The following is a 230,686-nucleotide window of genomic DNA, read 5'->3' as shown; positions in this document are numbered from 1 at the left end:
CTGTCGCTCCGTCTTCCAGTAGGTCGCTCAGCAGCATCAACCGCCGCCCCACGGCGCCAGGCACGTCACGCTGAGCTGCCACCCGATCGGTCAGCTCGTCCACACACTCGTCAAACGGCAAGCGAAGAAGTTTGTACTCCTCCGGAAACCGCACAGCGGCATCCAACCCAAACCGTTCCGTGTCGAGCATGCGACCGCAGTCGCACAGCAAGTCGCGCGGAACTTCGGGCACGTGCGTCACGATCGACGCGACCTGACCGCACACGCACTTGCATCCACGCATCACGTGACGGTGAATGCCTGTGGGCAAAACTCCAACGAGCTCAAGTGTCGGCTCGAACGGTCGTATCTTGCTGTATTTCGTCGACGACGGCCTCGTCATCTGGTGGTACGCGCTCGCGCGCGGAATCGGTGCGCACTCGGCGAGGTCCGAGACGGTGAACTCCTCCTGCTTCGCAGCGAAGGTCGCCGCGAATTGACGTGAGTACGACACCGTCGCGTACATGCCGTTGTTCATCCACCTGAACTTTGGGTCGGTGTAGATGCTTACGATCCACGACACAAACCGCGGTTCCCGCCACTCCTCGCCCATCCATTGCGGCAGTTCCTCGCCCCGCACCGAGTGCAGGACCAAGTAGGGCAGTTGAACAAACGGAGCATTGCGCAGGATCGTGGCTGCGTCCTCAGTCACCCTGCCGCTTCGGACTAAGTCACCGAACAACCGCCGACGCGACGCGGCGCCAACATCCGGCACGGTGTCGAGCTGGGCGGCCACTCGCGCCGTCCCGCGGGCGCGACCCGAGATCGCCCACTCGAAAGGACCTAGGTCCGCGACCCCCTCGACGGTGTTGATCCGAACGGTCGCGATCGCCCACCACTTGCCGCTCCGCAGCTCCATCGAGAATGACGGGATTATTGCCTCGAGTGCTTGAACCTCCTCCTGCGAAAGGACGCCGCCACTCATCTTGAGCCGGGCCATCGCGGGGACGATGACGTGCGTCAACGCATCGAATGGTCCCGTTGTGGTTGGGACCTTGGCGTCTGCCTCGATCTGGGCGAGTGCGGCGCGGGCTGAGCGCAGCTCCTCGCGCGCTTCTGCGGCCGCACCGCGATAGAGCTCTGCGGTCTCGTCGTCATCTTCCACCTCGATCTCGCGGCGGATGGCGTTCTTGATCTTCTTGCGGGCCTCGAGGATCACGCCCTCTTGGAGTCGCCGACGTTGAGCCAGGACATCGACGGTGGTGCCGGTATGCGCACCCGAGAACGTTGAGTGCCCGGGGCGACGGTGCACGGGCAGGCCCGTTCGACACGCAGCGATGAACGCGTCCACCAACCCGGGAAACATCTCATCCTTCTTCACGTAGCCGACGACTTGCGCTTCCATCGAGTCGACCGTCCGTGCCGACGAGAAGGTACTTCCTAGCCTCACCGGTTCTCCTCCTTCGACTGTTCGAGCAAGGCGAGACGTGAATCGGAACGTTTGCCTGCCCGAGCGGGCCAGCGGACGACCGTGTAGAGGTTTGTGCCAGCGACGAACAGCTCGTACTCCCAGTTGCCATCTCGCCACCGCCGTCCTGCCAAGGCGGCTACCGATCGGCGCGAACGGGCAGCGGCGCGCCGGGCCTGCGACTGCACATCCAAGGCACGACTGTGCTGGGCGTTCAGAGTGGCGTTGTGCGCCACGGGGCTGGCCGACCCAGCGATCACGTCTTCAGCGAGCGGCCGCACGTCGTTGCGGTTCCGCTTCTCGAGCAGGTGACGCGTGTGCCGCGCGGCAGCTTCAGCGAACGCCTGCACAACTTCCGGCTCCGCCCATCCACCGTCTGGGACACCAACCTTGTAGAGCATCTGCATCTCACCCAGGTCGTCGGGCCGGGCCGGGTCCCGCACGATGGGGACGCCGGCCAGCTCCTCCATCCCCGGGAACACGTTCGACACCCGGAACAGGTATTCGCCGTGACACCACAGCGGGGCCCACGCGAACATCGAGTCGATGAGGGCGCTCGTGCTGCTCATCCCGCCGACCGGCACGACCTCCTTCAGCCGCCGATGCTTCCGCATCGACGTGATGCCGGCACGATCCAGCTCGCGGGCTAATTGAGACGGCGGAGCGTCCTTCGACAGGATCATCATCATCTCGCGGACCTGAGCGCGCTTGCTCTCATCCACCACCAGCTCCGCCGTCGTCGGGTGAAGCTCGTATCCGAATGGCACCGTGCCCTTCCCGAAAGCCCACTCGCGGCGGCGCCACTTGGAGATGCGCCCCGCCATCAGCCGCTGCACGATCCAGTCGCGCTCCATGCTCGCCACGAGGCTGAACATGCTGAACATCATGAACCCGACCTGGCCCTCTGGTCCGACGAAGGTCAACCGCAGCGTTCCCGCGTGCAGGTGGTCGACGTTGCCCTCGATCGCCGCAGCCAGGCGACTGCCCTGAGGCTGCGAACGGATCAGTCGGCTGAAGTTTGCTGCGTACAGGTTGAACGGGCGGAGCCGCTGGATCACCTCAATTAGGATCGAAGTGAAGGCGTTCACACCATCGTTCCCGACCGACGCAGCCGACGCCTGCGACCACAGGTGCCAGTAGCCGCCGAAGAAGAACAGTCGCGCTTTCGTGGAGCCGTTGCGCAGGACCTCCACGTGGACCTCAGTCGTCGTTGTAACCCCCACGTCGTCCGTGAGCGTCACAGGGAATGAGTCGCCGCGCAGCGGCTCAAGGCCCACCTGCCTGATGGCGTCAACAGCCGCGATCGCCCGGTGGCTGAGGTAGGTCTGTTCGCGCATTGCGTTGAACAGCTCAAGGTCCCACTGGTCCGACTCGCGGATGACGTAGAGCCCGAGCACCCTTGGGGGCCGGTCCAGCATGCAGGTGGGGTCCGGTGACTTGGTCATGATGTTTCCTTCCCGCCGACCTCACGGTGAGGCTCGGCCGCCTCCGAGGCGCCTCGTGCCAAGGCCATCCAGGCCTTAGCGGTCACTTCGGAGACCACGGGGTCGGTCACATCGGGGGCGGGGTCCGCGGCGCCTTGCACTCAGGGGAGTGTTGTTTATAAACACTAGATGAGCAAGGGTTGTGGCTCCCGTGACGGTGTGACCGACACCTCGAGAAGCAGAAAATCGTTTCGTTGAAATCCTGCTGCTCGACGGCGACCGTGCGGAGCCCGCAACTTCTTGCAAGCAGGTACGCGCGATGAGCGGCGAATCGTTGTGCGCCTGCGCAGAACCGCTCTCGTTCGAGGACGCCCTCGCCGTCGAGACGGGTCTCGACGCGGCGTGCCGCTGCGACCCGCGAACGTGCGGTGGGGGCGGGTACTCGTCAGACACACCGATGGTGATGCAGGCGGGCATCCGCGCACTTGCCGCCAGCCTGCGGACGGGTGCACCTCTGCTGCGGTTGGGGCCGTCCGATCATGCAGCTGGGTTGTCGGCCGTCGATGTGGAGCGTCGCGCTCTGGAGGCCCTGGTCTTGGCCTTGGTGGCCGATGGTGACGAGGTGGGCGCGGTCCAGGCGCGCGAAGAACTGGTGAGCTTGACCGACGTGCAGGAGGAGGGAAGTCGGTCCGTTGTCGTGTCCGGGTTCGCCTTGCGGTCAGTCGGGGAGCAGTTGCTTGCCGTGGTCTCTAGGGATGGGGCAGACACCACGTGTTGTCAGGCAACGCCGGAAGCCGACGACGGACCGATCCGGGTTCGCGCTGGGGAGTTCGGCGCGGGAGTGAGGTCTTGGGATGTGTCACTGCTGCTCGGCACGCTCCGAGGAATGCTGCTGGTTGGGCCTGTCCGTGTTCAGGGCGCGGCCGAGCCCACGTACCAAGGGGCATCACTGCAGACTCGCTCGGAAGACCCGCGCCGCGGATCCTGATTGGTTGTGAGGTGGCACGGGAACCGTCTGTCGTGGCTCTTCAGCGGTAGGTCTTCCACGCATCGAGAAGCTCCTGCGGGCCCAGTACGTGCAGGCCGGCACCGGGCTCTGCGGCTGGGGCACGACGCCGGACCGGCCTTCCGCAAGCTGTTCCCGCGTCTGATTGTGGACATGTGCATCGGCGACACCGAGCACCACCTGCGCAACTACGCCGCCCCCTGGGACGGAGAAACCTCAAGGTCGCCCTGGCCTACGGCACCCCGCAACTCCTTAGTTGCGAACTAGGCAATCGCGCGGACCCGCAGCGGGGGACGCGCCAGCCAGCTCTAGGTCTGGGGCCGCACGGCCGCCGTTTCCGTCTCTTCGCCCTCAACGCCGACACCGTCATCGCCCCGTCGTCACCGCGATCAGCGCCACTAGGGACGAGGTTCGTAAACAGGCGCTGCTTGCCGCATCGGCCGCCCTAGGGACGGTCTGCAACATGGACCAAATCTCGCGTGAATCCACGGACCCAGCGTCGGTCAGGTACCGGTGTCTCGAGCTGGCTGACTTGCTCGAGGAGCTGATCTGCGACGTGGAAAGCGGCAACTTCGATCCTACGGACGCCGACAGCCCCGAGCAGCAAGTCTCTGGCTCGGTTGCAACAGAATGGGGAGAGCGACTAGCGCCGTCACGGACCGTAACCTTCTTGCCTGTCGCTCCGGTCACAGTTGCTGACGCAGGCCAGGTCCCCAACAGTTGCTGACGTAGGCCAGGTCTCCATCTGACGTGTGCACCAGCACTAGCACTAGCCCGCCCGGCTTGATTCAGATTCAAGCGTGCCGCTCGACCGGGACCCGTCGCCGGCCGAGTCGGTTCGAGGTGGGCGCTGCAGCTGTGTGCAGAGTCAGGCGGCCCACGCTGGGGTCGGTCGGTACTGGCCGTAGGCACGAACTGCACGGCCCTGTTGCGCGATCGGAGGGTGGGTGTTGCGGGTGCCGCTACACTGAGTTGCATGTTTGCTTACGGTGATGTCATCCCGGCCAACGGCGCCCCGAGCCAGCTCGTCACGGCCGCAATCGCGACCCTGCACCCCGCTTCGCTGACCGAACTCGCGAGGACGGCTGGCATCAGCAAGTTCGCTGCCTCGCGCGCGGCCGCTCCCCTGATCGAGAGTGACTTGTTGCGAGTCGGTGATGACGGCTATCACTTCAATGACGCCCACCCTTTCGCTCGCGACCTGTGCAGACTGGCCTGGCGAGTCAGTGGGGTGCAACGCCCGGAGCAGCTTGCCCAGCGGTCCGAGATGATCAGGCTGCCGCCGCGCCACGCCACTCCGAGCGACGCCATGCCCCGGGAGTATCGAGACGTGGTCCCGGCGGCGCTGCACGCACGCGCTGGCGACAACGACGACTCAGGGCCCGACCTGATCACCGTGCGCGACACCTGGCTCGAGCTCGGCGAGCAGATTTCCGCTCTCGACGCCTACGAGGCGTGTGGCCGGGACGTCTACGCGAAGTGGAAGACCGAGCGGCTGCGAGATGTGGTTCACCAGACTCTGGGGTTCGGGGGCGCGGTGGCCGAGGCCCGGCAGACGCTGCTTGAGGTAAGCACCGCCCAGATGCAGGGTGACGCCGACCCACGACACGTGTACATCAGTTCCCACGCTTGGGCACGGGCTACCTGGCTGGTCTCGGCTGAGCTGCGTGACGTCGTTGGGGTAATCGCGATTCTGGACCGGGCGATTTGGGTGGGCGGTCGGATCAACACGTTGCGAAGTGATGCTCTCTACCATCTGGAAGCTGCCAGCTACGTCACTGCGAGCACGTCTGCAGGTCAACACCAGATCGCCGAGGCGCTCGCCAGCGCAGCGGAAGCTCGCGCGCTCTGGCTTGACGATAGCCACGGCCCCTATGCGAACTTGGGGGGACGGCCCCGACCAGTCGACGTCGGAACTGCAGGGGATCAAATTTTGGCAGTTCAGCTTGCGGCTTCTGCCAAGCGTCTAGGTCGCCTGCTGTTTGACATGGCGCACCACCCCGCGCTGGCCTCGTGGAGGGACCGGAACGTCGTGCCAGCTCCAGAGGCCGAGCTCTTCCTGCTTGATGACGGGCGCATCCCTCTTCGGGGTTCCCGTGACTGGCCGAAGACGCCACCGAAGCCCCGTGGCACCGGGCCGCAGCTGGACAGTCAGTCCCCGTGAGGGCTTGGCTGACGATGCGACGGCAGCGGGGGGCGGCGAGTCCCTCACAACGGTTGCCGGTGCCGGTGCTTGGCTGTCGCCATCGCACGTGGTGAGTTCAACTCCGAGGCAGGTCTGCCCTCTATCCCCCGTAATGCTACGGAGAACGGGTGCGTGTGATCGAGGAGGCCGGCTTAGTCGTCGAGGTCGTTCGTAGGGCTGCTGTCGAGCCAGCTGTTGTAGGCATGCAGCAAAGCGGCAAGAGACTCGTGTCTGTAGGCGGCCTTCGCTGCGCCGAACATGTCGCGGCGCTCGAGACCCTCCTTGCCCACGAGCATGAGTGCTGCGCGCGGGTAGGTGTCGGACTTGGCTGACAGCCTGTCCATCACCGGGGTTTCGAGGCGTTCGGTCGCGGCGATAGCAGCTTCGGCCTCATCTTCGGCCGGCCGGTAGCCGCGGTGGATGACGCGGTTGCGCATGCGTGCGACGCGGCGTCGAACCGGTACTGGCGGACCTTGACGCCGAGGAAGCGTTCGATGGCGCTTCGCTCGCTCTCGACGACCGCTGCCGCGCAGCCGGGTCGCCCGTCCTGCGGTAGCGCCCGCCGACAGCCGCCGCGCCCCGGCCGCTCCGACATTGGTTTCCGCAGTCCAGTGCGCTTTCCCGCGGATCGGCTCGGCCGATGCTCGGATCAACGCACATCTCCGCCCGCCCGACCCGCCGAGCGAGTGTCCCGCAGGACAGCAGGCGAGGTAGCTAGTCGCCCTGCCATTGGTGCCCGTCGATGAGCCATGACGGAGCGGGGCGTACACCAGTGGGCCCGGACGCGGCGGCGCATGAGGCACGAGGCCGACCGGAGCGGCTAGGACGCGCCCGGCGCTCTTGTTGGATTCTTCTGGTGTGACCCGGATGCACCTGGTCGCGATGCTCCCGCCGACCACAGCGTCATCGACGCCGAGCTGGGCGTCCAAGCCATCGGATGCTCGCAGTCACCCAGCGGGTTGGTGTTCTAGACCTTTGATCCCGGATCCGGGCGAGAGGGCGAGACGGCCCGCGTCGAGACCAGCCCGCGCATAGCCTTCCCGCAGATGTGAGCGGTTCAGAACTGACAGACCCGGACATAGCACTAAGGGGAACCGATGAGCGCCTTCCGTCACGCGGCGGCCGCCGCGCTTTCATGCATCGGTCTGGTGGTTACCATCGCGCCCGGCGCCTGGCTTTCGCCTGCGAGTGCCGTAGCCACGGCAAGCATGGTGGACCCCTCACTCTTTCACGGACAACGAGCGGTCCTCCGCGGCGACCTCGGGTCCGTAGCGCGCCCCGTGAGGCTCCAACTAGAGGTCGCCGGTGCGTGGACAACCACCCGCACCGGCACCACGCTCCGGAACGGCACCTACTCACTCTCAGACACCGCGCCAAGGATCGGGGAGTTTCGCGTCGTCGCACCCCGATACCGAACGGGCGGGCGGACATACGCCGCCTGGACCTCCGCGGTACGACGTGCCACGTGGCAGTCCACCATCGGTGGTGGAGCAACGCTCCCGGCCGGGCAGGGTCTGCGATCACAGTCAGGGCGCTTCGCCACGATCATGCAGGGTGACGGAAACCTCGTAACGTACGACCTCGAGCAGCAGAAGGCGTCGTGGTCGGCTGGAACCAACGGCCCGGACCGACGAGCGGTCATGCAAGCCGACGGCAACTTGGTCGTCTACAGCGGATCCAGCGCCGTGTGGTCGAGTTCGACGGCGCCCGCCACCAGCTCAACCCTCACCATGCAAGACGACGGCAACCTCGTCCTCGCCAGCCGCGGCGGGCTTCCGCTGTGGTCCTCGGCGGGTGGACGGGCGCCGAGCAATGCCGACGAGATAGCCGCCGGAGCCAGTCTGGCGCCGAACATGGCGCTGTGGTCCAGGAACGGCCTCCACCGGGCTGTGATGCAGGGTGATGGCAACTTCGTTGTCTACGGCCCGGCCGGGGCGCAGTGGTCGACCTCAACGGGAAGCGCCGGATCTAGCCTCGCCCTGCAGAGCGACGGGAACCTGGTCGTGTACGCGGGTTCTGTAGCCACTTGGTCCAGCCACACCGCTCCTGCACGCGGGGTCCGGCTTGTGATGCAGGACGACGGCAACCTCGTTATGTACAGCCGGGGTGGGGTGCCCGTCTGGTCTTCGCGTGACGGCCGTGGCGGGTGGGCTGAGGACACGCTGCCAGCGGAGACTCAGCTGACCCCCGGGCAGGCGCTGTGGTCGCACGACGGGCGCTTCACCGCACTGATGCAGGGCGACGGAAACTTCGTCGTCTACGGACCCGGTGGTGCGCAGTGGGCCTCAGGCACGGGGGTCAGCGGCTCGATCGTCAGGATGCAGGGCGACGGCAACCTGGTTGTCTACGCCCCTGGGGCTGTCGCGAAGTGGTCCTCGGCGACGCAGGGAGCCGGCGCACGGCTTGTCATGCAGGATGACGGCAACCTCGTGATCTACAGCGGCAGCACGGCGCTGTGGTCCTCGCGCGGGCAAGGGGTGTCCGGGCCCGGTACGTCGTCAACGACGGGTGGGTACCCGGACGCCGACGCGGTCGCATGCCAGGGGTTGTACGCGTGGTGCAAGAACGGCTCCGACTACCACCCGGTCCGGCGGCTGGCCTACCGCAACTGCACCGACTACGTGGCCTGGAAGAAGGGCCTGGTCTGGGGGCAGGTCGCATCTGGGGGCAGCGCCGACGCCACTAGGTGGAAGGCAGGCTGGCAAGAAAGGGGGCGCGAGGTCGGCTCGACTCCGCGCGTCGGTGCCGTCGCCTGGTGGGGTGCCACGTCGACCAACCGCTACGGGCACGTGGCGTACGTCTTGGCCGTCAACCCCGATGGCTCAGCTCGCATCGGGGAGTACAACAACGGCGGAACGGGGCGGTACAGCGAGCGCAACACCCGCGCGCAGGCCTACTTGTACTGATCGATCACGAGTCTCAAGCTGCGTCCTGGTTCTTACGCGCACGAATCAGACACGTAGGGCAGATCTCCGCGCGGACAAGTTGTGCCACGCGCGAGAGTCACCATGTGGCGCGCCGGAGGAGATGTCCGCATCGGCCATCTCCTTCCGCGAGACCCCGTCCGCGGCCCGGTCGCACGCGCCAGCGCCAGGTAAGCGGCGAGGCCGTCATCGGCAACGAGGTACCCGGTCCCTCCGGGTACGGCGTACATCGCGCCCACGAGGTTGGGGTCGACGCCCCGGGCTGCGAGGTCCGCGGTCCTCGCATAAGGCCAGGACCTTCTTCGGAGTCGTCATGGCCGCATCCTCCCTCTGGGTGGGCTTCAGCACCACGGCTGGACGGCGCAGCTGGCAACGGGCTCAGTACAAGGCGGGAGAGATCTACGCCGGGCTGGGTGTGCAGAGGGCTACACGAGCCGCTTCTCGACTGCGCGGTGCGTGTCGCCGCTGTACCCGACGAACAGGCGTACGTCGGTGCCTCCGCCCCACGCGCAGGGCCGGTACTCGCGGGTGTACCCGCCGGCGTGGCCGTCGGCGAACTTGCCGCGGGTGTCGAAGATGGCGTGCACGGTGGCCTTGCTCATCCCGACCTTCACGTGACGCCACTCGTGGCGGGTGACGCAACTGGACGACCCGCCGTCGTGCGCTGAGGCCGGCCCCGCGACCACCCCGGTGAACGTGGCGGCGGTGGCGAGGGCCACCAGCGCCGTTCGCGTGCTCGACCGCACCATCTTGCGCCTCACTTCTGCAGCTCCACGGCTGCTCGCCGGACCTTGATGACCACGTTCTTGCAGGTCGACGCGCGCTTGGTCAGCGTCGTCTTCTCGGCCTTGTTCACGCTCAGCCGCCACCGCATCTTCACCGCGACGTACTCGCGGACGTAGCGGCACTTCGCGAGCGCCGGCATCCACTCGGCTGGGTCCTGGTCGCCCTTGCTGCGGTTCGACGACGCGCTCACCGCGACGAGGGCGCGCCCGTCGCCCAGGTCGTTCGCGTACCGGGCACGCGTCTCGGTCGTCCACCGGCGGGCGCCGGAGTCCCATGCTTCGGCCAACGGCACCATGTGGTCGATGTCGAACGTCGAGGAGTCCTTGGTGGTGACGCCGTCGTAGTAGGAACGCCACTCACCCGACTTCACGTCGCAGGCGGTGACCTTGACCAGCGCCTCGGCGGTCAGGACCTCGTCGCGGGTGTCTTGGCAGTCGTCGTCGGCGTCGTACCAGTCGCGGAACTTGCTCCGCTCGTACCCGGTCCGGACCTCGGTTGCGACCGGCAGGCCCCGGACCGCGGCACGCAGCCGGACCGACTGCGTGTCCGCGTGCGCGGCCGGACCGGTCGCGACCACGCCGGCGCTGGCGGCGACGGCGAACGTGGCTGAGAGCGCGAGGGTCCGCATCGAACGCCCGGGGGCGTCGCGCCTCACCGGTCGTGTCCGCGTGCCGGGGGTGCTCATCAGCGCTTCTCGCAGGCGATGCCGTCCTTGTCGCGGTCCAGGGTGGAGTTGTGCGCGACGGCGGTCTTGTACACCTTGGTGTTGTGGTAGAAGTTCCGCACCTTCTCCCCGCTGGTCTTGTCGACGGCGTTGGCGCGGCCCACGCCGTGCTTCCACTTCGCGTTGAGCTTTGTGCAGTTGTCGTGGATGCCGGTGGTGTGGGCCTGCGCGGGCGCGGCCATGCCGATGGCGCCTGCGGCGCCGAGGGTGGTGGTGAGGACGGCGGTGGCGACGGCGGCGCCGAAGGACTTCACGTTGGACACGGTGCTGCTCCCGAGAGTGAGGTGGAGGTTCGCTGCTCCCAGGTTCGGGGGCGAGAAGGAGCGTAGGCGTGACGGGGCCGACGCGGGGCCGCTTGGCGTCGCTGGGCTCACCTGACAGCTGCGTGGGCTAGACGCAGGAGGAGCTCCGGCTCGCATGCTGGTCGGAAACCAAACGGGTGAAGCGCAGACCTGACTGGGGCACCTACCTTCCGCACCCCACTGGCTGTCCAGTCGCCATGGCACCGCTGCTGCTGGGACACCCACGGCCCGGCCGTGGTTGCGGCCGTCGCGAATGCGGTCGAGGTCGCGGCGGGTCGGGTCGGGTCGTGGAGCCGTCAGCTCCCGGCGGCTGCCCCGGTACCGTGCGGCGCATGCCTGCCCGGATGCTCACCCTCGACGCCGTCGCCGAGGAGCTCGCGATCAGCCGGGCCCAGGTGTACGCGCTGGTGCGCCGCGGCGACCTGCCGGCCGGGAAGATCGGGGGCCGCGGTCAGTGGCGCGTCGAACGCACGCACCTGGAGGCGTACCTGGAACGCACCTGGGCCGAGACTGCCGAGTGGGTGCGGGCGCATCCGCTCGCCGAGGGCGAGGAACCATCCGCGACTGAGCTGTAGCCCTCACAGCGTGCCGAGGTCCTTGACCGCGATGTAGATGTTGCGGGCCGCGAGCCACGTCGGGGTCTGGTCGCGGATCTCGGCGTCGGTGAGGCGGGGGGTGTCCAATACCCACGCAGTCGGCAGTTGCTGCGCAGCCGTCCATGCTGGCGGCGGCAAGTTCACGCGCTCGAACTCGTGGTGGACGAGTACGGCCAGCAGCACGAACCAAGGGCCCTCCAGGCCGGTTGGGCGCCTCACCCACGCGTCGGCCACGAGTGCGGGTTCTTCTCGGAGCGCCAGAGCGTCACGCAGCCGGTCCCGGACCTCCAGCACGACCGCGAACGTGCGGTCCCCGTCCCCGCGCGCCATCGCCACCCGCACCGCGTCGGCGGCCTCCTGAGCAGACGGCACAGGCCCACGCAAGCCACGGGCCCGACAGCCGCTCGGGCAGTCGGTGCCCTCGCCGGTCCCGGGCCCGGCGTCGGGGTGGGGGTGGGGGTCGCGCACGGCCTCATCCTGCCCGCTGACGCCGACACGTCGCCGCGGGTTCTGGCCGGCGCTCCTCAGACCTTCCAGCACGCTGCGCCGGGGGCGCACAATGGGTCCATGAGCGCGCCCAGGAAGGTCGTCATCAGCCGTGGAGACCGAGACAGGGTGCTCCGCGAGGCCCTGCTGGACGACTCCAAGGTGCGTGTGTCCATGACCCATCGCGCCAGCACGTCGACCGTGGCCGCGCCCGTGGTTGTGGCGGCCCCCAAGAGGGTCGTCATCAGCCGCGAGGACCGGGACAAGGTTCTGCGTGCGGCCGTGCGCGACAGCTCCAAGGTCCACGTCTCGCTCACAGGCGTGCGCGCGGATGTCTTCTCCTCGCGGGTCAACCGGTCCCGTCAGTAGCTGCCTGCTCATCCCCGCCCGGCGAGCCGGCTGCGCAGCGCCCTCATCAGCGGCGTCGACTCCAGCCACGTGATCGCGTCCAGGTCCGACCACACCGGAGCGCCCGCAGCGACGGCGAGCACGTCGGCGCCCGGTTCTCCGAACAGGAGCTGGTCGCCCATCGTCTGGATGAACCACCGCCGCTGCGTCTCCACGAAGTACGTCTCGGCGCACTCGACCAGGAACGCGATGACGTTCTCGACGTACTCCTCAGACATCGCTCCAAGGCGGTGCGGCTCCCCGACACGCGACACCCACCAGACGTCCTGGTCGAACACCCGCAGGTCGAGCATGTCGACACCGAGGTGACCGAACGCGGTGAACGGCCGCTCGCCGGGCCACAGCCGCCGGTCGCTCGGTACCGGGCTCGGCAGGTAGCCCGTTGCGGGGTCCACCTCAAGTCCCTCCGGGCCCTCGCACATGCCGTCATCGCGCTCGCTCACGACGCTGATGCTGCCTGTCACCACCGACATGTCCCCATCGGGTTACCAACAGGTGCAGTCCTCTGCATCTGTCCCGTCGATGCGTGACAGTTCGGCGAGGGACCGAAGTGCCTGCGCGCCGGTGGGCCCGTGCAGCACGATGGGCAGGCCAGACGGCTGGCCGGCACCCTGCCACCGTCGGTCGCGAAGCAGTACAAGGCTGCGTTCGACGTCACCGGCTGAGCCGGGCGGCACAGACCGAGGGCGCTCGTCCTGTCGGTACGTAGTGTCGTCACCATGCGTCCGTCCAGCCGCCGCGACCGCTCCAACGGCCGCCTGCGCCAGCCGCTGGAGCGGGCTGCGCCCGAGGGTACGGTGACCCGCCTCGGGGTTCGGGTCGACCGCGGCCCGGAGGCCGGGCCAGAAGTTCGACTGCTCCTCAACGGACAGGACCCGCTGGGCTCCAGCAGCTTCTCGACCGGGAACCACCCAGGCGACCTCCTCGACAACGGCGCGCTGCTCCCCACCGACCCGCCACAACGCATCGGCCTGTACGGCTGCAACTGCGGCGTCTTCGGCTGCGGCACCCTCACCGCGCTCATCGAACGACGCGGCGACACCGTCGTGTGGCGCCGGTTCTACGCCTTCCACGCCGGCGAGTACGACGGTCCGTTCAACGAAGACTCCACCTGGCCAGACCCCGTCGACGACCCCGACGCCGACGCCGACCTTCTCCCCGATCAGCTGGATCTGCCGACCGTGACCTTTGATGCCGAGCAGTACCGGCAGGTCCTCGCCGACGCGGCCAGCGGCTGGTCGAGCGCCCACGGGCGACGGAACGACTGGACCTAAGCCCAGCTCGGCCAGACGGGCCTCGTGCCCACCCCACGCCGCGACAGGCGCGCTGCCGTGCCCGAGCACGGACGAGGGGTGTCCTCGCGGCGTGGAGCTCGTCTTGGAGATCCGGGCAGGGATTCGCCGCGTCGTCACGACCCAGTCAGTGAATGCGGACCGCGCCGGTGGCGCCGCGACGACCTCGGCCGCCTGGGCGGCCGTCACCTCGGCGAGAACCGGAGCTGTCGTGTGCGGCGCGGGTGGCGGGTTGGTGTTGGCGCTTCGAGATCGGTCGACCGTCGTCGTCGACCAGGCCGCTGAATGGCGTTGCGAGGCGCGCCTGCTGGCTGAGCAGGCGCGGTCAGGACGCGGGACCGACGCTCTTGTTGGCTTCTTCAGGTGTGACCCGGATGCACCTGGTCGCGACGCTCCAGCCGACCACTCCGTCATCGACGCTGAGCTGGGCGTTCAGGCCGTTGGAGGTCATGGCGACGCTCTCGGGGAGCTGGCCCTCGGCGGGTGAGGTGTCACCGATCTTCCACCCAGCTGCCTTGGCGGCCGCGGTGGCGGCGTCGAGCGTGGGAGCCGGCTCCGGGTCGCGGATGCGCCACTGCGCGTAGTAGCTCAGGCCCTCGACAGGCGCCGAGGAGCAGAGGTCGTACTGCATGGGCCCGGTCTCGGTCGTCCCGCCCAGCTTTTCGGCCAGCGCCTTCCCGAGTGATGCGCCGGCCCGGTCGACCTGGGGTCGTTGCGCCTGCAGGCGGGCGGCTCCCTCGTCTGGGTCACCGAGGCCGCTTCCGGTGTCCCCGCCGCCGTTGCCGCTGCTACTGCTGTTGCCGCCGCCGCAGGCGGTAAGCACGGCCGTTGCGAGGAGCACCAGCACCGCATGCCTGGCTGCGCGCCTCACCACTGCCCCGGCTGCCTGGTCGTCGGCTTCACGGTCGGGTCGCGGTCGACCTCAGGATCTTCCGGGCCTCCGAAGAACGGGTCGTGGACCGGTTCGGCGAGGGAGTCACGTACGGGCTCGTAGTCGCCGTTGACGATGTGGGAGATGTTCCACAGCGACTCAGAGTTGCGGGCGAAGTAGCGGCCGTGGTCGGCGATGCCGCGATGCCCGTCGGTCCGCTCCACGCTCTCGGCCTGGAAGCGCTGCGCGCCGAACTTGTCCTCGGCCGGGTCGCGACCCAGGTTCGGTGCGCCGACCCACCCGTGGTCGGCGGTCGTCGGGACGATGTCGCGGCTCGCGCGTCCGGCCCACACGTGGTCGGTGCCGACACGGAGGTCGGCGGCACTGTTGCCGTCGCCCCCGCCCGGGCTGCCGACCAGGACGACGTCCTCCACGTCCATGGTGTGGTCGGAGGCTGCGTGGGCGACGGTCGTCGACCCGTAGCTGTGACCGATGACGGTGACGGCCTGGTCGTGCTCGGCGCCGGCCTTCAGGCCCGACACGGAGTCGGCGAGGGCGGCACCACCTTCACGCGCGCGGTCGTTGCTCACGGTGTCAGGGTCCCAGAACGCGTCGGGGGTGTCGTACCCGAGCCACATCATCGAGGCGACCGAGTCTCCGTCACCGAGGTTGCGCGCGCCTTCGTAGAGGTTGTACGCCTCGGCGGTCAGTGCGGGCGCGTCGACGATCTCGTTCGTGATGCCGGGCACGCGCACCGCGAGCCGGTCGGCGGTGTCGAGGTCCCCGACCGCGATGGCCACGGCCCCGTTCTCGGTGTCCCACTTGTCGGGGTCGTACATCCACAGCTGCCCGCCGGTGAGCTCGCCGGTCACCGGGTCGTGGAAGCCGTCGGCGTCCTCGAGCGCGTCGCGGACCGCGCGCACGTTGCGCAGCCGGTCGCGTTCGTCGCCGTCGAGCTCGCCGCTGGCCTCCTTCGCCTCCAGGGTCGCGAGGTCCTCGGCGAGCAGGACCCGGTTCGCGGCATCGCGCACGCCCGCCGGCAGCCCGTCGGCGCCGCCGAGCAGGTCGGGGCGCGCCGCGAGGACGGCCGCTTGCTCGGCCGCGCTGAGGGCGTCCCACCAGCGTCGGGTCGCGGCCGCATCAGCACCGGAGCCGGGTGCACCGGGGCGGGCCAGCGCGTTCTCGACCGCCGTGTCGTCGGCGCCGCCCTCGATGACGTCGGCCAGGGTGCGGTTCCCGGACAGGACGGCGATGAACGCCTCGTCGTTCGCGGCGACGTCGGCCTGCAGGGTGTCGTGGTCGGTCTCGAGCTGCCCGTAGGACATCGCGAGCCCCTGGCACGCGCGCAACATCCCGAAGTACCAGGCGTCGTCGGGGTCGACGACCTGCCGCACCTGCTGCCGTAGCGAGTCGGCCTGGTCGTCGAGCGACCGTTTGCGCTCGGCGAGGTCGCGGCCGCGCTGCTTCAGCTCGGTCAGCGTCTCGCCGTACGCGGTGGCTGCCCGGGCGACGACCCGGATGCCGGCGGCCATGGTGCTCGCCTGTCCGGTGAGCTGCTGCAGGGTGTCGTAGTAGCGCTCGCCGGCCTGCCCCATCCAGTCCAGCCGCATCGCCGGCTCGTTCTCGGCGAGGTCGTCGTAGCGCGCCCGGACCCGGAACAGGGTTTCGGCGAAGTCCTCGACGCCCGCTGGGGTGCCTTGCGGGTGCTCGATGCGGGCCGGACGTGAGTCCGGCACGTCCACGACGTAGGTCGTCACCACGACCCGCCCGCCGAGAAGCCGCCTGCGACGTCCTGGTCGCTGCTGCGGTAGGTCAGCGCGTTCTGCTCCAGGGTGTGCCCGGCCCGGTCGACCGCGTCGCGCAGCACCGTCGCGTGCTCGGTCCAGGCGTCCAGCCACCCCTGGACCGCGGACGCGACGGTGTCGCTGAACGATGAGCCGTCGAGTCCGGCGATGGCGGAGCGGGCTGTGGCCATCGCGGCCTCTGCGTCCTGCCAGTCGCCGGCCCGGTCCAGCAGGTCGGCGGGTACGAGCTCGTAGCCGCTCACGACGCCACCTCCCGCTGCTGGCGTCGCAACGTCTGGGCGAGGTCGTCGGTGACCGGGTAGGGGCCGGCGTCGGCGATGACCGCGACCCGGCCCGTCGCGACCACGTGCAGCACCTCCACGCTCACCGTGTCGCTGGCCGAGGTGGCACGACACCGGGAGTGACCCGCCGCGGTCTCATCGACCCGCCACCCGTGCTCCTCGAGCGCGACGGTCAGCGACGCCACCAGGGCCTCGGCGTCCGTCGGCGTCAGCCCGGACCGAGCGCGCACGCAACGCCGCACAAGAGTGCCCGGGACCGTGCCCGCGGACCACCGCGGTAACTGCTCGACCGGCAGGGCGACGTCCTCGAGCGTGAGCTCGAGCTCTCGCTCGTCACGTGCGACCAGTGCGGCGAGCTCGTCGGCGCCCATCGGCTCCGGTGCTGCGGTCTCGTCCTCTGGTGGCAGGAGCACGACATCGACATCAGGGTGACGTCGGCGCACAGCGCCGAGGACCGGATCGGCCAGGACCGCCTCGCGGGCGGTGGAGTCGTCAACAGGCACAGGTCATTCCCCCCAGGAAGAACGACGTGAGGCTACCTACGAGCCAGAGATCACGAACCCCATTTCTCGTGGGCATCCCCACCGTGGCGAGAACCCGCCTGCCCACGTCGCACCCGGACTCCCGTCGCCCATGCGGCCGCGTCCCCGGCTCCGGAGTCGGTGCGGCTGCTAGCCAGGTGCTAGGTCGTGAGGGACCGACGGCCCCGGCGCGCGTCAGCCACCAGAGCTGCGCCCACACCGCGTGCAGACCACTGCACCTACGTCTCGGCGTCGGTGGTGCGCGCTCGGCTCGGGTCTCCCTCAGCCGGTTCAAGCGAGCGACCAGCTGGGGTGCGTGCGTCGCCGCTTCGGGCCGGTCCAGTAGCGCGTCGAGGACCTGGTGGTAGCGGGTGAGCGTCCACCCGAACCGGTCGAAGCAAGTGTTCCGCCCACGACTACTTCTGCTGACGCGGTCTCCAGGGGCTCAGCGAGACGCCGCCTCCCCGCCGATGGCAACGCGCGCAGGGCCAACGCTGCGGCGGGCGGCTCGGTAAGATGAAGCCATTGAGGACAAGGTGTCTACCGCTCCTGGGCGTCGTCGGTTTTCCGACGACGACCTCTTGGATGCTGCCCTGGTTGTCTTCGGAGAGTTCGGCTACCACGGCGCCCAAATGGACAACCTGGGGGCGGCCGCCGGTACGACCAAACAGACGCTTTACGACCGCATCGGCGGCAAAGAGCAGGTCTATTCGCGCGTACTGGAACGAGAGGCGCAGCTACTCTCCAAACGTCTGCGTGTGACCTACGAGAGCTCGGTAGACCTGTCGCTGCACGATCTGGTTCAGGTCGCCATGGGGGCGTTCTTCGACTTCGGCACGACCCGCCGAGTGGGACTAGCGCTGCTGCTAGGTACAACTCGAGGCGGCCCTGCTACACACATCGGGCATGACCTGGTCAACGACATCATTGGGTTCCTCACCGAAGTCGTCCTCCACCGAACTGCCTCAGGGTCTCCGCACCTGACGGCCTCTGACGCGAGGATCCTGGCGGCCGCCTGCGTGGGGGCAGCTCGCCAAGTCTGCGAAACGGCACTTGAGCTGAACCTAGACATCAACTCTGCTCGCGACCAGGTCTCGGCCTTGGTCGAAGCCGGCCTTCGCTCCCTCTGACCACGCGCCGAACCCACCGCGCCATGACCGCGGTCATCGACTGAATCTTCTGTGTGACCCTCGTAACTTGACGGTGAGTCAAGCGTTGGTGAGGGTGGAATCACACTCACGGAAGGTCCAGAAGATGACGGCAATCACCGCCCTCAAACGAGCGCTCGTCCTGGCAATAGGGATCACGGTCTCGACCTCGACGCTCGCTGCGCCGACCAGCGGAGCCGCTCCTATGGATCGTGCGTCTCGGGTGCGCTCTGAGGCAGGCACCCCCGCCCCTTGCCCAACGCCCGACGCGCACTCGTGGTGCGACCAGCGGTTGTCGGCATCCGTGCGTGCGGACCGCTTTGTGACGGCGATGACTCTCGACGAGAAGGTTTCCCTGCTTGGGGGCCAGGGGGTCGTACACAACGGAATCGTGCCGGGTGGTCACACCGGTGCCACGGTCGCGGTCCCACGTCTCGGGCTGCCTGTGGTCTACCTCAGTGACGGCCCAGTCGGCGTGCGGCAAGGAGTCGCGACCGCGCTTCCCGTGCCGATGGCCCTCTCCGCTACTTGGGACCTGGGCCTGGCCCGGCGGGCGGGCCGCGCCGTGGCCACCGAGGCCAAGGCGAAGGGCAACGACATCGTGCTCGGCCCGTCCGTGAACATCCTGCGCACTCCGCAGAATGGGCGCACGTACGAGTCCTACGGCGAGGAAACGCTGCAGAACGCACGCACCGGCGTCGCCTGGGTCCAGGGCGCCCAGAGCACCGGGGTCATTGCAGACATCAAGCACTACGCCGGCAACAACCAGGAGGGCCAACTCGGGCTGCCGCCGTTCGTCTCCGCCGACGGAGGCCGCACCAACGTCTCGGCCAACATGACCCAACGGACCCTGCGCGAGGTCTACCTCCCCCACTTCGAGGCGGCGGTCAAGCAGGGCAAGGTCGGCACCTTGATGTGTTCATACAACAAGGTCAACGAGGTCCACGTCTGCGAGAACAAGTTCCTCCTCGACACGATCCTGCGCCAGCAGTGGGGCTTCCGCGGCATGGTCATCTCCGACTACGGCGCCTCCAAGGGGACCGCGACCGGCCTCAATGCCGGGCTCGACTTCGTTCCCGCGCAAGGTTTACTTGACCGCTCCTACTCGCCGACTCAGATCCGGGCGGCGCTCACGCTGGGCCAGGTCAGCGAAAGCACGCTGGACAAGCGCGTGCACGCCATCATCGGGACTCTGTTCGCCTTCGGATTCTTCGACCGCAGCGGCTTCACCGACGACGACCAGCAGATCCCCTTCGCCCAGCACGACGTGCTCGCCCGCCAGATCGAGGAACGCGCGATCACGCTGCTCAAGAACAACGGCGTCCTGCCCCTCAAGGGCAGCACCAAGCGAATCGCCGTTGTCGGAACCTACGCCGACGAGTTCGTCACCGGGGGAGGGTCTGGCGGCGTTGAGCCCCGACCAGGCGCCGTGGTCACTGCGCTCGACGGCATCCGCGACCGTGCCGGCCGGGCAGTCCGCGTGACGTTCACCGATGGGTCGGACCCCGCGGAATCCGCCCGCCAGGCCCGAGCCGCCGACGTCGCCATCGTCGTCGTCGGCGACGTACAGAGCGAAGGCACCGACAAGACCTGCGTCTCGATGAACTGCAGCAACGACGCTCTGACCAGCAACTCCACCCTGATCACCAGCGGCTCCAACTGTGTGGAACGCACGTGCCCCATCAACGGCACCGACAACGACCGGCTCGTCAGCCAGGTCGCAGCGGCCCAGCCCCGTACCGTCGTCGCGCTACAGACCGGCGGCCCGGTCCTGACGCCATGGCGCAACAAGGTGGCGGCTGTCCTCGAGGCCTGGTACCCGGGCCAGGCCGGTGGCAGCGCCCTTGCCCGCGTCCTGTGGGGCGACGTCGACCCCGGAGGCCGGCTCCCCGCTACCTTCCCCGCCACCGCCGATCAGCTACCGACAGCAGGAGACCGACGTCGTTACCCCGGGGTCGCCAACAGTGCTCTCTACAGCGAGGGACTGCTCGTGGGGTACCGGTGGTTCGACGCCAACAAGCTGCGGCCCGCCTACCCGTTCGGCGCCGGGCTCTCCTACACCCGCTTCCGCTACGGCAACCTCACCGTCACCCGCGGCGGCCCGCGAGGCGCCGTCGCCACCGCACACGTCACCATCCGCAACGTCGGCCGCCGACCCGGCATCGCCGTCCCACAGCTCTACGTCTCCAAGCCCTCTACCCGCCCCTTGCGGCAACCGGTCCGCCAGCTCGCCGCGAGCCACTCGGTGCACATCCCTGCTGGGCGGTCTGTTCGGGTCTCACTTCCCCTCAACGACCGCAGCTTCGCCAGTTGGGACTCCTCCCTGCGAGGTGAAGGAGGCTGGCGGATCCCACGCGGCTGCCACCGCCTGAGCATTGGCATGTCCTCGCGCACGCTCACGAGCAGCGCGGTCATCGCGCGCGGCGCCGCTTGCCCTGGGGCGCGATTGCGTCTGCCGGTCACAGGTCTCTTCGACTTGCCGCTGGCGCCGCCCGCCTCGAGCCAACGGGCCAGCTCATGAGCGGGCGGGTCAGCACCCTCGCAGCTCTCCTCGTCACACTGCTGACGGCAACCAGCCTCGCCGCGACCCCCCAAGCAGACGCGCGGGCCGCCGAGACCCGGCCGGCTCCAGGTCCGCACCTCGCCGCCACAGCGACCGAGCTTGATGACGCGCTCGATTGTCCACAACACGAAGCGGGCAAGGCGCCCGTGCTGTTGGTGCACGGAACGTCCACCACCCCTGACATCTCGTGGTCCGAGGGCCTGCGCCCCCTGCTCAGCCGAGATGGCTACACCGTCTGTACCGTCCGGCTGCCCGCCAACGCCGTAGGCGACATCAACATCGCCTCCCACTTCGTCGTCGCCTCGATCCGGGCCATGGTCGACCGCTACCACCGACCGGTGAACCTCGTGGGCCACAGCCAGGGCGGCATGCTCCTGCGGTGGGTGCTCAAGTGGTGGCCCGACACGCGCTCACTTGTAGGTGACGTCATCGGCCTGGCGCCCAGCAACCACGGCGCGCCCCTAGCTGACGCCTTGTGCGTCGCCGCGTGTCCCGCCGGTATTTGGCAGCAGAGACCCGGCTCGCAATTTCTGTCCGCACTCAACGCCGGCGACGAAACACCTGGTCGAGTCGACTACTCCGTCTTTTACTCAACGACCGACACCACCGTCAACGCCCCATCGCCAGTGATTCGAGGCGACTCGGACGACACCAACATCGCCGTGCAGTCAATCTGCCCCGGTCGCGATGTCAGCCACACCCAGATGCAGTACGACGCCATCGCCGTCGCCCTGGTGCGTGACGCCCTAACTCATGTCGGTCCGGCCCGTCCGGCTCGGATTTCCCGGGTGCTGTGCGCACAGAAGTACAGCGCCGGCATTGACGAACAAGAAGCCGACCGTCAGCAGAGACGAGGCGCTGCCTACTCCGCCGTCGCGATCGCTGGCGCGAAACAGATCACCTCCGAACCCCCTCTCGCCGCCTTCGCAAAGGGGCCAGCGCCCAGGCCACACGCCACTATTCGCGTGCGCAGCTCTCGTGCCAGCAACGGCGCGTACCGGCTCGCCCTCCGCGCTGTCGGCGAAGCTGGGCGCGAGCATTGGCCGTTGCCTTTCGCCACGTTCTACGTGGCTGACCGCCGCGCACCAGTTGGACCTGAAGGGCGTGCCTCGTTACGCCTACCGCGCCTGACGCGGCACGACACCATCACCCTGCGCGCACGAGGCCTGGCCCCTGTCCAGCGGCGGTTGCGCTAACTCGCCGGAAGGCATGCCTCCTCGTTACGACTTGGACCGAGATGCTCGCGCGATCTGCGGGCAGCCCTACAGGCAGAGCCCCATGTCCAGCTGATCGACCGCGACGTGAACATGGTTCAGAGCAGTACGGGCCGGCGCAGGCAACCTTCGTCCCCCGAGTGCTGCGCGACGCTGGCTAGGCGGCACGCGCCCCTGCGAGTGCGTCATCTGGAGCGCTCCTCATCGTGGCGTCGATGCGGGCAAGTGCTGGAGCCGCTCCCACGCTGGTTCGATCCCATTGATCGTGCGCCGGTGCACGCGTCGGTGTTCGGACCGTTCGCAAGCGATGACGGCAGACCTGGGAGTGACATCAACCTTGCTTCTGGCCGTTGCCGAAGTCGCGGTCGATGATGCGGACCACTTGGCCCAGGGCCGGGAGCTGGGCGAGAGGGTGTTGAGGCTCAGGTGGCCTCGCAGTCGGGTGCGTTCGTGGTGGGGCCGGCGCTCGCTCGTACTCGGCAGGGAATGTTGCGGAGTCTGGGCGTCTACGGACGGTCGTCGACATGGATACGGCTGTTGCAGAGATGTTCCCGGGTTCGCGTTCGCGGCCGGCAATGTTCAGGAGTGAACAGCTAGCTGACCTGCTGGAGGCGGAGATCGCGGCGGCGCTAGCCAAGTTGCAAGCTGCAGGCGAGGCCGACGACGACGAAGAGGTCGATGATGTCTTCACGCTCGTCCCCAGGCCGGGGGAATCGCTCGGGGATGGCGGCAACATGCGGATGGTTCGTTTCGAGCCGGTCGACTGATCACGTTCGAGCGACGCTGTCGTGGCGCTAGGCCGGGGGCGGGTTGAGGCTGGGGCCCCGGTTCTGGTTCAGGCCCACACCGGTGACCTCGCGCTAATCGCTGACCGGTTGGGACGTCGGGCTGAGCCGCACCCGCGTGCCCTGTGCATCGGTCGCGTACGCAATGAGCTTCCAGAACGTGTACGGCACCAGGACACCGCGGTAGGGGAGGTCGTCGGGGCCAGGACGGGGCCGGCGAACACGCTGACGCGCTGCCGGTCCGCCTTCGCGGAGTCCAGCAGCGCGTCCTCGAGCTCACCCCACACTCCGGCTGCCCTGGTCTGGTTGGAGGTGTCGCGCTGAGGGCGATGTTGTTGAAGTAGAACGAGTCCTCGTTGGCCTGGCGGGCCTCGGCGAGCGAGCCCCCAACAGGTCGGCGCGGCGGGCGAGGTGGCCGCGGTCGAGCGAGTTGGTGGCGTAGACGACGTCCTCGAGTGTCTGCACGTCGAGGGGGAGTCGGGGGTCGGGGCGGCAGTCGACGCCGTCGCGGCTGATGGAGTCGGCGAACTCGAAATTGGCGCCGTCGATGTTCCAGGCAACCCACCGGGCCAGGCGCCGGGACCGGCTCATCGACAACGAGAACCGGGTGTACGGGATGCTTGGCGAGCCGTCGAGGTGGACGAGGTTGGCCTCGAGGGAGGGCACGACGGTGGGTAACGCGATCTCCAGGTCGCGGCCGAGGAACGCGATCTCGTAGCCCACGCTTGGAGTCTTGTAGGACACCCGCGCCGAGCTACCCACGCTGCTCACGCCGTCACCCGGCTCCCTGGGTGGCCAGATCGTGCGCTCGGATGAAGACGCCGAGCTGGGACAGCCAAGCGGGCGTCTGCTCCCTGACGGTCTCGGCATCCGTTCGGGCGCTCTCGATGACCCATGGACTGGCCAGGGGCGCGCACTGCGTCCACGCAGGGGCTCGCAGACCCGCCGCCTCGAACTCATGACCTGCCAGCGTGGCCAACAAGACGTCCCACTGTGTGGCGCCTGTCGACGGTGGCGCCGCCTCCCATGCGCCGGCGAGGTCGTCACGCTCAGAGAGCAGAGCATGCAGGTGATCGCGTCCCTGCAACACCATCTTCAAGGCCCAGGTGTTGTCGTCGTCGTCAAGGGCCTCTGCGATGGCGTCGGCCGTCCGAATTGAAGACATCCAGCCCAGGCTGTACGCCTCCCGTAGGCAGTGCCCGATACGTCGGGCGCGCAGGTAGAACGTCGCGGCGGGAGTGGTCTTCCCGTTCCTGTAGGTCGAGAGCCGGGAGGCGGACGTGCCGAGTGCGGTCGCGAAGTCGCTTTGGGTCAGCCCGCTGTCCCTGAGTGCCTGGTTCAGCCCGTCGATGAGCGTGCGCGTGTCTGTGTCCTGGTTCTGGGCCGGGTAAGGACGGTCGAGCGGTGCGGTCGGTGCCACAGTGTGATGTTATCCGATCCGGTAACCGTTCTCACCACCGTGCTGGTGCCGACTCGGCATGCCCGGATACCGCTGCTCGAGGAGACCGAGCTCCTCAGGGCTCCTCAGGGCTCCTCAGGGCTCCAGGCGTTGATGGGTGGTCAGCCTTCCGGTGGGTGGTGGGGTGGGCTGACTAAGACGTACGTGGGATCGCGGCAGGTCCCGCAGCCACACGCTCTACCAGCTGCTGGCGCCCAGCACCGCCGCGCCGCCGAACCCCCCGGCGCCCGCGCCCCCTAGGGGCCCGCCACCCTCGCCGCGCACCCGGGACAGCCCCGGGATCCCGCTCTACGTCCGCCCAGGACCCCCGGACATCGCCCCTCCGAGCCCCTCCGAGGCCGCCACGCACCCGCGCGAGGGCCTTCTCGTGCGCCCAGGGGCCGCGGGCCGGGCAGCGTGCGCGCAGGGGCCCGAGAAGCCTCCGGCGGGACCCAGAACCGGTTCCAGAGCTTCTGTGGTCGGAGGCCGCAACTCGTCTAGCTGCCTCAACATGGCGAGCGGGGGATCACGCCGGCCTTTCGCTGCGGGATCCGATCTGAGTGGGGGTGTGTTGCGGGTTGTGGCGGTAGCCGGACGGTGTCGGCACGGACACCATCAAACTTCACGAACTCGCTCTCCATCTCCGTCTGGGCCGCTACCTGATCGCGGCGGAGGCACCCGAGCAGGTCTGGGACGAGGAACGAACTCTGGCTCGGTACGAAACCCTGCTTTCGGGGCACACCGCAGGCTTGCTCTGGTTCTGGGGGAGCCCAGCGGCCCAGTCAGGTGAGCTTGTTCTGGACGGAGCGAACCGCCTCTGCGCCATCGCGCTTCTGTTCGACCGAGAAGGCAAAGGTCTGGACGGTTGGCACGGCAACCCGCAGCCGACGGTGCAGTTCAACGTCGACAGTAGGCGGTGGCGTCGCGCGCCGCGTGGTGCAGACCCCGTTCACACCACTGTCGTTCTCGCCGACGGCCCGAAGGTGGAGCCGACTGGGTGGGTAGAGGTTGCTCCCCTCCTGAACGAGCCGGAAGAGTCGGTCACTGTGCTGAAGCGCACCTGGGTCAACCGTCTCGGTGGGAGCGAACACGAGCGCGATAAGCACTGGGACGCGTTGTCGAACCTATGGGAGATTCGCAACGTGCGGCAGCACGTCACGGGTTTCCGCGGCACCCCGCGAGAAGGCGCGAGTCTCCGAGCCAGGCTCCATGCCGAGCGGCGGTAGGGCACGCCAGCTGTTGACCCACAGGCTGTGACACCAGGCCTACACGCACCCTCAACGGCCGGTTGCGCTCGAGACCCGCTAGTCGGAAACGGTCTGCGACGCACGTCCCAGCAGCGTGTCCCATGTCCGAAGCACGTGGCCAGGCATGTCGATCGAACGGTCCGAGAGCCACTGGAAGCGGATGCCGTCGGCGGCGGCGATGACCGCGGTGGCGATGTAGTCGGGGTCGTGGTCCTCGCCGACCGCTCCGGTGGCTTGCAGCTTTCGCACGTGCTCTGCGAAGACATCGTGCATGCGTGTGTACCGCTGCTTGAAGTACGCGCTGGCGGGGTGATCAGGGCGAGTGGCGGCTGTCGAGAGCATCAGGTGAAGCATCCCGAGTACGGGCCGTTCCATGTTGGCACGCATGGCCGCAGCTAGCAGAGACCCCGGGTCCTCGGAGGGGAAGCCAGAGAAGTACGTCTGCGCTGCACGCTCGTCGAGCTCATGCTGCAGTTCTGTGAAAAGGACGTCTCGCGTGGGGAAGTAGTGGATGAGGCCGGCCAGGCTGATGTCGGCCTCTTTCGCGATTGTGCGCAGCGAGGCGCCCGTCTCGCCTTCTCGCTCGAGCACGTCCAAGGCGGCGTCGAGGATCGAGGCGCGCTTCGCCACCCCCTTGGAGTAGCGGCGTACGACAGCAGTCACGTTGACGATGCTATCGCCCGGCCTCGAGGTCGGAGGCGGCGCGAGAATGACGCCGGACCCCTACCCCAGTGAGACGTCCACGGCCCGCCTTGTTGCCTTCGGCGCTCGCAGTCAGGCCACAGGTCGATCGGCCTGCCGGGGTGTGAGCGAGGTGGGGTACGGCTCCCACTGGCCCTCCGGCTGCGCTAGGCGGTCGGCGATCACTCGAAGAGTTTCCACGTCATGACCGAAGCCCAGGTGACGACAGTGCACTTGGATGTTCTCGGTCCGCGGGGCGGGTGTACTCGTGCACAGCTGCCAGGCCACGATGCCGTCCCACTTGCTGTAGATGCACGTTGTGGGGACCACGAGAGGACTCGACCGCAGACGTACCGACTCCGGGCTCATGTCCGGTGTGTGCCGACCGCGGTTCAGCAGCGAGTAACTCGGCCACGCGGCGGTAGCGCGCATGTTGCCTCGAATGGGCGTTCCCATGGTGATCACCGAGCGAACAAGATCCGGCCTTCCTCGCGCGAGCTCACGAGCGAAGATGCCGCCGGCACTCCAGCCAACCAGGCTCGTCCGCCGGCCGTGCTGATCGCAGATCGCTTCCAGCCGACGCTCGAGTGAGAGCCGCATCTCCTCCCGGACCCCAAGGTTTCGACCGTGGCCCCAGTCGTAGGTGCGGTAACCGTGGGAGCGGAGGAAGGAACGCAACACCACCGTGGACAGCGGGCCCGCCAGGAACCCCGGCAGGACGACCACAGGGTGGCCGTCCCCATCAGGCATGACTTCGAGCTCACTGCGCGAGGTGATGGTGCGCACCAATTCCAGCCCGGTCAGGAACTCCCGAGACGCCAGACACAGGTTCGGGATGCTCGCCGCATCAGCGTCTGGTAGGTCAGCGTCGGCCAGCGGGCGTGGCACACGGACTCTTCCAAAGCGGATCGACGGTAGGTCCATGGGGTGAGTGATGGGCACAAAATCCTCCTGAGAGCTGTGGCGCAGCCGAACGGGGTGCCGATGACGACGGACTTCGGAGTCCGGCCCCTACCGCGGTCGTGTCAGCACGCTTGGGGGCGATTCGGAGGCTATCAAAAGCGTGCAGTGTTCGGTATTGTAGTCACGACGTCGCCCTGGGGGCGCGGTGGGTCAGCTGCCGGACGGTGCGTCCTGACTCGGAAGAGAGCGATCCCACATGTCGCGTAGGCGCGTTCCCCCACTGACGCAATGTTCCTGTACCTGGAGTCAGCGGACACGAAGATGCACGTGGCGGGCCTCAAGTACTTCACGTTGCCCGACGGGGCGGGTCCTGAATTCGTTCGCGAGCTTCATCGTGAGATGCAGGAGTCGCCGGTAGAAGCGCCCTGGAACCGCAAGCTCGCCACCCCACGGTTGCTGCTGAACCCGCTTCACTACTGGGTGACCGACGACAAGTTCGACATCGACTACCACGTGCGGCGGTCGGCGCTCGCGACTCCGGGCGATGAGCGAGAACTCGGGGTTCTCGTGTCGAGGCTGCACAGCAACCCCATCGACTTCTCTCGCCCGCCGTGGGAACTGCACATCATCGAAGGTCTGAGTGGCGGGCGGTTCGCTGTCTACATCAAGATTCACCACTCGCTCGTCGACGGCTACACCGGCGTGAAGCTGCTGCAGCGCGCTTTGGCGACGACGCCTGACGACCGCACCCATCCGATGTTCTTCTCCCTGAAGCCGCGTTCTCGCGGGCGTACGAGCGACGATCGCAGTTCGCTTGTGGGGGGACTGGTGAGCACCGCGTGGGATGCGACGGCCTTGGCCGGGGGCACCGTGCGTTCGACGGCAGCGGTGACCAAAGCCGTGCTCCGACTCCAGCTGAGCCGACGCGCCGAGCACTCGGCCCTGGTCCCCGGTCTCCGCGCCCCGAAGTCGATGTTCAACGGGCGTACCGGCCGCAACCGTCGGTTTGCGACGGCACAGTTTGAGCTGGACCGACTCAAGGCGGTGGCGTCGGCGAGCGGCGGTTCGCTCAACGACGTAGCCATGGCGGTGTTCGGGGGCGGGTTACGTACCTACCTCGAGGAGATGGGCGAGCTGCCGAAGAGGTCCCTCGTCGGATTCTTGCCGGTCAACATTCGGCCCAAGGGAGATGAGGGCGGAGGGGTGCGGGTAGGTGCCACGCTCGCGCCGATGGGCACGCACATCGCCGACCCCGGAGAACGCTTGAAGGCGATCATCGCTTCGACCACGCAGGCCAAGGCTCAGATGAACGACATGACACAAGCCGCGATGCTCGCCTACAGCGGGTATCTCCTAGCGCCGTCGGCTCTTCAGACGGCCGGAGCCATGGTGGGTGCCAGCGGCATCACCCCAGCCACGTTCAACCTGTGCGTGTCGAACGTTCCCGGGCCTAAGCAAACCCTCTACTTGCGGGGTGCTCGCTTGGAGAACTACTTTCCCGTCTCGATCCCGGCCCACGGCATGGCGCTCAACATCACCTGCCTCAGCTACGACGGCGCGATGAACGTTGGCTTCGTGGGCTGTCGCGACGCCGTGCCGCACCTGCAACGGCTGGCGGTGCACACGTCGAAAGCGCTCGAGGATCTCGAAGACGCCGTGGCGAAGTTGACGGTGTAGACCCGTCACACGATCCGGGGGCTGAGGGGTAGCAGCGGCGGTAGCCCCAGCCGTCACGCAGGGTGCGGTGGACGCGTTCGATCCCGGCGTTGGCCGGTGGCTGGCAGGGCACGGTCTACCGGGGCTTGATGGCGAGTCGGTGCATGCGGCGCGCGAGGCGCGGCTGCGGCAGCAGCTGCCGGTCCGTCGGCGGTGAGGATGAGACGCGAGCGCGTTCGTTCCTCTCCAACGCCGAGGCCGCCATGAGCGACGTGCAGGTCGTCAAGACTGTCCTAGTCAGGCACGACCTGGCGTACGCGGCAATGCACGACGTTGGCGAGGCCATGCTCTCGGCCTACGGGTACCGCACGACCCGTGGCGAGGGGCGGCACGAAGCAGTCGCACTTTCTTGCAGCTAACTTCAACACGCCGCCACCCAGCGAGGCAGCCGCCCACGTCGATGTAGTGCGGCGAAACCGGAACGATAGGTACTACCGCGCGCACGAGCCCTCGACGGCAGAGACCGACGTCGCAGTCGAGTACGCGGGCATCTTGCTCGATGCTGCACGCGTCCGGCTGCCGTAGGCATGTCAACAACAACGTGGTGAAGGGGCCCACCTAGACGGCGACGTGGGGCACCGAGACCGGGTCGGGCGCTCATAGCGGCGCAGCGGTTCGCCGGGGACCCGGTCGTCAAGGCTGAGTCGCTTGATCCGGCACCGGGTCAGTACTGCGCGGACCGTCGAGGCCGGCGTTCCGAGGTCACTACTGACGTAGAGGTCCGAGGCGTCGTCGCTTCCGCAGCCCCACGATCCGACGCAGTGTCCGGGGGTCGGTTCGGGTCGGGCAAGCGGTGTGGGCGGCTGCTGCGATCGGTCATGCCCTCGGCACCGCCGTCGCGGTACCGCTGAGCCCATTTGCGTGCGGTCGCGGGGCTGACCAGGAACATGTCGGCCGCGTGAGCGGCGCTGCAGCCGTCCTCGACGATCATCCTGGCCAGCCGCAGACGAGCGAGCTCGGTCAGGGCAGCGTTTGCGTGGGGCACGAAAGCCTCCTGGCTGGTCAGCGGTCCAGACAGCGGCCTTCGCGACCGAAGGCCTTCACCTATCCAGCACTCAGGCCGCTGCCCACGACGACTCTGGGCGTGACAACTACGACGAGTCTTCAGTGCGGCTCGGTGCTGGCTGACGGCCCGGTTCGACGGCCGCTGAAGACGTCGACCTCCAGCTGGCCACCGGCCGAACAGGTTGCGCTGGTTGGCGCTGCACACCTACAGCGGGCACGCGTTCGGTCGCGCTTCGCCGTGGGCGGGACAGCGTTCTCCCGCCCACGGTGCGCCTCAGCTCAGGTGTGCGGCGATCAGGTCCGAAGCGGCCTGCATGCCGGCTGCGTTCGGGTGGTAGGGGACCTTCCCGCCGAACAGGAAGTCCGGGCCGAACTCCCAGCCGGTGACCCACGGGTCGTCCGAGCACACGTCGTGGCCCCGGCTGGCCTTCGAGAGCTCCACAAGCTCCGCGCCCGACTGCTGAGCCGCGTGCTTCGTGGCCAGCTGAAGCTGACGGGCCACGTCCAGCGAGTACTTGATCTGTTCGGTCGTCAACGGCAGGGCAGTGCACGGCTTCGCGTTCTGCGGCAGCACCGTCGTGTAGTCGACCAAGACGATGCGAGCCTCGGGCGCCTTGGCCTGAACGGCCTGCACCGTTGCCACGATCTTCGACTGCACGACGGAGAGCGCCCCTTGCGTGGCGGCCGGGTTAGCCGGGGTGCACGCCGACGCGAAGATCGCCGGGATAGGGGCGTTGTTGGGCGCCTGGCACGAGTTTCGGTACAGGTCGCCGATGTAGTTGACGTCGTTGCCGCCGATGGTGATCGTCACGAGGTCGGCATTGGCCGTGACGGCGTTGATCTGCGGAGCGCGTTGGCCTCCGATGGGGAGCTTCTGTGAGGTGCTGACGATGTTGTCACTGGTGGCACCTCCGCACGTCACGTCGGTCAGCTGGAGCTGCAGCCCGCTGGCCAGGACGTGAGCGTAGTTACCTCTGGACCGGGCACAGAACGGGTCGAGGGTGGTCGGGACTCCCGGCCCGGAGGCAAACGAGCTACCCAGGGCGACGTACTCGGCGCCTACGGGAACCGGTGTCGGGGCTGCGGCGATCGCGGCTGCGGGCGAGGACAGGATCGCTGCCACCGCCGCGACGCATCCCGAGGCACTGATGGTCGCGATTCTCTTCAGGCTGCGTGAACTGTTCACTGATTGACTCCAAACGGCGAGGCCTGGCCGGACTGCCCGACCAGGAACGAGGGGACGCACCCAGGTCGGCCGGGGCGCGGGTCACGCACTCGGGCTCGGCTGCGCTGCAGAGCTGGCGAGGGGATGCGGCACATGCGCCCCGCCACCTCGTGTCGAGTGCACGCCGCCGGCAGGTAGCCGCGGCTGAGGTGGGTGCGAGCAAGTTTGGGTGGGACCAGTCGGGCCGAGTGGGCCGGTGGGGGCGTGTGATGGGCGCCACTGTGGCATGAAAACCGTTCATCGGTAAAGCATTCGTGGCCGGTGCCTAGACCACTACCTCCTAGCCGCGGCGCAGTTCAACCGCAACCCGACCAAGACCCCGATCGACCGCGCCAGCAGCCCGTTCGTACAGTGCTGCTGGCCCCAGGAGCCTCTCGACGCCGAGCGTGCTGCGCGCTGTCCTAGGGCCACATGCAACCGTTCGCCGGACCCAGCCTCGGACCCGATCCCCAGACCTAGCCGCGCGACCGCGCCGCCAGGAGCCAAGGCGGGTCGGTTCTTGGTTGTGTCGCCGTCGGACGGCTGCTCGTGCCGAGACAGGGGTGGCCCGCGGTGCCACATGCACCTCCGCCGGCTTCCGGTTGTCGGGCTGGACGTTCAGTCCGCGGGTCTGTCCAGTCCGGGGTGCAGCAACGTCAGGAGGGCCTCCAGGGCGGGGTCGGTGTCTACCCCTGAGTCCAGTTGAGATTGAAGTTGGAGACCGTCCAGGACGGCAATGATCAGGTCCGCCACAGCCTCAGGAGCAACGTCCTGGCGCAGCTCGTCCCGCTCTTGACCGGTGCGGACCGCCGTTACGACGAGCGCCCTGGCGTGCCTGTACCGGTCCTGGAACCACTGGTGCGCGGGGTGACCAGCATCAGCCGCCTCGGCTGCCAGGGTCGTGAACAGGCGGGCGGAATCGGGGTCGTCTCGGTTGTTCTTTGCGACGTCTCGCAGCTTCTCAGCCGTCGTTTGGTCATCGGCGGTGTTCAGGCGCTCGGCGCTCGCGGCATCCCGTCTGGCCAGTACGGCCATCAGCAACTCAGCTTTGTCACCGAAATGGTGGGTCAAGCCCGGCGGTGTCAGCCCTGCTGCTGCGGCGATGTCCCGCATCGACGTTCCGTGGAACCCGCGCTTCGTGAAGACGCTGACAGCCTGGTCGAGGATGTCCGCCTGGACGGCGCGAGACTTCGCGTACGGCCCCCGTGGGCGGGAGGCGGGTTGTGTGTTTGGCACTGCTCGATCGTAGGTGGGCAAGTCCCGGGAATGAGGCCGTTGAGCCGCTCAACCGGCCAATTGGGTTCGGCCCTTTCGACGCGTGACGTCGACCATCCCGTGCGGTCCCAACCTCTGACCCGAGCCTGCCGAGATGGGGTGCTCCAGGGTGCGCCACCTTTCCGCAGTGCCGGCGAGTGGTGGTGCTGGCGTTGATTCAGTTCTGGGACGAGCGTCCTAGAAGCATGTCCCAGGTTCGCAGCACGTGACCGGGCATGTCGATGGAACGGTTCGAGAGCCACTGGAAGCGGATGCCGTCAGCGGCGGCAATGATCGCCGTGGCGATGTACTCCGGGTCGCGGTCCGTGTCTACGTGACCGGCGGACTGCAGCGCACGCACGTGATCTGCGAACACCTGGTGGATGCGCGCGTACCGCTCCTCGAAGTAGGTGGCAACCGGGTGGCCGGGCCTGAGGGCTGCGGTCGCGAGCATCAGGTGCAGCATCCCCAACGCGGGGCGCTCCACGATGGCCTGCATCACTGCGCCGAGCAGCGACCCTGGGTCCTCAGAGGTGAAGCCGGCGAAGTACGTATCGATCGCGCGCTGGTCCAATTCGTGCTGCAACTCTGTGAAGAGACCGTCGCGAGACGGGAAGTAGTGGAGCAGTCCGGCCAAGCTGATGTCGGCCTCCCTGGCGATGGTGCGCAACGAGGCGCCCATCTCGCCCTCCCTCTCGAGCACATCCAGGGCGGCCTCGAGGATCACGGCACGCTTCGCCACCCCTTTGGGATAACGGCGCACGACAGCGTTCACGCCCCGATGCTACGTCCGTGCGCTGAGGCCAGTCGGGGGGCGATACGCGCACACATGCCCCTGTGGCGGCCGTCACGACGTCCTCTGAGCCGTGATGGGCGGCCGGCCCACACCCCGGCAAACCACGTCCGGGTGCGCAAATGCCCTCGCATGCGGCTAGCCGTTCAGATCGGGTGCCGAGAAGTCATTGACGACGAAAACCAAACATCGTACGGTTTGTGATGACAGCCACAGCGCTCTGGTGCCTCGTCCCTGATCACCCGCCTCGTCACCGACCAATCGCCCTCGGTGTACGCCACTCCTGGAGAACCCTTGAAGAAGATCTACGTCCTCATCATGCTCGGGTCGCTACTGATCACTGCTGGGGTGCTCTCCCGCACGTACGCCTACCCAGAGCTGGCCGTCATCCCCGCCGACACCAACGCGACCGTGATCGCCCGCTCCGTCGAAGGGGCACCGGCCACCTACTTCAGCATCGCCAAGCTGGCCGAGGTGACCGGGTCCTTGACCAACGTCACCCGCGTCGTGGCCCAACCCGATGACACCGGGGCGGCACGTCGCGAGACGGGCCGCGACGTTCTGGCCGTCGAGGCGTACGTGTGCTCGGACCCGACCGACTTCGACTACCCCGACGGTGGCAAAGACTGCCGCGCGAACGAGTTGCCGTTGTCCGGCGAACTCACCCGTTACGCGATCGACGAGCGGACCGGCGAGCTCGTGACCTGGAGCGGCAGCATGAAGGAAAGCAGCGGCGAGGTAGTCGATGACGTGCCGTTCGCCGGCTACATCGTCAAGCTGCCTTTCAACGCCCAGAAGAAGTCGTACGAGTTCTGGAACAGCACGCTTGAGAAGACCGTGACGGCCAAGTACGTGGGCGAGACCAAGGTGGCCGGAGTTCGCGCCTTTGAGTACCAGACGGCCGTCCCGCCGACGGTGGTCGGTGAACTCGACCTGCCCGGGTCACTCGCCGGCAGCGAAGAGTCGACGGTCACCACCGACCGCGTCTTCTCCTCCGCTGGCACCCTGATCATCGAGCCGGAGACGGGCCTCGTCATCGGCGGCAAGTCAAAGCTCGACACCTACGCGGAACTGGATGGCGAGCGTGTCATCACCATCACCAAGGGCGAGTTCGCCGTGTCCGACGAGGACATCGCGCTGGGTGCGAAGGACGCTCAGGAAACCGCGTCCAGCTTGCACCTGCTGCGCGTCACCGCCCCGCTGGTCGGCGTAGCAGGGGGGCTGCTCCTGCTCGTACTCGCAGGCGTTCTGGTGTGGCGGCGCCGCCGTCGGGCGGCCGCAACCCACCGCGCACCGGCCGAGATGGAGACCCGCGCGACTCAGGACGCCTGAGCCCCGGCTGGTGCGCCAAGCCGCCGCCCATCGGCCACCTTGGCCGCTGTCGCTTCGCCCGTCTACCGATCTGTCGAGGTCACCATGCAGCACACCCCTCCGTCCGCAACATCGTCGAGCTCGAGTGTCTCCACATCACTGAGCCCTGAAGGCTTCGATCCCCAGAGCATCGAACGGTTCAAGGTCACGGGCCGCCTCCGCCGCCTCCTGGTCTGGTACGGCTTGGCAAGTTTTGGTGCCTACGTTTGCATCGGAGCGGTGAACGCAGTCCTGCTGCCACTGCAGATCGAGCAACTCGACCCTGCGAACAAGGCCGCCAACTTGGCGTTCGCCGCGGCGTTGGGTGCAGTAGCGGGAATGGTCGCCCAACCGGTAGCGGGGCTCCTGTCGGACCGGACTCGCAGCAAGCGCGGAGCACGGGCACCTTGGATGGTCAGCGGTGCGCTGGGCGCTGCCATTGCCCTCGTCGTGCTAGGCGGGATGAGCAGCCTTGTCGGTCTGGTCATCGTCTACATCTTTCTCAACGTGGCACTCAACCTGTACCTGGGCCCGAAGACCGCGATCATGCCGGACCGGGTCCCGCGGGGAGTCCGGGGTCTGTTCTCAGCCGTGGCGGGTCTCGGCGTCCTCTTCGGTGTGCTCGGTGGCCAAGTGGTTGGCGCCGTCCTCTCGTCCGCGCCGTTCGTGGGCTACAGCATCCTTGCTGTGATGATCGTCCTTGCCGGCGTCGGACTGGTGCGGTTCAACCCCGACCACGACAACCGCGAGGCGCCCCGCGAACCGATGCACTGGTCGATGCTCTTGCGCACCTTCTGGGTGAGCCCGCGCCAGCACCCCGACTTCGCGTTCGGCTTCCTCGGCCGGTTGATGACACTGATGGGCTTCTACCTCGTCAACACCTTCCAGCTCTTCCTGCTGCAGGACTACGTCGGGTTGGGAGATGAGGCAGTGGATGTCCTGCCCCTGCTGGCGCTCACCGCACTGGGCGCGACACTGCTCAGCACCGTCCTTGGCGGCCCACTCAGCGACCGAATCGGTCGTCGCAAGCCGGTCGCGGTCGTCGCTGGACTGCTGATCGGCGCGTCGCTCATCGCGCCTTGGCTCATGCCGACCGTGACCGGCTTCTTCATCTACGCGCTGGTGGCCGGGCTCGGGTTTGGTGCGTACCTCGCGGTCGATCAGGCGCTGTTGTCGGAGGTGCTGCCCAGCACTGAGGACAATGGCCGCTACCTCGGGGTGCTGAACATCGCCGTGGCGCTTCCCTCAGCGCTGGCGGCCGCTGTCGCGGGCACTGTGGTGAGCACCCTCGGGTACTCCGCGATCTTCCCGCTCGGCATCGTCATCTCCGTCATCGGCGCACTTGCCATTCTGCCCATCAAGTCCGTCCGTTGAGCCCGGCCCTACCCGCCGCCTCCACCCCTGCCACACCGGCAGGGACCACGTCCCGTCCTGCAGGGAGTTGCACCATGACCCACGTTCACGCCGGTGACCTCACCTTGGAGGAGAAGGCCGGCCTTCTGTCTGGTCGTGACTTCTGGACCACCCAGCCTATCGATCGGGCCGACGTCGCCTCGATCGTCCTTACCGACGGTCCGCACGGCGTGCGGCGGCAGGCAGCAGCAGCCGCCGATCACCTCGGGGAGAACACGAGCCAGCCCGCCACCTGCTTCCCGCCTGCGGTTGCCGTCGGGTCTAGCTGGGATCCCGATGTGGCCGAGCAGATCGGCGAGGCAGTAGGCCGAGAGGCAAGGGCGCTGGGGGTTCACGTCGTGCTGGGACCGGGCGTGAACATGAAGCGCTCCCCTCTGTGCGGGCGCAACTTCGAGTACTACTCCGAAGATCCGCTGCTAGCTGGTGTCCTCGCGACCGCGCATGTGCGCGCACAACAGGCGCAGGGTGTCGGGGCTGCGTTGAAGCACTTCGCGGCCAACAACCAGGAGACCGAGCGGATGCGCGTCAGCGCCGACGTCGACATGCGCACCCTGCGAGAGATCTACCTGCCGGCATTCGAGCGGGTGGTTGCTGAGGCAGCTCCCGCGACCATCATGTGCGCCTACAACAAGCTCAACGGGGTCTACGCCGCGGAGAACCGGTGGCTCCTCACCGACCTGTTGCGAGACGAGTGGGGCTTCGAGGGCGCCGTCATCTCGGACTGGGGGGCCGTCCACGACCCAGTCGCCTCGCTCATCGCTGGACTGGACCTGGAAATGCCGGGCACCGGTGGAAAGAGCAGCCACCGCATTGTCGAAGCCGTCAACGACGGCACGCTTGACGAGAGCATCGTCGACGCAGCGGTCAACCGAGTCCTCGCCCTGACCCGTCAGACCACGGAGCACGCCCCTGAGTCCGACGCTCGGACAGCGGGCGACCTCGACCTTGACGCGCATCATTCGCTGGCCCGCACCCTTGCCGCGCAATGCGCTGTACTGCTCAAGAACAACGACGCGCTGCCCCTTGCTCCTGGCGCCCGGATCGGCGTCATCGGCGAGTTCGCTCGCACGCCCCGCTTCCAGGGCGGCGGGAGCTCCCGGGTGAACGCCACCCGCGTCGACGTCCCCCTGACCGAGATCCAAGCTCGGGGCGCCGAGCACGGCTGCGAGATCGTCTTCACGCCGGGTTACACCTCAGCCGACGTGTCCAGCAAGGCCGGTAACTCGGAGGAGATGCTTCAAGCGGCCGCCGTTGCTGTGGCGCGCTCGGTCGACGTCGCGGTGGTGTTCGCCGGGCTGGCTGAGCCTGATGAGTCTGAGGGCTTCGACCGCGCGGATCTGGCTCTCTCAACCGTCCAGGTCGAGCTCATCCGGGCAGTGGCTCGATCCGCCAAGCGCACGGTGGTGGTGCTTTCCAACGGCGGTGTGGTCGCCGTCGAAGGCTGGCACGAGGAGGTGGACGGCATCTTGGAGACACACCTGCTCGGTCAGGCCGGCGGTGGTGCGGTCGCCGACCTGCTGTTCGGCGTCACTAATCCATCTGGCCGACTCGCCGAGACCGTCCCCGCACGGCTGACCGACACCGCCAGCTACGTCAACTTCCCCGGCGAGCAAGGTCACGTGCGCTACGGCGAGGGCGTGATGGTCGGCTACCGGTGGCACGAGACGGTCGGCATCAAGGCCCGCTACCCGTTCGGGCACGGGCTGTCGTACACGACCTTCGCCACCAGCGAGTTGTCCACAGAAGTCACCGGCCCGGGCACGGTCGAGGCGAAAGTGACTGTCACGAACACTGGGGACCGTGCCGGCGCCCACGTCGTTCAGGTCTACGTCTCGACCACCGCGGGGCCGGTACGCCGACCGGTGCGCGAGCTGCGGGGATTCGCCAAGGTCCACCTGGAGCCGGGTGAGGCTCGCACCGTGCCCGTGCGTCTGGACCGCCGCGCCTTCGCCTACTGGGACGTCGAGCGGGCCGGGTGGGCCGTCGCACCAGGCGCTCACACCGTTCAGGTGTGCCAGGACGCCGCGACCGTGCAGCTCGAGCAGACCGTCGATCTCGCTGGCGACGCGTGGACTCATGAGCTCACGTTCGACTCCACCGTCGAGGAATGGCACACGCACCCGACGGTCGGACCGGCGCTCCTCACCGCCCTGGCCACCGGGGTGCCCAGCGACAGCAACATCCCAGCCCCGACGCCTGAACTGCTCCGCATGATCGGCTCGATGCCGATGCAGAAGGTCGTCGACATGCTTGGAGACGCCGTCCCGCTGTCGATGTTTCAGGACCTCTTGGCGCTGAGCCGTCCCGCGACCGGAGCCGCGGCCACCCAAGGCGCATCGTGACCGACGCATTCGTGCCACGGGACGCAGCCCACCCTGGCCCGAGCCTGCCCATGCGGGTGGTGGGCGCGCTGGCCGGAGCGCGCGCACGGCGTCGAGAAGGCGCGCCGGTCGAACTGGCCCGCGAGCGGCAAGCCAACAGCAGGGTCGAACGATTCATGCGCGTTCCTCGGGGTGTCACCCTCACCGAGGAGACAATCGGTGGCGTCCCAGTAGTGCGGCTGTCCTCCGGTGGCGGCACACGCGGGACCCTGCTCTACCTCCACGGCGGAGCCTTCGCCCTCGGCTCGGCGCGTCAAGCCCTGACCCAGGCTGAGGTTTGCGCAGACGGCGGCCCCGACATAGTCAGCGTTGAGTACCGGCTAGCTCCCGAGCATCCTTTTCCGGCGGCACTCGATGATGCGCTCGCCGTCTACCGGGCACTGCTGGTTTCGCCCGGGCCGAAGCGGATCGTGGCGTGCGGTGAATCGGCTGGAGGTGGGCTGCTACTCCTCACGCTGCAACGAGCTCTCCAGGAGGGGATGGCGATGCCGGCAGCGGCCGTTGCCGTGTTTCCGTGGGCGGACCTGTCGATGAGCGGGCCCAGCGCAACCGCAAACCTAGGCAAGGACCTGCTGAGCCGGTCGGAGTTGGTTCAGGAAGCGGCGTGGTTCGCAGGGGACCGCGACCTGCAGGACCCGGCCGTGTCTGCGCTGCAGGGGTCCTTTCAAGGCTTTCCACCCACCTGGATCCCAGTCGGCACCCACGACGTGCTCCTGGACGACGCCCGCCGAGTCGCCCGGGCAATGGCCGCTGCGGGCGTAGACGTCGACCTTGATGAGTGGCCTGGTGCAATCCACGGCTTCACGGCTCTACCCCTACCAGAGGGTCGGCGATACCGACGACGTCTTCGCGACTTCGTCGACACCAGGATGCCCTGACCCCGCCGGGCCACGCGTCGCCACCCACCGCAGCATCCCCGCCGACCGAAGGAGATCCCCCTCGTGACCGAGACGCCATTGGAGAAGCAACTGCCCCCGGGGCAGGGAAGACGACTGTTCGCCACCATCGGGTACGGCCTTCGCGTGGTCAAGGCGCTTCCTGCACCGCTGCGGGAGCGGTTGCTGGACGGCGCCAAGGGCGGTGTCAGTTCCAGCCTGCCGCCGTTCCGCGACATCCTGCGCCTGGTGGAAGCGGCTGGCGGCGTTCCCGACGGCCGCCGATGGCAGGACCGGCTGGTTGCTGCTCAGCTGGAGCTGCGCGGAGTCCGAGTCCAAGACGTGGTGAGCAGAGACGCGGGTCTGCACGGCGCACGTCTGTACCTCCCGCCGACCGGTGCGCCGCCGCCGACGGCAGCACTCGTGTGGGTGCACGGTGGCGCCTTCGTGATCGGGAGCCTGGACCAGCAAGAGGCGCACTGGCCCGCTATCGAGCTGGCCGCGTCAGGGATACCGGTGCTGTCGGTCGACTACCGCATGTGCATCAACGGGGTGCATTACCCGAAGCCGCAGGACGACGTCCTCACAGCTTGGCGCTGGGCGGTGGAGCACGCCGACCAGCTCGGGGTCGACCGGACTCAGCTACACCTCGGCGGCGGCAGCGCCGGAGGGTGCCTGGTGGCGGGCGCTGCCCTGCGGCTGCGAGACACCGACCAGCAGATGCCTGCGTCCCTCTACCTCGCCTACCCGGTGCTGCAAGGCAACCTCCCAGCAGCCACGCCCCAAGCCAGCAGTGCGCTCGATTCCTCACCCAAGGTCGTCTCTGAGGAATGGGTGCGCGACATGTTCAGCAACTGGGCCGGCGACGCGTCCTGGGATGACCCCTACGTGGCTCCCGGCCTCGCGGACCTGACGGGGCTGCCTCCCACCTACGTGCTGACCTGCGGACGCGACACCCTCCGGCGTGCGAGCGAGCCATTTGCCGACCGCATCGGTGAAGCGGGAGTTCCTGTGTGGCACGACCTCTTCGATGAGTCCGAGCACGCGCCGCTGGACCGGCCAGGCACCGCGGATGGCCAGGAGGCGGTGCGCCGCCTTCGCACTTGGTTGACCGGCGGGGTGGCGGGCATGACGAGCTGAAGCTGGTTGCGGGTCTGGCGCACCGGGTCCATCAGGCAAGGGTCCCGACACGGCCGGCGTGTCGCCCGCGAACGCCTACCGCCGCCATAGCCCGCGCAGGTCCGTTCGCTTCCACCTTGCAACCTCGGTCTTGCCGACCGAGCGACTGTGCCTGAGGGTCAGGGTCAGGTGCGTCCAGATAGGCGGGACCGGCGTTCCTTGGTTGGTGAGGCCTTGGTCCACGAGGTAGTTCTGGGTGATGGTGCGGCGGGCCTGGTTCCCGATGGAGTTGTACGCCTGTTGGTTGTAGACGTGGTTGGCGAATGGAATCTTCGCGACGGTGAGGTCGACGCCGGCGTCCTCGGCTTTCTTCGCCCAGCCGAGCACGGCATCGGTGCGAATGATGCCGTCGCGCTCCGGCTCGATCAGCAGCGTGGGTGGCGCCTGGTCGGTCAGGTACGTCTGTGACGAAATCGCCTTGACCCGATCGGGGTGCTCGTCCATCGTGCCGCCGATGTACAGCTCGACCAGGTGCTCCGGGTCGGTGTCGGGGCCGCCAATCACGAATGCCTCCCGCGTAGCCGCTACGTCGACCTGGGGGTACTGAGCGACGAGTGCGTCTGGCTTCGGTACTGGCCCGCAGCCGCCTGCTGCTTTACCGGAAGACGCAGACAAGGTGAGGTTCGTGGCGAGATTGCCGCCCGCGGAGTCCCCAAGGACTGCGAGCTGGCTCGGGTTGCCGCCGAAGCGGCCAGCGTTGCGCGTCGACCACACCAACGCGCACGCAACGTCCTGAGGGACCTTGTCCCACGTGGGCTGGGTCGGCGTCGCGCGGCGGTAGTCCGCGCTGAGCATGAGCCATCCTGGTCGGCGAACCATCGGAGGTCGGAGGAGGTCTCGTCGAGGTAACCCCCGATGAACCCGCCGCCGTGGATGTACAGCATCACCGGCGCCGACTGCGCGGCGCCGGCGGGGCGGTAGACGTCGATGTCGAGCAGGTCGCCGTCGGCGTTGCGGTACTTCGTGGACTCGTCCGGCTTTGCCTCGGTCATCGAGGACAGCGCCAGCCCGCGGAACGGGTTCACCGACCCGCCGGCCTGCGAGACAGCCGCCATGAAGTGGATGTTCGCGATCAAGGCGCAGATCAGGGCGAGAGCGGTCGCTGCGGTGGTAGCGAGTGCGAGCCTGTAGGGCTTCTTGCGATACCCCACGGCGGCCACGATCAGGGCGAGCGCGCTGATGATGACGACCCACGGTCCGAAAGTTGGCCAGATGAAGACAGTCGCGACCGTGCTGATCCAGTTGTCCGAGCGCCGGACGGCGGGTACGACCGCGAGGATCACGACGAGGGCGGCAATCAAGAGCAACAGGCGAGGCCGACCCTCCACGCGGCCCGGGCCCACTCGCCTTGTCGGGGCGCGCGCGTCGGCCGAGTCGCGGGAGGGTCGGCTTCGGTGTGCAACACGTGCTCCAGTGTCGGTGCGCAGCTCGAGGGTGGGAGCGCGGCGGTCAGTGGGGTTGCAGGTCTCGTTGCCCACCCGTCTGTTTGACGGGTTGGACGCTGTCGCAGCGCCGGGTTACGGCACGGGCCAGGAGGGGGCCTGGTGGATCCAGGCGCCAGGGGCGCCTTGGGGGTCGCGTTATCGCAGACAGCTCAGAGGCCGAGGTCGCGGCCGATGAGCTCCTTCATGATCTCGTTCGACCCGGCCCAAATCCGGGACACGCGGGCATCGCGCCAGGCGCGGGCGACGCGGTACTCGTTCATGTAGCCGTAGCCGCCGTGCAGCTGGACGCAGTGGTCGATCACCTTGTTCTGGATCTCGGAGGTCCAAAACTTCGCCTTGGCGGCGTCGATCGGGGTCAGCTGGCCTCGGTCGTGGGCGGCAACGCACTGGTCCACGTAAGCCTGGCTGACGTCGACCTGTGTGAACATCTCCGCCAGTAGGAACTTGCTGTGCTGGAAGCTACCGATCGGGGCGCCGAACGCGGTGCGCTCCTTGGTGTACTGCAACGTCTCCTCGAGGATCTGCTTGGCGTGCGCGAGGTTCGAGATCGCGCAGCCGAGTCGCTCCTGGGGGAGCTTTTGCATCATGTGAATGAAGCCGCTGTCGACCTCGCCGATGATGTGGTCATCGGTGAGCCGGACGTTCTCGAAGAACAGCTCCGCGGTGTCGGCCTCGTCCTGCCCGACCTTGTCGAGCTTGCGTCCGCGGCTGAAGCCCTCGGCGGATGCTGGGATCGCGAACAGGGTGATGCCGCGCGCCTTCTTCTCCGGGCTCGTTCGCACCGCGGTGATGACCAGGTCGGCGGAGTAGCCGTTCGTGATGAAGGTCTTCGAGCCGTTGATGACCCACTGGTCGCCGTCGCGCACACCCGTGGTCTTGAGCGCGGCCAGGTCGGAGCCGCCGGAGGGCTCGGTCATGCCGATCGCGAGGAGGATCTCGCCGGCGGCGACGCCGGGCAGCCAGCGCTGCTTCTGCTCCTCGGTGCCGAGCTCGACGAGGTACGGCGCCGTGATGTCGGCGTGGATGCCCCAGCAGGAACCGAGAGCGGCATTGACCTTTGACAGCTCCTCGGCGACGACAGCATTGAATCGGTAGTCCTCGGCGCCCGCGCCGCCGTACTCCTCGGGGATCTCTAGGCCCAGGAACCCCTGCATGCCGGCGTCGAGCCAGAACTCCCGGGGAATGGCCTTCTCGGTCACGTGCTGGTCGAGGTTCGGCGTGACCGACCCCCTCAGGAAACCGCGAACTGATGCCCGGAACGCTTCGTGGTCTTCGTCGTAGATGTCGCGCTTCATTTCATAACTCCTGGTCAGCTGTCGTGGTCTGGCATAGGCACAGGCGGGCCGAGGCTCCCCCGGCACGCCGGGCCGCTGCCGGTGTGCCCCGGTGGCCTCCCCTTAGCCCTTTCAGTGTGAGCACCACTGCGCCCGTGCACTTGACCTGGAGCGACGCACGCTTGACCTACTGCGACAGCGTCCGGACCGTACAAGATGATGTGGGTGGGTTTGACTCACCCATCGAGAACGCTGACTCTTGGCGCATGTCGGTGGTGCGCTCTGCCGCTCTGCGCGGTTTCGACTCCCTGGTGCTCGAACTGGGCGGGGACCCGGAGGCAGTAGCTGCCTATGCCGGCCTCGATCCGGCGGCCTTGCGGTCCGACGAGCTGCTCGTGCCCGGGCGAGCAGTGGCCGCCGCGTTGGAGATCGCGGCGAAGCAACTGGACTGTCCGGACCTGGGGCTGCGCGTCGCGGACCGCCAGGACCTGTCCATGCTCGGCGGCCTTGCTCTGGCTGTGCAGTCCTCATCCACGGTGGGCGAGGCACTCGAGTGCTGTTCGCGCTACCTGTCGGTGCATGCACGCTCCGTCGGGCTGACGGTGGAACCCGACCCCTACGGGGACGCCGGCCTCGTCGGGCTCCGTTGGAGCGCGGCCTCCGACGGAGGGCCGGTGCCCGTCCAGGTCACCGACCTGGGGCTCGGGTTCGCGCACGGCACACTGCAGGCGCTGACTGACGGGCCCTACGGGCTTCGCACCGTCGATCTGCCTCACGCGCCGCTGGCTGCACCTGAGGTGTACCGCGCGTACTTCGGGACAGAGGTGCGTTTCCGGCGCCCCGTCGGACTGCTCCGGGTGCCGTCCTCGTTGTTGCGGCAGCCCGTCGCGGGCCGTGACGACTTCCTGCGACAGCTGGCCGTCGCCTACCTCGACCACCTCACGCCGAGCCTGACCGCGACGGTCTCGGCGCGCGTGCGAGTCGCCGTGGCGGAGGCGCTCGGCACAGGCGAGGTGAACGTCGGGGCGATCGCTCACCTGCTCTACATGCACCCCCGGACCCTGCAACGTCGGTTGCTCCAGGAAGACACGACTTTCGTCGAGATCGTCGACGAAGTCCGCAAGGAGGCGGCGTTGCGCTACCTGCGAAGAACCGACATGCCCTTCACGCAGATAGCGGGTCTCCTCAGCCTTTCCGAGCAGTCCGCACTGACCCGGTGTTGCCGCCGCTGGTGGGATCAGACGCCCTCGCAGGTACGGCAGCAACAGGCACCGGCGGTCCCGGCCTGACGTCGTCGGGTGGAAGGATGTCTGTTTGTCGCGTCAGGTCAAGGGTCTGTCGTTTCAGGTAAAGGGCAACGCGGTGTGTGACGAGACCATGGATCCATGGATCCGCACCCAGAAAACTCGACTGCGTCCGCCGCCGCACCTGCAGATATGCACAGTCGGGGACACGCCGCTGAGCATGTGGACGTCGTGGTGGTGGGGGCAGGGCTGTCCGGTGTGGGGGCGGCGTACCGGCTGCAGACCGAGCGTCCGGGGACCTCGTTCGTCGTGCTGGAGGCCCGCGAAGATCTCGGAGGGACGTGGGACCTCTTCCGGTACCCCGGCGTCAGATCAGACTCCGACATGTACACCCTGGGCTACTCGTTCCGGCCGTGGAGTGACAGCAAGTCACTGGCCGACGGGGCCGAGATCCTGAGCTACATCCGTGAGACAGCGCAAGAGTTCGGCCTCGACGAGCGCATCCAGTATTCCAGCAAGGTCGTCGCGGCTGATTTCGACACCACGACCTCTCGCTGGACGCTGACGGTAGAGGACCCGCGCACCGGCGACCGCCGCACCCTGACGTGCACGTTCTTGTACTCCTGCGCCGGCTACTACGACTACGACCAGCCGCATGCCCCAGCCTTCGACGGCGCCGAGGACTTCGCCGGGACAGTGGTCCACCCGCAGTTCTGGCCCGAGACCCTCGACTACGCCGGCAAGCGCGTCGTGGTGATCGGGTCAGGCGCGACCGCGGTAACGCTCGTACCTTCCATGTTGAAGGGTGACAGTGCAGCCGAACGCGTGACGATGCTGCAGCGAACCCCGACCTGGATCAGCGCCGTTCCCGGACGGGACAAGAAGGCCGAGAAGCTGCAGGCCGCGCTGCCCGCCGGACTGGCACATGCGGCTATCCGTGTGAAGAACATCGCGTTCTCCACGGCCTTCTACCAGTTCTGCCAGCGTCGTCCGCAGCAGGCACGCAAGCTCTTGACCCAGGCGACGACAAAGATCCTCGGTGACCCGGAACTCGTCGCCGAGCACTTCACCCCCTCCTACGACCCGTGGGACCAGCGGCTCTGCGCGGTGCCGAGCGCGGACTTGTTCCGCGCCATCAAGAACGGCCGCGCCGACGTTGTGACGGACCGGATCGAACGGTTCACGCGCGAAGGCATCGAGCTCGCGTCGGGGCGGGTGCTCGAGGCCGACGTCATCGTCACCGCCACCGGGTTGAAGTTGCTCGCCTTCGGGGGAATCGACCCGCACGTGGACGGCCGGCGGGTGGAGTTGTCAGAACAGTTCGTGTGGAACGGCGCGATGGTGACCGGTGTCCCGAACTTCGCCGTCTGCATCGGTTACACCAACGCCTCATGGACGCTTCGCGCCGACCTCAGCCACCGCCTGGTTTGCAAGGTGCTGGGCTGGATGGAGCGCCGCGGACACGCCGCCGTGGTCCCCAAGCCCGACGCCGACCTGACACCCCAGCCGCTGCTGGGCCTTGCGGCCGGCTACGTGCAACGCTCCATCGGCGCCTTCCCGAGGCAGGGAGACCGTGCGCCGTGGCGGGTCCGGCAGGAGTACGTGCTCGACTCCATCACCACTCTGCGCACGAATCTGGCTCGCACACTGATTCCGGTGACCCCGGTCGCCCCCCGCGCTAGCGAGCAGCTCACGCCGGTGGACGTTTCACAATGAGCTCGAGTTGGCAACCCGACGTGCTCGGGGGCAGTTATCAACACCAGGTCCTCGAGCTCGGTCCTGACCCCGACGGCGAGGGCGACGTCGCCGCGGTCCTAGTCCGGCGCCTCCTCGGCGCTGGCGGCAACCCCCGAGGGGCAGTGCTGTACCTGCACGGGTTCGCCGACTACTTCTTCCAGACCGAACTGGCTGACTTCTTTGCCGCTCAAGGACTGGCCTTCTACGCACTCGATCTGCGCAAGTCAGGCCGGGCCCGCCGGCCAGGGCAAACTGCGCACTACGTCGCCGACCTGAGCCATCACGACGTCGAACTCGAACGGTCACTCGATCTCGTCGCCACCGAACACCCCGGTGTCCCTCTCGTGGTGGTCGCGCACTCCACCGGCGGGCTAATCGCTCCGCTGTGGCTGGACCGCCGTCGCCGTGCTGGCCGCACCAGGCCCGTGGCCGGTCTCGTGCTCAACAGCCCGTGGTTCGATCTGCAGGGCGCGCCGAGGATGCGTGGCCCCATAACCCAGGCGTTGCGCGTTCTCGCAAAGGTTGCTCCCTTGCGGGTGCTCGACCTCCCCCGGAGCACCGTCTACGGCGACTCGCTGCACGTCAGCCGTGAGGGGGAGTGGAACTACGACCTGGCGCTCCGACCTCTGGACGGGTTCCCGGTCACGGTCGGCTGGCTGAACGCCGTTCGACGTGGACACGCGCAGCTGCATCGCGGACTCGACGTCGGGGTTCCCTCGCTCGTGCTGCGATCTGACAAGACTCACTACGCCCGGGAGCATTCGGAGCGGAGCGACCGCGCGGACACGGTTCTCGACGTCAAGCAGATCGCCCGGTGGACGGGGTGCCTCGGTGGTGAGACCACGGTGGTGCCTGTCACGGACGCCCGGCACGACGTCTTCTTGTCACTCCCCGATCCGCGGCGCGACGCGTATCGGCACCTCGATGAGTGGCTCCGGCAACATCTCGCGACCTGATCCGCCGCCCGCCCTCGCGGCGTGTGCGCAGTCATTGGGCGAACACCATTGGCGCCCGTCAACCTTTATGCAGAAGGACACCATGTTTCGCACCAGGTTCACCGAGATGTTCGGCGTCGAGCACCCCGTCGTATGCGGTGGGATGACTGCGGTGGGCACCGCGGACTTGGTCGCGCCCGTAGCCGAGGCCGGAGCACTGGGGTTCCTGGCGGCGTTGACCCAGCCGACACCCGAAGCGCTGGCGAAAGAGATCGCGCGCTGCCGCACCATGACGGACAAGCCGTTCGGCGTGAACCTGACGATCCTTCCCACCCTGAACCCGGTTCCCTACGAGGAGTACCGCCAGGCGATCATCGAAGGCCGCGTCTCCGTCGTCGAGACCGCAGGCGCGAACCCGGCCCCCCACCTTCCTGCGTTCAAGGCCGCAGGAGTGAAGGTCATCCACAAGGCGGTCGCCGTCCGCCACGCGTTGAAGGCGCAACAGCTCGGTGTCGACGCCGTCAGCGTCGACGGGTTCGAGTGCGCTGGCCATCCCGGTGAAGACGACATCCCGGGCCTCGTGCTCCTGCCACTGGCAGCGCGTGCACTGCACATCCCGATCGTTGCCTCGGGTGGGTTCGCCGACGGTGCAGGGCTGGTTGCAGCCCTCGCGCTCGGCGCCGATGCGATCAACATGGGGACCCGGTTCGTCGCCACCACCGAGGCTCCGGTCCATGACGCTGTGAAGCAGCAGATCGTCGCGAACAGTGAGCGAGACACCGTGCTGGTGTTCCGGCAGTTCCGCAACACCGCGCGCGTGGCGCGCAACGCTGTCTCGGAGGAAATCCTCGAGCTCTCTGCGCGCGCGGACGCGACGTTCGCCGACATCGCACACCTCGCATCCGGAACCCGGGGTCGCGAGAACGTGCTCGCCGGCGGAGACGTCGACGCCGGCATGTGGTGGGCCGGCCAGTCCCAGGGGCTGATCGACGATGTCGCCAGCTGCCGCGAAGTCATCGACCGGATTGTGGATGAGGCCGAGTTGATCATCCGCCAGCGCCTCGCCGCCACGCTCGCCTGACACCTCCCACCAACCTCACGACCACCTCATGACCACCGGAAAGGGTGCCCCACTGATGGCTGCCAACACCACGACGATGCGCGCACAGCGACTCGACACGACCACGCGGACCTTCGAGGTCACCAACGTGCCCCTGCCGTCCCCAGGGCCAGGCGAAGTACTGATCAAGGTTGCGTTCAGCGGCATCTGCCACTCCGACCTCTCGCTGCTCGACGGGACGTTCCCGGCAATGGGGCCGCGGGTAATCACCCAGGGGCACGAGGCCTCCGGCACTATCGCTGAGCTCGGCGCCGGCGTCGAGCGCTGGCACGTCGGTGACCGGGTCGTGCCGGCCGCTGGCCGCCCATGCGGGCGATGCTCGGCCTGCCGACGAGCCGAGTACGGCCGCTGCACCGCGCTGCAGCTGATGGCGTTCGCCTACGACGGCGCCTGGGCCGAGTACACGGTCGCCCAGGCGCAGGGTCTGACGCTGATCCCCGAGAACGTCTCGATGGAGCACGCCGCCATCCTGGCCGACGCCGTCTCCACACCTTTCGCCGCAGTCGCGCACACGGCGAAGGTGCGCGTCGGAGAGTCCGTGGGGGTATGGGGTATAGGTGGGGTCGGAACCCACGTGTTGCAGATCGCTCGACTGGTCGGCGCCGCCCCGATCATCGCCGTTGACCTCGACCCCGCCGCCCGGCAGCGTGCCCTGGATCTCGGCGCGGACTTCGCGCTCGACCCGCGAGACCCCGACCTCGCAGCGCACGTCGCCAAGGTGACCGGCGGTCGGGGCCTCGACGCGGTCTTCGACGCAGTCGGCCGTCAGGTCACTTTCGACCAGGCGCTAGGCGCCCTGGCCAACGGTGGGCGCCTGGTCGGAGTCGGCATGAGTGCCGAGGAGTTGTCTGTGGGGATGAGCATGATGTTCAGCCTCAGCCGGAAACAGGTGCTGGGTCACCTCGGGTACGACCCCAGCGACATCGGTGTCCTGGCCCGGCTCGTGTCCACCGGACGTCTGGACTTGTCCGCCTCGATCAGCAACGTCGTCGCGCTCGAGGACATCGCGGACGGAATCAGCCTCCTGCGAGACGGCACCGGGAGCCCCGTGCGGATCCTCGTGCAGCCGAACGCCGCCTGATCGAGGCATCCGCCGCAACCACGGCCCGCATAGGCCCCGAATAGGCCGCCGTCCGCCTGCGCCGCGAAGCAGCTACCGAACAGCAGTACGCGACGAGCTCGCCGAACAAGGAGACACCATGGCCCAGACAAGTCCCGAAGCGGGGAAGAGCCAAACAGCCGACACCTTCACCTCGGACCCAGGTGCCGCCCGATCCACGGCGCGGTCCCTGCGACGCACTGTGGTGGGGGTTCTCCTCATCGGAGCAGTGGTGCAAGTCGTCCTCATCATGTACTACATGGGCGCCGTTCACAGTCCCCGGCCGCGCGACCTCCCGGTCGGTGTGGTGGCCAATTCCGCCCAGCGGGCGGACGTGACGGCGCAGATCGAGGCGGGGGGTGACTACGACGCCCGTCAGTACGACTCAGCCGATGAGTTGTCACGCGCGGTCGAGAGCAAGGCCGTCTACGGCGGCGTCGACGTAAGTTCGAGTTCGCCGGAGCTGTTCGTCGCTAGCGCCGCTGGCCCGAGCGCCGCCACCGCCTTGCGAACAGCTTTCACCACCGTCGTCACCCAAGAGAGAGCACGACAGGTAGAGGAGATCGCTGCGGCAGACACGCCTGTGTCCCCCTCCACCCTCGCCGCGTTCTCCACACCGGCCAAGGTGACTGATCTGGTGCCCCTCCCTGCCGCTGATCGCGGCGGGTCAGCGCTTGGTCTTCTGGTGCAGGTGCTGGCAATTGGGGCCACTGTCGCTTCCACCGCGCTGGGGAGGCTGGGCCCCCGCACGGCCCGGTCACCCATGAGGGGAGTGGCCCACGTGTCGATCCTGTTGGCGTACGCGTTCCTCTCAGCGGCAGCCGTCTCACTGGGCGCCAGCATCTTCGGGGTCATCCCGAGTGGAGAACTTTGGTCCTTGCTCGGAGCGTTCGCGCTGCTGTCCCTCGCTATGACCGCGTCGGTGGCTGCAGCCGTCGCCCTCCTCGGACCGGTCGGCGCCAACTTGGGCACGCTGTACTTCTTGGTCGGGGTCGTCGTCTCGGGCGCTTCGGTCATCCCCGAGTTCCTCCCCGACTGGGCTCGTGTCCTGGGTCAGGGGCTGCCTACGGGCGCGGGTGCGAGTCTCGTCCGTGAGCGTTTGTACTTCCCGGACGCCTCGGTGGCGGGACCGGCGACCGTGCTGGTCATCTATGCCTTGGTCGGCGTCGCGGTGGTCATGATGACCAACACGCTGCCAGGTCGCGTTCGGCGCAACCCCCAAGAGGTACCCGCCTGATCGAACTGGCCAAGGGCTCGGACGCTGTGAACCGAGCTGCTCAGGTGCGGGCACATGCCGCCTGGGGCTCAGGTCTGGTGGATGAACGGGTTGAGGATCTCCCGGTGCCACAGGTCGTCTCGCTCGGGGGTTGTGAGCTGGGCCTGGTCGGCGACCTCTATCCAGTCGCGGTGCACCAGCTCGACGATCTCCTCGGTGATGTCCTTCGCTTGGGCGGGGGTGAGGAGGAAGTCAGGCGCTACCTGGTGGCAGGTTGCGAGCTGGCTCCACCGGGTGCCGTCGCGGGTGATGCCGATCGCCTGGGTGGAGGTCTGGCTGCTGCGCGGTTGGGGCGCGATGTCGTACGCCGGGGTGAGGGTGAGGTGCTGACCGTCCCAGAACGCGGCGTGGTTGCGCAGGTGGTCGTCGTTGTTGCCGACGATGACGTTGAGGACGAGCCTCTTGTAGACCTCGAGCAGGGTTCCGGTCACGTCGGTCCATGGGCCGGAACGGACAGCCTGGGCGATCTCGGCGTAGCTGGCGTGGCGCGAGCTCATCGCGGTGTAGCCGAGAACGGTGAGCATCGACAGCATGAGCCGCCGCGTAGGGACCGGGAGGGTGGCGACTCGGTCGAAGCGTTCGACCAGGAGCACGTCGCGCCCGTCGACGCGTCGGACCTCGACGGGCGCCACGTTGAGGCCGGCCCGGGCGGCGAGCAGCATCGCGACAGCCTCGGCTTTCACGACCGGCCGGGTGTCGGTGGTGGAGGAGAACTTTGCGACGAGGTGACGATTGCCGTCGGTCAACAGCGCCTTGGGTCGGGCGCCGCCGATGCTGGTGCCGTGCTGCGCGGCGGCCTCCAGTGTTGGCGGTACGGGGAGACCGGCCTCGACGAGGTCGGTCAGCTGTAGCAGTTGCTCAAGGGTGGCGTCCTCGTCGCGGGTGACGTACTTGGTGGGGGAGGCCTGGAAGTCGAGCCCACCGATGCGGTTGCTGCCCGACGACAACAGGTAGGTCATCTCGCCGAAGTCGGCGTCGGGGTTGCCGGCTCGGCGAAGGTTGATGACCCGGCGACCCCAGGCGTCAGGTGCCGCGTCACGCAGGCATCCGGCGAGCGGGAGTGGGTCGCGGCCGCGGCCGGCGGGGCGCCTGGGGTCGAAGACCTGGTCGGTGAGGGGCAGTTCGGGCTGAAACAGGGAGATCGCGTCGCGCCGGGCCAGGTAGCTGGCCGCGTAGCGAAACGCGAGCACGGGCTCGCTATCGAGCATAGCACCAGCAGCACCCAGGACCCCCGCCACCACCGGGGTGGTGGCTCCGGGCAACCACGCCCACACGTACGCCCGGTCTTGGCTGCTGGACTTGGCTGACCTACGGCCGGATGCGGCCGGCGCAGTTTCGCCGGAGGGCGCGCCAGATGTCGGTGGGACCCTGGGGGTCTTGGCGGTGGGTGTTCTAGAAGTCATTGTCGAGCTCCGGGGTGTTCAGGCGGACCCGCGCCGGGAGAAGTGCCAGGCGGGCCCTCTCCTGGTCGGCAACTCGTGCGCTGTCGTGCGGGTCGGGTCCGAACAGAGCTATCCCGCACAGGACTGCGGCTTCTAGGGCGGTACCGATGGCGGTGTTGGGTGAGCCATTCTCGATGCGCAGGACCGTCTGCTTGGTGACTCCGAGGCGGCTGGCGAGCTCGGCGGCGGTCCAGCCGAGCTCGCGGCGGGCTACAGCGATCTGCAGGCCGAGCGCGTTCACCGCTGCAACGGTGATGGGAAGGTACGTGCGTTCACGCTTCAACAGGATCCCCCCGGTAACATAAAACAGACCATAGGCCCCTCACGGTTCGATTTATGATACCGCCCGCATGGATTCGAGGGCAGTAGCTCATGGAATGAGTCACCGGCAGCGGGGTGGGCGCGGGACGTGCCGGTCAGCCGCGGTAACGCTGCCTACCCGTTGCTGCGGCACCCCAGGGCGGGCATCGAATTTCGTCAGCCCTGGCGGTGGTCCAGCGCTCGCGGAGATGTTCTGCTTGGCGAGCCCGTGATTGGCCAACCGTCCGGCGTCAGGCTCTTGCGCCGAAACAGGCGAGTTCACGCGTCAGTAGGTACGCGGCCTTCACAGCTACCACCGGGTCCCGGCTGATGCACGAAGCAGCTGGGGCCGCACGGTGGACCAGCCCTTCCTCGCCCGCCCTGAAGGCCAGGGCGAGTGAGCCCAGCAGGTCCGCGGTCGACACGCCCTGGTCCACCCCTCGCGAGTGCGCCACCGCGACCTGGTTCAGGAACGGGGGCAGCAGCCCTTCTGCCACAACGAGGGGCAGCAGGCAGGCGGACCGGTTCGTGAGGGCACGCACGAGCGCGGTGGCGGGGCCGGCGTTGACCGCGAGGGCCAGCATGCGCCTAGCGTGGGGGTTCCACGTGTCGTCATGAGCGACCGCCTCGTCGAGTAGTTCGAGGAGCGGCTGAGTTGGGACGTCGCTGCGTTCGCGTGAGGTGATGGTGAAAGTGCGGGGGTGCATTGGCGGTGCGGGAGTGTCCATGGCCTGAAGGTGCGGATTCCCGACCAAGACGCAAGCATGCACGTCGACGCGGCTTACGGCGTCGTCGACGAGCGGGCGTGACCGCCTGCTCGTCACTGGTGCCGATCACACGAAGGACGCCTCGGACTACTCACTGCTCGGCCTGGGCTCGTCTGGGGGAGTGTGTGCAGCCTGCCGACGTACCAGCTCCTCTAGGGGCAGACCCTGCAGCTGGATTGACTCCTCCAGGAGCGCGGCGATGATGGGTTCGCCGGTGCGGATTGATAGCGAGAAGGCTTCTGACTCCAGCACCAGCATCTCCGCGCGGTTGCCGGTCCAGGATAGGACTTGCTCTCCCAGGTGGCGCATCTGTTCCACCCACGCCGCGTCGTCGAGGCGGTGGCCGGGCTCGAGGAGGACCAGTACGTCGATGTCGCTGTGCGGAGTGCCGTCGCCGCGCGCGAACGACCCGAACACCGCCACGTGCGTCGGCGCCGGTACGAGCGCCTCAACGGCGCTCGCCAGGCGCTCCAATACAGTCGCGCGGGCACGCATCGCGACCTCAACTGCGGCGACGAGCACGTGGTCCCGGTTCAGCCGGTAGACGAACCCGTGGTTGGTGGGGTCAGCCATGACCAATCCGTGTAGTACCAGCCGGTCCAGGGCGAGGCTCAATCCGGAGCGGCTGCCGCGAGGCGCGAGCCGCGCGATCCTGGACTGGCCAAGACCGGACTCTGTGCGCGACAAGACCTCGAGCACAGCCGAGTCCAAGCTGGGAACCAGCGACCGCAACGGCGAACTCAGGTCCACATCTGAATGGTGCCACAATACTGGCAGTTTGACACTTGAGTGAAGGCTGTGGGGCACGTGGCGGCCCACGACCGCGGGGCAGCGCATCCGCCGCGCGGTAGCCCTGGGCGCCCGGCGTCGCATCGGTCCGACGCGGACGTCGAACTCCGGCGGCGTTTCGACCGACGACAGGGTTCGGTAGCGTCATCGGCCGGTCTTGGGCGGCTGCTGGTCGTTGAGGGCGTTGTCCAGGTGGGCTAATGCATCACGCAGCCGGTCTCGGGCGTGTGCGCTGATCTGCGCGCGCGCGGCCAGGTCGCCCAGGACTCGGTGTGGGTCGGGCGAGACTGTGGTGAAGTCTGGGAGAGGTGCGTCAGTGAAATCGGCCCGTTCAACGGCGTCGTCGATACGAACTGTGGTCACGGCGTCGAGCTGGCGCGCCTCGTCGCGGGTGATGTCTCGCTGGGGGATCGTGCTTTCGAGGCCGCCGAGTCGCACCCGGTTACCCGGCGCCTGCATCTGGGCAGAGAGAGCGGCGCCGAGTCGTGCCCACTGCTCGAGCTGCTGCCGAGTCGATCGAGACTGCCGCGACCCCTCGACGGCGGCGGCTTCGTAGAGCGCCTCGTCGAACCGGGTGAAGCGTTCGGCCTTGCGTCCCATCGCACACCTCCAACTGCAGCAGTCGGCTACGCCACAGTAACGCCTGCTCACGATCGTGGTCTCGTCAGATCTAGGCGCGAAGTCACCTGTCTGGGACGCCAACCGGGTGCAGGTGGGGACCGGCCTTGCGCAAGCCGATACTCACCTGCACCCAGGTGCCACCGTCGGGCTCTAGACGTACATGACGTCGATCAGGTCCTTGTGGTTGGTCTGGACGACGTTGCGCTTGACCTTCATTGAGGGCGTGAGCTCGCCGGACTCGACCGAGAGGTCGTGGTCGAGGAGCTTGAACTTCTTGATGGTCTCCCAGCGGTTGAGCTGGCCGTTGAGGTCCTCGACGTAGGCGTCGACCATCTGCTCGGTCCTGGGGTCCGCGACGATCTCGCTGTAGGACTTGCCGCCCAGGCCGTTCTCCTCGGCCCAGCCCACGATCGCGTCGGGGTCGAGGGTCACGAGCGCGACGCAGTAGTTGCGCTCGTCGCCGAAGACCATGAACTGGCTGGCGTAGGGGCACACGGCCTTGAACTTCGCCTCGATGGCAGGGGGCGCGATGTACTTGCCGCCGGAGGTCTTGAAGAGCTCCTTGATGCGGCCGGTGATGGTGAGGTAGCCCTCGTCGTCGAGGCTGCCCTTGTCGCCGGTGCGCAGCCACCCGTCCTCGGTGAGCGTCTCGGCGGTCTGGTCGGGCAGGTTGTGGTAGCCGTCCATGACCCCGGGGCCCTTGATCTGGATCTCGTCGTTCTCGCCAATGCGAACCTGGCTGCCGGGAACGACGGGGCCGACGGTGCCGAACTTGTAGTGGTCGGGGTGGTTGACGAAGGAGCCGGCGGAGGTCTCGGTGAGGCCGTAGCCCTCGAGGATGAGGATGCCCGCGGCGTGGAACCACTCGGCGATGTCGCGGTTGAGCGCGGCGGCACCGGAGATGAAGAAGCGCACCCGTCCGCCGAAGCGGTCGCGGATCTTGGAGAACACGAGCCGGTCGAAGAGGGCGTGCTGCAGCTTGAGCGGCAGCGGGACCGACTTGCCCTCGCGCTGAAGGGCGTCGACCTTGCGCCCGACGGCGAAGGCCTGGTTGAAGATCTTCTCCTTGGCCCCGCCCTCGGCGGCCTGCATGGTCAGGATCCGACCGTGGGCCTTCTCGAAGATGCGGGGTGCCGCTCCCATGAAGGTCGGCTTGACGACGGCGAGGTTGTCGATGATCTTCTCGACCCGGCCGTCGACGGCGGTGGCGAAGCCGCAGGCGAGCTGGGTGGAGAGCAGCACCTTGCCGAAGGAGTGGGCCATCGGCAGCCACAGGAACTGCAGGTCCTCCTCGCTGAGGATGCCGTGGGCCTCCATGGCGGCGCCTTGGTAGGTCCACGAGGAGTGCTTGAGGCGGACGCCCTTGGGCCGGCCGGTGGTGCCGGAGGTGTAGATCAGCGTGGCGAGCTGGTCGGGGCCGATGGCGTTGACGGCTCGGTCGACTGCGTCGGCGTTCTCGGTGAGGTGCTTCTCGCCCAGGGTGGCGAGGTCGTCGAGGCTGATCACCCAGTCGCCGTCGCCGGCGCCCTCGAAGAGCACGACCTTGTGGAGGTGGGGCAGCTCGGTGCGGTGCTGCTTGAGCTTGTCGAGCTGGCTGATGTCCTCGGCGAAGACCACCTTGCACTCGGAGTCGGCGACGATGTAGGCGACGTCCTCGGCCATCGTCGAGGGGTAGACGGTCGTGGTGGCGCCACCGGCGCACATGATCGCCAGGTCGGCGAAGATCCACTCCACCCGGGTGTTGGACGCAATGCCTACCCGCTGTTCGGGCTCGAGGCCCAGCGCCAGCGGCCCGGCGGCGAGGCGCTCGACGCGCTCGCCGGTCTCCTTCCAGGTGATCGAGGTCCAGGGCTCCCCGTCGGCGGCCGGGTAGCGGTAGGCCTCGCGCTCGGGAGACTTCTGGACCCGCTCCCGGAACTGCGCGGCCACGCTCGGCGACCTATTCTCGACGAAGGTCATGTCGGTGTACGACCGCGGCATGTGTGGGGCTCCTGCCTGGGGGTTGCCGGGGCCCTGTTCAGGGTCCCGGCTCCTGGGTGACGTGACCGGAATGGAGGCCACGGGGTTCGCGAGAATACCGAACACTGCTCGCTTTTGACCGTCTAGTCCGGCATGGGCGCGGCTGGGGGGTCCCGGGACCCCGAGAGGGCTGCTGGGAGTCAACTAGGTTGCTGGCGCAGCCGGGGCCGCCAACGGTCTCGCCTCGGCTCAAACGCGGGGCAAGTACCGCGACCCTTGGGGTCGTCATCACGGCCTCTGAGTTATTGCGTAGTCGGGCCGCGGCCGTCGCGCGGGCTTGGGGATCAGTGACCGCTACTAGTTGGTACCTCTCACCTCGGGCGACGGTCCGACCCGTCTCGTGCCGGTCAGCGAGACCCGGACTTTGCTGTCGTCGCGCACGGCTGCTCGCAGGGCCTTTGCGCGGTCCGCAGGCGTGAGGACGATCTTCACCCGCCCGCTCTCGGTTGCGGGTGGTTCTTCGCCGTCGGTGAGCGGGCGGGCTTGGACCCATGCGGCGGTGTCAGCCCAGGTGCGTTCGAGGTAAGCCTCGAGGTGGGTACGGTCCACGCGCCACTGGCCGCCGCCGCCGCCGATCTTCCCGGCGCGTAGATCGCCGCGGCGGACCAGGGCGTACACCTGGGCGCGGCTGATGGCGAGTTCTTCCGCGACGTCGTCGAGGGTGAGCATCCGGGCGCGCACGCGCCGCACGCCACCGGTCTCGCGTTTCGACTCCTCGATCACGGCCGGCCTGTTCGATGCACTCGCAGTACCGTGCTCGTCTCGCTTCGGGCGCAGAATTCGCGTAGCGAGTCGGCGTGGATTAGGTATCTCGAGGAGGCGGTGCGCACCTCGAAGCGGCCCGGGGCAGTGGTTGGCATCAGCTGTCGTCCTTGGCGTCGATGAGCTGAACCACCATGGCCCCAGGCAACGTCACCGTGGCGTCCTCGAGTGAGTCCCGCACTTTGTCGACGTAGTGCTGACTGCGGCGCAAGAGGGCTCGCACCGCGTCGAGGTCCACCTGTTCGGGGGCGTGCTTGATCTGGCCGCACATGTGCCCCAGGTCGTTGTACAGAGTCACGTCGTCTCTTGTCTCGTTGTCGGTCGAGCGCCGCCCGGCGCTGACGTTGCCTTCCAGCCCTGCTCCTTCCGGATGAGGTTGACCACGGTCGAGGAGGCGAGACACAGATAGACCGGCGGCAGCGCGGACCTGGTCGCGCCGCCGGACGCCACGGTCGCTGGGCAAGCCCGAGCTGGTCGAGCAGGTTCGCCTCGATCTCGTCCTCGGTGCGCACCTCGGCGGCACTCCGCGCCGCCAGACGCTCCCACTTGGCCTCGACACGCTCGCTATCCAGGTTCCGCTCCGCGCGCGTAGACGCGACCGGGTCACCGGGGTCGCCGCCGTGGTTGTTGGCCCACACGGCGAACATCAGGGACCGTGCAGACACGAGCTTGACTTCTCCATCTTCGATGACGAACCCGACCCGGTAACCGGGGGCAACCCCTACGAGGGGTCGTGGTCAGCCGCGTCGGAGTGGGCGAGGGGCGATGGGCTACCAACCGCCGCCCGCGAGCGGGTGTTCGGTGCCTGTCATCCAGCCGACCACTGCACACACCTCCTCGCCGCTGGCTTTGTCGTACGTGCGTGTCACACCCCCCTGCGCGGTGTGACGGGCGAACCTGGCTGCGACGGCCTCAGACGAGACTCGTTCGACGGTGGTGATGGCGTGGTGTCTGGCCCAGTGCAGGGTGACTCCCAGCCTGTCGGCCCAGCCGAGTTCACGCTGGATGCGTTTGTGGAGCGTGTCGAAGCGGCGGTCGGTGATCCGGTGCGGACGACGGTCCGTGATGGCGTCCTTGAAGGAGAACACTGGGTCGGTGCCCGTGGCAGAGAACCTGGAGGCGGCGAACACCGACAGCCGTCGCAGCAGGTCTGTCGTGACGGGTTGCTCGCTGACGCGGCCGTTCTTCTCGTCGAGCCACAGCGTCACGCGCTGGTAGTCCAGATGGTTGCAGTTCAGGTTGACCAGTCCCTCGCGTCGAGCCCCGGTCACCAGCACCGTCTCGAGAAGGAGCGAGTCCAGCTCGGGGTCGTCTCCGCCGCTACTGACGACTCGCCAGAGCTCTTCGTACTCGCTGGCCGTGAAGGCGCGGCGTGTGCTGGGCCGTTTGCCGGGCTTGCGGAGCCGTTGCGAGACATCGCTGTCGGCAGGGAGTTGACCGTCGAGCACGGCCTGGGTGAAGAAGTAGCGGATCGCTCCGACCGCGTTGCGGACGGCGCCCTCCTGATCGGAATGCCTGACGGTGAGCCCACGACGTTCGCGGCGCAGGGACGCTTTGTGTTCTGCCAGCTCGGCTCGGACGCGGCACCACCCCAACCACTTGACGAGGTCGCTGTAGTGGACGTCGGTGAGTTTGACGTCGCCCAGCCCGTCGTAGAGCCGTTCGTCGGGGGGAACCGGGTCGCCGCCGACGATGTCGCCACTACGGGTCGCCACACCGCAGCGCTGGTAGGGGTACCCCGACACCAACACCTTCCAGTAGGAGTCGTAGGTGCGAAACAGGCCCCCTCCGCGCTTCTCGGCCCCCGAGGCGGCTCGCGCGACCGGTGTGACGACGCGCGCATAGAACTCCGCCACGGTGGGTGCGTCAGACCCCTGCCCGAACTGTTGCCCGAACTGTTGTCCGGACCGTTGCCCGGACTGCTGCTGAGCCCGGCTGGCGGCCGTGTTGTTGGCCGTGTTGTTGGCCGGGGCGCCATGGGCGGACTGGGACGAGCCCTGGCCCGCGGTGAACACGCCGGCCAAGGCCGCGGCCTCCAACAGCTCGGCGAGAGTGGGTTGCACCCCGCCGAGGAGAGCGGCGAGCGAAGCTGCGGATCTCCCCCCGGTGGGCGCACCCGCCTCGTGCTGGTGGGTGCTCATGACGGGTGCGACGCAGGCTCTGTCGTAGCAGCGACGGCCACCCCCGCTAGGACCCCGGACATGGATGCCACCAGCAACTCACCTGCGTCCAGGTCGGCCACGGCTTGGACCTGTTCGCCTGGGGCGGTTCCGAGCCTCCAGCACATAGCTGGCGTGAACGTCAGACGACCTTGGCTGGAGATCAAACGTCGCCCGGGGTGCGGCCCGGTGGGGTCGACGAGGCGGTACCTCACGGAGCCTGCTGCCGGTCGTGGCACCTGTTCGATGCGCGTCGAGGTGCCCCACCCCAGGGCCTGCAGGAGCCGCGAGACGCAGATTCTGCGGGTGGAGTCGAGTACTGGCTGCGCCGAGACCAGCCGTGCGGTGCGTTCGATCTGGCTGGGGATGTCGAGCCGAGTGGCAGAGGGAGGCGCGCCCCGGGCACCCGCGCCGAGCCGCGGGATGGTGCCCGCGACGAGGGTGTCGAAGTGCAGCATCGGTGGCCGGCCGCGGCCTGTTCCAGTCGACGGCAGGGGTCCCGGTTCTTGGGAGGGATGGGTGGAGCTCATCACCCGACTGTAGGGATTAAACTACGCTCGTGGCAAGATCTGATCGTGTTCCTCGCCCGCGCCCATGAAGACAGCGCGCGGTCGTGGCGATGTCCGTGCCAGGTCTGCGCTTCAGCTGCGGTCGCGGCGTGGACGAGGGTGGCTGGGGCGGCGCGCCTGGTTCCCTGTAGTCCTCTACAGCAACTGTGCTGAGGAGATGCCCCCCCGAAGGCGTCGTGCCGGCTCTCGCCCCGGCCACCTTTCGGACGAGTTCAAGGCTGCCATCGCGAACGAGGCTGCTCGCCTGGAGAACATCGGAGGGCCCCCGGCAGTTATCCGTGCCGTCGGCGACGCCTTCGCTGCGCTGGACGGTGAACTGGAGCAGTTGGCACAGGTGCGGCTACGCGCCGTGGGCTATCTGCGTGGCGAGGGCTGGACCTACGAGCGGATAGCTGAGGCGACCGGCCTGAGTTTGGCTCGAGCCGCGCAGCTCTCGCGGACGGCGCGGGCTCAGGGTCGGGTTGCGCCGAACGCGCCCGATAGGCCGTAGCGGCCCACATGTTGGCCGCCCCCGTCCCTGGTGGCAGCCGCGCCAAACCCTCCCACCCCGCCGGCCAGGGTGCCATCGATCGACGTCCGTCACGTCCGTCCTCGGGTTCCCTCCGAGGGCGAGAGCTGGGACCTGACGCAAATGGGCCCCGTGTGGTACTTGTAGACCACTACAAATGACCGAACGACCCCGGCGCACAACAAGGGGCAGAGCGACATGTCCGATGACGATCCATCTCAGGGCGCGGCTGAGCCGAGCCCGAGGGCCTTCGACCTCGGTGTCTTCGCGCAAGATCTCGTCTGGACGGATGTCGAGGGGTGGGGATACCCGCTCGCCGACATGTCGGACGGCGAACGGTCTGCCCTCCAGGCCTGGCTGCGCGCGAACTCGAAGCACTTCTACGTGCAGAGCTTGCGCGAAGCGCTGCTCGAAACGGCCCTGACCTACTTCGACGAGTGGGTCGGTCCTTGGTCTGACCCGGATACGAAGTTGCCAGATCTCATCTTCCTCAGCGACATGCAGTGGCTCGAGGGGACAGCCCTGATGCAAGCGTTGCGCCGGGTATGACTCGGCACGCCGAGGGTGCGTCCTGCAGGGCGATGCCGAGGTGGCCCATCGACCTGAGGTCCGGCAACACGCAGCACGCTCTGAGGCCACGGCTGGTTTCCCGGCTGGTTCCCGGCCGTCCGTCCTAGTCGGGTGCTTTGTCGGTGGCGCGACGAAGGGGCGGAGCCGGGGTAGCGGGCCACAGCGTCTGCCCCAGGTGGGCCTCGAGCTTGGCGAGCGTGACGGTGTCTGGCCACGACTTGCCCGCCAAGATGTCGTACAGCGTGGAGCGCTCAATCTCGGCTGCGGCGGCAACCTCGCTCTTGTTGCGCCCCTCTAGTGCCGCTGCGAGCGCCATGGCGATAGCGACTGCGTGGGCGACCGCGTCCGGGGCGTCTGCAGTGAAGGTCCCGCGGGGCCAGGTTCCTGCGGACAGCCACTGGTTCGGAACCCGGTAGAGGCTGCTGCGACGCGGCACTGAAGCATCCTAGTGAGAGTGGGTGACGTGGGGGAGGGCAGTGGCGACCCTGACTAATTGTAGTGCTCTACAATTTACTGTACGACGCGAGACGCCGCCCGGCGGGGTGCAGCGCACAGGGCACTCGTGGCTGAATCGTCACTGGACGCCCCCGCACCTGCTGGCCGTACAGAGGGCCCAGCAAGGTCGGCGACGACGGGGTGGTCCTTCGAGTGGCGGCGGGGCAGCGACGCGCTTCCAGTCGCCGGGCCCGGCGCGTCACGCACCGGAGTGGGACCCTGCAGGCGCGCCACTAGCCAACCGCTCCGCGCACGCTCGCGGCGAGCTCGGAGGGTGTGTGTGTCCATTCCGGCGCAAGCGCCTCGGCCGCTTCGTACTGCGCATCTTTGAGAGCCGCGAACTCAGGAGAGACGAGCATGGCGAGCAGCACCAGAAATCGCTGAGGCAGTCTGACGACTTGGCTGTAGCCCAACTTGTCGGGGCCGTCATAGCGCTCGTAGAACTCGAAAGCGCTGTCTGCTCGTTTCAACTGGTGCCATGTCGCGATGGCGCGGGTGATGTGAGGCTCGGCATCTCTGTAGTCCTCGGTGAACTCTTCCTCGACGGCGGCGCGGAAATCGGAATCCGCGTCCTGATCGCCGAGGGTGACTTGCTCGACGCGCGCGATGTAATCGAGGGTCGTTGTGGGGATCCGGACTGGCTGACCGTCGTAGTCCTGAACGATCGGGTCGGAGACGACGTAGCAGACGCGTCCGATGTCGTCGCGGCCCAGCTTTCCTGTGACGATGCTGCCGCACAGGTCGACTACGAGCGTGTCGGGCAACGCGGTGACGACCCGCTGCATGATCGCTTCCAGGATCGTCCGGCTGGCGGGGCTCTCGGTGTCGGGTAGAGCAAGGTCGTCGCTGGAGATGGAAATAGCGTGCAAGGTCGCGTCTTTCACGTGGAATGAAGTGGCTGAGCCACGATGAATTGGGGCCGTCAGGATCCCGCCTAGTTTGGCGCAGGAGGGTCCAGGTATCGAACGGCCTCGCAGGAGGGGCTGCCCTCAGCGGGAGGCGAACTGTGTCGAGCCCTCCGAGGGCGGTAGGTGGGTGTCGCGCCTACGCCGCCCTGCTTGCGCGCTCGTGAAGCGCCCGGGCAACACAGAGTTGGGTCGACGGGGGTGCCACGGTGTGGGCTGTCGTGGCTTGGATGCCCCTCGGCTGCAAAGGCAGGCTGGACCTTCAAGAGCGTCAGGGAAACTTGGCAAGCCAACCCCGTCACGACCCGCCCCAAAATCAGCACTTCCGGTGGGCGTCGACGGGCATAGCCGAGTGGCGCTCGGTTCGCCGGCCCCGTAGCGAACGCGCTACGGGGCCGGTTCTGTTCACAGGTCGAAGCGGATGCTCCGTGGTAGCCACTCAGGCATCCCGGCGGGTCACCGCCACAAACCGCCGGGAGCACGTCAGACCCGGAGTATCAGAAGTTTGCCGCTCGCTGCGCCGAGTCGCCGGCGCTAGGGTGCAGCGCCGGAGCAGATCGTCACCGACGGTCGGGGTGAGCTTGGGGGCTTCCTAGAAGCCGTCGTGGTGCCCGAGGCGCCCGCGATGGGCCCTTGGTGCGATGTCGGCCTTTGGTGCGTGTGCGGGTCACAGTTGAGGTATCGCGTCCCGTGCATCGGGCGAGACGTGAGGGCGGTCCAGTCAGTTCGCGGCCGCTTCAACCGCGAGCGCGAGCGCTGCGGGGCCGGCCTCCCACGTGGGGGCCAGTTGTTCAACGGCCGCTAGTGCGAGGGGCGACAGGTGCCGAAACTCGGGCGAGACTGTCATCGAGTACTGCAACAGCGCGCCGTTGACGGCTGCCGCCTCCTTGTCGTCGTAGAGCTCGTACTCGTCCGTGATCGAGTTGACGACACGGTGGAGGCTCCGACTGGCGTTGAATCCATGCGCGGCGGCCGGGTAGGCGGCCTCGAATGCGGTCCTGATCTCCCGCTGGGTGATGAGCCTTGTCGAAACCCCGGCGTCTTCACCATCCGAGCTCCACCGGAGGCCGCCCATCCGCGCGGTGAACTTGAACGCCGAGAAGTCTGCGACGACCACCCAGTCGACCGTGAACTTCAACTGCTGCTGGACCGCACTGAGCACCAGCTCGGCCGGGCCAGACATGTAGCAGTACCCGCCCCATTCCTCGGACACGGTGAGGTCGAACTGGAGAACAGCTCCATAGATCTCGAGACGCAATGACCGAGGTAGCCGTTCCAGGATGGCGTCCCTCAGCCTCGCCGCGTCCGCGTGAGTGAGAGGCGTTTCCAGATCAGAGGCACGAAGCTCTTCCATCGCTGGCGGCGTCATAACGGTGACCGATTCGACGTGTTCGACGTCATGACGCGGACGTTACGTGGCCGGCCGGCCACCTAGCTGCGTGGCGCGGGACCAGTCGATGCAGGAAACGTCGGAGCCACCCGTCGGCCCGGCTTGCCGTGAATGGTGGCCGCCCACTCGGCCGTGGCACGGGCCGGTACTCCATCGGCGCGCTCCGCTTCACCGCCCTGACCGCGACAGATGCGTCATCGGTCTCGAGCGAATGTCGGAGGTTGCCCCTAACCTCCCGAGCATGAGCAGTGGCGCCCCAGACGAGCCGCACTGGGCCCCCACGTCCGCAGGCGACCACGCGGCACGCATCGCTCACGCCCAAGCAGTGCACGACTCATTCGCTGCCGCGATGAGCGACGACGGTGAGCAAGCCGACGCCGAAGCGCGAGAGTGGCTCGCAGCTACTAACCCTCAGGCGTTCGTCGGCTCACGCCACCACGTCGTCCCGCGTTTCCTTCTCGAACGTTGGGCGAACGACCGCGGGCAGGTGCGCGTGTTCCGTCGCATTGAGCAACGTCTCGACACCTGCAACATCCGCGACCTCGCGATCAAGGACTTTTACACCGTCATCGACACCGACGGCCGAAAGAACTCAGCGATGGAGTCACTGCTCGGCGTCATCGAGTCCGCCACCAAACCAATCGTGGACGACCTCCTCAGCCCGTGGAGGACGCCGCGCATGACCATGGAAGACATCGCCCGTCTGGCCCAGTTCGCGTCCTTCCAAGCCACTCGAACTCCACGCCGCCGCCGCGAGATCGAGTTGGAGGTCGACTGGTATGCCAAGACGATGGCGCAAGGAGTCATCGCGGACGAGGAGCTTCAACGCCTCACCATCGCGCCGCACCAGAACGAGCTCGTCGAACTCACGAGCAGCTCCGCCGACAAAATCCTTCCCTTCTTCGCGTGCCGCCCCATCGCGCTGGTCCGGCTCGACGCCCCACGACTACTCATCTGCGACGAACCAGTCATCGTCAACGCACCCGTGGGGGCCTTCCACCTCGACGACTGCCACCTCACCGACGCCGAGGTGAAGAAGCGTTACGAGAACTGGCTGCGCAAAACCAAGAAGAAGAAGCGGGGTAGGCACCCACCTCCGGGTCGGAAGGTCCACTTCAGTTCGACCGTGCCCACAGGTTTCGGCACCGCTGACGAGCTCGTTCTCACGCTCAGCCCCACCGCAGCACTGCTCTGGGGGCCGCTCATGGACACTCCACCCGTGCGCGACATCGAACGACTGCGCCTCACCGGCCACGAGGCAGAGCGGTTCGCCGACATGGCCAACACCGCGATGTCGGCGCAAGCACTCGACTGGGTCGCCGGCCGCGTCACCGACAAGACCTTCGACACGAGGCACTTCCCGCCAACCGGTCCCCTCATGCGCGTGTGCGACGGCACGAACGCCGCATCGCTCGCCGTCAACACACCACCCGACCGGTTTCGCCCTCGGCGCCTCACCGTGCCCGGCTAGGACCTCTCACAACAGTGACAATCGCACTGCCGATTGTTGTCTTGGCAGGTCGAGAAGACGAAAAGATCAGCGATCAGGCGCTGGGGCGGGACCGAGCGCCGGGGTGTTGCCACCGCGGGTCGTCGTTGGTTTCGACGCTGTCGCCGCGGTTGGCGACGCAGAGACGACGTACGTCATAGCGGGGGCGTCCCGGCGTGCCATGGACGCCGGTGACCTCGCACAGCCACCAGAGTCGGTCATCGGCCGTGCGAACGTAAATGACGTCGCCATGCCCAAGCTGGTGCCCGCCGCGAATCTGATCGCCCTGGACGTGCCAACACTCCGACTGGGTGTCGGCGCCTGCGTCGAGAGTTATCCGGACCCCGTCGCGTTTCAGGACGGTTGGGCGCCGCGGGTCACTGCGGTCGACTAGTTCAGCGAACAGGGTGGCGCGAGCCAGGGGCATTTCAGTCTCCTGCTGGTAGGTGGTGGCGGGACGCGGCCGGGGGAGCCCGAACGCAGGTCTTGTCGTTGCCGCCCCTGTTCCCTGACGCTCGAACGACGGCACCACCCGGCTCGCTGGGTATGGCGCACGGGGCGGCTGCCGGTCGATCGCCCAGCCTCATGGGCTGCGTGGTGGCCGACGCCTCCGGCCGGTGCGGCGTGTGCGGTGGACGGGGAGGGGAACGTTCGGACTACTGTAGGGAATAAACTACATACCTGGCAAGGGCGTCTGTGTTGATGCGCCCAGCACAACAGAGCATCTGGACGTGGCAAAACGACTCCCGGGTGCCGTCCGCCGCACAGAGGCAGCGAACGCTACGAGGGTTCTGACGGCCCGGTGTCAGTACTCGCACCTAGCCTCGCTACATGAAGATGCCCGCAGAGTGGCTTGGCGAAGGAGTGCAACAGTTCATGACTGAGACGGGCACGAATAGTGTCGCCCCCGTCGTCATCTGGGGCGCCGTCCTGTCGCTCACCGGGGGTGTCAGACCGCGCGCGATGGTTCTCCAGACGCGCGGGACAGCGGACATCACCGAGTGGGCCGCCACATGGATTACCGATGACCTGGTCGGGCACGTCGTGGCGAGCAAAGGTGAGGAACGGTGGAATGCCTTCTCGGTGGGGTCCCGAGCCGACTCGCTGCAGGCGTGGGCGAGACCCCTCACCGATGTGCAACGCGTCGCGTTGACCGATGTCTCGGCCACAAGGGCATCGACCATGGGGCCACGTCAGAACGAGTGGTACTGGTCGGCCGGTGTCCTTCTCGAGTTCGAGGGCGGCGACACGTTGCCGTTGCCTCCGTTCGATCCTGACGGCACTCGGTACGTGGACACCGACGTGTTGTCCGAACAGGTGAATGACTTCTTGCAGGTGGCTACCACCGCTCTGGCATCACGACGCCGTCAGGAACATTGAGGACCCAACACCTAGGCGTTCGCAGCTCGATGGCGTCAATTAATGACCGCCTCTGTAGGTCAAGTCCACCGGCCGTCTGGTGCGCGTCACCACCGAGTCCACGGTGCCGCCTCTAGGGGGTGGTCGACGACCAGCGGTCTAGCTCTTTCAGCCGCATTTCACTGAACCCAACAGAACGCATGGCCGTTCGGACGTCGCCGTAGGTGAGTCCTTGAATGTCGAGCTGGCGAAGCGTCCTGGCGACCTTCTCGTCGGGTCGCGGGTGACGACGCCAATCGTGGTGACTCAACTCCGCAAGCTGCTCGAGAGCCTGAGCTTGGGCGTCGGTGAATCCTCCCCACGGCAGACCGTCCTCCCTGACGGTCGCGGCTTCGCGAGGATGTACGCGATCTCGCAACAAGGTCAACAATGCGCGTGCCGCGGCAGTGAGTGTCCACTCTTCGTCGATGGCCACCTGATCGGTGTCCGGCTCGTTCAGCACTGTTGCCGTGCGCTCGACGCTGATCAGGTGAAGCCGTTCCAATCTGGCCACGATCGGGCCAGCGGTGGCCTCGGTGACCCGAAGTGCGTAGCCGACCTTGTCGATGGCGTCGGAGGGATGCCAGCGATCGAGAGCTCGTAGGGCCCGGAGATCGACTGGCTCAAGATCGACCGCGATCCTCAAGAGTTGCTCGACCTCATCGACCGATGCGTCGTCCTCAGCGGTGGCGCTTGCAGCCAGGGCCCGACCCAACAGCCGGACCTTTGCTTCTGAGCTTGTGGCTATGGCCGCCTCAACGGCCGCGTCGAACATGTCGCTGAGCCGCTCATTGGTCGCGACGTGGGTGAAGAACTCTTCGATGTCGATGGTTTCGGAGACTGCCTCACCGAGCTTCTGAGCGCGACGCTGGTTCCTGTCATAGGAGTCCTGACGCCAGCTCGCGACCACCGGACCCAGCTTCGGGACGAGCCTCATAGCGGCCTGCGCAGCCGGGTGCGGCCCTAACCCCAGGTCTACATCGGGGTTCTCTTCGAGGTGGTCTGCTGCGGTCACGATGGTTACCTCGCCAAGGCGCACCGATGCGGCGGGGACGCCAAGGGCTGTAGCGATGTAGTTCCGGGCGGTAGCCCCCACCGTCGATAGGCGCTCTGCGTGCACGAACCCACCCACTGTGGGGACATCGAGACGCCACCGGTTGCCGTCGCGGATCACGCTTACGTTGTGCACGCCACTCCTCATCCGGTCTCATACCAATGATCACAGCCCCGAGCCAGTTGTGCGCGGGCCGCCTAAATCCGCCCCGCCCAAGCGAGAAGCGCGGCACCGATCGCATCGGGCCTGACTCACGCGGCGTTGACGAGGTGGGTGTTGAGCAGCCTCCGAATGGCGTCAACGACCTGCGCCAATCCTCGGTTGCCGGCCGCACCATCAACGCCTCCGTTTGAGCAGTGCGGGGCCCTCTGTCTTAGGGTCGTCCAAGCACCTGGCGGCCTGCCGTTCGGCGCATCCGAGAACGCGTCACCCGCGGTCCCCGCGCTAATTCACTGCCTGCCTGCCGGGACGTGCCCACTCGTGGCCGGATGCGCAGCGGAAGGCGCACCAGTCGACCTGGACACCCCCGGTGTGCTCCTCGAACGACCGCGCTCCCTGGTGGGGTTCGCCGCAGTCGGGGCAGTGGTGGGTTCCGGTGATGAAGGACGCCATGCCGCCATGGTGTCTGGCGGGTCTGACAGCTTTCGTGACGCGGGCTGAAGAAGGAACTCAGCGGTCCCGGTGTGAAGCGGTGCCGATAATCCGACTTCGAGCCCTCACGACCGCGACACCGCGCCCGGCCACTCGCCTACGCAGCCACCCGACTCGGACCCTGGTGGCGTCTTGCGACGACCCAGAGTCGGAGCCGAGTAAGCCTGTACCGGCACGCCGTACCGCTAGGTAGTTCGACCGGCGTTCGTTCGTGAACTGTCAGCTCACGCAGCCCGAGGAACGCACCTCGAACTCACTCGCCCCGCTGATCTGGTAGCCCCAGAAGACGAAGAACGGCGCGTTGGTGAGCTTGTCGGGTCTGAAGTCGTAGTGGTCCTTGATGGCGTAGCAGTGCTCCGACGTGCGCGTCACCGAGAACGCCCCGAGAGCCCAGTAGAGGTCAGTTGCCCCGTTGGCACCGCTGTAAGTGCCGTAGTCGCCTACCGGCAACATTTCTGCCCACGCCATCAGCGCTTCGTTGTCGGCGAAGTACGAGAAGTCCACGACCACCGGTGACCCGTCTTCCCACAGATAGTGGTCGTACAGCGCGTAGGCAACGCTGCCACTGTTGGGGATGGGGGTGCCTTCGTACGTCACGGGCGACTCGGTGCTGGGCTCCGCGGGCGCAGCACCGGGCGTCGAGGCATCACAGGTCGGGATTCCCGGGGTGTACCCGTCGACGTGGGTGTCGGTGAACGCGTTCGGGAGGTAGGTACCGTCCGTCAGCCGTTCCCACACGGTGCTGGTCTGGTACCCGTTGGAGGTAGGTGTTCCCTCCAGTTCGCACGCGATGCTGACCCAGGATCCGTCGGCGAGGACGTCGCCGGCGCGCTCTGCGTCCATTGACGGTGCGACCCGCGGGTAGATGCCGATGTCGGTGAACGCCACCTGATACTGGTGACCGTCGTCTGCTTCGGCCCTCACGCCGCCGAGGACGACAAGAAAGAGCGCCGCCAGCATGGCCGTAGCCAAGCGGGCGAGGCGATGGTGCCTGCTACTGCGGATGTGGGCCATGGGCCGCACCTCATTTCGGTATGCGGCCGCCCGCCGGGTCTTCCGGGTCGTGGCTGACCCAGACGGGCGACCTTCCAGATGGACTGCCCATCGGCCGAACTCGCCCGGTTGGCGCCAGGCTTGCGTGAGTTTTGGTCGGTGAAGCACGCCAAGAATCCCATGGGTGTAATCAGGCGGGCAAGCCTTGGGCGCGAGATAGCGGCACGCCGATGCCGCCCTAGGTGCCGATTTGTGACCTTAGTCCGATGGAGTGCGAACCAAGAAGGCCTCCCTGCGCCAACAGGGAGGCCTTGGGTGACCGAAGTCACAGGGTGAGCGGAGGCTACAACGCAGTCTCCGGACACTCCATCTGGATGGCCGCCTCTCGACGGGCCACAAGAACTGTAACGGCGGTGAAGATGGCGCCGCAATCGACACACCGACTCGGTCGCCGGTCGCCTCGTCCGACACCACTCATGCAGTCGGCTGGCTGACACCTACACGCGAGGCCGCACAGATGCGATGGCCGATCGTGAGGGCGACCGGGTGCGATGATCCGTCGATGACGACGCAGCCGCCCGGGTTTGGCGCTGGGTTCGACCGGCTGGTCAGCCGCCCTGGCGATGGCGACGCGGTGTTCGGCACCAACGTGCTCGACGCACTCGTCGGGCCGTTGCGCGAGGCAGCGTCCGTTCGCCGTACGGAACGCAGCTGGGGTCCAGGTGTACTCGGGTGCGCCATGTGGATGGACGATCCCGAGCTCATCGAGGTCCTGGGTCAGATGGCGAACGCGTGCGTCGTGATCACCAAGCAGCAGGCCCGCAAGTACCAGCAGTCGGAGTTTGGGTTACTTGAGGCGCTTGCCGAGCGGACCGGTATCGCCCAGCGTGCGTATCCCGAGCTTGAAGAGCTCGCGCCCAGGGTCGACGGCCAGGCATCCGTGGTCGGGCCGTTCTCGACGCTGCCCGACGACGAGGGCGAGATCGGGGGCGTGCGCGAACTGGGCTTCCGTCGCGTCGGCAATCGGCTGGTCCCGATCGTCCACGCGAAGATGCTGCTGCTAGGGCGGATGGGGTGGACCGATGAGCACCCCAGTGGGCATGTGGTCGACACGTTGTACTTCGTCCCCGAGCGCTTGTGGGTGGGGTCGGCGAACTTCACGCAGGCTTCACGCAAGAGCCTCGAGATGGGGATGTGGACCGCTGACCCCGAGCTGCTGAAGGCGGCACGGGGGTGGCTGCTGCAACTGGTCGAGATGTCCGAGCCGCTGCGCTCACCCAGCGACGACTCGCAACCAGAGCTCGTGCCGGTCGAGTACGACGACGCAGCCATCGCCGAGTACATGAGCGAGCGCGACTTCGACTTTCTGTTCGGCGACGGTCTCAACGACGACGCCGACCCCTGCTAGGCACCGCGTTGGGACGGCCGGACCCTCGAAGCTGTCGAACGGTCCCAGCATCGCTGCCAGAAGGCGCCGCTCAGGCGGACCGCTGAGGTGGTGCCCAGGGCTCCCGGCGCGCCGTGCAGCGCACCGGGAGCCCTAGCGAGCTAGAGGTCGGCACCTCCCGCGTGGTCTCGGACGTTCTCGGACGCCCGACGCGCGGACTGCTCGTTCGAGAACGCCTCGCCCGAAGAAGCGACCTTGTCCGAAGACCGCCACGCACGCCACCGGTATCGGCCACCGGCATCCGAGTAGATCTCGTATCGGGCGCTCTTCGCGCCGGCCTTGAAGGCCTCAGCGGCCCGCCGAGCGTTCGAGATCGTTGAGAACGACTCGCCAGCCCAGGCCACCAACCTGTTGTTCGCGGCGTAGAGCCACCAACTGGGGTGGCCTCCCGTGTCATTGCCTACGTGAAAACGCATGTGCTTCTCCTACTGACTCCACAGTGGAGCGGAACGCCGATTGACGACCGCTACGCCCGGGTGGGCGAGGTCGCCCACCCGGGCTGCTTCAGCGGCGCTTGGGCCGCTTCGGCGTTTGCGACAGAGCGGATGCTGCTGCGGTGCGCGCGGCCTTCGACGAGGACCGGCTTCGCAGAGCCCTGCTTGCGGCGCGTGCAGCACGCGCGCTGGTCTGACGCTTGTTCACCATGTGTGTTCACCTCCTCGAGCCTCCTTGCATGAGGCACGAGATCGGTGGTGTCATTCGGAGACAACATCGCGTGAGACGACCACCGTCTCGTGCACTCGAACGCCCGGCTTGCAGGCCGGGCGTTCGCCCTTTTCAAGGACTCGGCGAGCCCTTGTCTTCAGAGGTACACCGACCGGCATTCGACAAAGTCGCGCCACGCCCGTGGCTGCGGCCTATTTCTGCATGCAATCTGACCTGAATCTGATTTGCGCGCGATTATTGACGACGGCTGTGAGCGTGTTGAATCGAGTCTCGTAGCGACGGTCCGCGAGGATCGGGTCGTGACTCCCTCATTTGCGCGCGGATTGTGCGAACAGTGAGCGCGCGGCCCGAAGAGGCGACCCGCGATCGCGAGACCTTCGACGGTGCGGGCCAGGTGAACGAGCTCTGGGACCGGTGTGCACGCCCGGCGTGCCGGGAGCAGTTCCAGCGCAGTACCGAGCGTGGGCGACCTCGCGAGTACTGCTCGGACACGTGCAAGAAGGTCGCTGACCGGGAGTACAAGCAGGCGCAGGGGGCGGTCGTTCACTACGACAAGCTGCTTCGCCAAGCTCGGTCCGATGTCGCTGCCTTCGGTCGCGGCGACCAGGAGGGTCCCGGCGCATCAGCGATCGACCCGGTGCAGCAGCGCACCAGGGCCAGGGAGGCGTGGCAGCACGCGCGAGCCGTCGCCGCGTACGCGACGGCGTCCGACCCGCGCATCCTTGACGTGCTCAGCAACCTCGTCGGCGAGCTGGACGGGCTGTTCAACGACCAGGTGTGATGCCCCCGGGACGATCCGAAGCAACGCGCAGCGTCTGGCGTGTCGACGCTGATGGCGCCGCTGCGCGGGCCTCGGTGGCCGCGCCCCGCACGGGTCCTTGAACCCCTCAGATGGGGAAAACCCCACCGCTCGGTGCACTACTCCCCCCTCGCGCACCACCACCAGCCAGGCCCCCGACCGATGGTCGGGGGCCTGGCTGCTTCCCGGGGCGGCACGCGTCCGGGCGGCGCCTCCTAGGATCCCGGCATGACGACCCGCTGCGGACTGCTGGCCTTCGACGGCTGCGACGGCATGGACCTGGTCGGCCCGCTGGAGGTGCTGCTGACCGCCAACCGGCTGGCGGAGCGGCGCGGTGGGGCGGCGCCGTTCGAGGTGCTGGTGGTGGGCGAGCGCGAGGTCGAGCTGTACGGCGGGCTGCGGGTCCTGCCCACCACCTCGGTGGCCGACGCCGGCCGGCTCGACCTGCTGGTGGTGCCCGGGGCGATCGACCTCGAGGCCGCGACCCCCGACGACGCGGTCCGCGAGCTGGCCGCCCGCTCCGAGGTGCTGGCCTCGGTCTGCACGGGCTCCTTCTTCCTGCACCGCACCGGCCTGGTCGGCGACCGACCGGTCACCACCCACTGGGAGGACGTCGACCTGCTGGCCTCCCGCGGCGCCGAGGTCCGCGACGACGTCCGCTGGGTCGACAGCGGCTCCCTGGTCACCTCCGGCGGCATCAGCTCGGGGATCGCCATGACCCTCCACCTCGTCGAGCGCCTCGCCGACCGGTCGCTGGCCGAGGCCACCGCCCGCCAGATCGACTACGTCTGGACCGAGCGGCGTACCCCCGCCAGCGGGTCCTGACCGGCCCGCACCTCGCAGACGCGCGGACACAAGTCCTCCTCGTGGGGGGCAGAACGGGACGCAACGGGGCTCGGCCCGGACTTGTGTCCGCGCGTCTGCGAGACCGGAGCGACCCACGGCAGGTGCTTCCGGGGGCGCGCGGGCGGGTCTAGCGTGGGCGGATGGCCATCGCCCAGTTCCCCGTCGCCGTCCTCGACTGCCCCGACCCGCGCGTGCTCGCGGAGTTCTACGGCGCCCTGCTCGACTGGACGGTCGAGGTCGACGACGACGGCAGCTGGGCGGAGATCAAGGCCGACTACGGGCAGATGTTCTGCTTCCAGCGCGTCGAGGAGTACGCCGCGCCGCAGTGGCCCGGGCAGGAACGGCCCCAGCAGTTCCACCTCGACGTCAACGTGGACGACCTCGACGAGGCCGAGAAGGCGGTCGTCGAGCTCGGGGCCACCAAGCACGAGACGCAGCCGGGCACGACGTTCCGGGTCTTCCTCGACCCGGCCGGCCACCCGTTCTGCCTCTGCGTGTCCTAGGCCCTTCGAGACGGTTGCTGCGCAACCTCCTCAGGGACCGAGGGCAGGTCCGCTGCTGCGCAACCTCCTCAGGGACCGAGGGCGGTTGCTGCGCCACCTCCTCAGGGACCGGAAGGGCGGCGCCACCTCCTCAGGGGGCGGTCGGCTGCAGGCAGTCGACGACGTGGGCCAGGGCGACGGCGACCTCGGTGAAGCTGGTCGACAGCGGTGACATGCCGGCGCGCAGGCCGCTGGGGTGGCGGAAGTCGGGCACCACGCCGCGCTCCCACAGCGTGGCCACGACCTGCTGCATGGCGGGGTGGTCGAGGGTGACGTGGCCGCCGCGGACGGCCGGGTCGCGGGGCGAGGCCACGGTGACGCCGTGGGACGCCAGGGCCTCGTCGGCGACCCGCAGGACGTACGCCGTCAGCAGCACCGACTTGGCCCGGATCGCGGGCATCCCGACCTGCTCGACCAGCGCGGCCATGTCCTGGAGCGGGAGCATCCCGAGGATCGGCGGGGTGCCGCTGACCAGGCGCCGCACGCCGGCCGCCGGGGCGTACGACGGGCCCATCGCGAACGGGTCCGCGTGGCCCATCCAGCCGGCGATCGGCTGCACGAGCTCGTCGTGGAGCCGCGAGGCGACGTAGGCGAAGGCGGGGGCGCCGGGGCCGCCGTTGAGGTACTTGTAGGAGCAGCCCACCGCGAGGTCGACGTCGGCGTCGTCGAGCGCGAGCTCGACCGCACCCGCGGAGTGGGACAGGTCCCACAGCACCAGCGCGCCGGCGTCGTGGGCGACCGCGGTGATGCCGGCCAGGTCGGCGACGAAGGCCGACTTGTAGGCGACGTGGCTCAGCAGCACCAGCGCGGTGTCCGCGCCGACGTGGGCGGCCACCTCCTCGGGCTGCACGCCGGTGGCCGGGTCGGGCGAGATCCAGCGCACCTCGCGGCCGGTCTCGCGGGCGACGGCGTCCACGACGTAGCGGTCGGTCGGGAAGTTCTCGGTGTCGGCCACGATCACGGTGCGGTCGGGCCGGGCGGTGACGGCGGCGCGCACCAGCTTGTAGAGCAGCACGGTGGTGGAGTCGGCCACGACCGTCTGGCCGGGCGCCGCACCGAGGGCCGCGCGGCCGACGAGGTCGCCGAGCTCGGTGGGCCGGGCCATCCAGCGCTCGTCCCACGACCGGATCAGCCGCTCGCCCCACTCCTGCTCCACGAACCCGGGCAGCCGGTCGCGGGTGGCCTTGAGCGGCCGGCCCAGCGAGTTGCCGTCGAGGTAGGCCACCACGCCCTCGGGCAGCACGAAGCGCTCGCGGTGTGCGGCCAGCGGGTCCTCGGCGTCGAGGCGGGCTGCCTCGGCGACCAGTTCGGCGGGGAGCAGGTCGAGGACGGCCGGGCGGGTGGCGGTCACGGGTGGTACCTCGGGGTGTCGTCGGGCCGGTGGGGGGCGCGGTGGTGGGACTGGTCGGGGGCCCGGATGCCGGTGCGGACGGCGTACAGCTCGGGGAAGAAGGTCAGCTCGAGCGCGCGCTGCAGGAACCCCACGCCGGAGCTGCCGCCGGTGCCGGTCTTGAAGCCGATGGTGCGCTGCACCGTGCGCAGGTGGCGGAAGCGCCAGAACTGGAAGGCGTCCTCGAGGTCGACGAGGTCCTCGCAGATGGCGTAGCCCTCCCAGTGGGTGGCGGTGTCCTCGTAGAGGGTGGCGAGCACCGGCACCAGCTCGGGCCGCTCGACCCAGGCCCGGCGGACGTCGCGGTCGAGCACCTCGGCGGGGACGTCGTGGCCGTGGCGGGCCAGGAAGGCCAGCAGGGCGTCGTACACGGTGGGGCTCTCGAGCAGCTCCTGCAGCACGGCGCGGGCCTCGGGGTGCCCGTCGAAGACCTGGAGCATGCCGGCGTTCTTGTTGCCGAGGACGAACTCCACGGCGCGGTACTGGTGGGACTGGAAGCCCGAGGAGGGGCCGAGGAAGTCGCGGAACTCGACGTACTCGCTGGGGGTCAGGGTCGCCAGCACCGACCACTGCTCGGTGAGCGTGCGGAAGATGTGCTTGACCCGGGCCAGGGACTTGCGGGCGCGGGCCACGTCGTCGGCGTCGAGGTGGGCGCGCACGCCGCGCAGCTCGTGGAGCACCAGCTTGAACCACAGCTCGGTGGTCTGGTGCTGGACGATGAAGAGCAGCTCGTCGGGGTGCTCGGGCCGGCTGACCGGGTGCTGGGCGGACAGCAGGCGGTCGAGGTCGAGGTAGGTGCCGTAGTCGAGCGCCTCGCGCAGGTCGGTCCGGACGCCCTCCTCGATCGGGCGTTCCCCATGCTCCAGGGACACGGTCCCTCCTCTGCTCGGCGCGACCGCCGGTGGCCGACGCCTGGATGCTACGTGCGGCGGGTGCGGTCTGCGCCGTCGCGGGCATACCCTCCTGCGGACGGGCGCGGCCCAGCGCGTCCTGCTCGGGACAGGTGGTGGAGGCCGTCGTGGCCATCAAGGGGTTCGATCCGGACGGCCGCCAGGCGGCTGCCCACCGTCGACGCATGGAGGTGCTCGACGCCGCGGTCGCGGAGTTCGCCGACCACGGCTGGCGCGGCACCACGTTCGAGGGCGTGGCCCAGCGGTCGGGGTCGTCGGTCGCGTCGGTGGCGCGGGTCTACACCGACAAGGCCGGGCTGCTGATGGCGGCCTTCCGGCGCGCCAGCTTCGGCGACTACGACAACCTGCAGGCGGCGTACGCCGGGCTGCGGCTGCACGCCGGCATGTCGGTCGACGAGCGCCTCGGCACCATCGCCGACTTCGTCTCCGGGGTGATGCAGCGCGTCGCCCCGCTCATCTCCCCGCTGCAGCAGGCGATCGCCGAGGACGAGCGGATCCGCGAGCTGGTGGAGATGGCCCGGGCCCGGCGGCTGTCGACGTCGCAGGAGCTGGTGCGGATCATCAGCCGCGACGGCCAGCCGCGCGGCGGGGCCGTCGAGCAGGTCTACGTGCTGACCTCGGGCGAGACCTACCTGCAGGTCGTGGAGGAGCTCCACCACCCGGCGGAGGCCTACGCCGACTGGCTGCGCAGCGCGCTCGACGTCGCGGTCAACGGCCGCCCGGTCGCCGCCCCCGACTGAGCCCGGTCCCGCAGACGCAGCGACCGGGGGGCGCAGCTGCTGCTGCGCCCCCCGGTCGGTCGTGCGTGGTGCTGCGGTGGGCGGGCTACCTCGCGAACGCGTAGAGCACCGAGTGGGCGGTGTCGCCCAGCTGCAGCGTCGCGGAGTGGTCACCCTTGGCCACGGCCTTGCCGGGGCTGTAGGTGAGGGTGAGCGTCGCCGAGCCGCCTGCGGGCACGCTCAGCGAGGTGGCCGAGGCGCGGAACGCCGGGTCTCCGGTGACCCGGACCGGGGTAGTGACCGCGGTCGAGGTCAGGTTGGTGACCGTGACGGTTCGGCTCAGCGTCTGGCCGCTGCCCGAGGGCACCGCGCCGAAGGAGGTGCTGACCGAGGACAGCGACAGCTTCGCGAGCACCGCGGCGTCCAGGTCCTCCAGGCCGGACCCGGTGACCAGCGGGTCGGTCTCGGTGGAGGTGATGGCCGTGGCGTTCTTCAGCACGCCCTGCTCGGAGGTGTTGACGATCGCGGAGCGCACCTGGGCGGCGGTCCACCCGGGGTGGGCCTGCCGCACGACGGCCGCGGAGCCGGCGAGGTGCGGGGTGGCCATCGAGGTGCCCTGCTTGAAGCCCCAGCAGCCCTCGGCGGGCAGCGGGTCGCAGAACGACTGCGGCAGCGAGGAGAGGATGTTGACGCCGGGAGCGGTCACGTCGGGCTTGACGCGGTAGCTGACGTCGGTCGGGCCCTGGCTGGAGAAGTCGCCCATGATGTCGTCGTTGTTGCTGTCGACGTACGCCGGCGTGACGCCGATGGTGACCGGCTTGCCGGCCTGGGCGGCGAGCGTGGCGCGGTCGGCGTACGGCGCCATCACGGCCGGGATGGTCGAGGGCGCGGCGGCGTCGGCGGCCATGGCGATCGGGTCGCCGGGCACGTTGTTGACCACGATCGCGCCGACGGCGCCGGCCTTCTCGGCGTTGGCGACCTTGACCCCGAAGCTGCAGGTGCCGCGGGCGACCAGGGCGATGCCGCCCCTGGCCGCGGCCGGGAAGCCGCCGGCGGCGCAGCCGTCGCCGAAGGGCAGGGCCGCGGTGGTGCCGCTGGCCGGGACCAGGGTGCCGGTGAGCGGCGTGGTCGGCACCGGGAACTCGCCGGTGGCGGTCACGCTCACGGGGGTGCCGGTCGCGGTGGCGCCGGCGTACACCGGGACGCCGGTGTAGTGGCCGACCGACGAGGCGCCGGCGGTCAGCGCGCGCTCGGCGGAGCCGGGGGAGCCGACCGTGTAGTGGCCGGGGCCCTCGTTGCCGGCCGCGACGGCGACCACGATGTTGGCCCGGTCGAGGTTGTCGACGGCCGTGGTGAGCAGGTCCTGGTTGCCCTGGGCGCTGCCGCCGAGGCTCATGTTGATGACCTGCATGCCGTCCTCGGCCGCGGCCTGGAGGGCGTCGAGGATGTCCTCGCTGCGGGCGTTCTCGATGTCGCCGGGGAAGACGTTGTAGTTGCCCAGCAGCGCCCGGGGGGCCACGCCGCTGGGGGCGTAGGGGATCGCGGCGCCGTCGACCGAGGCGGGGGTCCGCGGGTTGCAGGCGACCGTGCCGGCGACGTGGGTGCCGTGGTCCTGCACCGCCTCGGGCGTCAGGCCCTGCTGGGCGGCCTTGTTGGCGAACACCCGGGCCACGACGACCTTGTCGTTGGTGAACCGCTTGTCGCCGAGCTGGGTCTGCGCGGGGTAGCCCTTGGCGGAGAAGCAGGGGTGCGTGGTGTCGATGCCGGTGTCGACGATGCCGACCTTGACGCCCTCGCCCGCGCGGGTGGGGGCACCGGGCTTGGCGAGCGCCCACGCGGCCTCGGCGTCGATGCGCTCGAGGTCGGGGTCGCTCGACCGTCCGGAAGGCCTGCCCCCGGTCTCGTGACCAGTTCGTGTCCTCGCGTCTCGCCAGGTGGTGCTGCCGTCCCGGCGAGGCCGTCAGCCGAGGTCGAACGAGACCCCGGTCGCCTCCTCGGAGACCGTCCACAGCCGGGTCGCCAGCGACTCGTCGCGGGCCCAGCGGCTGAGCTTGGCCTGGCCGAGCTTGCCGCGCACCTCGGCCAGGGCGGTGGGTCCGGTGTAGGAGCCCGGCTCGGCGTACGTCGCGGCCCACATCGTCGGCTTGGCGCCCGCGGCCGAGGACTGCGTCACCAGCGGCATCACCAGCGGCGCCAGCTGGCGCACGCCGGGCAGGGCGCCCAGGCCGTCCTTGCTGGTGACCAGGCCGGTGTTGGAGACGCCGGGGTGGCAGGCGGTCACGGTCAGGGCGCTGCCGGCCGCGGTGGCGCGCTTCTGCAGCTCGCGGGCGAAGAGCAGGTTGGCCAGCTTGGACTGGCCGTAGGCCTTGTTGGCGTTGTAGGTCGCCCGCGGGTTGGCCTCGAGGACGTGCTCGTCGCCGCGGTGGTGGGCGATCGAGGACACCGAGACCACGCGCGGGGCGTCGGCCTCCAGCAGGCGGGGCAGCAGCCGCCCGGCCAGCGCGAAGTGGCCCAGGTGGTTGGTGCCGAACTGCAGCTCGTGGCCGTCCTCGGTCTCGCGGTAGCGCGGCGGCGTCATCACGCCGGCGTTGCCCACGAGCACGTCGAGCGGGCCCTCCCAGCGCTCGGCGAAGGCCGCGACGGACTTCTGCGAGGCCAGGTCGAGCTCGGCCACCTCGGTGACGCCGGGCAGCTTGACCTGGGCCGCGCGCGCGGAGTCGAGGTTGCGGCAGGCCAGGGTCACCTGGGCGCCGTGCTGGGCGAACGCCTTGGCGGCGTGGAAGCCGATGCCGGAGTTGGCGCCGGTGACCACGATCCGCCGGCCCGTGAGGTCGGGGAGGTCGGCGGGGCCGAAGCGGGCGAGGTCGGGCGCGGAGGTGGAGGCAGCCATGCGCCCGACGCTAGCCCAGCGGTCCAGCCCGTCCCGTGGGCCGGACCGCTGGTGCGGATCAGTGGTCGGAGGAGCCGGCCCAGAGGTTGATGCCGCTGTCGACGGCGTGCTGGTCGATGGTGGCCAGCTCGTCGGAGGTCAGCTCGGGTCCCTGCAGCGCGTCGAGGTTGGCGTCGAGCTGCTCGACCGAGGAGGCGCCGATCACGGCCGAGGTCACGCGGGGGTCGCGCAGCGCCCACTGCAGCGCCAGCTGGGCCAGCGTCTGCCCGCGACCGCGGGCGATCTCGTGGAGGCCCCGCACGTGGGCGAGGGTCGCGTCGTCGAGGTGGTCCGCCCCGATCGTGCTGCCCTCCCGGGCCGCGCGCGAGTCGGCCGGGACGCCGTCGAGGTACTTGTCGGTGAGCAGGCCCTGGGCCAGCGCGGTGAACACGATGCAGCCCATGCCCTCGTCGTCGAGGGCGTCGAGCAGCCCCTCCTCGATCCAGCGGTTGAGCATCGAGTACGACGGCTGGTGGATCAGCAGCGGCGTGCCGAGGTCGCGGGCGATGGCGGCTGCCTCGCGGGTCTTCTCGGGGGAGTACGACGAGATGCCGATGTAGGTCGCCCGGCCCGAGCGCACCGCGGTGTCGAGGGCGCCGATGGTCTCCTCGAGCGGGGTGTCGGGGTCGAAGCGGTGGCTGTAGAAGATGTCGACGTGGTCGAGGCCCATCCGCGCCAGCGACTGGTCGAGCGAGGCCAGGACGTACTTGCGGCCCCCGCCGCCCTGGCCGTAGGGGCCCGGCCACATGTCGTAGCCGGCCTTGGTGGAGATCACCAGCTCGTCGCGCAGCCCGGCGAAGTCCTCGGCGAGGTAGCGGCCGAAGTTCTCCTCGGCGCGGCCGTAGGGCGGCCCGTAGTTGTTGGCCAGGTCGAAGTGGGTCACGCCCCGGTCGAAGGCGCGGCGCAGGATCGCCCGCTGCGTCTCCTCGGGCCGGTCGGTGCCGAAGTTCTGCCAGAGCCCGAGCGAGAGGGGCGGCAGCACCAGGCCGCTGCGCCCGCAGCGGCGGTAGTCGGCCGAGTCGTAGCGCTCGGCCGCCGGCGTCCAGCTGCCGGTGCCGCTCACAGGTCTGCCGCCAGTGCGGCGGCGCCCACGATGCCGGCGGTGTTGCGCAGCGTGGCCGAGATGATCTCGGTCTCGATGTCGATCAGGTGCATGAACTCCGCGGCGTGCTTGCTGACCCCGCCGCCGACCACGATCAGGTCGGGGGAGAACAGCTTCTCGACCGCGCGGTAGTAGGTCGTCAGCCGGCCGGCCCACTTCTCCCACGACAGGTCCTCACCCTTGCGGGCGGAGTCGGCGGCCCGCTTCTCGGCGTCGTGGCCGTCGACCTCGAGGTGGCCGAGCTCGGAGTTGGGGATCAGCACGCCGTCGTAGAGGAGGGCCGAGCCGATGCCGGTGCCGAGGGTGGTGACGATGACCAGGCCGGGGCGCCCGTGGGCGACGCCGTAGCGCGCCTCGGCCAGCCCGGCGGCGTCGGCGTCGTTGATGGCGTGGACCTCGCGCCCCAGCTTGCTGCTGAGCAGGTCGTCGGCGTCGGTGCCGATCCAGCCCTTGTCGATGTTGGCGGCCGAGGCGACCACACCGTTCTTGCGGACCACGCCGGGGATCGTGACCCCCACCGAGGAGGTGGTGTCGTCGAAGCGCTCGAGCAGCTCGGCCATCACCTCCGCCACGGCCTCGGGGGTGGACTTCTCCGGGGTCTTGATGCGCTCGCGCTCCGCGGAGAACTCGCCGGTGGCCAGGTCGACGGGTGCGGCCTTGATGCCGCTGCCGCCGAAGTCGATGCCGATCGGGTCTGCCATGCGGGTCAACCTAGCCCGACCCCCCGACGTCGTGCACGGTTGCCGAATCGTTAACCGCGCGGACCTCCCGGGTGCGGCCCGTCCGGGATAGGAAGGACGTCGGCTTGTGTCCTTTCTGTGCACGTTCTCGAGGAGCCTCCTTCATGCACCCTGCCCTTCGTCCTGCCCGTCACCGGGCCCTGGTCCCGGGCCTCACCGCGCTCGCGGTCGGTCTGGTCCCCCTCGCGCTGGTCGCGTCCCCGTCGGCCGCGGCGCCCGCGGGCGACCGGGTGGTGGTCTCCGAGGTGTACGCCGGCGGCGGCTCGGCCGCCTCCACGCTCGCCCGCGACTACGTCGAGCTGTTCAACCCGACCTCGGCGCCGGTCTCCCTCGACGGGACCTCGGTGCAGTACCGCTCGGCCGCCGGCGCCGGCAACCCGTCCGGCGTCACCCCGCTGACCGGCTCGGTGCCGGCCGGGGGCTACTACCTGGTCGCGCTCAGCGGATCCGGCAGCGGCACCGGCGCCGGCGCGCTCCCCACCCCCGACGCCAGCGGCAGCACGGCGCTCGGCGCGACGGGCGGCACCGTCTTCCTGGCGCGCCAGACGACCGCGCTCGACGCGCCGGCCACCGGCTCGGTGACCGGCGACCCCCGGATCCTCGACCTGGTCGGCTACGGCTCCTCGGGCACCTTCGAGAAGGCCGCCTCGGCCACCTCGACGACCTCGACCTCGGTGGCGCGCGCGGCCGGCGGCACCGACACCGACGACAACGCGAGCGACCTCGTGGCCGGAGCCCCGACGCCGAAGGCGGCCCCCGCCGGCGCGGGGACCACGCCCCCGCCGGCCGCCGTGGACGCCACCATCGCCGAGGTCCAGGGCACGGGTGCCGCCAGCCCGCTCGCCGGCAGGCGGGTGCGGACCACCGGCGTCGTCACCGCGGCGTACCCCACCGGCGGGTTCAACGGCTTCTTCCTCCAGACCGCGGGCACGGGCGGGTCGGCCGAGGGCCGGACCGGCTCCGACGCGGTCTTCGTCTACGGCTCGGCCGCCACGAGGGCCGTCACGGTCGGCCAGCACGTGCAGGTGACCGGCACCGTCAGCGAGTACCAGGGCATGACGCAGCTGACGCCGGCCTCGGCCGCCGAGGTCGTCGCCCTGTCCGCCCCGGCCTCGGTGCGGCCCACGACGACGACCTGGCCGCGCACCGACGCCGAGCGGGAGCGGCTCGAGGGCATGCTGCTCAGCCCGCGGGGCAGGTTCACCGTCGCCGACAACTACGCGCTCAACCAGTACGCCGAGATCGGCCTGGCCTCCGGGACCACGCCCCTGTTCCAGCCGACCGAGGTGGCCGACCCCTCCGACGCCGCGGCCATCGCGGCCGTCCGGGCCGACAACGCCGCCCGGTCCGTCACGCTGGACGACGGCTCGAGCACGAACTTCTTCACCGCCAAGGACACCCCGCTGCCGTACCTGACCCAGGACCGCGTGATCCGCGTCGGCGCCCCGGTCGCGTTCGACGCGCCGGTGGTCCTGGACTACCGGTTCTCGCAGTGGCGCTTCCAGCCCACCGACCAGCTCACCGCCGACGAGCCGCTCCCCGTCACCTTCGCCGACACCCGCACGGCGCGGCCGGCGGCCGTGGGCGGGCGCCTGAAGCTCGCGTCGTTCAACGTCCTCAACTACTTCCCCACCACGGGGGAGGACTTCGAGGCCGCGGGTGGCAGCTGCACCTACTACACGGACCGCGCGGGCAACCCCGACACCGTGGACAGCTGCGAGGGACCCTCCGGCGACGGTCCGCGCGGCGCTGCCCAGGCCGACGACCTGGCCCGCCAGCAGGCCAAGGTCGTCGACGCCCTGACCCGCCTCGACGCCGACGTGGTCTCGGTCGAGGAGCTCGAGAACTCCGCCCGGCTCGGTCAGGACCGCGACGCCGCCATCGCCACCCTGGTGGGGGCGCTCAACGCCCGTGCCGGGTCGCGCACCTGGGACTACGTGCGCTCGCCCGCCTCGGCCGACAGCGCCGCGGCCCAGGCCGACGAGGACGTGATCCGCACCGGGTTCGTCTACCAGCGGGCGCAGGTGCGCCCCGTCGGCGCCTCGGTCATCGACGACGTCGCGGTCTTCGACAACGCTCGCGACCCGCTCGCCCAGGTCTTCGAGCCCCGCCGCAGCGGGGGGAAGAACAGCCGCTTCGTGCTCGTGGTCAACCACTTCAAGTCCAAGGGCTCGGGCGCCGCCGGCGACGGCGACACCGGCCAGGGCGCCTCCAACAAGGCGCGCGTGGCCCAGGCGCGGGAGCTCGTCGACTTCGCGGCCCGCCAGGCCCGCACCGTCCGCTCGGGCCGGGTCTTCCTCGCCGGCGACTTCAACGCCTACACCCGCGAGGACCCGATGCAGGTCCTCCGCGACGCCGGCTACACCGACCTCGGGTCGGACCGGGCGCCCGAGGAGCACACCTACCTGTTCGACGGCCTCGTCGGCTCGCTCGACCACGTCCTCGCCAACCCGGCTGCGCTGCGCACGGTCCGGGGCGCGCACGTGTGGAACATCAGCTCGGTCGAGCCGGTGGCGCTGGAGTACAGCCGGTTCAACTACAACGCGACCGACTTCTTCGTCCCCGACGCCTACCGCTCCTCCGACCACGACCCGCTCCTGGTGGGGATCGACCCCCGACCCGGACGCCGATCTACCGGCCGGTAGCCCCGTTGGGCATCATGGGGGCATGACCTCCTCGTCCCTTCCCGGCGCTGCCGCCGGAGCCGGCTCGCGGGCCCTGCCCGACCACGTCGACGTCGTCGTGATCGGTGCAGGGCTCTCGGGCATCGGTGCCGGCTACCGGCTCCAGACCGAGTGCCCCGAGCGCGACTACCTGATCCTCGAGGGCCGCGAGTCGATGGGCGGCACCTGGGACCTGTTCCGATACCCCGGCGTGCGCTCGGACTCCGACATCTTCACCTTCGGGTTCACCTTCCGCCCCTGGGAGGGCGACCAGGCGCTGGCCGACGGCCCCGGGATCCTGCAGTACATCAAGGACACCGCCGCCGAGTTCGGCATCGACGAGCACGTCCGCTACTCGACCCGCGTGGTCCACGCGTCGTTCTCGACCGCCACCGGCCGCTGGACGCTCGTGGTGGAGACCGCCTCGGGCCGCCAGGAGCTGACCTGCGACTTCGTGATCGGCTCGCACGGCTACTACAGCTACGACGCGCCGTACGACGCGCAGCTGACCGGCATCGCCGACTTCGCCGGCCAGGTCGTCCACCCGCAGTTCTGGCCCGAGGACCTCGACGTCACCGGCAAGAAGGTCGTGGTCGTCGGGTCGGGCGCCACCGCCGTGACGATCGTGCCCTCGATCACCGGCGAGGCGGCCCACGTGACGATGCTGCAGCGCACGCCGACCTACATCGCCGCGCTGCCGCGCCACGACAAGATCGCCGGGCTGGCGCAGCGGTGGCTGCCCGAGATGGCGGCGTACCGCGTGATCCGGGCCAAGAACATCGCCTACCAGGCCGGCACCTACGCCTTCTTCCGGCGCTTCCCCGACGTGGGCAAGAAGATCCTCTCCAGCGGGGTGGGCCGCTACCTCGGCGCCGAGGCTGCCGCCGACAACTTCTCCCCGCCGTACGACCCCTGGGACCAGCGGCTGTGCGTGGTGCCCGACGGCGACCTGTTCAAGGCCATCAAGCGCGGTGACGCCGAGGTGGTCACCGACACCATCGACTCCGTCGTGCCCGAGGGCGTGCGGCTCTCCTCGGGCCGCGTGCTCGAGGCCGACGTGCTGGTCACCGCGACCGGCCTGAGCCTCGACGTCGCCGGCGGCATGGAGATCGAGGTCGACGGTGCGCCGGTGGACCTCGGCTCGGAGTTCATGTGGCGCGGCGCGATGGTGACCGGCGTGCCCAACTACGTCCGGGTGATCGGCTACACCAACGCGTCGTGGACGCTGCGCGCCGACATCACCGGCGTGCTCGCGACCCGGGTGCTCAACCTGATGCGCGAGCGCGACGCGGCGTACGCCGTCCCGGAGCCCGAGGGCGAGCTGCAGCCGCGGCCGCTGCTCGACCTCGCCTCGGGCTACATCAAGCGCTCGGCCGACCAGCTGCCGCAGCAGGGGCACCGCCGGCCGTGGCTGATCACGCAGAGCTACCCGATCGACCGGCGCCAGACCCTGCACGGCGACCTGACCCAGGAGCTGCGGGTCGTCCCGCGCTCCGAGCTGGCCGGTGCCCGCGACGACGCGGCGGAGTCGGTGGCGTGAGGACCGCCACGGTGGGGGCCTGGGGCCCCGACGTCCTCGGCGAGGGCTACGAGCAGCTGACCTTCTCGCTCGGGCCCGACCCCGACGGGGAGGCCGACGTCGAGGCGGTGCTGGTGCGCCGCACGGTCCGCGAGGGCGAGCAGGTCACCGGGTCGGTCCTCTACGTCCACGGGTTCACCGACTACTTCTTCCAGACCGAGCTCGCCGACTTCTTCGCCGAGCGTGGCCTGGCCTTCTACGCCCTCGACCTGCGCAAGTGCGGGCGGGCCTCGCGCGAGGGCCAGACCCCGCACTACGTCTCCGACCTCGCCCTGTGCGACGCCGAGCTCGACCTCGCCGTCGAGCAGCTCGCCGCGGCCCACCCCGACCTGCCGGTCGTCGCGGTGGCCCACTCGACCGGCGGCCTGATGGTCCCGCTCTGGCTCGACCGCCGTCGTCGCGCCCGGGGCGGCGCCCCGTCGCCGGTCACGGCGCTGGTGCTCAACAGCCCGTGGTTCGACCTCCAGGGCAAGCCCGTCCAGCGCGGCCCGGTGACCCAGGCGCTGCGCGTGGTCGGCAAGGTCCAGCCGTTCCGCTCGCTGCCCATGCCGGTCGGTCACTACGGCACCTCGCTGCACGTCAGCGGCACCGGCGAGTGGGACTTCGACCTGTCCTGGAAGCCGCTCGAGGGCTTCCCGGTGACCCTCGGCTGGCTCAACGCCGTCCGCCGCGGCCACGCCCGCCTCCACCGCGGCCTCGACGTCGGCGTCCCCTCGCTCGTGCTCCGGTCGGACAAGACCCACTACTCCTCGGAGTACACCGACGCCAGCGACCGGGCCGACACCGTGCTCGACGTGCGCCAGATCGCCCGGTGGTCCGGCTGCCTCGGCGGCGAGACCACGATCGTCCCGATCACCGACGCCCGGCACGACGTCTTCCTGTCCCTGCCCCACGCCCGCCACGCGGCGTACGACCGGCTCGCGGGGTGGCTCGACGCCCACGGGCTCGGGGGTGGCGCGGGGGGCTGACGGGGCTGGGGCAGTTTCCCCGGTCGGCCGGGGAAACTGCCCGAGCAACCCGGCATACCGGGTATCGACGGGCAGTATTGCCTGGCATCGGCGCCCGAGTTGTGCGGTTGGCGACGCGGGGGCCGGCGGCCGTTCGCGGGCCTCGGCGTCGTCCACAGGTACGCCGTGGGCGCCCGCCGTCCACAGGCCGGCGATCTCGCGCCGCGGAGCGGCTCGATCGGGCGCAGGGTGCGCCCATGGACGACCTCCTCGCGCTCCTGCTCGGCCGCCACTGCTGCTTCCTCCGTCGGGACGCGCTGGCCGCCGGCCTCGGTGACAAGGCGCTCAGGCGCCTGGTCCGTGGCGGACTGCTGCACCGCATCCGCCACGGGGCCTACACGCTGCGCGAGCACTGGGACGGCCTGAGCGAGACCGAGCGCCACCTGCTCGTCGCGCGGTGCGTCCTCCGCACCGCGGGGACCGAGGTCGCGCTGTCCCACACCAGCGCCGCGGTGGCGCACGGCGCGCCCGTCTGGGGGCTGTCGCTCGACGACGTGCACCTGGTGCGCCTGGATCACCGGAGCGGGCGCCGGGAGGCCGGCGTACGCCAGCACCGTTCGCCGGTCGAGGAGCACGACGTCGTGGCGCTCGACGGGATGAGGGTGACCTCGCCCGCGCGCACCTGCCTCGACATCACGACCATCAGCGGGGTCGAGGTCGCGCTGGGCGTGGTCGACCACTTGCTGAACACCGAGAAGGTGACCAAGCGCCTCCTGCTGCAGCGGTGCGCCGAGCTCGTGCGGTGCCCCGGGTCGTTGACCACGGAGCTGACCTTCCGTCTGGCCGACCCGGGTGCCGAGTCCCTGGGCGAGACCCGTCTCAGGTTCCGGTGCTGGCGGGCGGGGCTGCCCCGGCCGGTGTCCCAGTTCGAGATCACCGAGGACGGGCGCACCGTCTACCGGCTCGACCTGGCCTGGCCGCAGCACCGGGTGTGGGTGGAGTTCGACGGCCGCGAGAAGTACCTGAAGTTCCGCAGGCCGGGGGAGTCGATCATCGACGCCGTGCTCCGCGAGAAGCGGCGCGAGGAGGACATCGCCCGGCGTACCGGATGGCGCTGCCTGCGCGTCACCTGGGCCGACCTCGCCCGACCCGACCAGCTCGTGGCCCGCATCGCGGCCGTGCTGGCGGGCGGCCCCGTCCACGCCTGAGCGACGAATCGGGCGCGCTGGACGGCCTGAACTGCCCTTTCGTGGGCGACATGTCCGATTCGGCGGGCAGTTTCCCCGGTCGACCGGGGAAACTGCCCACGTCCTGGTTTACATCTGCGAATCCGTTGTCAACCCACTGTACAAACGCTACGTTCATGTCCATTCCTTTGACATCTGACTCCCAGATGTCAAACGAGAGGAGCAGGCGATGGCTGACAGCGTGGTCAACTCGACGGTCCCGGACGGCTCGACGCTGGCGTGGACGGACAAGAAGCGCTACCTGTGGCTGATCGGGCTGGTGGTGCCGTCGCTGGCGGTCGTGGCGTTCGGGATGCACCAGCTGACCGGCTGGGGGGTGTGGCTGTGGGTGGGGCCGATCGTGATCCTGGCGGTGGTGCCGGCGATCGACCTGGTGGCCGGGCTCGACCGCTCCAACCCGCCCGACGACGTCATCGAGCAGCTCGAGGGCGACCGCTACTACCGGTGGATCACCTACGCCTACCTGCCCATCCAGTACGCCGGCTTCGTGCTGGCCTTCGTGTGGATCGCCAAGCCCGAGTGGCTCGGCGTGGCGCCGCTCGGGCTGGTCGACCAGCTCGGGGTCGCGATCTCCATCGGGTGCATCGGCGGGATCGGGATCAACACCGCCCACGAGCTCGGCCACAAGAAGGAGAGCCACGAGCGCTGGCTGTCCAAGATCGCGCTGGCCCAGAGCTTCTACGGCCACTTCTACATCGAGCACAACCGCGGCCACCACGTCCGCGTCGCGACGCCGGAGGACCCCGCGAGCAGCCGCTTCGGCGAGAGCTTCTACGCCTTCTGGCCGCGCACGGTCGTCGGGTCGCTCAGGAGCGCCTGGCGCCTGGAGAAGCGGCGCTACGCCCGCAAGGACCTGCACCCCTTCCGCCTGGGCAACGACGTGCTCAACGCGTGGGTGATGTCGGCCGTGCTGTGGGGCGCCATGGTGGCCGTGCTGGGCTGGCAGGTGCTGCCGCTGCTCGTCGTCCAGGCGGTCGTCGGCTTCTCGCTGCTCGAGGTCGTCAACTACATGGAGCACTACGGCATGCTGCGCCAGAAGGTCGGCGTCGGCCACCGCGAGCGCTACGAGCGCGTCGACCCCAGCCACAGCTGGAACTCCAACAACATCGCCACCAACGTGCTGCTCTACCACCTGCAGCGCCACAGCGACCACCACGCCAACCCCACCCGGCGCTACCAGACGCTGCGCGACTTCGAGGAGTCCCCGGTGCTGCCGACCGGGTACGCCGGCATGATCGTGCTCGCCGTCGTCCCCCCGCTCTGGCGCCGCGTGATGGACCCCCGGGTGCTCGCGCACTTCGGCGGTGACATCACCCGCGCCAACCTGCAGCCCCGCAAGCGCGAGCGGATCCTGGCGCTATACGCCGCCGACACCCGGGCCGCGCGGGAGCAGGCCGCCCGGGACGCCGCCGACGCCGCCGCGCTGGCCGCGGTCGACGAGGTGCTGGCGGCCCAGTGCCCCGGCTGCGGCTACACCTACGAGGTCGAGCGCGGCGACGAGCACGAGGGCTTCGCGGCCGGCACCGCCTGGTCCGACGTGCCCGACACCTGGTGCTGCCCCGACTGCGCGGTCCGCGAGAAGGTCGACTTCGTGCCGGTCGACCCCGCCCGGCTGACGGGGCGCGCCACCGGCTCCCCGTGACGGCTCCGGTCGTGGGGGCGCTCGCGCAGGTCCGGCTTAGGCTGGGCCGCATGCGTCCGCTCGCCGCCCCGGTCTCCCACCGCGAACGGCTGCTCGAAGCGGCGGCGGCCTTCACCGCCGAGCAGGGCTGGGGCGCCCTGACGATGGCCAAGCTGGCCGACCTCGTCGGTGTCAGCCGCCAGACGGTCTACAACGAGATCGGCGGCAAGCCGCAGCTCGCCGAGGCCATGATCATGCGCGAGCTGGAGATGTTCCTCGGGCGGGTGGAGGCGGCGTTCTCCGACAACCCGACCGACCTGGTGCGCGCGATCGAGGCGGCCGCGCTCAACGTCCTCGAGCTGGCCGGCACCGACCCGCTGCTGCACATGGTGGTGCGCAGCAGCCAGGGCGCCGAGTCCGACCTGCTGCCGCTGCTGACCACGCACTCCGAGGCGCTCCTGGAGGCGGCCGGCCAGGTCGTCGGGGAGCACGTGCGCCGCTACGACGTCCCGCTCGACGAGGACCGGATGGCGGTGATGATCGACATGGTGATCCGGCTGGTGCTGAGCCACGTGATGCAGCCGCGGGGCGAGCCGCGCGAGACCGCGGAGACCGTGGCCTGGATCGCCGCGCGCGTGCTGGCCTCCGACGCCCACCGATGACTCCACCGGCCCCCGGTGGTCCACCTCCCTGACCACCAGAGCAGGGGAGCACCGCCCATGATCGTCGCCCGAGGACTCGTCCAGACCTTCACCACGAAGCGGGGCCGCACCAGGGCCGAGGTCCGCGCCGTCGACGGCGTCGACCTCGACGTCCGGGAGGGCGAGGTCGTCGGCTTCCTCGGGCCCAACGGCGCCGGCAAGACCACGACGCTGCGGATGCTGACCACGTTGCTGCGCCCCACGGCCGGCACCGCCCGCGTCGCCGGGTTCGACGTCGCCACCCAGTCGCAGGACGTGCGCCGCAGCATCGGCTACGTCTCCCAGGCCGGCGGCACCTACTCGATGGCCCGCGCCGGCGACGAGGTCGTCGACCACGGCATGCTCTACGGCCTCTCCCGGACCGAGGCCACCAGCCGCGGCCGGGCGCTGTTCGAGCAGCTCGACCTGCCGGGGCTGTGGCAGCGCACGCCCAAGCAGATGTCGGGCGGGCAGAAGCGGCGGCTCGACATCGTCATGGGCCTGGTCCACGACCCGGCGCTGATCTTCCTCGACGAGCCGACCACCGGCCTGGACCCCCAGGCGCGGGCCAACCTGTGGGACCACATCTCGCGGCTGCGCTCCGAGCGGGGCGCGACGGTCTTCCTCACCACGCACTACCTCGACGAGGCCGACGCGCTCGCCGACCGGATCATGATCATCGACCGCGGTCGGATCGTGGCCAGCGACACCGCGGAGAACCTCAAGGCGGCGGTGTCGGGGGACCTGGTCACCCTGGAGGTCGCGGACCCCGAGCGGCTCGCCGACGCCGCCACCGCCCTGGCGACCATCGCCGGCTCGGTCGAGGTGGAGGGCCGGCTGGTCTCGGGCCGGGTGGCGCGCGCCGGCCGCGCGGTGCCCGGCCTGGTGCGCGAGCTCGACCGCACCGGCATCGCGCTGGACGCCATCGAGGTGCACCGCCCGACCCTCGACGACGTCTTCCTCACCCTGACCGGCCGCAGCCTGCGCGACGCCGCGGAGACCGGCCCCCAGACCGGCCCCGACCCCGGCCCCGACCCCGGCCCCGGCGGGCCGCCGGCCGCGTCCGGTCCGCACGCCACCACCGACCTCCAGGGAGCCGAGCGATGAACAGCTTCGTCCGCGAGTCGCTGATCGTGTTCAACCGGCAGATGCGGATGAACCTGCGCAACCCCGCCTGGGTCTTCATCGGCATCATGCAGCCGGTCCTCTACCTGGTGCTGTTCGGGCCGCTGCTGGAGCCGCTGGTCAGCAGCTTCGGCGCCGACGTCGACCCCTACACCTTCCTCGTGCCCGGGCTGCTGGTGCAGCTGGGCCTGTTCGGGGCGTTCTTCGCCGGCTTCGGCCTCATCGGCGAGTGGCGCGAGGGCGTCGTCGAGGCCGAGCGCGTCACCCCGGCCAGCCGGACCGCCCTGCTCGTGGGCCGGCTGCTGCGCGACGTGGTCCAGCTGCTGGTCCAGGCGGTCATCCTGGTGGCGCTCGGCCTCGCGATGGGGATGCGTGCCTCGGTCGGCGGCGTCGTCACCGGCATCGCGCTCACGCTGCTCATCGGCGGTGCCTGCGCGGCGGCGTCGAACGCGCTGGCCCTCACCGTCAAGAGCGAGGACGTGATGGCACCGGTCATCAACGTCGTCATGATGCCGGTGCTGCTGCTCTCGGGCATCCTGCTGCCGATGACGCTCGGACCGGCCTGGCTGCAGCGGGTCAGCGACTTCATGCCGTTCCGCTGGATCGTCGACGCAACCCGGGGCAGCTTCGCCGGGGAGGTGGCCGGCAACGCCATGCTCTGGGGGGTCACCTGGGCGCTGGCGCTGTTCGTGCTGGCGCTGTGGTGGGGCACCGCCGTCTTCCGCAGGGAGAACGCCTGACCGGTCCTCCGGGCGGCGGCTACGCTCCAGGCAGGAGCGGCCCGACGGTGAGCCGCGTCCGGGGGAGGACGACCAGATGTGCGACGAGCATGACGACCACGTCGCCGACGCGTCCTCCGGTCGGCGCGAGCTCGACCGCCGCCACGTGCTCTCCCTGCTAGGCCTGGGGCTGGTGACCGCGGCCTGCGGCAGCGGCCCCGAGGAGACGCGACGCGCGTCCGCGGCCACCTCGGGCTCGGCGTCCCCCGCGGCGAAGGGCTCGAAGGCCACGCCCGGCGCCGGCACCGAGGACGTCGCGGTCGCCGAGCCCGGACCGTTCGAGCCGCCCACCCGCTCCTCCGACGTGCTGGTCTACAGCCAGGACCCGCTCAGCAAGGCCTCGCTGCGCGAGATCGCGGCGATCGGCGGCATCGTGCAGGTCGAGCCGATGGCGCTCACCTCCTTCTACGTCGACGACACCCAGGTCACCTGCGCGGCCGTCGACCCCTCGACGTTCCGCCGCTTCACCCAGCCCGGCACCGCCCAGACGCAGGCCGTCTGGGAGCGGGTCGCGGCCGGCGAGATCGCCGTCGAGCCCCGGATCCGCAAGCTGCAGACCAAGGACGGGTTCCTCAAGATCAGCAACGAGTCCGACGCCCGCACCATCCACATCGGGGCGTACGCCGGCCTGCTGCCCGAGATCAGCGCCCGCCGCATCGACGCGGTCGTCAACACCAAGTGGGGCGACCTGCTCGAGATGGTCCCCGGCAACGCCGCCCTGGTCGCGATGGGCTCCACCTCGCCGCAGAGCGTGCGCAAGAAGCTGCAGGCCGCCGCGGGCGACAAGGCCAGCGTGCTCATCCTCGGCCCCGACCTCGACATCGGCGCCACCCAGACCGTGGTGCTCTCCGGCGGCTCGGTGTCGCGCGCGGTCGGGTCCTTCTCCTACACCGCCAACCCCGACGGCACCGTCAACCCCGACCCCGCCTGGGTCGCGGCCAACATCCGCACCGAGACGATGCCGATCATCGGGCGCGTCACCGGCCACCGGGTGATGCTCCCGCAGCTCAGGGGCGCCCTGACCCAGGTCGTGACCGAGGGGCTGGCGGCCAAGATCTACACCTACGACGGCTGCTACGTGCCGCGCTTCATCGCCCGCGACCCCTCCCGCGGCCTGAGCTTCCACACCTACGGCACCGCGATCGACCTCAACGCCGCCGACAACTACCGCGGCATCGCCGGGGCGATGGACCGCAACGTCGTCCGGATCTTCAAGAACTGGGGCTTCGCCTGGGGCGGCGACTGGAACTACACCGACCCGATGCACTTCGAGCTCGCCAAGCTCGTCAAGGGCTGAGGGCGGCGCGCCGCGGCGTACGGCTAGCCTGCGCTGCATGCGCGCAGTGAGGGTGACCACGCTCGACGGACCCGGGGCGATCACGGTCGAGGACGTCGAGGAGCCGACAGCCGACGGGGCCTTCGGCCCGCAGGTGCTGGTCGAGACGCAGGCGGTCGGGGTGTCCTTCCCCGACCTGCTGCTGAGCCGCGGGGAGTACCAGCTCAAGCCCGAGCTGCCCTTCACCCTCGGCGTCGACTTCGCCGGCACGGTGCGCTCGGCGCCCGAGGGCTCCGGCTTCAGCGCCGGTGACCGGGTCGCCGCGGTGCTCGGCCACGGCGGGGCCGCGGAGGTCGTCGCCGTGGGCGCCGAGAGCGTCTTCCCGCTGCCCGACGCGCTCAGCTTCGAGCAGGGCGCGGCGCTGCCGATGAACTACCTCACCGCCCACTTCGCGCTCGCCGTCCGCGGCGACCTGCAGGAGGGCGAGACGGTGCTCGTGCACGGCGCCGCGGGCGGGGTCGGCACCGCGACCCTCCAGGTCGCCCGGGGGTACGGCGCCCGCACCATCGCCGTCGTGTCGACCGAGGAGAAGGGCGAGGTCGCCCGGCGGGCCGGGGCCGACGAGGTCGTCCTGGTCGAGGGCTTCCGCGACCGGGTGAAGGAGCTGACCGACGGCCAGGGCGTCGACGTCGTCATGGACGTCGTCGGCGGCGACCTGATGACCGACTCGCTGCGCTCGCTGGGCGCGCTCGGTCGGCTGCTCGTGGTCGGCTTCACCGGCGGCACCATCCCGCAGGTCAAGGTCAACCGGCTGCTCCTCAACAACGTCGACGTCCGGGGCGTCGGCTGGGGCGCCTACGCGATGGCCCGCCCCGGCTACATGCGCTGGCAGTGGGAGCAGATCCTGCCGATGATGGAGTCCGGCGTGATCGCCCCGCCGGTCGGTGCGACGTACGCCGCGGAGGACTTCGGTCGCGCGCTGGTCGACATGGCCGAGCGCCGCACGCTGGGCAAGTCGGTCGTGCTGCTGTAGCCGGGCGCCCCGGCGTTCCTTGACCGCCGCCACCCCCGGCCCCAGACTCGGGACCTCCTTCCCCTGTCTGCCTCGGAGGCAACGATGGCCAGTGCGACCTCGGACGGCCAGACCTCCTCGGACGTCGACGCGAGCTACCACGAGCAGCGCCGCCTGAGGTCCGGCGCGGCCGGCTGGGTGCTGCTGGCGGGCCTGGGCGTCAGCTACGTCATCTCCGGTGACTTCGCGGGCTGGAACTACGGTCTCGACGAGGGCGGCTGGGGCGGGCTGCTCATCGCCACCGCCCTGATGGGGCTGATGTACACCTGCATGGTCTTCGGCCTGGCCGAGATGTCCTCCGCCCTTCCGGTGGCCGGCGCCGGCTACGGCTTCGCGCGCCGCGCCATGGGACCGCTGGGCGGGTTCGCGACGGGCATGGCCGTCCTCATCGAGTACGCCGTGGCACCCGCCGCCATCGCGGTGTTCATCGGGGGCTACGTCGAGGCGCTGGGCCTGTTCGGCCTCACCAACGGCTGGCCGGTCTACCTGGCCGCCTACGTGGTCTTCATCGGGGTCCACCTCTACGGCGTCGGCGAGGCGCTCAAGCTGATGTTCGGCATCACCGCGATCGCCGTCACCGCCCTGGTGGCCGCGCTGGTCGGGCTGGCGCCGTCGTTCTCGGTCGACCACCTGCTCGACATCACCCCCGACCCGGGCGCGGCGATGTCGAGCTCGTTGCTGCCGTACGGCGCCGCCGGGGTCGTGGCCGCCCTGGTCTACGGCATCTGGTTCTTCCTCGCCGTCGAGGGCGTGCCGCTGGCCGCCGAGGAGAGCAGCGACCCGGCGCGCGACATGCCGCGCGGCATCATCGTCGCGGTGCTGACGCTGGTCGTCTTCGCCGCGCTGATCCTGGTGCTCGTGCCCGGCTCGGCGGGGTCGGAGACCCTGCGCGAGAGCGACAACCCGCTGCCGGAGGCGATCCGCGCCGTCCGCGGTGAGGGCTCGCTGCTGGCCGACGTGGTCAACTACGCCGGCCTCGCAGGGCTGGTCGCGAGCTTCTTCTCGATCATCTACGCCTACTCCCGCCAGCTGTTCGCGCTCTCGCGGGCGGGCTACCTGCCGCGGGTGCTCTCGCTGACCGGCAGCCGCAACACCCCCTGGGTCGCGCTGGTGGTGCCCGGCACCATCGGGTTCGTGCTGGCGGCCGTGCTCCGCGACGGCGCCCTGCTCATCAACATCGCGGTCTTCGGCGCCACTGTGTCCTACGTGCTGCTCAACCTGAGCCACGTGCTGCTGCGGCGCAAGGAGCCCGACCTCGAGCGGCCCTACCGGACCCCGGGCGGCGTCGCGACGACCGGCCTGGCGCTCGTGCTGAGCGTCGTCGCGGTGGTCGCGACCTTCGTCGTCGACCCGCTCGCGGCCGGCATCACGGCCGCGGTGTTCGTGGCCGCGCTGGCGTACTTCTGGTTCTACAGCCGCCACCACCTCGTCGCCAGCGCGCCCGAGGAGGAGTTCGCGGCCATCGAGAGCGGGGAGCAGGGCCTGAAGTAGGCCCGCTGCCCGGCTCCCGAGGAGGGCGTCCTCGCGGGTCGTGCGTGACGTGCGCGACGCGGTCGGGGTGCACCGACCGGGGCGGAGTGGGTACCTCGGTCGGGACGTCCCCCCTCCCCGAGGAGCCCCCGATCCCTCCCGCGAACGCCGCCGTCCTGTTCGACATCGACGGCACCCTGGTCGACTCGACCTACCACCACGCCATCGCCTGGCAGCGCGCCTTCGACCGCCAGGAGCTCCACCTGCCGCTGTGGCGGCTGCACCGCGCGGTCGGCATGGGCGGCGACAAGCTGGTCGGCCACGTCGCCGGCGACGAGGTGGAGCGCCGGCTCGGCGACACCCTGCGCGACGCGTGGCAGGAGGAGTACGCCGAGCTCGAGGCCGAGGTGGACCCGCTGCCGGGGTCGCGCGACCTGGTGCAGGCGCTCGCGGCCGCCGGCTGGACGGTCGCGCTGGCGAGCTCAGGCGAGGCCCGGTTCGCCGAGCACGCCGTCGCCTCCCTCGGGGTGGCCGACGCCGTGTCGGTGCTGACCACCAACGCCGACGTCGACGCCTCCAAGCCCGAGCCCGACCTGCTGCACGCGACGCTGGCGCGGCTCGACGTCGAGCGCGCCGTCATGGTCGGGGACACGCCGTACGACGTGGAGGCCGCCTCCCGGGCCGGCCTCGCGTGCATCGCGCTGCGCTCGGGCGGCTTCAGCGAGGCCGAGCTGGGCGAGGCCGGCGCGGTGCTCGTCGTCGACGTCCCCGGTGACCTGCTCGACGTCGACCTGGTGCCGCACCTGCGGCCCGTGACCTCTCCCTCCTGACCCCCGTCCCCTGCGAAAGGCACCCCTGATGACCTCCTTCGGCTACACCCTGATGACCGAGCAGGCCGGTCCCCGCCAGCTCGTCGACCACGCCGTGCGCGCCGAGGACGCCGGCTTCGACTTCGAGGTGATGAGCGACCACTACTCGCCGTGGCTCTCGGCGCAGGGCCACGCGCCGTACGCCTGGTCGGTGCTGGGCGCGGTCGCCCACGCCACCTCGCGGGTCGGCCTGATGACCTACGTGACCTGCCCGACCGTGCGCTACCACCCGGCCGTCGTGGCCCAGAAGGCCGCGACGGTGCAGCTGCTCGCCGAGGGCCGCTTCACCCTGGGTCTCGGCAGCGGGGAGAGCCTCAACGAGCACGTCGTCGGCACCGGCTGGCCCGCGGTGCAGGACCGCCAGGCGATGCTCCAGGAGGCGATCGAGATCATCCGGGAGCTCCACACCGGCGAGCTCGTCGACTACCGGGGCGAGTACTTCCAGGTCGACTCCGCCCGGATCTGGGACCTGCCCGACGGCGGCGTCGACATCGGCGTCGCGGCCGGCGGCCCGCGGGCGGTCGAGCGCTTCGCCCCGCTCGCCGACCACCTGGTCGCCACCGAGCCCGACGGCGACCTGGTCGCCGCGTGGAACGCCGCCGAGGGCGCCCCGACCATCGGGCGCGCCAAGAACGGCGGCGCGGCTCGCGCCGTCGGCCAGATCCCGGTCTGCTGGGACCCCTCGGAGTCCGCGGCGGTCGAGCGCGCCCACGACCAGTTCCGCTGGTTCGCCGGCGGGTGGGCGGTCAACGCCGACCTGCCCACCACCGCCGGCTTCGCCGGCGCCACCCAGTTCGTCCGTCCCGAGGACGTGGCGGGGTCGATCCCCTGCGGGCCCGACCTCGACGCGATCGTCGAGGCGGTCCGGCCGTTCTGGGAGAACGGCTTCACCGACGTCGCCCTGGTCCAGATCGGCGGCGACACCCAGGAGGCCTTCCTCACCGAGGTGGCCCAGCCCCTGCTCGAGAAGCTCCGAAAGGCATCGTCATGAACGACAACACCCTCACCTCCTCCGACGACCCGCGCGTCGAGGTCCTCCAGGCCGTCTACGACCGGGTCGTCTCCTACGAGGAGTCGGCCACCCCCGAGGTCATCCGCGCCGAGCTCGACAAGGCCATCGACGAGGCCGGCATCGAGGTCAGCGAGGAGACCCGCCAGGCCCTGGCGACCCACATCGACGACCGCGGTGGTCGCGAGGACGTCGCCACCCTGCTCTGAGGCGGTCGTCTCAGGTGGTCGCGGGCGCCCGGAGCAACCCGCCGCGGTACGCGCCGCGGGCGGTCCGGGCGCCCACCACGACCCAGGCGCCGACCAGCGCGGCGTACAGCAGCGTCGCGAGCCCGGCCAGTGCGGTCGCTCCCGTGGCGGCGGCCAGCGCCGACGTGCCGGTGACCACGGTCCCGACGGGGAAGGTGAAGGACCACCAGGCCAGGGAGAAGGGCATCCCCTCGCGGACCGTGCGGGCGACGACCACGGTCGCCAGCACGAGCCAGAGCATCGCGAAGCCCCAGACCGGGAGTCCGTACGCGAGGGCGATCGCCGCACCGGTCGCACCCGTCTGCTCCCCGAGGGCGTGGGCGGCGGTGACCGACTGACCCAGCGGACCGAGCACGATGAACAGCGTCGGCACCCCCGCAGCGGGCCCGACCCCGTGGCGGACCAGCCGGGACCAGATCGTCGAGACGACCAGCAGGCTCGTGACCAGGGTGACGCCGAACAGCGCGCCGCACGCGAGCAGCAGGGTGAGGCGCCACTGGCCCGCGGGCAGGTGGGGGAGCAGCAGCGGACCGGTCGCGGCACTCACCATCGGGGGCACGACGGGCATCAGCCAGGCGCCGGACGCGGGCGCCGGACCGGGCGTGGCCAGGACACGCAGGGGCACGGCCACGGCCGTCCACAGGCCGAGCGTCGTCCCCGCGGTCCACAGGGTCCCGGCCAGGGCCACCGCGACGTGGGGGCCGACCACGGGCACCCCGACCAGCAGGGCACCGGCGCCGACGGTCATCAGCGCCATCGCGGGCGCGCCGTAGAAGTGCCGCATCGTCGGGTCGGCCAGGTGTCCCCGGGCCGTCTCGGGGTGGGTCCGCCAGTGGGCGGCCGTGGCCGCGGCGACGACCACGAGCAGGACCACGTCGAGGACCCAGATACCGCGCACGGCGACCAGCAGCCCCGGCACGTCCACGGGCAGCGTCGCCGCGGCGTTGGCGACGATGCCGGTGCCCATCACGGTGGCGAACCAGTTCGGTCCGACGTGGGCCAGGGGTCGCCGTCCGTCGAGGTCGACGCGGAAGCCGGGCAGGGCCGGCAGCAGGGGCCGGGCGGGTGCGTTCGTGGTGGCCATGACTCGATCGTGTCCGGCCGGGCGACGGCTCGGTAGCCTCCGCGTCCCTGTGGTCCCACAGGTGAGGCTTGTGCCTGGACTAAGGTGGTGCCTGTGACCACTCACGTGCCCGAGCTCCCGGGCCTGCGGCTGCTCGTCGCCGTCGGGCGGCACGGCAGCATCGGGGCCGCCGCGCGACAGCTGCGGATCACCCAGCAGGCGGCGTCGGAGCGGCTGCGTGCCGTGGAGACGCAGACCGGCCTGGTGCTGGTGCGTCGCGGGGCCCGGGGCTCGGAGCTGACCAGCGCCGGCGTGGTGGTCGTGGAGTGGGCGACGCGGCTGCTCGACGTGGCCGAGGAGGTGGACCACGCCATCGAGGGGCTGCGCGGCGAGCGGGGTCGCGAGCTCGACGTCGCCGCGAGCATGACGGTCGCCGAGACGCTGCTCCCCCGGTGGCTGGTCCTGCTCCGGCAGCGGCAGGTGGCCGAGGGGCTGCGGCCGACGTCGGTCAGCCTGGCGGCCGTCAACTCCCGGCAGGCGGTCGCGGCGGTGGTCGACGGCGCGGCCCACGTCGGGTTCGTCGAGGGCGCCCGCGCCCCGGCCGGGGTGCGTTCGCAGGTGGTCGCCGACGACGAGCTGGTCCTCGTCGCGGCTCCCGGGTCGCCGCTGGTGCGCCGGCGCCGTGGGTTGTCCCCCGAGGAGGTGGCCCGGCTCGGGCTGACCGGCCGCGAGGCAGGCTCCGGCACGCGCGAGGTGCTGGAGGTCGCGCTGCGCGCCCACGGACTGGAGCCGGAGACCAGCGTCATCGAGCTGACCACCTCGACCGCGGTCCGCGAGGCGGTCGTGGCGGGCAGCGCGCCGGCCTTCGTGTCGCGACGGGTGGTGGAGCGCGAGCTCGAGGGCCGACAGCTCGTGCGGGTGCCCACCCCGGGCCTGGACCTGAGGCGCAGCATCCGGGCGATCTGGCTCGGCAGCGGCCAGCCGCCGGCCGGTCCGGTCCGGGAGCTGGTCGGTCTCGCCCGCACCGGCTGAGGGGCGTCGCCAGCAGGCACAGCAGGACCCGGGACGTGCCGCCCCCGTCGCGGCACGTCCCGGGTCCTGGTGCTGTCAGCGGTCAGCCTGCCGGAGCCAGCTCCGCCTTGGTGCCGAACGCGAAGAACAGCAGGTCGGTCATCTCGAACCTGCCCTCCCGCGCGCCCGCGATGTTGGGCCGCCAGGCGGGCTCGCGCACGATGCTGACGCGGCTGCCCTCCATGGCGCGGTGGAAGGTCTCGGCCAGGATCCGCGCGCCCACGCCGGTGAGCCGCCCGTTGTTGAGCTCGGCCTCGCGCAGCACGTAGAACCACAGCGGCGTCCGGGCCGCCACCGCGTCGCGCTCGGCGGCCGTGAGCTGGTCGAGGGCGGCGCCGTTCTTCCCGGTGAGGATCTGCGCCTTCGTCAGCGGCGTGACCGCCACCCCGGCGGCCTGCAGGCGCGCCACCATCTGCTGGCCGGTGGCGAGCCGGACCAGGCTGCCGCGCACCAGGTTGCGGAAGGCCAGGTTGTGCTGCATCGGCGGGGTCGAGTCGTCGCCGCCGAAGCTGCCGGGGGGCAGGAACGCCAGCGGGTCGGTCAGCCGGGTGTCGATGCGCATCGCCCGGTTGACGCCGCTGCCGGGCGCGGCCAGCGCGGGTCGGCCTCCGGCCGGGAAGTCGTACATCCGGCGCCAGTCGGCGATCCAGGTGCTGACCAGCTTCTGGTTGCCGCCGAGGTCGCCGCCGGTGCCGGAGAAGAAGAACAGCAGGTCGAGCGAGCCGGCGCCGTCGGGGAAGACGGCGTTCCAGTTGTAGGACTCGCGGATCATGCTGTGGCCCATCCGGAAGCCGGCGACCGAGAACTCGACCGGCATGGTCGGCACCGACATCGGCGTCGCGGCCGCCTCGAAGACCTTGCGGCCGTGGTCCCAGACGTCGTCGAGCACGGCCGGGTCACAGATCCGCGGCAGGTAGTCGTGGCGCACCACCCACTGGTAGTGCAGCGTCGTGCGCCGACGCGCGAGCCGGAACCGCTGGCCCGGCGGCGTGCTCGCGGGCAGCGCGTCGACGACCCGGTTGTGGAAGTGCAGGAACGCCAGGTGGGTCTGGCCCACGGCGAGGTTCTCGTCGTTGCGGGCGTCGGGGATCTGGGCGCGCCGGGCGGCCGCTGCGCCACCGGTGCCGACGCGGGGCAGGTCGTGGCCCTTCTTGACCCCGATGCCACTCTCCTTCTGGGTGTCGCCGACCCGCAGGTGCACCTTGTCGGCGGCGTAGAAGACCAGGGAGCCCTCGCTGCCCGGCCCCGCGCCGTAGACGCTGTCGAGGTCGAGCGAGGGGCTGCGACCGCTGAGCAGCGTGGCCGGGTCGATCTCGCCGCTGGTCATCAGCGCGGTGCGGTCGAGGGTCAGGTCGTGGTCGACGAACTGGCCGAGGTAGGTGTAGCCGGCGGGGACGTTGCCGGCCGTCCCGCCGCCGCCCACCGTCATGGCGCGGGCGAGCTTGCGGGCCACGCCCAGGGGCAGGGTGGGACCCTTCGGGCCCATCCGGGAGAACCGGAACGGCGGTGCGGCTCCGGCCGCCAGCGGGGTCGGGGCGCTGCGCCGGGGAGCCGAGGAGGCGTTGACCGGGTCGGCGTCCTCGCCGCGCCGGCCGCCGACCTGCGTGCTCAGCACGCCCTCGCCCTCGATGAAGAACGTCTCCGAGCCGTGCTTGGCGTGTCCTGCGGCCATGGTGGTGCCTCCCTGTCTGGTGCTCGTCCTACCAGAGCGGGCAGGTGCCGACCAGATACGAGTCGGAGACGTCCGTTTTTGCCCTAGGCGTCGCCGGGGTCCTCGCCCCCGACCAGCCGCCCGTCGACCCAGGTCGCGACCACGCGGGTGGCGCCGACGTCGGCGACCTCGCCCGCGAACGGGTCGCGGTCGAGCAGCACGAGGTCGGCCACCGCCCCGGGCGCGAGGTGGCCGGCGTCGTCGCGGTGGTCCACCCACGCCGACCCGCTGGTGTACGCCGCGAACGCCGACTCCAGGCTGATCGCCTGCTCCGGCAGGAAGGGGCGCGACGCGTCGGTGCCGTGCTCCCACCGGTTGACCGCGACGTGGATCGCGGCCAGCGGGTCCGGCGAGCTGACCGGCCAGTCGCTGCCCATGACCAGCCGGGTGCCGGCCCGCTCGAGGTCGCCGAAGGGGTACTGCCAGCGGGTGCGCTCCTCGCCCAGGAACGGGATGGTGAGCTCGTCCATCTGGTCGTCGTGGCAGGCCCACAGCGCCTGGGCGTTGGCGGCGACACCGAGCTCGGCGAAGCGCCGCACGTCGGCGGGGTCGACCAGCTGCAGGTGCGCGACGTGGTGGCGCAGGTCGCGCGCCGGGCCGGTGCGCGGGAGGGTGGCGAAGGCGTCCAGGGTCTCGCGCACGCCCCGGTCGCCGATCGCGTGCACGTGGACCTGGAAGCCCTGGGCGTCCAGCGCCCCGACGGCCTCGGCCAGCGCCGCGGCATCGACGAACGAGTGGCCGCGGTTGCTCGTGGCGTGGCCGCAGCGGTCGAGGTAGGGCTCGCCGAGCGCCGCGGTGAAGTTCTCCGCGACGCCGTCCTGCATGATCTTGACGCTCGTGGCGCGGAACCGTCCCGAGGTGTACGCCGCCCGCCGCTCGACCAGCGAGCCCACCTGCTCCACGCCCTGCTCGCGGTCCCACCACAGGGCGCCGACGACGTGGGCGGTCAGGGTGCCGCGCTCCGCGGCCCGGACGTACGCCGGCCCCGGGTCGTCCATCCCGGCGTAGGAGCCCACGATCGCGTCCTGCCAGCCGACCACGCCGAGCGAGTGCAGGTGGGACTGGCCCTCGAGCAGGGCGGCGTCGTACTCCGCGGCGGTGGTGCGGGGCAGCACGCGGACGACCGCGGCCATGGCGCCCTCGTGGAGGGTGCCGGTCGGGTGGCCCTCGGCGTCGCGCTCGAAGCGGCCGTCGGGCGGGTCGGGGGTCTCGCGGGTGATGCCGGCCAGCTCGAGCGCCCGGCTGTTGACCCAGGCGCCGTGGTGGTCGCGGTTGGGCAGGAAGACCGGCCGGTCCGGCACGACGGCGTCGAGGTCGGCGGCGAGCGGGGTGCCGCCCGGGAAGGCCGCCATCGCCCAGCCGCCACCGAGGACCCAGGGGCGGTCGCGGTGCGCGGCGGCGTACGCCTGCACGGTGCGGAGGTAGTCCTCCCGGGAGGTGTCCTCGGACAGGTCGCAGCGCACCCGCTCCAGGCCACCCTGGACGGTGTGGACGTGGGCGTCGGTGAACCCCGGGCTGAGCAGGCCGCCCGCGCAGTCGACGACCCGTGCGCCGCTGGGCACCTCGCCGCCGACCGCGACCACGCGCCCGTCCTGGACCACGACCGGCCCCGCGTCGCCGCGGTGGCGCCGGCCGTCGAAGAGGCGGGCGTGGACGAAGGCGGTGGGCGGCGCGGCGGTCACGCCCCCGATCATGCCCGGTCGTGCCGGTCCGGGTTGTGCCCGGCGCCCGGGCGTGAGCAGATGGGCACCTGTCCGGTGGGCCCGCCCCGCCCCGGCCACCAGGAGGAGACGTGCCAGCACGACCGGTCGTGCGGCTGCGGGCGTTCGCGCCCCGCGACGACGCGCCGCTGCGGCTGCTCTTCGCCGACCCCGGGACCCGGCTGTGGAACCCCGGCACCTCCGACGACGACGTCACCGGCTGGCGGGTGCGCAGCAACCGGCGCACCCCCGACGGCGAGACCTGGGTGGTCGCGGACCCCGACGACGACCGGCTGCTCGGCACGGTCTCGCTCTTCGACGTCGACCACGGCCAGGGCACCGGCGAGCTCGGCTACCGCGTGCTGCCCGCCGAGCGGGGGCGTGGCGTGGCGGTGGCGGGGCTGCTGGCGGCGAGCGCCCGGGCGTACGACGTCCACGGCCTGCGCCGGCTGCAGCTGTTCCACGCCGTCGGGAACGGCGCGTCGTGCGGGGTGGCGCTCGCGGCCGGGTTCGTCGTGGAGGGGACGCTGCGGGCGTCGTACGTCTACGGCGACGGGGTGGCCCACGACGAGCACCTGCACGCCCGGCTGGTCGGGGACGTCGTGGACCTCTAGGCCAGCGCGCGCCTGATCGCGGCGACGTCGCGCGCCCCGACGCGGCAGCAGCCGCCCACCAGCCGCGCGCCCGCCGCGACCCAGGTGGGCACCAGGCCCGGGTCGAAGGCGCCGTCGCCGTTCCAGCGCCGGCCCTCGTCGTCCCAGGTCTCGCCGCGGTTGGGGTAGGCGACCGCCGGCAGCCCGGTCACGGACACCGCGGTGCGCACCGCGCCGGCCACGTCGACGGGGGCCGAGCAGTTGACGCCCGCGGCGACCAGGTGGGTGCGGCCGGCCGTGACGGCGTACGCCTCGGTGAGGGGCTGGCCGGCGCGGGTGCGGTCGCCGGCGACGCTGTAGGACAGCCAGGCGGGCAGCCCGAGGTCGTCGAGCAGCTCGACCAGGACGGCGGCCTCGTCGAGGTCGGGCACCGTCTCGACGGCGAGCACGTCGGGCCCGGCCGCCGCGAGCAGCTCGAGCCGGGGCGCGTGGAAGTCGCGCAGCTGGGCAGCGGTGAGGCCGTAGCGGCCGGTGTACTCCGAGCCGTCGGCGAGCACCGCGCCGTACGGCCCCACGGAGGCGGCCACCCACAGGGTGCGTCCGGTCTCGGCCGCGACCCGGTCGCGCACCTCGCGGGCGACACCGACGCCCGCTGCCAGCAGCGCCTCGGCCTCCGCGCGGTCCAGGCCGGCGGCGAGCAGGCTCGGGACGCTGGCCTGGTAGGTCGCCGTCGTCGCGACGTCGGCCCCCGCCCGGAAGTAGGCCTCGTGGACCGCCGCCACCCGCTCCGGCTCGTCGAGCAGCAGCCGCGCCGTCCACAGCTCCGAGGACAGGTCGGCGCCGTCGTCCTCGAGCGCGTTGGACAGCCCGCCGTCGAGGACGACGACGCCGCCGTCGTCCAGGTGGCGGACCAGGTCGGTGTCGGGACGGGGGCTCACCCCCCGATCCTCTCGCGTCAGGCGCGCCGGCGCAGCAGCGCGTGGTCGAGCGAGATCCGCCCCGCCCCCACCGCGGCCAGCGCCAGCCCGAGCACGCCGATCACGAGCACCAGCTCGCCGCCGCCCTCGGTGACGAACAGCCCCGCGTCGCGGTGCGCGAACCACCAGGCACCGGCCATGTTGGCCAGCACCAGCACCCCGACCACCGGCGTCAGCAGCCCGAGCACCAGCAGCACCCCGCCGACCAGCTCCACCCCGATCGCGAAGCCCGCCGCCGCCTCCGGCAGCGGGATCCCCATCGAGCCGAACCCGTCGGCCGTCGCGGCGAAGCCCGTGGTGGCCTTCTGCCAGCCGTGGGCGACCAGGACGACCCCGAGCCCGACGCGGGCGAGCAGCAGGGCGAGGTCACGAGCAGGGGTGGACAGACGCTGTCCGAGCAGCGAGCGGGAGGCCACGAGGCGGTCCTTGTCGTTCGGGGACGGTCGAGGCGTCAACGGTAGGGGTGGTGGCTGAGAGGTCGCTGAGGTCGCTGAGGTCGCCGAGCTCCGGGTGGGGCTGCCGACGGGCGCCCCCGGTCCTCCGCCGAAGACCAGGGACGCCCGTCGGGGCCGGGGTGCCTCAGGGGCGCAGGTACGTCGTCTCGGCGGCCAGCTCGGTGATGCGGGCCCAGTCGCCGGTGGCGACGGCGTCGGCCGGGGTGATCCAGCTGCCGCCGACGCAGCCGACGTTGGGCAGCGAGAGGTACGACGCGGCGGTGGCCGCCGTGATGCCGCCGGTGGGGCAGAAGCGGGCCTGCGGCACGGGGGCGCCGAGCGACTTGAGGAAGGGCGCGCCGCCGGCCTGCTCGGCGGGGAAGAACTTCAGCTCCTCGTAGCCGAGCTCGAGCAGCCGCAGCACCTCGCTGACGGTGGCCGCGCCGGGCAGGTGCGGCAGGCCGGTCTCCTGCATGGCCGCCGCCAGGGTCTCGGTGGTGCCGGGGGAGACGAGGAACTGCGCGCCGGCCGACAGGGCGTCCTTGGCGTTGGCCGGGGTGACCACGGTGCCGACGCCGAGCAGGATCTCGGGCACCTCGGCGGCGATCCGCTCGACGCAGGCCAGGGCGGCGGGGGTGCGCAGGGTCAGCTCGATGACGGGGACGCCGCCGGCGAGCAGGGCCCGGGCCACGGGCACGGCCTGCTCCACGTCGTGGAGGACGACGACGGGCACGACCGGGACGCGGTCGAGCAGGCCGCCGAAGCCGGTGGTGGCAGGGGTGGACACGGGGGTGGGCTCAGTCATCGTCGGACTCCGCTTCGAAGTGGTGGGCGGCGGCCTCGTCGTGCGAGGAGGCGCCGTGGGAGACGGGCAGGGGGGACTCGAACGCCGGGAAGACGCTCGCGCCCTCGTCGGCGGGGCCGACGTTGCTGCGGAACGACGCGAACAGCTCGCGACCGGTGCCCCAGACGCGGCTGTCGTCGGCGCGCGACACCTCCCGCTGCTCGAGGTCGTACGCCGGCACGTGCAGCTCGAGGACGCCAGCGCCGGCGTCGAGGGTGACGAGGTCGCCGTCGCGGACCCGGGCCAGCGGGCCGCCGACGGAGGCCTCGGGGGTGAGGTGGATGGCCGCGGGCACCTTGCCGGACGCGCCGGACATGCGGCCGTCTGTGACGATCGCGACGCGCTGGCCGCGGTCCTGCAGCACCCCGAGGGCCGGGGTGAGCTTGTGCAGCTCCGGCATGCCGTTGGCGGCCGGGCCCTGGAAGCGGATCACCGCGACGAAGTCACCGGTGAGGGTGCCGTCCTCGAAGGCCTGCAGGAAGTCGAGCTGGTCGTCGAAGACCCGGGCGGGGGCCTTGACCTGGCGGTGCTCCGGCTTGACCGCGGAGGTCTTGATGACCGAGCGGCCGAGGTTGCCGTCGAGCATCCGCAGGCCGCCGTCGCGGCTGAACGGGTCGTCGGCGCCGCGCAGCACGTCGAGGTCGAGGGACGCCTTGGGCCCCTCCTCCCAGGTGACGCGGGTGCCGTCGAGCTTGGCCTCGCTGGTGTAGCGCCACAGGCCGTGGCCGGCGACGGTGAGGACGTCGTCGTGCAGCAGCCCGTGCTTGAGCAGCGAGTGCACGGTGAACGCCAGCCCGCCGGCGGCGTGGAAGTGGTTGATGTCGGCCTTGCCGTTGGGGTAGACGCGGGCCATCAGCGGCACCACCGCCGACAGGTCCGACAGGTCGTCCCAGGTCAGCGTGATGCCGGCCGCCCGGGCGATGGCCACGAGGTGGAGCGTGTGGTTGGTCGAGCCGCCGGTGGCCAGCAGCGCCACGCAGCCGTTGACGATCGTCTTCTCGTCGACGATGCGGCCCACGGGCGTGAAGCTCTCGCCCCACGCGGTGAGCGCGGTGGCCCGCTCGGCGGCGGCGTCGGTCAGCGCGGCCCGCAGCGGGGTGCCCGGGTTGACGAAGCTCGCGCCCGGGAGGTGCAGGCCCATCACCTCCATCAGCATCTGGTTGCTGTTGGCGGTGCCGTAGAAGGTGCAGGTGCCGGCCGAGTGGTACGACGCCGACTCGGCCTCGAGCAGCTCCTCGCGGCCGACCTCGCCGGCGGCGTACGCCTGGCGGATGCGGGCCTTCTCGTCGTTGGGCAGCCCGGAGGTCATCGGCCCGGCCGGCACGAAGATCGCCGGCAGGTGCCCGAAGGACAGCGCGCCGATGAGCATGCCGGGGACGATCTTGTCGCAGACGCCCAGCATCACGGTGGCGTCGAACATGTCGTGCGAGAGCGCGATCGCGGTCGACATCGCGATCACGTCGCGGCTGAAGAGGGAGAGCTGCATGCCGTCGCGGCCCTGGGTGATGCCGTCGCACATCGCCGGCACGCCGCCCGCGAACTGCGCGATGCCGCCAGAGCGGAGCACGGCCTTCTTGATCTGCGCCGGGAAGCTCTCGAAGGGCTGGTGGGCCGAGAGCATGTCGTTGTACGCCGAGACGATCGCGACGTTGGGCTTGACCTTGCCGCGCAGCGCGGCCTTGTCGACCTCGCCGGAGGCGGCGAAGCCGTGGGCGAGGTTGGCGCAGGCCAGCTTGGTGCGCATCGGGCCGCGGGTGGCGGACTCGTCGAGGCGCTGGAGGTACGCCGTCCGCTCGGTGCGGCTGCGCTCGGTGATCCGTCGGGTGACCTCGGCCAGGACGGGGTGGAGCTTGGGAGGGGTGCTCATGTCGTTGTCTCCTCGGGTCTGCTCACTCGTGCCACGAGCGGCCGTCGCGCTCGATCAGCGTGGTGGCGGCGAAGGGGCCGGTCGTGCCGGCGGGGTAGCGGCGCGGGGCGTGCTCGGGGCGGGCCCAGCGCTCGTGGATCGGCTCGATCCAGCGCCAGGCGGCCTCGACCTCGTCGCGGCGCATGAACAGCGTCGGGTTGCCCCGCACGACGTCCATGAGCAGCCGCTCGTAGGCCTCGGGCGAGGGCTGGTCGAAGGTCTGGGCGTAGCTCAGGTCGAGTGACACCGGGCGCAGCCGGATGCCGCCGGGACCGGGCTCCTTGGCCGTGAGGTGCAGCTTCATGCCCTCGTTGGGCTGGAGCTGGATCACCAGGCGGTTGGGCTCGCTGACGCCGTCGGCGTCGGGGAACATCGGGTGCGGGACGTCCTTGAACTGGATGACGATCTCGGAGAAGCGGCTCTCCATCCGCTTGCCGGTGCGCAGGTAGAACGGCACGCCGGCCCAGCGCCAGTTGGAGACCTCGGCCTTGAGGGCCACGAAGGTCTCGGTGGTCGAGGCGGGCGCCTCGGCGTCGTCGCGGTAGGCCTTGACGGCCTCGCCCTCGACGAGACCGGCGGTGTACTGCCCGGCGACCACGTGGGAGTCGACGTCCACGCCCACCAGGGGCTTGAGCGCCTGGAGGACCTTGAGCTTCTCGTCGCGCACGGTCTCGCGGCCGACGTACGTCGGGGGCTCCATCGCCACGAGGCACAGCAGCTGCAGCAGGTGGTTCTGGATCATGTCGCGCAGCGCGCCGGAGCCGTCGTAGTAGCCGCCCCGGGTGCCGACGCCCAGCGATTCGGCCGCCGTGATCTGCACGTGGTCGACCCACGTGGCGTTCCACAGCGGCTCGAGGAAGGTGTTGGCGAAGCGCGTGACCAGCAGGTTCTGGACGCTCTCCTTGCCGAGGTAGTGGTCGATCCGGAAGATCTGGTGCTCCTCGAAGACCGCACCGACGGCGTCGTTGATCTCCAGGGCCGAGGCCAGGTCGTGACCGAGCGGCTTCTCCAGCACCAGCCGCGACTGCGCGGTGACCAGGCCCTCGGCGGCGAGCCGGTCGCTGACCGGGCCGAAGAGGGAGGGCGCGATGGCGAGGTAGAAGACGCGGACCTTGTCGGCGTCCGGCAGCTCGGCGACCAGGCCGGCCCAGCCGTCCTCGTCGGCGATGTCGAGGCTGACGTGGGTCAGCCGCTCGACGAAGCGGTCCACGACGGCGTCGTCGTGGTCCTCGTCGCGGACGAAGCCGGGCAGGTCGCCGCGGATCTTGTCGCGGTAGCCCGCCTCGTCGAGGCCGGCGCGGGAGGTGGCGACGATGCGGGTCTGCTCGGGGAGCTGGCCGTCGCGGTCGCGGAGGTAGAGGGCGGGCAGCAGCTTGCGCACGGCCAGGTCGCCGGTGCCGCCGAAGACGACGATGTCGGCGGGGGGCACGGGCGAGGCCGTGCTGCTGCCGGAGGCGGAGGGGCGCGAGGTGCTGCGGGGGGAGGTGGTCGCGGTGGCGGTGCCCGGGCGGGCGTCGGTCACGGGGGAAGGACCGGTGTGAAGGGACATCGAGGACTCTCTGTGTGCTCGGGTCGAGACTTCACGGTAGGGAGGGTTAGGTGCATGCGCAAGCACCATTAGGTCTTTCGGCGGCTAAAGTAGACCAGTCAGAGGCCCCGGAAGACCGAAGCGTGGTTGGATGCCGGGCAGGACAGCGGCTCCACGAGGGGCCCGACAGCAGACGGGGGAGCACGTGACAGGGGTGCTGGGAGGGCCGGCGACGGCTGGTGAGGTCTTCTCCCTCGTCCGCGACAGCCGCGCCGTCACCCGCAGCGAGATCGGCCGCCTGACCGGCCTCTCGCGCACCGCCGTCGCCGCCCGGGTGCAGGCGCTGCTCGACTACGGGCTCGTGGTCGAGGGCGTCGAGGACGACCAGGACGAGCGCCCGCCGTCGGCCGGGCGGCCCCCCGTGCGGCTGCGCTTCAACCGCGCGGCCGGCGTGGTGCTCGCCGCGGCGATCGGGCGCAGCCGCACCCAGCTCGGCGTCTGCGACCTCGACGGGTCGGTGCTGGTCTCGCGCGACGTCGAGCAGGAGGTCGGGCTCACCCCCGAGGTGCTGATGCCGCGCGTCGTGGCCGCGCTCGAGGAGCTGCTCGCCGAGGCGGGGGCCGACGCCGCGCAGGTGCGCGCCACCGGCCTGAGCATCCCCGGCACGGTCGACACCTCGACCGGGGCCAGCCTCGACTCGCCCATCATGAGCAACTGGGACGGCGTCCCGCTCGCGCCGTTCCTGGCCGGGCTGACCTCGGCCCCGGTCTTCGTCGACAACGACGCCAACGTGATGGCCCTCTCCGAGCGGCGGGGCCACCTGGAGACCTTCGACGAGCTGCTCTTCGTCAAGGCCTCGACCGGCATCGGCGTCGGCGTCGTGACCGAGGGCCGGCTGGTCCGCGGCGGGCTCGGCGCCGGCGGGGAGATCGGCCACACCAAGACGCCCGCCGCCGAGGGCCTGCTGTGCCGCTGCGGCGAGCGCGGCTGCCTGGAGACGGTCGCCGCGGGCTGGTCCCTGGTGCAGGGTGCCCGCGAGGCCGGCCACGAGGTCTCCCACGTGCGCGACCTGGTGGCGCTGGCCACCCACGGCGACGCGGAGGCCCGCCAGCAGGTGCGCACGGCCGGGCGTCGCATCGGCGAGGTCGTGGCCGCGGCGGTCAACCTGCTCAACCCCGAGGCGGTCGTGGTCGGCGGCGACCTCGCGGCGGCGTACGACCCCTTCGTGGCGGGCCTGCGCGAGTCGCTCTACTCGCTGGCGACCGCGCTGGCGACGCGCGACCTGGTGATCGTGCCGCTGAGCCACGGCGAGCGCTCGGGCGTGGTCGGCTGCGCCGCGATGGCGCTGCGCGAGGTGCTCGACTCCACGGCCGTCGACCGGGCGCTGGCGCTCGCGGCGGCCCGCGCGGCCTCCTGAGGCGGCTGCCGGCAGCTCCGGTCACGCTCCCTCAGCGGCGCAGCTCCAGGCCCCGGGCCACCGCGGGCAGCCATCCGGCGTGCTGCTCGATCTCCGCCGCGAAGGCCGCGGCCAGCGCGTCGGGCACCGGCGTCGAGCGCCGGGTCCGCATGGACACGTGGACCAGGAGCGCCTCGAGGGTGCAGGCGACCCGGTCGTGCTCCTCGTCGACCACGAACGCCGCGGCGTGCAGCGCCCGCGGCGTCTGGCCGACCAGCCCGGCCCGGACGCCGAAGCGGTCGCCGGGGCGCAGCTCGGCCCGGTAGCCGATGCGGTGCTCCACCACGAAGAAGGACGCCTCCCGGGTGGCGATGTAGTCCTCGGCCATGCCCAGGTCGCGCATCCGGTGCCACACCGCGTGGCTGGCCAGGCGGAAGTAGTGGCCGATGTTCATGTGGCCGTTCTCGTCGGCCCAGTCGTCGGGCACGGTCGTGGCCTCCGCGGCGTACGACGGGAGCCGGCGGACGTCGTCGAGCGAGGGGACGGTGGTGCTCACGTGAGGCGAGGCTGGTCGGAGAGCTCGACCCGGGTGAGGGCCAGGCGCTCCAGCAGCGACTCGAGCGACTCCTCGAACTCGCCGGCCGCGTGGTCCTGCGCCAGGTCGTGCCGCAGCCGCCACACCGTGGGCTGCCGCTGGGCGGCCGCGTCGTCGCTCTCGCCGTCGTCGAGCACGTCCAGCGGGCCGACGTCGGCGCCGTGGGCGGCGACCTCGAGCAGGAGGTGGCCGAGCAGGAAGCTGGTGAACGCGCGGTACGCCGCCACGGCCGCCTCGTCGCTGAACCCCTCCGAGCACAGCCCGGCCAGGAAGTCCTCGACCCACTCGAGGCTGCGCAGCGGCGGCCGCAGCCAGGGCGCCTCCGGGGGCCGCGAGGCGACGAGCGGGAACGCCTTGGGGTGCGCGAGCGCGACCCGCCGCACGCCGTGGGCCAGGCGCTGCAGGAAGTCCTGCCAGCCGGCGTCGGGGGCGCGCAGCACGTGGTCGTCGCGCTGCATCTCGCCGAGCAGGGTCTCCACGACGCCGTCGAGGAGCTCCTCCTTGCCCGGGACGTAGCGGTAGAGCGACATCGCCTCGACGCCGAGGCGCTGGCCCAGGCGGCGCATGGTGAGCCCGGTCAGGCCCGACTCGTCGATGTGGAGCAGGGCCGCGTCGAGGATGCGGACCCGGTCGAGCGGGACCTTCTCCGAGGGCATCGCCTCGCCCGCGACGGCAGCGGCGTCGGCGTCGGGGACGTCGAGGTCGGGCCCGGGGGCTCCGTGACCTGTGGATGGGGACAAACCGTGCCACCTCTCGCGGGGACCCTCGAAGGGTAGTCCGGCGGGTGAGGGCGTGAGGAGCGGATGCCCTAGGCTGGTCGCCTTACGTCGTAAGCCGTCCGTCCGCGCTGGCAGGAGCACCATGCACGACCCGCACCCCCCGACGCCCCCCGCGAGCCTGACGAGCACCCCGCTCGCGGAGGAGCCCGCCCGGACCTCCATCGAGCCCGCGGCCCTCGCGCGGATCGCCGCCCTGGCCGTCGAGCACGTCGACGGGGCCGACCTCGCCGGGCCGCCCGAGCGCAGCGTGCAGGTCGAGGCGCTGCCGGGGGAGGCCCTGCGCGTGGCGCTCCGGCTGGCCGGCGCCTACGGCACCTCGCTCCCCGACCTGGCGGACCGGGTGCGGGCCGAGGTGGTCGGCGTCGTCGGTGCGATGACCCGGCTGCACGTCGGCGCCGTGGACGTCGAGTTCGTCGAGCTCACGCCGGCCCGGTGACCGCGCGGCTGGTGCTGGCCCGTCCGGCCGCCGACGACCTCGACGAGGTGCACGCGCTGCACGCCGACCCGGCGGTGTGGCAGCACTTCCCCCGCGGGCGCCACCGGACGGCGTTCCGCACGGTGCAGCTGCTCGAGACCTTCGACGACGCCTGGCAGGTCGCCGGCCTCGGAGTCTGGGTGGCCCGGCTTCGCGAGGCCGACGGCGACCACCCGGCCGGCACCCTCGCCGGCGTCGGGGGCTGCAGCCTGCGCGGCGACCGGACGGCGTGGAACCTCTACTACCGGTTCGACCCGGCGTTCTGGGGCCGCGGGTACGCCGCCGAGCTCGCCCGCGCCGCCCTCGACGCCGCCCGTCGGCTCCGTCCCGCGACGCCGGTCGTGGCCTCCCTGCTCGAGCACAACACCGCCTCCCAGCGCCTGGCCGAGCGGCTCGGCCTCGCCCTCGCCTGGCGCGGGGTCGACCCCCGCGGCGAGGGCGTGCGGCGCCTGCACGCCGACCGCCCCCTCGACCCGGTGGTCCTCGACGCGATCCTCGCCGGGATGGCCGGTGGAGCGCCGGGCGGGTCGCCGGGTCGGTCGCGCGCGTGACGCGCCCGCCTCACACCACCGGCGAGCCGTTGCCGATGTGCTCGAAGATCAGGTTGGTCTCGGTCGAGGCGATGTCGCGGGAGCCCGAGAGATGGGTGACGACGAGGTCGCGCAGCTCCTCGGCCGACCGGGCGGCGACGTGGAGCTGGAAGTCGTTGACGCCGGCGAGGAAGTAGACGTTGAGCACCCCGGGCAGGGCCGCGAGGCGGGCGCCGACGTCGCCGATCTGGGCGCGGGCGTGGCCGTGCAGGCGGACCGAGACGATCGCCTGGAGCTGCAGGCCCAGGGCCTCGGGGGAGACGACGGCCTGGAAGCCGAGCAGGACGCCGGCCTCCTGCAGCCGGCGCACCCGCATCAGGCAGGTCGAGGGCGCGATCCCGACCCGCTGGGCGAGGGTGCTGTTGGGGGTGCGGGCGTCCTGGATGAGCAGCCGCAGCAGCTCGCGGTCGACGTCGTCGAGCTCGACCTCGCGCGGGGCGCTCACGCTGCGCCGAACGTTGTTCACCCCAGCCCCTCCCGGACGTCGTCGCGGACGAACCTGGATCGGTCCAATCGGCTCGCCACCAAATAATCATCGACGAAACACCGACGAAACCAAACATCCGCGCACACTCGACCCAGCCTAGTGAAGGAGCAGCAGATGCGCATCGGTGTCCCCGCGGAAGTCAAGAACCACGAGTACCGGGTCGCCCTGACGCCGTCCGGTGCCCACGAGCTGACCGGTCGCGGTCACGAGGTCTCGGTGCAGCGCGGGGCCGGTGTCGGCTCGTCGATCACCGACGAGGAGTACCTCGCCGCCGGTGCCAAGCTGGTCGAGACGGCCGAGGAGGCCTGGGACCGCGACCTGGTGCTCAAGGTCAAGGAGCCCGTCGCCGAGGAGTACGACCGGATGCGGCCGGGCCAGACGCTGTTCACCTACCTCCACCTCGCCGCGGACCCCACGCTGACCGCGGAGCTGCTGGAGCGCGAGATCACGGCCATCGCCTACGAGACCGTGCAGACCGCCGACCGCGCGCTGCCGCTGCTCGCCCCGATGTCCGAGGTCGCGGGCCGGCTGGCCCCCCAGGTCGGCGCGCACACGCTGATGAAGGCCCAGGGCGGCCGCGGCGTGCTCATGGGTGGCGTCCCCGGTGTGCACCCGGCCAAGGTCGTCGTCATCGGCGCCGGCGTCTCCGGCATGAACGCCGCCGCCATCGCCGTCGGCATGGGCGCCGACGTCACCGTCCTGGACAAGGACGTCGACAAGCTCCGCGCCGCCGACCGCCTCTACCGCGGCGCCCTGCGCACGGTGACCTCCAACTCGCTCGAGCTCGAGCGCGCCGTGCTCGAGGCCGACCTGGTCATCGGGGCCGTGCTGGTCCCGGGCGCCAAGGCCCCGACCCTGGTCAGCAACGAGCTGGTCAGCCGGATGAAGCCGGGCTCGGTGCTCGTCGACATCTCCATCGACCAGGGCGGCTGCTTCGAGGACTCGCGGCCCACCACCCACGCCGACCCGACGTACGCCGTGCACGGCTCGGTCTTCTACTGCGTGGCCAACATGCCCGGCGCCGTGGCCCACACCTCGACGTACGCCCTGACCAACGTGACCCTGCCGTACGCCGTGGCGCTCGCCGGCCACGGCTGGGAGCAGGCGCTGCGCGCCGACCGGTCGCTGGCCCTCGGCCTCAACACCCACGCCGGCCGCCTGACCAACGCGCCCGTCGGCGAGGCGCTGGGCCTCGAGTCCGTCAGCGTGGAGTCCGTGCTCGCCTGAGCCCGACGGCTCAGGACCGGCCCGGCTGCATGCCGAGCCGGGCGAGCGGCTCCACCAGCTCGCGCTCCTCGTAGGACAGGTGCGACAGCAGCGTGTCCGCGAGCAGGTCGACGGCCGCCCGCAGGTCCTCGATGCCCTCGGCGCCCGGGGCGGCCACCAGCGCGACCAGCGCCTGGTCGACCCCCTCCAGGACCTCGTGGATGACCAGGTGCTCCTCCGCCAGCCGGTCGACCACCGGGGCCAGGCGGGGGTCGGAGCGCCGCAGGTGCGGCAGCATCGACTGGTCCTCCAGGGTGTGGTGGGTGGTGACCACCCGGCAGAAGGACTCGCAGTAGGTGCCGAGGGTCCAGTTGTTCTGCCGCAGCGTCATCGTCTGCAGGTGGCTGCGCGCCGCGGCGACGCCGAGCGCGCCCGCCGCGACCTGCTCGACCAGGTCCTGCACCTGGGCCAGCTCGCCACGCAGGTGGTCGTGGACGTCCACGAGGTGCTGCCCGGTGGCCTGGTCGTGCGGCGTGTAGTCGCGGTCCGGGTCGGGCGCGGGGCCGACCGGCCGGGTGCCCTCGTCCCAGACCCGTCGCGGGCTGCGACGCGCGCCGTCGTCGGGCGTGGGCCGCACCGCCAGGCGCGACCGCGCGACCCCGGCCCGCGCGACCGCGGCCCTCGCCGGGGCGGCCGGGGCGGCCGGGGCAGCCGGGGCGGCTGGGGCGGACCGCTCGGCCTCGACGAGCTCCCGGACGGCCGGTGCCACCTCGCCGGCGAAGCGGCGCAGGTCGTCGGGGTCGTCGGAGCCCAGCACGAAGGTGCTGGTGCCGTGCTCCAGGGCGAGGCCGGCGAGCACCTCGACCCACTGCTCGACAGGCCCCTCCAGGGGCGCGCTTCCCGGGGTGCCGGTGAAGCGGCCGGTGACGTTGAGCAGCCGGCGGACCGCCGCGGGCGAGCGCCCGGCGGCCCGTGCCGCGTCGTCGATCCGGGCGTTGCCGGCGGCGAGGTCGCCCTCGGCCAGGTAGCCCAGCGAGGGCAGCCAGCCGTCGGCCACCCGGCCGGTCAGCTCGAGCATCCGCGGCTTGTAGGCGCCCAGCCAGATGCCGACGTCGTGGGCCGGTGCGGGACCGCGCTTGGCGCCGACCACCCGGTGCACTTCGCCGTCGACGCGGACGCCGCCGCGCGCGCCGGTGTCCCACGACTGCCGCAGCACCTCGATGGCCTCGCCGAGCGCGACCACGGCCTGCCGGGGCGCGAGCCGGTGGCCGCCCATCGCCTCGATGGCGTCCCAGAAGGCGCCGGCTCCCAGGCCCAGCTCGACGCGGCCACCGCTGAGCAGGTCGAGCGCGGCGACGCTGCGGGCCAGCACGGCGGGCGGGCGCAGCGGCAGGTTGACGACGTTGGGGGCGAGCGAGACCGTCCGGGTGCGGGCCGCGACGAAGCCCATCAGGGTCCAGGTGTCGAGGAACGCCGGCTGGTAGGGGTGGTCCTGGAAGGTCACCAGGTCGAGCCCCACCTGCTCGCACAGCTGGGCCAGCGCCACGGTGCGGTCGGGGTGGGCCGCCGACGGCGTGAGGAAGGAGCCGAACTGCAGGGCGTGGCCGTGGTCGGTCACGACGTCCCTCCCGTCAGGCCCCGCAGCAGGGGTGGCAGAGCCCGGTGGTGGTCGGTGACGGTCTCCCACGCGGCGGCGAGGCCGAGCAGAGCCTCGTCGTCACGAGGACGGCCGATCACCTGCAGGCCCATCGGCAGGCCGTCGGCCGAGAAGCCGGCGGGCAGCGCCAGGACGGGCGCGCCGACGAGGGTGCCGAGGGCACAGACCTCCATCCAGCGGTGGTAGGACGACATGGCCCGGCCGGCCACCTCGCGCGGCCAGTCGAGCGCGGCGTCGAAGGGCATCACCTGCGCCGTGGGCAGCACCAGGTGGTCGACGTCGTCGAACAGGGACAGCACCGCGCGGTAGAGGTCGCTGCGCAGCCGCGAGGAGGCCATCACCGCGGCCGCCGACAGCGGCGGCTGGCCGTCGTGGCCGAGCAGCCCCTCGACCTCGTAGCGGGCCTCGGGCTTCATGCGCGCCCGCAGCGCCGGGACGGCGTGCACCGGTTCGAGGGCCGAGCCGGCGAGCAGGTGGCGCCACGGCAGCCAGGCCGACCAGAGGTCGTCGGGCCCGCGGAAGCGTCCGTGGGCGGGCAGCGCGCGGGGGAGCACCTCCATGCCGAGGTCCTCGAAGCCGTGCAGGGCCCGCTCGCAGACGCGCATCACCTCGGGCTCCACCGGCAGGTAGCCGCCCAGGTCGCCCAGCCAGCCGACGCGCTGCCCCGTCAGGTCCGGGGCGACCAGCTCCGCGAGGTCACCCCGCGGCCCCCTCGCGGGGCCGGTGCTGAGCGGGTCGCGCACGTCGGGCCCGGCCAGGGTGCCGAAGAGCGCGGCCAGGTCGGCGGCCGTGCGGGCGACCGGACCGTCGACGCCGCCCTGGGAGAGCCACAGCTCGTCGCCGACGTGGGGGACCCGGCCGAGGGACGGCCGCAGGCCGTAGACGTTGTTCCACCCGGTCGGGTTGCGCAGCGAGCCGAAGAAGTCGCTGCCGTCGGCCACCGGCAGCATCCGCAGCGCCACGGCGACCGCCGCCCCGCCGCTGCTGCCGCCGGCGGTGCGCGACTGGTCCCAGGCGTTGAGGGTCGTGCCGAAGACCGCGTTGTAGGTGTGCGAGCCCAGCCCGAACTCCGGCGTGTTGGTCTTGCCGACCACGATCGCTCCGACCGCCCGCATCCGGGCCGCGACCAGCGAGTCGTGCGCGGCGGGCGGGGCGTCGCGGAAGAACCCGCGGCTGGTGGGCAGGCCCCGGACGTCGTTGAGGTCCTTGACCGCGACCGGGAGGCCGTGGAGCCAGCCGCGGTGCTCGCCGCGGGCGAGCTCGGTGTCGGCCTGCGCCGCCTCGGCGAGCAGCACCTCGCTCGGGCGTCGGCTGACGACGGCGTTGACGAGCGGGTCGAGGGCGTCGATCCGCTCGAGGTGGTCGGCCACCACCTCGACGCACGACACCTCCCGGCGACCGACGGCTCCCGACAGCGACGTGGCCGAGAGGTCGGCCAGGCTCACGGCTGGGTCCCGGTGGTGTCCTCCTCGTCCGCGGACGGCGGCTCGACGAGCAGCGCCAGGCCCTCGTGGGGCGCCAGCGTCACGCTGAAGGCCATCAGGTCGTCGACCAGGCCCATCTCCATGCCGTCGGCCAGGTCGGTGACCTGGGAGCCCGGGACGAGGTGCTTGGAGCGCACGGTGCCCTGGACCTCGTCGGAGGAGAAGTTGAGCACCGTCACCTCGTGGTTGCCGTCGGCCAGCAGGTGCACCATCACGAGCATGCCGCGGTGGGAGACCGGCGGCACGTCGACCTGGGTCGCGGTCGCCACCCCGGAGGCGTCGCGGACCGCGAGGATGGTCCGCAGCTCCCGGGCGAAGGACCCCGGCTGCCGGAGCTGGTCTGGCAGCGGGCCGTAGAGGCTGCGGCCGCGGGGCATGCCGGTGAAGGAGTCGTTCTCGCCGTAGGCCATCAGGTCGTACGCCGCCCGGTGGATCCACCGGGTGTCGCCCCCGCGCAGCAGCCCGCGCACCTGCTCGCGCGGCAGCGGCAGCATCCCGCACAGGTCCCAGCCGGAGAGCGCGAAGACGCCCGGCTGCCAGGCGTTGAACATCGCCAGCAGCAGGTGGGCCTGCTTGATCTCCTCGACGCAGTCGTCGTCGATGTCGTCGAGGTCGGTGATGCCCAGCGACGCGGCGATCACGCTGGCGGTGGTGGAGGCGATGCCGTTGGTGGTGAAGACCGCGTTGTACGGCGCCGCCTCCCCGGTCAGCCGCGCGACCAGGTCGGCACGGATGGTCTCGGCGAGGTCGCCGCCCAGCACGGTCTCGCCGCGGAAGGCGTACTCCTCGTCCTTGTGGCGGGTCGCGAAGTGCACCAGCTCGTAGGTCAGCTCGTCGTGGTTCTGCAGCGCGTGCACCAGCCCGATCGGCGGCACGCCCAGCTCGAGGGAGGCGTTGAGCGTCAGCCGCAGGAACTCGGTGTCCTGCACGGCCAGCGCGTGGTGGTACGCCGGACGGTTGACGAAGTCGTAGGACAGGTCCGCCCCGGCGACCGACGTCTCGCGGATGTCGTCGATGGTGAGGTTGAGCTCCTGGAAGGTGAAGCCGCCGACCTTGCGGACCATGCTCGCGATCAGGTGGTTGGCCGCCTCGGAGAGCGGGTGTCCCTCGGACCACGCGGGCAGGCCCTCGGAGCCGATCTCCACGCCGAGGAAGCCGTTGGCGTCCAGCCGCAGCGCGCCCGAGCCGAGGTCGCCCAGGGAGTGCAGCGCGTCGCCGAAGACCAGCCGCATGCCCGCGAAGGACGGGTCCAGCCAGTTGATGGAGGGCTGGCCCTCCTTGAAGTAGTGCAGGTAGACCCAGCGGCGCTCGATGCCGTCGGGCCCGACCACGGCGGCGGTCGCCGACCAGTTGGTGTCCTTGACGCCGGGGTCGTAGAAGATGACCCGCTGCAGCTGGCCGATGATGTAGCCCGCCTTGGCCAGCCGGTCCTCGGTCTCGGCGTCGAGGTTGACCGAGTCGGCGCCCTCGGGCACCTCCGGCAGCAGGGGCCAGTCCTCGGGCTCGATCATCACCATGTGGTAGATGCCGGGGTAGTCCTCGACCGCCATCTCGGCCAGCCGGAAGTCGGCGCCCTTGCCGGTGTGGCCCGGCACGATGTCGTCGATGATGGTGCCGCCGTGCTCGGAGGCGACCTCGCACATCGTGCGGAAGTCCTCCTCGGTGCCGAAGGCCGAGTCGATCTGCGTGCTGATCCGGTCGAAGTGGCCGTCGACGCTCGGGGTCGGCTGCCAGCCGGTGAGGCCACCGGCCCGCTTGACCGGGCCGGTGTGGAGGGCGTCGATCCCGATCTCCTCGAAGGCCGTCCACAGCGCGGGGTCGGCCAGGGTGCCGAGGAAGGACGTGCCCGGCTTGGTCAGCATCGACAGCGGGTAGGCGGTGAACCACACGCCCGCGGTGCGGATGGCCTCGCGCGGGTCGGGCGTGGCGAAGGGCCGCTGCCACATGCTGCCGCGACCGGAGAACTGCCCGGCGATGGTGTTGGCGTCGCGCAGCATCGAGGAGCGCTGCAGCCACGCGACGTAGAACGGGTTGGTGCCGACGGCCTCGCCGGTCCGGTCCTCGCCCTGGGTGGGGCTGCCCTGGGGTCGCAGCCGGGCGCGCGGCTTGAGGGAGCGGGGGCGGGCGGGGAAGAACTGCTCGGAGTAGGTGATCTCCGATGCCTCGTGCTCGACGGTCTCGTCACCGGTCGTCTGGTCGGGCTCGTCGGACGGGTCGGTCGCGGGGACGTGGTCGGCCATGCCGGCCATGCTTCCACGCCCGACCGACCGCGCGTGAGGTGTCCGGGGGCGAGCGGCTCAGCGGTACGCCGGCGCCCGGGCCTCGCGCCCGGCCGCCGTCGTGGCCAGCAGCGGCAGCAGCCGCGGCTCGATGAGGGTCGAGAGCACCATCACGCTGGTCGAGCGGACCACCGAGGTGCTGCGGTTGAGGTCGAGCAGCACCCCCTGGAGCCCGGCGTGCGAGGCGGCGGCGATGCGGCACAGCACGTCGGAGGTGCCGGTGGTCACGAACGCCTCGACCACGCCCGGGATGGCCAGCAGCTCGTCGCGGACGGTGTCGAGCGCCCCCTGGGCGATCTCGAGGCTGACGAAGGCCGCGACGTCGAACCCGGCGGCCGCGGCGGACAGCTCGGGCGACCAGCCGCGGATCACGCCGGCCTCGCCCAGGCGGCGCAACCGGCCCTGCACCGTGGCGCGGGCGACCGAGAGCAGCCGCGACAGCTCGAGGTCGCCGACCCGCGGGTGGTCGGCCAGCGCCTGGAGCAGGGCGAGGTCGAGGGAGTCGAGCGCGGGGGCGGCGGGGGTGCTCACCCGCCCAGGGTAGTCAAGTTGCCCACTCCGAGAGCGGTTTCGCGCGCCAGATGTGGCAACCGGACCAGGGAGGGCTGCACCGGTTGCCGACCCCCGCCCCCGGGTCCAGCATCGGGGGCATGACCCTCGAGCAGACCCTGACCGACGAGGAGCGCCTCGCCGACCTCGACCTCGCCACGCTCCAGCAGCTGGTCGGCCTCGTGGAGCACGACGCCTCGCGCGACCCCTTCCCCGTGGTCGGCTGGGACGCCGTGGTCTGGGCGGTCGGCAACGCCACCCAGACGGCCCACTTCTTCACCTCGGCGCTCGGCATGGAGCTGGTCGCCTACTCCGGCCCCGAGACCGGCAACCGCGACCACCACTCGTTCGTGCTGCGCAGCGGCGGCGTGCGGTTCGTCGTCAACGGCGGGGTCGACCCCGACAGCGCCGTCATCGCCCACCACGCCCGCCACGGCGACGGCGTCACCGACGTCGCGCTCGAGGTCGTCGACGTCGACCGCTGCGTCGCGCACGCCCGGGCCCAGGGCGCCACGGTCCTCGAGGAGCCCCACGACGTCACCGACGCGCACGGCACGGTCCGCCGCGCGGCCCTGGCGGCGTACGGCGAGACCCGCCACACCCTCGTCGACCGCAGCCGCTACGACGGGCCCTACCTGCCGGGGTACGTCGCCCGGAGCTCGTCCTTCGTCCGCCGCGCGGGCGCGCCCCGCCGGCTGTTCCAGGCGCTGGACCACGTCGTCGGCAACGTCGAGCTCGGCCACATGGACGAGTGGGTCGGCTTCTACAACCGCGTCATGGGCTTCACCAACATGGCGGAGTTCATCGGCGACGACATCGCCACCGACTACTCCGCGCTGATGAGCAAGGTCGTGGCCAGCGGCAACCACCGCGTGAAGTTCCCGCTCAACGAGCCGGCGGTGGCGCAGCGCAAGAGCCAGATCGACGAGTACCTCGAGTTCTACCGCGGCCCCGGCGCCCAGCACCTCGCCCTGGCCACCAACGACATCCTCGCCACGGTCGACGCGATGCGGGCCGAGGGCGTGGAGTTCCTCGACACCCCGGACTCCTACTACGAGGACGCCGAGCTGCGGGCTCGGATCGGGCAGGTCCGGGTGCCGATCGAGGAGCTCCAGCGGCGCGGCATCCTGGTCGACCGGGACGAGGACGGCTACCTGCTCCAGATCTTCACCAAGCCCGTCGGCGACCGGCCCACGGTGTTCTTCGAGCTGATCGAGCGCCACGGCTCCCTGGGCTTCGGCAAGGGCAACTTCAAGGCTCTCTTCGAGGCCATCGAGCGCGAGCAGGAGCGGCGCGGCAACTTCTGACCCCTCGAGACGGTCGCCAGGGCGACCTCCTCGGGGAGCGGACTGGCTTCGGTCCCTGAGGAGGGCCCACCCCCCTCGGTCCCTGAGGAGGGCCGTCAGGCCCGTCTCGAAGGGTCAGGCCCGTCGTACGATCGCCCGCGTGACCGACACCCCCGGCACCAGCCGCGCGACCGAGCCCGGCACCGACCCGCAGGCACCCGAGTGGTGGCGCTCCGGGGTGGTCTACCAGGTGTGGCCGCGCAGCTTCGCCGACTCCGACGGCGACGGCGTCGGTGACCTCGGCGGGGTGATCTCGAAGCTCGACCACCTCGAGCGGCTCGGCGTCGACGCGGTGTGGCTGAGCCCGGTCCACGCCTCGCCGATGGTCGACAACGGCTACGACATCAGCGACTACCAGGACGTCGCGCCGGAGTTCGGCACGCTGGCCCAGCTCGACGAGCTGGTCGCGCAGGCGCACGCGCGCGGCATCCGGGTCGTGATGGACCTGGTGGTCAACCACACCAGCGACCAGCACGCGTGGTTCCGCGAGTCCCGGTCCTCGGTCGAGAGCCCCTACCGCGACTTCTACTGGTGGCGCCCGCCGCGCGAGGGCCACGTCGGCGGGGAGCCCGGCGCGGAGCCGACCAACTGGGAGTCCTTCTTCTCCGGGTCGACCTGGCAGTGGGACGAGGCCACCGGCGCCTACTACCTGCACCTGTTCGCGCCCGAGCAGCCGGACCTCAGCTGGGAGAACCCCGCGGTCCGGCAGGCGGTCCACGCGATGATGCGCTGGTGGCTCGACCGCGGCATCGACGGCTTCCGCATGGACGTGGTCAACCTGATCAGCAAGCGCGTCGTGCCCGGCACCCCGGGGCTGGCGGACGCCCCGGTGCCGCCCGGCGCGCCGCCGGGGTCGTACGCCGCCCCCGGCGACGAGACCTTCAACGGCCCCCGGATCCACGAGCTCCTCGCCGAGATGCACCGCGAGGTGTTCGCGGGCCGTGACGCCGGCCTGGTGACGGTGGGCGAGATGCCCGGCACCACGATCGAGCACGGCCGGCTCTACACCGACCCGGCGCGGGCCGAGGTCGACATGATCTTCACCTTCGAGCACGTCGACCTCGACTCCGGCCCGGGCGGCAAGTGGGACCTGCGTCCGCTCGAGCTGCCCCGCCTCAAGGCGACCCTCGACCGCTGGCAGCAGGGCCTGGCCGACGTCGGCTGGAACAGCCTCTACTGGAGCAACCACGACCAGCCGCGGCCGGTCAGCCGCTTCGGCGACGACTCGCCGCAGCACCGGGTCCGCTCGGCGACCGCGCTCGCGACGGTGCTGCAGCTGCACCGCGGGACGGCGTACGTCTACCAGGGCGAGGAGCTCGGCATGACCAACGCGCCCTTCGCCACGATCGACGACTTCGACGACCTGGAGTCGGTCAACCACTACCGCGAGCGGGTGGCCCGCGGCGACGACCCCGAGCAGCTGCTGGCCGCGCTGCGGGTCAAGAGCCGCGACAACGCCCGCACGCCGGTGCAGTGGACCGCCGGTCGCCACGCCGGGTTCACCACCGGCGAGCCCTGGCTGGCCGTCAACCCCAACCACGTCGAGGTCAACGCCGAGAGCCAGTACGACGACCCCGCCTCGGTCTTCTCCCACTACCGCCGGCTGATCGCGCTGCGACACGACGAGCCCGTGGTCGCCCGGGGCGACTTCACCCTGCTGCTGCCCGAGCACGAGCGGTTGTGGGCCTTCACCCGCCGGGCCGACGGCGTCACCCTCACGGTGCTGGCCCACCTGTCCGACGGCGAGCTCGACCCGGTCGCCGAGGGCGTCGTGGCCTCGCCCGGCGCCGAGGTGGTGCTGACCAACGAGGGGACGGCCGCGTCGGCGTACGCCCCGCTCGGGCCGTGGGCCGCGCGCGTGCTCCGCTCGCAGGACTGACCGACGCGGTCGTGCCCCCCGACGCGCCGGAGCGCGTCGTGGGGCCCACGACTCAGGCGTTCTGGCGGCGCAGCTCCTCGACGACCTGGGTCAGGCCCTCGTCGTTGACGCGCTTGAGCTCGGAGAGGACCTGGTCGAGGAGCTCGTTGGTGCGGACCAGCTGGTCCTGGAGGGCTCCGATGCCGGAGAGGGCGTTGAGCACGGGGGACTCCTGCGAGGTCGGTGAACGGATGTGCACCGAGTCTGCCAGAGGGGCGCCGGGCGCGACTAGGCTGCGCGGGTGATCCGGCACCTGGCGCGTGGGACCCGACGATGAGGGCGGTGCGCTACACGGCGTACGCCGAGCCGCCGGAGGTGGTCGACGTCCCGGAGCCCACCTGCCCGCCCGACGGGGTGGTGGTCCGGGTCGAGGCGACCGGGGTCTGCCGCTCGGACTGGCACGCCTGGAAGGGCCACGACCCCGTGCCGCTGCCGATGGTGCCGGGACACGAGCTGGCCGGCGCGGTCTCGGAGGTCGGGCCCGAGGTGGTCGGCTGGTCGGTCGGCGACCGGGTGACGGTGCCGTTCGTGGTCGGCTGCGGGCGGTGCGGCTGGTGCCGCGACGGGGAGTCCCAGGTCTGCCCCGACCAGCAGCAGCCCGGCTTCACCTACGACGGGTCGTGGGCCGAGCTGGTGGTGGTGCCCCGGGCCGCGGCCAACCTGGTGCGGCTGCCCGACGCGGTCGACGCGGTGACGGCCGCGACCCTGGGCTGCCGCTATGCCACCGCCTTCCGCGCGCTCCACACCCACGGGCGGGTGCGCCCCGACCAGTGGGTCGCCGTGCACGGGTGCGGCGGCGTCGGCCTGTCGGCCGTCCAGATCGCGCGGGCGCTGGGGGCGCACGTCGTGGCCGTGGACCCGGGCGCCGACGCCCGGGCGCTGGCCGCCGAGCTCGGCGCCCACGTGGTGGTGGACCCCTCGACCGTGCGCGACCCGGCGGCCCACGTCCGCGACGTCACGGGCGGCGGCGTCCACGTCTCGCTCGACGCGGTCGGCTCGCCGGCGGCCGCGTCCGCCTCGGTGGCGGGCCTGCGGCCGCGCGGGCGGCACGTGCAGGTGGGGCTGCTGCTCGGCGAGGCGGCCCGCTCGGCGATCCCGATGGACCTCGTCGTGGCCCGCGAGCTCGAGGTGCTGGGCTCCCACGGCATGCCGGCCGCGGGCTACCCGGCGATGCTCGACCTGATCGCGCTCGGCACCCTCGACCCGCGCCGGCTGGTGCGCCGGGTGGTCGACCTGGCCGAGGGCCCGGCGGAGCTCGCCGCCCTCGACGACCCCTCGGCCGCGGTCGGAATCACCGTGCTGCGTCCCTGACCCCTCGAGACGGTCGCCACCCTTCGAGACGGTCGCCGGGGCGACCTCCTCAGGGACCGATGACCCACCTCGGTCCCTGAGGAGGGCCGCCAGGCCCGTCTCGAAGGGCCGGGCCCGTCTCGAAGGGCCACGCCCGTCTCGAAGGGCCAGGCCGTCAGCGCGGGGCGACGAGGAGCGGCTGGGCCACGACCGCGACCAGCCCCGCCCGGTCGGCCAGGGTGGCCTGGGCCAGGCCGCGGCCGTGGGGGCCGATGGTGCTGTGGGCGTCGAACCACAGCCACTCGTCCTGCGGCGCGCGGAGCACCGTGACCGAGAGCGTCGGCGGGATGAACAGCCACTCGGCCAGCGGCAGCTCGCCCGAGAGGCCGTTGGCCGAGTCGGCGACCACCAGCATCCGGGCGATCGGCGAGGTGGGCTCGCCCTCGACGAGCGGGATCCGCAGCCGGGTCCAGAGCGAGGCCGGGCCGGGGGCGGCGTACCCACCGGTGACGAAGCGCCAGTCGACGGCCCGGCCGTAGCCCCACTCGGGCGAGGTGCCGGGGAAGAACTCCTGCGGCTGCTCGTCGGGCAGCGGCGGCAGGTCGAGCGGCGCGGCGGCGTGCTCCTGGGTCGAGCCGGGGGGCTGCCGGATCCGCCAGGCGGTGGCGCTGACCGCGACCCGGTCGTCGACGTGGAGCCGCGCCTCGACCAGCTCGACGCGCTTGCCGGGCCGGGTGACGTCGACCTCGGTGCGCATCCGGCCCTGGGGTATGCCCCCGAGCATGTCCACCGTGATCCGCGCGATCGGGAAGTCCGGCTCGTCGGGCCGGGTCGCCTCGATCGCGGTCGCCAGCAGGGCCGCGGGCGGTCCGCCGTGCTGCAGCGACTCGTCCCACGGGCTCGCGGTGGCCGGCGTCGAGTCGTAGGTGTCCTCGTCGACGCGGGTGTAGAAGGCGGGCTCGCTCATGGGGTCCTCTCGCGGCGCCGCGGGTGGTGCTGGGGCGGCGCGGGGTCGGTCGGTGGTGGACGGGGCGGTTCGGGGTACTCGGGGACGGACGTCAGTCGTCGCCGGGGTGGTCCCGGCACTCCCGGGCCGAGTCTGGCACCGGAGGCTTGGAGGTGGTCCGGTGAGTGGACTCGTGGTGCACGTGGAGCCGCGCTCGGTGATCGCGGTGCTCGGCCTGGCCGCCGACGCCGTGCGCGAGCTCTCCCGCCCGGCCCGACGGTGGGCCTTCAGGCGTTAATTCGGACATTCGGCACGCAAACCGGACGAATCTTCCGCATACTCGGCGAGTGAACACGGCCGGACGTCAGGTGCTGCGCACCGCAGCCTGGGCTGCCCTCTACCTGGTCGCGGGGCTGATCGGCCGCGCGACCATCATCGACGGCCACTCGCTGGCCCTGGTGTGGCCGGCCGCCGGCGTGGGGGCGCTGTGGCTGCTGACCAGCCACCGGCCCTGGCTCGCCGTCGACGTCGTCGTGCTCGCGACGACGGTGTACGCCGTCAACGCGGTCACCGGGGCGACCCCGGCCCTGGCCGCCCTGTTCGTGGTCACCAACCTGCTGCAGGTCGTCGTCTTCGTCACCGTGATGCGCCGCGCCCGCCCGGACATGGTCGGCTTCGGTGGTCCCGCGGCCCCCGGCTCCCTGACCGACCTCGGCGCGCTCATCGGAGCAGCCCTGCTGTCGTGCCTGCTGGCCGCCGGCCTGGGCCAGGTCGGCCTCGCCTGGTTCGTCGACGGGAGCACCTGGGCGGGCTTCCTCGTCTGGTGGGGGCGCAACACCAGCGGGCTGCTCGTCGTGGGCGTGCTCGGCCTGCTGCTCCAGGCCCAGCTCCAGGGTGCGACCGGTGCCGGCGACGTGGCCCGCCGCCTGGCCGCGCTGGTGTGGCCCGGGCGGCGCCAGGCCGCGGAGGCCGCCCTGCTCAGCGCCCTGTCGGCCGTGCTCCTGCTGCTCGTCTTCGCCCGTGCCGAGGCGGCCCCGATCGGGTTCCTGCTGCTGTTCACCAGCGTCCTGGCCGGGGTCCGGCTGTCGCCGTGCGGCGTGGTGCTGCACGGCTTCGCCGCCGGCTCGGGCGCCATCTACTTCACCCTGCAGGGCCTGGGCCCGTTCGCCGCTGTCTCCGGCATCGCCGACCGCGCGCTGGTGGCCCAGGTGTTCGTCGCGATGACGGTGGTCACCGGCCTGGTGCTGTGCTTCAGCCGGGCCGAGCGCAACCAGGCGATGGCCGACCTGCAGGCGCTCCAGGCCGAGACCGCCGACCGCGCGCGCCTGTTCGGCGCGGTCCTCGAGCACATGCGCGAGGGCATCACGGTGGTCGACGGCGAGGGCCGCGTGCTGCTGCGCAACCCCGCGGGACGTCGCCTGACCGGGCTCGAGGACGGCGACGTCGTCGGCCTGGACCCCGACGGCGCCCGCTGGGGGCTGGCCCACCCGGACGGCACGCCCGTCGCCGCCCGCGACCTGCCCGTGACCCGCGCCCTGGCGGGCGAGGAGGTGCTGGCGGACTACAGGTTCACCGCGCCCGGGGCGACCGAGCCGGTGACGCTCGAGGTCACCGCGTCGCAGCTGCCCCGCGCCAGCGAGGAAGAGCCGGTCCGCGCGATCGTCAGCTTCCGCGACGTCACCGCGGCCCGGCACGACCGCGACGCCCTGGCGTCGTTCGCCGGCGTCGTCGCCCACGACCTGAAGCGGCCCCTGACCGTCATCAACGGCTGGTCGGAGGCGCTCGCGGAGGACTTCGGGATCGGCCCGGTGGACCCCCAGGCGGGACTGCGGACGCTCGGGCGGATCACCGGCGCGGCCCGGCAGATGGGCAGCTTCATCGACGACCTGCTCTCGTACACGGTCGTCCGCGACGCCCCCGTGCTGCGGGTCGACGTCGACCTCTCCAAGGCCGCCGAGGAGTCGGCCGCGGTCTTCCGCGAGCGCGAGAGCCGGCCCCAGGTCTACGTCCAGACCGGCCTGCACGCCACGGCCGACCCCGTGATGGTGCGCCAGATCCTCGACAACCTCATCGGCAACGCCACCAAGTACGTCGCCCCCGGCGTCCGGCCGCGGGTCCAGGTGCGCGGCCGCGAGGACGCCGAGTGGACCGTGCTCAGCGTGACCGACAACGGCATCGGCGTGCCCGTGGAGCACCGCGAGAAGGTCTTCGCCAGCTTCCACCGCGCCCACGGCGAGAACTACCGCGGCACCGGCCTCGGCCTGGCCATCGTGCGCCGTGCGGTCGAGCGCTGCGGTGGCAGCGTGGTGCTGCGCGAGAACCCGAGCGGCGGCAGCATCTTCGAGGTGCGGCTGCCCGCCGCCGTCCCCGCCGTGCTCCCGCTGCACCCCGGCGCCGAGCCCCTCGGCGCGCCGGTCGGGACGCGGGGACGTGACGTGGCCCACGTCGGCCCGGCCCCCGCACCGGTGGTCGCGGCCGCCCGGGAGGGGTAGCCTCCGGCGCACCGAGCCGGAAGGGGTGGAGCGTGGCTGCGACCGAGCACGGCGACACCGTCGTCCCCGTCTTCTTCCTGTCCGACAGCACCGGCATCAGCGCCGAGACCATGGGCAACGCCCTGCTGCTGCAGTTCCCGGACGTCATCTTCGACCGCACGCTGATCCCCTTCATCTCCACCGTCGAGGACGCGCGACGGGTGGTCGAGCAGGTCGACGCGGCGATGGACGGTCCCGTCACGCCGCTGGTGTTCACCACCGCCGCCGAGGACGCCGTGCGGCGCGAGCTGGCCAAGACCCGCGCCCCGATGATCGACTTCTTCGACCTCCACATGGGCCGGGTCGAGGAGCTGCTGGGCCGGCGGGGTGCCCGTCAGGCGCTGCGGCTGCACGGCGTCGGCGACATCAAGCGCTACAACAACCGGATGGCGGCCGTCGAGTTCACCATCGAGCACGACGACGGCCAGAGCGTGCGGATGCTCGAGAAGGCCGACGTCATCCTGCTGGCGCCGTCGCGGTGCGGCAAGACGCCGACCAGCATGTACCTCGCCCTCCAGCACGGCCTGTTCGTGGCCAACTACCCGCTGGTCGAGGAGGACCTCGAGTCCTCCGACCTGCCCGGGCCGGTGCGCGCCCACGTGGACCGCTGCTTCGGCCTGGTCACCACCGTCGACCGGCTGGCCCGGGTCCGCGCCGAGCGCCGGCCCTCCTCGCGCTACTCCTCGGCCGAGCAGTGCCGCTGGGAGCTGCGCCGCGCCGCCCAGCTCTTCGACGCCCACCGGGTGCCCTCGATCGACTCGTCGGCCCGCTCGGTCGAGGAGATCTCGACCGTCATCGTCCAGCAGCTCGCCCGCCGCACCAGACCCGCACCGACGCCCAGGAGGCAGTCATGACCGACCAGAGCGAGAGCCGGACCCGGAACCCCGACGTGCGGTGGTTCTCCGAGCTGGGCATGGACGACCTCGACCAGGTCGGCGGCAAGAACGCCTCGCTCGGCGAGATGGTCTCCCACCTCTCCGACCTCGGCGTGAGCGTCCCCGACGGCTTCGCGACCACCTCCGACGCCTTCGTGCGGTTCCTCGAGCACGACGACCTGGCCGGGAGGATCGACCGGCGCATGGAGGGGCTCGACACCGACGACACCCGTGCGCTGGCCGAGGCCGGGCGCGAGATCCGCGGCTGGATCAACGAGCAGGACTTCCCCGAGCAGCTCGAGGCGCAGGTGCGCGAGGCCTACGAGACGCTCGCGGGCCAGGCCGGCGACGAGGCGTCCTTCGCGGTCCGCTCGTCCGCCACGGCCGAGGACCTGCCGGACGCGTCCTTCGCCGGGCAGCAGGAGACCTTCCTCAACGTGCGCGGCATCGACGCGGTGCTGCAGTCGGTGCGCGAGGTCTACGCCTCGCTCTACAACGACCGCGCCATCAGCTACCGCGTCCACCACGGCTTCGCCCACGCCGACGTCGGGATCTCGGCGGGCGTGCAGAAGATGGTGCGCTCCGACATCGGGTCCTCGGGCGTCATGTTCACCATGGACACCGAGTCGGGCTTCCGCGACGCCGTCTTCATCACCTCCGCCTTCGGTCTCGGCGAGGGGGTCGTGCAGGGCGCGGTCAACCCCGACGAGTGGTACGTCTACAAGCCCGCCCTGCGCGCCGGCCGACCCGCCGTGCTCAAGCGCGGCGTCGGCGGCAAGGCCACCAAGATGGTCTACACCGACGACCCGGGCGTGGGGCGCACCACCGAGTTCGTCGACGTCGACCCGTCGGACAGCGCGCGGCTGAGCCTCACCGACGCCGAGGTCGAGGAGCTGGCCCGCCACGCGGTCACCATCGAGGAGCACTACGGCCGCCCGATGGACATCGAGTGGGGCAAGGACGGCGTCGACGGCGGGCTCTACATCCTCCAGGCGCGGCCCGAGACCGTGCAGTCGCGCAGCACCGGCACCCTCGAGCGCTACAAGATCGACGCCCAGGTGACCCGCGGCGCCGACGTCGTCGTCGAGGGGCGCGCCATCGGCCAGAAGATCGGTGCCGGAGCGGTCCGCGTGATGAGCTCGATCGACCAGATGCACGAGTTCGTGCCCGGCGAGGTGCTCGTCGCCGACATGACCGACCCCGACTGGGAGCCGATCATGAAGCGCGCCTCGGCGATCGTCACCAACCGCGGCGGCCGCACCTGCCACGCCGCGATCATCGCCCGCGAGCTCGGCATCCCGGCGGTCGTCGGCACCCGCACCGGCACCAAGGAGCTCGGCGACGGCCGCGAGGTCACCGTCTCGTGCGCCGAGGGCGACACCGGCCTGGTCTACGACGGCGTCCTCGACTTCGACGTCGAGACCACCGAGCTCGACTCGATGCCCGACATCCCGGTCAAGATCATGATGAACGTCGGCACCCCCGAGCAGGCCTTCGGCTTCTCCCGGCTGCCGAACAAGGGCGTGGGCCTGGCCCGGCTGGAGTTCATCATCAACCGCCAGATCGGCATCCACCCCAAGGCCCTGCTCGAGCTCGAGGCCGGTGGCGAGGACCTGCCGGCGGAGCTGCGCGACGAGGTCACCGAGCTGATCGCGGCGTACGACTCGCCCCGGGAGTTCTTCGTCCAGCGGGTCGCCGAGGGCGTCTCGATGATCGCAGCGGCGTTCGCGCCCGAGCCGGTGATCGTGCGGATGAGCGACTTCAAGTCCAACGAGTACGCCAACCTGGTCGGCGGCACCCGCTACGAGCCCGACGAGGAGAACCCGATGATCGGCTACCGCGGCGCGTCGCGGTACCTCTCGGAGGAGTTCGCCGACTGCTTCGAGATGGAGTGCGCCGCGCTGCGCCACGTGCGCGACGAGATGGGCCTGACCAACGTCAAGATCATGATCCCGTTCGTGCGGACCGTGACCGAGGCGGAGGGCGTCATCAGCCTGCTGCGCGAGCACGGCCTCGAGCGCGGCAAGAACGACCTCCAGGTCGTGATGATGTGCGAGGTGCCCTCCAACGCCGTCATCCCCGAGCAGTTCCTCGAGCACTTCGACGGCTTCTCCATCGGCTCCAACGACCTCACCCAGCTGACCCTGGGCGTCGACCGCGACTCCTCGCTCGTCGCGAGCTCCTTCGACGAGCGCGACCCGGCCGTCAAGGTGCTGCTGGAGCGGGCGATCAAGGCCTGCCGCGACCTCGACAAGTACGTCGGCATCTGCGGCCAGGGACCCTCCGACCACCCCGACCTCGCGGAGTGGCTGGTCGACCAGGGCATCGAGTCGATGTCGCTGAACCCCGACACCGTCGTGGACACCTGGCTCAAGATCGGCAAGCACGTCGCCCAGCGCTGACCCTTCGAGACGGTCGCCGGGGCGACCTCCTCGGGGACCGACCTCGGTCCTCGGGCCCTGAGGACACCCCCTCGGTCCCTGAGGAAGGACGGAGTCCTGTCTCGAAGGGCCGCGGACCGGGACGGAGTCCTGTCGCGAACGCGCCCGGGTGGCCCGTGGTCCGGTCTGGCACGCTTCTGCTCGTGAGCACGCAGCCGGTCGCGGCCGTCATCTGGGACATGGACGGGACCCTGGTCGACTCGGCCACGGTCGTGCCGGACGCCTTCATCGAGACCGTGCAGCGCCTCGGCGGGCCGACGCTGACCCGCGACCAGGTGGTCGCCCACTACGACGCCGGTGCGCCCCACGAGATGATCGGCCTCATGGTCGGTCGCGAGGCCCGGGTCGAGGACGGCGAGCTCTACCACCGGGTGCTGGCCGACCTGAGCCACACCGTCCGGGTGCACGACGGCATCGCCGAGGTGCTCGGCGAGCTGGGCCGGCGCGGCGTGCCGCTGGCCGTCTTCACCGGCAACAGCGTCGAGGCGGCGGGCCTCCTGCTCGGCGCGACCGGCCTGCGCGACCACTTCGACGTGGTGGTCGGCGGCAACGAGGTCGCGCGGCCCAAGCCGGCGCCCGACGGGGTGCTCGAGGCCGCCTCGCGGCTGGGCGTCGACGCCGCGGCGTGCGTCTACGTCGGTGACTCCCCGCTCGACGTCGGGGCTGCCCGGGACGCGGGCGCCACGCCGGTCGCCGCGGGCTGGGGCCACCTCTTCGACGCCGGCGCGGCCGTCACGGCGGCCGCGACCCCCGCGGAGCTGCTCGACCTGCTCCGGGACCGCCCGGTCGCCTGACCCGTGGCCACCGAGCGCCGAGGTCGGCGGGACGCTCAGAGCAGGACGGTGGTCTCCCACTCCTCCTGGAAGGACACCAGCCGGTCCCACTCGGCGAGCACGGGCAGGTACGCCGCCCACCACCGGTCGTACGCCGTCCCGCTCGTCGCCGCGGCCAGCGCCTCGCGGCTCGACCAGCGCTGCAGCGCCACCACCGTGCCGTCCTCGTCGGCCTCGAGCCCGAGCACCACCTGGTCGGACAGCCGGGCGTAGTGGGGCACCACCCGCTCGGCGACCAGCCGGGCGACCTGGTCGGTGGTGACCCCGTCGTGCAGCCGCCACCGCTTGTGGAGCACCACCGGGCGACGGCCCACGACGGCTAGCCCAGGACCCGGTCGACGGCGGCGTTGCGGAACGTGCCGGTGGGGTCGACCCGGGCCGCCAGGGCGCGGAAGTCGTCGAGCCGGGGGTAGAGGGACAGGTCGAGGCGGTCGAAGACCTTGCCCCAGTGCGGGCGGGCGGCGTGGGGCTCGAGGGCACCCTCGACGTGGCGGGCCATGGCGAGCACGGCCGCGGGGTCGTTCTTCCAGGTGAAGTGGAGGGCGACCGTCTCGCGGCCCTGGGCCGGGGACAGCCACAGGTCGTCGGCGCCGATCGCGCGGATCTCGGTGACGGCGAGCAGCGCCTCCAGCTCACCGCCGAGCCGGGCCGCCAGGTCGGTGACGGCGCGCAGCGCGGGGACCGCCTCGTCGGCCGGCACGAACCACTCGGTCTGGATCTCGTCGCCGAAGCTGGGCTGCCGGTCGCCGCGGAAGTGCGGCAGCCGCTCCGACCAGGGGCCGGGGGCGCCGCGCAGGGTGAGGTGGTCCTCGCCGGGCAGCAGCCGGAACGGCGCGTCGGCGGCCATCGGCGGCGTGCCGCCGGTCCAGCCGGGCGCCACGGCCTCGGGGGCGACGCGCGACTTGACCAGCACCTCGGCCGGGTCGGTGTCGTTCCAGCGGCCGAAGATGCTCACGCTGTACGCCGAGCCCAGCACCTCGGGCGCCTGCTCGACGACCTCGCTCCAGCGCAGGTGGTCGAAGAGGTCCTGGGCCACCAGGTACGTCGGCTCCACGTCGAGGTCGAGCTCGACGATCGCCCCGAGGGCCCCCATGGCCACGACGGAGCCGTCGAAGTCCGGCTCGCCGCGGCGCACGTCGCGCAGCTCGCCGTCGGGACCGATGAACCGCAGCCGGCGCACGCCCGCGCCCAGGATCCGGTTGCCCGCGCCCGAGCCGTGGGTGCCGGTCGAGGTCGCGCCGGCCACCGAGATGTGGGGCAGCGATCCCATGTTGGCCAGGGCGAACCCGGCGTCCTCGAGGTACGCCGCGAGCACGCGGTACGGCGTGCCGCCCGCGACCGTCACGCACCCGGCCTCGCGGTCGAGCGACGGCGTCGCGGTCACGCCGGTCAGGTCGAGCAGCGTGCCCTCGGTGTCGCACAGGGCGTTGAACGAGTGGCGGGTGCCGAGCAGGCGCACCCGGTGCGACTCGGCCACCACCTGCTGCGCGTGCTCGATCGAGGTGGCGCGGACGAAGCGGCCGGCGGAGTACGTGTGGTTGCCGGCCCAGTTCTGCCCGGCCGCGGAATCGGTCACGGCTGCAGGATGTCAGACCACCCGCAGCCGGTCAGGACGGCGCCGCTCACGACGGCACCGCTCACGACGGCACCGCTCACGACAGCACCGCTCACGACAGGGGCGTCCGCGGAGCACCCGCGGCCCAGCCGCCCCACCAGGCGCCGAGCGTCAGCCCGTCGGGCAGCGGCGTCCCGCCGAGCCGCTCGGTGGCCACGGTCACCTCGTCGGGATCGGCGCCGTGGCGGCGGGCGCGGCGCACCAGCCGCAGCGAGGTCGCGGTGGCGAGGTCGCCCAGCCGCAGCCGGGCCGGGTCGCCGGTCGCGCCGAGCAGCAGGTCGCGCCACTCCTGCGGGGCGAGCAGCCGCGGCCGGTGGAGCTCGACCAGCCGCCGGGCCGGGGACGCGAGCGCGGCCTCGAGCGCGGTGCGACCCGCCAGGCGCAGCAGCCGGGGCTCGCCCGCCAGCAGCGCGGCCTGGTCGTCGTCGACCGCGACGTGCAGCTGCGGGTCGGCGTGCAGCGCGGCGTCGACCACGAGCAGCAGCTCGCGGGGGTCGAGGTCGGGCGAGGGGGCCAGCAGCCGGTCGACCGGGAGCGGGCGTCCGCGCAGCCCGAGCAGACCGTGCGGCGCGAGTCCCGGCACGCCCACCCGGGCGGCCAGCTCGGCGCTCTCGACGGCCGCGGACCCGCGTGGCACGGCCCCGGCGTCGGGTCCGTCGTGCCAGGCGACCGCGTCGGGGGCGTGGGCCACGAGGCCACCCGCGAGCCAGCTGCGGTGGGCCAGCTCCCAGTCCTCGCCACCGTACGCCGTGAAGCTGCGGTCGAAGCCGCCGACCTCGTCGTACCACCACCGCGAGCAGGCGAGCACCGCGCTGATGACGAACCGCGAGGACAGGTCGTCGGCGTCGAGCAGGTCGCGGGAGGCGGCGTACGCGTCGCGCAGCCAGCCGGGCTCGGGCAGCTCGTGGGCGGGGCCGGCCTCCTCGACGTCGGCGTCGACCGGCACGCCCGTGAGGTCGGCGTGGCGGCGGCGACCCACGACGAGGACGTCGGGCTGCAGCCGGGGCAGGCAGGTCAGCGCCTCGACGAGGCCGGGCTCGGGCGTGGTGTCGGCGTCGAGGAAGACCAGCACGTCTCCCGTGGCGGCGGCCGCCCCGAGGTCGCGCGCGGCCGCGGCGCGGAAGCCCTGGTCGTCCTGCCGCACCAGGCGGGTCCCGCGCGGCACGCGGGGCGGCTCGCGCGACCCGTCGTCGGCCACCACGACCTCGTCGGGTGGCAGCGTCTGGCGGGTCAGGGCGTGCAGCGTGCGGGCCAGCTCGTCGGGCTGCTCGAAGTGGGTCACCACCACGCTCGTGGTGCGCACGGGCGGCTCCCGGTCGGCCAGCACGTCCCAGCCGTTGCCGGGGAGGTGGAGGCCCCAGGGTGGCCTCACGCGACGCGTTCGCGGTCGGGGGCCAGCACGCGCTCCCAGAACTCGCGGTAGGCGCGTGCCGCGTCGCCCAGGTCGTGGCCGACGCCGACGCCGGGGGCCAGCCAGGTGCTGGCGGGGTCCTCCAGCGCCTCGACGACCGCCCCGGCCAGGGAGCCGATCCCGGTCAGGCGCAGGGTGCCGGGACGCAGCCGCGCCATCTCCTCGAAGTAGGGCCCGCGCCGCACCAGCGGCCGGCGTCCGGCCGCCAGCCAGGAGTTGACCGACCCGGAGGCCGACACGTTGCGGTGGCCGGCGAACGGCACGTCGACCGAGCGCAGGGCGGCGTGGAGGTCGTCGTCCTCCAGCCACCCCGTCACCTCCAGGCGCACGCCGATCCGCCGGGCCCGCTCGACCAGGGCGGTCGCGTCCTGCTCGTGGCCGGGGGCGGGCCGGCCGAGCACCAGCACGTCGACGGTGTGGCCCCGGCGCTGCGCCGCCGCGGCGGCGCCGAGCGCGGGCAGGTGGCCCTTGCCGGGGTAGAACCAGCCGGCCAGCGCCAGCGTGCGGCGTCCGTCCGGCCGGGGGGAGTGCACGCGCGGTCGGGGCGCGGGTCCGTTCGGCCGCACGCAGGGCAGCGGGACCACCTCGACGTCGGGACCGCCGTCGGGACCGCCGTCGGGCCCACCGTCGGGGCCACCGTCGGGGCCACCGGCGAGCACGGCGTCGAGGAGGCGGCGCTCGTGGTGGGAGGACACCACGACCCCGGTGGCGGCGCGCGCCATCGCGGCGTACGCCTGGCGCCGGCGGGGGTGCAGGGTGCGGCCGTCGTGGGGCTGCGGCAGGTCGTGGAGGGTGAGCGTGGTGGGCCGCTGCCCGCACAGCGCGACGACCCGCTGGGCGGCCTGCTCGGGCGAGGCGCCCCACATCCGGTCGGTGACGTGGAGGTGGGCGCTGCTCGCGTCCCGCGGCACCTGCTGCTCGTCGTCGACGACCGTCGCCCCGAGCTCGGCGGCCAGCTGGCGCGCGTAGACGGCGACGCCGTGGCCGGTGGGTCCGGGCACCACGTGCACCGGGGCGTCGGGCCGGTGCCGGGGCGCGTGCCGAGCGGTGGTCCGGGTCGCGGTCCGGGTCGCGGTCGGGGTCGAGCTCGTGGGCACCACACCTCCAGGGCTGCGGATCGGGTCGGAGCGGGGTCCGACGGGGCGTCCCACCCTCGTACCCCCCCCGGGGGGCCCCCATCCGCCCCGAGGGGTGTGCTGGTCGTCTCCGACCGCGACGCGAGAGGATCACGGGGTGAGCCACGCACCTTCCGACCCCCGCGACGGCAGCCCGGCCGCCGCGTCCCACGACGGGTCCCACGACGGGTCGCACGACGGGCCGCCCGTGACCGCCGCCGACGTCGACGCCGCCGCGGCCGTGCTGGCCGGCACGGTGCCGGTGACCCCGCTGGAGGACGGCGTGCGGCTCTCGCGGGTGCACGGCTGCCGGGTGGTGCTCAAGCGCGAGGACCTGCAGCCGGTGCGCTCCTACAAGTCGCGGGGCGGCTACCACTTCCTCGCACGGCTGACCCCCGAGGAGCGCGAGCGCGGGGTGGTGTGCGCGAGCGCCGGCAACCACGCCCAGGGCGTGGCCTTCGCCTGCGCGGCGCTCGGCGTCTCCGCGCGGATCTACCTGCCGCGCACCACGCCGCGGCAGAAGCGGGTCCGGGTCGCCGAGCTGGGCGGCGAGCACGTGACCGTCGTGGTCGAGGGCGACAGCTTCGACGACGCCGCCCTCGCGGCGGCCCGGCACGCGGAGGCGACCCACCGGGTGCTGGTGCCGCCGTTCGACCACCCGGCCACCGTCGCGGGCCAGGGCACCGTGGTCCGCGAGGCCGTGGCCCAGCTCGGCGCCCTGCCCGACGTGGTCGTGGTGCCGGTCGGGGGCGGCGGCCTGCTGGCCGGCACGGTCGCCTGGCTCGGCGGGCAGCCGGGCGGGTCGGCGGTGCGCGTGGTCGGCGTCGAGCCCGCGGGCGCCGCCTCCCTCACGGCCGCCCTGGCCGCCGGTCACCCGGTCGAGCTGCCCGAGGTCGACCCGTTCGTCGACGGCGCCGCGGTCAAGCGGGTCGGCGAGGTGACCTTCGCGCTGGTGGCCGCCTCCGGCGCCGAGGTCGTCGCCGTGCCCGAGGGCCAGGTCTGCACCGAGATGCTCGACCTCTACCAGTCCGACGGGATCATCGCCGAGCCCGCCGGCGCCCTGGCCACGGCCTCGCTCTCGCTGCTGGCCCCCGCCCCCGGCGCGACCGTGCTGTGCGTGCTGTCGGGCGGCAACAACGACGTCAGCCGCTACGCCGAGATCGTCGAGCGGTCGCTGGTGCACACCGGCCTCAAGCACTACTTCCTCGTCGACTTCCCCCAGGAGCCCGGCGCGCTGCGGGCCTTCCTCGACGACGTGCTCGGCCCCGACGACGACATCACGCTGTTCGAGTACGTCAAGCGCAACAACCGCGAGACCGGCCCGGCCCTGGTCGGCGTCGAGCTCTCCGACGCCGCCGACCTCGAGCCGCTGCTGGAGCGGATGACCGCCTCCCCGTCGCGGATCGAGCGGCTGCCCGCCGACTCGCCCCTGACTCGCTACCTGACCTGAGGCGGCGCTCCCCGACCGGGCCCGGCGCATGATGGACGCATGGGCCTGCGCGCGGACCTCCGGACCACCCGGCAGCTCACCCTGCTCCGGGCGGGGACGCTCGGCCTGGCGCTCGCGGGCGACCCCGTGGCGCGGCTGTTCCAGGCCCCGTGGAAGGCCGACCCCTACGCGACGTACGCCCGGCTGCGCTGCGACCGCGGCCTGACCTGGAGCCGCTCGGGCCTGTGGGTCGCCAGCACGTACGCCGACGCGCACGACGTCCTGCGCGACCGCGGGTTCGGCGTCCGGCTGTCGTCGGGGGCACAGCCGTTCGACGTGACCGGCGGCCCGGTCCACGAGGGCACCGAGCCCAACGTCCTGGAGCTGTCGCTGCTGGGGCTGGACCCGCCCGACCACGGGCGGCTGCGCCGGCTGGCGACGCCGGCGTTCTCGGCGCGGCGGATCGAGGCGCTGCGCCCGACGGTCGAGGCGACGGCCGACCGGCTGCTCGACCGCCTCGACGTGCGTCGCGGCACCGACCTGGTGGCGGGGTTCGCGAGCCCGCTGCCGGTCGCGGTGATCAGCGACCTGCTGGCCATTCCCGCGGCCGACGCGCAGCAGTTCGCCGCCTGGGGCCACACCCTCGGCGCGGCCCTCGACGGCGTCACGTCGGTGCCCCACCAGCGCCGGATGCTGCGGGCCCAGACCGACCTGCGGGTGCTCTTCGAGCGGCTGGTCGACGAGCGCCGCCGCGACCCGGGCGACGACCTGCTCAGCCGCCTGGCCAGCGCCGCCGAGAGCGAGGTGCGCCCGGGCGAGCACGTCACCGTCGACGAGGTCGTCTCGCTCGCGCAGCTGCTGCTCCTGGCCGGCTTCGAGACCACCACCAACCTCATCGGCAACGCCGTCCGCGCGCTGCACCAGCACCCCGAGCAGCAGGAGCTGGTGCGCGAGGACCCCGGGCTGGCGGCCCGCGTGGTGACCGAGACGCTGCGCCACGACCCGCCCGTCCAGCTGACCGCCCGGGTGGCGCACGAGCCGCGCACGGTCGGTGGGCAGCAGGTGCGCCGCGACCAGGTCGTGCTGGTGCTGCTCGGCTCGACCGGGCGCGACGAGGCCGAGCACGAGGACGCCGACGACTTCGACCTGACCCGTCCCGAGGGCCGCGACACCCTGGCCTTCTCGGGCGGTGCGCACTACTGCGTCGGGGCGCCGCTGGCGCGGCTCGAGGGCGAGGTGGCGCTGCGGAGGCTGTTCGAGCGCTGGCCGCACCTCGCGCCGGCCGGGCGGGCCGTCGAGCGCGGCACGACCGTGATCCGCGGCTGGCGGCGGCTGCCGGTCCGCGCGGCCTGAGCGGCCCGTCCCCGGGTGCTGTCCACCGCTGGCCCGCGAGATGCGAGGGGACCCTCTGATCGCCTAGGTTTGAGCCTCACCCCGCGGGTGCCGTCGACGACGCCGGCCCTTCATCGGTCCGTCGCACGAACCACTGTGAGGTCCCATGTCCGAGCACCTGCCCCACTCCGCCGAGGCGCCGCTGCGCCGCGACATCCGCCTGGTCACCTCGATGCTGGGCGACACCCTGACCCGGACCCACGGCCAGGAGCTGCTCGACCTGGTCGAGAGCGTCCGGCTGGCGGCCAAGGACGACTCGCTCGACCTGCCCGAGCTCGACCTGGCGACCGCGGCGACGCTGGCGCGGGCGTTCACGGCGTACTTCCACCTGGCCAACGTCACCGAGCAGGAGCACCGCGGCCGCTCCCTCGGCGAGCAGCGCGCCGACCACGGCGGGCCGCTGGCCGGGGCGCTGCGGCGCGCCCGCGAGGCCGGCACCGAGGCGAAGGACGTCGCCGAGACGGTCGCCCAGGTGTCGGTGCGGTCGGTGTTCACCGCCCACCCGACCGAGGTGGCGCGCCGCACGACGCTCGACAAGCTGCGCTCCGTGGCGGCGCTGCTGGAGGAGCCCGACACCGCCCGCCGCCGACGCCGGCTCGAGGTCGCCGTCGACCTGCTGTGGCAGACCGACGAGCTGCGCGTCGAGCGGCCCGAGGTCATCGACGAGGCCCGCAACGGCATCTACTACCTCGAGGGCCTCACCTCGGCGGCGGTCCAGGACGTCCTGGAGGAGCTCGAGGAGCAGCTCACCGAGTGGGACGTCGAGCTGCCGCTCGAGACCAGCCCGCTGCGCTTTGGCACCTGGATGGGCGGCGACCGCGACGGCAACCCCAACGTCACGCCCGACATCACCCGCGAGGTGCTGCGCCTGCAGGCCTCCCACGGGCTGACCGTGATCCGCCGCAAGATCAACGACCTGCGCCGCACGCTGTCGGTCAGCGTCCGGCTCTCGACCGTCTCGGAGGCGCTGCAGGCGCGCACCGACGAGATGCTCGACGCGCTGCCCGAGGTCGAGCCGCGCTACCGCCGGCTCAACGTCGAGGAGCCCTACCGGCTGTTCCTCACCTGCGTCGACCTGCGCCTGCAGCTGACGGCGCGCCGCATCGAGGCCTCCGGCCCGCACCGTCCCGGCCGCGACTACCGCGACGACACCGAGCTGATGGCCGACCTGCTCGTGCTCCACGAGTCGGTCCACACCCACCAGGGCGAGCTGCTCGCCGGCGGTGACCTCGAGCGCCTGGTCCGCACCGTCGCCGCCTCGGGCTTCACCCTGGCCACGCTCGACGTGCGCGAGCACGCCGAGAAGCACCACCACGCGCTGGGCCAGCTCCTCGACCGCCTCGGCGTCCTGGACAAGCCGTACGCCGACCTCACGCAGCCCGAGCGCACCGAGGTCCTGTCCCGCGAGCTGGCCGTGCACCGGCCGCTGTCGCAGCAGCCACCGCCGATCGACGAGGACGGGCGCCGCACCGCCGAGGTCTTCGCGGTCGTGCGCGAGTCGCTCGACCAGCTCGGCGACCGCTCGATCGAGAGCTACATCATCTCGATGACCCGCGACGTCGACGACGTCCTCGCCGCCGTGCTGCTCGCCCGCGAGGCCGGCCTGGTCGACCTGGCCAGCGGCACCGCCCGGATCGGGTTCGTGCCGCTGCTCGAGACCGTCGAGGAGCTCGAGCGCGCGGAGCCCATCCTCGAGGGCCTGCTCTCCGAGCCGTCCTACCGCGCCCTGCTCGCCGCGCGCGGCGACGTGCAGGAGGTGATGCTCGGCTACTCCGACTCCAACAAGTCCGGCGGCATCGCCACCTCGCAGTGGCAGATCCAGCGGGCGCAGCGGGTCGCCCGCGACGTCGCCCGGCGCCACGGCGTGCGGCTGCGCTTCTTCCACGGCCGCGGCGGTTCGGTCGGGCGCGGCGGCGGCCCGACGTACGACGCGATCATGGCGCTGCCCTTCGGCACCGTCGACGGCGAGGTCAAGCTGACCGAGCAGGGCGAGGTGATCAGCGACAAGTACGCCCTGCCCGTGCTGGCCCGCGAGAACCTCGAGCTGCTCGTCGCGGCCACGCTGGAGGCCTCGCTGCTGCACCGCACCGACCGTCGTACGCCGGAGCAGGCGGAGCGCTGGGACGGGCTCATGGACGAGGTGTCGAGCCGCGCCCACCGCCGCTACTGCGACCTCGTCGAGCGCGACGACCTGGCGGAGTACTTCCTGTCCTGCACCCCCGTCGACCTGCTCGGCTCGATGCACATCGGCTCGCGGCCCTCCAAGCGCCCGCAGCAGGACGCCGGCCTCGACGGCCTGCGCGCGATCCCGTGGGTGTTCGGCTGGACCCAGTCGCGCCAGATCGTGCCCGGCTGGTTCGGCGTCGGCACCGGCCTGGCGGCGGTCGAGGCCAGCGGCGACGACCTGCGGGAGATGTACGCCCACTGGCCGTTCTTCCGCACCTTCCTCGACAACGTCGCGATGACGCTGTTCAAGGCCGACCTCGACATCGCCGAGCGCTACGTCACCACCCTCGCCCCCGAGGCGACCCGGGGCATCTTCGAGGTGATCCGCGCGGAGTACGACCTCACCGTCGCGCAGGTCCTCGCCGTCACCGGCGACGAGCGGCTGCTCGAGCGGGAGCCGGTGCTGCGCACCACGCTGGAGGTCCGCGAGAACTACCTCGAGCCGCTCCACCTGCTCCAGGTGCAGCTGCTCGCCCGGATGCGCGCCGGCGAGGAGAGCCCCGACCTCGAGCGGGCGCTGCTGCTGACCATCAACGGGATCGCCGCGGGGATGCGCAACACCGGATGACCGCGTGAGCGCCGCCCGTCCCGCGTCCGCCCCCGGCACCTCCGGGGGCGGACTGCGGCGTACGGCGGTCCCGTGGGTGTTCGTCGGCGTCCTCGTCCTGGTCTCGCTCAACCTGCGGGCGCCGTTCGTCGCCGTGGCGCCGATCTCGACCGAGCTGCGCTCCGACCTCGGGGTCGGTGGCGCGGCGGTCGGGGTGCTGACCAGCCTGCCGGTGCTCTGCTTCGGCCTGCTCGCCCCGGTCGCGCTCGCCGTCATCCGGCGGGCGGGGATCGAGCGCGCGGTCTCGCTGTGCCTGCTGGTCGTGGTGGTGGGGTCGGTGGTCCGCAGCCTGGGCGGCTACCCGCTCGCCGTGGCCGGCACCCTGCTCGTCGGGCTGGCCATCACGGTGGGCAACGTCGTGGTGCCGGTGGTGATCCGCCGCGAGACCCCGATGGCCCGGGTCGGGGTGGTGACCGGCGTCTACGTCACGGCCATGAACGTCGGCTCGATGGTCGTCACCCTGGCCACCGCGCCGATCTCGCAGGCCTTCGGCTGGCGGGTCGCGCTCGCCGTCTGGGCGCTGCCCGCGCTCGTCGGGCTCGGCGCCTGGGGGTGGTGGCAGCGGCGGGCCGCGCGGCAGGCCGACGCCCGGGTCGCGGACGAAGCGGAGCAGCCGCCGGCTGCGGCCGCCGCCGAGCCGCCCGGTGACGTGCGCATCGTGTGGCGCACCCCGATCGCGTGGCTGCTCGGGCTGGCGTTCGCGGGCCAGGCCAGCTCCTACTACGCGCTGACCGCCTGGCTGCCGAGCCTGCTCGCCGACGAGATCGGACTCGGGGCCACCGGGGCGGGCACGGCGTCGTCGGTCTTCCAGGTCAGCGCGATCGTCGGTGCGTTCGGCGTCCCCCTGCTCGCGACGCGGTTCTCGCCCGCCGTCACGATCGCGATCGTCGGCGCGCTGTGGATGACCTTCCCGCTCCAGCTGCTGGTGTCGCCCGAGCTCTACGTCGTCGGCAGCGTCCTCGGCGGGATCGCCCAGGGCGGTGGCTTCGCGGCGATCTTCACCATCGTCGTGCAGGTCTCGCGCACCGACCGCGAGAGCGCGCAGCTGTCGGCCTTCGTCCAGGGCGTGGGGTACGTCGTCGCCGCCACCGGCCCCGCCGTCCTCGGCCTGGCCCACGACGTCACCGACGCCTGGACCGTCCCGGTGCTGGTCGTCCTCGGCACCACCGCGACCTTCGCCGTCCTCGGCACGCTCGCCGGCGCGGCCCAGTCGCGCCACCACGGCGCCCCGGCCTGAGGGCCCGGCCCGGCTTCGCGGCCGCACCGGCGTACGGCTCGGGATCGCCGCGCCCGGTGAGACCACTCCCGGCTGGGTACTGGAGGAGCGGACGCCACCTCAGGTGCGCAGCCCAGGCCTGAGGTCGTGTCGGCGACACCGCCTCGTCGGTCAAGCAGTGAGCCGATGGGCGGTGTCGAGGTGGCACCCTGCGGCGACGTCACGGTCCCGCGGGGTGTCACCGTCCCGGGTCGCCGATGGCCGGGTCGCCGATGGCCGCGTCGCCACGCAGACGCGCGGACACAAGTTCGCCGTACGCCGGGACGAACCCCCGCCAACCGGACGTGTCCGACCACGTGTGTCCGCGCGTCTCCGCGCCGCGCAGCGTGCTGGCCGGGCCGTCAGCCCTCGAGCGGCGGGTCGGTGGCGGGGCCGGACTCGGGGCCCATGAGCACGAGCGGGGCCTCCATGAGCGGGGCGACGTCCTCGTCGAACATCATCGGCTCGGGCACGCCCGCCGTGATCTTGGTGCCGTCGGCGCGGGTGCCGCCGACCTGCGGCTTGTCGCCGAGCAGGCCGTCGATGCGCGGGCCCTGGTCGGGCAGCGCCACCTTGAGGGGCTGGGCGGCCGTGGCGGTGTGGAGCTCGCCGCGGACCCGGACGCGCACCTCCTCCTCGCCGGCCTCGAGGACCGTGATGGCCAGCGCGTCCTGGGTCAGCTCGACCAGCAGCCGCGAGCCGCGCCAGGCGAGGCGGAAGGCCAGCCGGTCCCACTCGGCGGGCAGCCGGGGGTCGAAGCCGAGGCGGCCGTTGCGGTCGCTCATGCCGGCGAATCCGAAGGCCAGGCCGCTCCAGACGCCACCGGCGGAGGCGATGTGGAGGCCGTCGACGGTGTTCTCGTGGAGGTCGGCGAGGTCGACGTAGACTGCCTGGCGGAAGTAGTCCATCGCGACCTCGTGGTAGCCCACCTCGGCCGCCATGATCGACTGCACGACCGCCGAGAGGGTGGAGTCGCCGGTGGTGATCGGGTCGTAGTACTCGAAGTTGGCGCGCTTCTGCTCGTCGGTGAAGCGGTCGCCGTGCAGGAACATCGCGAGCACCACGTCGGCCTGCTTGAGCACCTGGAACCGGTAGATCACCAGCGGGTGGTAGTGCAGCATCAGCGGCCGGTTCTCCTGCGGCGTGCGGGAGAGGTCCCAGACCTCGCGGTCGAGGAAGAAGTCGTCCTGGGGGTGGATGCCGAGGCCCTCGTCGAAGGGGATCGTCATGCCCTCGGCGCACCTCTTCCAGGTCGCCACCTCGTCCTTGGTCAGGCCCAGCCGGTGCACCAGCTTCTGGTGGTCGACGGGGTGCAGCTCCTCGATGCGCTCGACCACCAGCGCGGCCTTCTCGAGGTTGTAGCGCGCCATCACGTTGGTGAACAGGTTGTTGTTCACCACGGTGGTGTACTCGTCCGGCCCGGTGACGCCGTGGATGTGGAAGCTGGGCTTGCCGTTGGTGCGCCAGAACCCGAGCTCGGACCACATCCGGGCGGTCTCGACCAGCAGGTCGACGCCGTCGCGGACCAGGAAGCCGACGTCGTTGGTGGCGCCGACGTACTGCATCAGGGCGTAGGCGATGTCGGCGTCGATGTGCATCTGCGCGGAGCCGGCGGCGTAGTACGCCGAGGCCTCCTCGCCGTTGATCGTGCGCCACGGGAAGAGCGCGCCGCTCTGGGCCATCTCGCGGGCGCGGGTGCGGGCCGCGGGCAGCATCCGGTTGCGGAAGTGCAGCAGGTTGCGGGCGATGTGCGGCTGGGTGAAGGACAGGAAGGGGACGACGTAGATCTCGGTGTCCCAGAAGTAGTGGCCCTCGTAGCCCGAGCCGGTCACGCCCTTGGCCGGCACGCCCTGGCGGTCGGCGCGGGCGCTGGCCTGCGCGAGCGTGAAGAGGTTGAACCGCACCGCCTGCTGGAGGGCGTCGTCGCCGCCGAGCTCGACGTCGCTGGCGGCCCAGAAGCGGTCGTACCAGTCGCGCTGCTCGCCGAGGTAGTGCCCGGCGCCGTGGCGCTGCGCGCGGTCCAGGGTCCGGTCGCAGCGGTCGGAGAGCTCGCGCACGGGCACGCCGCGCGAGGTGTGGTACGTCGCGGTCTTCTGCAGCCGGATCGGGTGGCCCTCGACCGCCTCGACGCGGAAGACCGTCTTGCCGAGGTCCTCGCCGCCGCGCACCAGCACCTCGTGCTCGTCCTCGGTCTCGAGGTGGTGGTCGCACGCGACCGCGATCGTCATCTTCGACTGCGCGCACTGGTAGCCCAGCAGCATCCGGTCCTCGGTGGCGTAGTGCAGGCGCGGCAGCAGCACTCGGTCCTCGAAGGCGGCGGCCTTGCGGGGGTCGGTGCCCTCGCCCATCGCCTCGTACGGCGTGTGGTACTCGTCCTGCCCGTCCTGGCGGTTGAGCACCTGCGAGGAGATCACGATCGGGGCGTCGCCGGTCAGCATCGTGACCTCGAGCGTCATCACCGCGAGGTGGCGCTGGGTCATCGAGACCATCCGGGTCGAGTCGACCTGGACGCGCTTGCCCGACGGGGTGCGCCAGATCAGGCTGCGGCGCAGGACGCCGTCGCGGAAGTCGAGCGAGCGCTCGTAGTGCTCGAGGTCGGCGGTGCCGAGGATGAGCGGCTCGTCGTCGACGTAGAGCTTCATCAGCTTCACGTCGGGCACGTTGACGATGGTCTGGCCGGTGCGTGCGAAGCCGAAGGCAGCCTCCGCGTGCCGGATCGGCCAGGTCTCGTGGAAGCCGTTGACGAAGGTGCCGTGGGCGACCGCGTCGCGGCCCTCCTCGGGGTTGCCGCGCATCCCGAGGTAGCCGTTGCCGACCGAGAACAGCGTCTCGGTGGTGCCGAGGTCGTCGTAGCGGTAGGTCGTCTCGACCAGGCGCCACGGGTCGGTGGGGAAGCGGCCCCGGTCGAGCGGGTGGGCGACCTTCTCGCGGCGCGTGCTCATCGGGCGTCCCCCTCGGTCGCGGCCGGCACGAGGTCGGCGAGGTCGGGGACGACGACGTCGGCGCCCGCGTCGGTGAGCACCTGGGCGCCGGCGCCGCGGTCGACCCCGATCACCAGCGCGAAGTGGCCCGCCGCGCCCGCCCGGACGCCGGACACGGCGTCCTCGAGCACGACGGCGTGCTCGGGCGTGGTGCCGAGCACCTCGGCGGCGTGGACGAACGTGTCGGGCGCGGGCTTGCCGGGCAGGCCCAGCTCGTCGGCGACCGCGCCGGACACGACGGTGGCGAAGCGGTCGGACAGGCCGGCGGCCTCGAGCACGGCCGGGGCGTTGGCCGAGGACGACACGACCGCCAGCGGCAGGCCGAGGTCGCGCAGGTGGTCGAGCAGGGCCACCGAGCCGGGGTAGGCCTCGACGCCGTCGCGCTCGAGCACGGCGTTGAAGGCGTCGTTCTTCCGGTTGCCCAGGCCCCGCACGCTCAGCGTGTCGGCCGAGTCCTCCGAGCTGCCCTCGGGCAGGTCGATGCCGCGCGAGGACAGGAAGTCGCGGACCCCGTCGTAGCGGGGCTTGCCGTCGACGTGGGCGAAGTAGTCGGCGTCGGTGTACTCCGCGCGGTCACCGCCGCCCTGGTCGCCGGAGGAGAGGAACTCGTTGAACATCTCGGACCAGGCCCGCATGTGGACCTCGGCCGTGGGGGTGACGACGCCGTCGAGGTCGAACAGCACGGCGGCGTGGTCGGTCCAGTCGACGTGACCGGTGGAGTGATCTGGCACCAGAGAAGCGTAGGGGCGACGGCGGGACCCGCGTGCATCGTGTGCACGAAGTCACCGCGGGGAGTAGACCAGCCCGACCCGGACCCGGGGTGCGCTCCGTCGTCGATCTCGGGACCTTCGACCCGGGCGCGAGTGGCGGACTTCCGCCACTGTGGGGCAAGGCCGCGGGCCGGGGGGAGTCCCGACCCGGACGGGACTGCCCGCGGCCCCCAGCTCCGTCGCGCGCCCGCCCCGTGGAGCCTCAGGGGCAGACGCTGGGGAAGCTCGACCCGTCGGGCAGGGCGGCCGGGTCGCAGAGCAGGGTGCTGGTGCGGGAGCGGGTGACCGGGGGCCCGGTGATGGCGTACCACCCGCCCATCTCCTGGGTGCCCCGCGACTCGAGGGTGACCGACAGGTCGCCGTCGCCGGGACCCGGGTCGGTCATGCCGGGCAGGATGTAGGACGACCGCACGAGGGTCACCGCCTGGGTCACGGGGGCGCCGGTGCAGGTGGCCTTGAGCACGCCGGGGTGGTCGTTGCGGTAGCCGTTGACGAAGCTGTTGAGGTCGTTGCTGCGGTGGTACCTGACCTGGAGGAAGAACTGGGCGCCGCGCGGAGCCGGGAGGTCCTGGCAGGTGTAGGTGACCCGCGCCGTCATGGTGTCGGGGCCGCTGTAGGACAGGGTCGCCGGCACGCGGCCGACGGACGGCGCGATGATCGTGGGCGGCGAGCAGCGGCCGTCGGCGTAGCTGCCGTTGCACGCGGCCCACGTGTCCGAGGTGGCGGTGACGGGAGCGCTGCGGCGGTTGGCGAAGCGCTGGCCGGGCGGCGGGTGGCCCTCGAGGCGGACGGTGACCGAGACCGGGTCGTGCGGCTCGCCGGGCCCTCCGAGGGTCACGGGGTCGGGCACGCCGGCGGGCACCCGGGCGGGGCGGTGCAGCGTGATCCGCTGCGTCGTGGGCGACCCGGTGCAGAGGGCAGCGATCGCGGTCGAGCGGTGGGTCGACGAGCCGGCGCGGTAGGTCGTGGCGCCGGGCTGGGTGAGCGTCGCGACGACGTACCACCGGGTGCCCCGGGGGCCACCGGTGTTGGTGCAGCTGTAGGCGGCGTACACCGCGATCGTGCTCGACGTGGTGTAGCGCGCCATGCCCGGGACGTCCTCGACCGAGGGAGGCGCCACCGCCGCCGCGGCCGGTGGCGGTGACGCCCACACCCCCGTCATCACCACGGCACCTGCGGCTACCAGCAGCTTGGCGAACGACGTCCCGATACGCGTCATGGTGACCCCCCTGGGGCACACCTTGAGCCCGCTGCACCGGGACGGCAAGGGGGTGGTCCCGGGCGGACTAGTCCATCTGCGGCACGTCCCTGCGCTGCTCGTGGCTAGGCTGGCCCGCGCCCGCCAGGAGAGGAGACCACCGCATGGACGCCGTCACGCCGCCGACCCCGCGGGGTCGCACGTCGACCAAGCGGGCGGCGATCGCCGACGCGCTCGCGGGGTTCGACGACTTCCGCAGCGCCCAGGACGTCCACGAGGCCATGCGACGCAACGACCAGCGGGTCGGGCTGGCGACCGTCTACCGCACGCTGCAGGCCATGAGCGACGCCGGCGAGCTCGACGCGATGCGCTCGGAGAGCGGCGAGGTGACCTACCGGCTGTGCAGCGAGACCCACCACCACCACCTGGTGTGCCGGGTGTGCGGCAAGGCGGTCGAGGTGCGCGGCCCGGCGGTCGAGCGGTGGGCCGAGGCGGTGGCCGCCGAGCACGGCTTCCGCGAGGTCAGCCACCTCGTCGAGGTCTTCGGGGTGTGCGGGGACCACTGACCCCGCGGGCGGGGCGGTCCTCGGCCAGGGCGGCGGCCAGCACCGAGACGGCCACCAGCGCCAGCGTCGGGGCGGCGACGACCCACGGCGCGCGCTCGGCGTACCCCACCCCCTCGGCGAGCACCAGTCCCCACTCGGGGGTGGGCTGACCGGGGCCGAGCCCGAGAAAGCCGAGCGCGGCGAGGGCCAGCGCGACACCGGGCAGCCGGGCGGCGGCGTGACGCGCGACCGGCGCCACCACCGCGGGCAGCAGGTGGCACCACAGCCGGCGCACCCGTCCGGTGCCCAGCACCTCGAGCACGGCCACGTGGGGCTGCGCCCGGGCCTCGACCAGCAACGCGCTGGTGTGGGAGGCCAGCGGCGCCCAGCTGACCGCGGTGACGGCGAGCGCGGCCCCGGCGACCGAGGGGCCCCAGATGCCCGCGACCACGAGGCCGGCGACCACCGGGGGCGCGGCGTTGGTGATCTCGACCGGCCCCGTGCCCAGGCGCGGCAGGGTGCCCAGCAGCAGGCCGAGCAGCAGGCAGGCGAGCACCACCAGCACCGAGGTGCCGACCGTGACCAGGGCGCCGTGCCCCAGCCGGGCCAGCAGGTCGCGGCCGCTGGCGTCAGCGCCGAGCCAGAGCCCGGGTCGAGGGGCCTCGAGCCGGTCGTGGGCGGAGCTGGAGGGGTCGCCGGCCAGCCCGACCAGCACCGCGAGCAGCAGCGCCCCGCCGACCACGAGCGGGAACGCGCGCCCCCGCGACCCGCCCGCGGCCGGCGGCGTCGGCAGTGACCCCGTCCGCAGCGCGGCGCCCAGCAGCAGCCGTCGCGCCAGGGCCGTGGCCGTGCCCACCAGCACGGCCACGGCGACGAGCAGCAGCAGGCCCGCCCGCAGCGTCGGCACGTCCTGGGCGCTGGCCGCGCCCAGCAGCGCCCGCCCGAGCCCGGGCACCGCGAAGACCTCCTCGACGGCCACCGCGCCACCGAGCAGCCCGACGACCACGAGCCCGACCTGCCCCAGGACCGGCGCCAGCGCGCGTCGCAGCACGGCGACCGCGACCCGCGCCGGGGGCAGTCCCGCGAGCCGCCAGGTCGAGACCCAGGTCTCGGACACGGCCCGGTCGACCGCGTCGGCGGCCAGCCGGCCGAGCAGCCCGCCGGCCGGCAGGCCCAGCGCGAGGGCGGGCAGCACCACGTCGCCGGGTCGCTGCCAGCCGTACGGCGCGAACCACCCCAGCCACACCGCCCCGACCAGCAGCAGCACCGCCGCCAGCACGAGCTCCGGCAGCGCTGTCAGGGCGACCGCCACCACGGGCGTGCGCCGGGTGCGACCGCGCAGCCCCGCGACCAGCGACGGCACCACCACCAGCACCGCCACGGCGAGCGCGACCACCAGCGCCGCCACCATCAGCACCGACGAGGCGACCAGGGCCTCGAGCAGGCCCGGCAGCACCGGGCGGCCGCTGGTCCACGAGTCGCCCAGGTCGCCGCGCGGCAGTCCGGCCAGCCAGTCGCCGAGCACGCCGAGCGGGCCGCGGTCCAGGCCCAGCTCGGTCTCGACGAGCGCCAGGGCGGCGGGAGTGGCCTCGAGCTCGGCGTACCTCGCCCGGAGCACGGTGTACGCCGCGCTGCGCCCCGACAACCAGGGCAGTGCCCCGACGAGGCCGAGGAAGGCCGCCCCCGCGAGCAGCCGCGACGCGGCGGCCACCGGGAGCGACCGGCGCGCGGGGGTGCCGCGGTGGCCCCGCCTCACCGCACGTCGGTGGCGGTGGCGACCAGCTGCCGCTCGCGCGGGTCGCGCAGCACGCCGCTGACCCGGGCCGACTCGCCCTGGACGACGCGCTCGTGCAGCATCGGCACCACCGCGTCGGTCGCCAGCACGGCCGCCTCCGCGGCGAGCGTGGCCCGCTGCCGCTGCTCGCCGACCGGCAGCGCCGCGGCCCGCTCCAGTGCCCGGTCGACGGCCGGGTCGCACAGCTGGCTGAGGTTGAACGACCCGCGGCAGGCGAAGTCGCTGTAGAGGTAGGCGACGGGGTCGCCCGAGTCGAGCACGGTGGCGCGGCTCAGCACGAAGGCGTCGAAGGCGCCGTCGAGGGCGTCGGCCTCGATGTACTGGTACTCCCGCACGTCCTGCTCGACCTCGAAGCCGACGGCCTCGAGCTCCTGCTCCAGGAGCACGGCCACCTCGGGCAGCTCGGCGCGGTCGGTGAAGGTGCCGAGGCTGATCTCGACGCCGTCGACGCGAGCGGCGGGACGGGCGCGCCCCGCCAGCGCGGCGGCGTACGACGGGGTGTCGCGGAGCGGGGCGGCCCAGGCGACGGCCGGCCCGAGCAGGCCCTGCGCCACGTCGGCGCGGCCCTCGTAGACCGAGGCCACGATCCGGGCGCGGTCGACGGCCTCGCGCGCGGCGGCGCGCACGGCCGGGTCGGCGAAGGGGCCGCGCTCGGTGTTGAGGTAGAGCGTGTTCGTGCGCGGCATCGGCACCTCGTGCACGAGGTCCTGGTCGAGCCGGGCCGCCTGGCCGACCGGCACCGCCTCGACGACGTCGGCCTCGCCGGTGCGCAGCGCCGCCGCGCGGGCGGTGCCGTCGGGCACGTAGGCGACGTCGATGCCGGCGAGGGCGGCGCGCTCGCCCCAGTAGCCGTCGAACCGCTCCAGCGTGGCCCCCGACGTCCCGTCGACCTCGGTCAGCTCGAAGGGGCCGGTGCCGGTGCCGACGGGGTCGACCGCCGGGCCGTCGTACGCCGCGGGGCTGAGGACGACGAGCTGCGGCGAGGACAGCCGCTGCGGCACCAGCGGGTCGGGATCGGCCGTGGTGACCTCCAGGGTGTCGCCGTCGAGCGCCCGGGCCCGGAGCGTGACGCCGTCGAGGATCCGCGGCGGCGGGCTGGCCTGCGCGGCAGCCGTCAGCGAGGCCGCCGCGTGGGTCGCCCGCAGCCTGGTGCCGTCGTGGAAGCGGACGCCGTCGCGCAGCTGCAGCCGCCAGGTCCGCGGGTCGACCTGCTCCCACGACGTGGCCAGGGCGGGCACGGCACCGCCGTCGGCGTCGAGCCCCACCAGGGTCTCGGCGGTGCTCCAGCGCGAGAGCTTGAACGCGTCGTCGGAGAGCGGGCTCAGCCCCGAGCGCGGCGGCTGCAGCATCGCCAGGCGCAGCCGGTCGGGGTCGGCGTCGCGGGCCCCGCCGGACGGCAGGCCGGCGGAGCAGCCGGCGCCGGCGAGGGCCGCGATCAGGCTGGCGATCAGGACGGCGGGGCGGTGCTTCACGAGGTCTCCTGGTGGGTGGGGGCGTGCGGGTGCACGTCCGGGGGGCGGGCGTCGACGAGGGCCCGCGTCGCGGGGTGCGTCGGTCGGGTCAGCAGCGGGCCGGTGGGGCCCTGCTCGACGACGCGGCCGCCGTCGAGCACGACCGTGCGCGCGCAGGTGCGCGCCACGGCGTCGAGGTCGTGGCACACCAGCAGCAGCCCGAGCGGGGCCACCGGGTCGCGGGACAGCGCGAGCAGCAGGTCGAGGACGTCGTCTCGGCGGTCGTGGTCGAGGCCGGTCACCGGCTCGTCGGCGAGCAGCACCCGGGCGCCGGTCACCAGCGCCCGGGCCAGCGCCACCCGCTGCGCCTGGCCGCCGGAGACCTCGTGGGGGCGGCGCGTGGCGATCGTGGCGTCGAGCCCCACCCGCGCGAGCGCCTCCCGGGCCCGCTGCTCGTGGTCGCCCGGCACGCGCAGGCGACGCTGCGGGTCGAGCAGCTGCCGGCCCAGGTGGCGCCGGGGGTCCAGGGACCCCGCCGGGTCCTGGGGCACCCACTGCACGGTGCGGCGCAGCTCGCGCGAGCGCCGCGGTCCCGGGCGCCGGCGGGGGAGCGGTCGCCCGTCGTACGCCACCTCGCCGCGCTGCGCCGGCAGCAGCCCGAGCGCCACCGACACGAGCGTCGACTTGCCGGCCCCGGAGCGTCCCACCAGGCCCACCGTCTCGCCGGGCGCGACCGCGAGGGAGACGTCGCGGACGCCGGCGGTGCCGGCCCGGTCGTGCAGGTGGGTGACGCCGTCCAGGCGCAGCCCCGCGCTCACCAGGCGTCCTCGCCGACGACGCGACCGGCCTCGAGGCGCACGGCGCGGGTGCACAGGTCGCGGGCGACCTGGACGTCGTGGGTGACGAGCAGCAGGGCGGTGCCGTGCTGCGCGCAGAGCCGGTCCAGGGTGTCGGCGGTGCGCCGTCGGGTGACGGTGTCGAGCGCGGTCGTGGGCTCGTCGGCGATCAGGAGGCGCGGCCGCGAGGCCAGCGCGAGCGCCAGGCACACCCGCTGCCGCTGCCCGCCGGACAGCTCGCCGGGGCAGCGCCGGCGCAGCCGCTCCGCGTCGTCGAGGTCGACCGCCCGCAGCAGCGCGACCGCCGACCGGCGGGCCTCGGCGCGCCCGCAGCGCCGTCGGCGGCGCACGACCAGCGCGAGCTGGGTGCCCACCGCGACGACCGGGTTCAACGCCACGGCCGAGGCCTGGTGCACCGCGGCCAGCCCGTCCCGCCCCGTGGGCCGAGCGACGTCGAGGGCCCGGTCGCCGAGCCGCAGCCGCGCCGTGGCGTCGTACGCCGCCCCGAGCCGGCCGAGCACCGCCCCCACCGTCAGCGACTTGCCGGCGCCCGAGGGGCCCACGAGCGCGACCCGCTCCCCGGCGTCCACGTGCAGCCCGACGCCGTCGACCAGCCGCCGCCCGCTGGCGGCGACCACGAGGTCGTCGAGGGTCAGGAGAGGTTGCACTGCACCGCCTTCATAATGAGAACGAGTCTCATTATGGGGGACGGTGGGGGGTTGCGCACCGGGGGGTCGTGGTGGCGGACGGCGGCGCTGATTACCCGGACGTCCGGGTCATCAGCTACTGGACGTCTGTTGCAACAGGCGTCAGGTGACCGAAAAGGACGTCCAGTGCCCTAGTCGGCCCGCCCCACCACCTCCGCCCGACCGTCGGCCCACACGACGACGCCGGCGCGACCGGGGCGGGCGCCGAGCCAGCGGGCGGCGTCGCCGCCGCGCGCGAAGGCCGAGGTGGCGTCGAGGTCGGCGGTCACGAGGTCGGCGGCCACGACGGTGACCGAGGCGACGTCGGCCGGGGTGGTGCCGGTGCGGGCGTCGACGAGGTGGGCGCCGCGGTGGGCCAGTCCGGAGGTGGCGACGGCGCCGTCGCGCGCCGGCACCACGGCCAGCACGCGGCTGGCGTCGTGGGGGTCCTCGACGCCGATGCGCCAGCCCTGCGAGCCGGGCAGCGCGGTGCGGCAGGCCAGGTCGCCGCCGGCGGCGAGGCAGACGTCGGTGGCGCGCAGGTCGTCGAAGGCGCGGAACGCCCGGTCGACGGCCCAGCCCTTGACGACGCCGGACGGGTCGAGCACGAGGGCGCCGTCCGGACCGGCCCGGCGTACGTCGAACGCGCCGTCGGACTCGACCCGCGCCCGCTCGCCCAGCGCGAGCACCTCGTGGACCTCGCGGGGGCAGTCGTCGAGGGCGAGCTCGGCGCGCTGCAGCCGGCTCACCACGGAGTCGGCGCGGTAGGTGCTGAAGACGCGGTCGGCCTCGCGGAGCACCGCCAGGGCGTGGTCCCACGCCGCGTCGGCCTGGGCGTCCGCGGCGTGCCGGCCGCGCAGGGCCAGGCTGATCGGCATCCCCATCACGTGCTCGACCCGGCGGTGGACCGGCATCGCGGGCAGGCCGGCGTCGACGCGGGCAGGCCGTGCCGCCCGGGTGGCCGAGGCGGGTCGGGAAGCGGGTCGGTGGGCGTCCCGCGTGGCGGCCCGGGTGGTGGTCGGCAGACCGGCGCGGATCACAGGCCGGCCTGGTCGAGGGCGCTCTGCAGCGACTGGACGTAGCCGTCGCTGGTCACGGTCGCCCCGCTGACCATGTCGATCTGCGCGCTCTGGGCGTCGATCGTCTCCTGGGTGAGGATCGGCAGCGCGTAGGCGTTGATCTCCTGGTCCTTGGGGTTGCCGCTCGGCTGCTGCAGCACGTCGACCTGGGTGACCTTGCCGTCGGCCACCGAGATCTGGACCTGGACCGGCCCCCACTGGGTCTGGGCGACCGACCCCGCGACGGTGGTGCTCCCGGAGCTCCCGGAGCTGCCCGCGCCGGTCGATCCCGCGTCGGTCGAGCCGGATCCGGTCGAGCCGGTCGAGCCGGTCGAGCCGGTCGAGCCGGAGGCGGTCGACCCGCTGGTGCTGCCGCTGGTCGTGCCGCTGCCCGCGGTCGGGCCGGACTCCGCCGAGCTGGCGGCGCCGGCGGCGAGCGGGCCGGCCGTCGAGGTGCTGTAGCCGAAGAGCAGGACGAGCACGGACAGGGTGCTGAGCACCCACAGGGAGATGCGTCTCATGGTCGGATCACCAGGCAAAGGTCTCGAGGTGGACGTGGTCGGGGTGGACGCCGGCGGCGTCGAGGGTGCGGCGCACGAGCTCGGCCCACGGCGCCGGGCCGCAGACGTAGACGTCGCGCTCGGCGACGTCGGGGATCCAGTGCAGGAGGTGGCCGAGGTCGTCGACCGGGTCGGCCATGCCGTCGCCGAGCCAGGAGTCGGGGTGGCGGCGGTGGCCGGGCAGCCGCAGCACGTGCAGGCCGCGGTGCCGGACCAGGGCGTCGACCTCGGCGACGAACAGCGGCGCTGTGGTGCAGCGCTCGACGTACGTCGCGTCGCCGGGGGCGTAGGCCAGGCCCTCGGCCAGCGCGCGCAGCGGCGTGATGCCGACCCCGGCACCGATGAGGGCGACGCGGGGGCGGGTGCGGGCGCGCTCCCCGAGCCGGCCGTAGGGCCCCTCGACCAGGGCACGCGAGCCGGGCCGCAGCACCCGCGAGGCGTGGCTGCCGTCGCCGACGCCCTGCACGGTGATGCGCAGCGAGTGGCCGTCGGGAGCGGCGGACAGGGAGTACGGGTTGGCGCGGGTCCAGCCCTCGCGGCCCAGGAAGCGCCAGCTGAAGAACTGGCCAGCCTCGGCGCCGAGGCGGTCGAGGCGGCGGCCGGTGACGTGCACCGACCAGAGGCCGTCGCCCTCGTCGACGACGTGGCTCACGCGCAGCCGGTGGCGCAGGTTGAGCGCCAGCGGCCGCCCGACCCGCCACACCAGGACGGCGACGGCGACGGCGATCCAGGCGCCCCACCAGAAGACCGTGCGGGCCGTCGACCCGGTGAGCTGCGCGCCGGTCCACAGCTGGTGCGGGAGCGCCAGGCCGACGCCGAGGTAGGCGTAGAGGTGCAGCAGGTGCCACGACTCGTAGCGCAGCCGCCGGCGGGCCGCCCTGATGCTCGTCACCACGACCATCACCAGGCACAGCGACCCGGCGACTGCCAGCAGCATGCCGGGCTCGTCGACGGTCAGCTCCCACAGGGTGGCGGGGGAGGCGAGCAGGTCGCCGGCGGCGTACCCCCAGGTGGTGGTGACGACGTGCAGCAGCACCAGGTCGAACGACGTGAAGCCGACGACGCGGTGCAGCCGCGCCAGCCGGTCCTGTCCGAAGGCCCGCTCCAGCGCCGGCACCCGCGCCATCAGGGCCACCTGGGCGAGCAGCAGGACCGAGGCGACCAGCCCGCTGAGCCGGCCGAAGGACGTCAGGCCCGATCCCCAGCCGGCGACGAGGTCCTGGACGCCGCGGTCGGCCACCCACCAGTACGTCACCAGCAGCAGCGCGAGCCACAGCGCCGCCAGCGCGCCGGTGCGCACGGCCGCGTCCACCCGGGCGCGACGCCCGGGTCGGGCGGGGGGCCGCAGCGGGGTGCGCAGCAGCGGGGCGAGCGTGGTCACGCGCGGGCTCCTCGGGTCGGGTGGGTCCGATCCTGGGGTCGCCGCCTGGGAGGCGGACCTGTGGTGGCTGTGAGGAGCCTGTGCGCGGCGTACGACGCCCGCCGCGTCGGTCTGGCCGCTCAGCCGGCGGCCGAGGGCCGCGCGCCGGTGTCGCGCCGCGGGGGGCTCACGAACCGCTCGACCGACCTCAGCGCCACGTCGACGCGGGTGATGCGCAGCCGGGTGACCCCCGGCTGGTCGGGCACGTCGAGCAGCTCGGCCTGGAGGTCGACCAGCTCGAGGTCGGCGTCGAACGCCTTCCAGGTCACCAGCCGGCCGAAGCCGCCGATCTCGGTCAGCGTCCACCCGTAGCCCGGGAGCATCCGCGTCAGCGCCGCCGCCACGGCGCACGGCGCAGCAGCGACGAGGGTGTCGACGGCGTCAACAGGCACAGGCGTTCACTCCCCGGGAGGTGGTGGGGCCAGTCAACCGCGCAGGTGGTGACCGTGACCCGGTTTCGGTGCGAGAGGTCGCAGACGCGCGGACACAAGTACGGCGAGAGGGTGGGCAAAGCCGGGCAAACCGTACGCCGCGGCATACATGGGTCCGCGCGTCTGCGGGCCACGGGCGCCACCTAGGCTCGTCCGGTGACCGCTGCTCCCCTCCGCCCGACCGCACCCGGCCCCCTCGGACCGGCGGTGCTGGCCGCCCGCAACGGGGTCGCCGTCACGTTCCTGCTCAACGGGCTGCTCTTCTCCAGCTGGATCTCGCGGATCCCCGAGGCCCGCAGCGACCTCGGGCTCGACAACGGCCAGCTGGGCCTGCTGCTGCTCGCCATCGCGCTCGGCTCGCTGGTCGCGATGCCGCTGACCGGCGTCGCGATCAGCCGGCTCGGCACGGTCGGGGTGATCCGGGTCGCGGGGTTCTCCGGCCTGGTCGGGCTCGGCACGGTCTCGGGCGCACTGGCGGCGGGGTCGCCGTGGCTCGCGGCGCTCGGGCTGTTCCTGTACGGCGTCGGCACCGGCACCTGGGACGTCTCGATGAACGTCGAGGGAGCCGCCGTCGAGCGCCATCTCGGCCGCACCGTGATGCCCCGCTTCCACGCGGCGTTCAGCGGTGGCACCGTGCTCGGCTCGGCCCTCGGCGCCGGGGTGGTCGCGCTCGGGGTGCCCGCCGTCGTGCACCTGCCCGTCGTCACCCTGGTGGCGGCCTTCGGGCTGGTCGCCGCGACCCGCTCCTTCCTGCCCGACGAGCCGGTCGACGAGGAGGCGCCCCGCAGCTCGGCGTGGACCGCCTGGCGCGAGCCGCGCACCCTGCTCATCGGGGTGATGGTGCTGGCCCTGGCGCTGACCGAGGGCACGGCCAACGACTGGCTGGCGCTCGCGCTGGTCGACGGGTACGACGTGCCGCACTGGGTCGGTGTCGCCGGGTTCGCGGTGTTCGTGACCGCGATGACCGCGGGTCGCCTGGTCGGCCCGGTCCTGCTCGACCGCCTCGGCCGGGTGCCGACGCTGTGGGCCACGATGGTCGGCGCGGGCGGCGGCGTGCTGCTGATCGTGCTCGGCCAGCAGCCCGCGCTGGTGGTGCTGGGCGTCGTGCTGTGGGGCCTGGGCGCCTCGCTCGGCTTCCCGGTCGGCATGAGCGCCGCGGCCGACGACCCCGCCCGGGCGGCGGTGCGGGTCAGCGTGGTCTCGACGATCGGGTACGCCGCGTTCCTCGCCGGCCCGCCGCTGCTCGGCTTCGTCGCCGACCACGTCGGCACCCTCGACGCCCTGCTGGTCGTCGCGATGGTGCTGGTGCCCTCGGCCCTGGTGGTGCCCTACGCCCGCGAGCAGCGCCCCCGACCCGCGGGCGGCGGGTCCGACCCGGCCTAGAGCCCGAGGTGGTCGAGCACCCGCTCGGTCGCGTGGCCGTCCTCGAGCGAGGTGTACGTCGCGGCGAACGCGGCGTACCGCTCGGAGAACTCCTTCTCCACCGCCGGCAGGTCGCGCAGCGCCGCGACCACCTCGTCGGTGTCGCGCAGCTGCGGCCCGGGTGCCTGCGGCCACAGGTCGAGGTAGAAGCCGCGCGTGACCGAGGCGTACTGCTCCAGGTCGGCGACCAGGAAGAGGATCGGTCGCCCGGTGACGGCGAAGTCGAACATCACCGAGGAGTAGTCGGTGATCAGCACGTCGGCCGCGGTGTAGAGGTCGGCCACGTCGGAGGGCTCGATCGAGACGTCCTGGAGCCAGTCGGCGCCGGTGACCTCCCAGCGCCCGGTGACCATGTTGTGGGCGCGGACCAGCAGCGTGTGGTCCTCCCCGAGCGCGGCTCCGAAGGCCTCGACGTCGAGCCGGACCGGCACCGGGCGGCTCGGGTCGTAGCCCTCCTCGTCGCGCCACGTCGGGGCGTAGAGCACGACCGTGCGGTCGTCCTCGATGCCCAGACGGGCGCGCACCTCGGCCCGGCGCTCGTCGTGGGCGGGCGGGCTGAGCACGTCGTTGCGGGGGTAGCCGCTCTCCAGCAGCGCACCGGTCCAGCGGAAGGCCTGGGACAGGTAGCGGGTCGAGTGGGGGTTCGGCGAGAGCAGCAGGTCCCACTTCGCGACGTCCTCGTCGAGCTCGTCGAGGAGGCCGTCGGGCGCCCAGAGCACGTCGCGGTGCACGGTCTTGAGCGGCGTGCCGTGCCAGGTCTGGACGTACGTCGCGCCCGCCCGCTTGGTCCACGGCAGCCGGACGTGGGTGTTGGCCACGACCAGGTCGGCCGCCTCGAGCGCGGCGACGGCCTCGGCGCCGGCGGCGTCGACCGTGGTCGCGTGGTCGGGGAAGGTGGAGCGGTGCTCGGCCTTGGCCAGCCAGGTGTGCTCGAGGTCGTCGCGCCGCGACCGCAGCGCCTCGTAGAGCGCCCGCGGGCTGTCGCTGTACCGGCCGTCGAAGCTGCTCCACACGATCTTCACCTGCGGAGGCTAACGGTCGTGGACCCCGTAGGTTGCAGCGCGTGAACACCGAACCCGCCCGCCCCGGCCCGCTCGAGCTCGACGTCGCCGCCCTGCTCTTCGACAACGACGGGGTGCTGGTCGACTCCGTCGACGCCGGCAACCGGGCCTGGCGGCAGTGGGCCCAGGAGCACGACCTCGACGAGGAGCGGGTGCTGGAGATGATCCACGGGCGGCGTGCCCAGGACACGGTGATGACCCTGCTCCCCGCCGACCAGGTGGCCGTGGCCACCGACCGGATCAACGAGCTCGAGCTCGGCACCGCCTCCCTCACGACCGCGCTGCCGGGCGCCGCCGAGCTGCTCGGGTCGCTGGCGGGCGTGCGGTGGGCGGTCGCGACCTCGGCCACCCGACCGCTGGCCCTGGCCCGGCTCCGGGCCGCTGGGCTGCCGCTGCCGGACGTGCTGGTGAGCGCCGAGGAGGTCGAGGCCGGCAAGCCCGCGCCCGACCCCTACCTGACCGCCGCCGACCGCCTGGGCGCCGACGCGGGCGACTGCGTGGTGTTCGAGGACAGCGGGGCCGGGGTCGACGCCGGGGTCGCCGCCGGCGCCCACGTGGTGGCCATCGGCCTGGCCGACGGCGTCGCTCGCGGGGCCGTCACCGTGGTCGGCGACCTCGGTGCGGTCGGGGCGCAGCCGAGGGGGGAGCGCGTGCGGCTCGTCGTCGGCTAGGCCCCTCACGGGTGCAGCGCGAGCAGGACCTGGGCGAGCCGCTCGGGTCGCAGCCCGGCGTGGAGCGCGGCGTCCTCCAGGCGCTCGCGGGCGGCTGCCGGGTCGACGGCCACACGGACGGCCAGCACCCCGGCCGCGCGGTGCACCAGGCCGTCGGCGCGCAGGCTGCGCGGCGCCGCGGCGCGGGAGCGCCGCTCGTCGAGGGTGCCCGCCGCCTGGTCGCGGGCCGTCTCGACCCACGGCTGCACCAGCGCGAGCAGGGCGTCGTGGTCGGGGGTGGACTCGCTGGCGGCGTACACCGTGACGGCGCCGACGACGCGGCACCCGTCGCGCAGCGGCAGCGCCAGCGCCGACCGGACGCCGAGCTGGGAGACCTCCTCGGCCAGGTGGCGCCAGCGACGCGACACGAGGTCGCGCGACCCGGCGGACACCACCTCGCCGCGGTCCACCCGGCGGCAGGGACCGCCCTCGAGGTGCTGCAGCGCGTCGAGGAGCGCGGCCTGCTCGTCGGTGGCCACCAGCGTCACCGCGACGCCCCCGACCGTGCCGGTCACGGTGAGGCCGAGGCAGTCGCCGACGAGGTCGCGGACCTGGTCGAGCAGCGGCCGGGTGCGACGGGGCGGGCGATCGGTGCCGCCGGACGTGGGGCGGGGTGTGCGGGTGGGAGTGCGGGTGGGAGCAGGGGTGGTGGCGCGGTCGAGCGTGGGGCGTGCAGCAGTCATGCGTGTCCGGCGCCGTGCGGGCAGGACGGCGCCGGCCTCCTTCGCCCTGCCCGTACCCAGACCACCGCGGATGATGTGACGTGGGTCACGTCATCGCGTGAGCCCGTCAGCCCTCGAGGATCCGGGCCAGCGCGGCCAGGGTCGCCGGGATGCCCTCGCGCGCCTCGCGGCAGCGGGCATCGAGGACCTCGGCGGCGCGGTCGGCGTACAGCTCCTCGAAGCGGGCCACGGTCGCCCCGCCGAGCTCGTAGGTCTCGGTCAGCTCGGTGTGGACCGCGCCGGAGGTCTCGACCGGGCGCAGCGCGTAGCCCCAGGTGGCGTAGCGGCCCTCGACCTGCCAGCGGAACGTCCGGCCCGGCTCGGCGTCGAGCACCAGCGAGCGGGTCTCCCAGGTCCGGCCGGGGACCTGGTTGCGACCGCCGAACCACGCCCCGGCCCGTGGCCCGGGCGCGACGTCGTCCTCCCACCACGCCGCGGCGCACACGGGGCTCCACTCGCCGGTGCGGGTGACGTCGGAGACCAGCGCCCCGACGGTGGTGGGGTCGGCGGCGACCACGCGGGACCCCGACAGCGAGGACGCGGCCCACGCCGTCAGGTCGCTCACCGCAGCTCGCGGAACATCGCGCGGACGTCCTCGACCAGCAGGTCGGGCTCCTCCATCGCGGCGAAGTGGCCGCCCCGCTCCATCTCGGTCCAGCGCACGATCCGGTCCGTCTCCTCGGCCAGGCGACGGATCGGCCGGGCGATGTCGCGGGGGAAGACCGCGACGCCGGTCGGCACCGTCGAGGGGCGTACGCCGCGGCGCGCGGCCGCCGCCTCGAGGTAGAGCTGGGCCGAGGAGCCGGCCGTCCGGGTGAACCAGTAGAGCGACACGTCGGCCAGCAGCAGGTCGCGATCGACGGCGTCCTCGGGCAGGCCCGCGTTGTCGGTCCACTCGCGGAACTTCTCCACGATCCAGGCCAGCTGCCCGACCGGCGAGTCGGTGAGCGCGTAGGCCAGCGTCTGCGGCCGCGTCGCCTGGACGGAGCGGTAGCCCGACCCGTCGCGGACGTAGCGCGCCACCTCCTCGACGCGGGCCCGCTCCTCGTCGTCGCGCACCTCGGCCGGGTCGCGCGGGGTCCGTTGCAGCAGCATGTTGAGGTGCACGCCGACGACGTGCTCGGGGTCGGCGATCCCGATCTCGCGGCTGATGGTGGAGCCCCAGTCGCCGCCCTGGGCGGCGTACCTCTCGTAGCCGAGGCGGTGCATCAGGGTCGCGAACGCCCGCCCGACCCGCGCGGGGTCCCAGCCCGGCTCGGTGACCGGGCCGGAGAAGCCGTAGCCGGGGATGCTCGGGGCGACCACGTGGAACGCGTCGCGCGCGTCCCCGCCGTGCGCGACCGGGTCGGTCAGCGGCCCGAGGACGTCGAGGAACTCCAGCACCGAGCCCGGCCAGCCGTGCGTCACCACCAGCGGCAGCGCGTCGGGCTCCGGCGACCGGACGTGCAGCAGGTGGAGGCGCTGCCCGTCGACCGTCGTGGTCAGCTGCGGGTGGGCGTTGAGCCGGGCCTCGTGGGTGCGCCAGTCGAACCCGTCGGCCCAGTACGCCGCGAGCTCGCGCAGGTAGTCGACCGGCACCCCCCGCGCCCACGGGTCGTCGGCCTCGCCGGGGGCCGGCCCCGGCCACCGGGTGGCCCGGATCCGGGCCCGCAGGTCGTCGATCTCGGCCTGCGGCACGGCCGCGGTGAAGGGGACCAGCTCGGCACTCGGGTCGCTCATCCGGCGAGTCTGGCAGCGGGGCGGTGAGGGGCGCTGATTACCCGGACGTCCGGGTAACCGGTCACTGAACGTCTGTTGCAACAGACGTCCAGTGACCGGAAACGACGTCCAGTCGGCCGATCGGTCAGTCGGCCGGGACCGCCTTGGGGATCATCGTGACGATCAGCGCGGTGAGCACGGCCGCGCCGGCGCACAGGGCGAACAGCTCGCGGTAGGCGCTCAGCGACGGCACGGCGAACGACCCGAGGATCACCGAGTCGGCGGCCAGGATGGCGCCGCCGAACGCCGAGGCGAGGGAGCTGCCGAGGCTGCGGAACAGCGTGTTGAGCCCGTTGGCCGCCGCGATCTCGCCGGCCGGGGTGAAGGCGTTGATGAGCGAGGGGATCGCGGCGTACCCGATGCCGGTGCCGATGCCGACGATCGTGGTGCCCACGACGACCTGCCACAGGTGGTCGGTCACCACGATCCGCATCAGCCAGCCGGCGGCCACGACCGCGGCGCCGAGCGCGAGCGTGGAGCCGGCGCCCCGGCGCTTGATGAGCATCGCCGCGACCCCCGAGAAGAGCAGCATCGCGATGCCGCTGGGCAGCAGCACCAGGCCGCCGGTGAGCAGGCTGGCGCCGAAGCCGTAGCCGCTGGCCTCCGGCGCCTCGACGTACGACGCGGTGCCGATGAACGACGCGAACAGCGCGAACCCGAACAGGATCGAGGCCAGGTTGGTCAGCACGATCGGGCGGCTTCGGAGCGCGGTGAGGTCGATCAGCGGGTCGTGGATCCGGGTCTGGCTCCAGCCGAGCAGGACCAGCAGCACGGCCGAAGCGGCGAGCAGGACGGCCACCCGCGGGTCGTCCCAGCCCCAGGTGGCGCTCTGGCTCAGGGGGAGCAGCAGCGCGACCAGGGTGGCGGCGAGCAGTCCGGCCCCGACCAGGTCGACCCGGCCGCCGGAGCGCTCGGGCGCCTCGGGCACGACCAGCAGGATGCCGACGATCGCGACCAGGCTGGCGCCCGAGGTGATCCAGAACAGCGCGTGGAAGCTGGCGTGCTCGGCCACGAAGCCGGCCAGCGGCAGGCCCAGCGCACCGCCGACGCCGAGCATCGCGCTGACCAGCGCGGTCGAGGAGGCGACCCGCTCCCGGGGCATCACGGTGGCCAGCAGGCTGATGCCCAGCGGGATGGCCGCGGCGGCCATGCCCTGGATGGCGCGGCCCAGGACGAGCAGCCCGACGTGGTCGGTGACCGCGGCGAGCAGGGAGCCGACGAGCAGCGCGCCGAGCGCGACGAGCAGCATCAGCCGCTTGCCGAACATGTCGCCGAGCCGACCCATGATCGGCACCGACACCGCGGCGACGAGCAGCGTCGAGGTCAGCAGCCAGGTCACGTTGCCCGCGGAGGTGTCGAGATCCGCGGGCAGGGTCGAGAGCACCGGGATCAGCAGCGACTGCGACAGGGCGACGACGAGCGCGCCGAGGCCGATGAACAGCAGCTCGACGGTGGCGCGGCGCGAGGTGGTGGCGGGCGTGCCCGGAGACGTGCCGGGAGTGGTGGCGGTGGTCATGAGCGGGCTCCTGCGAGGTCGGGAGGCGTCACTGTACGACGAACATGGCACGCAGTGTCACAAACGGCATGTGGTGATGCTCACTGGTACCCTCACCCCGTGCCTCCTTCTCCCGCGCTCCGCGACACCGCCCGCGGGGCCGTCCGCGGCGAGGTGATGCGCCAGGCGTGGCTGCTCTTCGCGCGTGACGGGTTCGAGGCGACCACGGTCGAGCAGATCGCGGCCGCGGCGGGGATGTCGCGGCGCACCTTCTTCCGCTACTTCGCCGGCAAGGAGGAGCTCGTCCTCGAGCGGCTGCTGGAGTCGGGCGAGGAGCTCGCAGCGGCGCTGGCGGCGCGGCCCGACGACGAGCCGGCCTGGCCGGCGCTGCGACGTGCGTTCGACCAGCTGGTCGAGGTGCAGGAGGCCCACGCCGAGCGTTCGCGCCCGCTCCAGCTGATGCTCCGCGACGAGCCGTCGCTGCGCGGCGTGCTGACCGAGCGCCACCGGCGCTGGCTGGAGCTGCTCGTGCCGCTGGTGGAGCAGCGCCTGCCCGCGCGCTCCGGCCGCCGCGGGCCCGACGCCCGCGCCCGGGCGCTCACCAGCTGCGCGCTCGCCTGCCTGCAGGAGGCGCAGGAGCTGTGGGCCGAGCACGACGGCGCCCGCCTCGGGCCGCTGCTCGACGAGGCGATGGACGCGGTCGCGACCCCCTAGGCGTCGGCGTCCATGGCCTGCACGAAGTCGCGCTTGACCCGGCGCCAGGCCTCGTCGGTGAAGTCGCGCCGCCAGTAGGGCGAGCACGACATCTGCGCCCGCGCCACGCCCCGCTCGGTCAGCAGGTGGCGACGGATCGCCCGGATCTCGTCGGCCTCGCCGTGGACGAACGCGTGCACCGTGCCGGCCGGCCAGTCGAGCGCCGCGACGGCCGCCTCCAGGCTCTCGCCGTCCGCACGGTGCAGCCACACGACGTCGAGGTCGGCGGCGCCGTCCAGCGCCAGCTCGTGGTCGGCGTCGTCGCACAGCAGGCGCACGACCGCCCGCGCCCCGGCGGGCAGCACCTCCACCGACGCCGCGATCGCCGGCAGCGCCGACTCGTCGCCGACCAGCAGGTGCCAGTCGGCCGCCGGGTCGGGGCGGTAGCCACCGCCGGGCCCCTCGAAGACGAGCACGTCGCCCGGCTGGGCCGCCGCGGCCCAGGGCCCCGCCACGCCCTCGTCGCCGTGCACCACGAAGTCGATCGTCAGCTGCTGAGCCTCGGCGTCCCACGCCCGCACGGTGTAGCGCCGCCGCGCGGGCCAGGTCTCGGCCGGGTGCTGATCACGGACCGCCTTGGGGTCGAACACCGCGTCGTACGGCGCCCCCGCCGGCGGCAGGGCCACGTTGACGTAGGCGTCGGTCGCCTCCGGCACCACGAACCCGTCCAGCCCGCCGCCCTCGAGCACCACCCGCACCAGGCCGGGCGTCGGGCGGGAGGTCTCGAGGACGTAGGCGTGCATGCGACGAAGGTAACCCTCACCTCGAAGCGCGGACCCCGGCCCCCGGCGGCCCGACCGACGACCAGTTCGCAGCCCCCGGGCGCCCGTCCCCGCCTGCAGCCCGCCGGTCCGCGCCGAGCTGCTAGTCGCGCGGGCCGTCTGGCGTCTCGCCCGCGGTGGCCCGCAGGGTCACCGCCACCCAGCCGGTCGCGGCTCCGGCCTCGACGAGCAGCGCGCCGTGGCGGTCGTGGACCGACGAGTGGCCGGCGGTGGCGGCGTAGCCCTCGCCGGTGGGGGCCGCGCAGCTGGCCAGCGCGACGGGGGCGCCGGTCGCGGCGGCGATCGCGCGGGCCCGGTGCGACAGCTCGGCGCGCTCGTGGGCGTGGTGGACGACGCCCGCGGCGTACAGGTCGAGGCCCAGCGCCGCGGTCGCCGCGACGTGGGCCGCGATGCCGGTGTCCCGGCAGGTCGCGAGGCCGACGCGCCACCCGTCGACGTCGATCGCGACCGGACCGGGTCCTGGGGCGAAGCGCTCGGCCTCGGCGTCGCCCAGCGAGACCTTGAGGTACGCCGTCGCGACGCCGGCGCGGTCGACCCGCAGCGTGCCGATGTGCTCGAGGCTCGACCGGTCGCCGGCGACGACGACCGGCGCACCGACGAGCGCCACGGACCCGGTGGCGCGGCACGCCTCGACGAGGGGCGCCAGCCGCGGGTCGGTGGGCGCCAGGGACGGTGCGTCCAGCTCGTAGCCGGTCAGCGACAGCTCCGGGAACACCACCAGCCGGGCCCGCGCCCCGCGCACGACGGCGGCGTGGGCGGCGACGTTGGCCGCCACGTCAAGCGCGTGCACGTCCGGCTGGGCGACGGCCACGCGCAGGTCGGTCCTCACCCGGCCCATCCCACACCGGCCGGGGTGCGCATCACCAGCCCGGGTGGTCGCTCCCGGGGTGCGCGACGCCGGTGTCGGCGCCCGACGCGGCGGCCCCCGACACCATCCCGCGGTGCATGACGCGGTCGCCCACGACGTCGGAGTGGTCGGCGCGGTGCAGCACGGCGCCGTTGTCCCACATCACCACGTCGCCGGGCGCCCACGCGTGGCGCAGCGTGTTCTCGGGCCGGGTGGAGTGCTCGAGCAGGGTCGCGATCGTCGAGGCGGCCTCGTCGTCGTCCATCCCGCTGATCGCGACGCAGCGCGCAGGGGTGGACAGGTAGAGCGCCGTCCGGCCCGAGCGCGGGTGCGGCCGGAACAGCGGGTGCTCGGCCTGCGTCTCCTCGTCCTCGTCGAGGTCGAGACCGGTGACGACGTGGGTGACGGTGCGGCCGTCGAGGCGCTCGACGAGGTCGTCGGGCAGCGCCTCGAAGGCGGCGTACTGGTTGGTGAACAGGGTCTCGCCGCCCTGGGCGGGGATCTCCACGGTCCGCAGCGCGGTGTACGCCGGCGGCACCCTCATGTAGCTGGAGTCGACGTGGAACTGGCTCCGCGGCGGGGTGGTGCGGCCGACGTTGCTGATGACGTTGAGGTCGGGGAAGCCGTCGACGGGGGTCTCCCCGACGGTGAAGGCCAGGTCGCCGAAGCAGCGCAGGAACTCCAGGAACGCCGCGTCGTCGACCTCCTGGCCGGGGAAGACCAGCACGCCGTGCTCGGCCAGCAGGTCCTTGACCTCCTCCGCGCTCGCAGGGGTCACGTCCGCGAGGTCGAGGTCGGTGACGACGGCGCCGACGGGGGTGGTGGGGTTGAGCTGCACGGGGACTCCTCGGGGGGCGGGACGGTCGGGTCGGTCAGCGGACGCCGCGGGCGAGGGCCTGGTGGACACCCTGCCGGAAGAGCGCGGGCAGCGAGGTGCCGGCGGCCCCCGCCATCACCGCGACGACGCTCGTGGAGGCGTAGGAGCAGTAGAGGCCGGCCTCGAGGAACCACGGCTCCCCGTCGGCGTCCACGCGGAAGTCGAACAGGCTGTAGTCGCGGCAGCCCAGCGCCCGGTGGCACGCCTTCGCGGCCTCCTGCACGCGGGCGGTCAACGGGTCGGCGACGTCCACGATCCAGGCGTACGCCGCCTCCTTGGCCACCAGCGCGAGGGCGCCGTCGCCCGAACCGTCGGCGTCGTCGCGCCGGAGCTTGTCGTCGTAGCCGCGCACGGGCTTGGTCTCGCGGTCCACGGCGTACTCCTCGAGCGGGAGCGCGACCAGCTCGCCGTCCACCTCGAGGACGCCGCAGCGGACCTCGCGGCCGAGCTCGACGTACTCCTCGACGAGCACCTCGCCCGAGTGCTCGAACGCCGCGGCCACGGCGGCGTCGAGCGCGTCCGGCTCGCGGACCAGCGCCACGCCCATCGAGTTGTCGGCGTCGACCGGCTTCACCACGACGGGCAGCGGGACCGAGGCGACGTCGCCGGGCCGCAGCAGCTGCCCCGCCGGGACGCGCACGCCGGCGGCCGCGACGACCGCCTTGGCCCGGGCCTTGTGGGCGGCCAGCGCCATCACGTCCGCGCGGTTGCCCACGAAGGGGATGCCGAGCAGGTCGAGCAGCGAGCGGTGGGTCGTCATCCCGGGCAGGCAGAACATCTGCGGCACCGCCACGTCGGGCGCCAGCTCGCGCAGCCGCCCGATCGCGGCCGCCACGTCCACCGGTGCGGCCGCGGCGAGCTCGTCGGGTCCGAGACCGGTGGGGAAGCGCCAGGAGCCGTCGGGGGAGACCACCGCCACCGTCACGTCGTACGCCGGGTCGGCGGTCGCGGCCAGGCAGTCGGCGGCGTAGAGCCGGGACAGCTCGGCCAGGAAGTCGCTCTCGGCCGAGCCGACGAGGTGCAGCACCCTCAGCGGTCGCCCGGTTGCGCCCGGGCCGGTGGAGCCGGCCATCAGTCGCCCCCCGCCTCGACGAGCTTGCCGATGTTGAAGTCGATCCGGATCCAGGAGCCCCCGGAGCGCAGCTTGCGCAGCAGCAAGGCGGGGACCTGCACGTGGTGCTCGAGGAAGAACGGCAGCGGGTCGGTCCGCTGCAGGATCGCGTCGGTGCCGCGGGTGATGGTGCGCAGCCGCTCGCGGCGGTCCGGGAGGGTGAGCAGGCGCCAGACCTCGTGGTAGAGCCAGTACGTCGGACGGCTGGTCGCCGTGGGCACCACGACCGGGCCCGGCTCGTCGGAGAGGTAGGCGTCGGCCACGCCGTCGTGGTCGTAGAGCATCGTGACGGCCGAGTGCGTGCGCGGGTTGCACTCGATGGCGAACACCTCGCCGTCGGCGTCCTCGATGAAGTCCAGCGACACCTGGCCGGTCAGGTCCTGGCCCTCGACGAAGCGGTCGACCCAGGCCCGGATGGCCGGGTGGTCGACCATCTCGTAGTTGATCTGGAAGGCCGACGAGGCGCAGCAGCAGTAGACGGTCAGCCGGCCGCCGCGCACGGTCGAGTGGGTGCAGAACTCCCGCCCCTCGATGAACTCCTGCAGGATCCAGGGGTTGTCCTCGCTGATCGGCAGCGACCGCACGAACGCCTCCATCGCCTCCGGCGGCCCGAAGGGCAGCCGCGTCAGGTCGAGCCGGTGCACGGGGTCGTAGGCGATGCTCTTGAGGATGTAGGGCCGCGTGGCCTGCGAGAAGTCGTGGTCGAGGACCTGCTGGGGGTCGGTGATCCGGTGGGTGTCGGGCACCGCGAGGCCGAGCGCCGCCGCGGCCCGGGCGAACTCGAACTTGTCGTCGAGCCGCTCCAGCACGTCGGCGTCGAGGTGGACCACCTCGCAGACCTGCTCGAGCTGCTTCTTGGCCCGCGCGTCGGCGACGCTGCTGGCGGGGCTGCAGACCGGCACGTAGGCGTCGACGCCCTCGGCCCTGGCGATCGCCTCCAGCGCGTCGGCGTACGTCGGGTCGCCGGGCGCCGGGACCGTGTGAAAGGCGGCGACCGAGCGGGAGGACCGGTGGCCGGTCAGCCGGTAGCCGGCCGTCTCGACCAGCACCACGCGGTGGCCGGCGGCGTGGAAGGAGCGGCACAGCTGCAGCGCCTTGGTCATCTTGCCGCCGCTGACCATCACCGTCAGCGGGCGGGCGGCGCGGGCGCGGGGACGACCCGGCCGCACCACGGTGCTGAGCAGCGCCGCGCCGGTGACCGCGGCGTTGAGCGGGGCCGTGGCCCCGAGCGCCGCGACGGCGCCCAGGGTGCGTGCGGTGTCGCGCACCGTCACGCGCGCACCCTGCGGATCAGGGTGATCCCGTCGCGGACCGGCAGCACGACCTGCTCCACGCACGGGTCGTCGGCCACGACCTGGTTGAAGCGCGCGATCGCCTCGCCGTTGGCGGTGGTGTCGTCGCTGCGCCAGGGCAGGCCCTGCATCAGCGTGTTGTCGACGGCGACGAGCGCCCGCGGGGCCAGCAGCCGCGAGTCGAGCAGCGCGTGGAAGTAGTCGACGTAGCCCGCCTTGTCGGCGTCGATGAAGACCAGGTCGAAGTGGGCGCCCGCGTCGGCGAGCGCGTGCAGGGTGTCGATGGCCGGGCCGACGTGGACGTCGATCTTGTCGCCGTCGGGGGTGGCGTCGAAGCACTCCTGCGCGATCTCCGCGACCCGGGGGTCGATCTCGCAGGCCACCACGACGCCCTCGTCGGGCAGGGCCTCGGCCATGGCCAGGGCGGAGTAGCCCGTGAACATCCCGATCTCCAGGACCCGGGTGGCCCGGGTGGCGTGCACCAGCATCTTGAGGGTCTGGCCCTCGACGTGGCCCGAGAGCATCTCCTGCTCCAGGGCGGTGCCGGTGTGGGCCTCCCAGTCCTCGGCGGCGGTGCGCTCGGCGAGCGCCCGCAGCGCGGGGGACTCGGGGGTGCTGAGGCGGGCCGTGTAGTCGTCCAGGCCCCCGGCGAGCTCGGCGGCGCGGCGGATCTCCGAGCCCAGGTCGGGATCCACCCCCTCGAGCTCGCCGAGGCGGGAGGCGATCCGGGCCAGGCTGTCGGCCAGGATCGCCACCGGGGTGACCGGCCGCGGGCCGGGCGGCGGGGGGTCCGTCCGGGCGGTCGGGCCGGTCGTCTGCGTCGTCACGGCGCGACCTCAGGCGGCCGGCGAGGTGAACATGTCCTCGCCGTCCCCCTGGCGCGGGTAGCCCCGCACCAGCTCCTTGTGCGAGGCCAGCATCCGGTCGAGCTGGTCGGCGTCGAGGTCGTTGGCGAAGACGCAGGCGCCGATCGGCTGCGGCAGCGCCGCACGGAGCAGGCCGTCACGGGTCTGCATGATCGACTCGGTGCCCTTGCGCAGCAGCTCCGGCGTCAGGTGCGGGCTGTCGAGCGCGAGCCCGATGCTGCTCATCACGCCGAGGATGCGGTCGCGCTCGATCTCGGAGATGTAGCCCAGCTCCTCGGCGATGGTGGCCGAGAACGCCATGTCGACGTTGATGGCGTGGCCGTGGAAGTAGGGCACCTCGGGGCTCAGCTCGAGGGTGGGGCTCCAGGTGTGGCCGTAGGCGATCACCCGGTCGAGGTCGAGCTCGTGGAGGTTGGGGACCTCCAGGGTGAGCATCGTCTTGATGGCCTCGTAGGTGATGGTGTCGGCGACCTCGCGCAGCTGGTCGCTGCCGTCCAGGTGGCCGAACCGGGTGCGGAGCAGGTCCTCGCCGTACTTCTCGAGCAGGTCGAAGATCTCGCTGTTGGCGACGACCGAGATCTTGATGAGCTCGGCCATGCCGTTGCGGACCTGGTCCTCGGGCAGCGTCTCCAGCAGCGAGAAGTCGAGCAGCACCTTCTGCGACGCGTGGTAGGCGCCCAGACGGTTCTTGTGCTTCCCGTGGTTGACCGCGACCTTGATCGACACACTGGCGTCGATCAGCCCGATCAGGGTGGTGGGGATGCGGATGTAGTTGGTGCTGCGGCGGTACGACGCGCAGGCGAACCCCGCGACGTCGGTGGTGAGCCCGCCGCCCACGACCAGGACCGGCTCCTTGCGCAGCAGCCCGAAGTCGGCGAAGGCGTCCACGATCGTCTCGACGGTGCGCAGCGTCTTGCGCTGCTCACCGATCTTGATCGCGAAGACCGTCAGCTCGATCCCGTGGTGGGCGAAGTAGGCCTCGATCCGGTCGCCGTGCAGCTCCTGCACGGCCTCGTCGACCACCATGAGGCACCGGCCGTAGGGCTGGTAGCTCTCCGCGAGGTCGGTGTTGTCGACGTCGAAGACCCCTCGGCTGTAGACGAGGCTGAAGTCGATGTTCTCGCGTCCCTCCACGTGGAAGGACGACTCGGTAGCGGTCAGGGTGGCGTCGACGCTGGACATGCAGGGGTCCTCGATCCGTGGGGGGTCGTCGTGCGGGGTGGGTCTCGGGTGGGGGCGCCGGTCAGGCGCTGGTGGCCAGGCCGATGAGCTGGTCGGCGTCGAGGCGGTCGACGCGCGCGTGGGCGCCGGCGAAGTCGTGCCCCGAGGTGTTGGTGTTGGGGAAGGCCACGCAGACCAGACCGGCGGACGCCGCGGCCTGGACGCCCCCGAGGTTGTCCTCGACGGCCACGACGGAGTCGGAGGTCTCGCCGAGGCGGTCGAGCGCGAAGTCGTAGGCGTCGCGATCGGGCTTGGGCTGCTCCACCTGGGTGACGTCGACGACGACGTCGAAGCCGCTGATGTCGACGTGGGGCCGCAGCGCGGTGACCAGCGCCTCGACGTTGTCGGGGGAGGTGGTGGTGACCAGGCCGAGCTTGACGCCACCGCGCTGCGCGGCGGCGATGGTGTCGACCACGCCGTCGCGGGGCTCGACGCCGTCGGTGATGAGCCGCTTCTGGAAGATCTCCGACTTGGTGCGGTGGACGGCGGCGGCGTCGACCTCGACGCCGCGCTCCTGGGCGTACGCCGTGACCCGGTCGGCCCCGCCGCTCTGCTCGAGCATCCGGACGTAGTCCTCGCGCTCCCAGGTCCAGTCCAGGCCGTGGGCGGCGAAGGCCTCGTTGAAGGACTGCCGCTGCAGCTCCGAGGTGTCGGCGACGGTGCTGATGGAACCGAACAGAATCGCGCTCATGGCGTGCTCCTAGGGTGAGTGGGGGACGTCGGTGGACGACCCGGTGAAGTTCAACGCGGTGTTTACTTGCCCGGTTATTACCTCAACATGCTGTTGAGGTTACACACACACCCGCAGGGGTGGAAGTCCGTCTCGTCCTGCAGGCTCAGCGGCCCGGGAAGGCCAGCCGCGCCCACGCCCCCGGGACCGGCTCGTCGTGCCGCATCGCGCGGTCGGCGGCCAGCGTCCCGAGCAGCGGGGCGAACTTCGCGCCGTGGCCCGAGCACGCGGAGACCACGGTGAGGCCGTCGACCTCGTCGATGACGAAGTCCTCGGTCGGCGTGGTGGTGAACAGGCAGGTCGTCTCGGCGTACGGCGCGGGCTCGAGGCCGGGCAGCCAGCGCTCGACGTACGCCGTCAGCCGCTGCCGCTGGGCGGGGTCGACGACGCCGTCGGCGTGCACCGCGGAGCCGATCGACCGGCCGCCGTGCAGCTCGGCGACCTTGTGGCCGGCCCGGCCGTCCCGCTCGGCGTCGCGGCCGCCGGGCAGGGCGTAGACCGTCATCCCGGCGTCCTGGTGGATGGAGGTCGGCCAGTGCCCCGCGTCCGCGTCGTCGCGGTAGGGGAAGTGGAACGCGCTCTCCTGGGTGACCGCGAACGCCGGCAGCAGCGCCCGCAGCCGCGCGGGGTCCGGGAGCCGGTCGACGAGGTCGGGCAGCCAGCCGCCGGCGGCGACCACGACCCGGTCGGCGGCGAGCGGGTCGGCGGCGGCGGTCTCGACCAGGTAGCCCGTCGGCTCGCGCCGCACCTGCGCCACCGGCCGGTCGCGCAGCACCGTCGCCCCGGCCGCCTCGGCCAGCCGCGTCATCGCCAGCACGCTCGCCTCCGCGTCGAGCACCCCGGCGGACGGGTGCCACATCGCCTCGCCCTCGAAGCGCAGCCCCGGCCACCGCTGCCGCGCCTCGGCGGCGCCGACCAGCTCGTGCGCGACGCCGACCTCGGCGAGCACCCCGGCCAACCGGCGCGGGTCGCGCTCGGGGCCGTGGTCCAGCGCGCCGACCCGCCGCACGAGCCGCTCGCCGCTGGCGTCCTCCAGCTCGTCCCACTGCTCGGCCGCCCGGCCGACGAGCCCGGCGTGAAAGGGGTCCGGGTAGGCGTGCCGCAGGATCCGCGCCGAGCCGTGCGAGCTGCCGTCCGGGTTGGCGGGCCGGCTCCGCTCGACGAGCGTCACCTCGCACCCCCGCTGCGCCAGCCTCCAAGCGGTGGCGGCCCCGGCCAGCCCGGCCCCGATCACGACGTACGACGCGCTCATGCCCCGATCCTGCCGCGCCCGCGGTCGGAGGCCTCAGCCCACCTGCGGCCAGCCGTGCCGCAGGGCGTCGAGCTGCTCGCGGGTGACGTGCGAGGGGTTGCTGCCCGCCGCCATCCGCAGCACCTCGAGCCCGGATAGCACGGGGTGGGCGAGCAGGTCGGCCCGCAGCACGGGCGGGTCGACCGGTCGCAGCGCGACGCACACCGACGGCTGTCCGGGGCCGGCGTCGTCGACGGCCGCGAGCACCCGACCGGACCCGTGGACGCCGGCCGGCCAGGTGGCGTCGCGACCGCTGACCCACAGCAGCACGGGGTCGCCGGGAGCCACCAGCGCGGTGCGGTACGACGCCCGCACGCAGCGCGCGACGGGCTCTCCGGCCAGCAGGCCGCCGATGTCGGAGCCGGTCGGGTCGACCTTGAGCACCCAGGCGCCCAGCGACCCGCGGGCGACGGCGCCGCTCAGCCGGCCGACCCCGCCGCGGAGGTGTCGGCCCGGTCGTCGCCCCAGCCCTCGAGGACGACCTTGCCGACCGCTCGGTGGGAGCTGATGAACTCGTGGGCCTCGCGCAGCGCCGCCGCGGAGATCGGCTTCGGCGCCTCGTCCCCGGCGCCGGTCGTCGTCCGCAGCACGCCCTCGTCGACGAGCCGGGCGACCTCGGCCAGCAGGTCGCCCTGCAGGTGCATGTCGTCGGTCCCGAACATCGACCGGGTGAACATGAACTCCCAGTGCAGCGAGCCCGACTTCTGCTTGAGCGGGGCGATGTTCAGCCCGCCCTCGGGGTCGTCGATGACGGCGATCCGGCCCTGGGGTGCCAGCGCCTCGACCAGCTGCTCGTAGTGCTCGTCGGTGTGGGTCAGCGCGGCCACCAGCGGCACCGAGTCGATCCCCAGGTCGCGCAGCTGGGGCACGAGCTCCTGGGAGTGGTCGACGACGTCGTGGGCGCCCAGGTCGCGGGCCCACTGCTCCGACTCCGGGCGCGAGGCGGTGCCGACGACGCGCAGCCGCGTCAGCCGCGACGCCAGCTGCACGAGGATCGAGCCGACGCCGCCGGCCGCGCCGACGACCAGGAGCACCTGGCCCTCGCCGCCGTCGCGCTCGACGCCGAGCCGGTCGAAGAGCAGCTCCCAGGCGGTGATGGTGGTCAGCGGCAGGGCGGCCGCCTCGGCGAAGGACAGGCTGGACGGCTTGCGGGCCGCGATCCGCTCGTCGACGAGGTGGAGCTCGCTGTCGGCGCCGGGGCGGACCAGCGACCCGGCGTACCAGACCTCGTCGCCGGCCGCGAAGCCCGTGACGCCCGGCCCGACCTCGCGGACGACCCCCGCGACGTCCCAGCCGAGCACCTTGACGTCCTCGCCCTCGTCGGGGCCCTGGCGACCGATGATCTTGGTGTCGACGGGGTTCACCGAGACCGCCCGCACCTCCACGAGCAGGTCCCGCTCGCCGGGGGTGGGGTCGGGCAGCTCGACGTCCTCGAGCCGGCTCGCGTCTCCGGTGGTGCGGTAGCCGATCGCGCGCACGGTGTCTCCTCTGGTCGGGTACGGGTCCTCGTCGTACCCAGCGCGCGGCCGGGTGTCGTCATTCCCGCCCCGTGGACCGGTAGTCCGAGACGTTCGGCAGGTCGAAACGGACGAATCAGGTGCCGAACGTCTCGGACTACCCCGCCCGGGGCGGTCACCCCTACGGCTTGAAGACCACCTTGATGGTCCCGTCCTGCTTCTTCTGGAACCGCTCGTACGCCCCCGCGGCGTCGGCGAGCGGCACCTGGTGGGTCGTGAAGGACTCGGTGCCGAGCGGGTCGGCGTCGTCGAGGAGCAGCGGCATGATGGCGTCGGACCAGCGGCGCACGTTGGCCTGGCCCATCCGCAGCTGGAGCTGCTTGTCGAACATCGTGAGAATCGGCATCGGGTCGCTCTGGCCGCCGTACACGCCGATGAGCGAGACGGTGCCGCCGCGGCGCACGGCGTCGATGGCGGTGTAGATCGCCGACATCCGGTCGAGGCCGACCTTGTTCATCACGGTGGCCGAGAGCCGCTTGGGCAGGGCGTTGAACAGCTTCTGGCCCATCTCGGCGACGGGGGACCCGTGCGCCTCCATGCCGACGGCGTCGATGACGGCGTCGGCGCCGCGACCGGCCGTGCGGGAGCGGACCTCCTCGCCGATGTCGTCGACCTCGCGCATGTCGACGACCTCCGCACCGAGCGCCCGGACGCGGTCGAGCCGCTCGGTGACGCGGTCGACGCCGATGACCCGCAGGCCGCGGTGGAGCGCGATCCGGACGGCCATGTCGCCGATCGGGCCGAGCCCGAGGACCAGCAGGGTGCCGCCGTCGGGGGTGTCGGCGTACTCCACGGACTGCCACGCGGTCGGCAGCACGTCGGAGAGGAAGAGGAACCGCTCGTCGACCGGGCCGTGCGGCACCTTGATCGGCATGAACTGGGCCTGCGGGACGCGCAGGTACTCCGCCTGGGCGCCGGGCACCTCGCCGTACAGCTTGCTGAAGCCGAAGAGCGCCGCCCCCATGCCCTGGTCGCGGACCTGGGTGGTCTCGCACTGCGTGTAGAGGCCGCGCTCGCACATCCAGCAGTGGCCGCAGCAGATCTGGAAGGGCATCACCACGCGGTCGCCGACCTTCAGGTCGCCCGCCTCGGGGCCGACCTCCTCGACGATGCCCATCGGCTCGTGGCCGAGCACGTCGCCCTGGCCCATGAACGGGCCGAGCGTCTCGTACAGGTGCAGGTCGGAGCCGCACAGGCCGCTCGAGGTGATCTTGACGATCGCGTCGGTGGGCTGCTCGATCCGAGGGTCGGGGACGTCCTCGACGCGGACGTCGCGCTTGCCGTGCCAGGTGACTGCCTTCATGCGGGCTCCTCTCGTACGGCGACCGAGGTGGCCGTCGGCGAACGGTGCTCCGTACCCGTCGGACGCACCCGCACGCCCACCCCCGGGGGTGTGCGTGGACCCCGCCTGATCGGGCACGGGGCAGCATGACCTCCCTCTGGCACGCCGACGCGACGCCCGTCCACGACGACCCGCTGACCGCCGAGGACCACGACGTCCTGGTCGTCGGCGCCGGGCTGACCGGCCTCACCACCGCCCTGCTGCTCGCCCGGGCGGGGCGTCGCGTGGCCGTGCTCGAGGCGCGCACCGTCGGCGCCGTGGCCACGGGCAACACCACGGCCAAGCTCTCCGCGCTCCAGGGCACCCACCTGTCCCGGGTGCGCAGCCACCACTCCGCCCAGGTCACGCGCGCCTACGTGCAGGCGCAGGTCGAGGGCGTGGCCTGGCTGGCCCGGTTCTGCGAGGACCACGACGTGGCGCTGCAACGGCGCACGGCGTACACCTTCGCGCTGAAGCACAGCGAGGTCGTCACCGTCGAGCGCGAGCACGCGGTCGCGGCCGAGGCCGGCCTGCCGGTGACGCTGCACGCCAGGCTCGACGAGCGGTTCCCGGTGCACCGCGCCACCGGGCTCGCCGACCAGGCGCAGTTCGACCCGATGGACGTGCTGGCCGCGCTCGTGGCGCAGGTCCGGGCCCACGGCGGGACGGTCCACCAGGGCCACCGCGTCACGGGTGCGGACGTCGCGGGCGGGATCCAGGGCGGTCCCTCGCTCGACCTGGCCGACGGCCGCACGCTGCGCGCCCGCGAGGTGGTGCTCGCCACCGGCGGCCCGCTGCTCGACCGGGGTCTGCACTTCGCCAAGATGGAGGCGCAGCGCTCCTACGCGCTGGCGTTCCGGACGACCGAGCAGACGCCGCCGCCCGACGGGATGTACCTCTCCGCGGGCTCCGACTCCCGCTCGGTCCGCGACGTCCCCCGCGCCGACGGCCGGCTGCTGCTGATCGGCGGCGCCGGGCACGGCGTCGGGCGCACCCGCTCCGAGGCCGAGCACGTCGACCGGCTCCGGGCCTGGACGGCCGAGCACTACCCGGGCGCGGTCGAGACCCACCACTGGTCGGCGCAGGACTACGCACCCGCCGACGCGCTGCCGTACGTCGGACTCGTGCCGCGCGGCGGCGACCACCTGCGCCTGGCCACGGGCTACGAGAAGTGGGGCATGTCCAACGCCGTCGCCGCCTCCCTCACCCTCGCCGGCCAGGTCCTCGGCGCCGAGCCGTCCTGGGCGCAGACCCTCCACGGCGCCCGCCTCGGCGCCAGGGGCGCGCTCCAGCTGGCCCGGATGAACCTCGGCGTCGGCGCCTTCCTCGGCCTCGGCGCCGCCCGCGGCCTGCTCCACCGCGCGCCGGACCACGCCCCCGAGGGCACCGGCGACCTCGGCCGCGCCGGCCTGCTCCCGACCGGCCGCACCACCGGGCCCGAGGGCGAGCAGTGCGCGGTCGTCGGCATCTGCACCCACCTGGGCGGCGTCCTGAAGTGGAACGACGCCGAGCGCAGCTGGGACTGCCCCCTCCACGGCTCCCGCTTCGCCCCCGACGGCGCGGTCCTCGAGGGTCCGGCCACCCAGCCGCTCAAGCAGCGGGGGTAGCCGGGGCGGCCTACGGGCCCGCGAACCCCACCACCCACCGCGGGGCCGCCCGGCCGGCGGCCGTCTCGCCCCAGGCTCGGCCGACGTCGTCGAGCGGGACCACCCGGTGGGCCACCGCCACCCGCCCGGCGGCGGCGTGGTCGGCCACGGCTAGGAGGGCGTCGGCCCGCTGCCGGGGGGACAGGGCGTTGTTGGTGTGCCCGAGGACGCTGATCGAGCGGCTGCGCAGCGCGGCCGAGGACAGCCGGGCCGTGTCGCCGGCCGAGCCGCCGAGGTTGACCAGGCGGCCGTGGTCGCCGAGCGCCGCGCAGGCCGCCTCGGCGACCTCGCCGAACACCGGGTCGAGGACGACGTCGACCGGGCCGCCCGCGGCGTCGCGCAGCGCGTCGGTCAGCTCGGCCGGGGGCACGCCCACCAGCACCTCGTCGGCGCCCGCCTCCCGGGCCCGCGCGGCGGCCGCGTCGCCGCGGCAGACCGCGACCACCCGGCCCGCGCCCAGCACCCGCGCGGCGCCGATGCCGGCCTGGCCGACCGCGCCGCCCCCGCCGAGCACGGCCACCCGCTCGCCCGCGGCCAGGCCGGCGCGCCAGGCGAGGCAGGCCCAGGCCGCGACGGCCGACAGGCCGAGCGCCGCCAGCGCCGCGTCACCGACGTCGACCGCGCCCAGCGGCACCACGTCGGCGTCGGCCACCGAGCAGAGCTCGGCCAGCGCGCCGTCGCCCGGCGCCATCCCGGCGCTCGTCGCGCACCACACCCGGATGCCGGCCGGGTGGACCTGCGAGTCGACGACCACGCCGACCCCCTGCACGCCCGGCACGTACGGCGTCGCCGGCCGCCCGAAGTACGACGTCCCCGACGCCGCCAGCACGTCGAGGGGCACGACGGGCGCAGCGGTCGTCCGCACCAGCGTCCGTCCCGGCGCCGCGACGGCGTCCGGCCGGTCCCCGACGGCCGGCGCCTCACCGGGCCGGTGGACCAGCGCCGCTCTCACGACCGCACCCGCTCAGGTGGTGATGTCGGGGTAGGGGAGCGTCAGGTGCTGCATCGCCCGGGCGTACGCCGTCTGGTACTCCATCGGCCCGTGGTCGCGCTCGAACAGGGCGATGAACAGCGTCAGCGTGAGGAACGGGTGCGCGCCCATCTCGAAGAGCGTGACGTGGTCGTGGCCCACGAGCGCCGCCCGCTCCGCGTCGGTGAACGCCTGCCACGTCGACTGCTCGGGAGCCGTGCACGACAGCAGCCGGTTGGCCATCTCGGCCTCCCACCAGGTCACGGTGCCGGCGGGGTCCTCGCGGTAGCGCTCGACCAGCTCGGGGTCGCGGTCGATCGTGAAGAGGAACTTGTCGAGCAGGTAGCGGCTCACTGGGGCACCCCGTTCGGGTACCACGTGAAGTAGGCCTCCATCGTGTGGAACAGGTCGAGGGAGTCGACGTGGTGCGCCTTCTGGCCCTCCCCGGCCACGCCCATCATCAGCATGAAGTCCATGAAGCCGTGGGTGGCGTTGCCCGGCAGGTGCAGGCTGTCGAGGGTGACCTCGGCGAGGCAGCCCTCGAGGTCGCCGGAGGCGATCCACTCCACCGCCCTGCGGTCGAACTCCGGGTCCGGGCCGTGCTCGCCGAACTGGCGCGGCCCGCCGAGCTCGAGCGAGAGGTGGCCGGTGCCGATGATGGCCACCCGCAGGTCCTCGGGCCACGACTCGACGAGCTGGCGGATGGTCTGGCCGAGCTGCACGAACCGCTTCGGCTGCGGGAGCGGCGGCGCGAAGATGTTGGTGTAGATCGGCACGATCGGCAGGTCGGCCTCGGGCCGCAGCGTGATGATCGGGCAGGTGATGCTGTGGTCGATGCGCAGCTCGTTGCTGAACGCCAGGTCGAAGTCGGCGTCGAGGCCGTGGCGCAGGATGTGCGCCGAGAGGTCCTCCTGGCCCGCGAGCCGCATCCGGGGCAGCCCGAACTCGCGCTCCTCGTTGTACCAGTTGGCGTCGTAGAAGGGTGCCTTGCCGACGAGGAACTGCGGCATGTTGTCCAACCACAGCTGGTGGAAGTGGTCGCTGCCGACCATCACCAGCACGTCGGGGCGGGCCCGCGTCAGCGTCTCCCGGAAGGCCTCGATCTTGGCCACCCACTCGTCGGCGAACGGCGGCCGGTCGGCCCCGGTCGCGGTGCTGGCGCGGTAGTAGAAGGGGTGGTGCGTCGAGGCGATGACGGCGCAGACTTCGGCCACCGGGGCGCTCCTCTCGGGTGGTGGGGTGGGGTCAGCTCTCGGGGTCGACGTACGCCGCGTTGCGGTCGACGGTGAGGTAGATGTCGCTCGCGATCGGGCGGCGGCGCTCCTCGGCCAGCTGGCCGAGCAGGCCGGCCGCGCGGGCGAGCAGCGCGAAGCCGCGCAGCAGCTCGACGGGCAGGCCCAGGTCGGCCAGCGCCGCGCCGCAGACGCCGGCGCCGTTGAGCGGCAGGTGCCGGCCCAGCACCGAGGCGTGGGTGCGGCCGATGGCCTCGAAGAGCCGCAGGTGGGGGCCGCGCAGGCCCTCCTCCTCGGCGATGCCGATGAGCACCGGGGTGCGGGGGTCGCCCTGCTTGTGGACCGGGTGGCCCAGGCCGGGCACGAACCGCTTCGCCTCCCGCGTGGCGGTGACCGAGGCCAGCGCGAGGTCGTCCCACTCCTCGTCGGTGGTGGGCAGCGGGTGGCCGGCGGCCTCGTGGGCGGTGAGCACGTCGTGGAGGTAGCCGCCGCAGTCCTCGGTCACGCCGAGGAACCGCGAGCCGCCGCCGAGCAGGCCCGCGGCGAGCGCGCCCTGGAGCGAGTCGGGGGCCGACAGGTACGTCACCCGCGCCGCGATGGCCGTCGGGGTGAAGCCGTGGTCGGCCAGCGCGACCAGCACCGACTCGAAGACCCGCACCTCGCCTGCGGTCGGCCGGCGCATGGCGACCAGCCAGAAGGCCAGCTCGCCGAACCCGACCTTGCCCATCAGGTCGGCGGTCAGGTCCTGGCCCAGCAGGCTGATGGTGTCGGGCGTCGAGGTGCCCAGCGAGGTGGGGAACTCCAGTCCGTCGATCTCGTGGCTCATCGGTCCTCGTCCCTCTCGTTGCCGGCGGGGGCCGGCGCGGCCAGCCAGGCGCGGATCTCGGCGCCGTGCTCGTCGAGCGACGGCGGCGGGCGGCGGTAGTCGGGGGGCGTCTCGGAGAACCGGATCGGGTTGCGGATCGAGGGCACCGCGTGCTCGCCCTCGCCCACCTCCACCACCGGCTCGAGGCCCACGCCCTCGGCGAAGGCGACGCCGCCGTCGACGGTGTTGATCGGCCCGCACGGCACGCCCGCGGCGATGATGTCGTCGAACCACTCCAGCGCGGTCCGGGTCGAGAGCCGCTCGACCAGCAGCGGCCGCAGCTCGTCGCGGTGGGCGGTGCGGTCCTCGTTGCGGGCGAAGCGCGGGTCGTCGGCCAGCTCGGGCACGCCGAGCACCTCGACCAGCTTGCGGAACTGGCCGTTGTTGCCGGCGGTGACGATCAGGTCGCGGTCCGAGCACGGCAGCGGCTCGTAGGGGAACAGGCTGGGGTGGCTGTTGCCCATCCGCGTCGGGACGACGCCGCCCGCGACGTAGGCGCTGCTCTGGTTGACCAGCCCCGACAGCGCCGAGGAGAGCAGGTTGACCTCGACGTGCTGGCCGCGCCCGGTCTCGTGGCGCTGGTGGACCGCCGACAGCACGCCGATGGTGGCGTGCAGCCCGGCCATCACGTCGAAGACCGAGATCCCGGCGCGGTAGGGCTCGCCGTCGGGGGAGCCGGTGAGGCTCATCAGACCGGAGATGGCCTGGACGATGAGGTCGTACCCCGGCAGCTTCGCGCCCTCGGGCCCGCTGCCGAAGCCGCTGATCGAGGCGTAGACCACCCCGGGGTTGCCGGCCGCCACGGTGTCGTAGTCGAGGCCGAAGCGGGCCAGCCCGCCCGGTCGGAAGTTCTCGATCACGACATCGGCCCGGCGCGCCAGCTCCTGCGCGACCGCGACGTCGTCGGCGTCCTTGAGGTCGAGGGCGATCGAGCGCTTGTTGCGGTTCACCCCGAGGAAGTACGTCGACACGCCCTCGCGCAGGGGCGGTGACCAGCTGCGGGTGTCGTCGCCGGCCGGGCCCTCGACCTTGACCACCTCGGCGCCCAGGTCGGCCATCAGCATCGTGGCGTAGGGGCCCGCCAGGATGCGCGAGAAGTCGGCCACCAGCAGTCCGGCGAGGGGGCCGCTGCGCGGCTCCGCTGCGAGCTCGGGCTGGGAGGTCATCGGCGCTCCTTCGAGAGGCGGTGCGGGGTCGGGTGAGGTGTCGAGGTCGTGGTCCGGGGCCGCGAGCGGACGTCGGTCCGCTGCGGGCGGCGTACGGCCCGGTCAGTCTGTTGGCGCCTGTCTGTGGCTGTCAAGGAGGTCGTTGAATCTCGTCGTACCCCCTTGACGTGTGGTCGGCGTCACGTCCACAGTGGTCGGGTGTCCGCCCAGCGGACCAGCGTCCGTCACGAACCGACCGCGACAGCCCCCAGCCCGAGGAGCCCCCATGAGCCACGCCCCCGAGACCCCCCAGCCCGGTCGGCCCGTCGTCCTGCGCGGCGGCACGGTGCTGACGATGGACGACCAGCACACCGTGCTCGAGGGCGCCGACGTGCTGGTCGTGGGCGACCGGATCGAGGCGGTCGGCGTAGCCCTCGACGTGCCCGAGGGCACCCACGAGGTCGACGCCACCGGTGGCGTGGTGATGCCCGGGATGATCGACACCCACCGCCACATGTGGCAGACCGCGATGCGCGGCTACGGCGCCGACTGGACGCTGACGCAGTACTTCGTCTGGTACTACCTCGAGCACGGCAGGGCGTTCCGACCCGAGGACGTGCGGGCCGGCAACCTGCTCTCCGCGTGGGACGCGATCGAGGCCGGCGTCACCACCACCGTCGACTGGTCCCACGGCCTGCAGACCGTTGACCACGCCGAGGCGGCGGTCGAGGGCCTGGCGGCGGTGCCGGGCCGGTTCGTGCTGGCCTACGGCAACATCCAGGCCGGCCCGTGGGAGTGGACCGCCGACCGGGCCGTCCAGGATTTCCTGCAGCGCCACCGCGGCAGCAGCGACCTGCTCGGGCTGCAGCTGGCCTTCGACGTGACCGGCGACCCGGCGTTCCCCGAGAAGCCCGCCTTCGAGGTCGCCCGCGAGCTCGGGCTGCCCGTCACCACCCACGCCGGCGTGTGGGGCGCCACCAACGACGACGGCATCCGGCTGATGCACGACCACGGCTTCATGACGCCCGAGACGGTCTACGTCCACGCGGCCACGCTCAGCACCGACTCCTACCACCGGATCGCCGCCTCGGGCGGCTCCGCGTCGGTCTCGACCGAGTCCGAGCAGAGCGCCGGCCAGGGCTACCCCCCCACCTGGCAGCTGCGCCGCCACGGCATCGACGTGTCGCTGTCGATGGACACCAGCGTGTGGTGGAGCAGCGACCTGTTCTCCGCGATGCGCACCACGCTCGGCGCCGACCGCTCGCGCGAGCACCTCGAGGCGCACGCCAAGGGCGACACCGTCACCAACGTGCACCTGCGCGCCGAGCAGGTCGTCGACTGGGCCACCCGCGGCGGCGCCCGGGCGCTCGGCCGCGACGACCTCGGCTCGCTGCAGCCCGGCAAGAAGGCCGACGTGGTGCTGCTCAAGAACGACCGCTCGCCCGTGTCGTTCCCGCTGCTCAACCCCTACGGCCACGTCGCCTTCCAGGCCCAGCGCGGCGACGTCCACACGGTGCTCGTCGACGGCCGGGTCGTGAAGTCCGAGGGCGTGCTGATCGGGTACGACGCCGCGGCCGTCCGCGCCCAGGTCGACGACACGGTCGAGCACCTGCGCTCCTCGATGGGCGAGGAGGTCTGGCAGGCCGGGATGAACCCCCAGCTGCCCGAGGACGACGACGTCCTCGACAACCCGTACCAGTACACCGACTACAAGTCCCACGCCACGCACGGCGCCCGCGGCAGCGTGTTCGGCGAGCCCGGCTCCGGCGCCGGCTCGTAGAGTCAGCCGTCGGTCGAGACCCACCCCAGGAGGACACATGGCCGGTCGTGGCTCTGGTCCCGACTTCGTGGAGGCGCTGGCGCGCGGCCTCGACGTCCTGGCGGCCTTCGACGGGGCCCACCGCCAGATGTCGCTGACCGAGGTCGCCACCGCCACCGGCCTGGCGCGCCCCACGGCCCGGCGGCTGCTGCTGACGCTGCAGGAGCTGGGCTACGTCCGCGGCGTCGACGCCCGCTTCGAGCTCACCCCGCGGGTGATCGAGCTCGGGATGGCCTACGTCGCCTCGCTCGGCCTGTGGGACGTCGCCCGGCCCCACCTCGAGGCGCTGGTGGGCCGCACGGGGGAGTCGTCGTCGATGGCCCAGCTCGACGGCTCCGACATCGTCTACGTCGCCCGCGTCTCGGTCCCGAAGATCATCGCGCTGCGCGTCGAGATCGGCACCCGCTTCCCCGCCGCGCAGACCAGCCAGGGCAAGGTCCTGCTCGCCGCCCTGCCCCCCGCCGAGCTCGACCGGGTGCTCGCGGAGCCCAGCCGGTCGGGCCTGCCGGCGTACATCGGCCGCACCCCCGCCCAGCTCGCCGACGAGCTGGTCTCGGTCCGCGCCCGCGGCTGGGCCCTGGCCGACGAGGAGCTCGCCCCGGGCGTCCGCTCGGTCGCCGTGCCCGTCCGCGACGGCACCGGCGCCGTCCGCGCGGCCATGAACGTCACCGTCCACGCCGCCGAGACCTCGACCCGGACCCTCCTCGACGACCACCTGCCCCACCTGCTCCGCACCGCCGGCGACGTCAGCGACGACTGGGCCCGCTGGCAGTCCCGCCCCCACGCCGAGGTGCGGGCCGACTCGTCAGCGGGGTGAGGTCGGGGGTCGGATCGGGGGGCCGGTTTCCCAAGGGCCCCTGGGAAACCGCTGCTTCCCCGGGTCGATTTCGCCCGGGAAGCGACGGGTTTCCCGGGGCTCTGGTGGGGGTTGACCTCTCCCGAGTCCGCGCGCTCCACACCAGGTGCCTCCACCGGAGGTACGACGCCACCGGCACCTCGATCGGCCTGCGCCTCGGCGAGCCTCACCCTCGCGGCGAGACCCACCGCACACGTCCGCGGGGAATGGATCTCCGGTGGTTGCACTTCTACAACCGTCCGGCGCCGGTCAGCGTTGATCGCCTGCGACCACTTCTCGACGTACGCCGCACCGATGGGACGCCTGATGGCCAGCACTGACACCCGCACCGACTACCGCGTGACGTACCTCGTCCTGTGCGCAGGCGTGGCGTCGTTCTCGCTGCTGCAGTCGATGGTCAACCCGGTGCTGCCGACCATCGAGGCGGCGCTCGACACCGACCAGGCGACGGTCACGTGGGTGCTGACGGCGTACCTGCTCTCCGCCTCGGTCTTCACCCCGATCATCGGCCGCGTCGGCGACAAGGTCGGCAAGGAGCGGATGCTCGTCGTCGCGCTGCTCGCCCTGGCCGTCGGCTCCCTGCTGGCCGCGCTCGCCCCGAGCATCGGCGTGCTGATCGCCGCCCGCGCGATCCAGGGCGTCGGCGGCGGCGTGCTGCCGCTGACCTTCGGGATCATCCGCGACGAGTTTCCTCGGGAGAAGGTCGCCGGTGCGGTCGGTACGTCGGCCGCGCTGCTCGCCGTCGGCGGCGGCATCGGCCTGGTGCTGGCCGGCCCGATCGTCGACGCGCTCAGCTACCGCTGGCTGTTCTGGCTGCCGATGATCATGACCCTGCTGGCCGCCGCCGCCGCGCACTGGTTCGTCCCCGAGTCGCCCGAGCGCACGCCCGGCCGCATCAACCTGCTCAGCGCCGCGCTGCTCTCCTCGTGGCTGGTGACGCTCCTGCTCGCGGTCTCCCAGGGCCACAGCTGGGGCTGGGGCTCGCCGATCACGGTCGGCCTGTTCGCCGCCACGGTCGTGCTGCTGCCCGTGTGGGTGTACGCCGAGGCGCACAGCGACTCGCCCCTCATCGACATGCGCATGATGCGGATCCCCACGGTCTGGACCGTCAACCTGGTGGCCCTGCTCTTCGGGATGGGGATGTACTCGATGTTCGCCTTCCTCCCGCAGTTCCTCCAGACCCCCGACGACGTCACCGGCTACGGCTTCGGCGCCTCGGTCACCCAGTCGGGCCTGCTGCTGCTGCCGCAGACGGTCGCCACCTTCCTGGCCGGCCTCTACTCCGGCCGCGCGGCCGCCCGCTTCGGGTCGAAGGCCGTCCTGGTCGCCGGCGCCACCCTGACCTCGCTGGGCCTGCTCGCGCTGGTCCTCTTCCACGACCACGTGTGGCACCTGCTCATCGAGAGCACCGTGCTCGGCCTCGGGTTCGGCCTGGCCTTCGCGGCCATGTCGAACCTCATCGTCGACGCCGTCCCGCAGTCGCAGACCGGTGTGGCCAGCGGCATGAACGCCAACATCCGCACCGTCGGCGGCGCGCTCGGCAGCGCGGTGCTGGCCAGCGTCGTCACCGCCAACCTGCGCCCCGACGGCCTGCCGATCGAGTCGGGCTACACCCACGGCTTCTCGGTCCTGGTCGTCACCTCGGCCCTCGCCGCCCTGGTCGCGGTAGCGGTGCCGGTGGTCAAGGTCGTCACCCGCTCGACCGCCGACGACGCACCGGCCACCGAGGCCGACGGCGCCGCGGTCGCCCTGGAGCCCCTCGCCCGCTGAGGCGCCCTCGGCCCCCCTCGGTCCCTGAGGAACGAACACCCCCTCGGTCCCTGAGGAACGACGAAGTCGTGTCTCGAAGGGCCGACCACCCCCGGTCCCTGAGGAACGACGAAGTCGTGTCTCGAAGGGCCGAGCTCAGCCCGCCAGCCCCTGGGCGGCCATCCACGCCGGGTCCGGCTCGACGGGCCCCACCAGCTCGACCACCAGCCCGTCGGGGCCCGCCAGCTGCACCCGGCGCTGACCCCACGGCTCGGTCACGAGCGGCTCGAGCACCTCGACGCCGGCGGCGACCAGCCGGTCGTGGTGGCTGTCGACGTCGGTCACCACCAGCGCCAGCATCGCGCCGCGCACCCCGTCGGCGGGCTCGACCCAGGTCTCGTGGTCGCGCGCGACCAGGTCGACCCGCAGGCCCTCGCAGCCCGCGTGACGGGTGCTGACGTACCACCCGAGGTCCACCAGCACCTCGAACCCGAGGTGCTCGGCGAACCACCGGCCCGCCTCCGTGGGCTCCGCGACGGCGTACGCCGCTCCGACCTGCGTCACCTGCACGTGCGTCTCCTCTGCTCGTCCCGACGGCCCACGACCCTGCCACACCCCCTCGGTCCTCGAGGAACGCGCGACCCCGGTCCCTGAGGAACGCGGCCCTTCGGTCCCTGAGGAACGACGAAGTCGTGTCTCGAAGGGCCGAAGGGCCGCCCCACCAGGGGCTGACGACTGTCGGTGCCCCGTCCTACCGTGGCCGCATCCCCGCATCCGGCGGGGCGGACCGGAGGCCGCCATGACCACCCTGCAGGACCGACCGAAGACCGCGCTGCTCGTCATCGACGTGCAGCAGGACGTCACCGAGGGCGCCGAGGACCGCGACACCGTCGTGGCCAACATCGCCGCCCTGGTCGACAAGGCCCGCGCCGAGGACGTCCCCGTCGTCTGGGTCGCCCACCACGACGAGGGCATGCCGCGCGACAGCGACGCCTGGCAGTACGTCCCGGAGCTCCAACGCCGCGACGACGAGCCGCTCGTCGACAAGACCTACGGCGACTCCTTCGAGGACACCGACCTCGAGCAGGTCCTCGCCGAGCGGGGGGTGGGGCGCCTCGTGGTCACCGGCGCCCAGACCGACGCCTGCATCCGCTCCACCCTCCACGGCGGCCTGGCCCGGGGGTACGACGTCACGCTCGTCGCCGACGCCCACACCACCCAGGACATGACCCAGTGGGGCAACATCCCCCCGGCCGAGGTCATCCAGTTCACCAACATGTACTGGGGCTTCACCTCCGCCCCCGGCCGCACCACCGGCGTCGTGAAGACCGACGAGGTCGCCTTCGCCTGACCGCCCCATCGGACCCTGACCGCCCCCTCGGTCCCTGAGGAAGGACGACGTCCTGTCTCGAAGGGCCGAGGCCGGAGCCCGTCGACCCCCCAGGAGGACCCCTGCCTGCCCCCGAGCCCGACCGCGTCGAGCCCGGCGCGGCGCTGTCCTCGAAGATGTCGACGCTGGCCCGCCGCGACACCAGGCCGGAGATCGCGCTGCGCTCCGAGCTGCACCGCCGGGGCCTGCGCTACCGCGTCCAGGTCACGGTGCCCGGCAACCGGCGCAGCAGCACCGACGAGGAGCTCCACGCCGCCGGCTGGGACGTGGTGCGGGTCTGGGAGCACGAGCTGCCGGAGCACGCCGGCGACCTCGTCGAGGACGCCTACCGTCAACGGGTCCCGAGCCGCAGCCCGACCGACCCGGGTGGAGGTCACCCACAGGGGTGAGGACCGCCTGCCTATGTTGTCCCGGTGGAGATCATCTACGGCCCCCAGCGCGGCCCCGTGGCGAGCACCGACCTGCCGGACCACTACCCCTGGCCCGAGCGGGCCGGGCAGGCGTACGTCCGCGCGATGATGGTCGCCACCCTCGACGGCGCCGCGGCCGGTGGCGACGGCCTCAGCGGCTCGATCACCGGTGACGCCGACGGCGAGGTGTTCACCGCCGTACGCCGCTTCGCCGACGCCGTCCTCGTCGGCGGCGGCACCCTCAAGGCCGAGGAGTACGGCCCGCTGCACTCCACCGACGACGACGCCAAGCGCCGGGTCGCCGCCGGACAGGCCGACGCGCCCGTGATCGTGGTCGTCTCCGGCTCGCTGACGCTGCCGCTGGGCGACGACGGCTTCACCGGCTCGACGTTGACGCCACTGGTGTTCACCACCGCCGACCCCGACCCCGAGCGGCTCGCCCAGGTGCGGGAGCGCTGCGAGGTGGTCCAGGCCGAGGGCGACACCGTCGAGGTGTCGTGGGTGATCGACCGGCTCGTCGAGCGCGGCCTGTGGCGCATCGTCTGCGAGGGCGGACCCACCCTGCTGCGCGACGCCGCCGCGTCGGGGCGCCTCGACGAGGCCGACCTGACGTTCTCCCCGATGCTCGTCGGCACGGAGAAGACGCCGCCCACCGACATGCTCGCCGACCCGCGCGGCTTCGAGCTGGTCCACGTGATCGCGGCCGACGACTTCCTGATGTCGCGCTACGTCCGCAGGGACAACGCGTGATCGACCTCAAGGCCCTGGCCGCCCTGGTCGCCGAGCACGGCGACGACCTCGACCACGAGGTCGCGCCGTTCCTCATCGGCGACCACAGCCTCGACACCGATGCGCGCCCGGCGCTGATGGGGATCGTCAACCTCTCGCGCGACTCGTGGTACCGCGAGAGCGTCTCCAGCTCCCGCGAGCACGCCGTACGCCGCGGCCGCGTCCTCGCCGCCCAGGGCGCCGACGTCGTCGACCTCGGCGCGGAGTCGAGCGACGCCGCCGCCGACCGGGTGACCGCCCAGCAGCAGGCCGACCAGATGGTGCCGGTCATCGAGGAGCTCGCCGCCGCCGGCGTCGCGGTCTCGGTCGAGAGCTACCACCCCTCGGTCGTCGATGCCTGCCTCAAGGCCGGCGCCGCCGTGCTCAACCTCAGCGGCTCGTCCGACGACGAGGAGATGTTCGGCCTCGCCGCGTCGTACGGCGCCTCGGTGGTGATGTGCCACATCGTCGGCACGCACGCCCGCGACCTCCACGACCCGACCGAGCACCCGGTCGCCGCCGACCCGTTCCCGGTGATGCTCGAGCAGTTCGAGGCCCGCGTGGCCCACGCCCGGTCGATGGGCGTGCCGAGCGTGGCCGTCGACCCCGGCATCGGCTTCGGCTTCTCGTGGCTGCCCGACCCGGTCGACCGGGCGCGCTACCAGGCGGCCGTCCTGCTCCAGACCTTCCGCCTGCGCGCGCTCGGCGTCCCGGTCTGCCACGCCCTGCCGAGCGCCATCGACCTCTTCGGCGAGGAGGTTCGGACCGCCGAGGGCTTCTTCGCCGTGCTGGCCTCGCTCGGGCAGACCGGCATCTACCGGACCCACGAGATCCCCCGGGTCAAGGTCGTGCTCGACGCCCTCCGGGGGCTGCCCACCGAGCCGCCCCCCCGGCGTCCTGACCGGTCCTAGCCCTCGCCGTCGCGCTGGTGCCGGGCACGACGCCGGTCGCGCAGCCGCCGCACCGGGTGGGCCCGCTCGGCGATTCGCCGGGCTCGGGAGCGCACGGCGACGGCCCGCGACCAGGCGTCCGCGTCGGGCAGCATCCAGCCGCGTCGGCGGGCGAGCAGCACCAGACCGGCGCCGACGACCAGGGCCACCAGCGAGCCGGCCACGGGGTACCCCAGCGCGGTCGTGACGACCTGCGTCGCCGCCGCCGCGATGGCCGAGGTGGCGTAGAGCGTGTTGCCGCCGAGGATGCCCGGCACCCGCCGCAGAACCACGTCGCGCACCAGCCCGCCGCCGGTCGCGGTGATGGTGCCGAGCAGGATCGCGGGCAGCCAGCCGAGCCCGGTGTCGAGCGTCTTCTGCGCACCGACCGAAGCCCAGCAGCCCAGTGCCAGTGCGTCGACCACGGGCCAGGTGCCGTCCCAGGCACGGCCCTCCACCCGGAGCGAGTAGGCGATCGCCGCCCCGACCAGCGCCGTCAGCAGGTACGCCGGGTCCGTCAGCGCCACGGGCGGTCCGGCCTGCAGCAGGGTGTCGCGGATGAACCCGCCACCGAGGCCCGTCAGGGTCGCCAGCACCACGAACCCGATCGGGTCCAACCGCTCCCGCCGGGCGATCACCCCGCCCAGCACGGCGTTGGCCAGCACGCCGGCGAGGTCGAGGACGCGGAAGACCTCGCTGACCGCCTGCCCGTCCACGCCCACGTCCACCCCCCGTGCCTACCGTGCGCGACCGGTCGGCGCCAACCCGGAAGCGCGACTCGTATCCGCGGCCTGGTCATGGTCGAGCGAGACCCGGCTGTCCGGAACCTGTCCGTTGACCCCGATCCTGTGACAAGCCCGCCGGCTGATCCGATGTGTTGCCGGCCTGCTGACGGCCGCCTTCCTGCTGATCGGGCTGTTCCTGCTCGTCCCCTTGGTGTGGTCGCTGCTGACGTCGTTCCAGGCCAAGCGGTCCTTCCGGCCCGGCGAGTGGTCGGGCGTGACCAACCTGTTGCGGCTGCTCTCCGACGCCGTGTTCTGGCGGGCGCTGCTCAACACCGCGATCTTCACCGTCGCCACGGTGCCGCTCAGCGTCGGGCTCGGCCTCGGCCTCGGCCTGGCGATGCTGATGGACAAGGCGCTGCCCGGGCGCGGGGTGTTCCGCACGATCGTCTACCTGCCGATCGCGGTCAGCTCGCTGGTGGTGTCGCTCGTCGGGCTGCTGCTGTTCGACGAGTCGGTCGGCATCGTCAACGGCGTGCTCAGGGACCTCGGCGTCGGACCGGTGTCGTGGCAGAGCAACGGCGCGCTGGCGATGCTGTCGGTGGTCGTGATGACGCTGTGGACGCGGGTCGGCTTCGGGATGCTCGTCTACCTCGCGGCGCTCCAGGACGTCGACAAGGAGGTCCTCGAGGCGGCCACGATGGACGGCGCCGGCGGGTTCAACCGGGTGCGCCACGTGATCGTGCCGTGGCTGCGGCCCACCACTTTTTTCTTGGTCGTGATCAACATGATCTGGTCGTTCCAGGTCTTCGACGTCGTCTACGTGATGACCAACGGCGGGCCCGGCTACTCCACGACGATGCTGGTCACCTACGCCTACGACGAGGGCTTCGGGCCCTCGCGCAACTTCGGGTACGGCGCCACCGTCGGCCTCGTCCTGCTCGTCATCACCCTGGCCATCACCGCGGTCCAGCTGCGGGTCAACCGCCGTCAGGAGGCGTGATGAGCCGCCCTCTCCGCTTCGTCATCTGCTTGGCTGTCTCGGCGGTGTTCGTGCTGCCGCTGTTCGCGATGGTGGTGGTCGTCTTCACCCTGCGCGAGCTGGTCTTCGACGGCGGCGCCAGCCTGTGGCCCTCCCGGTTCACGACCGCGAACTTCTCGAACCTGTTCGCCAGCTTCCCGGTCTGGCGATGGTTCTCCAACGCGATGATCGTCGCCACGCTCACCACGGCGCTGTCGGTCGCGGTCAACCTGGCGGCCGGGTTCGCGCTGGCCAAGCTGCAGTTCGCTGGCCGCACGGTCGTGCTGCTGATCGTGCTGAGCACGCTGATGGTGCCGGCGCAGGCGGTGATGATCCCGCAGTTCGAGCTGGTCGCCCGGATGGGCCTGATCGGCCTGTTCTGGGCGGTGATCCTTCCCTCGGCCTCGACGGCGCTGGGGGTGTTCCTGGCACGGCAGTTCTTCGTGTCGGTGCCCGACGAGCTGCTCGATGCCGCCCGGTTGGACGGCTGCGGCACGTGGGCGACGCTGCGGTACGTCGTACTCCCGATGGCGAAGCCGCTCATCGCCGTCATGGTCCTGCTGGCGTTCATGACCCAGTGGAACGACTTCCTGTGGCCACTGATCACGCTGCGTGACCCCGACCTCTACACGCTCCCCGTCGCGCTGCGGTTCCTCCAGGGCCAGTTCGACGCCGACTACGGCGGTCTGATGGCGATGGCGCTGCTGCTGTCCTGCGTGCCGCTGCTCGTGGTGTTCGTGGCGCTGCAGCGGTTCTTCGTCGACGGCTTTTCGCGGTCGGGGATCCGGTGAGGTGGTCGGTGAACTCACCGGAGGTGCCTTGGTCCCGGACTCTGGTTCCGACCACACGACACCGGCCGCACTCGTAGATTTGGCCCGTCTCAGGAAGCTGCGCTCAGATCTCGTGGAAGGCACGTCCATGCCGCAAGTCCCGCCTGCCGGTTGGCATGCAGACCCTTTCCGTCGTGCCGAGCACCGGTTCTGGGACGGCGTCCGCTGGACCGAGCACGTGGCCTCGAACGGTCGTCAGTGGGTCGACCCTCCCGTCGCGGTCGCACCGCTGGCCGTGGTTCCGAACACGCCCCGTGCTGCTCAGCCCTACCCACGGGAGGGGAACCGGCAGGTCTCGGGCAGTCCGCCCGTCAGCCGGGCAGCGGCGAGGATCCAGAAGCAGGTGCAGAAGATCGAGGTCGCCTCCATCGCCGGCGGGGCAGACCTGGCGATCTTGAGCGAGCCCGTCCTCGTCATCAACCAGAAGGGAAAGCTGGTCGAGCTGCGCGCCGAGTACGCGATCTACGACCGCAACGGTCTGCAGGTGGCGGCCGTCCGGGGGAAACGGCTGTCGAGCCGTATGCAGGTGGTGGACATGGAGGGGCGCCCCCTGTTCGATCTCCGACGCGAGTCGAACCTGCTCACGTCCAAGGTCGTGGTGGCCGACGAGTACGGCGGCAAGACCGGACGCATCGTGCCGTCGATGAATCCGAACAAGAAGGACCGTCGGTTCAAGCTGGAGGACGCCGGCAACAAGCTGATCGGGGCTGTCCACTCGGACGACCGCGGGCGACATCGCGACTTCCACGTCCAGGACACCGGCGGCAGCGTGGTCGCGCGCATCACGAAGACTCGGGCGAGTCTGGCCAAGGAGCTGTTCACCAAGGGGGACAACTACGTCGTGGAGTTTCCCGGCCACGTGACGGGGCCGCTCCGGTTGCTCAGCATCGCCGCTGCTCTGGTGGTGGACACGGCGTTCCATCAGCGGTGAGTGCTCGGGCTCGGAGGCTGTGTCAGCCCTCCGAGTGATCTCGCTTGTCCGTGGACTGCAGCCCCTCCACCTCGGACGTGATCGGGGTCCGCGGCTCGGCGCGCTTGCGGGTTCGTAGCTTGCGCCCCGCTAGATAGACCCCCGTGCCGATTGCGGCAGCCGCCACTGCGGGTGCTGCGACGACCACGGCGGTCCCTGCGGCCATCCCTCCGCCTGCAAGCGCACCGATGCCCGCGAGCCCGCTGGCTATCCCTGCTCCGCTGAGTCCACTGACGGTACCGGCCGCGCTGATCGCGCCGATGCCTCCGGCCATGGCACCTCCCGCACCCGCTACGGACGCCCATCGTCCGTCCCTGCGCGAGGCTCGCTCGCTCGGCGGGAGTGTCTCGTCGTCGCGAAGCGCCACGTTGGTGATGCCGATGCTCACGACGGCCGGAAGGGCCGCGAGAACGGCTGGGCCGCTCGCCGCACCACCGACTGCGCTACCGGCCGCGGCGAGACCGCTCATGATGCCCGGGCCGCTCAGTCCCGCGGTCACACCGAGCCCGGCGACGACTCCCGACGTGGCCGCAGCAGCGCCAGTGGCGACGGCGCCGTGCGCGGTGAGGCTGCCGACCCCCCGGACCTGCTCGCTGACGGGCTTGCCGGTGCAGCACCAGGTGGCGAAGTGTTCGCAGTTGTTGACGACGAGGTGGTAGCCCGTCTCACTGATCCTGGACTCTGCCCGTCCGATCGTGGTGTCGACATCGTTGCGCTTTCCGTACTCCCTGACCAGCAGCTTGCCTCCGTCGAGGAACTCCTCGAGCGAGGTCCGAGCGATCGAGGCGTTGATCTTTTGTTGACCGGGCTCGCCCGTGAAGTGGATGACCGTGCCGTCACCGCAGTCGACACCGTGATGGGTGTATCCCGCGGGTCTGCGGACGTAGATGTGGTCGGCGCGGGCCATACGTCACTCCTCCAGATGGGCGATGAAACTGCAAAGGGTCTTTTCAGCCCGGGTCAGCTCACGCTTCGGTGCCGAAATCGCGCAGCCGGCCCTGACGGTCACGCTCCCACCTCCTGCCTCGGGCATCGGTGAACGAGAGCGCCACTCGAAGGTCCAGACGAGTAGCGGCAGGCCGAGGTTGCAGCAGCACCTCGCGCATCGTTTCCGACTTGATCTCGCGATGTTGAGTATCGGAATCCGTTGGTGAAATGACGGAGAACGACTGCTCGCCCGCGGGAATGTCGCCGTGGAAGTAGCGGACGGTGACGTCGTACACAGGAACGGAGTTCGCGTTCCTCAGAGCCAGGTTCGGCGACCTCAGACCCTCAGGCAGGTCGATGGCGAGATGGGGCTGGGGTACCCACGACACCCAGCCTGCGAATTGTTCTGCCTGACTTCGTCGTTCGGCTGCCACTCGAGCGCGGTCGCGTTCCTGTTCGACCCGGTACAGACGTGTGGCTGTCACACCTGCCCAGATGGCCGCCAGTAGGGTCAGTGCGCCGGTGAGAGCGGACGCCATCTCGGCAGACATTCGCAGCCTCCTGGTGAGATTTCGCGGGAGCAGGAGTGCGGCGTCGCCGCTCGTCGACTCGTCACCGAGCCGAATCGAGCTCAGCAATGGTGACGCGTCGTGAGATTACATCGCCAGCGGTGCTCGCAACCGCTTGATGATGGGCCATCTCAGCACCCTGCAAGCCTCGTGCGCGTGCTCACCTCCTGGAGCGCGCAGCTCTCCGAGCCGGACCAGGTCCTGGCTTTTTGTTTAGGAGCTGGCAAACTGACGAATCGCGCATGATCTCGGGATGGGGGCCCTGTGGGCGAAATTGCAGCGTGGTACGACTTTCGCAACTCCCTGGTCGCATCGCTGGAGCAGGACCTGATCGGTGGAGCGGGGGCAGCGAAGCTGTCCGAGCCGCCTCTGGACCGCTTCGCCGTCGGGATCCTTCATCCTCGGGACGACGCCGTGATGGAGGAAGAAGTCGACGATCCTGACAGTGCCGAATCCGGCGGGGCAGGTGGTGCCGATGCGTCGTTCGACCCCGCGGTTGCTCTGTCGCACATGCGCTATCCCTCGACCATGGGGATGACGTTCGCGGTCGACCCGGGCCTGGTGCCGCACGTCGTCGTCGAGGTGGAGGCTGCGCGCTATCGCGAGGCGGAGGACGGGGACGGAACGTGGGATCGGGTGGCCGTCAGTCCGGACCCCGTTCGCGTCGACACGGGGATCGTCGACCGGCGGACCCATCATCTCGCGGAGGACCTGGATCTCCTGGTCGTCGTGCGTGAGCCCCGGGGCGGCACTTCCTCAGTCACGTGCGTTCTGCTCAATGTCGGTGTCCCGGAAAAGAACGCTCGCAAGGACGCTCACTGTTGGTTCCAACCGTCCATCACCGCGCGGGTGGACGAAGGGTCGTTCAGCGCACGCCGGGCGGAAAGCTCGGCCGGCCTGGACGACGAGGATCTCGACTCCTACGCCCTGCTCTTCCGCGACGTCGAGGACATGGCCGTGGGTCACGGCTGCGCGGTCAAGTGGTCCGACGACGGGCCGACGAAGGAGCTCGCCACCACCTTCACCCCGTCGTACGACGTGCCGCTGGCCGAGCCGGCAGGTGGTTCGGGGATCGTGATGAGGATGGACGAGCTGGCGACGGGTGGCGTCGAGCCGCTCGTGGCCCTCGTCGCGTCCTACCGCGATTGGATCACCGAGCGCGAAGGCGAGATCGCGACACTGGCTCCGGAGTTGCAAGCGACCGGGCGAAGGCACTTGGCGGACGCGGCTCAGGCAGCGGACCGCATGGAGCGCGGCATCGAGCGCATGGGTGCCGATCCTGATGCGGAGCGCGCATTCAGGCTCATGAATGCGGCGATGGCCCTGCAGCGCACCCGGCAGGATCGCCAGCGGGGGATCGAGGAGCGGCCGCAGACCTGGCGTCCCTTCCAGATGGCGTTCATTCTGCTCAACCTCGAGGGGCTGATCGACCCGACCTCGCCGGACCGTGAGATCGCGGACCTGCTGTGGTTCCCCACCGGCGGTGGCAAGACCGAGGCCTACCTCGGTCTGATCGGGTTCTCCATTCTTCTTCGCCGTCTTCGCAATCCTGCCCACGGCGGGGTGTCCGTGATCATGCGCTACACGCTGAGGCTGCTCACCATCCAGCAGTTCGAGCGGGCCGCCGGCCTGATCTGCGCGCTGGAGTCGATCCGGCGTGAGCAGATGAAGAACGCGGAGCCGATCTCGTTGGGTCTGTGGGTCGGGCGTGGCGCCACGCCGCTCAAGGTCTCCGAGGCACGCAGGGCATTGAACAAGCTCCGGGACGGCATCAATCCGAAGGACGAGGGCAACCCGTACCAGCTGCTCCATTGCCCCGTGTGCGGGCACGACCTGGGTCTGGACGACTACCTCATCAAGAAGTCGCCGGATCGCATGGTGGTGCGGTGCGGGGGCGCGGCCTGTGAGTTCGCGGATGGGCTGCCGGTGCATCTCGTCGACGAGGACGTCTATCGAGAGCGACCGTCCCTGGTGATCGGGACGGTCGACAAGTTCGCGATGATGGCGTGGCGGGAGCAGGTGCGCAGTCTGTTCTCGCGCGATGGCGCGAACCCACCGCCCGACCTCATCGTCCAGGACGAGCTGCACCTCATCAGCGGACCGCTCGGCACCATGGTCGGGCTCTACGAGGCGGCCGTGGACGCCGCCTGCACCGGAATCGCACGGCCCAAGGTGGTGGCGTCCACAGCGACCATTCGGCGCGCGAAGAAGCAGGTCCGTGCGGTCTTCGACCGGGACTCGCGTCAGTTCCCACCCCCCGGCCTCGACAACACCGACTCGTACTTCTCGGTCCAGGCATCGCCGGACAAGAAGGGCACACGGCGGTATCTCGGCATCGCGGCTCCCTCGACGAGCCACACGACACTCATGGTCCGCACCTACGCCGCGCTGCTCCAGGCCGCCCAGGACCTCCCCGGCGACGAGAAGGTGCGCGACGCCTACTGGACATTGCTCGGTTACTTCAACAGCCTCCGTGTTCTCGGAGGTGCCTACATGCAGGTGCTGGACGACGTCCCGGACCGGCTCAAGGTGCTCGCCGGCCGAATGGGCACGGACGTCAGAGAGATTCCCGAGCCGGGCGAGCTGACGTCACGTGTCGACTCGGCGGAGATTCCCGAGGCGCTCGCGAGCCTCAGCCGTGCGCTGCCCGACACCGAGACACAGGATGTCGTGCTGGCGACCAACATGATCTCCGTCGGTCTGGACGTGGATCGTCTCGGGCTCATGGTCGTGATGGGACAGCCCCAGGCAACGGCGGAGTACATCCAGTCGACGAGCCGGGTCGGGCGTCAGCACCCGGGTCTCGTTGTCGTGCTCTACAACGCTGCCCGGTCCCGGGACCTCTCGCACTACGAAAGCTTCGGTTCCTACCACCGGGCTCTCTACCGCCAGGTGGAGGCGACGAGCGCGACGCCGTTCGCGGCAAGGGCGCGTGACCGCGGCCTCCACGGCGTGCTGGTGTCCTACGCACGACTGCTCGTCGACGGGCTCGCGAGCGATGGCGCGGCAGGAGCGATCAAGACGCAGCGGTCCGCTCTGGAGTCCGCTCTGCAGTCGTTCCTCGACCGTGCGCACAGCATCGCGCCGGACGAGGTGGACAAGGTGCGCTCGCAGATGACGGCACTGATCGAAGCCTGGGCGGATGCAGCCGATGCCGGCAGCTTGAAGTACCCGGGCTGGCGTGAGTCCAGCGGGTTCCTGCTCGTCGATCCCGGCATGGTGCTCAACGAGGACGAGCTGGTGTTCCCGGTGAGCGATCCGGCATGGGCCACGATGACGAGTCTCCGAGAGGTCGATGCGACGACCGCCCTCTTCCTCGTACCTCCGACGAAGGGATCGAAGAGCTGATGGTCCGTAAAGTGGCCGAGGCCCGTCGAAGCCAGATGGTGACGACGTACGGTGTGGGGGCGCTCTTCCCGGCTCGGGACGAGAGCTTCATGTTGCTCGGCACGGACGACTGGACCGAGAGCCAGTGCCCAGAGGTGACCGAGCCCCGCTTGGCTCGCTCCATGGAGGTGCGTACCTTTCGGATGCCTCCGTCGAGGGGCAAGAAGGATCTGCCGGTCGTGCGGTTCCCACGGATGTTCCACTGCCCGAAGTGTCACCGTCTCGGGCGGCTGAACGACTTCTGCGGCTGGGACGGAAACGAATGCGACCGTTGTCAGCGCACGCTCGTGCCCTCCCGGTTCGTCATCTGCTGCCCCGGTGGGCACATCGACGACTTCCCCTACTCCGCCTGGGTGCACAAGGGTGAGCGGCCGGATGCCGACAAGAGCCACCAGCTCTTCCTGCGCACCCGAGGCCAGAGCTCGTCCCTGGGCGACATCGTCATCTCGTGCTCGTGCGGGGCACCCGGGCGCAGTCTGGCCGGGTCGTTCTCGCCCCAAGCGCTGATCGGGATCAGCAAGTGCTGGGGCAACCGTCCCTGGTTGCGCGGCGCGGCCGCGGACACCTGCGACCAGACGCCGCGCACCCTGCAGCGAGGTGCCTCCAACGTCTGGTTCGCGTCGGTCAGGTCGGCGATCTCCATTCCTCCGTGGTCGGAGGGAGCGCACCGGACGATCAACAAGTACTGGCCGATGGTGCAGCACATCCCTGCCGCGGCACTGGCCGCGACACTGGTCGGGATGGATATGGACAAGGAGGCCGGCGTCGAGGTCGACGACCTGGTTCAGGCGATCCTCGTGATGCGTGGTGAGGCCTCGGACGAGATCCCAGACGACGCCGATCTGCGAGCGGACGAGTACGGCGCCCTGGTCAAGGGGCGCCCGGAGAAGGACCCCCGTCAGCAGTTCGTCTGTACTCGGGTCGAGGGTCTGCCCGACGAGGCGAATCGGCTCTTGACGCAGGTGTCGGAGGTGGCGCGACTACGGGAGGTGCGCGCTCTGCAGGGCTTCACCCGCGTGACCCCGTGGAGTGAGGGGGAGGAGGGCAACCGCGTCGCACCGCTGACCGCACAGAAACCCACCTGGCTGCCCGCCATCGAAGTGCTCGGTGAAGGTGTCTTCTTCCAGATCGACGAGACGGCCCTGGCGACCTGGGAGGCAGGAGACTTCGCGAAGTCCCGGGCCAAGGCGATCGAGGAGGCCTACCGCATCCGGGCCGAAGCAATGGGTGTGCCGCACGTCAAGCGGATCGGTCCCCGCGAGCTGCTGCTGCACTCGCTGGCCCACGCACTGCTCACCGAGCTCAGCCTGGATGCCGGCTACCCGGTGGCTTCGCTGCGCGAGCGTGTCTACAGCAAGGAGGGGCAGGCCGGGATCCTGATCTACACCGCGTCCGCCGACTCGGCGGGCAGCCTCGGTGGTCTGGCAGCGCAGTCGCGCGCAGATCGCGTCTGGCCACTCGTGCTGTCCGCGACGAGGCGTGCACGCTGGTGCTCCTCCGATCCGGTGTGCATCGAGACGGTCTCGGGTGGCGCGGACGCGCTCAACTTGGCGGCCTGCCATGCGTGCCAGCTCCTGCCGGAGACGAGCTGCGAGCTCGCCAACCGGGAGCTCGACCGTGCTTGCCTCGTGGGGTTGCCCGACCGTCCCGAGGACGGCTTCCTGAACTCGTTCGTCGACTGACCGGAGGGATCGACAACGTGACCGAGCTCCGGCACGCTGGCGAGGCGTTCCACGCGCCCGTCGGATCGGTCGTCGTCGTCCGCGACGAGACCTGGCTGGTCAACCGCGCCGAGCGTGCGACCGACGGGTGGTTCGTCGAGGTCCAGGGCCTGTCCGAGCTGGTGCGGGACACCGAAGCGATCTTCAGCACGGCGCTGGACGACATCGAGGTCCTCGATCCGGCGGCCGCTGAAGTCGTGGCGGACGACTCCCCGGGCCACCGGCGCGCCCGCCTGTGGCTGGAGTCAACGCTCCGACGCACCGCGGTCCCGGTGGACGACCCGAACCTCACGGTCGCCCGTCAGGGCCTGGCCGACCCGCTGGACTACCAGCTCAAGGCGGTCACCCAGGCGCTGAGCCGGGACAACCTGCGCCCACGCATCCTGCTCGCGGACGCCGTGGGCCTGGGCAAGACCCTCGAGATCGGCATGATCCTGTCCGAGCTGGTACGCCGCGGCCGAGGCGAACGGATCCTCGTCGTGACGCCGCGACACGTGCTCGAGCAGATGCAGTTCGAGCTGTGGACGCGGTTCGCGTTGCCCTTCGTGCGTCTCGACTCGGTCGGCATCCAGCGGATCCGTCAGAAGCTGCCGGCGAACCGCAACCCCTTCTCCTTCTTCAAGCGCGTGATCGTCTCCATCGACACCCTCAAGAGCGATGCCTACCTCTCCCACCTGGAGAAGCAGCACTGGGACGCCGTGGTCATCGACGAGTCCCACAACGTCACCAACTCGACGTCGCAGAACAACCGGCTCGCGCGTCTGCTCTCGACCCGCAGCGACGCGCTGATCCTGGCCTCGGCGACCCCGCACAACGGCAAGGCCGAGTCGTTCGCTGAGCTGGTCTCGATGCTGGAGCCGAGCGCGGTCAGGCCCGACGGCACCCTCGTCGAGGACGAGGTGCGCCGCCTGGTCATCCGGCGTCACCGCCACAGCCCCGACGTCGCGGCAGTGGTCGGCGGCAAATGGCCCGAGAGGCACGACCCCCGCAACGTCCTGGTGCCGGCGTCGGCCGCCGAGAACGCGCTGGCGGAGGAGCTCGACACCGTCTGGTTGCATCCGGAGTCCGGCCGGTCGCCGTACTCCGGGGCCAACGCCAAGCTCTTCCCGTGGACTCTCGCCAAGGCGTTCCTGTCGTCCCCGGCCGCGTTCGAGGCCTCGGTCCTCGAGAGGACCAAGCGCATCACCGGCGACACCGTCCAGGCCGGTCGTGAGCGCCGTGCGTTGGAGCGTCTGCGCGAGTTGAACCGGGACTGTGTCGAGTCCGGTTCGGCCAAGTACGCCGCCCTGGTCGACCACTTCGGCGGGATCGGTGTCCGCCCGGGGGCGAGCGAGCGCGTGGTGGTGTTCGCCGAGCGGGTGGCGACCCTGACCTGGCTGCGGGAGAACCTGATGAGCGACCTGGCATTCTCGTCCGACGAGGTGGTCGTCCTGCACGGAGGGCTGTCCGACGTGGACCAGCGGGAGGTCGTCGAGTCCTTCAAGCAGGAGTCGTCGCCGATCCGTGTCCTGGTCACCGGCGACGTGGCGTCCGAGGGCGTCAACCTGCATCTCCAGTGCCACCACCTCGTCCACTTCGACATCCCGTGGAGCCTCATCCGGATCGAGCAGCGCAACGGGCGCATCGACCGCTACGGCCAGCGCCACCGACCTGTCATCACCACGCTGTTGCTGGACCCGACCAGCGAAGGCTTCGCCGGCGACGTGCGCATCCTCGAGCGTCTGGTGCAGAAGGAGCACGAGGCCCACAAAGCGCTCGGGGACTCCGCCTCCTTGATGGGCAAGCACGACGTGGCCGCCGAGGAGGAGGCGATCCGACAGGTGCTCGCGGGCGAGCGCGATCTGGACGACACGGTCCGCAGCCCGGAGCAGGTGGCACAGGGCGGTGACCTGGACGCCTTGATGGCGCTGTTCGCCGTAGCCGACGCCCCGACTGCTCACCAGGCGGAGCGTGCGTCCGAGGCGCCGTCGGGATCCGGGCTCTATCCCGATCGGGTCGCGTTTCTCACCGACGCGCTCGACGAGGCTCTCGAGACCCCTGCCTCCCCACCCCCGAACGGCGTCGGCTGGCGAGTGCACCCCGGGCACGCGGTCGCGGAATTCAACCCGCCGCCGGACCTCTGCCAACGCCTCGACGTGCTGCCCCAGAGTTATCTCCGCGAGCGTCGAGTCACCGAGTCGATGAAGCTCGCCACCTCGTCGGACCGCGGTCGACGCGCCATCGAAGAAGCCCGTGGCGCAGGCTCGACGTCGCTGTGGCCGGAGGCGCACTTCCTCGCGCCACTGCATCCGGCGCTGGACTGGGCAGCCGACCGCGCGCTCGCTGCGCTGGGGCGCAACCAGATCTTCGCCGTCGAGGGACCGGTGGAGCACGTGTCCGTCCTCACCCACGCGGCGCTGATGAACGCCCGCGGCCAGATCGTCACGTCCAGCTTCGCGGTGGTGTCCTTCCCCAGCCCGGGCAACCTGACCTTCAGCCCGGTCGAGACCTTCCAAGACGCCTCGGCCGCTCTCATCGCACTAGGGATCACCGGGTCGCTCGTCAATCGCGGCCGCACGCCCGACATCATGGAGTTGCGACGTCACGTGGCGCCCGCGGTCGCGGCCGCTCGGGCCTCGTTGGACATGACGCTCGACGCCGTGGAGGCCGAGGTGACGGCCAGGGTCGAACGGTGGGCCGCGCGCACGGACACCTGGGACGAACTTGCTCTGGAGCTCACCCAGCGTGCCGGTCTGCGCGACCGGCGATCGCGGGTCGAGGTCGAGCGCGACGTGGCGCTGTCGCTGCGGCCCGACCAGCGCACGGTCCGACCGCTCCTGGTCGTCTTCCCCACCGCGGACGGGAGGGCGGTCTGAATGCCCACGAGCGATGCCCTTGTCGTCACCGGCGACTGGATCAGCGAGCACTTCTTCACCACCGACGCGACCCGGCAATCGTTCCAGGCCAAGGTCCTCGAGCGTCGCAAGGCGTGGGACGACGAGGACGGTGACGTGCGCACCCGGTTCATGGGGGAGCGCGCCGATCTCATCCGCCGGCTGGTGGACCTCCCCGACGCCGACGACGCCGAGCTGCGGACCTTCGCGGACCACGTGGTCGACCTGCTCGGCTACGGCGCGAAGGGCCTGGTCCAACAGCGATCCGGCCCTGTCATCCGGGTGAGGTCGGCGGGTCTTGCCACGGGCGGGGACCTCGCGGTGGTCGTGGCGCGGGCCTCGGAGACGGTCGAGGACCTGATCCGCAAAGACGTCGAGACTCTCATCGAGCCCCATCTCATGGACGACGGCACGGAGATCGCGTCCGTGGCAGCTCTGCTGTCGGCGTTGTTCGTCGGTGAGACCCCGCCCGCGTTCGCCCTCGTCGTGTCGGGGGGCCGACTGCTCGTCGCCGAACGCGAGCGCTGGCTCGAGGGTCGCCACCTGACCGTCGACCTGCTGACGGTCGCCGAGCGCAACGACGCGCGCCGCGGGGGCGAGGTCGACAGGGCGCTGGCCTGCGTGTGCGCGGGCTCGCTGGCACCGGACGCCGAGGGCGAGATCTGGTGGCGCCAGGTGCTGGAGGAATCCGTCAAGCACACCGTCGGTGTCTCCCAGGACCTGCGCGAGGGCGTCCGGCTGTCGGTCGAGATCATCGCCAACGAGGTCGTACGACGCCGGCGCGACGCGGGCCTCGACCCGCTGCCTGCGGACGAGGCGCAGCCGCTCGCGAAGCAGTCGCTGAGGTTCCTCTACCGCATCCTCTTCCTGCTCTACGCCGAGGCGTCACCCGAGCTGGGTGTCCTGCCGACCGGCACGCGGGAGTACGAGTCGGGCTACAGCATCGACCGCCTCCGCGAGATGTGCCTCGTCGAGCTGGTCTCACCTCGGTCCAGGTCGGGCACGCACCTCTACGACTCGCTCGCCACGCTCTTCGGGTTGTTGCACCTCGGGCACGACGGCCTGCGCGACGCCGCCGAAGGCGCCGTCACCGAGGGCCTGACCTTCCGCAACCTCAGAGCCGATCTCTTCGAGCCGGCTGCGGTCGCGCACATCGAGGACGTCGGGCTCGGCAACGCCGCGCTCCAGGAAGTGCTCCGTCATCTGCTGCTGAGCAAGGAGGCCCGCGGCCGCGATCGTGGGTTCATCTCCTACGCGGAGCTCGGCATCAACCAGCTCGGTGCTGTCTACGAGGGCTTGATGTCCTACACCGGCTTCTTCGCCGAGACCGACCTCTACGAGGTGGCGAAGAACGGTGACCCGTCCAAGGGGTCGTGGGTGGTGCCGACCGACCGGGCCGACCACCTCGCCGCCGAGCACTTCGTCACCGCGGCCGACCCGATCACCGGTGAGCGGCGACCGGTCGTTCATCACCAAGGCGGATTCGTCTTCCGCCTCGCAGGTCGCGAGCGCCAGCAGTCTGCGTCCTACTACACACCCGAGGTGCTTACGAAGTTCGTCGTCTCCCAGGCGCTTGAAGAGCTGCTCGACCAGGACGACCAGGTGACCACGGCCGAGGAGATCCTGCGCCTGAGCATCTGCGAGCCCGCCCTCGGATCGGGAGCGTTCGCCATCGAGGCCGTGCGCCAGCTCGCCGATGAATACCTCACCCGTCGGCAGAAGGAGCTCGGCGAGCGCATCGACCCGGACGTCTATCCGCTCGAGCTGCAGCGCGTGAAGGCCCACATCGCGCTCCACAACGTGCACGGCGTCGACCTCAACGCGACCGCAGTCGAACTCGCCGAAATCTCTCTGTGGCTCGACACCATGGTGGCCGGCCTCGACGCGCCGTGGTTCGGCCTCCACCTGCGACGCGGCAACTCGCTCATCGGGGCGCGGCGCGCCGTGTATCGCCGGGATCAGCTCAACGACAAGAGCTGGTTGACGACAGCGCCGACCCAGCTCGGTCTCGACACCGGCGGCGAGATGCAGCGTATCGACGGGCGCGTGCCGCACTTCCTTCTCCCCGCCGAGGGCTGGGGATCCGCGGCCGAGGTCGGCCGCGACATCCGCGAGCTCGCTCCTGATGCTGTGGCGGCGCTCAAGTCCTGGCGCCGGGTGACGCGCCGCAAGCCGGATCGCAAGGAGGTGGACACCCTCGTCGACCTCGGCCGCCGCGTCGAGCGGTTGTGGGAGATTGCTGCGCGTCGACTCGAGATCGCGGAACAGCAGATCCGTCGCGATCTCCCGCTCTGGGGACGCGAGGTGGACGCTCGGTCCGACAGCCGCACCATCACCCGAGAAAAGATCGAGCAGAGCCTCGCGGATCCTGACGGCGCCTATCAGCGGCTTCGCGCTGTCATGGACGCCTGGTGTGCGCTGTGGTTCTGGCCCCTCACCGAACATGAGCTCGAGCCGCCGACGCTCGAGCAGTGGTACGACGCGCTCCGTCAGATCCTCGGCATGAACCAGACCAGCCGCCGAGCCGGCAACGAGGCAGCGTTGACGCAGGAGCTCGACTGGGACAGCCTCGACGACTCCGAGCAGCTCGACCGGACCTACGCGGGCGCGCGTCGCATGGTCGACGTGCTTGGCGACCATCCCTGGCTCGCCGTATGCCGACGGGTCTCTAGCCAGCAGGGCTTCTTCCACTGGGAGCTGGAGTTCCCGGGTGTCTTTGCGCGCGGCGGCTTCGACCTCCAGGTCGGAAACCCTCCGTGGGTGAGGCCCGACTGGGACGCCGCATCGGTTCTCGCCGACCACGACGTCAGATTCGCACTGGACGCAAAGATGCCCGCGGAAGAGTTCCGTTCTCTGAGCGAGTCGGTGCTCGACAAGAGTTCGGCACTCAGGTCCTATCTCGATCTCGCAGGAGGTCAGGTGGCCCTTCGCGAGTCGGTGTCAGCGCCCACCATGTTCCCGCACCTGGCGGGCTTGAGGCCCGACCTCTATCGCTGCTTCATGTCGGTGACCTGGCGGCGTCAGTCGCCACGTGGCATCACCGCTCTGCTGCACCCGGAGACCCATTTCACCGACGAGCGTGCAGGCAACCTTCGCTCAGCGACCTATCCCCGCCTGCGCCGGCACTGGCAGTTCATCAACGAGCTCGGCCTCTTCGAGATCCATAACCTCGTTACGTACGGCGTCCACGTTTACGGCGGGAATGGCGACGTGATCGACTTCCTGATGGCTACGTCGCTATATCACCCCGACACCGTCGAGCGGTCGTTGGTGCATTCGGGCGCTGGCCCGGAGCCCGGGGTGAAAGACGAGGAGGGTCATTGGGACACTCGCCCTCACCGCGGCCGCATTCAGCATGTTACTAAGCGCACTCTGCACACATGGAACGAGACTCTCGGAGGTGGCGCCGGTGTGGGCGGCACTCGGATGGTCTTCGTTGTGAATCAGTCGACCGCGAGCGTGTTGGACAAGGTGTCAAGTATGTCGAGGATGAGCTCGGTCCAGCCCCTGCTCTCCCTTGGATGGGATGAGGGCGCCGATTTCAAGCGCGGGATGTTTGAGGTGGCCTGGGGAGCATGTGGGCGGTGGCAAGATGTCATCTTGCAAGGTCCTCAGATACATGTGGCGAATCCGATGTATAAGAGCCCCAATCAATCGATGGCAAGCAACAAGGACTATTCTTCGATTGACCTCGAGCAGCTCCACGAATACGCAATTCCGACGACAAAATATCAGCCAAATACGGGGAATCCAACTGCGGCAGCGCGGTATGCCGCGCGATATGACCATGTAGGCGACGAGCGCGTCGCTGTTACCTCGCTGAACAGAGTCGCATGGAGGGCAATGGCGGCCAACACTGGCGAGCGGACGCTGATTCCTGCTCTGCTGCCCAGGGACGCAGCTCACGTGGATGGCATCCACTCGTTGAGTGTTCTCCCTGACGACCCCAGTAAGGTAGTCAGCATCGCTGGATTCATGTCCTCGCTCGTCTCGGACTTCATCACTCGCGCGGCTCCAAAATCAACGATTCGGCAGAGCACAATCGATCGGCTTCCGTTTGTTTCTGCTCATCCACTTCAGCCAGCTCTGCAACTGCGAGTGATGAGACTGAACTGCGTCACTGCCGCCCACGGGGACGTATGGAACGACGTGAGCCTCGACCTGGCACTAGACGACGCCTGGACCGGGGGGATCGACTACCCAGGGCGTCCGACGATCGCACGTGTGCCTCAAAGTTGGACACGGGAGGTTCCTCTTCGGCGAGCATCCGACCGCCGGCAGGCGCTGATTGAGATCGACGCTCTCGTCGCGCTCATGCTCGGGCTCACCGCGGACGAGCTGTGCACGATCTACCGCACTCAGTTCCCGGTCCTCTATGGCTACGACCGCACGAAGTATATCTACGACGCCAATGGTCGTGAGGTGCCCAACTCGGTGCTTACGGTGTGGCGGCGCAGGGGTGATGCGATCACCGAGGAGGAGCGGACCGCGACGCACCCGGCGGGCACCGTCTACACCTACGAGCTGCCGTTCGTGACCCTCGATCGCGAGGCCGACATGCGTCGGGCGTACGCCCACTTCGAGCAGGTGCTGAAGGATCGCGATGGGTGAGCTGCTGCCCACGGTTCAAGCGAGAGCGATCCGCGAGGGTCTGCTCGACTACCTCGGGACGACCCTGTCGCTCGCCGACGAGGACGCCCGCGCGACGCTGCTCGACTTCCTCTCCCACCCGGACACGGGGATCTTCAAGGGGCCGTATCTCCGCCTGCGGCTCCCGTTCGAGCCGGCCGCCGACGGGTGGCGCGACCACCTGGGGTGGTACGAGGGGTTCTCGCCCTACGGTCACCAGGCCGAGACGTTCGCTCGGTTGACCAGCCTCGACCTCGGTCCCGACCAACCGCGTCCCCTGCCCACCGTGCTCACCACGGGCACCGGCTCCGGCAAGACCGAGGCGTTCCTCCACCCGATCCTCGACCACGTGCTGCGCGCCAAGCGGGTGGGGGAGCAGGGCACCAAGGCGCTGCTGCTCTATCCGATGAATGCGTTGGCCAACGACCAGGCCGGGCGTCTCGCGGAGATGATCACCACCCACGAGGCCCTGGCCGGCGTCACCGCCGCGCTCTACACCGGACAGGCGGGCCCGACGCGCACGAAGGTCTCGGCCGACAGCCTGATCACCGACCGTGACGTCATCCGCAGCAGCGCCCCCGACATCCTCCTCACCAACTACAAGATGCTCGACCAGCTGCTGCTGCGGCACGCAGATGCTCGGATCTGGGAGCAGAGCGCATTGAGCCTGCGCTACCTCGTGCTCGACGAGTTCCACACCTACGACGGCGCCCAGGGCACCGACGTGGCCATGCTCCTCCGACGTCTCGGGCTGACGCTCAAGAGCCACTGGCCCGACAGCCACGCCGACCTCACCGACGACGACCGCGACCGTCCCCTCGGACGCATCACCCCCGTGGCGACGTCGGCGACGCTCGGCGGAGAAGGCGACGGTCAGGCCATCGCCGACTTCGCCACCACCGTCTTCGGGGAGCCCATCGGCGCGGACTGTGTCGTCACCGAGTCGCGCGTGACCGCCGAGCAGTGGGAGGCGCCGTCGCTGGTCGCCGTGTCCGACGCCGGCGTGACGATCGAGGACAGTGCTCGTGCCGCACGCGACGTGGCAGCAGCCGTCGACGCCCTCGGCCAGGATCCGACAGGGGAAGCGATCACCGCAGCGGTCGCCGGTGTGCTCTTCCCGGATCGGTCGTCCACCGGCCTCGACGACCTCGATCTCTTCCGCGCGCACCCCCTGACCGGTCGGCTGATCCGCACTGCCGCAGCAGCCGCGGACGTGGCCGACCTCGCCGACGTCGCGGTGGCAGGGGCGGGCCTCGAGCAGGAGGAGGCAGAGGCCTACCTGCTGTGCTTCGTCGCCGCGCTGAGCCACCTGCGGGCCGCGCACGGCCGGGTCATGCCGTCGATCGAGCTGCACCTGTGGATCCGCGAGCTGTCCCGACTCGACCGCTCGGCCTCGCTCGACGTGCGCTATCGCTGGTTCGACGACGGCGAGATCGTGCAGGACGAGGGCGTCGTCGGCTCCGAGCCGTGGTTCCCGTCCCTCTTCTGTCGTCACTGCGGACGCTCGGGATGGGGCGTCGCACTCGCCCCTACCGGCACGGATCTCGACACCGACGACGACACGATCCGCAAGCGTGCCCTGGCCAAGGACGAGCGCTTCCGGGCCGTCCTGCTCGCTCTGCCGGAGGCCGAGGCGTTCTCCGCGTTGGACGACGCCGCGCCCGTCGAGGGACTGCGCTGGTTCCACACCCGCGAGCGGCGCTTCCTCACGGCGCCACCGACAGTCGAGGCCGACCTGCGCGAGGGTCGAGTCCTCCCCGTCCTCATGCACGTCGGCGACGAGGCCGGCAAGGCGTCCAAGGACGACACCTGCCCGTCGTGTCGCACCCGCGACGCCATCCGCTTCGTCGGCTCCGCGGTCGCCACCCAGCTCTCGGTGACGCTGTCGACACTGTTCGGCGATCCGCATCTCGACCCGGCGGAGAAGAAGGCGCTGGTCTTCACCGACAGCGTCCAGGACGCCGCGCACCGCGCAGGCTTCGTGCAGAGCCGCTCGCACGGCCTCACGCTGCGCTCGGTGCTCCGCAGCGCCGTGAACGACCACCCCCGTACTCTTGACGCGCTCGTCGACCGGGTCATCGAGTCGGCCGGCGACGACCGGCAGAACCGACACCGCATCCTCCCGCCCGACCTTGCCGGGTGGAGCAAGCTCCGGGGCTTCTGGGAGGCGGCCACCCTTGCCCGGGTCACCCCCAAGGTGCGCACGATGGTGCGCCGCCGCCTCCTCCTCGACGCGGTCCTCGAGTTCGGCCTCCAGTCCCGGGTCGGCCGCACCCTCGAGCGGACCGGCAGCGTGACCGCCCACGTCGACGTACCCGAGGCGACGCTGCTCGCCGCGGCGAGGCAGGCGGTCGCCGACGCGGGCGGGACCGGCACGCTCGGCGCCTTCGCGCCCGAGGACACCCAGCTCGTGCAATGGGCGCGTGGCGTGCTCGAGCGCATGCGGGAGCGCGGTGCGATCGAGCACGAGTGGTTCCGCCGCTACGTCGACCACGACGGCGCCCGCTACCACGTCTGGGGTGGTCGGCCCAAGGGTGAGGGCATGCCCGCGTTCCCCGCCGGGCGCGCCGCTCCGGGCTACCCCCGCGTCGGCGGCGAGAAGCTGACCCGCGACGTCGACCTCGACCCGGTCACGACACCGCGCAGCTGGTACGCCGTGTGGGCCGGCAAGGTGCTCGGGACCGGCGCCACCCAGGGCGCGACACTCGCGCGGCTGCTTCTCGAGCGCCTGGCGAAGCGCGACGTCCTGCTCACCTCCACCTCTCAGGGCGGAGCCACGATCTATCAGATCTCCGCCACCAAGGTGCTCGTGCAGGTCGTGCCCGACGCAGCGCTTGGATCGACCGAGCACCTGCTCGTCTGCGACGCCTGTCAGGCCCACACCCCGGGCAGCCCACTCGTGACCGCGCAGCTCGAGGGCGCGCCGTGCGATGTGGCCCGGTGCGCCGGACGTCGACGTCGGGCTCCGCTGGTCGACAACTTCTACCGACGGATGTACGCCGCGAAGCAGATCCAGCGGGTGCTCGCGCGGGAGCACACCAGCCTGCTCGACGACGAGACGCGCCTGGCCTACGAGAACGGCTTCAAGAGCCGCGCCGACGACCCGGAGGCCCCCAACGTCCTGGTCGCCACCCCCACCCTCGAGATGGGCATCGACATCGGCGACCTGTCGACCGTCATGCTCGCCTCGCTGCCGCGTTCGGTCGCGGCGTACCTCCAGCGCGTCGGACGTGCCGGCCGGCTCACCGGCAACGCTCTCGACCTTGCCTTCGTGCGGGGCCGCGGCGACCAACTGCCTCAGCTGGGCGAACCGCTGTCGATGATCAACGGACAGGTCCGCCCGCCGGCGACCTACCTCGACGCCGAGGAGATCCTCCGTCGGCAGTACGTCGCCTCGCTCGCCGACCGCCTTGCTCGACGTGGCGATGCGCCGCATCCCACGACGGCGACCGAGGCCATGGAGGCGCCCGCCGTCGGCACCTATCTGCACGCGCTCGTCGTCGACGGAGAGCAGGACCTCGACCATCTGGACGCGTTCCTGCACGGGTTCCCCTCCCTCACCAAGGAGGCCGAGAAGTCGCTGCGGGACTGGGTCACCCCGGGCAGCACGCCGCTCACGAGCGCGTTGTCCGTGCGTGTCCACGAGGAGTCGCTCCGTTGGCGCACCGAGGTCGAGACTCTCGGTCACCGCATCGATGCGATCCAGGAGTCACTGCCCGAGCTCGAGCGTCGGGCGAAGTCGCCGGCCCGCACCGAGGACGACGAGCTGGCGTTCAGGTCAGCGCTCTCGGCGCGCAAGCTGCTGCTGAAGCAACGAACCGACCTCCGTGGAGAGCACTGGATCGGGGTCCTCGAAGCGCACGGGCTGCTGCCGAACTACACGCTCCTCGACGACACGGTCACCCTCGACGTGTCGCTGTCCTGGTTCGACACCGACGTGGGGGACTGGCGGACCGAGCCGTACTCGTATCACCGCGGTGCCGCCCTGGCGCTCCGGGACTTCGCGCCGGGCGCCACGTTCTACGCCCAGGGACACCAGATCAGCATCGACGCCGTCGACCTGGGCCGAGACGGTGAAGCCGCCCACCGTTGGTGCTTCTGCCCGGCCTGCGGTTTCGCCGATCGGGTCGCACCAGGATCGGCGGGCATCGACGCGTGTCCGCGTTGCGGCTCCGCCGCCCTCGCCGACGTCAAGCAGCGGCTCGACGTGGTGGAGCTCGACCAGGTGTCCGCGATGATGAAGCGCGACGAGGCGATGATCGACGACGCGCGCGACGACCGCCTGCGCGAGCCCTTCGACATCGTGGTGGCGGCCGACATCGACCCGACGCTGGTGTCGCGGCGCTGGTACGTCGACGGCTACGGCTTCGGCGTCCGCTACCAGAAGGACCTGACCATCCGTTGGCTGAATCTCGGCCGCTCGGTGGGTCACGGTGGACTGCGCACGGTTGCAGGTCAGGAGCGCAACGCACTGCTGTTCCGGGTGTGCTCGGAGTGCGGCCAGATCGACAACGCGACCCATCGCAACAACGCCACCGAGCACCGTCCGTGGTGCTCGCTTCGCGCCGCCGCGGAGGAGAAGACCCGGCTGGTCGCGCTGTCGCGGATCCTGCGCACCGAAGGGCTCGTCGTGCGGCTCCCAGTGTCGGTGTCGCTCGGCGACTCCTTCGCCACTCCCAGCCTCGCCGCGGCGCTGCTCCTGGGTCTGCGCGATCACATCGGCGGTGCGCCCGTCCACCTGGCCGTCGAACTCGTGGAGGACCCCACACCGGGCGGGACCGACAACCTGCCGGCGCTGCTGCTGCACGACGTCGTGCCGGGTGGCACCGGCTACCTCGCGGAGCTCGCCGAGCCGGAGATGCTGCGCGCCGTCCTCTTCGCGGCGTACGAAGTGGTGCGGGACTGTCCCTGTCGTGACGAGGGACGGGCGTCGTGCCACCGCTGCCTGCTCCCGTTCGCAGGCCCAGGCGGGGCGGTCAGGGTCTCGCGGGTCGCCGCCGAACGCCATCTGCGCGACCTGCTCAACGCCGGGACCGGGAGCTCCGACGAGCCCGTCCCGACCGGCGAATGGGCACTGACCGACGACGAAACGACCGGGTTCGACCCCGAGAGCCACCTGGAGCAGAAGTTCCGCCAGGTGATCCGCGATCGCCTCAAGACGGCGGGGGCGACGGTCGACGAGAAGCCCGGACCCAACGGCAACCGCTATGTGATCACGCTCGGCGGAGGACGAGTGTGGACGATCGATCCCCAGGAGAACGTGCTGGGATCGCGGCCCGACTTCGCCCTCCGCAGCAACGACACCACCGTGCCTGCGGTGATGATCTTCTGCGACGGTTGGCGCTTCCACGCCAACCCCGCGATCAACCGACTCCACGACGACGTCGCCAAACGCGCCCGACTGCGCGAGGCGGGACACGTGGTCATCGCCCTCACCTGGAGCGACCTGACCGATCCGCCAGCGGCGCCGCCCTGGTTCGGCGAGCAGATGGTCGGCGCCGTCATGGGCATGTCCCAGGGGGCACTCACCCCGGATGCGATCGATCTCGTCCGTGCCGGTCCGCTGGGATGGCTGATCCGATGGATCCAGGATCCGTCTCCGGCCACCGTCGCCGCGCTGGCCGACTGGCTGCCGATGTTCGCCATGGCGTCCTCGCAGCATCGCGGAGTCCTCAGCGGCGAGTCCGCGGTGCAAGCGGCCGCAGGCCTGCTGGACGGGGGAGCCCTCGCCGGTGAACCCCCCACCTCCTGGGCCTGGGTCGGCGACACGGTCGCGCTCCTCGCTCGCAATCTCGGTACGGCCACCGCCAGCGAGGTCGCACTGGTGCTCGACGACGGGGACCACCGACTGGGGCAGGCCCACATGGACGCGTGGCGTCATTGGTTGCACCTCTCGAACCTGCTCAACCTGCGCACGCACGCGACGACGATCACCGTGACCAGCCTGGCCGGCGCCGACGCCGACGCCGGCGCTGCCGCCGGCACAGACCTCGACGACGACGTCCCGGAGGAGCTCCGTGCCGACCTCGCCTTCGCCGACGCGGGGGTGCGTGCCCTGGTCATCGATCTCCACGCGGCCGGCGTGGTCGGCGCGAAGATCGGGCACGAGGGGCCGGACGGAATCCCGATCGACCTCGCCTGGCCCGATGTCTCCGTGGCGGTGGACATCGGGCTCGACGACCAGGATCGCTCCGATCTCACCGGCACCGGTTGGCGCATCGTGCGACCCGAGATCCACGACATCCGTGACGCACTGCGACAGGAAGAGGCCTGATGCCCCAGATCGTGATGGCCGTGCAGGATGCCGGCAATAGGGTGGACGGTTCGGTGCGCGGCAAGGCGTACGCCTTCCTGGAAAAGCTGAGCGCCAACGATGCCCTGCCCGGGCTACACATCGAGCCCATCCAGAACTCCACCGACTCACGTGTACGCACCGGCCGGGTGTCACAGTTCTGGCGCGCCGTGCTGTTCAAGGTTCAGGGTTCGGGGACCGAGGCCCACTACGTGTACCTGGGGGTGTGGCCACACGACAACGCCATCGACGTCGCGAAGAAGGTCCGGCTGACGTTCAACCCCGTCACCGGGATCACGCAGGTGACTGCCGAGTCCCCGGCCGACCGTGTCGGTGCAGGTGACGAGCATGGCACCGCCATCGGGGACGCGACTACAGCGACACCGCTGGTCGCGCTCGGCCTGTCCCTCGAGGATCTGGTCGAGGAGCTCGGCTTCGAGTCCGACATCGCAGTGGGGGCTCTGGAAGCCTCCGACGAGGACGCCCTGCTCGAGCTCGCAGCCGGCCTGGTGCCCTGGCAGGGATCGGCTCTGATTGCGCTGGCCAGCGGTGAGTCCGTAGCCGAGGTCAAGGCTTCGTTGGCGATCGAGGAGATGCGCACTGACGACGGGCCGGACGAGGACACCAACCTGATCGCCGGCCTCAAACACCCAGCTGCGGCGATGCAGTTCACCTTCGTCGAGGAGGACGAGGAGCTACGGCGCATCATCGAGGAGGGCGACTTCGCCGCCTGGAAGGTGTTCCTCCACCCGGAGCAGCGCCGCTACGTCGAGCAGACCTCGTCGGGACCGTTCCGGCTTTCCGGGGGTGCGGGCACGGGCAAGACGGTGGTCCTCTTGCATCGCGCCAGACGCCTCCACCGGGCAGACCCGTCGGCCCGCATCGTGCTCACGACCTTCACCAAGACCCTGGCCGAGGGTATGAAGCGCGAGCTCCGCTCGCTCGACCCGACGGTCGTGCTGGCGGACAAGCTCGGCGACGCCGGTGTGCTGGTGGTCGGCATCGATGCCGCAGTCAGCGCGGCGATCCGGACGAACTCGGCTCACATGTCGGCCGCAGTCTCGGCGGTCCTCGGGGATCGCAGCGAACGCATCGCAGCGCGCCTGGTCGACAGCGACGAGCGGTGGCGCGACGCGGTCGCCTCCTCCGACGCCGACCTCCCAGCAGACCTGCGGCACGCAGCGTTCTTCCAGGCGGAGTACGACATGGTCGTCGTGCCCGGTCGGATCACGTCGAGGGACGGCTACTTCAAGGCGCGTCGACCCGGCCGCGGCGTCGCCCTGGACCGTGTCCGTCGCGCCGAGGTCTGGAAGGTCGTCGAGAGCTACCGCGCCCGATCGAGTATCGACGGAGGAATCGACTTCGGTGAGGCCGCGGCGGTAGCCGCTGAGGCCCTCGGCCGTAGGTCATCGCCGCTCGTCGACCACGTGCTGGTGGACGAGGGTCAGGACCTCCGCCCGACCCACTGGCAGTTTCTCAGAGCCCTCGTACCCGAGGGGCAGGACGACCTCTTCATAGCCGAGGACGCCCATCAGCGGATCTACGGCCAGCGAGTGGTGCTCGGTCGCTTGGGCATCAAGATCGTCGGGCGTTCCAGGCGTCTACAGCTGAACTACCGGACAACGGCTCAAAACCTCCATTTCGCGGTCCAGGTACTCGAAACCGGCGGCTACAGCGACCTGGAGTCCGACGCGGCCGAGGTGTCGGGCTACCGCTCCGCCCGGTTGGGTCCCGCCCCACAGCTCATCCGCGCGGACAACCTCACCCAAGAGCTCGACGCCTGCGCCGATCTGGTGCGGGCCTGGGTGACTGCCGGTGCGGCGCCGGACTCGATCGGCATCCTCGTGCGGGACGCGACCCAGGCTCAGCAGGTTTCGCGCGGTCTGGACGAACGCGGCACCAAGGTCCGCGTGGTGACCAACCAAGCGCAGACGGCCAAGGACCCCGTCGTGATGACCATGCACCGCGCCAAGGGCATGGAGTTCTCCCGTGTCGTCATCTTCGGTGCGGACAGCAGCCTCATGCCGGCGCAGTACGTCCTCAAGGGACTCACCGATCAGGAACGCGACGACGCCGTCTTGCGAGAGCGCTCCCTGTTCTACGTCGCGGCCACGCGCGCAAGGGACGAGCTCGTTGTGCTGTGGACGGGCGACCCGAGCGAATTCTTCGAACGAGCTACGTCGTGAGCGAATGGGGGAGCGGTGGCGACCAAGAGTGACCTGAAGAGCTGGGTGATCGAGGCGCTGAAGAACCTCGGTGGGAGCGGGACGGTGGTGCAGGTGGCACGGGAGGTCTGGCAGCGTCACGAGCATGATCTGCGCGCTTCCGGCGACCTGTTCTACACCTGGCAGTACGACATCAGGTGGGCGGCGCAGACGCTGCGCGACAGCGGTGTTCTGCGACCGGCGAACGGCCGGCGCCCCGGGACCCCGTGGGTGCTCGCCTGAACGGCGGGGAGCCGGCGGCGGGGCCGCTACGAAACGGACCCGTCAGAGCGTCCTCCGCAGAGGTCGCGTCACGCATGAGCCGGCAGAGACGGCTGGGCACCGTTCCGGAGCTGGCGCTGCGCCGTGAGCTGCACCGTCTCGGGCTGCGCTACCGCATCGGCTGGCCGGTCCCCGGCCGCCCCAGGAGAACAATCGACGTCGCCTTCCCGCGCAGGCAGGTGGCTGTGTTCGTCGACGGGTGCTTCTGGCACGCGTGCCCGGAGCACGCCACGTCGCCCAAGGCGAACGGCGCCTGGTGGTCGGAGAAGCTGGCCGGAAACGTCCGGCGGGACCGTGACACGGACGCCGTGCTGATCGACGCCGGATGGGCGGTGGTGCGGGTGTGGGAGCACGAGGCGGTGAGCGAGGCCGCCGTGCGCGTCGTCGCAGCCGTGCGCCCGTGGTGAGCCTGCGGCACAGTGTCCCCCCGCTCACGTACGCTGCCGGCGTGTCGGGAGAAGCGAAGCTCATGGATCTTTTCGCCGGCTGTGGGGGGCTGACCTCGGGTTTCGTTTCGACCGGGCGATTCGCCCCGATCGCCGCCGTGGAGTGGGATCTGCACGCGGCGGCCACGTACGCCCAGAACTTCGGCGACCACATCCATGTGGGTGACATCGCGGACTGGACCAGGGGTTCGCTACCCCAGGCCGACGTCGTGGTGGGCGGGCCCCCCTGTCAGGGCTTTTCCTCACTCGGCACGCGCGACCCGCAGGATCCCCGCAATGCGATGTGGGAGCACTACGTGGAGACCTTGGAACGGGTCCGACCCGCTTTCTTCGTCATGGAGAACGTGCCGCAGTTCCTCAAGTCGACTCAGTTCGCCGAACTCACCGGCCTGGTTCGTGCCCGGGGCCGCCTGGGTGCTTACGAGATCGAAATGCAGGTCGTCAACGCCGCGGATCACGGAGCGGCGCAGGCGCGTCGCCGCGCGGTTGTGATCGGACGACGGCGCGGCACCCGGGAGATCGGACTCCCCGAGCTGTGGGACGTCCGCTCGCTGTCTGACGCCTTCCCGGCCTGGCTCGCCCCCCGGGTGACGAAGACCGAGCTGCCCGACAGTGTGGTCGAGTTCCGCGGTCGAACGCTGCCAGGCCCCTTCAAGATGCGCGATCTGCACATCACGCGGGACGTGAGCGACCTGTCCCGTGCCCGCTACGCAGCCATTCCGCCGGGCGGCAATCGATTCGACCTACCTGACGAGTTGTCGAGCCCCTGCTGGCGGCGTCACCGTAGCGGGTCGGGCGACGTGATGGGCCGCTTGCGTTGGGACCGGCCGTCGGTGACGATTCGCACGGAGTTCTTCAAGCCTGAGAAGGGGCGTTACCTCCACCCGACGGAGGACCGGCCCATCACCCATGCCGAGGCGGCGTCCATCCAGGGCTTTCCCGAGGACTTCGAGTGGTGCGGCACGAAGGTGTCGATCGCCCGTCAGATCGGCAACGCCGTGCCGCCGCCCCTCGCCCGGTCGATCGCCACCGTCGTCGCAGACCGTCTGGCCTGAGGTCGTCGTGCGTGAGGGGGTCTCGCACGGTCTCGACGCCGAGCAGGTGGCAGTCGCAGAGGCGGAGCCGGACGCACGGCAGATCGTGCTCGCGGCGCCGGGGAGCGGCAAGACCGAGGTGGTCGCCGCCCGGGTCGATGCACTCGCTGAGCTGCACGACCTCGACGTCGTCGACGAAGTTCTCGTCTTGAGCTTCTCGCGGGCTGCCGTCGCGGCGCTTCGTAGCCGGCTCGGTCCCCGATCGGCCCGTCCGCTCCCGACCATTCGGACGATCGACAGCACCGCGACCATGCTGCTCGATGAGGTGGCGGCAGACGACTGGGCTGGTCTCGACTTCGACGGCCGGATCGAGCGGATCCGCGCGGTGCTGGCTGCTGGCGCAGCCAGCGAATCGCTCTCGTTGCTCGGCCACGTGGTGGTCGACGAGGTCCAGGACCTCGTCGGGATTCGTGCACGCTTTGTGCTCGACCTTCTTCGAGCTCTCCCAGAGGGGGCAGGCTTCACCTTGCTCGGGGACCCGCGCCAGGCGCTCTACGACTTCCAGCTCACCGACGCAACAGACATGACGGCGCGTGACTTCCTCGACGAGGCGGCGTTGCTCAGCGGGCGACACCCCGTCGATCGCGTTCGCCTCCTGGGTCAGTACCGAGCGAGGTCCGAAGACGCGAGATCGGTCGCGTCACTCGGCGCGACCGATCTCGACGGCGGGGAGTGGACGCAAGCGGTGGAGGACCACCTCGGCTCTGTCCTGACGATGGGTGACGTGGCGGGTGTGGCACGACCTGTCGCCAGATGGCCTGGAACCACTGCATTTCTGTGCCGAACGAACGGTGATGCGCTCGTCGTCGCGGGAGTGCTTCGCGAACTGGAGGTCACGGCAAGACTTCGGCCGCTTGTCGAGAAGCAGCCTCTGGAGACCTGGGTCGCACGAGCGGTCTCAGGTTCCACCACGTCCATCACCAAAACCGATGTGATTGATCGTCTCACCGGAGTGGTGTCTGATCCCGAAGCCTCCTGGCGGCTACTCAAGGCGACCGAGCGCAACCTGCGCGTCGCAGATCGGATCGACATTGCGCGTCTGACCATGCGGGTGGACCTCGGTGACTTTCCTGCTGCCCTCGGTGCGGGGCCCGGCCCGGTGGTGGTGTCGACGGTGCATCGGGCCAAGGGGCTCGAGTTCGACAACGTCGTCGTGGTCGATCCCGACGGGATGCGAGAACCGGACGGCAGTTCGGTCGCTTATGTCGCGCTCACCCGCGCGCGGGACAGGCTTGTGGGAGCGGGGCTGGACCGGCCGAGATTCTTCCATTACGACAAGACCACTGGCCGCTGGATCGTCGGCGGCCATCAGCGGTGGATGACGGCGGCGATCGAGCTCAGGCCGGATGACATCGCGATCGATCCGGACATCGAGGCCGACGAGATTGTGATCGGAGGACGAGTTGCAGCGGCCTTCGATCGCCGCTCGTCCACACTTGGGGTTCCGGTCTGGGAGGTCCGCTCGGCAGAGCGTCGGATCGGACACACGACCCCCGCCTTCGGAGAACTGGTCGCGCGCCGAGTCGAGGCGGGAACCGTGGGGTCACGATGGGGTTGGCCCGATCTGGCCGGCGGCATCGGGGTGGAGGGGGTCGTGACCGGAGTGGTCCGGGACCGAGCCGGGAAGCCATCGCTCGCCGCCGTGCCGACCATCTCCGGGTTGGCGACGTTCTTGCGCTGAGCGACTTCAGCCACAGAAATCGGACCCTGTTGATAGAAAGAACCAACTTCTCGACATCGACTGATCAATCTCGGGGGTAGTGCAAATGACCGATTGGGCCGGACCCACCAGTGGGTTGTCCGAGCTGGTGACAGCGGAGTCGAACCGATGCCTCGCCGCGTACCGTGAGCAGCCGATCCGGGTCGAGTCGGACGCGAACATCGAGACGACGATCTTCGAGGGCGGGTACGGCCGTAAGCAGATCTTCGAGCTCGTCCAGAATGCCGCTGACGCCCTCCAGGGCACGACGGGCCGCATTCATGTGGTCCTGACCTACGACGTCCTCTACGTCGCCAACCAGGGGTCACCTCTCACCGAGGACGGGGTCCGATCCCTCCTCGGCTCCCACCAATCCGGCAAGCGCGACGAGTCGATCGGACGATTCGGGCTCGGGTTCAAGTCAGTCGTCGCGCTGAGTGATCGCCCGCAGGTGTTCAGTCGTTCAGGCTCGTTCGGCTTCGACCGTGAGGTCACGAGGGAGCGTATTCGGCGCGTGGTCCCGGATGCCCCCCGATTTCCCGTCCTGCGTCTTGCCACGCCACTCGATCCGGAAGCGGAGGCCCGTCAGGATCGGGTGCTGGCCGAATTGATGGACTGGGCGAGCACTGTCATCCGCATTCCTCTCGATCGCGACGCCACGGGCGTGAAGGAGGATCTCGCAGACTTCCCCTCGGAGTTCATGCTCTTCTCGCCTCAGGCCCGCGAGCTGGTGCTTGAGAACCGAGCAGACGAGATTGCGCGCCGTATCGGAGTGGCGGCCAGGGGCAAAGACGTGTACGAGCTGACCGTCGGTGAGGAGCGGTCCGAGTGGGTCGTGGTCGATCGCCAATTCCGCCCCTCCAAGCTGGCGCTGGAGGACGCAGGTGAGCTGGCACGTAGGGAAGCAGTGAAGGTGAGCTGGGCCGTTCCGAGATCGGGGCGGCGGCGTCAAGAGGGCCAGTTCTGGGCGTTCTTTCCCACTGACGACCGAAGCACATTGGCAGGCATCGTCAACACCACGTGGAAGCTGTCCGAGGACCGTCGTCGGCTGCTCGAAGGCAGATTCAATCAGGAGATTCTGACCGAGGTCCTCCCGGCAATGGTTGCCGCGGCATGGCACAAGGTGGTCGATCGAGCAACGCCGCAGACGAGCCTCGATCTGCTTCCAGGTCGCGGCAAGGAACTTCGTTCCTGGGCAGACGGCGTGCTGAACGAGCCCGTCTTCAAGGCGTTACGAGAAATCCCCAGCTTGCCGGACACCACGGGAACGCTTCGCCGTCCTCGCGACCTTGCCATGCAGCCACCTGACATCGCGGACGACGTCATGGCCCTGTGGAGGGTCGGAGTCGGCAAACTGCCCGGATGGATCGACCCTCGGTGTGTGTCGAACACAGAACGCCGCTCGAAGGCGGAGCGACTCATGGGCCCTATACCGCCCATTCCCAGAATTGAGCGGTGGATCGAGGCTGCCAGAGGCGAGGGCTTCACAGCTGAGGGCTCGGCGCAGGCACTGGCGATCCTCGCTGCACTCGCACCAGGTGGGGCCCGTCGGGACGGCGACCCGCTCAGCGCACGCGTCGTGCTCCTCGAGAACGGGACCTGGGCCAGACCCGCTCGCGGAAAGATCTTCATCCGTTCGTCGCCTGACGACGGCAACTTCCAGTTCATCCACCCGGAGCTTGCCAAGATGCCCGTGGCCCTGGCGGCCCTCGCGCTGGTGGGTGTACAGGTGCTGGACCGTGCAGGCGAACTTCGCCACGTCCTGGCACGTGCAAGAGACCCGCGCTCGGTGGATTGGGCCAAGGCATGGTCCCTTGCCCGACAGTGCACGGTCGAAGTCGCCAGGACAATCCTTGCCGATGAGCTGCCGGCGCCCGTGGAGCACCATGTACAGGTGCGGACCCTCACCGGGCAATTCCGGCCGTTGAACGAGACCTTCTTGCCGGGCCCGGTCTTGGCGCCAGGTATCGGCGCCAACGCCCCGTTCTGCCTCGACAGCCGCTTCCATGAGCAGGAGCGGGCTCTGATCAGCAGCCTCGGCGCGGTCGATCAGCCGCTGCTGCGTCAGGGGGGTCAAGCGGAAATGTGGCTGGATCGCTACCACGACCAGATCAAAGACCACTTCGTCGAGTCGTGCGACGGTGCGAAGCCGCAGATGGACCGCTTGGTTGTACTTGATGAGGGCGGTCTTCCGTGGCCGCTCCAGTCCCTCGATCGCCTGCCCGACCCAGCGCGGGAAGCTGTCACCCGTCGGGTCCTCCAACTGGCGTCGACCGACGCGATCCAGGTGCGGCACGCCACTCAGACTCAATACGGTCGGAAGAAATACCGGAACCCCGCCATTCAGCGGATTCGAGAGCACGGGAGGTTGGAAACCTCATTCGGCCCCTTGGTCCCAGGCTTCTGCCTCATTGCGTCGGATGACATGCCGCCCGACGTCCTGCCGACCGTGGAGCTTCCCACGGTGGTTGCTGAGCAACTGGGGGTGAGGACCGACCCCATCGACCTCAGTGCTCTTGCGTGGAGCGCCCTACACGGTGTCGCCGTGACTTGGCACGATGATCCGGACCGTTCGGCTCGCTTCTACTCGTGGGCCGTGCACTTCAGTGAAGCTCCTCAGCGGATCTTGGCTCACGTCGGTTCGACGGTCGGTGTGAGACCACCACGTGAGGTGGCCGTTGTGCGCAACAGGGACGTGTTGCAGTCACTCCGTGAACAACAGATACCAGTGGTGTTCGTTGAGGACGAGGGCGACGCCGAGGCTCTACAAGCATCATGGGGTCTCGCTGAGGGAACACGCTTGCTCGAGCAGGAGCTTGTTTTCAGCGCGACCGGCGACCCGGAGTCGGTGGTGTTCCACTTTCCCGCCATGAAGCTGTGGCTGTCACCTGAGCAGCAGGAAACGCGCTTCCAAGTGTGTTCCGAGATCAGCATTGTGTCGGCAACCCCCCAGGGGCAGCGTGCAAGAGCCGTAGACAGTGCATTGCATGAGGGAACCGTTCTGGTCACATCTCCAGACCCTGCTGCCGTTCTCCGGGGCGTGTCACGGTCGTTGGGGCTTGACATGGGCCCAGCAGACGTACGTTCGGTCCTCGATCAAGTTGAGAACGAGGCCCGACGAGTGCTTGTCACACAGTTGAGACGGGCTCCGGACGACGCGACGAGGCTCTCCTTATTGGTTGACGCTGAGGTGCTTCGCCGGACGCTGCCACGCGCTGCGCTCGAGGCAATCGAGCTCGAGCAAGGTGTAATCGAGGACCCGGTCGAGCTGGCACGCCTGGTTCTTGCCGTCCAGGGAGTGACGACGTTGTCGCACTTCCGAGCCGTTCTGGACGAGAAAGGGCTGAATCCCCCGCAAACGTGGGCGGGCCAGCGGTCGACTCGGAATTGGGTCACAGAGCTCGGGTTCGCTCCCGAGTTGGCTGGCTTCGCGGGCCAGCCTCGCCCGGCGAACTTCGTGGTCGAGGGCCCGACGGAACTCGGTGATCTGCACGACTACCAGGAGATCTGTGTCGAGAACATCCGGTCCATGGTTCAAGGAGGACAACCGCGCCGCGGCCTCGTCTCGCTTCCGACTGGTGCCGGGAAGACCCGGGTGGCGGTTCAGGCACTGGTCGAAGAAATTCGGGATGGCGAGCTCCGGGGGCCGATCGTATGGATCGCCCAAAGCGACGAATTGTGCGAGCAGGCTGTGGAGACATGGTCCTACATCTGGCGGTCGGTAGGGCCCCGCGAACCACTGGCCATTGGCCGCCTGTGGGGCAACAACGAGGTGTCCGAGGAAACGTCAGCCATCCAACTGGTTGTCGCTACGCCTCAAAAGCTCAAGGAGAAGGACGCTCAACCCGACTACGCCTGGATGACGGAGACCTCGGTGGTGGTCGTCGACGAAGCACACACGTCCGTGTCGCCGATGTACACGAAAGTGCTCGAGTGGTTAGGACGAAAGGCTCGCACGCGCAGGGAGGACAGGCCGCTCATCGGGCTCACCGCGACGCCCTTCCGAAACACCAACGTCGAAGAGACGCGACGCCTCGTCAACAGGTACGACGGCAACCGGCTGGACGGCAAGGCGTTCGAGGACGACGAGCCTTATCCGGTGCTCCAAGCCAAGAGGATCCTCGCTCAAGTCGAGCAGCGCGTCATCGACGGCGCGCAAGTTCGACTCAGCAAGCTCGAGCAGGAAGAGGTCGAACGCTTCGGGCGTCTGCCTCGGAACGTAGAAGCGCGGCTAGGCGCCGACATCGAGCGGAACAAGACCATCGTCGAGGATCTGATGAGCCTCCCTGATGACTGGCCAGCACTCGTCTTCGCTAGCTCCGTCGAGAATGCGCGTGCCCTCGCGGCGCAGTTGGTTCACAAGGGCATTCCGAGCGTTGCCATCGATGCGAGCACGCCTGGCCCGGTTCGGCGGTGGTACATCGACGAGTTCAAAGCCGGTCGCATCCGCGTCATCACGAACTACAACGTGTTGTCACAGGGTTTTGACGCTCCGAGGGTGCGGGCCGTCTACGTCACGCGCCCGACTTTCAGCGCAAACCTCTATCAGCAGATGATCGGGCGTGGCCTGCGCGGACCATTGAACGGTGGTTCCGAACGTGTGCTGATCGTCAACGTGAAGGACAACATCGATCAGTACGGTGACAAGCTTGCATTCACGGAGTTCGACTACCTCTGGTCTGAGACCAGCAATACCGACTGATGGTGCCATCGGCTGGCAGCATCTGGTGCGGCCGTGCGGCTCGGCATCAACTGAGTCCTCATATGTCGCGGCCTGGAGCGGTCTGGAGTGTCGCCGAGCACCCGTCTGCTAGTCGGCGAAGGACCACGGAGCCATGACCTGGAGGAAAAGCTTGATCCGATGGCGCGGCCTCCGATTCCGTGCCGGTCCCCCGTTGCTTTATCGGCAATCGACGCTGCGGACCGTTCAAAACTCAGCGACTGAAATCTGCTTCGCAGGCGCTCCTGGCGTTCCTGAGGAGCGCCTACTCATGCTCGATCGCTCCAGTTCTGATGGTCAGGTTGACCAGCCCTACGGATACGCACAGTCGGTGAGGCAGCGAATCCCTCAATTACAAGGACCATTCGGCAATCAGCGCAGAAGTCAGATCCGCCTGCCGCTGCTGCAGCACCGCTGGTGTCCAGTTGGCTGTCGTCAAGACTTGGGTCGTTAAAGCGAATACTGCGCTCCCGTTGCTGCCACTGAAGTACTTGTCCTTCTTCTTCGCGAAGTCGTAGTTCTGTGCCTCGCTGTTCTTCGCACGATTCAGCAGCACCAGATTGCCGAGGCGGTGCGTCCAGTCTTGCCGCTGCTCTTCGGTGAAGTCGCGCACCCAGCTGCTATCTGTCCGCGGATTCTGCGGCAGCACGTGTTCGACGGTGATCATCTTGTGCTGATAACTGACCCCAGGTTGCTTGGCCAGCAGCTCGTCGAGTCGGAGCAGCACATACCGGCGCACGGGCGCCACCAGATAGATGTGGTCGTCGAGCTTGCGCCGCGTGTCTTTGACCTCGTCTTCCGAGAGCTCGAATGCGGCCGCGCTCAGGCCTTCGCCGCGTTCCAGCTGCTTCAGCAGATCGGCATACCGGATCCCTCGAGGGGTCGCGTACACCCGTCGCAACAACATGCTGGCTGCGAGGCGCTCCAGCTTCTGGAGGAGGTCAGCAAGCGTCCGGGGATCGTTCTTGTGCTCTCGAAGGGCCCACAGCGCTGGCGGTCGCCAACTGTCGTTGTCGACCTGCATGAGCCTCCGCAGCCAGTTGTTCACCGGTCCCCAGGTGGCGTCGTCCGGGAAGTTCTGTGTCAGAAGCCGCTCGTAGGCGTCCGAGTAGGGGATAAGCACGTCGTCGACGAACTGTCGCCCAGTGCCGGGGAGATAACGGCTCAGGACACCTTCGTCGAACTCCTGGAGAAGCACCTTGCTGGCACGCTCCTTCAGGAAGATCGTGCGAATGTGGCCGAACAACTCTGCGAATGCATCGCGACCGAGGTCGACCTCCTCTTGTTCCCACTTCTCGGCGTACTCCAGAGCGTTGCCATCCGTGTCCCCGATGTCGCCGATTACCTTGGACTTGAAGATGTCGGCCGGAGTCAGGTCAAGGCCACGTGCATTCATCACGCTGAAGATCCGGTGAGCGCTGTTCAAGTCGGGTGTGCTGACGACTACCAGGAAGGTCCGGGAGCCGAGCATCGCCGCGAGGCTGCGGCGTTTGTCGTCAGTCCACGCTGACAATCGCTGCTGGAATGCCATGGCGTTGTACTTGATGGCCCGCTGGGCGTCTGTTGCCAGTTGCGAGTCGTCGAGCGAGACCAGTTGAGATATGGCGCCGGGGGTCTGGACGTGGTTCGTGAAGAAGGTGGCGTCTCTTTTCCGCAGGGTGAGACGGGGCTTGGTGCTGGTACCGGCCATGATCTCGCCCGGCTCCACGACGATCCTTGCCAGCTCGGACGCCAGCTGAGAGTTGCTGGTGAGATCTCGCAACACTGCGAACAGGATGCTCAATGTGGTGAGGCGCTGCTGTCCGTCGATCACATCGGCGCGAGAGTCGACGCTCTTCTTGACCAGAACGATTGAACCGAGGAAGTACGGCTCGTCGGTGTCTCTGGACAGGGCTCCCTCGAGGTCGTCCAGCAGCTGCAGAGCTTGTTCTCTGCCCCAGGCGTAAGGCCGCTGATAGTCAGGGATAGCAAACTCGAAATCGCTCGAGAAGATCTTTCGCAGCGGCAGCTCTCCTGCGGCCAGGTCCTTCATCAATGCTCCCTTGTGTGAGCCGAGGCGGCGTGTCGGCTACCTGCGGAGCCCATCTTTACAGCAGTTCTAGTCCGCTGATGCTGCGGTCGGTCGGAATCAGCGCGATCTCCTCGGGCGCCATGAGCAGCGTGCCATCGGCGTGGTCCGAAGCCTCGCGTAGCAGTCGCCTATATCGAGGGCATTTTCGAGTGCGTCGAGGAAGAGGCCGACTGGCGAGAGAAGTTCAGCCTTCGGTACACCGAGCTCGAGCACAGCGATGAGGGAAGTTAGGTGGCTGCTGGACCCGTCGCTTGGGGTGGATGGAGTTGACCGCACGTGTACCGAGCGACGAGTCCACCTTCGCCAACGAAGCACAACGGCTCGTGTGGGGACGCCTGCGCAACAAGCTGCCCGGCGACGCGGTCCTCGTCGCGGGTCTTCGGATCGTCGATGAGGAGCTGGACCACGAGGCCGACCTCGTCGCGCTTCGACGTGCGCTGACCCGTACGACCTGATCAGGCGCTCGTGCCGGCTGGCAGCTTCTGAATCGCGGAGATCACGCCGTGCGAACGAGGGGTGGCGAGAGACTCACGGCCTCCCCCCGCCGAAACAGCTCCGCCGGCCGCCCACCCTGCCGGTTCGTCCGCTCCCCAGTAGCGACGAGCAACCCCGGCGTCGCCGTCGCCTTCCGATGGAAGTTCCGTGGGTCTAGCGACACCCCCCAGACGACCTCGTAGACCCGCCGCAGCTCGCCGATCGTGAACTCCGGCGGGCAGAAGGCGGTGGCGAGGGGGGAGTACTCCAGCTTGGCGCGGGCGCGCTCGAGGCCGTCGCGGAGGACCTCGTCGTGGTCGAAGGCGAGGGCCCCGACGGACGAGACCGGCACCCAGGAGGCAGCCGCTGCGTCGGTGCCGGCCCGCGGTGTCGGCAGATCGGGGGCCAGCGCGAGGTGGGCGACGCTGACGACGCGCATCCGGGGGTCGCGGTCGGGGGCGCCGTACGACCGCAGCTGCTCGAGGTGGACGTCCGCAGCGCCTAGTCCGGTCTCCTCGGCGAGCTCGCGCAGGGCGGCGGTCTCGAGGTCCTCCTCGGGCAGGACGAACCCGCCCGGGAGGGCGCGCCGGCCGGCGTACGGCTCCTCGCCCCGCTCCACCGTCAGCGCGCACATCTCGTCGTCGCGGATCGTCAGGACGACGAGGTCGACGGTGACGGCGAAGGGCTCGAAGGCGGACGGGTCGTAGGTCATGGGGCGACCCTACCGACTAATCGTCGAGTTGACGAGAACTACCTGAGTGGCTTATCGTCAAAATGACGAAAACAACCGACCGGAGGTCACCATGGCTGACATCGCCCGTTACCCGTTGGTCCGCCACCTGCGCGGCAACGCCACCACCCACGTCGCCCACGTGCGCAACGGGAAGACCGTCCACGCCGGGGTCGGGGCGGCCTTCTGGTACCGCCCGCTCAGCGCCGTCCTCACCGAGGTGCCGGTCGACGACCGCGACCTCGCGCTGCTGCTGCACGCCCGCACCGCCGACTTCCAGGACGTGAGCGTGCAGGCCACGGTCACCTTCCGCGTCGTCGACCCGTCGGTGGCCGCGGGCCGCATCGACTTCTCGATCGACCCCGAGCATGGCCGCTGGAGGGGTACGCCGCTCGACCAGGTCGCGGGGCTGCTCACCGAGAGCGCCCAGCAGCACGCCGTCGACCTGGTCGCTGGCGCCGAGCTGAGGACCGTGCTGGCCGGCGGGGTGCGGCCGATCCGGGCCGCGATCGCCGAGGGCCTGGCCGCCGACGGCCGGCTCAGCGAGACGGGCATCGCCGTCATCGGGGTCCGCGTGGTCGCCGTGCGGCCCGAGCCGGAGGTCGAGAAGGCGCTGCGCACCCCGACGCGCGAGCAGGTGCAGCAGGACGCCGACCGGGCGACGTACGAGCGGCGCGCGATGGCCGTCGAGCGCGAGCGCGCGATCGGGCAGAACGAGCTGCAGACCCAGATCGAGCTCGCCCGGCGCGAGGAGGAGCTGGTCAGCCAGCGCGGCGCCAACGCCCGTCGTCAGGCCGAGGAGGCCGCGGCGGCCGGCGAGATCGCCACCGACGCCGAGGCGCGGCGTACCGAACGACTGGCGGTCGCGAAGGCCGAGGCCACTCGCTCGGCCGGTGTGGCCGAGGGCGAGGCGGAGGCGGCGCGGGTCGCGGCGTACGCCGACCTGAGCGAGGCCGTGCTGCTCGGCCTGGCCGTCAAGGAGCTGGCCGGCAACCTGCCCCGCATCGAGAGCCTGGTGCTGACGCCCGACCTGCTGGCGCCCGTCCTCGCGAAGCTGGGCGCCGGGAAGGACGCGGCGTGACCGGGCTCGCCCCCCGGGTGGTCGTGGTGCACCGGCGGACCGAGCTCGAGGAGCTCGTGCAGCGCCACGGCACCCGCGGGCAGGCGGCGTTCTTCCTCACCACCCGGGGGCGTGACCTGGGAGAGCTGGACGCCCGCGATCAGGCGCAGCGGGAGGCGCTGGCCGAGGTGGGCGCGGCGATCCCACTGGACTGGCGCCGGGGGAGCGTCG

The 230,686-nt window shown here is 71.1% G+C and carries 191 protein-coding genes and 4 pseudogenes (2 of these 195 only partly in view); 92 read left to right on the top strand and 103 right to left on the bottom strand.

Annotated features, from left to right (window positions below):
- Both BLU55_RS14270 and BLU55_RS14265 read right to left on the bottom strand, forming a co-directional pair.
- Window positions 1–1,384 carry the 5' portion of a hypothetical protein gene (locus tag BLU55_RS14270; RefSeq protein ID WP_157682888.1) on the bottom strand. It extends 167 nt beyond the left edge of the window, so only the first 1,384 of its 1,551 coding nucleotides appear in the window; its start codon is at window positions 1,382–1,384; its stop codon lies beyond the left edge, outside the window.
- A 41-nt stretch (window positions 1,385–1,425) separates the two neighbouring features.
- On the bottom strand, window positions 1,426–2,892 hold the full coding sequence (locus BLU55_RS14265) for a serine integrase family protein (RefSeq protein WP_091730954.1): 1,467 nt from the start codon (window positions 2,890–2,892) through the stop codon (window positions 1,426–1,428).
- A gap of 298 nt (window positions 2,893–3,190) precedes the next feature.
- Between BLU55_RS14265 and BLU55_RS14260 the strand changes: the two genes are divergently transcribed.
- Both BLU55_RS14260 and BLU55_RS14255 read left to right on the top strand, forming a co-directional pair.
- Window positions 3,191–3,859, top strand: coding sequence for a hypothetical protein (locus tag BLU55_RS14260; RefSeq protein ID WP_091730952.1), 669 nt, complete (start codon window positions 3,191–3,193; stop codon window positions 3,857–3,859).
- Window positions 3,860–4,853: 994 nt separating this feature from the next.
- Window positions 4,854–6,041: a hypothetical protein gene (locus tag BLU55_RS14255; RefSeq protein ID WP_091730949.1), complete on the top strand. Its 1,188-nt coding sequence runs from the start codon at window positions 4,854–4,856 to the stop codon at window positions 6,039–6,041.
- 173 nt (window positions 6,042–6,214) lie between these two features.
- Here BLU55_RS14255 and BLU55_RS14250 read toward each other — a convergent pair whose 3' ends face one another.
- Entirely contained in the window at window positions 6,215–6,499 is a 285-nt protein-coding gene (locus BLU55_RS14250; protein WP_091730947.1) for a hypothetical protein, read from the bottom strand.
- A gap of 1,203 nt (window positions 6,500–7,702) precedes the next feature.
- On the opposite strand from BLU55_RS14250, the gene BLU55_RS14245 reads away from it, so the two are divergent.
- Window positions 7,703–8,968, top strand: a complete 1,266-nt coding sequence (locus tag BLU55_RS14245) for a CHAP domain-containing protein (RefSeq protein ID WP_172833918.1) — start codon at window positions 7,703–7,705, stop codon at window positions 8,966–8,968.
- A gap of 443 nt (window positions 8,969–9,411) precedes the next feature.
- Here BLU55_RS14245 and BLU55_RS19540 read toward each other — a convergent pair whose 3' ends face one another.
- The 3 genes from BLU55_RS19540 to BLU55_RS14230 form a co-directional block, all read right to left on the bottom strand.
- Window positions 9,412–9,588 (bottom strand): hypothetical protein, encoded by a 177-nt coding sequence (locus tag BLU55_RS19540; protein ID WP_157682887.1) that lies wholly within the window; start codon window positions 9,586–9,588, stop codon window positions 9,412–9,414.
- A gap of 155 nt (window positions 9,589–9,743) precedes the next feature.
- A complete protein-coding gene (locus tag BLU55_RS14235) occupies window positions 9,744–10,457 on the bottom strand; it encodes an HNH endonuclease family protein (RefSeq protein ID WP_231916884.1) in 714 nt (237 codons plus the stop codon).
- On the bottom strand, window positions 10,457–10,759 hold the full coding sequence (locus BLU55_RS14230) for an excalibur calcium-binding domain-containing protein (RefSeq protein WP_197681000.1): 303 nt from the start codon (window positions 10,757–10,759) through the stop codon (window positions 10,457–10,459). Before BLU55_RS14230 ends, BLU55_RS14235 begins: the two co-directional genes overlap by 1 nt.
- Window positions 10,760–11,130: 371 nt before the next feature.
- On the opposite strand from BLU55_RS14230, the gene BLU55_RS14225 reads away from it, so the two are divergent.
- Entirely contained in the window at window positions 11,131–11,373 is a 243-nt protein-coding gene (locus BLU55_RS14225) for a helix-turn-helix domain-containing protein (protein WP_091733952.1), read from the top strand.
- 3 nt (window positions 11,374–11,376) lie between these two features.
- Here BLU55_RS14225 and BLU55_RS14220 read toward each other — a convergent pair whose 3' ends face one another.
- Window positions 11,377–11,862, bottom strand: coding sequence for a hypothetical protein (locus tag BLU55_RS14220; RefSeq protein WP_091730936.1), 486 nt, complete (start codon window positions 11,860–11,862; stop codon window positions 11,377–11,379).
- A gap of 99 nt (window positions 11,863–11,961) precedes the next feature.
- On the opposite strand from BLU55_RS14220, the gene BLU55_RS14215 reads away from it, so the two are divergent.
- Window positions 11,962–12,249 (top strand): hypothetical protein, encoded by a 288-nt coding sequence (locus BLU55_RS14215; protein ID WP_157682886.1) that lies wholly within the window; start codon window positions 11,962–11,964, stop codon window positions 12,247–12,249.
- A gap of 8 nt (window positions 12,250–12,257) precedes the next feature.
- Here the strand turns inward: BLU55_RS14215 and BLU55_RS14210 are convergent, their stop codons facing one another.
- The gene (locus BLU55_RS14210; RefSeq protein WP_157682885.1) at window positions 12,258–12,731 is read right to left on the bottom strand and encodes a hypothetical protein; all 474 of its coding nucleotides are present in this window, start codon (window positions 12,729–12,731) and stop codon (window positions 12,258–12,260) included.
- 276 nt (window positions 12,732–13,007) lie between these two features.
- Here BLU55_RS14210 and BLU55_RS14205 point away from each other — a divergent pair, with 276 nt between their 5' ends.
- Complete coding sequence (locus BLU55_RS14205; protein ID WP_157682884.1) at window positions 13,008–13,562, top strand: hypothetical protein; 555 nt, start codon at window positions 13,008–13,010, stop codon at window positions 13,560–13,562.
- 343 nt (window positions 13,563–13,905) lie between these two features.
- Here the strand turns inward: BLU55_RS14205 and BLU55_RS14200 are convergent, their stop codons facing one another.
- The 5 genes and pseudogenes from BLU55_RS14200 to BLU55_RS14180 all read right to left on the bottom strand — a co-directional run.
- On the bottom strand, window positions 13,906–14,427 hold the full coding sequence (locus tag BLU55_RS14200) for a hypothetical protein (RefSeq protein ID WP_157682883.1): 522 nt from the start codon (window positions 14,425–14,427) through the stop codon (window positions 13,906–13,908).
- Between the two features lie 20 nt (window positions 14,428–14,447).
- Window positions 14,448–16,208, bottom strand: coding sequence for an alpha/beta hydrolase (locus BLU55_RS14195; protein WP_157682882.1), 1,761 nt, complete (start codon window positions 16,206–16,208; stop codon window positions 14,448–14,450).
- Entirely contained in the window at window positions 16,205–16,498 is a 294-nt protein-coding gene (locus tag BLU55_RS14190) for a WXG100 family type VII secretion target (protein ID WP_091730921.1), read from the bottom strand. The genes BLU55_RS14195 and BLU55_RS14190 overlap by 4 nt, the downstream gene beginning before the upstream one ends.
- Entirely contained in the window at window positions 16,495–16,950 is a 456-nt protein-coding gene (locus tag BLU55_RS14185) for a hypothetical protein (RefSeq protein WP_157682881.1), read from the bottom strand. Before BLU55_RS14185 ends, BLU55_RS14190 begins: the two co-directional genes overlap by 4 nt.
- A gap of 79 nt (window positions 16,951–17,029) precedes the next feature.
- Window positions 17,030–17,440, bottom strand: a pseudogene (locus BLU55_RS14180) (DUF3263 domain-containing protein); the annotation flags it as partial.
- Window positions 17,441–17,639: 199 nt separating this feature from the next.
- Here BLU55_RS14180 and BLU55_RS14175 point away from each other — a divergent pair.
- From BLU55_RS14175 to BLU55_RS14160, 4 genes are all read left to right on the top strand, one after another.
- A complete protein-coding gene (locus BLU55_RS14175; RefSeq protein WP_157682880.1) occupies window positions 17,640–18,188 on the top strand; it encodes a TetR/AcrR family transcriptional regulator in 549 nt (182 codons plus the stop codon).
- Window positions 18,189–18,537: 349 nt separating this feature from the next.
- Complete coding sequence (locus BLU55_RS14170; RefSeq protein ID WP_172833917.1) at window positions 18,538–20,727, top strand: beta-glucosidase family protein; 2,190 nt, start codon at window positions 18,538–18,540, stop codon at window positions 20,725–20,727.
- Window positions 20,724–21,965 (top strand): esterase/lipase family protein, encoded by a 1,242-nt coding sequence (locus tag BLU55_RS14165; RefSeq protein ID WP_091730908.1) that lies wholly within the window; start codon window positions 20,724–20,726, stop codon window positions 21,963–21,965. Before BLU55_RS14170 ends, BLU55_RS14165 begins: the two co-directional genes overlap by 4 nt.
- A gap of 542 nt (window positions 21,966–22,507) precedes the next feature.
- Window positions 22,508–22,750, top strand: coding sequence for a hypothetical protein (locus BLU55_RS14160; RefSeq protein ID WP_157682879.1), 243 nt, complete (start codon window positions 22,508–22,510; stop codon window positions 22,748–22,750).
- Window positions 22,751–23,044: 294 nt separating this feature from the next.
- Here BLU55_RS14160 and BLU55_RS14155 read toward each other — a convergent pair whose 3' ends face one another.
- From BLU55_RS14155 to BLU55_RS14135, 4 genes are all read right to left on the bottom strand, one after another.
- Entirely contained in the window at window positions 23,045–23,539 is a 495-nt protein-coding gene (locus BLU55_RS14155; protein WP_157682878.1) for a DNA/RNA non-specific endonuclease, read from the bottom strand.
- A gap of 4 nt (window positions 23,540–23,543) precedes the next feature.
- Complete coding sequence (locus BLU55_RS14150; RefSeq protein WP_091730900.1) at window positions 23,544–24,188, bottom strand: helix-turn-helix domain-containing protein; 645 nt, start codon at window positions 24,186–24,188, stop codon at window positions 23,544–23,546.
- A gap of 1,322 nt (window positions 24,189–25,510) precedes the next feature.
- Window positions 25,511–26,116, bottom strand: a complete 606-nt coding sequence (locus BLU55_RS14140) for a TetR/AcrR family transcriptional regulator (protein WP_091730897.1) — start codon at window positions 26,114–26,116, stop codon at window positions 25,511–25,513.
- A gap of 111 nt (window positions 26,117–26,227) precedes the next feature.
- Window positions 26,228–27,076, bottom strand: coding sequence for an esterase/lipase family protein (locus BLU55_RS14135; RefSeq protein WP_091730895.1), 849 nt, complete (start codon window positions 27,074–27,076; stop codon window positions 26,228–26,230).
- Between the two features lie 246 nt (window positions 27,077–27,322).
- Here BLU55_RS14135 and BLU55_RS14130 point away from each other — a divergent pair.
- Window positions 27,323–28,714: pseudogene (locus BLU55_RS14130) on the top strand (WS/DGAT/MGAT family O-acyltransferase); the annotation flags it as partial.
- 629 nt (window positions 28,715–29,343) lie between these two features.
- Here BLU55_RS14130 and BLU55_RS19535 read toward each other — a convergent pair.
- From BLU55_RS19535 to BLU55_RS14105, 4 genes and pseudogenes are all read right to left on the bottom strand, one after another.
- Window positions 29,344–29,738: pseudogene (locus BLU55_RS19535) on the bottom strand (leucine zipper domain-containing protein); the annotation flags it as partial.
- Window positions 29,739–30,032: 294 nt separating this feature from the next.
- On the bottom strand, window positions 30,033–30,944 hold the full coding sequence (locus tag BLU55_RS14115) for an SGNH/GDSL hydrolase family protein (protein WP_157682876.1): 912 nt from the start codon (window positions 30,942–30,944) through the stop codon (window positions 30,033–30,035).
- Between the two features lie 636 nt (window positions 30,945–31,580).
- The gene (locus BLU55_RS14110; protein WP_172833916.1) at window positions 31,581–32,198 is read right to left on the bottom strand and encodes a TetR/AcrR family transcriptional regulator; all 618 of its coding nucleotides are present in this window, start codon (window positions 32,196–32,198) and stop codon (window positions 31,581–31,583) included.
- A gap of 196 nt (window positions 32,199–32,394) precedes the next feature.
- Complete coding sequence (locus BLU55_RS14105; protein ID WP_197680999.1) at window positions 32,395–32,991, bottom strand: TetR/AcrR family transcriptional regulator; 597 nt, start codon at window positions 32,989–32,991, stop codon at window positions 32,395–32,397.
- Between the two features lie 312 nt (window positions 32,992–33,303).
- On the opposite strand from BLU55_RS14105, the gene BLU55_RS14100 reads away from it, so the two are divergent.
- The 5 genes from BLU55_RS14100 to BLU55_RS14080 all read left to right on the top strand — a co-directional run bounded on the left by BLU55_RS14100 (window position 33,304) and on the right by BLU55_RS14080 (window position 40,168).
- Entirely contained in the window at window positions 33,304–34,341 is a 1,038-nt protein-coding gene (locus tag BLU55_RS14100) for a DUF3068 domain-containing protein (protein ID WP_091730877.1), read from the top strand.
- An 84-nt stretch (window positions 34,342–34,425) separates the two neighbouring features.
- Complete coding sequence (locus BLU55_RS14095) at window positions 34,426–35,733, top strand: MFS transporter (RefSeq protein WP_091730875.1); 1,308 nt, start codon at window positions 34,426–34,428, stop codon at window positions 35,731–35,733.
- Window positions 35,734–35,807: 74 nt separating this feature from the next.
- Window positions 35,808–38,114: a glycoside hydrolase family 3 C-terminal domain-containing protein gene (locus BLU55_RS14090; protein WP_091730872.1), complete on the top strand. Its 2,307-nt coding sequence runs from the start codon at window positions 35,808–35,810 to the stop codon at window positions 38,112–38,114.
- Window positions 38,111–39,031 carry an alpha/beta hydrolase fold domain-containing protein gene (locus BLU55_RS14085; RefSeq protein WP_157682874.1) on the top strand — a complete coding sequence of 307 codons (921 nt, stop codon included), beginning with the start codon at window positions 38,111–38,113 and terminating at the stop codon, window positions 39,029–39,031. The genes BLU55_RS14090 and BLU55_RS14085 overlap by 4 nt, the downstream gene beginning before the upstream one ends.
- 63 nt (window positions 39,032–39,094) lie before the next feature.
- Window positions 39,095–40,168, top strand: a complete 1,074-nt coding sequence (locus tag BLU55_RS14080) for an alpha/beta hydrolase (RefSeq protein WP_157682873.1) — start codon at window positions 39,095–39,097, stop codon at window positions 40,166–40,168.
- 75 nt (window positions 40,169–40,243) lie between these two features.
- On the opposite strand, the gene BLU55_RS14075 is transcribed toward BLU55_RS14080, so the two are convergent.
- Window positions 40,244–41,002, bottom strand: a complete 759-nt coding sequence (locus BLU55_RS14075; RefSeq protein ID WP_172833915.1) for an alpha/beta hydrolase — start codon at window positions 41,000–41,002, stop codon at window positions 40,244–40,246.
- Between the two features lie 799 nt (window positions 41,003–41,801).
- On the bottom strand, window positions 41,802–42,947 hold the full coding sequence (locus tag BLU55_RS14065; RefSeq protein WP_091730856.1) for an acyl-CoA dehydrogenase family protein: 1,146 nt from the start codon (window positions 42,945–42,947) through the stop codon (window positions 41,802–41,804).
- Between the two features lie 245 nt (window positions 42,948–43,192).
- Between BLU55_RS14065 and BLU55_RS14060 the strand changes: the two genes are divergently transcribed.
- The 6 genes from BLU55_RS14060 to BLU55_RS14035 all read left to right on the top strand — a co-directional run bounded on the left by BLU55_RS14060 (window position 43,193) and on the right by BLU55_RS14035 (window position 50,298).
- Window positions 43,193–44,215: an AraC family transcriptional regulator gene (locus BLU55_RS14060; protein WP_091733948.1), complete on the top strand. Its 1,023-nt coding sequence runs from the start codon at window positions 43,193–43,195 to the stop codon at window positions 44,213–44,215.
- A gap of 96 nt (window positions 44,216–44,311) precedes the next feature.
- Entirely contained in the window at window positions 44,312–45,886 is a 1,575-nt protein-coding gene (locus tag BLU55_RS14055; RefSeq protein WP_269457919.1) for a flavin-containing monooxygenase, read from the top strand.
- The gene (locus BLU55_RS14050) at window positions 45,883–46,863 is read left to right on the top strand and encodes an alpha/beta hydrolase (RefSeq protein WP_091730851.1); all 981 of its coding nucleotides are present in this window, start codon (window positions 45,883–45,885) and stop codon (window positions 46,861–46,863) included. Before BLU55_RS14055 ends, BLU55_RS14050 begins: the two co-directional genes overlap by 4 nt.
- Window positions 46,864–46,945: 82 nt before the next feature.
- Window positions 46,946–47,923, top strand: coding sequence for an NAD(P)H-dependent flavin oxidoreductase (locus BLU55_RS14045; protein ID WP_091733946.1), 978 nt, complete (start codon window positions 46,946–46,948; stop codon window positions 47,921–47,923).
- Window positions 47,924–47,978: 55 nt separating this feature from the next.
- A complete protein-coding gene (locus tag BLU55_RS14040; RefSeq protein ID WP_091733944.1) occupies window positions 47,979–49,043 on the top strand; it encodes a zinc-binding dehydrogenase in 1,065 nt (354 codons plus the stop codon).
- 118 nt (window positions 49,044–49,161) lie between these two features.
- Window positions 49,162–50,298 carry an ABC transporter permease gene (locus BLU55_RS14035; protein WP_157682871.1) on the top strand — a complete coding sequence of 379 codons (1,137 nt, stop codon included), beginning with the start codon at window positions 49,162–49,164 and terminating at the stop codon, window positions 50,296–50,298.
- Between the two features lie 68 nt (window positions 50,299–50,366).
- Here BLU55_RS14035 and BLU55_RS14030 read toward each other — a convergent pair whose 3' ends face one another.
- The 9 genes from BLU55_RS14030 to BLU55_RS13990 form a co-directional block, all read right to left on the bottom strand.
- Window positions 50,367–51,545, bottom strand: a complete 1,179-nt coding sequence (locus BLU55_RS14030; protein ID WP_197680998.1) for a type II toxin-antitoxin system HipA family toxin — start codon at window positions 51,543–51,545, stop codon at window positions 50,367–50,369.
- Window positions 51,546–51,729: 184 nt separating this feature from the next.
- Complete coding sequence (locus tag BLU55_RS14025; RefSeq protein ID WP_157682870.1) at window positions 51,730–52,020, bottom strand: helix-turn-helix transcriptional regulator; 291 nt, start codon at window positions 52,018–52,020, stop codon at window positions 51,730–51,732.
- Window positions 52,021–52,330: 310 nt separating this feature from the next.
- Window positions 52,331–52,663, bottom strand: coding sequence for a hypothetical protein (locus tag BLU55_RS14020; RefSeq protein ID WP_157682869.1), 333 nt, complete (start codon window positions 52,661–52,663; stop codon window positions 52,331–52,333).
- Between the two features lie 270 nt (window positions 52,664–52,933).
- A complete protein-coding gene (locus BLU55_RS19525) occupies window positions 52,934–53,419 on the bottom strand; it encodes a nucleotidyltransferase domain-containing protein (protein WP_157682868.1) in 486 nt (161 codons plus the stop codon).
- Window positions 53,420–53,779: 360 nt separating this feature from the next.
- Window positions 53,780–54,235: a TA system antitoxin ParD family protein gene (locus BLU55_RS14010; protein ID WP_091730834.1), complete on the bottom strand. Its 456-nt coding sequence runs from the start codon at window positions 54,233–54,235 to the stop codon at window positions 53,780–53,782.
- A 171-nt stretch (window positions 54,236–54,406) separates the two neighbouring features.
- Window positions 54,407–56,236, bottom strand: coding sequence for an AMP-dependent synthetase/ligase (locus BLU55_RS14005; RefSeq protein ID WP_091730831.1), 1,830 nt, complete (start codon window positions 56,234–56,236; stop codon window positions 54,407–54,409).
- A gap of 336 nt (window positions 56,237–56,572) precedes the next feature.
- Complete coding sequence (locus BLU55_RS14000; protein WP_231916882.1) at window positions 56,573–56,998, bottom strand: helix-turn-helix domain-containing protein; 426 nt, start codon at window positions 56,996–56,998, stop codon at window positions 56,573–56,575.
- Window positions 56,999–57,134: 136 nt separating this feature from the next.
- Window positions 57,135–57,335, bottom strand: a complete 201-nt coding sequence (locus BLU55_RS13995) for a hypothetical protein (protein ID WP_091730828.1) — start codon at window positions 57,333–57,335, stop codon at window positions 57,135–57,137.
- A gap of 472 nt (window positions 57,336–57,807) precedes the next feature.
- Entirely contained in the window at window positions 57,808–59,178 is a 1,371-nt protein-coding gene (locus BLU55_RS13990) for a tyrosine-type recombinase/integrase (RefSeq protein WP_091730825.1), read from the bottom strand.
- A gap of 1,293 nt (window positions 59,179–60,471) precedes the next feature.
- Here BLU55_RS13990 and BLU55_RS13980 point away from each other — a divergent pair.
- Window positions 60,472–60,822, top strand: a complete 351-nt coding sequence (locus BLU55_RS13980; RefSeq protein WP_091730819.1) for a hypothetical protein — start codon at window positions 60,472–60,474, stop codon at window positions 60,820–60,822.
- Between the two features lie 124 nt (window positions 60,823–60,946).
- Here the strand turns inward: BLU55_RS13980 and BLU55_RS13975 are convergent, their stop codons facing one another.
- From BLU55_RS13975 to BLU55_RS13965, 3 genes are all read right to left on the bottom strand, one after another.
- A complete protein-coding gene (locus BLU55_RS13975) occupies window positions 60,947–61,279 on the bottom strand; it encodes a helix-turn-helix domain-containing protein (RefSeq protein ID WP_091730816.1) in 333 nt (110 codons plus the stop codon).
- A gap of 292 nt (window positions 61,280–61,571) precedes the next feature.
- Entirely contained in the window at window positions 61,572–62,222 is a 651-nt protein-coding gene (locus BLU55_RS13970) for a hypothetical protein (protein WP_091730813.1), read from the bottom strand.
- Between the two features lie 742 nt (window positions 62,223–62,964).
- Window positions 62,965–63,597 carry a hypothetical protein gene (locus BLU55_RS13965; RefSeq protein WP_091730811.1) on the bottom strand — a complete coding sequence of 211 codons (633 nt, stop codon included), beginning with the start codon at window positions 63,595–63,597 and terminating at the stop codon, window positions 62,965–62,967.
- 385 nt (window positions 63,598–63,982) lie between these two features.
- Here BLU55_RS13965 and BLU55_RS13960 point away from each other — a divergent pair, with 385 nt between their 5' ends.
- The 3 genes from BLU55_RS13960 to BLU55_RS13950 all read left to right on the top strand — a co-directional run bounded on the left by BLU55_RS13960 (window position 63,983) and on the right by BLU55_RS13950 (window position 66,502).
- A complete protein-coding gene (locus BLU55_RS13960; RefSeq protein ID WP_157682867.1) occupies window positions 63,983–65,104 on the top strand; it encodes a DUF4238 domain-containing protein in 1,122 nt (373 codons plus the stop codon).
- Window positions 65,105–65,372: 268 nt separating this feature from the next.
- The gene (locus BLU55_RS19520) at window positions 65,373–65,516 is read left to right on the top strand and encodes a hypothetical protein (protein ID WP_157682866.1); all 144 of its coding nucleotides are present in this window, start codon (window positions 65,373–65,375) and stop codon (window positions 65,514–65,516) included.
- 437 nt (window positions 65,517–65,953) lie between these two features.
- Entirely contained in the window at window positions 65,954–66,502 is a 549-nt protein-coding gene (locus BLU55_RS13950) for a hypothetical protein (RefSeq protein ID WP_157682865.1), read from the top strand.
- A gap of 112 nt (window positions 66,503–66,614) precedes the next feature.
- Here the strand turns inward: BLU55_RS13950 and BLU55_RS13945 are convergent, their stop codons facing one another.
- Window positions 66,615–67,709 carry a hypothetical protein gene (locus BLU55_RS13945; RefSeq protein WP_157682864.1) on the bottom strand — a complete coding sequence of 365 codons (1,095 nt, stop codon included), beginning with the start codon at window positions 67,707–67,709 and terminating at the stop codon, window positions 66,615–66,617.
- 735 nt (window positions 67,710–68,444) lie between these two features.
- Window positions 68,445–69,239: a hypothetical protein gene (locus BLU55_RS13940; protein WP_091730797.1), complete on the bottom strand. Its 795-nt coding sequence runs from the start codon at window positions 69,237–69,239 to the stop codon at window positions 68,445–68,447.
- A 541-nt stretch (window positions 69,240–69,780) separates the two neighbouring features.
- Here BLU55_RS13940 and BLU55_RS13935 point away from each other — a divergent pair.
- The 4 genes from BLU55_RS13935 to BLU55_RS13915 all read left to right on the top strand — a co-directional run bounded on the left by BLU55_RS13935 (window position 69,781) and on the right by BLU55_RS13915 (window position 73,479).
- Entirely contained in the window at window positions 69,781–70,626 is an 846-nt protein-coding gene (locus BLU55_RS13935) for a hypothetical protein (RefSeq protein ID WP_091730794.1), read from the top strand.
- 1,039 nt (window positions 70,627–71,665) lie between these two features.
- Window positions 71,666–72,112 carry a hypothetical protein gene (locus tag BLU55_RS13925; protein WP_091730790.1) on the top strand — a complete coding sequence of 149 codons (447 nt, stop codon included), beginning with the start codon at window positions 71,666–71,668 and terminating at the stop codon, window positions 72,110–72,112.
- 246 nt (window positions 72,113–72,358) lie between these two features.
- Entirely contained in the window at window positions 72,359–72,955 is a 597-nt protein-coding gene (locus tag BLU55_RS13920) for a DJ-1/PfpI family protein (protein ID WP_091730787.1), read from the top strand.
- A gap of 161 nt (window positions 72,956–73,116) precedes the next feature.
- Window positions 73,117–73,479: a VOC family protein gene (locus tag BLU55_RS13915; RefSeq protein WP_091730785.1), complete on the top strand. Its 363-nt coding sequence runs from the start codon at window positions 73,117–73,119 to the stop codon at window positions 73,477–73,479.
- 130 nt (window positions 73,480–73,609) lie between these two features.
- Here BLU55_RS13915 and kynU read toward each other — a convergent pair whose 3' ends face one another.
- Window positions 73,610–74,869 (bottom strand): kynureninase, encoded by a 1,260-nt coding sequence (gene kynU / locus BLU55_RS13910; RefSeq protein ID WP_091730782.1) that lies wholly within the window; start codon window positions 74,867–74,869, stop codon window positions 73,610–73,612.
- Window positions 74,866–75,780 (bottom strand): tryptophan 2,3-dioxygenase, encoded by a 915-nt coding sequence (locus BLU55_RS13905; protein ID WP_231916881.1) that lies wholly within the window; start codon window positions 75,778–75,780, stop codon window positions 74,866–74,868. Before BLU55_RS13905 ends, kynU begins: the two co-directional genes overlap by 4 nt.
- Before the next feature lie 203 nt (window positions 75,781–75,983).
- Between BLU55_RS13905 and BLU55_RS13900 the strand changes: the two genes are divergently transcribed.
- A complete protein-coding gene (locus BLU55_RS13900) occupies window positions 75,984–76,559 on the top strand; it encodes a TetR/AcrR family transcriptional regulator (RefSeq protein WP_157682863.1) in 576 nt (191 codons plus the stop codon).
- 85 nt (window positions 76,560–76,644) lie between these two features.
- On the opposite strand, the gene BLU55_RS13895 is transcribed toward BLU55_RS13900, so the two are convergent.
- From BLU55_RS13895 to ppgK, 4 genes are all read right to left on the bottom strand, one after another.
- Window positions 76,645–78,390, bottom strand: a complete 1,746-nt coding sequence (locus BLU55_RS13895) for a S8 family serine peptidase (RefSeq protein WP_091730778.1) — start codon at window positions 78,388–78,390, stop codon at window positions 76,645–76,647.
- A 108-nt stretch (window positions 78,391–78,498) separates the two neighbouring features.
- Window positions 78,499–79,428: an oxidoreductase gene (locus BLU55_RS13890; protein ID WP_091730777.1), complete on the bottom strand. Its 930-nt coding sequence runs from the start codon at window positions 79,426–79,428 to the stop codon at window positions 78,499–78,501.
- Window positions 79,429–79,486: 58 nt separating this feature from the next.
- Window positions 79,487–80,530 carry an L-glyceraldehyde 3-phosphate reductase gene (gene mgrA / locus BLU55_RS13885; RefSeq protein ID WP_091730775.1) on the bottom strand — a complete coding sequence of 348 codons (1,044 nt, stop codon included), beginning with the start codon at window positions 80,528–80,530 and terminating at the stop codon, window positions 79,487–79,489.
- Window positions 80,527–81,270: a polyphosphate--glucose phosphotransferase gene (ppgK, locus tag BLU55_RS13880; RefSeq protein ID WP_091730774.1), complete on the bottom strand. Its 744-nt coding sequence runs from the start codon at window positions 81,268–81,270 to the stop codon at window positions 80,527–80,529. The genes mgrA and ppgK overlap by 4 nt, the downstream gene beginning before the upstream one ends.
- A gap of 143 nt (window positions 81,271–81,413) precedes the next feature.
- On the opposite strand from ppgK, the gene BLU55_RS13875 reads away from it, so the two are divergent.
- From BLU55_RS13875 to BLU55_RS13810, 14 genes are all read left to right on the top strand, one after another.
- Window positions 81,414–83,954 carry an ExeM/NucH family extracellular endonuclease gene (locus BLU55_RS13875; RefSeq protein WP_091730772.1) on the top strand — a complete coding sequence of 847 codons (2,541 nt, stop codon included), beginning with the start codon at window positions 81,414–81,416 and terminating at the stop codon, window positions 83,952–83,954.
- A gap of 22 nt (window positions 83,955–83,976) precedes the next feature.
- Window positions 83,977–85,512 (top strand): flavin-containing monooxygenase, encoded by a 1,536-nt coding sequence (locus tag BLU55_RS13870; protein WP_091730770.1) that lies wholly within the window; start codon window positions 83,977–83,979, stop codon window positions 85,510–85,512.
- Entirely contained in the window at window positions 85,509–86,519 is a 1,011-nt protein-coding gene (locus BLU55_RS13865; protein ID WP_197680997.1) for an alpha/beta hydrolase, read from the top strand. Before BLU55_RS13870 ends, BLU55_RS13865 begins: the two co-directional genes overlap by 4 nt.
- A 236-nt stretch (window positions 86,520–86,755) precedes the next feature.
- Window positions 86,756–87,706: a type IV toxin-antitoxin system AbiEi family antitoxin domain-containing protein gene (locus BLU55_RS13860; protein ID WP_091730767.1), complete on the top strand. Its 951-nt coding sequence runs from the start codon at window positions 86,756–86,758 to the stop codon at window positions 87,704–87,706.
- 208 nt (window positions 87,707–87,914) lie between these two features.
- Window positions 87,915–89,387 (top strand): fatty acid desaturase, encoded by a 1,473-nt coding sequence (locus BLU55_RS13855; protein WP_091730765.1) that lies wholly within the window; start codon window positions 87,915–87,917, stop codon window positions 89,385–89,387.
- Window positions 89,388–89,437: 50 nt separating this feature from the next.
- Window positions 89,438–90,028 carry a TetR family transcriptional regulator gene (locus BLU55_RS13850; RefSeq protein ID WP_091730763.1) on the top strand — a complete coding sequence of 197 codons (591 nt, stop codon included), beginning with the start codon at window positions 89,438–89,440 and terminating at the stop codon, window positions 90,026–90,028.
- 57 nt (window positions 90,029–90,085) lie between these two features.
- On the top strand, window positions 90,086–91,153 hold the full coding sequence (locus BLU55_RS13845) for an ATP-binding cassette domain-containing protein (protein ID WP_091730760.1): 1,068 nt from the start codon (window positions 90,086–90,088) through the stop codon (window positions 91,151–91,153).
- A complete protein-coding gene (locus tag BLU55_RS13840) occupies window positions 91,150–91,911 on the top strand; it encodes an ABC transporter permease (protein ID WP_091730757.1) in 762 nt (253 codons plus the stop codon). Before BLU55_RS13845 ends, BLU55_RS13840 begins: the two co-directional genes overlap by 4 nt.
- A gap of 76 nt (window positions 91,912–91,987) precedes the next feature.
- Window positions 91,988–93,247 carry a M15 family metallopeptidase gene (locus BLU55_RS13835; RefSeq protein ID WP_091730755.1) on the top strand — a complete coding sequence of 420 codons (1,260 nt, stop codon included), beginning with the start codon at window positions 91,988–91,990 and terminating at the stop codon, window positions 93,245–93,247.
- 37 nt (window positions 93,248–93,284) lie between these two features.
- Window positions 93,285–94,259, top strand: coding sequence for an NADPH:quinone oxidoreductase family protein (locus tag BLU55_RS13830; RefSeq protein WP_091730752.1), 975 nt, complete (start codon window positions 93,285–93,287; stop codon window positions 94,257–94,259).
- Between the two features lie 84 nt (window positions 94,260–94,343).
- On the top strand, window positions 94,344–95,789 hold the full coding sequence (gene eat, locus BLU55_RS13825) for an ethanolamine permease (RefSeq protein WP_091730749.1): 1,446 nt from the start codon (window positions 94,344–94,346) through the stop codon (window positions 95,787–95,789).
- 86 nt (window positions 95,790–95,875) lie between these two features.
- Window positions 95,876–96,598, top strand: coding sequence for an HAD family hydrolase (locus BLU55_RS13820; protein ID WP_231916880.1), 723 nt, complete (start codon window positions 95,876–95,878; stop codon window positions 96,596–96,598).
- A gap of 28 nt (window positions 96,599–96,626) precedes the next feature.
- Window positions 96,627–97,628: an LLM class F420-dependent oxidoreductase gene (locus BLU55_RS13815; protein WP_091730747.1), complete on the top strand. Its 1,002-nt coding sequence runs from the start codon at window positions 96,627–96,629 to the stop codon at window positions 97,626–97,628.
- Entirely contained in the window at window positions 97,625–97,855 is a 231-nt protein-coding gene (locus tag BLU55_RS13810; RefSeq protein ID WP_091730743.1) for a hypothetical protein, read from the top strand. Before BLU55_RS13815 ends, BLU55_RS13810 begins: the two co-directional genes overlap by 4 nt.
- Before the next feature lie 10 nt (window positions 97,856–97,865).
- Here BLU55_RS13810 and BLU55_RS13805 read toward each other — a convergent pair whose 3' ends face one another.
- The gene (locus tag BLU55_RS13805) at window positions 97,866–98,978 is read right to left on the bottom strand and encodes a TDT family transporter (RefSeq protein ID WP_091730741.1); all 1,113 of its coding nucleotides are present in this window, start codon (window positions 98,976–98,978) and stop codon (window positions 97,866–97,868) included.
- Between the two features lie 93 nt (window positions 98,979–99,071).
- Between BLU55_RS13805 and BLU55_RS13800 the strand changes: the two genes are divergently transcribed.
- On the top strand, window positions 99,072–99,989 hold the full coding sequence (locus BLU55_RS13800) for a LysR family transcriptional regulator (RefSeq protein ID WP_091730739.1): 918 nt from the start codon (window positions 99,072–99,074) through the stop codon (window positions 99,987–99,989).
- 82 nt (window positions 99,990–100,071) lie between these two features.
- Here BLU55_RS13800 and BLU55_RS13795 read toward each other — a convergent pair whose 3' ends face one another.
- Both BLU55_RS13795 and BLU55_RS13790 read right to left on the bottom strand, forming a co-directional pair.
- Window positions 100,072–101,700, bottom strand: a complete 1,629-nt coding sequence (locus BLU55_RS13795; RefSeq protein ID WP_091730737.1) for a peroxidase family protein — start codon at window positions 101,698–101,700, stop codon at window positions 100,072–100,074.
- A gap of 83 nt (window positions 101,701–101,783) precedes the next feature.
- Window positions 101,784–103,421 (bottom strand): amidohydrolase, encoded by a 1,638-nt coding sequence (locus BLU55_RS13790; protein WP_231916879.1) that lies wholly within the window; start codon window positions 103,419–103,421, stop codon window positions 101,784–101,786.
- Between the two features lie 110 nt (window positions 103,422–103,531).
- Here BLU55_RS13790 and BLU55_RS13785 point away from each other — a divergent pair, with 110 nt between their 5' ends.
- Complete coding sequence (locus tag BLU55_RS13785) at window positions 103,532–104,053, top strand: GNAT family N-acetyltransferase (RefSeq protein ID WP_157682862.1); 522 nt, start codon at window positions 103,532–103,534, stop codon at window positions 104,051–104,053.
- On the opposite strand, the gene mmuM is transcribed toward BLU55_RS13785, so the two are convergent.
- The 5 genes from mmuM to zwf all read right to left on the bottom strand — a co-directional run bounded on the left by mmuM (window position 104,050) and on the right by zwf (window position 109,715).
- Entirely contained in the window at window positions 104,050–104,970 is a 921-nt protein-coding gene (gene mmuM, locus BLU55_RS13780; protein ID WP_172833914.1) for a homocysteine S-methyltransferase, read from the bottom strand. The genes BLU55_RS13785 and mmuM overlap by 4 nt on opposite strands.
- A 17-nt stretch (window positions 104,971–104,987) precedes the next feature.
- Window positions 104,988–105,425 carry a DoxX family protein gene (locus tag BLU55_RS13775; protein ID WP_231916878.1) on the bottom strand — a complete coding sequence of 146 codons (438 nt, stop codon included), beginning with the start codon at window positions 105,423–105,425 and terminating at the stop codon, window positions 104,988–104,990.
- A 163-nt stretch (window positions 105,426–105,588) separates the two neighbouring features.
- Window positions 105,589–106,248: a bifunctional 4-hydroxy-2-oxoglutarate aldolase/2-dehydro-3-deoxy-phosphogluconate aldolase gene (eda, locus tag BLU55_RS13770; protein WP_091730729.1), complete on the bottom strand. Its 660-nt coding sequence runs from the start codon at window positions 106,246–106,248 to the stop codon at window positions 105,589–105,591.
- A complete protein-coding gene (gene edd / locus BLU55_RS13765) occupies window positions 106,241–108,154 on the bottom strand; it encodes a phosphogluconate dehydratase (RefSeq protein ID WP_091730727.1) in 1,914 nt (637 codons plus the stop codon). Before edd ends, eda begins: the two co-directional genes overlap by 8 nt.
- Window positions 108,155–108,176: 22 nt before the next feature.
- Window positions 108,177–109,715, bottom strand: a complete 1,539-nt coding sequence (zwf, locus tag BLU55_RS13760; protein WP_231916877.1) for a glucose-6-phosphate dehydrogenase — start codon at window positions 109,713–109,715, stop codon at window positions 108,177–108,179.
- A 220-nt stretch (window positions 109,716–109,935) separates the two neighbouring features.
- Here zwf and BLU55_RS13755 point away from each other — a divergent pair, with 220 nt between their 5' ends.
- Entirely contained in the window at window positions 109,936–111,138 is a 1,203-nt protein-coding gene (locus tag BLU55_RS13755) for an ROK family transcriptional regulator (protein ID WP_231916876.1), read from the top strand.
- Between the two features lie 31 nt (window positions 111,139–111,169).
- On the opposite strand, the gene BLU55_RS13750 is transcribed toward BLU55_RS13755, so the two are convergent.
- Together BLU55_RS13750 and BLU55_RS13745 are read right to left on the bottom strand one after the other, a co-directional pair.
- Window positions 111,170–111,673: an acyl-CoA thioesterase gene (locus BLU55_RS13750; RefSeq protein ID WP_091730719.1), complete on the bottom strand. Its 504-nt coding sequence runs from the start codon at window positions 111,671–111,673 to the stop codon at window positions 111,170–111,172.
- Window positions 111,670–112,452, bottom strand: coding sequence for a TetR/AcrR family transcriptional regulator C-terminal domain-containing protein (locus BLU55_RS13745; protein ID WP_197680996.1), 783 nt, complete (start codon window positions 112,450–112,452; stop codon window positions 111,670–111,672). The genes BLU55_RS13750 and BLU55_RS13745 overlap by 4 nt, the downstream gene beginning before the upstream one ends.
- Window positions 112,453–112,573: 121 nt before the next feature.
- Between BLU55_RS13745 and BLU55_RS13740 the strand changes: the two genes are divergently transcribed.
- Entirely contained in the window at window positions 112,574–112,927 is a 354-nt protein-coding gene (locus BLU55_RS13740) for an Asp23/Gls24 family envelope stress response protein (protein ID WP_091730714.1), read from the top strand.
- Complete coding sequence (locus BLU55_RS13735) at window positions 112,924–113,517, top strand: GNAT family N-acetyltransferase (RefSeq protein ID WP_091730711.1); 594 nt, start codon at window positions 112,924–112,926, stop codon at window positions 113,515–113,517. Before BLU55_RS13740 ends, BLU55_RS13735 begins: the two co-directional genes overlap by 4 nt.
- Before the next feature lie 10 nt (window positions 113,518–113,527).
- Here the strand turns inward: BLU55_RS13735 and BLU55_RS13730 are convergent, their stop codons facing one another.
- Complete coding sequence (locus BLU55_RS13730; RefSeq protein ID WP_091730708.1) at window positions 113,528–114,022, bottom strand: Lrp/AsnC family transcriptional regulator; 495 nt, start codon at window positions 114,020–114,022, stop codon at window positions 113,528–113,530.
- Window positions 114,023–114,157: 135 nt separating this feature from the next.
- Here BLU55_RS13730 and ald point away from each other — a divergent pair, with 135 nt between their 5' ends.
- On the top strand, window positions 114,158–115,270 hold the full coding sequence (gene ald / locus BLU55_RS13725) for an alanine dehydrogenase (RefSeq protein WP_091733932.1): 1,113 nt from the start codon (window positions 114,158–114,160) through the stop codon (window positions 115,268–115,270).
- 10 nt (window positions 115,271–115,280) lie between these two features.
- On the opposite strand, the gene BLU55_RS13720 is transcribed toward ald, so the two are convergent.
- From BLU55_RS13720 to BLU55_RS13705, 4 genes are read right to left on the bottom strand one after another with little or no spacing between them, the layout of a single operon-like run.
- Window positions 115,281–116,867 carry an LLM class flavin-dependent oxidoreductase gene (locus BLU55_RS13720; RefSeq protein ID WP_091730705.1) on the bottom strand — a complete coding sequence of 529 codons (1,587 nt, stop codon included), beginning with the start codon at window positions 116,865–116,867 and terminating at the stop codon, window positions 115,281–115,283.
- Window positions 116,864–118,351: an amidase gene (locus tag BLU55_RS13715; protein WP_091730702.1), complete on the bottom strand. Its 1,488-nt coding sequence runs from the start codon at window positions 118,349–118,351 to the stop codon at window positions 116,864–116,866. The genes BLU55_RS13720 and BLU55_RS13715 overlap by 4 nt, the downstream gene beginning before the upstream one ends.
- On the bottom strand, window positions 118,348–120,630 hold the full coding sequence (gene treS / locus BLU55_RS13710) for a maltose alpha-D-glucosyltransferase (RefSeq protein WP_091733930.1): 2,283 nt from the start codon (window positions 120,628–120,630) through the stop codon (window positions 118,348–118,350). The genes BLU55_RS13715 and treS overlap by 4 nt, the downstream gene beginning before the upstream one ends.
- A gap of 57 nt (window positions 120,631–120,687) precedes the next feature.
- Window positions 120,688–121,200 (bottom strand): Lrp/AsnC family transcriptional regulator, encoded by a 513-nt coding sequence (locus tag BLU55_RS13705; RefSeq protein WP_091730698.1) that lies wholly within the window; start codon window positions 121,198–121,200, stop codon window positions 120,688–120,690.
- Window positions 121,201–121,319: 119 nt separating this feature from the next.
- Here BLU55_RS13705 and hppD point away from each other — a divergent pair, with 119 nt between their 5' ends.
- A complete protein-coding gene (hppD, locus tag BLU55_RS13700) occupies window positions 121,320–122,525 on the top strand; it encodes a 4-hydroxyphenylpyruvate dioxygenase (protein WP_091730696.1) in 1,206 nt (401 codons plus the stop codon).
- A 139-nt stretch (window positions 122,526–122,664) separates the two neighbouring features.
- Window positions 122,665–124,443, top strand: coding sequence for an alpha-glucosidase (locus BLU55_RS13695; protein WP_091730693.1), 1,779 nt, complete (start codon window positions 122,665–122,667; stop codon window positions 124,441–124,443).
- Between the two features lie 52 nt (window positions 124,444–124,495).
- Here BLU55_RS13695 and BLU55_RS19515 read toward each other — a convergent pair whose 3' ends face one another.
- A complete protein-coding gene (locus BLU55_RS19515) occupies window positions 124,496–124,645 on the bottom strand; it encodes a hypothetical protein (protein ID WP_157682861.1) in 150 nt (49 codons plus the stop codon).
- A 110-nt stretch (window positions 124,646–124,755) separates the two neighbouring features.
- On the opposite strand from BLU55_RS19515, the gene BLU55_RS13690 reads away from it, so the two are divergent.
- The gene (locus BLU55_RS13690) at window positions 124,756–125,793 is read left to right on the top strand and encodes a zinc-dependent alcohol dehydrogenase family protein (protein ID WP_091730691.1); all 1,038 of its coding nucleotides are present in this window, start codon (window positions 124,756–124,758) and stop codon (window positions 125,791–125,793) included.
- Window positions 125,794–125,947: 154 nt separating this feature from the next.
- Here BLU55_RS13690 and BLU55_RS13685 read toward each other — a convergent pair whose 3' ends face one another.
- Complete coding sequence (locus BLU55_RS13685; RefSeq protein ID WP_091730688.1) at window positions 125,948–126,739, bottom strand: thioesterase family protein; 792 nt, start codon at window positions 126,737–126,739, stop codon at window positions 125,948–125,950.
- Window positions 126,740–127,065: 326 nt separating this feature from the next.
- Here BLU55_RS13685 and BLU55_RS13680 point away from each other — a divergent pair, with 326 nt between their 5' ends.
- The 4 genes from BLU55_RS13680 to BLU55_RS13665 all read left to right on the top strand — a co-directional run bounded on the left by BLU55_RS13680 (window position 127,066) and on the right by BLU55_RS13665 (window position 133,359).
- Window positions 127,066–129,210, top strand: a complete 2,145-nt coding sequence (locus tag BLU55_RS13680; RefSeq protein ID WP_091730685.1) for an ATP-binding protein — start codon at window positions 127,066–127,068, stop codon at window positions 129,208–129,210.
- A 32-nt stretch (window positions 129,211–129,242) separates the two neighbouring features.
- Window positions 129,243–130,103 carry a pyruvate, water dikinase regulatory protein gene (locus BLU55_RS13675; RefSeq protein WP_091730682.1) on the top strand — a complete coding sequence of 287 codons (861 nt, stop codon included), beginning with the start codon at window positions 129,243–129,245 and terminating at the stop codon, window positions 130,101–130,103.
- Window positions 130,100–132,526: a phosphoenolpyruvate synthase gene (ppsA, locus tag BLU55_RS13670; protein ID WP_091730679.1), complete on the top strand. Its 2,427-nt coding sequence runs from the start codon at window positions 130,100–130,102 to the stop codon at window positions 132,524–132,526. The genes BLU55_RS13675 and ppsA overlap by 4 nt, the downstream gene beginning before the upstream one ends.
- A gap of 182 nt (window positions 132,527–132,708) precedes the next feature.
- Window positions 132,709–133,359 (top strand): HAD family hydrolase, encoded by a 651-nt coding sequence (locus BLU55_RS13665; RefSeq protein ID WP_091730677.1) that lies wholly within the window; start codon window positions 132,709–132,711, stop codon window positions 133,357–133,359.
- 35 nt (window positions 133,360–133,394) lie between these two features.
- On the opposite strand, the gene BLU55_RS13660 is transcribed toward BLU55_RS13665, so the two are convergent.
- The 4 genes from BLU55_RS13660 to BLU55_RS13645 form a co-directional block, all read right to left on the bottom strand.
- A complete protein-coding gene (locus BLU55_RS13660) occupies window positions 133,395–133,712 on the bottom strand; it encodes a hypothetical protein (RefSeq protein ID WP_091730674.1) in 318 nt (105 codons plus the stop codon).
- Between the two features lie 5 nt (window positions 133,713–133,717).
- Window positions 133,718–134,974 (bottom strand): FAD-binding protein, encoded by a 1,257-nt coding sequence (locus BLU55_RS13655; RefSeq protein WP_091730671.1) that lies wholly within the window; start codon window positions 134,972–134,974, stop codon window positions 133,718–133,720.
- 91 nt (window positions 134,975–135,065) lie between these two features.
- Window positions 135,066–136,385 carry a glycosyltransferase gene (locus BLU55_RS19790; protein WP_091730669.1) on the bottom strand — a complete coding sequence of 440 codons (1,320 nt, stop codon included), beginning with the start codon at window positions 136,383–136,385 and terminating at the stop codon, window positions 135,066–135,068.
- Window positions 136,382–137,521 carry a glycosyltransferase family protein gene (locus BLU55_RS13645; RefSeq protein WP_157682860.1) on the bottom strand — a complete coding sequence of 380 codons (1,140 nt, stop codon included), beginning with the start codon at window positions 137,519–137,521 and terminating at the stop codon, window positions 136,382–136,384. Before BLU55_RS13645 ends, BLU55_RS19790 begins: the two co-directional genes overlap by 4 nt.
- A gap of 136 nt (window positions 137,522–137,657) precedes the next feature.
- Between BLU55_RS13645 and ilvA the strand changes: the two genes are divergently transcribed.
- From ilvA to BLU55_RS13625, 4 genes are all read left to right on the top strand, one after another.
- Window positions 137,658–138,989, top strand: coding sequence for a threonine ammonia-lyase IlvA (gene ilvA / locus BLU55_RS13640; RefSeq protein ID WP_331713527.1), 1,332 nt, complete (start codon window positions 137,658–137,660; stop codon window positions 138,987–138,989).
- 39 nt (window positions 138,990–139,028) lie between these two features.
- On the top strand, window positions 139,029–140,321 hold the full coding sequence (locus BLU55_RS13635; protein WP_091730665.1) for a cytochrome P450: 1,293 nt from the start codon (window positions 139,029–139,031) through the stop codon (window positions 140,319–140,321).
- Window positions 140,322–140,466: 145 nt separating this feature from the next.
- Entirely contained in the window at window positions 140,467–143,154 is a 2,688-nt protein-coding gene (gene ppc / locus BLU55_RS13630) for a phosphoenolpyruvate carboxylase (RefSeq protein ID WP_091730662.1), read from the top strand.
- Between the two features lie 4 nt (window positions 143,155–143,158).
- Window positions 143,159–144,430, top strand: coding sequence for an MFS transporter (locus BLU55_RS13625; RefSeq protein ID WP_197680995.1), 1,272 nt, complete (start codon window positions 143,159–143,161; stop codon window positions 144,428–144,430).
- Window positions 144,431–144,810: 380 nt separating this feature from the next.
- On the opposite strand, the gene BLU55_RS13620 is transcribed toward BLU55_RS13625, so the two are convergent.
- From BLU55_RS13620 to BLU55_RS13610, 3 genes are all read right to left on the bottom strand, one after another.
- A complete protein-coding gene (locus BLU55_RS13620) occupies window positions 144,811–147,390 on the bottom strand; it encodes a glycoside hydrolase family 65 protein (RefSeq protein WP_091730659.1) in 2,580 nt (859 codons plus the stop codon).
- Complete coding sequence (locus tag BLU55_RS13615; protein WP_091730655.1) at window positions 147,387–148,160, bottom strand: HAD family hydrolase; 774 nt, start codon at window positions 148,158–148,160, stop codon at window positions 147,387–147,389. The genes BLU55_RS13620 and BLU55_RS13615 overlap by 4 nt, the downstream gene beginning before the upstream one ends.
- A gap of 241 nt (window positions 148,161–148,401) precedes the next feature.
- Window positions 148,402–149,418: a hypothetical protein gene (locus BLU55_RS13610; protein WP_157682859.1), complete on the bottom strand. Its 1,017-nt coding sequence runs from the start codon at window positions 149,416–149,418 to the stop codon at window positions 148,402–148,404.
- A gap of 143 nt (window positions 149,419–149,561) precedes the next feature.
- On the opposite strand from BLU55_RS13610, the gene BLU55_RS13605 reads away from it, so the two are divergent.
- Window positions 149,562–149,963, top strand: a complete 402-nt coding sequence (locus tag BLU55_RS13605; protein WP_091730650.1) for a Fur family transcriptional regulator — start codon at window positions 149,562–149,564, stop codon at window positions 149,961–149,963.
- On the opposite strand, the gene BLU55_RS13600 is transcribed toward BLU55_RS13605, so the two are convergent.
- From BLU55_RS13600 to BLU55_RS13565, 8 genes are all read right to left on the bottom strand, one after another.
- Window positions 149,920–151,698 carry an ABC transporter permease subunit gene (locus tag BLU55_RS13600; protein ID WP_197680994.1) on the bottom strand — a complete coding sequence of 593 codons (1,779 nt, stop codon included), beginning with the start codon at window positions 151,696–151,698 and terminating at the stop codon, window positions 149,920–149,922. The two genes, BLU55_RS13605 and BLU55_RS13600, sit on opposite strands and share 44 nt — an antisense overlap.
- Complete coding sequence (locus BLU55_RS13595; RefSeq protein WP_231916875.1) at window positions 151,695–153,209, bottom strand: ABC transporter substrate-binding protein; 1,515 nt, start codon at window positions 153,207–153,209, stop codon at window positions 151,695–151,697. Before BLU55_RS13595 ends, BLU55_RS13600 begins: the two co-directional genes overlap by 4 nt.
- On the bottom strand, window positions 153,206–154,006 hold the full coding sequence (locus BLU55_RS13590; RefSeq protein WP_231916874.1) for an ABC transporter ATP-binding protein: 801 nt from the start codon (window positions 154,004–154,006) through the stop codon (window positions 153,206–153,208). The genes BLU55_RS13595 and BLU55_RS13590 overlap by 4 nt, the downstream gene beginning before the upstream one ends.
- Window positions 154,003–154,692, bottom strand: a complete 690-nt coding sequence (locus tag BLU55_RS13585; protein ID WP_091730648.1) for an ATP-binding cassette domain-containing protein — start codon at window positions 154,690–154,692, stop codon at window positions 154,003–154,005. Before BLU55_RS13585 ends, BLU55_RS13590 begins: the two co-directional genes overlap by 4 nt.
- A 170-nt stretch (window positions 154,693–154,862) precedes the next feature.
- Window positions 154,863–155,624 carry an FAD:protein FMN transferase gene (locus BLU55_RS13580; protein WP_197680993.1) on the bottom strand — a complete coding sequence of 254 codons (762 nt, stop codon included), beginning with the start codon at window positions 155,622–155,624 and terminating at the stop codon, window positions 154,863–154,865.
- 122 nt (window positions 155,625–155,746) lie between these two features.
- Entirely contained in the window at window positions 155,747–156,289 is a 543-nt protein-coding gene (locus tag BLU55_RS13575; protein ID WP_091730645.1) for an FMN-binding protein, read from the bottom strand.
- A gap of 7 nt (window positions 156,290–156,296) precedes the next feature.
- Window positions 156,297–157,709: a ferredoxin reductase family protein gene (locus BLU55_RS13570; protein WP_231916873.1), complete on the bottom strand. Its 1,413-nt coding sequence runs from the start codon at window positions 157,707–157,709 to the stop codon at window positions 156,297–156,299.
- Window positions 157,710–157,828: 119 nt separating this feature from the next.
- The gene (locus BLU55_RS13565) at window positions 157,829–158,140 is read right to left on the bottom strand and encodes a hypothetical protein (RefSeq protein ID WP_157682858.1); all 312 of its coding nucleotides are present in this window, start codon (window positions 158,138–158,140) and stop codon (window positions 157,829–157,831) included.
- 195 nt (window positions 158,141–158,335) lie between these two features.
- Between BLU55_RS13565 and BLU55_RS13560 the strand changes: the two genes are divergently transcribed.
- The gene (locus BLU55_RS13560; protein ID WP_091730640.1) at window positions 158,336–159,562 is read left to right on the top strand and encodes an MFS transporter; all 1,227 of its coding nucleotides are present in this window, start codon (window positions 158,336–158,338) and stop codon (window positions 159,560–159,562) included.
- Here BLU55_RS13560 and BLU55_RS13555 read toward each other — a convergent pair.
- The gene (locus tag BLU55_RS13555) at window positions 159,559–160,623 is read right to left on the bottom strand and encodes a CDP-glycerol glycerophosphotransferase family protein (RefSeq protein WP_091730637.1); all 1,065 of its coding nucleotides are present in this window, start codon (window positions 160,621–160,623) and stop codon (window positions 159,559–159,561) included. The genes BLU55_RS13560 and BLU55_RS13555 overlap by 4 nt on opposite strands.
- 41 nt (window positions 160,624–160,664) lie before the next feature.
- Here BLU55_RS13555 and BLU55_RS13550 point away from each other — a divergent pair, with 41 nt between their 5' ends.
- Window positions 160,665–161,333, top strand: coding sequence for an HAD-IA family hydrolase (locus BLU55_RS13550; protein ID WP_157682857.1), 669 nt, complete (start codon window positions 160,665–160,667; stop codon window positions 161,331–161,333).
- A 5-nt stretch (window positions 161,334–161,338) separates the two neighbouring features.
- Here BLU55_RS13550 and BLU55_RS13545 read toward each other — a convergent pair whose 3' ends face one another.
- From BLU55_RS13545 to BLU55_RS13530, 4 genes are all read right to left on the bottom strand, one after another.
- Window positions 161,339–162,055: a GAF domain-containing protein gene (locus BLU55_RS13545; RefSeq protein WP_091730631.1), complete on the bottom strand. Its 717-nt coding sequence runs from the start codon at window positions 162,053–162,055 to the stop codon at window positions 161,339–161,341.
- Between the two features lie 106 nt (window positions 162,056–162,161).
- Window positions 162,162–162,659 (bottom strand): SRPBCC family protein, encoded by a 498-nt coding sequence (locus tag BLU55_RS13540; protein ID WP_231916872.1) that lies wholly within the window; start codon window positions 162,657–162,659, stop codon window positions 162,162–162,164.
- Complete coding sequence (locus BLU55_RS13535) at window positions 162,656–163,813, bottom strand: epoxide hydrolase family protein (RefSeq protein WP_091730628.1); 1,158 nt, start codon at window positions 163,811–163,813, stop codon at window positions 162,656–162,658. Before BLU55_RS13535 ends, BLU55_RS13540 begins: the two co-directional genes overlap by 4 nt.
- 124 nt (window positions 163,814–163,937) lie before the next feature.
- Entirely contained in the window at window positions 163,938–165,368 is a 1,431-nt protein-coding gene (locus BLU55_RS13530; protein ID WP_091730626.1) for an MFS transporter, read from the bottom strand.
- A 99-nt stretch (window positions 165,369–165,467) separates the two neighbouring features.
- On the opposite strand from BLU55_RS13530, the gene BLU55_RS13525 reads away from it, so the two are divergent.
- Window positions 165,468–166,061 (top strand): TetR family transcriptional regulator, encoded by a 594-nt coding sequence (locus BLU55_RS13525; RefSeq protein ID WP_157682856.1) that lies wholly within the window; start codon window positions 165,468–165,470, stop codon window positions 166,059–166,061.
- Here BLU55_RS13525 and BLU55_RS13520 read toward each other — a convergent pair.
- The 12 genes from BLU55_RS13520 to BLU55_RS13465 form a co-directional block, all read right to left on the bottom strand.
- Complete coding sequence (locus BLU55_RS13520) at window positions 166,058–166,843, bottom strand: siderophore-interacting protein (protein ID WP_091730620.1); 786 nt, start codon at window positions 166,841–166,843, stop codon at window positions 166,058–166,060. The two genes, BLU55_RS13525 and BLU55_RS13520, sit on opposite strands and share 4 nt — an antisense overlap.
- A gap of 121 nt (window positions 166,844–166,964) precedes the next feature.
- On the bottom strand, window positions 166,965–167,711 hold the full coding sequence (locus tag BLU55_RS13515; protein ID WP_197680992.1) for a nitrilase-related carbon-nitrogen hydrolase: 747 nt from the start codon (window positions 167,709–167,711) through the stop codon (window positions 166,965–166,967).
- A gap of 31 nt (window positions 167,712–167,742) precedes the next feature.
- Window positions 167,743–168,567 carry a TauD/TfdA dioxygenase family protein gene (locus BLU55_RS13510; RefSeq protein WP_091730615.1) on the bottom strand — a complete coding sequence of 275 codons (825 nt, stop codon included), beginning with the start codon at window positions 168,565–168,567 and terminating at the stop codon, window positions 167,743–167,745.
- A 34-nt stretch (window positions 168,568–168,601) separates the two neighbouring features.
- Window positions 168,602–169,678, bottom strand: a complete 1,077-nt coding sequence (locus BLU55_RS13505) for a D-alanine--D-alanine ligase family protein (RefSeq protein ID WP_091730613.1) — start codon at window positions 169,676–169,678, stop codon at window positions 168,602–168,604.
- The gene (locus BLU55_RS13500) at window positions 169,678–170,991 is read right to left on the bottom strand and encodes an ATP-grasp domain-containing protein (RefSeq protein WP_091730610.1); all 1,314 of its coding nucleotides are present in this window, start codon (window positions 170,989–170,991) and stop codon (window positions 169,678–169,680) included. Before BLU55_RS13500 ends, BLU55_RS13505 begins: the two co-directional genes overlap by 1 nt.
- Window positions 170,988–171,836, bottom strand: a complete 849-nt coding sequence (locus BLU55_RS13495; RefSeq protein WP_091730608.1) for an O-methyltransferase — start codon at window positions 171,834–171,836, stop codon at window positions 170,988–170,990. Before BLU55_RS13495 ends, BLU55_RS13500 begins: the two co-directional genes overlap by 4 nt.
- A gap of 9 nt (window positions 171,837–171,845) precedes the next feature.
- Window positions 171,846–173,057, bottom strand: coding sequence for a sedoheptulose 7-phosphate cyclase (locus tag BLU55_RS13490; protein WP_091730605.1), 1,212 nt, complete (start codon window positions 173,055–173,057; stop codon window positions 171,846–171,848).
- A gap of 61 nt (window positions 173,058–173,118) precedes the next feature.
- Complete coding sequence (locus BLU55_RS13485) at window positions 173,119–173,787, bottom strand: HAD family hydrolase (RefSeq protein ID WP_091730602.1); 669 nt, start codon at window positions 173,785–173,787, stop codon at window positions 173,119–173,121.
- Between the two features lie 145 nt (window positions 173,788–173,932).
- Window positions 173,933–175,078 carry an FAD-dependent oxidoreductase gene (locus BLU55_RS13480; RefSeq protein WP_091730600.1) on the bottom strand — a complete coding sequence of 382 codons (1,146 nt, stop codon included), beginning with the start codon at window positions 175,076–175,078 and terminating at the stop codon, window positions 173,933–173,935.
- A 33-nt stretch (window positions 175,079–175,111) separates the two neighbouring features.
- Window positions 175,112–175,501 carry a hypothetical protein gene (locus BLU55_RS13475; protein WP_091730597.1) on the bottom strand — a complete coding sequence of 130 codons (390 nt, stop codon included), beginning with the start codon at window positions 175,499–175,501 and terminating at the stop codon, window positions 175,112–175,114.
- Between the two features lie 35 nt (window positions 175,502–175,536).
- Window positions 175,537–176,595 (bottom strand): zinc-binding alcohol dehydrogenase family protein, encoded by a 1,059-nt coding sequence (locus tag BLU55_RS13470; RefSeq protein WP_091730595.1) that lies wholly within the window; start codon window positions 176,593–176,595, stop codon window positions 175,537–175,539.
- 160 nt (window positions 176,596–176,755) lie between these two features.
- Complete coding sequence (locus BLU55_RS13465) at window positions 176,756–177,937, bottom strand: alcohol dehydrogenase catalytic domain-containing protein (RefSeq protein ID WP_091730592.1); 1,182 nt, start codon at window positions 177,935–177,937, stop codon at window positions 176,756–176,758.
- A gap of 125 nt (window positions 177,938–178,062) precedes the next feature.
- Between BLU55_RS13465 and BLU55_RS13460 the strand changes: the two genes are divergently transcribed.
- On the top strand, window positions 178,063–179,562 hold the full coding sequence (locus BLU55_RS13460; protein ID WP_091730590.1) for an FAD-dependent oxidoreductase: 1,500 nt from the start codon (window positions 178,063–178,065) through the stop codon (window positions 179,560–179,562).
- 10 nt (window positions 179,563–179,572) lie between these two features.
- On the opposite strand, the gene BLU55_RS13455 is transcribed toward BLU55_RS13460, so the two are convergent.
- Genes BLU55_RS13455 through BLU55_RS13435 form a run of 5 tightly spaced genes read right to left on the bottom strand, consistent with a single transcriptional unit; the run spans window position 179,573 to window position 183,834 of the window.
- Entirely contained in the window at window positions 179,573–180,553 is a 981-nt protein-coding gene (locus tag BLU55_RS13455; protein ID WP_091730587.1) for a zinc-binding dehydrogenase, read from the bottom strand.
- Between the two features lie 12 nt (window positions 180,554–180,565).
- Window positions 180,566–180,925, bottom strand: coding sequence for a hypothetical protein (locus tag BLU55_RS13450; protein WP_091730585.1), 360 nt, complete (start codon window positions 180,923–180,925; stop codon window positions 180,566–180,568).
- Window positions 180,922–181,785 carry a DODA-type extradiol aromatic ring-opening family dioxygenase gene (locus BLU55_RS13445; protein WP_091730582.1) on the bottom strand — a complete coding sequence of 288 codons (864 nt, stop codon included), beginning with the start codon at window positions 181,783–181,785 and terminating at the stop codon, window positions 180,922–180,924. The genes BLU55_RS13450 and BLU55_RS13445 overlap by 4 nt, the downstream gene beginning before the upstream one ends.
- 31 nt (window positions 181,786–181,816) lie before the next feature.
- The gene (locus BLU55_RS13440; RefSeq protein WP_091730580.1) at window positions 181,817–182,629 is read right to left on the bottom strand and encodes a citryl-CoA lyase; all 813 of its coding nucleotides are present in this window, start codon (window positions 182,627–182,629) and stop codon (window positions 181,817–181,819) included.
- On the bottom strand, window positions 182,626–183,834 hold the full coding sequence (locus tag BLU55_RS13435) for a CaiB/BaiF CoA transferase family protein (protein ID WP_091730577.1): 1,209 nt from the start codon (window positions 183,832–183,834) through the stop codon (window positions 182,626–182,628). The genes BLU55_RS13440 and BLU55_RS13435 overlap by 4 nt, the downstream gene beginning before the upstream one ends.
- A gap of 265 nt (window positions 183,835–184,099) precedes the next feature.
- Between BLU55_RS13435 and BLU55_RS13430 the strand changes: the two genes are divergently transcribed.
- The 3 genes from BLU55_RS13430 (at window position 184,100) to BLU55_RS13420 (ending at window position 188,258) form a co-directional block, all read left to right on the top strand.
- The gene (locus tag BLU55_RS13430; protein WP_091730574.1) at window positions 184,100–185,593 is read left to right on the top strand and encodes an amidohydrolase family protein; all 1,494 of its coding nucleotides are present in this window, start codon (window positions 184,100–184,102) and stop codon (window positions 185,591–185,593) included.
- Window positions 185,594–185,630: 37 nt separating this feature from the next.
- A complete protein-coding gene (locus BLU55_RS13425) occupies window positions 185,631–186,449 on the top strand; it encodes an IclR family transcriptional regulator domain-containing protein (RefSeq protein WP_091730572.1) in 819 nt (272 codons plus the stop codon).
- Between the two features lie 345 nt (window positions 186,450–186,794).
- A complete protein-coding gene (locus BLU55_RS13420; RefSeq protein ID WP_091733916.1) occupies window positions 186,795–188,258 on the top strand; it encodes an MFS transporter in 1,464 nt (487 codons plus the stop codon).
- Window positions 188,259–188,393: 135 nt separating this feature from the next.
- Here the strand turns inward: BLU55_RS13420 and BLU55_RS13415 are convergent, their stop codons facing one another.
- On the bottom strand, window positions 188,394–188,807 hold the full coding sequence (locus BLU55_RS13415; RefSeq protein ID WP_197680991.1) for a VOC family protein: 414 nt from the start codon (window positions 188,805–188,807) through the stop codon (window positions 188,394–188,396).
- Window positions 188,808–189,036: 229 nt separating this feature from the next.
- Between BLU55_RS13415 and BLU55_RS13410 the strand changes: the two genes are divergently transcribed.
- From BLU55_RS13410 to BLU55_RS13395, 4 genes are all read left to right on the top strand, one after another.
- Window positions 189,037–189,588: a cysteine hydrolase family protein gene (locus BLU55_RS13410; protein WP_091730569.1), complete on the top strand. Its 552-nt coding sequence runs from the start codon at window positions 189,037–189,039 to the stop codon at window positions 189,586–189,588.
- A gap of 155 nt (window positions 189,589–189,743) precedes the next feature.
- Window positions 189,744–190,016, top strand: coding sequence for a PDDEXK family nuclease (locus BLU55_RS13405; RefSeq protein ID WP_157682855.1), 273 nt, complete (start codon window positions 189,744–189,746; stop codon window positions 190,014–190,016).
- Between the two features lie 24 nt (window positions 190,017–190,040).
- Window positions 190,041–190,787 carry a dihydrofolate reductase family protein gene (locus BLU55_RS13400; RefSeq protein ID WP_091730567.1) on the top strand — a complete coding sequence of 249 codons (747 nt, stop codon included), beginning with the start codon at window positions 190,041–190,043 and terminating at the stop codon, window positions 190,785–190,787.
- A complete protein-coding gene (locus BLU55_RS13395; RefSeq protein WP_091730564.1) occupies window positions 190,784–191,716 on the top strand; it encodes a dihydropteroate synthase in 933 nt (310 codons plus the stop codon). The genes BLU55_RS13400 and BLU55_RS13395 overlap by 4 nt, the downstream gene beginning before the upstream one ends.
- On the opposite strand, the gene BLU55_RS13390 is transcribed toward BLU55_RS13395, so the two are convergent.
- Window positions 191,713–192,462, bottom strand: coding sequence for a trimeric intracellular cation channel family protein (locus BLU55_RS13390; RefSeq protein WP_197680990.1), 750 nt, complete (start codon window positions 192,460–192,462; stop codon window positions 191,713–191,715). The genes BLU55_RS13395 and BLU55_RS13390 overlap by 4 nt on opposite strands.
- A 208-nt stretch (window positions 192,463–192,670) precedes the next feature.
- Between BLU55_RS13390 and BLU55_RS13385 the strand changes: the two genes are divergently transcribed.
- The 4 genes and pseudogenes from BLU55_RS13385 to BLU55_RS13375 all read left to right on the top strand — a co-directional run bounded on the left by BLU55_RS13385 (window position 192,671) and on the right by BLU55_RS13375 (window position 195,238).
- Window positions 192,671–193,459, top strand: a complete 789-nt coding sequence (locus BLU55_RS13385; protein ID WP_197680989.1) for a carbohydrate ABC transporter permease — start codon at window positions 192,671–192,673, stop codon at window positions 193,457–193,459.
- Complete coding sequence (locus tag BLU55_RS13380) at window positions 193,459–194,268, top strand: carbohydrate ABC transporter permease (RefSeq protein WP_091730556.1); 810 nt, start codon at window positions 193,459–193,461, stop codon at window positions 194,266–194,268. The genes BLU55_RS13385 and BLU55_RS13380 overlap by 1 nt, the downstream gene beginning before the upstream one ends.
- A gap of 127 nt (window positions 194,269–194,395) precedes the next feature.
- Window positions 194,396–194,488 (top strand): annotated as a pseudogene (locus tag BLU55_RS20165) (DUF2510 domain-containing protein); the annotation flags it as partial.
- Between the two features lie 162 nt (window positions 194,489–194,650).
- Entirely contained in the window at window positions 194,651–195,238 is a 588-nt protein-coding gene (locus BLU55_RS13375) for a phospholipid scramblase-related protein (RefSeq protein ID WP_231916871.1), read from the top strand.
- Window positions 195,239–195,260: 22 nt separating this feature from the next.
- Here the strand turns inward: BLU55_RS13375 and BLU55_RS13370 are convergent, their stop codons facing one another.
- Both BLU55_RS13370 and BLU55_RS19505 read right to left on the bottom strand, forming a co-directional pair.
- On the bottom strand, window positions 195,261–196,184 hold the full coding sequence (locus BLU55_RS13370) for a lecithin retinol acyltransferase family protein (RefSeq protein WP_091730551.1): 924 nt from the start codon (window positions 196,182–196,184) through the stop codon (window positions 195,261–195,263).
- A 58-nt stretch (window positions 196,185–196,242) separates the two neighbouring features.
- On the bottom strand, window positions 196,243–196,755 hold the full coding sequence (locus BLU55_RS19505; RefSeq protein ID WP_157682854.1) for a hypothetical protein: 513 nt from the start codon (window positions 196,753–196,755) through the stop codon (window positions 196,243–196,245).
- 282 nt (window positions 196,756–197,037) lie between these two features.
- Here BLU55_RS19505 and BLU55_RS13360 point away from each other — a divergent pair, with 282 nt between their 5' ends.
- The 11 genes from BLU55_RS13360 (at window position 197,038) to BLU55_RS13310 (ending at window position 226,102) form a co-directional block, all read left to right on the top strand.
- Entirely contained in the window at window positions 197,038–200,121 is a 3,084-nt protein-coding gene (locus BLU55_RS13360) for a helicase-related protein (protein WP_091730545.1), read from the top strand.
- Window positions 200,122–200,132: 11 nt separating this feature from the next.
- The gene (gene drmB, locus BLU55_RS13355; RefSeq protein WP_091730543.1) at window positions 200,133–201,842 is read left to right on the top strand and encodes a DUF1998 domain-containing protein; all 1,710 of its coding nucleotides are present in this window, start codon (window positions 200,133–200,135) and stop codon (window positions 201,840–201,842) included.
- A 17-nt stretch (window positions 201,843–201,859) separates the two neighbouring features.
- The gene (locus BLU55_RS13350; protein WP_091730540.1) at window positions 201,860–204,736 is read left to right on the top strand and encodes an SNF2-related protein; all 2,877 of its coding nucleotides are present in this window, start codon (window positions 201,860–201,862) and stop codon (window positions 204,734–204,736) included.
- Window positions 204,737–209,365, top strand: coding sequence for a DNA methyltransferase (locus tag BLU55_RS13345; RefSeq protein WP_091730537.1), 4,629 nt, complete (start codon window positions 204,737–204,739; stop codon window positions 209,363–209,365).
- Window positions 209,358–215,657: a DEAD/DEAH box helicase gene (locus tag BLU55_RS13340; protein WP_091730535.1), complete on the top strand. Its 6,300-nt coding sequence runs from the start codon at window positions 209,358–209,360 to the stop codon at window positions 215,655–215,657. Before BLU55_RS13345 ends, BLU55_RS13340 begins: the two co-directional genes overlap by 8 nt.
- Entirely contained in the window at window positions 215,657–217,861 is a 2,205-nt protein-coding gene (locus BLU55_RS13335; protein ID WP_091730532.1) for a 3'-5' exonuclease, read from the top strand. Before BLU55_RS13340 ends, BLU55_RS13335 begins: the two co-directional genes overlap by 1 nt.
- 15 nt (window positions 217,862–217,876) lie before the next feature.
- The gene (locus BLU55_RS13330) at window positions 217,877–218,122 is read left to right on the top strand and encodes a hypothetical protein (protein WP_091730529.1); all 246 of its coding nucleotides are present in this window, start codon (window positions 217,877–217,879) and stop codon (window positions 218,120–218,122) included.
- Window positions 218,107–218,568 carry a very short patch repair endonuclease gene (locus BLU55_RS13325; protein WP_407938387.1) on the top strand — a complete coding sequence of 154 codons (462 nt, stop codon included), beginning with the start codon at window positions 218,107–218,109 and terminating at the stop codon, window positions 218,566–218,568. The genes BLU55_RS13330 and BLU55_RS13325 overlap by 16 nt, the downstream gene beginning before the upstream one ends.
- 41 nt (window positions 218,569–218,609) lie before the next feature.
- On the top strand, window positions 218,610–219,662 hold the full coding sequence (locus BLU55_RS13320) for a DNA cytosine methyltransferase (protein ID WP_197680988.1): 1,053 nt from the start codon (window positions 218,610–218,612) through the stop codon (window positions 219,660–219,662).
- A 7-nt stretch (window positions 219,663–219,669) separates the two neighbouring features.
- Entirely contained in the window at window positions 219,670–221,382 is a 1,713-nt protein-coding gene (locus BLU55_RS13315) for a UvrD-helicase domain-containing protein (protein WP_091730524.1), read from the top strand.
- Between the two features lie 85 nt (window positions 221,383–221,467).
- Window positions 221,468–226,102, top strand: a complete 4,635-nt coding sequence (locus tag BLU55_RS13310) for a sacsin N-terminal ATP-binding-like domain-containing protein (protein WP_091730522.1) — start codon at window positions 221,468–221,470, stop codon at window positions 226,100–226,102.
- 370 nt (window positions 226,103–226,472) lie between these two features.
- Here the strand turns inward: BLU55_RS13310 and BLU55_RS13305 are convergent, their stop codons facing one another.
- The gene (locus tag BLU55_RS13305; protein ID WP_091730520.1) at window positions 226,473–228,152 is read right to left on the bottom strand and encodes a DUF262 domain-containing protein; all 1,680 of its coding nucleotides are present in this window, start codon (window positions 228,150–228,152) and stop codon (window positions 226,473–226,475) included.
- Window positions 228,153–228,457: 305 nt separating this feature from the next.
- Here BLU55_RS13305 and BLU55_RS13300 point away from each other — a divergent pair, with 305 nt between their 5' ends.
- Window positions 228,458–228,646 (top strand): hypothetical protein, encoded by a 189-nt coding sequence (locus tag BLU55_RS13300; RefSeq protein WP_157682853.1) that lies wholly within the window; start codon window positions 228,458–228,460, stop codon window positions 228,644–228,646.
- Window positions 228,647–228,687: 41 nt separating this feature from the next.
- On the opposite strand, the gene BLU55_RS13295 is transcribed toward BLU55_RS13300, so the two are convergent.
- A complete protein-coding gene (locus tag BLU55_RS13295; protein ID WP_091730517.1) occupies window positions 228,688–229,377 on the bottom strand; it encodes an NUDIX hydrolase in 690 nt (229 codons plus the stop codon).
- 91 nt (window positions 229,378–229,468) lie between these two features.
- On the opposite strand from BLU55_RS13295, the gene BLU55_RS13290 reads away from it, so the two are divergent.
- Complete coding sequence (locus tag BLU55_RS13290) at window positions 229,469–230,476, top strand: SPFH domain-containing protein (RefSeq protein WP_091730515.1); 1,008 nt, start codon at window positions 229,469–229,471, stop codon at window positions 230,474–230,476.
- Window positions 230,473–230,686 carry the start of an NAD(+)/NADH kinase gene (locus tag BLU55_RS13285; protein WP_091730513.1) on the top strand. 668 nt of this gene lie beyond the right edge of the window, so 214 of the gene's 882 nt are visible here — the first part of the coding sequence; its start codon is at window positions 230,473–230,475; the stop codon falls past the right edge of the window. Before BLU55_RS13290 ends, BLU55_RS13285 begins: the two co-directional genes overlap by 4 nt.

The organism is Nocardioides scoriae (assembly GCF_900104965.1).
Lineage (GTDB): Bacteria > Actinomycetota > Actinomycetes > Propionibacteriales > Nocardioidaceae > Marmoricola > Marmoricola scoriae.
This window is presented reverse-complemented; position numbering and strand designations above follow the sequence as displayed.

What these genes read in the sequence shown, in the direction of transcription:
- BLU55_RS13805 (WP_091730741.1), bottom strand. Translation starts at nt 98,978, where the DNA reads ATGGCCACCACGAACGCACCCGCCCGGCCCCTGCTGCCGGCCCTGCCC.
- BLU55_RS14265 (WP_091730954.1), bottom strand. Translation starts at nt 2,892, where the DNA reads ATGACCAAGTCACCGGACCCCACCTGCATGCTGGACCGGCCCCCAAGG.
- BLU55_RS13690 (WP_091730691.1), top strand. Translation starts at nt 124,756, where the DNA reads ATGAGGGCGGTGCGCTACACGGCGTACGCCGAGCCGCCGGAGGTGGTC.
- BLU55_RS13890 (WP_091730777.1), bottom strand. Translation starts at nt 79,428, where the DNA reads ATGGCTGCCTCCACCTCCGCGCCCGACCTCGCCCGCTTCGGCCCCGCC.
- BLU55_RS13965 (WP_091730811.1), bottom strand. Translation starts at nt 63,597, where the DNA reads ATGGAAGAGCTTCGTGCCTCTGATCTGGAAACGCCTCTCACTCACGCG.
- BLU55_RS14215 (WP_157682886.1), top strand. Translation starts at nt 11,962, where the DNA reads ATGAGCGCGCCCAGGAAGGTCGTCATCAGCCGTGGAGACCGAGACAGG.
- BLU55_RS14170 (WP_172833917.1), top strand. Translation starts at nt 18,538, where the DNA reads ATGACTCTCGACGAGAAGGTTTCCCTGCTTGGGGGCCAGGGGGTCGTA.
- BLU55_RS13810 (WP_091730743.1), top strand. Translation starts at nt 97,625, where the DNA reads ATGAACGACAACACCCTCACCTCCTCCGACGACCCGCGCGTCGAGGTC.
- ppc (WP_091730662.1), top strand. Translation starts at nt 140,467, where the DNA reads ATGTCCGAGCACCTGCCCCACTCCGCCGAGGCGCCGCTGCGCCGCGAC.
- BLU55_RS14225 (WP_091733952.1), top strand. Translation starts at nt 11,131, where the DNA reads ATGCCTGCCCGGATGCTCACCCTCGACGCCGTCGCCGAGGAGCTCGCG.
- BLU55_RS13830 (WP_091730752.1), top strand. Translation starts at nt 93,285, where the DNA reads ATGCGCGCAGTGAGGGTGACCACGCTCGACGGACCCGGGGCGATCACG.
- BLU55_RS19505 (WP_157682854.1), bottom strand. Translation starts at nt 196,755, where the DNA reads ATGTCTGCCGAGATGGCGTCCGCTCTCACCGGCGCACTGACCCTACTG.
- BLU55_RS14075 (WP_172833915.1), bottom strand. Translation starts at nt 41,002, where the DNA reads ATGCTCAGCGCGGACTACCGCCGCGCGACGCCGACCCAGCCCACGTGG.
- ald (WP_091733932.1), top strand. Translation starts at nt 114,158, where the DNA reads ATGCGCATCGGTGTCCCCGCGGAAGTCAAGAACCACGAGTACCGGGTC.
- BLU55_RS13420 (WP_091733916.1), top strand. Translation starts at nt 186,795, where the DNA reads ATGGCCAGCACTGACACCCGCACCGACTACCGCGTGACGTACCTCGTC.
- BLU55_RS13425 (WP_091730572.1), top strand. Translation starts at nt 185,631, where the DNA reads ATGGCCGGTCGTGGCTCTGGTCCCGACTTCGTGGAGGCGCTGGCGCGC.
- BLU55_RS14250 (WP_091730947.1), bottom strand. Translation starts at nt 6,499, where the DNA reads ATGCGCAACCGCGTCATCCACCGCGGCTACCGGCCGGCCGAAGATGAG.
- BLU55_RS13635 (WP_091730665.1), top strand. Translation starts at nt 139,029, where the DNA reads ATGGGCCTGCGCGCGGACCTCCGGACCACCCGGCAGCTCACCCTGCTC.
- BLU55_RS13575 (WP_091730645.1), bottom strand. Translation starts at nt 156,289, where the DNA reads ATGAGACGCATCTCCCTGTGGGTGCTCAGCACCCTGTCCGTGCTCGTC.
- eat (WP_091730749.1), top strand. Translation starts at nt 94,344, where the DNA reads ATGGCCAGTGCGACCTCGGACGGCCAGACCTCCTCGGACGTCGACGCG.
- BLU55_RS13530 (WP_091730626.1), bottom strand. Translation starts at nt 165,368, where the DNA reads ATGACCACCGCCACCACTCCCGGCACGTCTCCGGGCACGCCCGCCACC.
- BLU55_RS13840 (WP_091730757.1), top strand. Translation starts at nt 91,150, where the DNA reads ATGAACAGCTTCGTCCGCGAGTCGCTGATCGTGTTCAACCGGCAGATG.
- BLU55_RS13900 (WP_157682863.1), top strand. Translation starts at nt 75,984, where the DNA reads ATGGAGGTGCTCGACGCCGCGGTCGCGGAGTTCGCCGACCACGGCTGG.
- BLU55_RS13305 (WP_091730520.1), bottom strand. Translation starts at nt 228,152, where the DNA reads ATGAAGGACCTGGCCGCAGGAGAGCTGCCGCTGCGAAAGATCTTCTCG.
- BLU55_RS13685 (WP_091730688.1), bottom strand. Translation starts at nt 126,739, where the DNA reads ATGAGCGAGCCCGCCTTCTACACCCGCGTCGACGAGGACACCTACGAC.
- BLU55_RS13920 (WP_091730787.1), top strand. Translation starts at nt 72,359, where the DNA reads ATGACGACCCGCTGCGGACTGCTGGCCTTCGACGGCTGCGACGGCATG.
- BLU55_RS13345 (WP_091730537.1), top strand. Translation starts at nt 204,737, where the DNA reads ATGCCCACGAGCGATGCCCTTGTCGTCACCGGCGACTGGATCAGCGAG.
- BLU55_RS13485 (WP_091730602.1), bottom strand. Translation starts at nt 173,787, where the DNA reads ATGAGCGCGATTCTGTTCGGTTCCATCAGCACCGTCGCCGACACCTCG.
- BLU55_RS13980 (WP_091730819.1), top strand. Translation starts at nt 60,472, where the DNA reads ATGTCCGATGACGATCCATCTCAGGGCGCGGCTGAGCCGAGCCCGAGG.
- BLU55_RS14030 (WP_197680998.1), bottom strand. Translation starts at nt 51,545, where the DNA reads ATGCTCGATAGCGAGCCCGTGCTCGCGTTTCGCTACGCGGCCAGCTAC.
- BLU55_RS13380 (WP_091730556.1), top strand. Translation starts at nt 193,459, where the DNA reads ATGAGCCGCCCTCTCCGCTTCGTCATCTGCTTGGCTGTCTCGGCGGTG.
- BLU55_RS13290 (WP_091730515.1), top strand. Translation starts at nt 229,469, where the DNA reads ATGGCTGACATCGCCCGTTACCCGTTGGTCCGCCACCTGCGCGGCAAC.
- BLU55_RS19520 (WP_157682866.1), top strand. Translation starts at nt 65,373, where the DNA reads ATGCCCAAGCTGGTGCCCGCCGCGAATCTGATCGCCCTGGACGTGCCA.
- BLU55_RS13490 (WP_091730605.1), bottom strand. Translation starts at nt 173,057, where the DNA reads ATGTCCAGCGTCGACGCCACCCTGACCGCTACCGAGTCGTCCTTCCAC.
- BLU55_RS13505 (WP_091730613.1), bottom strand. Translation starts at nt 169,678, where the DNA reads ATGGCCGGCTCCACCGGCCCGGGCGCAACCGGGCGACCGCTGAGGGTG.
- BLU55_RS14095 (WP_091730875.1), top strand. Translation starts at nt 34,426, where the DNA reads ATGCAGCACACCCCTCCGTCCGCAACATCGTCGAGCTCGAGTGTCTCC.
- BLU55_RS13520 (WP_091730620.1), bottom strand. Translation starts at nt 166,843, where the DNA reads ATGCACGCCTACGTCCTCGAGACCTCCCGCCCGACGCCCGGCCTGGTG.
- BLU55_RS13405 (WP_157682855.1), top strand. Translation starts at nt 189,744, where the DNA reads ATGTCGACGCTGGCCCGCCGCGACACCAGGCCGGAGATCGCGCTGCGC.
- BLU55_RS13310 (WP_091730522.1), top strand. Translation starts at nt 221,468, where the DNA reads ATGACCGATTGGGCCGGACCCACCAGTGGGTTGTCCGAGCTGGTGACA.
- BLU55_RS14055 (WP_269457919.1), top strand. Translation starts at nt 44,312, where the DNA reads ATGGATCCGCACCCAGAAAACTCGACTGCGTCCGCCGCCGCACCTGCA.
- BLU55_RS13535 (WP_091730628.1), bottom strand. Translation starts at nt 163,813, where the DNA reads ATGAGCGACCCGAGTGCCGAGCTGGTCCCCTTCACCGCGGCCGTGCCG.
- BLU55_RS13860 (WP_091730767.1), top strand. Translation starts at nt 86,756, where the DNA reads ATGGACGACCTCCTCGCGCTCCTGCTCGGCCGCCACTGCTGCTTCCTC.
- BLU55_RS13465 (WP_091730592.1), bottom strand. Translation starts at nt 177,937, where the DNA reads ATGAAGGCAGTCACCTGGCACGGCAAGCGCGACGTCCGCGTCGAGGAC.
- BLU55_RS14020 (WP_157682869.1), bottom strand. Translation starts at nt 52,663, where the DNA reads ATGCTGGCCCTCGCGGTCAACGCCGGCCCCGCCACCGCGCTCGTGCGT.
- BLU55_RS13915 (WP_091730785.1), top strand. Translation starts at nt 73,117, where the DNA reads ATGGCCATCGCCCAGTTCCCCGTCGCCGTCCTCGACTGCCCCGACCCG.
- BLU55_RS14090 (WP_091730872.1), top strand. Translation starts at nt 35,808, where the DNA reads ATGACCCACGTTCACGCCGGTGACCTCACCTTGGAGGAGAAGGCCGGC.
- BLU55_RS13410 (WP_091730569.1), top strand. Translation starts at nt 189,037, where the DNA reads ATGACCACCCTGCAGGACCGACCGAAGACCGCGCTGCTCGTCATCGAC.
- BLU55_RS13950 (WP_157682865.1), top strand. Translation starts at nt 65,954, where the DNA reads ATGAAGATGCCCGCAGAGTGGCTTGGCGAAGGAGTGCAACAGTTCATG.
- edd (WP_091730727.1), bottom strand. Translation starts at nt 108,154, where the DNA reads ATGAGCACCCCTCCCAAGCTCCACCCCGTCCTGGCCGAGGTCACCCGA.
- BLU55_RS13870 (WP_091730770.1), top strand. Translation starts at nt 83,977, where the DNA reads ATGACCTCCTCGTCCCTTCCCGGCGCTGCCGCCGGAGCCGGCTCGCGG.
- BLU55_RS13545 (WP_091730631.1), bottom strand. Translation starts at nt 162,055, where the DNA reads ATGACTGCTGCACGCCCCACGCTCGACCGCGCCACCACCCCTGCTCCC.
- BLU55_RS14160 (WP_157682879.1), top strand. Translation starts at nt 22,508, where the DNA reads ATGGATACGGCTGTTGCAGAGATGTTCCCGGGTTCGCGTTCGCGGCCG.
- BLU55_RS14050 (WP_091730851.1), top strand. Translation starts at nt 45,883, where the DNA reads ATGAGCTCGAGTTGGCAACCCGACGTGCTCGGGGGCAGTTATCAACAC.
- BLU55_RS13335 (WP_091730532.1), top strand. Translation starts at nt 215,657, where the DNA reads ATGCCCCAGATCGTGATGGCCGTGCAGGATGCCGGCAATAGGGTGGAC.
- BLU55_RS13440 (WP_091730580.1), bottom strand. Translation starts at nt 182,629, where the DNA reads ATGAGCCACGAGATCGACGGACTGGAGTTCCCCACCTCGCTGGGCACC.
- treS (WP_091733930.1), bottom strand. Translation starts at nt 120,630, where the DNA reads ATGGCCGACCACGTCCCCGCGACCGACCCGTCCGACGAGCCCGACCAG.
- BLU55_RS13460 (WP_091730590.1), top strand. Translation starts at nt 178,063, where the DNA reads ATGACCTCCCTCTGGCACGCCGACGCGACGCCCGTCCACGACGACCCG.
- BLU55_RS13430 (WP_091730574.1), top strand. Translation starts at nt 184,100, where the DNA reads ATGAGCCACGCCCCCGAGACCCCCCAGCCCGGTCGGCCCGTCGTCCTG.
- BLU55_RS14060 (WP_091733948.1), top strand. Translation starts at nt 43,193, where the DNA reads ATGTCGGTGGTGCGCTCTGCCGCTCTGCGCGGTTTCGACTCCCTGGTG.
- BLU55_RS14255 (WP_091730949.1), top strand. Translation starts at nt 4,854, where the DNA reads ATGTTTGCTTACGGTGATGTCATCCCGGCCAACGGCGCCCCGAGCCAG.
- BLU55_RS13340 (WP_091730535.1), top strand. Translation starts at nt 209,358, where the DNA reads ATGGGTGAGCTGCTGCCCACGGTTCAAGCGAGAGCGATCCGCGAGGGT.
- BLU55_RS13610 (WP_157682859.1), bottom strand. Translation starts at nt 149,418, where the DNA reads ATGACGCGTATCGGGACGTCGTTCGCCAAGCTGCTGGTAGCCGCAGGT.
- BLU55_RS14035 (WP_157682871.1), top strand. Translation starts at nt 49,162, where the DNA reads ATGGCCCAGACAAGTCCCGAAGCGGGGAAGAGCCAAACAGCCGACACC.
- BLU55_RS13795 (WP_091730737.1), bottom strand. Translation starts at nt 101,700, where the DNA reads ATGGCCGCAGGACACGCCAAGCACGGCTCGGAGACGTTCTTCATCGAG.
- BLU55_RS13605 (WP_091730650.1), top strand. Translation starts at nt 149,562, where the DNA reads ATGGACGCCGTCACGCCGCCGACCCCGCGGGGTCGCACGTCGACCAAG.
- BLU55_RS14205 (WP_157682884.1), top strand. Translation starts at nt 13,008, where the DNA reads ATGCGTCCGTCCAGCCGCCGCGACCGCTCCAACGGCCGCCTGCGCCAG.
- BLU55_RS13740 (WP_091730714.1), top strand. Translation starts at nt 112,574, where the DNA reads ATGCACGACCCGCACCCCCCGACGCCCCCCGCGAGCCTGACGAGCACC.
- hppD (WP_091730696.1), top strand. Translation starts at nt 121,320, where the DNA reads ATGACCCTCGAGCAGACCCTGACCGACGAGGAGCGCCTCGCCGACCTC.
- BLU55_RS14005 (WP_091730831.1), bottom strand. Translation starts at nt 56,236, where the DNA reads ATGCCGCGGTCGTACACCGACATGACCTTCGTCGAGAATAGGTCGCCG.
- BLU55_RS13845 (WP_091730760.1), top strand. Translation starts at nt 90,086, where the DNA reads ATGATCGTCGCCCGAGGACTCGTCCAGACCTTCACCACGAAGCGGGGC.
- BLU55_RS14065 (WP_091730856.1), bottom strand. Translation starts at nt 42,947, where the DNA reads ATGAAGCGCGACATCTACGACGAAGACCACGAAGCGTTCCGGGCATCA.
- BLU55_RS13480 (WP_091730600.1), bottom strand. Translation starts at nt 175,078, where the DNA reads ATGAGCGCGTCGTACGTCGTGATCGGGGCCGGGCTGGCCGGGGCCGCC.
- ppsA (WP_091730679.1), top strand. Translation starts at nt 130,100, where the DNA reads ATGACCGACCAGAGCGAGAGCCGGACCCGGAACCCCGACGTGCGGTGG.
- BLU55_RS13620 (WP_091730659.1), bottom strand. Translation starts at nt 147,390, where the DNA reads ATGAGCACGCGCCGCGAGAAGGTCGCCCACCCGCTCGACCGGGGCCGC.
- BLU55_RS13960 (WP_157682867.1), top strand. Translation starts at nt 63,983, where the DNA reads ATGAGCGACGACGGTGAGCAAGCCGACGCCGAAGCGCGAGAGTGGCTC.
- BLU55_RS13935 (WP_091730794.1), top strand. Translation starts at nt 69,781, where the DNA reads ATGACGACGCAGCCGCCCGGGTTTGGCGCTGGGTTCGACCGGCTGGTC.
- BLU55_RS13815 (WP_091730747.1), top strand. Translation starts at nt 96,627, where the DNA reads ATGACCTCCTTCGGCTACACCCTGATGACCGAGCAGGCCGGTCCCCGC.
- BLU55_RS13850 (WP_091730763.1), top strand. Translation starts at nt 89,438, where the DNA reads ATGCGTCCGCTCGCCGCCCCGGTCTCCCACCGCGAACGGCTGCTCGAA.
- BLU55_RS13435 (WP_091730577.1), bottom strand. Translation starts at nt 183,834, where the DNA reads ATGACCTCCCAGCCCGAGCTCGCAGCGGAGCCGCGCAGCGGCCCCCTC.
- BLU55_RS19540 (WP_157682887.1), bottom strand. Translation starts at nt 9,588, where the DNA reads ATGAGCAAGGCCACCGTGCACGCCATCTTCGACACCCGCGGCAAGTTC.
- BLU55_RS13855 (WP_091730765.1), top strand. Translation starts at nt 87,915, where the DNA reads ATGGCTGACAGCGTGGTCAACTCGACGGTCCCGGACGGCTCGACGCTG.
- BLU55_RS13875 (WP_091730772.1), top strand. Translation starts at nt 81,414, where the DNA reads ATGCACCCTGCCCTTCGTCCTGCCCGTCACCGGGCCCTGGTCCCGGGC.
- BLU55_RS13580 (WP_197680993.1), bottom strand. Translation starts at nt 155,624, where the DNA reads ATGCCGGTCCACCGCCGGGTCGAGCACGTGATGGGGATGCCGATCAGC.
- ppgK (WP_091730774.1), bottom strand. Translation starts at nt 81,270, where the DNA reads ATGGCAGACCCGATCGGCATCGACTTCGGCGGCAGCGGCATCAAGGCC.
- BLU55_RS13940 (WP_091730797.1), bottom strand. Translation starts at nt 69,239, where the DNA reads ATGGCCCACATCCGCAGTAGCAGGCACCATCGCCTCGCCCGCTTGGCT.
- BLU55_RS13370 (WP_091730551.1), bottom strand. Translation starts at nt 196,184, where the DNA reads ATGGCCCGCGCCGACCACATCTACGTCCGCAGACCCGCGGGATACACC.
- eda (WP_091730729.1), bottom strand. Translation starts at nt 106,248, where the DNA reads ATGACTGAGCCCACCCCCGTGTCCACCCCTGCCACCACCGGCTTCGGC.
- BLU55_RS14235 (WP_231916884.1), bottom strand. Translation starts at nt 10,457, where the DNA reads ATGAGCACCCCCGGCACGCGGACACGACCGGTGAGGCGCGACGCCCCC.
- BLU55_RS14165 (WP_091730908.1), top strand. Translation starts at nt 20,724, where the DNA reads ATGAGCGGGCGGGTCAGCACCCTCGCAGCTCTCCTCGTCACACTGCTG.
- BLU55_RS19525 (WP_157682868.1), bottom strand. Translation starts at nt 53,419, where the DNA reads ATGGCTGACCCCACCAACCACGGGTTCGTCTACCGGCTGAACCGGGAC.
- BLU55_RS14040 (WP_091733944.1), top strand. Translation starts at nt 47,979, where the DNA reads ATGGCTGCCAACACCACGACGATGCGCGCACAGCGACTCGACACGACC.
- BLU55_RS14045 (WP_091733946.1), top strand. Translation starts at nt 46,946, where the DNA reads ATGTTTCGCACCAGGTTCACCGAGATGTTCGGCGTCGAGCACCCCGTC.
- BLU55_RS14260 (WP_091730952.1), top strand. Translation starts at nt 3,191, where the DNA reads ATGAGCGGCGAATCGTTGTGCGCCTGCGCAGAACCGCTCTCGTTCGAG.
- BLU55_RS13990 (WP_091730825.1), bottom strand. Translation starts at nt 59,178, where the DNA reads ATGAGCACCCACCAGCACGAGGCGGGTGCGCCCACCGGGGGGAGATCC.
- BLU55_RS14010 (WP_091730834.1), bottom strand. Translation starts at nt 54,235, where the DNA reads ATGGGACGCAAGGCCGAACGCTTCACCCGGTTCGACGAGGCGCTCTAC.
- BLU55_RS13295 (WP_091730517.1), bottom strand. Translation starts at nt 229,377, where the DNA reads ATGACCTACGACCCGTCCGCCTTCGAGCCCTTCGCCGTCACCGTCGAC.
- BLU55_RS13835 (WP_091730755.1), top strand. Translation starts at nt 91,988, where the DNA reads ATGTGCGACGAGCATGACGACCACGTCGCCGACGCGTCCTCCGGTCGG.
- BLU55_RS14245 (WP_172833918.1), top strand. Translation starts at nt 7,703, where the DNA reads ATGCAAGCCGACGGCAACTTGGTCGTCTACAGCGGATCCAGCGCCGTG.